The 230,686-nt window shown below is 68.8% G+C and carries 209 protein-coding genes and 1 pseudogene (2 of these 210 running past the window's edge); 114 read left to right on the top strand and 96 right to left on the bottom strand.

The window, feature by feature from the left end; all coding sequences use genetic code 11:
- From mltB to V3391_RS15475, 6 genes are all read right to left on the bottom strand, one after another.
- Positions 1–1,044: the 5' portion of a lytic murein transglycosylase B gene (mltB, locus tag V3391_RS15500; RefSeq protein ID WP_332079328.1), read on the bottom strand. It extends 87 nt beyond the left edge of the window; only the first 1,044 of its 1,131 coding nucleotides appear in the window; the start codon lies at positions 1,042–1,044; the stop codon falls past the left edge of the window.
- An 83-nt stretch (positions 1,045–1,127) separates the two neighbouring features.
- A complete protein-coding gene (gene rodA, locus V3391_RS15495) occupies positions 1,128–2,237 on the bottom strand; it encodes a rod shape-determining protein RodA (RefSeq protein ID WP_232147787.1) in 1,110 nt (369 codons plus the stop codon).
- Positions 2,234–4,288, bottom strand: a complete 2,055-nt coding sequence (mrdA, locus tag V3391_RS15490; RefSeq protein WP_332079327.1) for a penicillin-binding protein 2 — start codon at positions 4,286–4,288, stop codon at positions 2,234–2,236. Before mrdA ends, rodA begins: the two co-directional genes overlap by 4 nt.
- 14 nt (positions 4,289–4,302) lie before the next feature.
- Complete coding sequence (mreD, locus tag V3391_RS15485) at positions 4,303–4,782, bottom strand: rod shape-determining protein MreD (protein WP_332079326.1); 480 nt, start codon at positions 4,780–4,782, stop codon at positions 4,303–4,305.
- Positions 4,779–5,840, bottom strand: a complete 1,062-nt coding sequence (mreC, locus tag V3391_RS15480) for a rod shape-determining protein MreC (RefSeq protein WP_332079325.1) — start codon at positions 5,838–5,840, stop codon at positions 4,779–4,781. The genes mreD and mreC overlap by 4 nt, the downstream gene beginning before the upstream one ends.
- Positions 5,841–6,069: 229 nt before the next feature.
- On the bottom strand, positions 6,070–7,110 hold the full coding sequence (locus V3391_RS15475) for a rod shape-determining protein (protein ID WP_332079324.1): 1,041 nt from the start codon (positions 7,108–7,110) through the stop codon (positions 6,070–6,072).
- 206 nt (positions 7,111–7,316) lie between these two features.
- Between V3391_RS15475 and V3391_RS15470 the strand changes: the two genes are divergently transcribed.
- The 5 genes from V3391_RS15470 (at position 7,317) to V3391_RS15450 (ending at position 11,741) form a co-directional block, all read left to right on the top strand.
- Positions 7,317–8,267, top strand: coding sequence for a carbohydrate kinase family protein (locus V3391_RS15470; RefSeq protein ID WP_332079323.1), 951 nt, complete (start codon positions 7,317–7,319; stop codon positions 8,265–8,267).
- Between the two features lie 351 nt (positions 8,268–8,618).
- Complete coding sequence (locus V3391_RS15465; protein WP_332079322.1) at positions 8,619–9,368, top strand: hypothetical protein; 750 nt, start codon at positions 8,619–8,621, stop codon at positions 9,366–9,368.
- A 57-nt stretch (positions 9,369–9,425) separates the two neighbouring features.
- Entirely contained in the window at positions 9,426–9,845 is a 420-nt protein-coding gene (locus tag V3391_RS15460) for a hypothetical protein (RefSeq protein ID WP_332079321.1), read from the top strand.
- A 22-nt stretch (positions 9,846–9,867) separates the two neighbouring features.
- Positions 9,868–10,344, top strand: coding sequence for a DUF4262 domain-containing protein (locus V3391_RS15455; protein WP_332079320.1), 477 nt, complete (start codon positions 9,868–9,870; stop codon positions 10,342–10,344).
- A 947-nt stretch (positions 10,345–11,291) separates the two neighbouring features.
- Positions 11,292–11,741 (top strand): DUF4279 domain-containing protein, encoded by a 450-nt coding sequence (locus V3391_RS15450; RefSeq protein ID WP_332079319.1) that lies wholly within the window; start codon positions 11,292–11,294, stop codon positions 11,739–11,741.
- 130 nt (positions 11,742–11,871) lie between these two features.
- Here V3391_RS15450 and V3391_RS15445 read toward each other — a convergent pair whose 3' ends face one another.
- Both V3391_RS15445 and V3391_RS15440 read right to left on the bottom strand, forming a co-directional pair.
- Positions 11,872–14,868, bottom strand: coding sequence for a LysM domain-containing protein (locus V3391_RS15445; protein WP_332079318.1), 2,997 nt, complete (start codon positions 14,866–14,868; stop codon positions 11,872–11,874).
- A gap of 197 nt (positions 14,869–15,065) precedes the next feature.
- Positions 15,066–16,550 (bottom strand): peptidoglycan-binding protein, encoded by a 1,485-nt coding sequence (locus V3391_RS15440; protein ID WP_332079317.1) that lies wholly within the window; start codon positions 16,548–16,550, stop codon positions 15,066–15,068.
- Between the two features lie 367 nt (positions 16,551–16,917).
- On the opposite strand from V3391_RS15440, the gene V3391_RS15435 reads away from it, so the two are divergent.
- Together V3391_RS15435 and V3391_RS15430 are read left to right on the top strand one after the other, a co-directional pair.
- Positions 16,918–18,417 (top strand): MATE family efflux transporter, encoded by a 1,500-nt coding sequence (locus V3391_RS15435; RefSeq protein WP_332079316.1) that lies wholly within the window; start codon positions 16,918–16,920, stop codon positions 18,415–18,417.
- A gap of 116 nt (positions 18,418–18,533) precedes the next feature.
- Positions 18,534–18,953 (top strand): hypothetical protein, encoded by a 420-nt coding sequence (locus V3391_RS15430; protein WP_332079315.1) that lies wholly within the window; start codon positions 18,534–18,536, stop codon positions 18,951–18,953.
- A gap of 320 nt (positions 18,954–19,273) precedes the next feature.
- Here the strand turns inward: V3391_RS15430 and V3391_RS15425 are convergent, their stop codons facing one another.
- From V3391_RS15425 to flgA, 6 genes are all read right to left on the bottom strand, one after another.
- On the bottom strand, positions 19,274–20,005 hold the full coding sequence (locus V3391_RS15425; RefSeq protein ID WP_332079314.1) for a hypothetical protein: 732 nt from the start codon (positions 20,003–20,005) through the stop codon (positions 19,274–19,276).
- A complete protein-coding gene (locus V3391_RS15420; RefSeq protein WP_332079313.1) occupies positions 20,002–20,976 on the bottom strand; it encodes an alpha/beta fold hydrolase in 975 nt (324 codons plus the stop codon). The genes V3391_RS15425 and V3391_RS15420 overlap by 4 nt, the downstream gene beginning before the upstream one ends.
- Positions 20,977–20,989: 13 nt before the next feature.
- Positions 20,990–23,002, bottom strand: a complete 2,013-nt coding sequence (locus V3391_RS15415; protein WP_332079312.1) for a M1 family metallopeptidase — start codon at positions 23,000–23,002, stop codon at positions 20,990–20,992.
- Between the two features lie 902 nt (positions 23,003–23,904).
- The gene (locus tag V3391_RS15410; RefSeq protein WP_332079311.1) at positions 23,905–24,249 is read right to left on the bottom strand and encodes a flagellar protein FlgN; all 345 of its coding nucleotides are present in this window, start codon (positions 24,247–24,249) and stop codon (positions 23,905–23,907) included.
- Positions 24,246–24,563, bottom strand: coding sequence for a flagellar biosynthesis anti-sigma factor FlgM (flgM, locus tag V3391_RS15405; RefSeq protein WP_332079310.1), 318 nt, complete (start codon positions 24,561–24,563; stop codon positions 24,246–24,248). Before flgM ends, V3391_RS15410 begins: the two co-directional genes overlap by 4 nt.
- A gap of 111 nt (positions 24,564–24,674) precedes the next feature.
- Positions 24,675–25,268 carry a flagellar basal body P-ring formation chaperone FlgA gene (gene flgA, locus V3391_RS15400; RefSeq protein WP_332079309.1) on the bottom strand — a complete coding sequence of 198 codons (594 nt, stop codon included), beginning with the start codon at positions 25,266–25,268 and terminating at the stop codon, positions 24,675–24,677.
- Positions 25,269–25,753: 485 nt separating this feature from the next.
- Here flgA and flgB point away from each other — a divergent pair, with 485 nt between their 5' ends.
- Genes flgB through flgE form a run of 4 tightly spaced genes read left to right on the top strand, consistent with a single transcriptional unit; the run spans position 25,754 to position 28,536 of the window.
- Positions 25,754–26,137, top strand: coding sequence for a flagellar basal body rod protein FlgB (flgB, locus tag V3391_RS15395; protein ID WP_425497274.1), 384 nt, complete (start codon positions 25,754–25,756; stop codon positions 26,135–26,137).
- An 11-nt stretch (positions 26,138–26,148) separates the two neighbouring features.
- Positions 26,149–26,556 (top strand): flagellar basal body rod protein FlgC, encoded by a 408-nt coding sequence (flgC, locus tag V3391_RS15390; protein WP_332079307.1) that lies wholly within the window; start codon positions 26,149–26,151, stop codon positions 26,554–26,556.
- Between the two features lie 26 nt (positions 26,557–26,582).
- Positions 26,583–27,260: a flagellar hook assembly protein FlgD gene (locus V3391_RS15385; protein ID WP_332079306.1), complete on the top strand. Its 678-nt coding sequence runs from the start codon at positions 26,583–26,585 to the stop codon at positions 27,258–27,260.
- Between the two features lie 55 nt (positions 27,261–27,315).
- Positions 27,316–28,536, top strand: coding sequence for a flagellar hook protein FlgE (gene flgE, locus V3391_RS15380; RefSeq protein ID WP_332079305.1), 1,221 nt, complete (start codon positions 27,316–27,318; stop codon positions 28,534–28,536).
- 213 nt (positions 28,537–28,749) lie between these two features.
- On the opposite strand, the gene V3391_RS15375 is transcribed toward flgE, so the two are convergent.
- Positions 28,750–29,106 carry an endonuclease domain-containing protein gene (locus tag V3391_RS15375; RefSeq protein WP_332079304.1) on the bottom strand — a complete coding sequence of 119 codons (357 nt, stop codon included), beginning with the start codon at positions 29,104–29,106 and terminating at the stop codon, positions 28,750–28,752.
- A gap of 166 nt (positions 29,107–29,272) precedes the next feature.
- Between V3391_RS15375 and V3391_RS15370 the strand changes: the two genes are divergently transcribed.
- From V3391_RS15370 to V3391_RS15175, 40 genes and pseudogenes are all read left to right on the top strand, one after another.
- Positions 29,273–30,019 (top strand): flagellar basal body rod protein FlgF, encoded by a 747-nt coding sequence (locus V3391_RS15370; protein WP_332079303.1) that lies wholly within the window; start codon positions 29,273–29,275, stop codon positions 30,017–30,019.
- Positions 30,020–30,043: 24 nt separating this feature from the next.
- Positions 30,044–30,832 carry a flagellar basal-body rod protein FlgG gene (gene flgG, locus V3391_RS15365; protein WP_332079302.1) on the top strand — a complete coding sequence of 263 codons (789 nt, stop codon included), beginning with the start codon at positions 30,044–30,046 and terminating at the stop codon, positions 30,830–30,832.
- 8 nt (positions 30,833–30,840) lie between these two features.
- Complete coding sequence (gene flgH, locus V3391_RS15360; protein WP_232134109.1) at positions 30,841–31,563, top strand: flagellar basal body L-ring protein FlgH; 723 nt, start codon at positions 30,841–30,843, stop codon at positions 31,561–31,563.
- A gap of 11 nt (positions 31,564–31,574) precedes the next feature.
- On the top strand, positions 31,575–32,717 hold the full coding sequence (locus tag V3391_RS15355; RefSeq protein ID WP_332079301.1) for a flagellar basal body P-ring protein FlgI: 1,143 nt from the start codon (positions 31,575–31,577) through the stop codon (positions 32,715–32,717).
- Positions 32,718–32,724: 7 nt separating this feature from the next.
- Positions 32,725–33,807: pseudogene (gene flgJ, locus V3391_RS15350) on the top strand (flagellar assembly peptidoglycan hydrolase FlgJ); the annotation flags it as partial.
- A 99-nt stretch (positions 33,808–33,906) separates the two neighbouring features.
- The gene (flgK, locus tag V3391_RS15345) at positions 33,907–35,796 is read left to right on the top strand and encodes a flagellar hook-associated protein FlgK (RefSeq protein WP_332079299.1); all 1,890 of its coding nucleotides are present in this window, start codon (positions 33,907–33,909) and stop codon (positions 35,794–35,796) included.
- 9 nt (positions 35,797–35,805) lie between these two features.
- Positions 35,806–37,008 carry a flagellar hook-associated protein FlgL gene (flgL, locus tag V3391_RS15340; protein ID WP_332079298.1) on the top strand — a complete coding sequence of 401 codons (1,203 nt, stop codon included), beginning with the start codon at positions 35,806–35,808 and terminating at the stop codon, positions 37,006–37,008.
- A gap of 459 nt (positions 37,009–37,467) precedes the next feature.
- Positions 37,468–38,634 carry a flagellin gene (locus V3391_RS15335; protein ID WP_332079297.1) on the top strand — a complete coding sequence of 389 codons (1,167 nt, stop codon included), beginning with the start codon at positions 37,468–37,470 and terminating at the stop codon, positions 38,632–38,634.
- A 207-nt stretch (positions 38,635–38,841) separates the two neighbouring features.
- Complete coding sequence (gene fliD, locus V3391_RS15330; RefSeq protein ID WP_332079296.1) at positions 38,842–40,170, top strand: flagellar filament capping protein FliD; 1,329 nt, start codon at positions 38,842–38,844, stop codon at positions 40,168–40,170.
- Positions 40,171–40,178: 8 nt separating this feature from the next.
- Positions 40,179–40,565 (top strand): flagellar export chaperone FliS, encoded by a 387-nt coding sequence (fliS, locus tag V3391_RS15325; RefSeq protein ID WP_425497272.1) that lies wholly within the window; start codon positions 40,179–40,181, stop codon positions 40,563–40,565.
- 3 nt (positions 40,566–40,568) lie between these two features.
- Positions 40,569–40,877: a hypothetical protein gene (locus V3391_RS15320; RefSeq protein ID WP_332079295.1), complete on the top strand. Its 309-nt coding sequence runs from the start codon at positions 40,569–40,571 to the stop codon at positions 40,875–40,877.
- Entirely contained in the window at positions 40,874–41,461 is a 588-nt protein-coding gene (locus V3391_RS15315; protein WP_332079294.1) for a PilZ domain-containing protein, read from the top strand. Before V3391_RS15320 ends, V3391_RS15315 begins: the two co-directional genes overlap by 4 nt.
- 93 nt (positions 41,462–41,554) lie before the next feature.
- Positions 41,555–42,184: a response regulator transcription factor gene (locus V3391_RS15310; protein ID WP_332079705.1), complete on the top strand. Its 630-nt coding sequence runs from the start codon at positions 41,555–41,557 to the stop codon at positions 42,182–42,184.
- 496 nt (positions 42,185–42,680) lie between these two features.
- A complete protein-coding gene (rpoN, locus tag V3391_RS15305; RefSeq protein ID WP_332079293.1) occupies positions 42,681–44,081 on the top strand; it encodes an RNA polymerase factor sigma-54 in 1,401 nt (466 codons plus the stop codon).
- Positions 44,081–45,580 (top strand): sigma-54 dependent transcriptional regulator, encoded by a 1,500-nt coding sequence (locus V3391_RS15300; RefSeq protein WP_332079292.1) that lies wholly within the window; start codon positions 44,081–44,083, stop codon positions 45,578–45,580. Before rpoN ends, V3391_RS15300 begins: the two co-directional genes overlap by 1 nt.
- Before the next feature lie 57 nt (positions 45,581–45,637).
- The gene (gene fliE / locus V3391_RS15295) at positions 45,638–46,000 is read left to right on the top strand and encodes a flagellar hook-basal body complex protein FliE (protein WP_232134100.1); all 363 of its coding nucleotides are present in this window, start codon (positions 45,638–45,640) and stop codon (positions 45,998–46,000) included.
- Positions 46,001–46,066: 66 nt separating this feature from the next.
- A complete protein-coding gene (fliF, locus tag V3391_RS15290; protein WP_332079291.1) occupies positions 46,067–47,776 on the top strand; it encodes a flagellar basal-body MS-ring/collar protein FliF in 1,710 nt (569 codons plus the stop codon).
- Between the two features lie 13 nt (positions 47,777–47,789).
- Complete coding sequence (gene fliG / locus V3391_RS15285) at positions 47,790–48,776, top strand: flagellar motor switch protein FliG (RefSeq protein WP_332079704.1); 987 nt, start codon at positions 47,790–47,792, stop codon at positions 48,774–48,776.
- Positions 48,777–48,793: 17 nt separating this feature from the next.
- Positions 48,794–49,390 (top strand): FliH/SctL family protein, encoded by a 597-nt coding sequence (locus tag V3391_RS15280; RefSeq protein ID WP_332079290.1) that lies wholly within the window; start codon positions 48,794–48,796, stop codon positions 49,388–49,390.
- Between the two features lie 2 nt (positions 49,391–49,392).
- Complete coding sequence (gene fliI / locus V3391_RS15275; protein ID WP_425497298.1) at positions 49,393–50,829, top strand: flagellar protein export ATPase FliI; 1,437 nt, start codon at positions 49,393–49,395, stop codon at positions 50,827–50,829.
- Positions 50,830–50,834: 5 nt separating this feature from the next.
- Positions 50,835–51,281 (top strand): flagellar export protein FliJ, encoded by a 447-nt coding sequence (gene fliJ, locus V3391_RS15270; RefSeq protein ID WP_232134097.1) that lies wholly within the window; start codon positions 50,835–50,837, stop codon positions 51,279–51,281.
- The gene (locus V3391_RS15265) at positions 51,278–52,594 is read left to right on the top strand and encodes a flagellar hook-length control protein FliK (RefSeq protein WP_332079289.1); all 1,317 of its coding nucleotides are present in this window, start codon (positions 51,278–51,280) and stop codon (positions 52,592–52,594) included. Before fliJ ends, V3391_RS15265 begins: the two co-directional genes overlap by 4 nt.
- Positions 52,595–52,887: 293 nt before the next feature.
- Positions 52,888–53,385 (top strand): flagellar basal body-associated FliL family protein, encoded by a 498-nt coding sequence (locus V3391_RS15260; protein WP_332079287.1) that lies wholly within the window; start codon positions 52,888–52,890, stop codon positions 53,383–53,385.
- Positions 53,385–54,401, top strand: coding sequence for a flagellar motor switch protein FliM (gene fliM / locus V3391_RS15255; RefSeq protein WP_425497271.1), 1,017 nt, complete (start codon positions 53,385–53,387; stop codon positions 54,399–54,401). Before V3391_RS15260 ends, fliM begins: the two co-directional genes overlap by 1 nt.
- Complete coding sequence (fliN, locus tag V3391_RS15250) at positions 54,398–54,730, top strand: flagellar motor switch protein FliN (protein WP_232134092.1); 333 nt, start codon at positions 54,398–54,400, stop codon at positions 54,728–54,730. The genes fliM and fliN overlap by 4 nt, the downstream gene beginning before the upstream one ends.
- 5 nt (positions 54,731–54,735) lie before the next feature.
- Positions 54,736–55,314 (top strand): flagellar biosynthetic protein FliO, encoded by a 579-nt coding sequence (gene fliO, locus V3391_RS15245; RefSeq protein ID WP_332079285.1) that lies wholly within the window; start codon positions 54,736–54,738, stop codon positions 55,312–55,314.
- 20 nt (positions 55,315–55,334) lie between these two features.
- Positions 55,335–56,156: a flagellar type III secretion system pore protein FliP gene (fliP, locus tag V3391_RS15240; protein WP_425497297.1), complete on the top strand. Its 822-nt coding sequence runs from the start codon at positions 55,335–55,337 to the stop codon at positions 56,154–56,156.
- Between the two features lie 4 nt (positions 56,157–56,160).
- Positions 56,161–56,430 carry a flagellar biosynthetic protein FliQ gene (locus V3391_RS15235; RefSeq protein ID WP_332079284.1) on the top strand — a complete coding sequence of 90 codons (270 nt, stop codon included), beginning with the start codon at positions 56,161–56,163 and terminating at the stop codon, positions 56,428–56,430.
- Between the two features lie 583 nt (positions 56,431–57,013).
- Positions 57,014–57,802, top strand: a complete 789-nt coding sequence (fliR, locus tag V3391_RS15230; protein WP_332079283.1) for a flagellar biosynthetic protein FliR — start codon at positions 57,014–57,016, stop codon at positions 57,800–57,802.
- A gap of 10 nt (positions 57,803–57,812) precedes the next feature.
- Positions 57,813–58,985 (top strand): flagellar biosynthesis protein FlhB, encoded by a 1,173-nt coding sequence (flhB, locus tag V3391_RS15225; RefSeq protein ID WP_332079282.1) that lies wholly within the window; start codon positions 57,813–57,815, stop codon positions 58,983–58,985.
- Positions 58,982–61,066 (top strand): flagellar biosynthesis protein FlhA, encoded by a 2,085-nt coding sequence (gene flhA, locus V3391_RS15220; protein ID WP_332079281.1) that lies wholly within the window; start codon positions 58,982–58,984, stop codon positions 61,064–61,066. Before flhB ends, flhA begins: the two co-directional genes overlap by 4 nt.
- A gap of 68 nt (positions 61,067–61,134) precedes the next feature.
- The gene (gene flhF, locus V3391_RS15215; protein ID WP_332079280.1) at positions 61,135–62,811 is read left to right on the top strand and encodes a flagellar biosynthesis GTPase FlhF; all 1,677 of its coding nucleotides are present in this window, start codon (positions 61,135–61,137) and stop codon (positions 62,809–62,811) included.
- On the top strand, positions 62,801–63,658 hold the full coding sequence (locus tag V3391_RS15210) for a MinD/ParA family protein (protein ID WP_332079279.1): 858 nt from the start codon (positions 62,801–62,803) through the stop codon (positions 63,656–63,658). Before flhF ends, V3391_RS15210 begins: the two co-directional genes overlap by 11 nt.
- On the top strand, positions 63,655–64,416 hold the full coding sequence (locus tag V3391_RS15205; protein ID WP_332079278.1) for an RNA polymerase sigma factor FliA: 762 nt from the start codon (positions 63,655–63,657) through the stop codon (positions 64,414–64,416). The genes V3391_RS15210 and V3391_RS15205 overlap by 4 nt, the downstream gene beginning before the upstream one ends.
- Before the next feature lie 276 nt (positions 64,417–64,692).
- On the top strand, positions 64,693–65,433 hold the full coding sequence (locus tag V3391_RS15200) for a flagellar motor protein (protein ID WP_332079277.1): 741 nt from the start codon (positions 64,693–64,695) through the stop codon (positions 65,431–65,433).
- A 3-nt stretch (positions 65,434–65,436) separates the two neighbouring features.
- A complete protein-coding gene (motD, locus tag V3391_RS15195; protein ID WP_332079276.1) occupies positions 65,437–66,384 on the top strand; it encodes a flagellar motor protein MotD in 948 nt (315 codons plus the stop codon).
- 1 nt (position 66,385) lies between these two features.
- Complete coding sequence (locus V3391_RS15190; protein WP_332079275.1) at positions 66,386–67,168, top strand: ParA family protein; 783 nt, start codon at positions 66,386–66,388, stop codon at positions 67,166–67,168.
- The gene (locus V3391_RS15185) at positions 67,165–68,586 is read left to right on the top strand and encodes a putative bifunctional diguanylate cyclase/phosphodiesterase (protein ID WP_332079274.1); all 1,422 of its coding nucleotides are present in this window, start codon (positions 67,165–67,167) and stop codon (positions 68,584–68,586) included. The genes V3391_RS15190 and V3391_RS15185 overlap by 4 nt, the downstream gene beginning before the upstream one ends.
- 4 nt (positions 68,587–68,590) lie before the next feature.
- Positions 68,591–69,223 (top strand): sensor histidine kinase, encoded by a 633-nt coding sequence (locus tag V3391_RS15180; RefSeq protein ID WP_332079273.1) that lies wholly within the window; start codon positions 68,591–68,593, stop codon positions 69,221–69,223.
- Between the two features lie 57 nt (positions 69,224–69,280).
- Positions 69,281–70,351 carry an HDOD domain-containing protein gene (locus V3391_RS15175; RefSeq protein WP_332079272.1) on the top strand — a complete coding sequence of 357 codons (1,071 nt, stop codon included), beginning with the start codon at positions 69,281–69,283 and terminating at the stop codon, positions 70,349–70,351.
- A gap of 139 nt (positions 70,352–70,490) precedes the next feature.
- Here V3391_RS15175 and ubiE read toward each other — a convergent pair whose 3' ends face one another.
- Positions 70,491–71,252 (bottom strand): bifunctional demethylmenaquinone methyltransferase/2-methoxy-6-polyprenyl-1,4-benzoquinol methylase UbiE, encoded by a 762-nt coding sequence (ubiE, locus tag V3391_RS15170; RefSeq protein ID WP_332079271.1) that lies wholly within the window; start codon positions 71,250–71,252, stop codon positions 70,491–70,493.
- A 7-nt stretch (positions 71,253–71,259) separates the two neighbouring features.
- Entirely contained in the window at positions 71,260–72,804 is a 1,545-nt protein-coding gene (locus V3391_RS15165) for a TerC family protein (RefSeq protein WP_332079270.1), read from the bottom strand.
- Between the two features lie 137 nt (positions 72,805–72,941).
- Here V3391_RS15165 and V3391_RS15160 point away from each other — a divergent pair, with 137 nt between their 5' ends.
- Positions 72,942–73,397, top strand: a complete 456-nt coding sequence (locus V3391_RS15160; protein WP_332079701.1) for a nucleoside deaminase — start codon at positions 72,942–72,944, stop codon at positions 73,395–73,397.
- Between the two features lie 176 nt (positions 73,398–73,573).
- On the top strand, positions 73,574–75,052 hold the full coding sequence (locus tag V3391_RS15155) for a SulP family inorganic anion transporter (RefSeq protein ID WP_332079269.1): 1,479 nt from the start codon (positions 73,574–73,576) through the stop codon (positions 75,050–75,052).
- Positions 75,053–75,106: 54 nt separating this feature from the next.
- Here V3391_RS15155 and V3391_RS15150 read toward each other — a convergent pair whose 3' ends face one another.
- From V3391_RS15150 to V3391_RS15115, 8 genes are all read right to left on the bottom strand, one after another.
- Entirely contained in the window at positions 75,107–75,874 is a 768-nt protein-coding gene (locus V3391_RS15150) for an SDR family NAD(P)-dependent oxidoreductase (RefSeq protein WP_332079268.1), read from the bottom strand.
- Positions 75,875–75,951: 77 nt separating this feature from the next.
- The gene (locus V3391_RS15145) at positions 75,952–77,394 is read right to left on the bottom strand and encodes an aldehyde dehydrogenase family protein (protein ID WP_332079267.1); all 1,443 of its coding nucleotides are present in this window, start codon (positions 77,392–77,394) and stop codon (positions 75,952–75,954) included.
- 26 nt (positions 77,395–77,420) lie between these two features.
- On the bottom strand, positions 77,421–78,857 hold the full coding sequence (locus V3391_RS15140) for an aldehyde dehydrogenase family protein (protein WP_332079266.1): 1,437 nt from the start codon (positions 78,855–78,857) through the stop codon (positions 77,421–77,423).
- Positions 78,858–78,920: 63 nt separating this feature from the next.
- On the bottom strand, positions 78,921–79,889 hold the full coding sequence (locus V3391_RS15135; protein WP_332079265.1) for an aldo/keto reductase: 969 nt from the start codon (positions 79,887–79,889) through the stop codon (positions 78,921–78,923).
- 40 nt (positions 79,890–79,929) lie between these two features.
- The gene (pcaF, locus tag V3391_RS15130) at positions 79,930–81,135 is read right to left on the bottom strand and encodes a 3-oxoadipyl-CoA thiolase (RefSeq protein ID WP_332079264.1); all 1,206 of its coding nucleotides are present in this window, start codon (positions 81,133–81,135) and stop codon (positions 79,930–79,932) included.
- 42 nt (positions 81,136–81,177) lie between these two features.
- Positions 81,178–81,981 (bottom strand): alpha/beta fold hydrolase, encoded by an 804-nt coding sequence (locus tag V3391_RS15125; RefSeq protein ID WP_332079263.1) that lies wholly within the window; start codon positions 81,979–81,981, stop codon positions 81,178–81,180.
- 97 nt (positions 81,982–82,078) lie between these two features.
- Entirely contained in the window at positions 82,079–83,383 is a 1,305-nt protein-coding gene (locus tag V3391_RS15120) for an MFS transporter (RefSeq protein WP_332079262.1), read from the bottom strand.
- Positions 83,384–83,467: 84 nt separating this feature from the next.
- A complete protein-coding gene (locus V3391_RS15115; protein WP_332079261.1) occupies positions 83,468–84,580 on the bottom strand; it encodes a porin in 1,113 nt (370 codons plus the stop codon).
- Between the two features lie 708 nt (positions 84,581–85,288).
- Here V3391_RS15115 and V3391_RS15110 point away from each other — a divergent pair.
- The 10 genes from V3391_RS15110 (at position 85,289) to V3391_RS15065 (ending at position 95,847) form a co-directional block, all read left to right on the top strand.
- Positions 85,289–86,272 (top strand): LysR family transcriptional regulator, encoded by a 984-nt coding sequence (locus V3391_RS15110; RefSeq protein ID WP_332079260.1) that lies wholly within the window; start codon positions 85,289–85,291, stop codon positions 86,270–86,272.
- Between the two features lie 93 nt (positions 86,273–86,365).
- Positions 86,366–86,935 carry a carboxymuconolactone decarboxylase family protein gene (locus tag V3391_RS15105; RefSeq protein WP_332079259.1) on the top strand — a complete coding sequence of 190 codons (570 nt, stop codon included), beginning with the start codon at positions 86,366–86,368 and terminating at the stop codon, positions 86,933–86,935.
- Positions 86,932–87,729: an amidohydrolase family protein gene (locus tag V3391_RS15100; RefSeq protein ID WP_332079258.1), complete on the top strand. Its 798-nt coding sequence runs from the start codon at positions 86,932–86,934 to the stop codon at positions 87,727–87,729. The genes V3391_RS15105 and V3391_RS15100 overlap by 4 nt, the downstream gene beginning before the upstream one ends.
- 127 nt (positions 87,730–87,856) lie before the next feature.
- Positions 87,857–88,633, top strand: a complete 777-nt coding sequence (locus V3391_RS15095) for an enoyl-CoA hydratase/isomerase family protein (RefSeq protein WP_332079257.1) — start codon at positions 87,857–87,859, stop codon at positions 88,631–88,633.
- Positions 88,634–88,759: 126 nt separating this feature from the next.
- Positions 88,760–89,986 carry a CaiB/BaiF CoA transferase family protein gene (locus tag V3391_RS15090; RefSeq protein WP_332079256.1) on the top strand — a complete coding sequence of 409 codons (1,227 nt, stop codon included), beginning with the start codon at positions 88,760–88,762 and terminating at the stop codon, positions 89,984–89,986.
- Positions 89,986–90,591, top strand: coding sequence for a glutathione S-transferase family protein (locus V3391_RS15085; protein WP_332079255.1), 606 nt, complete (start codon positions 89,986–89,988; stop codon positions 90,589–90,591). Before V3391_RS15090 ends, V3391_RS15085 begins: the two co-directional genes overlap by 1 nt.
- Entirely contained in the window at positions 90,584–92,122 is a 1,539-nt protein-coding gene (locus V3391_RS15080; protein WP_332079254.1) for a 3-hydroxyacyl-CoA dehydrogenase, read from the top strand. The genes V3391_RS15085 and V3391_RS15080 overlap by 8 nt, the downstream gene beginning before the upstream one ends.
- Entirely contained in the window at positions 92,115–92,885 is a 771-nt protein-coding gene (locus tag V3391_RS15075; protein ID WP_332079253.1) for an enoyl-CoA hydratase-related protein, read from the top strand. The genes V3391_RS15080 and V3391_RS15075 overlap by 8 nt, the downstream gene beginning before the upstream one ends.
- 227 nt (positions 92,886–93,112) lie before the next feature.
- Positions 93,113–94,723: an MFS transporter gene (locus V3391_RS15070; protein ID WP_332079700.1), complete on the top strand. Its 1,611-nt coding sequence runs from the start codon at positions 93,113–93,115 to the stop codon at positions 94,721–94,723.
- Positions 94,720–95,847, top strand: coding sequence for an HlyD family secretion protein (locus V3391_RS15065; protein ID WP_332079252.1), 1,128 nt, complete (start codon positions 94,720–94,722; stop codon positions 95,845–95,847). Before V3391_RS15070 ends, V3391_RS15065 begins: the two co-directional genes overlap by 4 nt.
- A gap of 194 nt (positions 95,848–96,041) precedes the next feature.
- Here the strand turns inward: V3391_RS15065 and V3391_RS15060 are convergent, their stop codons facing one another.
- From V3391_RS15060 to V3391_RS15010, 11 genes are all read right to left on the bottom strand, one after another.
- Positions 96,042–96,674: an ATPase gene (locus V3391_RS15060; RefSeq protein ID WP_332079251.1), complete on the bottom strand. Its 633-nt coding sequence runs from the start codon at positions 96,672–96,674 to the stop codon at positions 96,042–96,044.
- Between the two features lie 2 nt (positions 96,675–96,676).
- A complete protein-coding gene (locus tag V3391_RS15055; RefSeq protein ID WP_332079250.1) occupies positions 96,677–97,033 on the bottom strand; it encodes a type II toxin-antitoxin system prevent-host-death family antitoxin in 357 nt (118 codons plus the stop codon).
- Between the two features lie 87 nt (positions 97,034–97,120).
- Positions 97,121–97,564, bottom strand: a complete 444-nt coding sequence (locus V3391_RS15050; protein WP_332079249.1) for a hypothetical protein — start codon at positions 97,562–97,564, stop codon at positions 97,121–97,123.
- A gap of 51 nt (positions 97,565–97,615) precedes the next feature.
- Entirely contained in the window at positions 97,616–98,815 is a 1,200-nt protein-coding gene (locus tag V3391_RS15045) for a DUF1176 domain-containing protein (RefSeq protein WP_332079248.1), read from the bottom strand.
- A 70-nt stretch (positions 98,816–98,885) separates the two neighbouring features.
- Positions 98,886–100,271: an ATP-dependent protease ATPase subunit HslU gene (hslU, locus tag V3391_RS15040; RefSeq protein ID WP_332079247.1), complete on the bottom strand. Its 1,386-nt coding sequence runs from the start codon at positions 100,269–100,271 to the stop codon at positions 98,886–98,888.
- A 91-nt stretch (positions 100,272–100,362) separates the two neighbouring features.
- Positions 100,363–100,917: an ATP-dependent protease subunit HslV gene (gene hslV, locus V3391_RS15035; RefSeq protein WP_096297100.1), complete on the bottom strand. Its 555-nt coding sequence runs from the start codon at positions 100,915–100,917 to the stop codon at positions 100,363–100,365.
- Between the two features lie 68 nt (positions 100,918–100,985).
- On the bottom strand, positions 100,986–101,384 hold the full coding sequence (locus tag V3391_RS15030) for a hypothetical protein (protein ID WP_332079246.1): 399 nt from the start codon (positions 101,382–101,384) through the stop codon (positions 100,986–100,988).
- Between the two features lie 19 nt (positions 101,385–101,403).
- Positions 101,404–102,285 carry a tyrosine recombinase XerC gene (gene xerC, locus V3391_RS15025; protein WP_332079245.1) on the bottom strand — a complete coding sequence of 294 codons (882 nt, stop codon included), beginning with the start codon at positions 102,283–102,285 and terminating at the stop codon, positions 101,404–101,406.
- A gap of 10 nt (positions 102,286–102,295) precedes the next feature.
- On the bottom strand, positions 102,296–102,973 hold the full coding sequence (locus V3391_RS15020) for a DUF484 family protein (RefSeq protein ID WP_332079244.1): 678 nt from the start codon (positions 102,971–102,973) through the stop codon (positions 102,296–102,298).
- Complete coding sequence (gene dapF / locus V3391_RS15015; protein WP_332079243.1) at positions 102,973–103,812, bottom strand: diaminopimelate epimerase; 840 nt, start codon at positions 103,810–103,812, stop codon at positions 102,973–102,975. Before dapF ends, V3391_RS15020 begins: the two co-directional genes overlap by 1 nt.
- A gap of 37 nt (positions 103,813–103,849) precedes the next feature.
- Complete coding sequence (locus V3391_RS15010; RefSeq protein ID WP_332079242.1) at positions 103,850–104,146, bottom strand: hypothetical protein; 297 nt, start codon at positions 104,144–104,146, stop codon at positions 103,850–103,852.
- A gap of 154 nt (positions 104,147–104,300) precedes the next feature.
- Here V3391_RS15010 and V3391_RS15005 point away from each other — a divergent pair, with 154 nt between their 5' ends.
- On the top strand, positions 104,301–105,401 hold the full coding sequence (locus V3391_RS15005; RefSeq protein ID WP_332079241.1) for a DNA/RNA non-specific endonuclease: 1,101 nt from the start codon (positions 104,301–104,303) through the stop codon (positions 105,399–105,401).
- Between the two features lie 12 nt (positions 105,402–105,413).
- Positions 105,414–105,848 carry a hypothetical protein gene (locus V3391_RS15000; protein WP_232134060.1) on the top strand — a complete coding sequence of 145 codons (435 nt, stop codon included), beginning with the start codon at positions 105,414–105,416 and terminating at the stop codon, positions 105,846–105,848.
- Between the two features lie 15 nt (positions 105,849–105,863).
- Here the strand turns inward: V3391_RS15000 and V3391_RS14995 are convergent, their stop codons facing one another.
- The 12 genes from V3391_RS14995 to V3391_RS14940 form a co-directional block, all read right to left on the bottom strand.
- Positions 105,864–106,259: a YbaN family protein gene (locus V3391_RS14995; RefSeq protein ID WP_332079240.1), complete on the bottom strand. Its 396-nt coding sequence runs from the start codon at positions 106,257–106,259 to the stop codon at positions 105,864–105,866.
- Between the two features lie 55 nt (positions 106,260–106,314).
- Positions 106,315–106,905: a lipocalin family protein gene (locus tag V3391_RS14990; RefSeq protein WP_425497270.1), complete on the bottom strand. Its 591-nt coding sequence runs from the start codon at positions 106,903–106,905 to the stop codon at positions 106,315–106,317.
- 37 nt (positions 106,906–106,942) lie between these two features.
- Complete coding sequence (locus V3391_RS14985) at positions 106,943–108,025, bottom strand: SAM-dependent methyltransferase (protein WP_332079239.1); 1,083 nt, start codon at positions 108,023–108,025, stop codon at positions 106,943–106,945.
- A complete protein-coding gene (locus V3391_RS14980) occupies positions 108,022–108,828 on the bottom strand; it encodes a DUF1295 domain-containing protein (protein WP_332079238.1) in 807 nt (268 codons plus the stop codon). Before V3391_RS14980 ends, V3391_RS14985 begins: the two co-directional genes overlap by 4 nt.
- The gene (locus tag V3391_RS14975) at positions 108,825–110,069 is read right to left on the bottom strand and encodes a cyclopropane-fatty-acyl-phospholipid synthase family protein (protein WP_332079237.1); all 1,245 of its coding nucleotides are present in this window, start codon (positions 110,067–110,069) and stop codon (positions 108,825–108,827) included. Before V3391_RS14975 ends, V3391_RS14980 begins: the two co-directional genes overlap by 4 nt.
- The gene (locus V3391_RS14970; RefSeq protein ID WP_332079236.1) at positions 110,069–110,881 is read right to left on the bottom strand and encodes a DUF1365 domain-containing protein; all 813 of its coding nucleotides are present in this window, start codon (positions 110,879–110,881) and stop codon (positions 110,069–110,071) included. Before V3391_RS14970 ends, V3391_RS14975 begins: the two co-directional genes overlap by 1 nt.
- Positions 110,878–112,179 carry an NAD(P)/FAD-dependent oxidoreductase gene (locus V3391_RS14965; RefSeq protein WP_332079235.1) on the bottom strand — a complete coding sequence of 434 codons (1,302 nt, stop codon included), beginning with the start codon at positions 112,177–112,179 and terminating at the stop codon, positions 110,878–110,880. Before V3391_RS14965 ends, V3391_RS14970 begins: the two co-directional genes overlap by 4 nt.
- Positions 112,176–113,129, bottom strand: a complete 954-nt coding sequence (locus tag V3391_RS14960; RefSeq protein ID WP_332079234.1) for an acyl-CoA desaturase — start codon at positions 113,127–113,129, stop codon at positions 112,176–112,178. Before V3391_RS14960 ends, V3391_RS14965 begins: the two co-directional genes overlap by 4 nt.
- 125 nt (positions 113,130–113,254) lie before the next feature.
- Complete coding sequence (locus V3391_RS14955) at positions 113,255–114,043, bottom strand: anti-sigma factor (protein WP_332079233.1); 789 nt, start codon at positions 114,041–114,043, stop codon at positions 113,255–113,257.
- Positions 114,040–114,609 carry a sigma-70 family RNA polymerase sigma factor gene (locus tag V3391_RS14950; RefSeq protein ID WP_332079232.1) on the bottom strand — a complete coding sequence of 190 codons (570 nt, stop codon included), beginning with the start codon at positions 114,607–114,609 and terminating at the stop codon, positions 114,040–114,042. Before V3391_RS14950 ends, V3391_RS14955 begins: the two co-directional genes overlap by 4 nt.
- Before the next feature lie 113 nt (positions 114,610–114,722).
- Positions 114,723–115,508 (bottom strand): hypothetical protein, encoded by a 786-nt coding sequence (locus tag V3391_RS14945; RefSeq protein ID WP_332079231.1) that lies wholly within the window; start codon positions 115,506–115,508, stop codon positions 114,723–114,725.
- A gap of 65 nt (positions 115,509–115,573) precedes the next feature.
- A complete protein-coding gene (locus V3391_RS14940) occupies positions 115,574–116,671 on the bottom strand; it encodes a glycerophosphodiester phosphodiesterase family protein (RefSeq protein WP_332079230.1) in 1,098 nt (365 codons plus the stop codon).
- 102 nt (positions 116,672–116,773) lie between these two features.
- Here V3391_RS14940 and queD point away from each other — a divergent pair, with 102 nt between their 5' ends.
- Positions 116,774–117,130, top strand: coding sequence for a 6-carboxytetrahydropterin synthase QueD (gene queD, locus V3391_RS14935; protein WP_310235751.1), 357 nt, complete (start codon positions 116,774–116,776; stop codon positions 117,128–117,130).
- Positions 117,131–117,290: 160 nt separating this feature from the next.
- Entirely contained in the window at positions 117,291–117,692 is a 402-nt protein-coding gene (locus tag V3391_RS14930; RefSeq protein WP_332079229.1) for a phasin family protein, read from the top strand.
- Positions 117,693–117,788: 96 nt separating this feature from the next.
- Here the strand turns inward: V3391_RS14930 and V3391_RS14925 are convergent, their stop codons facing one another.
- The 7 genes from V3391_RS14925 to rhlB form a co-directional block, all read right to left on the bottom strand.
- Positions 117,789–118,190 (bottom strand): DUF3037 domain-containing protein, encoded by a 402-nt coding sequence (locus tag V3391_RS14925; RefSeq protein WP_332079228.1) that lies wholly within the window; start codon positions 118,188–118,190, stop codon positions 117,789–117,791.
- A complete protein-coding gene (locus V3391_RS14920; protein ID WP_332079698.1) occupies positions 118,174–118,950 on the bottom strand; it encodes a HipA family kinase in 777 nt (258 codons plus the stop codon). Before V3391_RS14920 ends, V3391_RS14925 begins: the two co-directional genes overlap by 17 nt.
- Positions 118,950–119,648: a uracil-DNA glycosylase gene (gene ung, locus V3391_RS14915; RefSeq protein ID WP_332079227.1), complete on the bottom strand. Its 699-nt coding sequence runs from the start codon at positions 119,646–119,648 to the stop codon at positions 118,950–118,952. The genes V3391_RS14920 and ung overlap by 1 nt, the downstream gene beginning before the upstream one ends.
- A 44-nt stretch (positions 119,649–119,692) precedes the next feature.
- Positions 119,693–120,514 (bottom strand): response regulator, encoded by an 822-nt coding sequence (locus V3391_RS14910; protein ID WP_332079226.1) that lies wholly within the window; start codon positions 120,512–120,514, stop codon positions 119,693–119,695.
- A 3-nt stretch (positions 120,515–120,517) separates the two neighbouring features.
- Entirely contained in the window at positions 120,518–121,468 is a 951-nt protein-coding gene (gene ftsX, locus V3391_RS14905) for a permease-like cell division protein FtsX (RefSeq protein WP_332079225.1), read from the bottom strand.
- Positions 121,461–122,150, bottom strand: a complete 690-nt coding sequence (gene ftsE / locus V3391_RS14900; RefSeq protein WP_310235768.1) for a cell division ATP-binding protein FtsE — start codon at positions 122,148–122,150, stop codon at positions 121,461–121,463. Before ftsE ends, ftsX begins: the two co-directional genes overlap by 8 nt.
- Positions 122,151–122,298: 148 nt before the next feature.
- On the bottom strand, positions 122,299–124,065 hold the full coding sequence (rhlB, locus tag V3391_RS14895) for an ATP-dependent RNA helicase RhlB (protein ID WP_332079224.1): 1,767 nt from the start codon (positions 124,063–124,065) through the stop codon (positions 122,299–122,301).
- A 203-nt stretch (positions 124,066–124,268) separates the two neighbouring features.
- Here rhlB and trxA point away from each other — a divergent pair, with 203 nt between their 5' ends.
- Positions 124,269–124,595, top strand: coding sequence for a thioredoxin (trxA, locus tag V3391_RS14890; RefSeq protein ID WP_232115954.1), 327 nt, complete (start codon positions 124,269–124,271; stop codon positions 124,593–124,595).
- Positions 124,596–124,808: 213 nt separating this feature from the next.
- Entirely contained in the window at positions 124,809–126,608 is a 1,800-nt protein-coding gene (gene rho, locus V3391_RS14885; RefSeq protein ID WP_332079223.1) for a transcription termination factor Rho, read from the top strand.
- A gap of 98 nt (positions 126,609–126,706) precedes the next feature.
- On the opposite strand, the gene V3391_RS14880 is transcribed toward rho, so the two are convergent.
- The 6 genes from V3391_RS14880 to V3391_RS14855 form a co-directional block, all read right to left on the bottom strand.
- The gene (locus tag V3391_RS14880; protein WP_332079222.1) at positions 126,707–127,468 is read right to left on the bottom strand and encodes an energy transducer TonB; all 762 of its coding nucleotides are present in this window, start codon (positions 127,466–127,468) and stop codon (positions 126,707–126,709) included.
- 50 nt (positions 127,469–127,518) lie between these two features.
- Positions 127,519–128,385 carry an energy transducer TonB gene (locus V3391_RS14875; protein WP_332079221.1) on the bottom strand — a complete coding sequence of 289 codons (867 nt, stop codon included), beginning with the start codon at positions 128,383–128,385 and terminating at the stop codon, positions 127,519–127,521.
- 79 nt (positions 128,386–128,464) lie between these two features.
- Positions 128,465–131,767 carry an ankyrin repeat domain-containing protein gene (locus V3391_RS14870; RefSeq protein ID WP_332079220.1) on the bottom strand — a complete coding sequence of 1,101 codons (3,303 nt, stop codon included), beginning with the start codon at positions 131,765–131,767 and terminating at the stop codon, positions 128,465–128,467.
- Complete coding sequence (locus V3391_RS14865; protein ID WP_332079219.1) at positions 131,760–132,032, bottom strand: YcgL domain-containing protein; 273 nt, start codon at positions 132,030–132,032, stop codon at positions 131,760–131,762. The genes V3391_RS14870 and V3391_RS14865 overlap by 8 nt, the downstream gene beginning before the upstream one ends.
- 98 nt (positions 132,033–132,130) lie before the next feature.
- Positions 132,131–133,150: a cytochrome d ubiquinol oxidase subunit II gene (cydB, locus tag V3391_RS14860; protein ID WP_332079218.1), complete on the bottom strand. Its 1,020-nt coding sequence runs from the start codon at positions 133,148–133,150 to the stop codon at positions 132,131–132,133.
- On the bottom strand, positions 133,150–134,547 hold the full coding sequence (locus tag V3391_RS14855; RefSeq protein WP_332079217.1) for a cytochrome ubiquinol oxidase subunit I: 1,398 nt from the start codon (positions 134,545–134,547) through the stop codon (positions 133,150–133,152). Before V3391_RS14855 ends, cydB begins: the two co-directional genes overlap by 1 nt.
- Positions 134,548–134,720: 173 nt before the next feature.
- Between V3391_RS14855 and V3391_RS14850 the strand changes: the two genes are divergently transcribed.
- From V3391_RS14850 to V3391_RS14835, 4 genes are all read left to right on the top strand, one after another.
- On the top strand, positions 134,721–137,090 hold the full coding sequence (locus V3391_RS14850; RefSeq protein WP_332079216.1) for a S9 family peptidase: 2,370 nt from the start codon (positions 134,721–134,723) through the stop codon (positions 137,088–137,090).
- Positions 137,087–137,563 carry a hypothetical protein gene (locus V3391_RS14845; protein WP_332079215.1) on the top strand — a complete coding sequence of 159 codons (477 nt, stop codon included), beginning with the start codon at positions 137,087–137,089 and terminating at the stop codon, positions 137,561–137,563. Before V3391_RS14850 ends, V3391_RS14845 begins: the two co-directional genes overlap by 4 nt.
- Positions 137,564–137,624: 61 nt before the next feature.
- Positions 137,625–138,536: an oxygen-dependent coproporphyrinogen oxidase gene (hemF, locus tag V3391_RS14840; RefSeq protein ID WP_332079214.1), complete on the top strand. Its 912-nt coding sequence runs from the start codon at positions 137,625–137,627 to the stop codon at positions 138,534–138,536.
- 18 nt (positions 138,537–138,554) lie between these two features.
- Entirely contained in the window at positions 138,555–139,235 is a 681-nt protein-coding gene (locus V3391_RS14835) for an RluA family pseudouridine synthase (RefSeq protein ID WP_343226856.1), read from the top strand.
- 319 nt (positions 139,236–139,554) lie between these two features.
- Here V3391_RS14835 and polA read toward each other — a convergent pair whose 3' ends face one another.
- Positions 139,555–142,296 carry a DNA polymerase I gene (gene polA, locus V3391_RS14830; protein WP_332079213.1) on the bottom strand — a complete coding sequence of 914 codons (2,742 nt, stop codon included), beginning with the start codon at positions 142,294–142,296 and terminating at the stop codon, positions 139,555–139,557.
- Between the two features lie 220 nt (positions 142,297–142,516).
- Between polA and V3391_RS14825 the strand changes: the two genes are divergently transcribed.
- The 4 genes from V3391_RS14825 to V3391_RS14810 all read left to right on the top strand — a co-directional run bounded on the left by V3391_RS14825 (position 142,517) and on the right by V3391_RS14810 (position 146,428).
- A complete protein-coding gene (locus tag V3391_RS14825) occupies positions 142,517–143,299 on the top strand; it encodes a DUF3667 domain-containing protein (protein ID WP_332079212.1) in 783 nt (260 codons plus the stop codon).
- Positions 143,300–143,323: 24 nt separating this feature from the next.
- Positions 143,324–144,994, top strand: a complete 1,671-nt coding sequence (locus V3391_RS14820) for a TPM domain-containing protein (protein WP_332079211.1) — start codon at positions 143,324–143,326, stop codon at positions 144,992–144,994.
- 92 nt (positions 144,995–145,086) lie between these two features.
- A complete protein-coding gene (locus V3391_RS14815) occupies positions 145,087–145,383 on the top strand; it encodes a DUF2782 domain-containing protein (RefSeq protein ID WP_332079210.1) in 297 nt (98 codons plus the stop codon).
- A gap of 4 nt (positions 145,384–145,387) precedes the next feature.
- Positions 145,388–146,428 carry an oxidoreductase gene (locus V3391_RS14810; protein ID WP_332079209.1) on the top strand — a complete coding sequence of 347 codons (1,041 nt, stop codon included), beginning with the start codon at positions 145,388–145,390 and terminating at the stop codon, positions 146,426–146,428.
- Between the two features lie 80 nt (positions 146,429–146,508).
- Here the strand turns inward: V3391_RS14810 and V3391_RS14805 are convergent, their stop codons facing one another.
- Positions 146,509–148,596: a S46 family peptidase gene (locus tag V3391_RS14805; RefSeq protein WP_332079208.1), complete on the bottom strand. Its 2,088-nt coding sequence runs from the start codon at positions 148,594–148,596 to the stop codon at positions 146,509–146,511.
- Positions 148,597–148,779: 183 nt separating this feature from the next.
- Between V3391_RS14805 and V3391_RS14800 the strand changes: the two genes are divergently transcribed.
- Together V3391_RS14800 and V3391_RS14795 are read left to right on the top strand one after the other, a co-directional pair.
- Entirely contained in the window at positions 148,780–149,025 is a 246-nt protein-coding gene (locus V3391_RS14800; protein ID WP_332079207.1) for a hypothetical protein, read from the top strand.
- 98 nt (positions 149,026–149,123) lie between these two features.
- Entirely contained in the window at positions 149,124–149,303 is a 180-nt protein-coding gene (locus V3391_RS14795) for a hypothetical protein (RefSeq protein ID WP_232134023.1), read from the top strand.
- A gap of 16 nt (positions 149,304–149,319) precedes the next feature.
- Here the strand turns inward: V3391_RS14795 and uvrD are convergent, their stop codons facing one another.
- From uvrD to V3391_RS14775, 4 genes are all read right to left on the bottom strand, one after another.
- Positions 149,320–151,497, bottom strand: a complete 2,178-nt coding sequence (gene uvrD / locus V3391_RS14790; protein ID WP_332079206.1) for a DNA helicase II — start codon at positions 151,495–151,497, stop codon at positions 149,320–149,322.
- Between the two features lie 42 nt (positions 151,498–151,539).
- The gene (locus V3391_RS14785) at positions 151,540–154,947 is read right to left on the bottom strand and encodes an EAL domain-containing protein (protein WP_332079205.1); all 3,408 of its coding nucleotides are present in this window, start codon (positions 154,945–154,947) and stop codon (positions 151,540–151,542) included.
- Positions 154,948–155,014: 67 nt separating this feature from the next.
- Positions 155,015–155,665, bottom strand: coding sequence for a TIGR00645 family protein (locus V3391_RS14780; RefSeq protein ID WP_332079204.1), 651 nt, complete (start codon positions 155,663–155,665; stop codon positions 155,015–155,017).
- A gap of 366 nt (positions 155,666–156,031) precedes the next feature.
- Positions 156,032–158,392: a GH92 family glycosyl hydrolase gene (locus V3391_RS14775; RefSeq protein ID WP_425497269.1), complete on the bottom strand. Its 2,361-nt coding sequence runs from the start codon at positions 158,390–158,392 to the stop codon at positions 156,032–156,034.
- A 135-nt stretch (positions 158,393–158,527) separates the two neighbouring features.
- Here V3391_RS14775 and V3391_RS14770 point away from each other — a divergent pair, with 135 nt between their 5' ends.
- The 10 genes from V3391_RS14770 (at position 158,528) to V3391_RS14725 (ending at position 172,780) form a co-directional block, all read left to right on the top strand.
- A complete protein-coding gene (locus V3391_RS14770) occupies positions 158,528–159,607 on the top strand; it encodes a LacI family DNA-binding transcriptional regulator (RefSeq protein ID WP_332079203.1) in 1,080 nt (359 codons plus the stop codon).
- Between the two features lie 17 nt (positions 159,608–159,624).
- Positions 159,625–160,914, top strand: coding sequence for a sugar MFS transporter (locus V3391_RS14765; RefSeq protein WP_332079202.1), 1,290 nt, complete (start codon positions 159,625–159,627; stop codon positions 160,912–160,914).
- 2 nt (positions 160,915–160,916) lie between these two features.
- Complete coding sequence (locus V3391_RS14760; protein WP_332079201.1) at positions 160,917–161,912, top strand: carbohydrate kinase family protein; 996 nt, start codon at positions 160,917–160,919, stop codon at positions 161,910–161,912.
- A complete protein-coding gene (locus V3391_RS14755; RefSeq protein ID WP_332079200.1) occupies positions 161,909–163,207 on the top strand; it encodes an AGE family epimerase/isomerase in 1,299 nt (432 codons plus the stop codon). Before V3391_RS14760 ends, V3391_RS14755 begins: the two co-directional genes overlap by 4 nt.
- Positions 163,204–164,658 carry a glycoside hydrolase family 47 protein gene (locus V3391_RS14750; RefSeq protein ID WP_332079199.1) on the top strand — a complete coding sequence of 485 codons (1,455 nt, stop codon included), beginning with the start codon at positions 163,204–163,206 and terminating at the stop codon, positions 164,656–164,658. The genes V3391_RS14755 and V3391_RS14750 overlap by 4 nt, the downstream gene beginning before the upstream one ends.
- Positions 164,659–164,856: 198 nt before the next feature.
- Entirely contained in the window at positions 164,857–167,880 is a 3,024-nt protein-coding gene (locus V3391_RS14745) for a TonB-dependent receptor (RefSeq protein WP_332079198.1), read from the top strand.
- A gap of 97 nt (positions 167,881–167,977) precedes the next feature.
- Positions 167,978–169,531, top strand: a complete 1,554-nt coding sequence (locus tag V3391_RS14740) for a tryptophan halogenase family protein (RefSeq protein WP_332079197.1) — start codon at positions 167,978–167,980, stop codon at positions 169,529–169,531.
- A 9-nt stretch (positions 169,532–169,540) separates the two neighbouring features.
- Positions 169,541–170,248: a SapC family protein gene (locus V3391_RS14735; RefSeq protein ID WP_332079196.1), complete on the top strand. Its 708-nt coding sequence runs from the start codon at positions 169,541–169,543 to the stop codon at positions 170,246–170,248.
- A complete protein-coding gene (locus V3391_RS14730) occupies positions 170,235–171,254 on the top strand; it encodes a cupin-like domain-containing protein (RefSeq protein ID WP_332079695.1) in 1,020 nt (339 codons plus the stop codon). Before V3391_RS14735 ends, V3391_RS14730 begins: the two co-directional genes overlap by 14 nt.
- A gap of 14 nt (positions 171,255–171,268) precedes the next feature.
- Positions 171,269–172,780, top strand: a complete 1,512-nt coding sequence (locus tag V3391_RS14725; RefSeq protein WP_332079195.1) for a tryptophan halogenase family protein — start codon at positions 171,269–171,271, stop codon at positions 172,778–172,780.
- A 15-nt stretch (positions 172,781–172,795) separates the two neighbouring features.
- Here the strand turns inward: V3391_RS14725 and V3391_RS14720 are convergent, their stop codons facing one another.
- Complete coding sequence (locus V3391_RS14720) at positions 172,796–173,803, bottom strand: LacI family DNA-binding transcriptional regulator (RefSeq protein ID WP_332079194.1); 1,008 nt, start codon at positions 173,801–173,803, stop codon at positions 172,796–172,798.
- Between the two features lie 221 nt (positions 173,804–174,024).
- On the opposite strand from V3391_RS14720, the gene V3391_RS14715 reads away from it, so the two are divergent.
- From V3391_RS14715 to V3391_RS14695, 5 genes are all read left to right on the top strand, one after another.
- Complete coding sequence (locus V3391_RS14715; protein ID WP_425497268.1) at positions 174,025–176,619, top strand: glycoside hydrolase family 3 protein; 2,595 nt, start codon at positions 174,025–174,027, stop codon at positions 176,617–176,619.
- A gap of 215 nt (positions 176,620–176,834) precedes the next feature.
- Positions 176,835–177,530, top strand: coding sequence for a glutathione binding-like protein (locus V3391_RS14710; protein WP_332079193.1), 696 nt, complete (start codon positions 176,835–176,837; stop codon positions 177,528–177,530).
- A gap of 258 nt (positions 177,531–177,788) precedes the next feature.
- Positions 177,789–180,059 carry a S9 family peptidase gene (locus V3391_RS14705; protein ID WP_332079192.1) on the top strand — a complete coding sequence of 757 codons (2,271 nt, stop codon included), beginning with the start codon at positions 177,789–177,791 and terminating at the stop codon, positions 180,057–180,059.
- Between the two features lie 23 nt (positions 180,060–180,082).
- The gene (locus tag V3391_RS14700; protein WP_332079191.1) at positions 180,083–180,586 is read left to right on the top strand and encodes a cytochrome c oxidase assembly factor Coa1 family protein; all 504 of its coding nucleotides are present in this window, start codon (positions 180,083–180,085) and stop codon (positions 180,584–180,586) included.
- Positions 180,587–180,654: 68 nt separating this feature from the next.
- Positions 180,655–182,451, top strand: coding sequence for a DUF885 domain-containing protein (locus V3391_RS14695; protein WP_332079190.1), 1,797 nt, complete (start codon positions 180,655–180,657; stop codon positions 182,449–182,451).
- A 57-nt stretch (positions 182,452–182,508) separates the two neighbouring features.
- Here V3391_RS14695 and V3391_RS14690 read toward each other — a convergent pair whose 3' ends face one another.
- A complete protein-coding gene (locus tag V3391_RS14690) occupies positions 182,509–183,213 on the bottom strand; it encodes a YdcF family protein (protein WP_332079189.1) in 705 nt (234 codons plus the stop codon).
- 133 nt (positions 183,214–183,346) lie between these two features.
- Between V3391_RS14690 and V3391_RS14685 the strand changes: the two genes are divergently transcribed.
- The 6 genes from V3391_RS14685 (at position 183,347) to V3391_RS14660 (ending at position 190,833) form a co-directional block, all read left to right on the top strand.
- Positions 183,347–184,546, top strand: a complete 1,200-nt coding sequence (locus V3391_RS14685) for a beta-ketoacyl-[acyl-carrier-protein] synthase family protein (RefSeq protein ID WP_332079693.1) — start codon at positions 183,347–183,349, stop codon at positions 184,544–184,546.
- On the top strand, positions 184,543–185,364 hold the full coding sequence (locus V3391_RS14680; RefSeq protein ID WP_332079188.1) for a beta-ketoacyl synthase chain length factor: 822 nt from the start codon (positions 184,543–184,545) through the stop codon (positions 185,362–185,364). Before V3391_RS14685 ends, V3391_RS14680 begins: the two co-directional genes overlap by 4 nt.
- Positions 185,357–186,184 carry a glycosyltransferase family 2 protein gene (locus V3391_RS14675; RefSeq protein WP_332079187.1) on the top strand — a complete coding sequence of 276 codons (828 nt, stop codon included), beginning with the start codon at positions 185,357–185,359 and terminating at the stop codon, positions 186,182–186,184. Before V3391_RS14680 ends, V3391_RS14675 begins: the two co-directional genes overlap by 8 nt.
- Positions 186,184–187,809, top strand: coding sequence for an NAD(P)/FAD-dependent oxidoreductase (locus tag V3391_RS14670; protein ID WP_332079186.1), 1,626 nt, complete (start codon positions 186,184–186,186; stop codon positions 187,807–187,809). Before V3391_RS14675 ends, V3391_RS14670 begins: the two co-directional genes overlap by 1 nt.
- Positions 187,810–187,855: 46 nt before the next feature.
- Positions 187,856–189,517: an NAD(P)/FAD-dependent oxidoreductase gene (locus V3391_RS14665; RefSeq protein ID WP_332079185.1), complete on the top strand. Its 1,662-nt coding sequence runs from the start codon at positions 187,856–187,858 to the stop codon at positions 189,515–189,517.
- Positions 189,518–189,582: 65 nt separating this feature from the next.
- Positions 189,583–190,833 carry a cation:proton antiporter gene (locus V3391_RS14660; protein ID WP_332079184.1) on the top strand — a complete coding sequence of 417 codons (1,251 nt, stop codon included), beginning with the start codon at positions 189,583–189,585 and terminating at the stop codon, positions 190,831–190,833.
- 69 nt (positions 190,834–190,902) lie between these two features.
- Here V3391_RS14660 and V3391_RS14655 read toward each other — a convergent pair whose 3' ends face one another.
- The 10 genes from V3391_RS14655 to V3391_RS14610 form a co-directional block, all read right to left on the bottom strand.
- Entirely contained in the window at positions 190,903–191,385 is a 483-nt protein-coding gene (locus V3391_RS14655) for a DUF4156 domain-containing protein (RefSeq protein WP_332079183.1), read from the bottom strand.
- A gap of 96 nt (positions 191,386–191,481) precedes the next feature.
- Positions 191,482–192,228: a 3-oxoacyl-ACP reductase FabG gene (gene fabG / locus V3391_RS14650; RefSeq protein WP_332079182.1), complete on the bottom strand. Its 747-nt coding sequence runs from the start codon at positions 192,226–192,228 to the stop codon at positions 191,482–191,484.
- A 75-nt stretch (positions 192,229–192,303) separates the two neighbouring features.
- Positions 192,304–192,753: a hotdog family protein gene (locus V3391_RS14645; RefSeq protein ID WP_332079181.1), complete on the bottom strand. Its 450-nt coding sequence runs from the start codon at positions 192,751–192,753 to the stop codon at positions 192,304–192,306.
- Positions 192,750–195,053, bottom strand: coding sequence for an MMPL family transporter (locus V3391_RS14640; RefSeq protein WP_332079692.1), 2,304 nt, complete (start codon positions 195,051–195,053; stop codon positions 192,750–192,752). The genes V3391_RS14645 and V3391_RS14640 overlap by 4 nt, the downstream gene beginning before the upstream one ends.
- A 98-nt stretch (positions 195,054–195,151) precedes the next feature.
- On the bottom strand, positions 195,152–195,880 hold the full coding sequence (locus V3391_RS14635) for a LolA-related protein (RefSeq protein WP_332079180.1): 729 nt from the start codon (positions 195,878–195,880) through the stop codon (positions 195,152–195,154).
- Complete coding sequence (locus V3391_RS14630) at positions 195,783–196,778, bottom strand: lysophospholipid acyltransferase family protein (protein WP_332079179.1); 996 nt, start codon at positions 196,776–196,778, stop codon at positions 195,783–195,785. The genes V3391_RS14635 and V3391_RS14630 overlap by 98 nt, the downstream gene beginning before the upstream one ends.
- Entirely contained in the window at positions 196,775–197,089 is a 315-nt protein-coding gene (locus V3391_RS14625; RefSeq protein WP_332079178.1) for an ApeI family dehydratase, read from the bottom strand. Before V3391_RS14625 ends, V3391_RS14630 begins: the two co-directional genes overlap by 4 nt.
- Before the next feature lie 3 nt (positions 197,090–197,092).
- A complete protein-coding gene (locus tag V3391_RS14620; RefSeq protein ID WP_332079177.1) occupies positions 197,093–197,743 on the bottom strand; it encodes a lysophospholipid acyltransferase family protein in 651 nt (216 codons plus the stop codon).
- A 184-nt stretch (positions 197,744–197,927) separates the two neighbouring features.
- Complete coding sequence (locus V3391_RS14615; RefSeq protein ID WP_425497267.1) at positions 197,928–198,614, bottom strand: COG4648 family protein; 687 nt, start codon at positions 198,612–198,614, stop codon at positions 197,928–197,930.
- Positions 198,611–198,880: a phosphopantetheine-binding protein gene (locus V3391_RS14610; RefSeq protein ID WP_159680767.1), complete on the bottom strand. Its 270-nt coding sequence runs from the start codon at positions 198,878–198,880 to the stop codon at positions 198,611–198,613. The genes V3391_RS14615 and V3391_RS14610 overlap by 4 nt, the downstream gene beginning before the upstream one ends.
- A gap of 126 nt (positions 198,881–199,006) precedes the next feature.
- On the opposite strand from V3391_RS14610, the gene V3391_RS14605 reads away from it, so the two are divergent.
- The 3 genes from V3391_RS14605 (at position 199,007) to hemB (ending at position 202,566) form a co-directional block, all read left to right on the top strand.
- Entirely contained in the window at positions 199,007–200,371 is a 1,365-nt protein-coding gene (locus tag V3391_RS14605) for an NAD(P)/FAD-dependent oxidoreductase (RefSeq protein ID WP_332079176.1), read from the top strand.
- Positions 200,368–201,399: a chorismate transformation FkbO/Hyg5 family protein gene (locus V3391_RS14600; RefSeq protein WP_332079175.1), complete on the top strand. Its 1,032-nt coding sequence runs from the start codon at positions 200,368–200,370 to the stop codon at positions 201,397–201,399. The genes V3391_RS14605 and V3391_RS14600 overlap by 4 nt, the downstream gene beginning before the upstream one ends.
- Positions 201,400–201,576: 177 nt before the next feature.
- Complete coding sequence (gene hemB, locus V3391_RS14595) at positions 201,577–202,566, top strand: porphobilinogen synthase (protein ID WP_332079174.1); 990 nt, start codon at positions 201,577–201,579, stop codon at positions 202,564–202,566.
- A 203-nt stretch (positions 202,567–202,769) separates the two neighbouring features.
- On the opposite strand, the gene V3391_RS14590 is transcribed toward hemB, so the two are convergent.
- Positions 202,770–206,132, bottom strand: coding sequence for a S8 family serine peptidase (locus tag V3391_RS14590; protein WP_332079173.1), 3,363 nt, complete (start codon positions 206,130–206,132; stop codon positions 202,770–202,772).
- A gap of 287 nt (positions 206,133–206,419) precedes the next feature.
- Between V3391_RS14590 and aroE the strand changes: the two genes are divergently transcribed.
- From aroE to V3391_RS14575, 3 genes are read left to right on the top strand one after another with little or no spacing between them, the layout of a single operon-like run.
- Positions 206,420–207,265 carry a shikimate dehydrogenase gene (aroE, locus tag V3391_RS14585; RefSeq protein WP_332079172.1) on the top strand — a complete coding sequence of 282 codons (846 nt, stop codon included), beginning with the start codon at positions 206,420–206,422 and terminating at the stop codon, positions 207,263–207,265.
- Between the two features lie 8 nt (positions 207,266–207,273).
- Entirely contained in the window at positions 207,274–207,609 is a 336-nt protein-coding gene (locus V3391_RS14580; protein WP_332079171.1) for a hypothetical protein, read from the top strand.
- A gap of 6 nt (positions 207,610–207,615) precedes the next feature.
- A complete protein-coding gene (locus V3391_RS14575) occupies positions 207,616–207,870 on the top strand; it encodes a YkgJ family cysteine cluster protein (protein WP_332079170.1) in 255 nt (84 codons plus the stop codon).
- A gap of 266 nt (positions 207,871–208,136) precedes the next feature.
- Here the strand turns inward: V3391_RS14575 and V3391_RS14570 are convergent, their stop codons facing one another.
- The 3 genes from V3391_RS14570 to V3391_RS14560 form a co-directional block, all read right to left on the bottom strand.
- Positions 208,137–208,313, bottom strand: coding sequence for a CsbD family protein (locus tag V3391_RS14570; RefSeq protein WP_232133980.1), 177 nt, complete (start codon positions 208,311–208,313; stop codon positions 208,137–208,139).
- Between the two features lie 115 nt (positions 208,314–208,428).
- Positions 208,429–209,268, bottom strand: coding sequence for an SDR family oxidoreductase (locus tag V3391_RS14565; RefSeq protein WP_332079169.1), 840 nt, complete (start codon positions 209,266–209,268; stop codon positions 208,429–208,431).
- A 171-nt stretch (positions 209,269–209,439) separates the two neighbouring features.
- Positions 209,440–210,672 carry a GAF domain-containing sensor histidine kinase gene (locus V3391_RS14560; RefSeq protein WP_332079168.1) on the bottom strand — a complete coding sequence of 411 codons (1,233 nt, stop codon included), beginning with the start codon at positions 210,670–210,672 and terminating at the stop codon, positions 209,440–209,442.
- A 133-nt stretch (positions 210,673–210,805) separates the two neighbouring features.
- Between V3391_RS14560 and V3391_RS14555 the strand changes: the two genes are divergently transcribed.
- On the top strand, positions 210,806–211,588 hold the full coding sequence (locus tag V3391_RS14555) for a transglutaminase family protein (protein ID WP_332079167.1): 783 nt from the start codon (positions 210,806–210,808) through the stop codon (positions 211,586–211,588).
- 166 nt (positions 211,589–211,754) lie between these two features.
- Positions 211,755–212,474, top strand: coding sequence for an alpha/beta fold hydrolase (locus V3391_RS14550; protein WP_332079166.1), 720 nt, complete (start codon positions 211,755–211,757; stop codon positions 212,472–212,474).
- A 43-nt stretch (positions 212,475–212,517) separates the two neighbouring features.
- On the opposite strand, the gene V3391_RS14545 is transcribed toward V3391_RS14550, so the two are convergent.
- The 3 genes from V3391_RS14545 to V3391_RS14535 form a co-directional block, all read right to left on the bottom strand.
- Positions 212,518–213,648 carry a DNA glycosylase AlkZ-like family protein gene (locus V3391_RS14545; protein WP_332079165.1) on the bottom strand — a complete coding sequence of 377 codons (1,131 nt, stop codon included), beginning with the start codon at positions 213,646–213,648 and terminating at the stop codon, positions 212,518–212,520.
- Positions 213,649–213,701: 53 nt separating this feature from the next.
- Positions 213,702–214,811 carry a catalase family protein gene (locus V3391_RS14540; RefSeq protein WP_332079164.1) on the bottom strand — a complete coding sequence of 370 codons (1,110 nt, stop codon included), beginning with the start codon at positions 214,809–214,811 and terminating at the stop codon, positions 213,702–213,704.
- 169 nt (positions 214,812–214,980) lie between these two features.
- Entirely contained in the window at positions 214,981–215,805 is an 825-nt protein-coding gene (locus V3391_RS14535) for an alpha/beta fold hydrolase (protein ID WP_332079163.1), read from the bottom strand.
- Positions 215,806–216,054: 249 nt separating this feature from the next.
- On the opposite strand from V3391_RS14535, the gene V3391_RS14530 reads away from it, so the two are divergent.
- Positions 216,055–218,220: a TonB-dependent receptor gene (locus V3391_RS14530; RefSeq protein ID WP_332079162.1), complete on the top strand. Its 2,166-nt coding sequence runs from the start codon at positions 216,055–216,057 to the stop codon at positions 218,218–218,220.
- A 160-nt stretch (positions 218,221–218,380) separates the two neighbouring features.
- Here the strand turns inward: V3391_RS14530 and V3391_RS14525 are convergent, their stop codons facing one another.
- Positions 218,381–219,091: an outer membrane protein gene (locus V3391_RS14525; protein ID WP_332079161.1), complete on the bottom strand. Its 711-nt coding sequence runs from the start codon at positions 219,089–219,091 to the stop codon at positions 218,381–218,383.
- Between the two features lie 263 nt (positions 219,092–219,354).
- A complete protein-coding gene (locus V3391_RS14520) occupies positions 219,355–220,449 on the bottom strand; it encodes an ABC transporter substrate-binding protein (protein ID WP_332079160.1) in 1,095 nt (364 codons plus the stop codon).
- Between the two features lie 127 nt (positions 220,450–220,576).
- Between V3391_RS14520 and V3391_RS14515 the strand changes: the two genes are divergently transcribed.
- Entirely contained in the window at positions 220,577–221,419 is an 843-nt protein-coding gene (locus tag V3391_RS14515; RefSeq protein WP_332079159.1) for a class I SAM-dependent methyltransferase, read from the top strand.
- Positions 221,420–221,431: 12 nt separating this feature from the next.
- Here V3391_RS14515 and V3391_RS14510 read toward each other — a convergent pair whose 3' ends face one another.
- Positions 221,432–221,755: a DUF3817 domain-containing protein gene (locus tag V3391_RS14510; protein WP_332079158.1), complete on the bottom strand. Its 324-nt coding sequence runs from the start codon at positions 221,753–221,755 to the stop codon at positions 221,432–221,434.
- A 120-nt stretch (positions 221,756–221,875) separates the two neighbouring features.
- On the opposite strand from V3391_RS14510, the gene V3391_RS14505 reads away from it, so the two are divergent.
- Positions 221,876–222,829, top strand: a complete 954-nt coding sequence (locus tag V3391_RS14505) for a GAF domain-containing protein (RefSeq protein WP_332079157.1) — start codon at positions 221,876–221,878, stop codon at positions 222,827–222,829.
- Between the two features lie 15 nt (positions 222,830–222,844).
- On the opposite strand, the gene V3391_RS14500 is transcribed toward V3391_RS14505, so the two are convergent.
- The gene (locus V3391_RS14500; RefSeq protein ID WP_332079156.1) at positions 222,845–223,954 is read right to left on the bottom strand and encodes an aldo/keto reductase; all 1,110 of its coding nucleotides are present in this window, start codon (positions 223,952–223,954) and stop codon (positions 222,845–222,847) included.
- Positions 223,955–224,067: 113 nt separating this feature from the next.
- Here V3391_RS14500 and V3391_RS14495 point away from each other — a divergent pair, with 113 nt between their 5' ends.
- Together V3391_RS14495 and V3391_RS14490 are read left to right on the top strand one after the other, a co-directional pair.
- The gene (locus V3391_RS14495; protein ID WP_332079155.1) at positions 224,068–224,961 is read left to right on the top strand and encodes a LysR family transcriptional regulator; all 894 of its coding nucleotides are present in this window, start codon (positions 224,068–224,070) and stop codon (positions 224,959–224,961) included.
- Positions 224,962–225,096: 135 nt separating this feature from the next.
- Complete coding sequence (locus tag V3391_RS14490) at positions 225,097–225,321, top strand: hypothetical protein (RefSeq protein WP_332079154.1); 225 nt, start codon at positions 225,097–225,099, stop codon at positions 225,319–225,321.
- A gap of 26 nt (positions 225,322–225,347) precedes the next feature.
- Here V3391_RS14490 and V3391_RS14485 read toward each other — a convergent pair whose 3' ends face one another.
- The 4 genes from V3391_RS14485 to V3391_RS14470 form a co-directional block, all read right to left on the bottom strand.
- The gene (locus tag V3391_RS14485) at positions 225,348–225,848 is read right to left on the bottom strand and encodes a hypothetical protein (protein WP_332079153.1); all 501 of its coding nucleotides are present in this window, start codon (positions 225,846–225,848) and stop codon (positions 225,348–225,350) included.
- A 139-nt stretch (positions 225,849–225,987) separates the two neighbouring features.
- The gene (locus V3391_RS14480; protein ID WP_332079152.1) at positions 225,988–227,085 is read right to left on the bottom strand and encodes a peptidoglycan-binding protein; all 1,098 of its coding nucleotides are present in this window, start codon (positions 227,083–227,085) and stop codon (positions 225,988–225,990) included.
- Between the two features lie 63 nt (positions 227,086–227,148).
- Positions 227,149–227,649 (bottom strand): hypothetical protein, encoded by a 501-nt coding sequence (locus V3391_RS14475; RefSeq protein WP_332079151.1) that lies wholly within the window; start codon positions 227,647–227,649, stop codon positions 227,149–227,151.
- A 135-nt stretch (positions 227,650–227,784) separates the two neighbouring features.
- Positions 227,785–228,900, bottom strand: a complete 1,116-nt coding sequence (locus tag V3391_RS14470) for an MBL fold metallo-hydrolase (protein WP_332079690.1) — start codon at positions 228,898–228,900, stop codon at positions 227,785–227,787.
- Between the two features lie 120 nt (positions 228,901–229,020).
- On the opposite strand from V3391_RS14470, the gene V3391_RS14465 reads away from it, so the two are divergent.
- Complete coding sequence (locus V3391_RS14465; protein ID WP_332079150.1) at positions 229,021–229,638, top strand: TetR/AcrR family transcriptional regulator; 618 nt, start codon at positions 229,021–229,023, stop codon at positions 229,636–229,638.
- 40 nt (positions 229,639–229,678) lie between these two features.
- Here V3391_RS14465 and V3391_RS14460 read toward each other — a convergent pair whose 3' ends face one another.
- Entirely contained in the window at positions 229,679–230,059 is a 381-nt protein-coding gene (locus V3391_RS14460) for a hypothetical protein (protein ID WP_332079149.1), read from the bottom strand.
- Positions 230,060–230,498: 439 nt separating this feature from the next.
- Positions 230,499–230,686 carry the 3' end of an alpha/beta hydrolase family protein gene (locus tag V3391_RS14455; RefSeq protein WP_332079148.1) on the bottom strand. The gene runs 1,780 nt beyond the window's last position, so only the last 188 of its 1,968 coding nucleotides appear in the window; its start codon lies beyond the right edge, outside the window; it ends in the stop codon at positions 230,499–230,501.

The following is a 230,686-nucleotide window of genomic DNA, read 5'->3' as shown; positions in this document are numbered from 1 at the left end:
GTAGAAGTTGCGGTACGCCAGCCAGTACTCCATGCCGGCCTCGCCATCGAGCGACAGCAGCGTGGCGCCTTCCGCGGTCGGCTGACCGGGCGCCGGCGTGTAGCCGCGCCTGGCCAGATCGGCCAGCGGGTACACCGGATCCCAGTTCTCCGGCTTGAAGTCGGCTGCCGAGGCAGCGCGCTGCGCGCGGGCCACGACCGGGCCACCACGCTGCCAGCCGTGTACGACGAAGTAGTTGGCGATCGACGCGAACACGTCGGGCTTGTGGGTCAGCAGGTCGCGGCGGCCATCGCCGTCGCCGTCCTTCGCCCACAGGCGATAGCTCGACGGCATGAACTGGCCCATGCCCATCGCACCGGCATAGCTGCCCTTGAGCTCACCGATGTCGAGCTGCGGCTCGGCCTTCTCCAACGCGAACAGCTGCGCGAGTTCGCCCGCGAAGAACGGCGCGCGCGGCGCGTAGTCGAACGACAGCGTGTATAGCGCGTCGATCACCTTCCAGTTGCCGGTGATGCGGCCGTAGCTGGTTTCCACACCGATGATCGCGACGATGTACTCGGCCGGCACGCCGGTCTCGGCAGCCACGCGATCGAGCGCGGCGCGGTTTTCGCGGTAGAACGCCACGCCACCGTTGATGCGCGCGTCGTTGATGAAGATCGGGCGGTAGTCGCGCCACGGACGCACGGCTTCGGCCGGGCGGCTGATCGCGGTGAGGATCGCCTGCTGCACCTGCGCCTTCGCCAGCACGCTGCGCACGTGCGCCGGATCGGCGCCGTAGGTCTGCACGGTGTAGTCGACGAAGTTCTCGACACGTTGCGCGCGCGGAATCGCCGGATCGGTGACCGAGGTCGGCGCGACCGGGCGTTCGGGCGGCTGCGGCACCGGCGCCAGCAGGGCACCTTCGGTGCGCGCAGGCTCGGGCAACGGCGTCACCGCACCGTAGTCCTCGGCATGACCATCGGACGGATTGACGGGGGTCGCACACGCTGCCAATGCGAACGGCAGCGCGGCCACGGCGAGTCGGAAAAAAGGGCGTCGGCTCATCGGCGGCGAGGTTAGCACGCACCTGCGCGCGGCACGCAGCGTTGCGCGGGCGCAGTCAGGGCCGGTAAGGATTGAGACGTCGCTCAGCGACGCCGCGTCGCACTCGCCTGCACGGCCATCACCACGCCGAAGCCGGCCAATAGCGAGACCGCCGCGGTGCCGCCGAAACTCAGCAGCGGCATCGGCACGCCGACCACCGGCAGCAGGCCGGAGATCATGCCGCCGTTGACGATGACGTAGACGAACAGCGCGAGGCCCAGGCTGCCGACCAGCAAGCGCGAGAATCCATCGCGCGCCTCGCTTGCGATCCACAGACACCGGCCCACGATGAACAGGTAAAGGCCCAGCACGACGCTCACACCGAGCCAGCCGAACTCCTCGCTCAGCACCGCGAAGATGAAGTCGGTGGTGTGCTCGGGCACGTAGTTGAGATGCGACTGCGAACCGTCACCCCAGCCCTGCCCCGAAAAGCCACCCGAACCGATCGCGATCTTCGACTGGATGATGTTCCAGCCGGTGCCCAGCGGATCGGATTCGGGATCGAGGAAGGTCAGGATGCGATCCTTCTGGTACTGCTGGAAATACCAGAACCATGCCGCCGGGGCGGCCACCGCGAATGCCGCCGCGCCGCCGATGAACCACCACCACGACAGCCCGGCCAGATACAGCGCGAACACCCCGCCCGAGGCCACCAGCACCGCGGTGCCCAGATCGGGTTGCAGCAGGATCAGGCCGGTCGGCAGACCGATGATCGCCGCGGCGATCGCGATCGTGCCCAGCCGCGGCGGTGTGGGCTGCTGGCCCAGCCACCAGGCGGCCATCATCGGCAGCGACAGCTTCATCAGCTCGGCCGGCTGCACGTAGAACACGCCGAGGTTGAGCCAGTGCTGGCCGCTGCGGCCGGTGCCCATGAACAGCACGGCGATCAACGGCAACAGCGAGGCGACATACGCCGCCGGTGTGAAACGACGCAGCTGCACGGCGGGAATCCGCGACAGCAGCCACATCGCACCGAGTCCGACGACGAAGCGGCTGCCCTGCGAGGCGACCATCGCAACGTTCTGGTTGGTCGCGCTGTGCAGCACGGCGAGGCCGATGCACATCAGCGCGACCAGCGCGGCGAGCAGCGGCCAGTCCAGCGTGCGGGTGAACCGCTGCAGCATTTCCAGCAGCCAGCGCAGGATCACGTTCATGGCGTGGGCTCCGTCGGCGGTGCGCCCGTCGCAGGCGCAGGTACCGTCGTCAGCGTCACGCCCGGGAACTTGCCGTTGGCATCGCGCGGCGCGGTGCGCACGCCGGCGACGACCGCTTCGAACGAGGGCTCGGGCGCGAGCTCGGCCTCGGGTACGACCGCGGCCACGGCGGCCGGTGCGCCGGTGGCGGCGTCGATCTCGACTTCGGGCATCTTGCCGAGCAGCCAGGCATCGAAGATGCGGCGCGCGATCGGCGCGGCGGTGCTGCCGCCGTAGCCGCCGTGTTCGACGGTGATCGCGAGCGCGATCGTCGGGTTCTCGGCCGGCGCGTAGCCGACGAACAGCGCCTGGTGGCGCAGGTGATACGGCAGGCTGCGCGGATCCATGCTCGCGCTGCCGCGGCGGCTGACGCGCTGCGCGGTGCCGGTCTTGCCGGCCATGCGGTACTCGGCGCCGATCGCCATGCGCGTGCCGGTGCCGCGGCCGTGGATCGTGGTGACCATGCCCTCCTGCACCGCACGCAGATGCGCCGGGTTGTCGGTGATCGACGTCGCGGCCGGGCGCGGCACCAGGCGCCACGGCGCGTCGAATCCGTCGCGGCGTTCGTTGGCCAGATGCAGGGTGTTGAGCTGCCCGCCGTTGGCGATCGCCGCGGTCCCGCGCGCGAGCTGCAGCGCGGTCGCGATCCAGTAGCCCTGGCCGATGCCGGCGATCACGGTCTCGCCGGCGTACCAGGGTTCGCGCGAGCGCGAGGCCTTGAAGCGCGGCGACGGCACGACACCGGCGTTCTCGCCGAGCAGATCGATGCCCGTCGGCTGGCCGAAGCCGTAGCGCGTCATGTACTCGTCGAAGCGCTCGATGCCCATCTCGTAGGCGAGCTGGTAGTAGTAGTAGTTCACCGAACGCGCGATCGAATCGCGCAGGTCGGTCCAGCCGGCCCCGCGCGCGGCATCGCGATAGCCGCGGCGCTGGCCGGGGATGAAGAACTCGCCGGTCGAGAACACGCGCGATTCGGGCGTGCGCAGGCCGCTGTCGACACCGGCCAGTGCGACCAGCGGCTTGATCGTCGAGCCGGGCGGGCCGCCGCCGAGCACGTTGCGGTTGAACAGCGGACGCGCCGGATCGTCCATCAGGCTGCGGTAGTCGTCGTGCGAGATGCCGTTGACGAACAGATTGGGATCGAAGCTCGGCAGGCTGACCATGCCGAGGATGTTGCCGGTGGCCGGTTCCACCGCGACGGCCGAGCCGTGCAGACCCCCGAAGGCCAGCACCATCGCCTGCTGCAGGTCGGCGTCCACGCTCAGGCGCAGATCCGCGCCGGCCGTCGCGGGCAGCAGGCCCAGCCGGCGCAGCGCGCGGCCCTCGACATTCGTCTCGACCTGCTCGTAGCCGATCTTGCCGCGCAGGGCCTCGTCGTAATACCGCTCCAGGCCCGTACGCCCGGTCTGCGGATACAGCAGATGCGCCTGGCCGTAGCGCGCGACGTCGCTCTCGTCGGTGCGGCCCACGTAGCCGACCACGTGCGCGAACAGATCGCCGTAGGGGTAGTAGCGGTTGAGATACGGCACCACTTCGACGCCGGGGAAACGCCAGCGGTCGAGCGCGAAGCGCGCCATCTCGTCCTCGCTGATGCGCAGCTTGAGCGTGACCGCGCGGAAGCTGCGCTGCGCTTTGCGCTCGCGATCGAAGCGCGCGATGTCGTCCGGCGACAGCGCGATGATCCGCGACAGCTCGCTGATCAACCGGCGCGTGTCGCCGGCTTCTTCGGGCGTGACTTCGAGGCGATACGCCTGCTCGTTCTCGGCGAGGATGCGGCCCTTGCGGTCGAGGATCAGCCCGCGCCCCGGCACCACCGGCCGTGGCTTGATGCGGTTGGCCTCCGAGCGCTTGGCGTAGATGTCGTGGTCGATGACCTGCAGCTTGAAATACCAGCCGGCCAGCACGCCCAGCGCGAGCACCACGGCGCCGAATCCGATGATCGCGCGCGTGCGGAACGCCGCCGCTTCCGTGGCGTTGTTGCGGATGTCGGGACGGCGACCGCGTCTGGCCATGCGTCAGGCCTCCGCTACGACTTGCGCCCGAAGCGCAGTGCGTCCATGACCAGGTACAGCGGCGCCCACAGCAGCATGCCGATCAGCGGCGCCAGCCAGTACGTCCACGGCAGCTGCGGCACGCCGAGCGCGACGTGGATCGCCGCGCTGATGATGCGGTCGTTGAGCAGCAGGCCGCCGATCGCCAGCGCCTGCTGCGCGACCGGGAAGAAACGCAGCTGCGAGCGGAAGCGCTGCAGGATGAAGGCCATCATGACCAGCCGTAGCGCCTGCTCGCCGAGCAGCCCGCCGAAGGCGAGATCGGCGATCAGGCCCATCGAGAACGCGAAGCCCAGACCGGCGCGATCGGGATCCTCGATCACCCAGTAGGCGACCACCAGCGCCAGCCAGAACGGCCGGAACGGCTGCAGGCCCGGCGGCAACGGCAGCAGGCCGAGCAGCAGCGCGACGAACAGGCTGGCCGGCAGGATCCAGGGATTGCGGCGACGGCTCATCGCTGCGGCGCCTGCGCGGGCGGCGTCGCGGGCGGTGTCTGCGGCGGCGTTTGCGTCGCCGGCGCCGGCGGTGTGTCGGCAGGGGGCGTGTCGCCGGTGTCGGGCGTTGTCGCTTCGGTCCCGTCGGCGGGCGCAGCCGCGGCATCGGCCTCGGCCTGCGCACGCGCGGCCGCTTCGCGCTCGGCAGCGGCGGCTTCGAGATCGGCCGTCGTCACCGGCACCACGACGTCGCGCAGCAGCAGCACGTCGCGACCGCGGTCGAGCTGCGCGGCCGGCGTCAGATCGCCGACCAGGAACGCGCGGCTGTCGTCGGGTTGCAGTTCGGTGATCGTGCCGACCGGAAACCCCGGTGGAAACCGCCCCCCGAGGCCCGAGGTCACCAGCGTGTCGCCAACTTCGACATCGGCCGACAGCGGCACGTTGCGCAGCGCCAGATGGTCGGCGCGGCCGCTGCCGTAGGCGACCAGGCGCACGCCGTTGCGGGCGATGATCACCGGCACCGCGTGTTCGAGATCGGTCACCAGCAGCACGGTCGAGGTCAGCGGCGTGACCGTGATGACCTGGCCGAGCAGGCCGCCGGCATCGATGACGCTCTGGCCGACACGCACGCCGTTGCGGCTGCCGGCATCGAGCAGCAGGCGCTGGCGCGTGGGGTCCTGGTCGACATCGAGGATCGGCGCCAGCTGCACGTCGAGACTGCCCTGCTCCACCGCGCCGAGCAGCGCGCGCAGCCGCGCGTTTTCCACTGCTTCGACGCGCAGGCGCGCCTGGCCGGCGTTGAGCACCAGCAGTTCGTTGCGCAGGCGGCGGTTGTCGGCCGACAGTTGCGTCCGCGTGGCGGCATCGTTGCGCATGCTGTCGCCCAGACGCGACGGCAGACCGGCCAGCCACCACAGCGGCTGCATCGCCACGCTGGCCTGCTGGCGGAACTGCGACAGCCAACCGCCCTGGTGATCACTGACCACCAGCGCACACGACAGCGCGAGATAGGCGAGCAGACGCAGCGTGCCGGCGACATCGCCGGGCCGGGGCGCGGGAGAGCTGGCGTAGGAGGACATCAGGGGCGGTCGCTCGGCGTCATCTCGGACGTGGGCTCAACAGTCGAAGGCCGCATTGTCGTCGCCCCGGCGCACGCCGGGGCCCATCTCGATCGTGAGAACAGGCCCTGCCGCACGTCGACACCGGCGGGACCGCGGAGCTTGCGAACGCACGGGAGCCGCTGCGCTGGAGGACATCGACGATCGGGTGGCGACCAGAACTTCGCGCCGATCGCCGGTCCCGATGCCATCAGTCCGCGAAGAACTCGTTGCCGTGCAGGTCCAGCAGCTCCAGCGCACGACCGCCACCGCGGGCGACGCAGGTCAACGGATCCTCGGCGACCTGCACGTGCAGGCCGGTGGCCTCGCTGATCAGGCGGTCGAGGTCGCGCAGCAGCGCGCCACCACCGGTCAGCACGATGCCGCGCTCGGCGACGTCGGCGCACAGTTCCGGCGGCGTCTGTTCGAGCGCCTGCTTCACCGCCTCGACGATGCCCGACAGCGGCTCGCGCAGCGCGTCGAGCACTTCGTTGGAACTGATCGTGACGATCTTCGGCACGCCCTCGGCGAGGTGACGACCGGAGACTTCCATCTCCATGACGTGTTCCTGCGGATACGCGCAGCCGATCTCGAGCTTGATGCGCTCGGCGGTGGATTCGCCGATCAGCATGCCGTGGTTGCGGCGCACGTAATTGATGATCGACTCGTCGAAGCGGTCGCCGCCGATGCGGGCCGACTGCGAGTAGACGATGCCGTTGAGCGCGATCACCGCGACTTCCGTGGTGCCGCCGCCGATGTCGACGACCATCGAACCGCGCGCCTCGGTGACCGGCAGGCCGGCGCCGATCGCGGCCGCCATCGGCTCCTCGATCAGTGACACGTCACGCGCACCGGCTTCCAGCGCGGAATCCTTGATGGCGCGCTTCTCCACCTGGGTGGAGCCGGCCGGCACGCAGATCAGCACGCGCGGGCTCGGACGCAGAAAACGCGACTTGTGCACCTTCTTGATGAAGTACTTCAGCATCTCCTCGGTGTAGGTGAAATCGGCGATGACGCCGTCTTTCATCGGGCGATGCGTGGTGATGTTGCCGGGCGTGCGGCCGAGCATCTGCTTGGCCTCGGTGCCGACGGCGGCGACGACCTTCTGGCCGGCGCTGCGGTCCTGGCGCACGGCGACGACCGACGGCTCGTTGAGCACGATGCCCTGGCCGCGGACGAAGATGAGGGTATTTGCGGTGCCCAAGTCGATGGACAGGTCATTGGAGAAGAGACCGCGGAACTTCTTGAACATCGGGAGAGGGCGTCCGGCAGGGAGGCGAAACGAAGCGGATTAGCCTAGCAAAAAAGCGGCCTCCCCGCGGCCCCGGGGCACCCCCAGTTGCGCGCCCGGTAGGCCGCTGTTCCGGGTCCTGGCGGCGCGCCGCAGCGGCCTCCGCGCTGGCCTCGCGCCCCCTGCGCCGGTACCCTGTGCGGCCTTTCCGCGCGAGCTTCCGCCCGATGTCTGCACTGATCTGCGGCTCCCTGGCCTACGACACCATCATGGTGTTCCCCGACCAGTTCAAGAACCACATCCTGCCGGACAAGGTGCACATCCTGAACGTGTCGTTCCTGGTGCCGCGGATGCGGCGCGAGTTCGGCGGCTGCGCCGGCAACATCGCCTACAACCTGAAGCTGCTCGGCGGCGACCCGATCCCGATGGGCACCGTGGGCCAGGACTTCGGCCCCTACCGCGAGTGGTTCGAAGAACACGGCATCAACCTGTCGCAGGTCCGCGAGATCCCCGACCTGTTCACGCCGCAGGCGTTCATCACCACCGATCTGGACAACAACCAGATCACCGCCTTCCACCCGGGCGCGATGATGCGCAGCCACGAGAACCACGTGAAAGACGTGCCGGGCGTGACCATCGGCCTCGTCGGCCCCGACGGCCGCGAAGGCATGCTGCAGAACGCGCAGGAATTCTTCGACGGCAAGATTCCCTTCATCTTCGACCCCGGCCAGGCGATGCCGTTGTTCAACGGCGAAGAGCTGCGCAACTTCATCGAGCTGGCCGACTACGTCGTCGTCAACGACTACGAGTCCAACCTGCTCCAGGAACGCACCGGGTGGGACGAAAAGACCATCGCCGGCAAGGTGAAGGCCTACATCTGCACCCGCGGCCCCAAGGGCGTCGTCATCCACGCCGAAGGCCAGACCCACGACATCCCGCCCGCCCACGAGCGCCGCGTGACCGATCCCACCGGCTGCGGCGACGCCTTCCGCGCCGGCCTGCTGTTCGGCATCGAAAAGGGCTGCGACTGGCTGACCATCGGCCGCATCGGCAACCTGATGGGCGCATTGAAAGTCGAACACCCCGGCACGCAGAACCAGCGCTTCGATTACGCCGAGTTCTCACTGCAGTTCCGGCAGCAGTTCGGGTATGCGTTGGAGAGCAAGACGACCGTTTGATTCAAGCTGCATTGCGAAGAATCAAACAAGGGCGCCTCGTCGGGGCGCCCTTTTTCTTGCTTGAAGTTGGTCGCGATGGATGACGGGGCTCGCTGCGTTCCACCAGATCCGTCTGACTCTAGTTCCGATCGCCGACCACCTGCGTTACACCTCGATTTCGTCCGATAACACGGCTCATCGGCTCTTGCCTGATAACACAGCCTCTTCTCAATCACGACGGCCGACCGCATGCGGGAAGCCATTGACTCCCTTAAAAAACTACCACCTTTGCGACTAACTCATGTCCGACGCATACTCGACGCAACACCCCGCATCCGGGGTCGAATACTAGTTAGGTCGCTAGGAGACATCGTGGAACCTGAAGAGAAGATCCAGAAGCTGCGAGAGTACAAAGCCCAGCTAGGCCATTGGCAACGTGATCATGATGCTGAGACGCGTTCCTGGATCAACGAGAACACCGCTTGGGTTCGACGCGAGGTGATCGAAGCCGATTGCTTCTACACAATGACCATCTCACCTCCGCCGGCAGTAGGTGGGCTCGTCATGAGAAATGTCGACCCCTTCGCCATGATGTTCAACCCGCCGTATCTCATGAATCTCACGAGCCACGTCGTTGACATGATTGACAAAACAATCGGTGCTTTAAAGGCGCCGCAGGCCAAGCCAAGATCTGTTGCGGCGGTTGCAGCACCGGATCCGGTTCAAAAGGGCTATGCATTCATCGCAATGCCTATTGATCCCGCGGATGCGCAGCTTGAAGACGTACTTGATGCAATAAAAGAGGCTGCAACGCGCTGCGGAATTAACGCAGAGCGAGTTGACGAACCGCACTCGAACGAGCGCATCACCGACAGAATTCTTGAGTCAATACGCAAGGCAGAGTACGTGATCGTTGACCTAACAGGTTCGCGACCAAACGTCTTCTATGAAGCTGGCTATGCTCAAGGTCTTCGCAAAACCCCAATTTATATCGCTCGGGACGGCACTCGCCTAGAGTTCGATCTGAAAGATTATCCAGTAATCTTCTTCAAGAACATGAAGGAATTGAAAGACTCGCTGGAGCGTCGATTGCGCGGCCTAGCTGAGGCGCGCGCAACCTAACAAATCATTCAAGCCGACTCCGCTTCGCGGCGCGGCTTAATTCTGGCGTTAGGGCATATGAGAATTCTCCGCCAGCTTCTGTTCGTTGAGATTTCCGGACTGCTTTCTCTGCTGATTGTTGCTGTCGGGATGTCCGTTTATGGGGCAATTGACTCAACACGCTATGCAGACTCGCTGCTGTCTCCTGCAGAATCGGCCAAGCTAATGTTCGGTTACACCCTAATCATCGGTTTCTTGCCAGTTTTTTTCATCGGCTCTCCCGGTTACCTACTCTTGCTTCGCAAGCATCTCGCTCGCTGGCCGCATGCGCTTAGTCTAGGCGTACTTCCTGGATTTCTCGTTCTTGCTTTTGAGCCATCTCTGGGCTTCTGGGCAATCATTTGCGGCTCGTTTGTAGCGCTTTTGACTCATGTCATGTGCAGTCACCTGGGCACTAAAATTTCTTTCAATCCGACGCCGCTTCGCGGCGCGGATTAAATCAAACATTAGGTGGCACAAGATGATTCGCACTTCTGGGGAAAGTGAAAGCGAGCAGAAAGTCATTGATGACATTGCCAACTTTGGGTGGCACTGCGTCAATATCCATCCCGAGGGGGAGCACGTCGGCTATGCGTTCACTGTTGGCCTCTTTAAAACCTATGGGCACCCGGAGCTCATCATCTTCGGACTCTCTGCCAAGGTCGCTCATCAGATGCTCAGTATCGCTGCGGACGCTGCGAAATCCGGAGCACCCATCGATCTCACGAAACCAACGGACGCTCTTCTTAACGACTACATGTGCTGCTTCGTAGAGGTGCCACTCTCCCAGTACTACGAGCATGTTGGCTTCTGTCGGTGGTACTACCATGGCAACGGCTTTCCGCTTTACCAGGTTGTTTGGCCATCTCTCGACGGAATGTATCCTTGGCATGATCATGCCAGCTCAAACTTTCAGGCTGCGCAGCCGGTTATTGGGGCTGTTTCGGGTGGCACCTAACAATTCATTCAAGCCGATGCCGCTTCGCGGCACGGCTTAATTCAAGCGTTAGGCGGCGGAGGAAGGAATGCTAGCTCTTGTGGATTTCTTCTTGTCGCTTGGCGAGCTATTTCTGTCGTGGCGGCTCTACATCGGCCTCGCCCTTACTGCTGTCATTTGCTGGCTCGTCGTAACGCTGTTGCCGGGATTTGCTGAATGGTTCGTTGCAATCCCTGTCGTTGTAGCCGGCGCCTTTCTCAGTTTCCGCTGGCAAATCCGCGCGGACGATACTAGCGTTTCAAAATCCTAGTGGCAGCTGGCGCAACCTTGGCCGTCGCCTAACCAATCATGCAAGCCGACGCCACTTCGTGGCGCGGCTTAATTCAATCGTTAGGCTCTGCAATGAAGGTTTATGACAACTGCCCAAAGCCGGGTCGGATTTGGTCAATAGAGGTTCCGTCGCGGATCGGCAGGGCACGTCTCTGTCGCACCATCGCGGCTATTCCTGGCGCGCGGGTAGCTCAAGCCCCGGGATTGCTCTCTTGGCTGCGAGACAAGCCTTTTTGCCGCTTTGAGTTGGGCGGCCGCAATTTCGTCGTTGAGGCAACATGGCCGGCGGGTGATCGCTTCGAGATCAGGCCAGACCCGGCGGGCTGCGCTGAAGAGCTACTCGTTGTTCGGGAAGCTCTGCTTGCTCGTTAGACCGGAGTAACGGGGTCAGGTTCACTTATCGACTCTTTGCCAGCCTGCTCCAACTAGCGCATTGATGCCGGAGGGTCTGCTTCAATACGATCACGGAACCGCTATTTGGGCGCGACGCAGCAGGCTGATTGCCTTTAGACGATGCGAGAGACGCGCGAGCTGCTAAAGGAAATATGAAATGTCGTTCGAACCGATGACGTCCTCCCACACGACTTGCCTCAAGCGGCAGCCCACATGAAGCAACCCAGGCCATCCCCCCTGTCGGAGTGCCTGAAGGCACCATCCAGCTCTGCGGGCCGATTGACTGGTTTTCTACGTCGCTTCAGGTCAGCGGAGACGATCTCGATCCTGAGCAGATCACGCGCCTGCTCGAACATGCGCCGACGCGCGCGCAGCGCTGCGGCGTGCCGCTGCGCAGGCCAGACGGAACAGGGCGCGCGCCGCCTCGGTTCGGCCGATGGGCTCGCGACCTGAAGCCATCCCAGACGGACGAGTGGGACATCTCGGAGGTGATCAGACTTCTGTTCGAAGGGCTCCCCCTCGACCTGGCTGTCTGGGATCAAGTCGCTGCGCTCGGGCGGACCCGGCTGACTTTCGGCCTCAACATGCCGACTTCCAACCGCGAGTTCGAACTGGAACCCGACCTCATGCGATTTCTTGCGGACCGACGCGTTTCGGTCTGGTTCGACATCTACTGCGAGCAGGAAGAGGCGTGACGGGTGATCTACGGACCTGCCTACCTCCGCCAATTTCCGGTGCCGGATTCACTTGAGTCACCGACTCAACGAAGAAGGGCCTGCAATCGCAGGCCCTCCTGAGTTCCACCTGCAAGACGCGCCAATCGCGTCAGAAGCCGAGCTGCGACAGGTACGTCGCCGCCTGTTCGTCGCTGAGTACGCCCTCGTCGCGCGCGGCCTCGATGCCGTCGCGTGCAGCCTCCGGCCAGCCGTTGTAGGCGTGGCTGGTGGCCATGTTCTCCACGAACACATCCAGCATGCCGTCTTCCTGAAGCTGGCGGACGATTTCGGCGCGATAGGTATCGCTGGTGTCCTTGAACAGGTTGCCCGTCATCGCGGGGTCACCCGTCGGCAGGTTCTCGTAGTCGCGCACGGCTTGGTCACGCTCTTCGGCGTTCTCGCCGAACAGTTCCGGCGCGGCTTCGCGCGCGATCTCGGCTGCGCTCGGGAACGAGTCCTCGACCATCTGGCGCGTGTTGGCGTCGAATGTGCCCTCGCTGTTCGACGGCCGGTTGTTGTAATGGTCTGCAAAGCGCTGGAAGAACGTCGCGTCGTCCGCGCGTGCTGCGGTCAGGAACGCATGCGCGTCGTTGGCGCCGATGCCGTTTGCCTGCAGGACCGCGACGGTGCCGGCGGCTTCGGGCGGCGACCAGAACACCTCCGGGAAGTCCTTCGCCAGCGTCTGGATCTGCGCAGGCGACAGATCGAGGCCGTCGCGCAGGATGTTCGCGGTCTCCGAGGCTTCGTTGCCCAGGATCTCCGCGATGGACGCATCGATGCCGGCGTCGCGATAGAACTGTTCGGCGAGATCGGTACGCGCGTTGATGTCCTGGCGGTACTGCACCAGCGCGACGCCGCCGGTGGCGATCATCATCACGCCGACGCCCACCGGGCCACCCCAAGCGCCGATGGTGCCGTTGGCGGCGAGCACGGTCATGATCGCGCCGCCCGCACCGGCGGCGTTGAACAGCACGCCGGGCACGCTGCCCTGGCTCCACTGGTCGATCGCGCCTGCGGCGTAGTAGGCGGTGTTGAGCACGCCGACGAACTTCGCGGTGAACTGGCCGGCCCACGATGCGCCGGTGCCCCACTGCGCTGCGCGGCCTTCGGCGTTGATGGCGCCGATCGTCGATGCGAACGCGGTCGCGTCCTGCGCCAGTCCGACCGAGTAGGCCAGCGTGCCGATCGCGTTCTGCGCATTCGGGTTGTCGATCGTGGTCTGCGCCGAGGTGAGGAACGCCGCGCCGGACATGCCCAGCGCCAGCGTGCGGAACGCCATCGCGGCCGGGCCGGAGCTGAACTGCGTATCGCGCAGCGCGGTGAGGTCGCGCTGCGCGTCACTGAAGGACTGCACCGACTCGAATGCCTGGCCCGGGCTGAGACGCGCGCCCGGATCGGACAGCGTGTCCGACAGACTGCGCAGACGCGCCACACCGGCGTCGATCTCGGTCTGCGGAATGCCGAACAGGCGCGCACCGTTGCGCTCGAGATCGCCGATCGCCGCGTTCGCGCGCGACACGCTCGCGGGATCGTTCGGATTCATCGCGCCGATCGCCGGCATCAGCTGGCTGTTGACGTAGGCGTTGGCGAGGTTCTTGAGGAAATCGCTGCCCTTCTGGCCTTCGTCGGCGAGGAAGGTGGCAAGGTTGCCGGCCTGCGGTCCTGCGAGCAGCGTGGGATCGAGCGACAACGCGAATGACAGGCTGCCCTGCGTGGTCTCGTCGCCCGCGATGCCGCTCAGGATCGCATCGATGCCCTGCCCGGCGCTGGCGAGTTCCGGCGGCAGGTCGTGGAGCGCGGCCATGCTGTCGAGCAGTGTGCCGCCATCGGTTGCGATCTGCGCCTGCAGTTCCTCCAGCCGCGCCTGCCACTCCGGCCCCTTGCCGGCGACGTAAGCATCGATCGCCTGCTGGCGCTGCTCGGGCGACAGGTTGTCGCCGGTGTCGTTGAGCACGGTGAGCAGTTCTTCGGTGTGCTCGGCGTAGGCCTCGACGGTGCTGTTGAGATCCGCTTGCAGGGTGTACGTGCCTTGGGCGGCAGCGCGCAACGCGGCGCCGGCCTCGTCGGGCTTGCCGGCTGCTTCCAGCCTGCCGGCCAGCGCGATCGACAGCTCGGGCGATGCGCCATTGGCGACCGCATTGCGAAGGATGCCGGTATTGGGATCGATGAAGAAGCCGCTCCATTTCTCGACCTGCGGCAGGAAGGCTTCGGCCACCTGGTCGGCGACAGCACCTGCGCCCGGGGCATCGCCCATCGCGCCGACTGCGCGAGACAGATCGGTGTAGGCACCGGAGCCGGCATAGACGCCTTCGACGCCGGCGATGCGTTCGATCGTCGGCATGCTGCGCTCGACCAGCGCGGCCGCCATCTCCGGCGGCAGCGTATCGGTGAGATCCGAGAGCCGCTGCGCGGCTTGCTCGGCGAACAGGGGATTGGTGGTTGCATCCCGGTCGTCGACGCCCTCGAAGGGCTCACCCACCCATTCGGCGGCCGCCTCGAGACGCGCCTGCACGGACGGCTGCTGCAACAGCTCGGTCACCACGGCGGGCGACTCGCTGGCCAGCGACTGGCCGAGCACGGTGAGGCGGTCGCCCGGCGTAACGCTGCTGCCGAAGACATCGGTCTGCGCCAGGACATCGGCGCGGTGTTCGGTGGCGAAGGTATCGATCGACTGCGACAGCGCCTGTTGCGCGGCAGGATCATCGGCGTGCCGCGCGAGCAGGGTGTCGCGCATCGAGGCGATGGTCTGCTGGCTGGTCGGCGCGCCGGGGATGCGCGCGTCCACGCCGTTGACGACCGGCGCGAGTTCAGCGGTGACGGCCGCATCCAGCGCACTGCGCGCAGACGGTGTGGTGGCGAGCGGTCCGGGCAGGCGCGCCGATTCCGCCAGAGCCTGCTGGTAATCCGCCAGCGCCGCATCGGTACGTTCGGCAGCGCTCAGCTGCGGGCCTGCGGGCTCCGCGTCGACCGGGATCGCGAGTTCCTGGCCAGCCTCCAGTTCCGCGTTCGGATCGAGCCGATTCGCCTCGGCAAGGTCTTGAAGCTGCAGATTGCGCGCAGCGGCGATGCTGGCGAGCGTTTCGCCGTTGTTGACGGTATAGGTCATGGGAGGCGCAGTCCTTCGGGCATTTGGGCGGAATGAAACCGCGTCCCGGCCGCCGCGTCAGCCCCGGGCCGGCCCTAGGTGCGCGTGCTGCCCACGCCGACCGCCATTTCTTTTGATCGCAACATGGGCTTGCGAACCCGGACACGAACAGGGCGCCTCCCGGCGCCCTGTCAGGTGCTGCAACTTGGAACGCCACATCAACGCAGATTGACGAACCCGTCCGCATCCACGTTGCCGTTCGCAATCCGGCTGCGCATGTCCGCGGTGCTCAGGCCGGTATCGAGCTGGAAGTGCGGCCGGTCGACGAAGGTCGTCCAGTTGCCGCCCCATTCCAGACCCATGTCGGTGCCGATGCGGCCGATGGCGTCCCAGTCGGGACTCCAGTTGATGCTGCCGTTCGGGCGCACTTCGACGACGTCGAAGGCGGTGGCGAAGTTGTGGTTGCTGTAGCCACCGCGCGCATTGGTGACGATGTCGCCCGGCGTGGTGCGGCCCTGGGCGTACAAAGCATCCTGCTCGGCGTAGGTACGGAAGCCCTGGGTCACGCGCAGCGTGATGCCCAGTTCCTGTTCGACGCGATTGACGAACTCGGCCGCCTGGCCGCGCAGTTCGGGATGCAGGCCGGCGATGCGCGCGTTGCTGGGGCCGTCGGTGACCCGGGCGACCTCACCCGGCGCGACCGGTTCGGTGGCCGGCGGCTTCTCGACCGCGGGCGCGCCATTGAGCTGGGCCCAGGTGTTCGGGCCGACCACACCGTCGACCTCGATGCCACGGCTCGACTGGTAGCTGCGCACAGCACCCTCGGTGCGGGCGCCGAAGATACCGTCGGCCGTCCCGGGGCTGAAGCCCGCGGCCGCCAGACGGGTCTGCAGATCAGTGACGGCCGGTCCACGGTCGTTGCGTTCCAGCGTCGGCGTGGCCGAAGCCGGTGCGTTCTGCTGCACCGGCGCGGTGCCATCGGTGCGCGCGCCGCCGTTGAACGGCGTGCCCAGCAGGCCCTGCGCCTGCGCGTCGGCCACGGCCGTGCGCGCGGCGGACACGTCGGTGTTGTAGGTATTCGCCAGGCCCTTGTAGGCGCCCCACGGCGACAGGTTGGTGCCGTTGTTGGAGAGTTCGAACGCGACGCGGGCATTGGTCTGCGGGTCGAACAGTTGTTCGTTCGAGCTCAGACCGAAGGCTTCGCGGCGCTCCGGCCCCATCGCACCGATCATGTTGATCTGGGTCAGGCCGTAGGACTTGTCGCCGGTGGCGGCGTTGCCGTTGAACGCGGCCGGATCGCCTGTGGATTCGCGCATTGCGATGGCGACCATACTGACCAGGTTCTCGCCGCGGAAGCCCGCTTCGTGGAACAGCTGGGCGAGCTGGGTGCGATCCAGCGGGCCGCCGGTGTAGGTGCCCTGGGTCGCGTTCGCCGGCGCCGCGCCATTGACCGGCGCCGTGTCGCTGCTCAACGGCTTGGTGCCGGCGGGCAATGCGATGGACTGGTCGGGATAGATGACGTCTGGATTGTTCACCTGCGGATTCGCCGCCAGCAGACCTTCGAGGCTGACGCCATGGGCCTTGGCGATCTCCGAGAGCGTGTCCCCGCGCTGCGCGGTATAGGACGGCGTGGCCTCGCCCGGCGGCGGCAGGTCCTGCAGACGGTTGGTGGTTTCGGACGACGAGACGGCGTTGACGCTCACGGCAGGCTCCTGGATCGGTCGGGCACGCATTCCCGGATGTCTGCAGTGTCCAAGCGTCTGCGCCCGCGCGACAGATGGGGGGTGCCCCAGCGTGCATGGGTCACAGTTCGCGGCCCAAGGCACGCCGCGCGGCCGTCGCAGGGCTGAAGCCCTCCCCCGTGCACGGGAGGGTTGGGTGGGGGCGCCCTTCCGATGCGGGGAGATCGAGCCCTGGCGCGGGCGTGGCGAGCGGTGCTTTATTGCGCGAGCTGAGGGTGTGCCCCCATCCCGTCCTTCCCCGCGCGCGGGGAAAGGGGCGGACAGCCGCGGGCGTGAAAGCAGCCCCATCCTCACCACGCCGCGATCCTCTTCCCGATTGAATGCGCGGATGCCGCGACGCCGACCTGCCGACACCCCCGCCCGTCCACGCGATCTGACCCGCGGTGCGATCGGCCCCACGCTGTTCGCGTTCGCGCTCCCGATTCTGGGCGGCAACGTCATGCAGTCGCTCAACGGCTCGGTCAATGCGGTCTGGATCGGGCGCTTCCTCGGTGAGGGCGCGCTGGCGGCGATCGCCAACGCCAACAACATCCTGTTCCTGCTGCTGGGCGCGGTGTTCGGTGTGGGCATGGCAGCGACAATCCTGGTGGCGCAGGCGATCGGTCGCGAGGATCTGCCGGGCGCCAAGCGCGTGATCGGTACCAGCGCGACGTTCTTTCTCACCGCATCGGTGCTCGTCGCGCTGGTCGGCCTGCCGCTGTCGCGCCACGTGCTGCTGTGGATGGGCACGCCCGCCGATGCGCTGCCGCATGCGGATGCCTATCTGAAACTGATCTTCCTCGCGGTGCCGTTTTTGTACGCGTTCGCGTTCCTGTCGGCGATCCTGCGAGGCGCCGGCGATGCGCGCACGCCGTTCCTGTTCCTGCTGCTGGTGGTCGCACTCGACATCGTGCTGGTGCCGATGCTGATGCTCGGCGTCGGGCCGCTGCCGGCAATGGGCATGGCCGGCGCGGCACTGGCCAGCCTGGTCGCGAATGCGCTCGGCCTGACCGCCCTTCTCGCTTGGCTGCGGCATCGGAAACACCGCTTGTGGATCCATCGCACCGAGCGGCATCTCTACAGACCGGACTGGACCATCGTGCGTGCGCTGCTCGCCAAGGGCCTGCCGATGGGCCTGCAGATGGTGATGCTGTCGGCGGCGATGATCGCGATGATCTCCATGGTCAACGCGCACGGCGTCGACACCACCGCGGGCTACGGCGCCGCGCTGCAGTTGTGGACCTATGTGCAGATGCCGGCGATGGCGATCGGCGCTGCGTGTTCGACGATGGCGGCGCAGAACGTCGGCGCCGGGCACTGGGACCGCGTGTCCCGCATCGCCGCCACCGGCGTGGGCTTCAACGTGCTGATGACCGGCGGGCTGATCGCGCTGTTGCTGCTGCTCGACCGCGCCGCGCTGTCGCTGTTCCTCGGCGATGCCAGCGTCGCACTGGGGACCGCGCGCCATCTCAACCGCATCGCGATCTGGTCGTTCCTGTTCTTCGGCGTGACCTTCGTGCTGTTCGGCGTCGTGCGCTCCACCGGCGCGGTCATGCCGCCGCTGGTGATCCTCGCGGTCACGCTGTGGGGCGTGCGCGTGCCGTTCGCGACGCTGCTGCAGCCGACCCTCGGCGTGGATGCGATCTGGTGGAGTTTCCCGGCCAGTGCGCTGCTCGCGATGCTGCTGTCGATCGGGTACTACCGCTGGGGCGGCTGGCGGCGCGCCCGCATGCTCGATGGCGCGCGCGAGCCGGTGGCGATGCCGGCCGAAGTGCCGGCGCAACCGCCGGCGCCACTGGCGAGTCTCGATCCGCACGACACACAGGACGGGCGTCGCCGCGCGCTGTGAGGATGCGGCAACCGGCCCGCGCCTGAACCCGTGGACCGCGCTGCATTGACCTGCCTGCGTCGCGACGGCATCTAGGACGTTCGAACGCGGTGTTCCGCGTGCACCCGGACAGCCCCATGCGCATTGCACTTCTGCTGATGCTGTTGATCGCTACCGCGACGTCGCCTGCGTTCGCGCAGCAGTTGCGCAATCCGGCCGATCCGCCGCCGCGTGCTGCGCCCGTGTTGCGTCAGGCGGAACCCTCGCCGCGCCTGCCCACGCATGTCGGCGCGAACGCGGCGCGCGATGCCGCGCACGAGCGCTGCGTGCAGGCGGCCTCGCGCGCGATCCAGCCGATCAGCGACGCCCGCGTGGCGAGCGCACAGCGGCGCGCCGCGGCGATCGAAACCCAGCGCGCTGCACGCGGTGGCGATGCGCGCGATCCCACGGATCAGAGCGGCCTGCGCGCGCAGCGCGATGCGCAGCAGCGGATGGCGACGCGGGAGCGGAATGCGGCGGGTCAACGGTTGTCGGTGGCGCAGGCGAATTGCCGCTAAGGCGTCGGCTTTGCGCTGATGCCTGTCCTCGTCAAAACCTGTCGTGATCCCGGCGAACGCCGGAGGTGCTCTTCAACAGCCGAATGGCTGGTCATCCAGTGATTTCGGCTCTGCGTTGTGTCTGCCTGATCGCTTTGAAGACTGGAAAGCGTAAGTCGCTGGATTCCGGCTTTCGCCGGAATGACGGCAGCTAATTTCCGGGGCTCCACGAAGACCTCTGCCCTCGTCATTCCAGCGTTCGCTGGATGACGGAATGGCAGATCGGCGCGCACTTCAGCTGCTGATGCCCGGCGAGCCTTGCGATGACGCCGATTTCCGGTTCATCCCCACTTCGGCATCTTCGCCCGGTCCAGCCCCGCGACTTCGAACACCGCCGTCCGGGTACCGCCCGCCTTCACCGGGAACTCGATCGACACCGTCTTCGCGCCGTCGAGCAGGCGCCACAGCGCGCGTTCGTCGTCGATGAACATGGCGATGGCTTCATCGGTCTGGGGGCGGTTGGCGGCCATGCGGCGGGGTTCGCCGTCGTCGACGCGCACGTTGACGCGGCAGCTGGGGTAACAGTCGAAGTCGCCGGTCTGCAGTACGAGGTAACTGCTGCGGCCCCAGGACGGGTGGTCGCGGAAGATCAGCTGCACGCGTTTCGCACCGGTGCCGTCGACATCGATGTTGTCTTTGGCGTAGATCGCCGCCGACAGCTGTTCGCCGCCTTCGACGTTGGCGGTGTTGTAAGTCCACAGCGCCTGGGTGCGCGCGGTTTCGCGCACCGCCTCGCCCTTGGCCGCGACGTCGTCGAATTTCGCGCGCACGCGCTCCGCGGCGGCGGTGTCGGGATAGCGGGCGAGCAACACGTCGGCCTGCGCTTTCGCCAGCGCCCAGTTCTCGACCGCGACGGCGGCTTCGAAGTCGCGCTCGCCGGCCTCGGCCTGCGTTTCCGCAGCGGCGGCCTGGGCCTGCGCCTGGGCGGCGGCCTGGGCTTCGCGGTCCTGACAGGCGGTCAACGGCAGCAGCGTGGCGAGCAGTGCAGTGGCGAGCAGGTGTCGGGATGTCATGCGGGCGTTCCTCGTTCGATCAGCCAGTGCACCGCGTCGGCGACGTCGCGCGGTTGCTCCATCAGGGTCATGTGGCCGCTGCGGTCGAGCAGGACCTGACGCGCCTGCGGCATGCGTTGAGCGTACAGGGCCATCGCACTCGGATCGATCACCGCATCGTGTGCGCCCCAGATCAGCACGGCGGGTTGCCGGATGTCGCCGGCCGCATCGCCGGGCGCGAAGCGTTCGTCGCTACGGCCGATGCGATCGAGCACCGATTGTTCGAACGCGGCCTCTTTGCGGCGATGACGCACGAATGCGATCGCACCCGGCCAAGGCAACGGCGGCCGTGCGCTGCGCTCGTGGAACAGCACCGACAGGTACTGCTCCATCGACGCGGTGTCCTCGATGCCGAAGGGATTGCGGCCGTCGAGCACGGCAAGCCCGAAGGCGTTGTCCTCGAAGTGCACGCCGGCTGCATCGAGCAGACCGACGCGCGCGACGCGGTCGGGATACTTCGCGGCGACCAGTGCGGCGATGCCACCGCCCATCGAATGCCCCAGCAGCACCACCGGGCCTGCATCGAGATGGCGCAGGAACGCGGCGACGTGCGCGGCTTCGGCGACGAAGCCATGGTCTGCATCTGCGATGCGTTCGCTGTCGCCCCAGCCCGGCAGATCGGGCATCACGAGACGGAAGCGTGCATCGAGTTCGGGCACCAGCCGGTACCAGTTCTCCTTGCTGCCGGTGTAGCCGTGCAGCATCACCAGCGTCGGCGCGGATGCATCAAGACCCGCGCGTTCGGTCCAGCACCAGCGCAGGCCGTCGATGCGCGCGCGATGCACGGTCAGCCGCAGGCGTCGACGCTGGCGCCCGTACTCGGCGCGGATGAGTTGCCGCGGTTCGCGGAACAACACCCAGGCGAATGCGGCGATGCCGATGGCCGCAACGCACGCGGCCGCCACGAGGGCGGCCGCGAACGGATGGCTCAATGCCTGCATCGCCTCAGTTGGCGGGTGCCGGCGCCGCCGGATCGGCAGGCGCGGCCGCATCGGCCGCAGGCGACTTGGCCGGTGCCGGAGCGGGTGCCGGTGCGGGCTTCGCCTCGTTGATCAGCTTCTCCACCGAACCGGTCGTGATCGGGTGATAGCCCGGACGCGCGGTCGCGAAGATCTGCTTCGCCAGCGCGAGACCCGGCTCGGTCTGCACCAGCGCGGTGTAGATCGGCATGATCAGCTTGCGACGGCCGACGCGCGCAGTGAACTCGGCCAACGCCTCGTTCGCCTGCGTATAGCCGCTGCGCACCGCCAGCGGATACCAGCGCATTGCGATCTCTCCGTTCTCCGTGCCGGTGAACGTGTAGGCCTCGTCGAGCTGGGCCAGTTGTTCGACAGTCAGCGTCGGCGGCAGGCTTTCGAGGAAGTGCAGCCACTCCTGGGTCGACCACGCGTCGGTGATCTGACGCGGCGGCAGCTGCGCGCTGCCCAGCCACGCCAGACGCGCCGAATCGACGATGCCGAAGTTGCGCGACATCACCTGCGGCGCGTAGCCCGGAATGCCCGGCGCGTAGACCCATTCCTGGATCTCGGCGTCGGTCACGGTGTCGGGGAACTTGTCGAACAGGTGCTCCTTGGCGTAGGCGAGGAACTGCTCGGTGGTGATGCTCTGGAACGCGAAGTGGTCGAAGTAGCCGCGCAGGAACGCGTCGAAATTCTCGCGGCCGAAGCGCTGCTCGAGGAACTGCAGGAACCACGCGCCCTTGTCGTAGGACACCGCGCTCAGCGCGTCGTCGGCATCGAGTGCGACGTCCGGCTTCACCGCCAGCGCTTGCGTGGCTTCGGGCATCGACGCGATGTTCTCGCGCAGGGAGTTACGCGCGATCACGTACTCCATGTCGCTGACTTCCTTGCCGTACAGCGACTCGACGATGCGGTTCTCGACGTAGCTGGTGAAGCCTTCGTTGAGCCAGCCGTGCTTGGCGCTGGAGAACGTCACCAGGTTGCCCGACCAGCTGTGCGCGAGCTCGTGCGCGATCAGCGAGACCAGCGACTTGTCGCCGACGATGACGGTCGGGGTGATGAACGACAGACGCGGATTCTCCATGCCGCCGTAGGGGAACGACGGCGGCAGGATCAGCAGGTCGTAACGCTCCCAGCGATACGGACCGTAAAGCTGCTCGGTGGTCGCGATCATCTTTTCGGTATCGGCGAATTCCGCCACCGCGCGATCGATCATCGCCGGCTCGGCCCAGACGCCGCTGCGTTTCGAGATTTCCTTGAACACCAGGTCGCCGGCGGCGATCGCCATCAGATACGACGGAATCTTCTGCGGCATCTTGAAGCTGTAGTCGCCGTCGCGCTGCGCGGCCGGATCGTTGTCGGCGCTCATCAGCACCATGACGTCCGGACGTGCGGTGACGTGCGCGGTGTAGGTGTAGCGGATCGCCGGCGTGTCCTGCAGCGGCACCCACGAACGCGCGTGGATCTGCTGCGACTGGCTGAACATGAAGGGCAGCTGCTTGCCTTCGGTCATCTCCGGCGTGAGCCACTGCAGGCCCGACGCATCCGGCGAGGTCATGTAGGTCACGCGCACCTTGGCGTTCCGCGCGGGCGTTTCGATGGTGAGCTTGCTGCCCAGCGTCGCATCGGCCTGCGCCAGCGCGTACTGCAGCGGCTGCCACTGGCCGCCGGCGGCTTCGCCTTCGACCTTGGAGATCGTCAGATCGCGCGTGTCGAGCACCAGCTGCGTGGCGGACTGATCCTTCCACTGCAGCGTGTAAGTCGCGGTGCCGGCGATGGTCTTCGCATCGAAGTCCAGCGCGATGTCGAGCGCCAGGTCTTCGGTGACGACCTTGTCGGGCTCGGCGTAGGAATGCTCGTCGCGGTCGACGGCGGCGGGCGCAGGACCGGTCGCGGTGGTCACGGCGGTCTGGTCTCCGGATTCGCGCTGGCAACCAACGGCCAGCAGGGCGAGCAGCAGTGCCGGCAGGAACCGGCGGACATCCAGCTTCGATCGCATAAGGGGTTTGGCAACGGACAGGGATGCACAGTCTAGCGCGGGGGGATGGCGGGCCTGTGGAGTGTGCGGAATCGCACACTTGTGCGGCTCTGGCTCTGGCTCTGGCTCTGGCTTCCAGCTTTTGATTCGAATCGAGCCGTAGAGCGAGCCGAGCACCGGAGCCTGGCGTGGCCGAAGAGCAGCCCGTGTCTGAGCGCAGCGAGTTTGGGCTGCGTGCCGCGTCAGGCGAGGCGCGCAGGGCACCGATGCGGCTCCATCGCATCGGCTCGCGTCCAGCGAAGGGACCTTTTGGTTCCTTTTGGGTCCATCCAAAAGGGACTCGCACGCGCAGCGGGAGAAAGCTCTGCACTTGCTTGCGCTTCGTCGCTCGTCGCTTTGCGACCTTGATATTCGAAGCAGAAGATTTAATCGCAGAAGCTAAGATCAAGTACAGGGCTTCCGCGCTGTCGCGCGGCTTACTTTTGTCTTGGCAAAAGTAAGCAAAACCGTCTTCGCCGGACGCGATCCGCCGCGATACAGCCGCGGCGGTCCCCTGCGCTTCTCGGGCGACGGGGCACGCAGCCCAAACTCGCTGCGCTCAGACATGGGCTGCTCTTCGACCCCGCCGCCCTGCGATGCTCGGCTCGCTTTACGGCTCGATTGAAATCAAGGGCACAAAGCCAAAGCCGAAGCCAAAAAAACCAGAGCCGAGGCGAAAAGAAAGATCAGAATGGATGACCGGACATGCGTCCGTTGAAAGCCCAGCGTTCGCTGGGATGACGGACGTGAGGCTTCGTGCGCGACGGGCTGCGGCAACGGGCTGTGCGAGCAGTGCGGCGGACACAACGTCAAAACCCTGATTACCCCTAAAGCAGAAGGCCCGCTTTCGCGGGCCTTCGAAAAGAAGCAGAGCAGAGCGCGCCTCACACAACCGCCAACTGCCGTGCCTGCGCGCGGGTGCCGGTGTAGCCGTTCGCGCCGTAGGTGCCGGTCGATTCCGTGCGGCCCATGTGCCGCAACGCCCAGTCGACTTCGCGGCGACGGCGCGACAGCAGCACGCTGTTGGCCTGGTTGAGGATGCGCAGGGCGGCGATGCGGTCGGCGACGGAGAGATCCGGCGGGGCGGCTTCGGCCTGACGCAGCGCGCGGACCTTGGCTTCGGTGGAGGCCAGCAGGGCGACGACGTCGTTGTCGAGCAGCGCCTGGCGTTCGGCCTGCAGCGCGCCTTCGAGGGCGTCGAGGGCGCCGGACTGGACGACGGTGCTCATCGCGCGCCCTCCAGCTGGCGTTCCAGGCCCAGCATGCGGGTGGCGATGGTCGGAGCGTCGATGGCGTAGCTGCCGTCGGCGATCGCCGCCTTCAGTGCGTTCACGCGGGCCATGTCGATGCCCGCCGGTGCGGTGCCCAGTTCGCGTCCCATGGCCTGCAGTCCTTCGGCGTCGCCGGTCAGGATGACGCGGTCGACCGCCGCGGTCGCCGCGACGGGTTCGTTGCGCGGGGCACCGCTGCGGCCGACAGACGACAGTGCGGTGGCTTCCGCCGCGCGGACCGCCGGGGGCGGTGCGTCGATCCTGTGGGTCATCGGGAGGCTCCTCGTTCTCGGTACGAACACGATAACGGCCACCCTCGGCGGAACTTGAGGCCCCGCGCGATGCGAAGTTGTGATGACACGTTCAGCTTCCGGAGACGGCGCTCAGAGGACAACCTCGACCACGCCGCTCTCCGGCGTCAGCCGACCGCGGATCACCTTGTTCGAGCCGCTGTTCTGTACGGCGACCCGCTCGCCGACCCGCGCCGAGCCCAGCGCGACACCGGGCACACGCACCTCCACGCCGCCTGCGCGCGAGACCAGCACGACCGGATCGCCGCGCCTGACCGGCTGCCCGGCCTGCACGTCGTTGCCGGTCAGCACGCTGCCGGCACCGAGACCGCGGGCCGGGATGCGGCCGGCGAGTTCGGCGGGATCGCTGAAGACCGCGCCGTCGAGATGCCCGACCTCGCGGCGCTGCACGCTCAGCTTCGCCGGATCGATCGGCTCGCCCGCGCGGACCGGGCCGGTGACGACGACCACATCGGCCTCGCGGCGCAGCGTGACCGGGACGTACAGACGCCAGCCGGGCGCATCGCCGCAACGGACCTGGGCGATGCGTGAGCTGGTGGCGACGGCTTCGAGCGGCTGGCTGCAGGCGGCCAGACGCAGGCGCGAGTCGAGGCGAGCTTCGCCGGTGGCCTCGGGGCCGCCGATGGCCTGCAGCGCAGCGGCACGGATGGCGTCGAGCGGCTGCATGGCGGATTCGGCGGAAACGGGTGACGCGCAGGCCAGCCACAGGGCGGCGAGCAGGCAGACGGATCGGAATCGGGCGCGCGGAGTGTCCATGCGCGGGAGCGGTGCAAGGGATGTGCCGGAGCTGGTCGTCTCGCCCGCATCTGCCGTCTTCCGGCGCAGGTAGGAGGCGCCGCTCAACAGCGCGCATCGCTGGTCATCCAGTGACGTGGTCTGTAGCGCTGAGTGACTGCATTGCCTGATGGCTGAACGCCGAGGCGCTGGATCCCGGCCTGCGCCGGGATGACGGGAGAAGAACACGGGGAACGCCGGTTGCACCTACCCCGGATGCGTCATGGCAATCGCGCGCAGACCATGGCCGCGACAGAAACCCGACACCGCCGGCCCGGACATCGAAGCACCCGCCCGCTCCAACCCGCCACGCCTCGGCAAGCCCGTCGCACCGCCTCTGGCACGCGGCTTGCCTGATCGGAACGACACCCCGCCCATTGGAGGGCAGCATGGCCGACTTCCTAGGCATCCACGGCACCGCGCTCGCAGTCCGCGAGCAGCGTCTGCAGTTGCTGGCCGCCAACATCGCCAACGCCGACACGCCGCATTACAAGGCGCAGGACCTCGATTTCAACGGGGCCCTCAATGCCGCACTGGCGGCGCAGCGCGGCGGGCCGCTGGAACAGGGCAATGCGATCTCCACCGCGGCAACGAACGCGCATTTCCTCCGGCCGAGCAGCCAGCCCAGCCTCGACGGCAACACCGTCGACGGCGACCGGGAGAACGCGGCGTTCGCGCAGGCCTCGCTCGAGTACCGCGCCTCGCTGTCATTCGTCGAGGCCAAGGTGCGCGGCATGTTGACCGCGATCACCGGCCAGTAAGGACCGCACCCATGAGCAATCTGCCGATCTTCGACGTCGCCGGTTCGGCGATGAACGCCCAGTCGGTGCGACTGAGCACCGTCGCCTCGAACATGGCCAACGCCGATTCGGTGTCGGGCGATCCCAACGCCGTCTACCGCGCCAAGCAACCGGTCTTCACCACCGAGCAGGTCGGGAACAATCCGGCGCTGCAGGGCGTGCGCGCCACCCAGGTGCTCGACAGCCAGGCGCAGCCGATCAAGCGCTACGAGCCGGGCCATCCGCTGGCCGACGGCAACGGCTACGTCTACGCGCCGGACATCGATCCGGTGGCGCAGATGGTCGACCTCATTTCCGCCTCGCGCAGCTACCAGGCGAACGTCGAGGTCTTCAACAGCGCGAAGGAAACCGCGCTGGCCACGTTGAACATGGGCCGCTGACGGCCCGCCCCTCCGAGACCGCCACCATGGCCACCGTCGACACCAGTACCCTCGCAGGCCTCGGCCTCACGAAACAGCAGAAGCCGGCCGAGACCTCGACCGGCGCGCTGGGCCAGGCGAACTTCCTGCGCCTGATGACCGAGCAGCTGAAGAACCAGGATCCGCTCAAGCCGCTCGACAGCCAGCAGTTCCTCGGCCAGCTGGCGCAGTTCTCCACCGTGCAGGGCATCGACCAGATGCAGACGGCGATGGGCTCGATGGCGAGCGTCATGGAGTCCGACCAGACCCTGCGTGCAGCGAGCCTCGTCGGCCACGACGCGCTGGTGGAAACCTCGAAGGTGCAGCTGGCGGCCGGCGCGCCGCTCAGCGGCGAAATCCAGGCGACCCGCGCCGGCGCGCAGACGATCGAGATCGTCGATTCGGGCGGCACCACCGTTCGGCGCATGACCGTGCAGGCCTCGGCCGCCGGTGCGACCGCGTTCGACTGGGACGGGCTGACCGACACCGGCGTGCCGGCCTCGGGCGGCACCTACACGATCAAGGCGGTCGCGGGCAGCGCCGCCGACGGTGCCGGCACGGGCGAAGCCCTGTCGGTGCGCGTGAAGGCGAAGGTGGAGAGCGTCTCCATCGAGGCCAGCGGCCTGACGTTGAACATGGCCGGCATCGGCAGCCACTCGCTCGCCGCCGTCCGCCGCATCGGCTGACCGCCGCTCCCGCCTCTTCCTCCTTACCCGTACCCGACTCCTCCGGAGAATCCCGATGAGCTTCCGTATTTCCCTGAGCGGCATGAACACCGCCTCGTCCGATCTGAGCGTCACCTCGCACAACATCGCCAACGCCAACACCATCGGCTTCAAGCAGAGCCGCGCCGAGTTCGGCGACGTCTTCGCGGTCTCGCCCTACGGCCTGGCCAAGAACGCCGTCGGCGCCGGTTCGCGCCTGCAGCGCGTGGCCCAGCAGTTCAACCAGGGCAACATCGACTTCACCGGCCAGGCGCTGGACATGGGCGTGTCGGGCCAGGGCTTCTTCACCCTGTCCAACAACGGCCAGACGGTCTACTCGCGCGCCGGCAACTTCACCACCGACAACAACGGCTTCGTGGTGAACCCCTCGGGCCAGCGCCTGCAGGTCTACGCGCCCACCGGCGACGGCCGCAGCTTCAACACCGGCAAGCTCAACGACCTGCAGCTGGCGACCGGCGATGCCCCGCCGAAGGTCAGCACCAAGGTCAACGTGGGCGTAACCCTGCCGGGCAACGCGACCGCGCCCACCAACACCCCGTTCGACGCGACCGACCCGACCACCTACACCCACACCACGTCGGTGACGGTCTACGACTCGCTGGGCGCCTCGCACTCGCAGTCGCTGTACTTCACCAAGACCGCCAACGACAACGAGTGGACGGTGCAGACCCAGATCGACGGCGTGAACGTCGGCGGTCCGCAGACCCTGCAGTACTCCGACACCGGTGCGCTGATCTCGCCGGCCGGCGGCAACATCGCCCTGCCCGCCCACACGCCGCCGGGCGGCGCCGGCCCGATGACGCTGTCGCTGGAACTGGGCAACTCCGTGCAGTACGGCCAGAAGTTCGCCGTGTCGGAGCTGACCCAGGACGGCTACGCCACCGGCAGCCTGTCGGGCATCACGGTCTCGGCCGAGGGCGTGGTCCAGGCCAGCTACAGCAACGGCGTCTCCAAGCCGCTCGGCCAGGTCGCGCTGACGATGTTCGCCAACCCGCAGGGCCTGCAGCAAGCAGGCGACAACGCGTTCTCCGAGACCTTCGAATCCGGCCAGCCGCTGCGCGGCGCCGCCGGCACCTCGCAGTTCGGCCTGGTCCAGGGCGGCGCGCTGGAAGCGTCCAACGTCGACCTGACCGAACAGCTGGTCAGCATGATCACCGCCCAGCGCAACTTCCAGGCGAATGCGCAGATGATCCAGACGCAGGACCAGATCACGCAGACGGTGATCAATCTGCGTTGATGAGGGGCTGACACCTCGCCTCGATCGAGCGAGACGGCGGCAAGGCCATCGATCTGCCCCTTCCCCCGCCTGCGGGGGAAGGCCGGGATGGGGGCGAAGGTCCAGATCGCGGGACGGAAGTCTCGCGCGCCGAATCATGCGCACTCACCGGCTTTTACCGACGGCCCACCGTCCGTTCCTACCCAACCCTCCCCACGCAAGCGGGGGGAGGGCTCAGCGCATGCGCACGTCGCGACTCTCCAGCCAGGCATCGATCACCCGGCAGACGCCGTCCGGATTCTGCAGAACATCGTGATTCCAGAACCGGAGCACGTGGAATCCCCGCCGTCGCAGGAACGCATCTCGAACGGCGTCGGTTCGCGAGCCGCCGTGTTGACCGCCGTCCACTTCGATCACCAGTGCGGGCACCAGGCAGGCGAAGTCGACCACGAACGGACCGATCGGATGCTGCCGCCGGAAGCGGACGCCGCAGCGTTGCCGGCCTCGCAGATGACGCCACAGCGCCTGCTCGGCAGGCGTGAGCGCTCGGCGTAGGCGTCGGGCGAGGTGCTGGCGTTGGCCGGTGCGCATGTCCTTCTGATCCCGATGGTCCGGGCTGAAGTTCGCTCGGGCCGTCTCGGCCCGCCAGCAGACCAGCGATCGCGCGCGCGTGGGGTTTGCCCCCACCCAACCCTCCCCCGCACGCGGGAGAGGGCTTTGAACCGCCCCGCGGCACAGCCCTTGCACGTCCACTTCCATGGACAAAGCCCTCTACATCGCGATGACCGGCGCCAGCGCCTCGCTGCGCGCGCAGGCGAACGTCGCCCATAACCTCGCCAACGTCGACACCGTCGGCTTCCGCGCCACCCTGAGCGCCACGACTGCGATGCCGGTCACAGGCGACGGTTTGTCGTCGCGGGTGGCCACGGCCGAGCGCGTGGTCGGGGTGAGCAATGCAACCGGTGCACTCAGCACGACGGGCAGCCCGCTGGATGTCGCGCTCAATGCCGATCGCTGGTTCGCGGTGCAGGATCCGACCGGCGGCACGGCCTATACCCGCGCGGGCGATCTGCGGGTCAGCCAGAACGGTCTGCTGACCACCGGCACCGGACTGCAGCTGCTCGATGCGGGCGGCCAGCCGATGGCGATTCCGCCCAATGACGGGATGGAGATCGGCGCCGACGGCACCGTGTCGGTGATTCCGCAGGGTTCGCCGCGTTCGTCGATGACCCAGGTCGGCCGGCTGCAGGTGGTCGAGACCACGACCGCCGATCTCGTGCGCGGCGAAGACGGCCTGCTGCGCGCGAGCGCGGCCCGTCCGGCGCCGGTGCCGGCCGCAGGCGCGGTGCTGCAGAACGGTGTGCTGGAGAGCAGCAACGTGGATGCGACGGGTGCGCTGGTGTCGATGATCCAGCTCTCGCGCCAGTTCGAGATGCAGGTACGCGTCTTGCAGGCCGGTGACGAGTCCGCGCGTTCGTCCAATTCACTGCTGTCCTCGCGCTGATCCCACTTTCAGGAATAGACCGCCATGACCACACAGGCACTCTGGATCGCCAAGACCGGCCTCGACGCGCAGCAGACGCGCATGGCGGTCATTTCCAACAACCTCGCCAACGTCAACACCACCGGCTTCAAGCGCGACCGCGCGAACTTCGAAGACCTGCTGTACCAGGTGCAGCGCCAGCCCGGCGGCGCGTCCTCGGAACAGACCACGCTGCCCAGCGGCATGGCGACCGGTACCGGCGTGCGCGTGGCGACGACGGCCAAGTCCTTCGTGCAGGGCAACCTGTCGCAGACCGGCAATGCGCTGGACGTGGCGATCAACGGCCGCGGCTTCTTCGAGGTGCTGATGCCCGACGGCAGCAGCGCCTACACCCGCGACGGCGCGTTCCAGATGAACGCCGAAGGCGAGATGGTCACCAACGAGGGCTACCCGGTGCAGCCCGGCATCCAGATTCCGGAGGGCACGCAGAGCATCACCGTCGCCTCCGACGGCACGATCAGCGTCAAGCAGGCCGGCTCGAACGAATCGACCCAGATCGGCGCGCTCACCCTGACCGACTTCGTCAATCCGACCGGCCTGCAGTCGCTGGGCGGCAATCTCTACACCGAAACCACCGCCTCGGGCCCGGCCCAGACCGGCGCGCCGGGCGAGAGCGGCGCGGGCCTGCTGATCCAGGGCTCGCTGGAAAGCTCCAACGTCAACACCGTCGAGGAACTGGTGTCGATGATCGAGACGCAGCGCGCGTACGAGACCAACGCCAAGGCGATCTCGACCGTCGACCAGATGCTCGGCTACCTCAACAACAACCTGTGATCGCGACCATGCGCCTGCTGCTTCCCACTCTCGTGCTCGCTGCGCTGCCGTTGTCGGGCTGCGCGAGCTTCGTCGGCGACGTGGTGCCGTTCCCGCAGCATCCGGCCGCGGCGACGGCGGCCTACGGTCCCCGTGCGGCGTACGTGCAGCCGGTATCGGGCGATGGCGGCGGCTCGATCTTCGCCGGCGCCACCGACGGCAGCGGCAATCCGGGCATCCGCCTGTTCCAGGACAACAAGGCGCGCGAAGTCGGCGACCTGCTGACCGTCGTGCTGGTCGAGAGCACCAGCGCGCGCAGCAACGCGCAGACCGGCATCAGCAAGAATTCGACGATCGGCATGGGCGCGCCCACGCTGTTCGGCCAGAACGTCACGCTCAACGGCCGCAACGTGCTCGAAGCCGAAGTGGAAGCCAAGCGCGGCTTCAACGGCCAGGGCAATTCGACGCAGAGCAATGCGCTCGCCGGCAACATCACCGTCACCGTCATCGAGCGTCTGCCCAACGGCAACCTGCGCGTCGCCGGCGAGAAGCAGGTGCGCCTCAACCAGGGCGACGAGCTGGTGCAGGTGCAGGGCATCGTGCGTCCGTCCGACGTCGGCCCCGACAACCGCGTGACCTCCGACCGCGTCGGCGACGCCCGCATCGTCTACGGCGGCCGCGGCGCGATGGCGCGCTCGAACGCGATGGGCTGGCTCGGTCGCTTCTTCAATTCCGCCGCTGCGCCCTATTGAGGCCTGCCGACATGTCTTCCGTTTCCCCGACTTTCCTCTCGCGCGCCGTCACGTTCTTCGCCGCGCTGCTGGGCACCGTGGTGCTCGCACTGCCTGCCGCGCCGGTGCACGCCGAACGCGTCAAGGACCTGGCGCAGGTCGCCGGCGTGCGTGGCAATCCGCTGGTCGGCTATGGCCTCGTCGTCGGTCTCGACGGCAGCGGTGACCGCACCTCGCAGACGCCCTTCACCGTGCAGAGTCTCAAGACGATGCTCGACCAGCTGGGCGTGACGATTCCGCCGGGCGTGAACCCGCAGCTCAAGAACGTCGCCGCGGTTGCGATCCAGGCCGAACTGCCGCCGTACGCGAAGCCGGGCCAGACGATCGACGTCACCGTGTCGTCGATCGGCAACGCCGGTTCACTACGTGGCGGCGCGCTGTTGATGGCACCGCTGCGCGGCGCCGACGGGCAGATCTACGCGATCGCGCAGGGCACGCTGGTCGTCAGCGGTTTCGGCGCGGCAGGCCGCGACGGCTCGCGCATCTCGGTCAACGCCCCCAACGGCGGCAGCATCCCCAACGGCGCGATCGTCGAACGCGCGGTGCCGGGCAATGCCCAGAGCGCCGACGGCACGGTGACGCTCAACCTGCACCAGTTCGACTACACCACCGCCTCGCGCATCGTCGAAGCGGTGAACCGCAACTTCGGCATCGGCACCGCGCAGGCGATCGATGGCGTGACCATCGAGATCACGCCGCCGGCGATGGATCGCATCGGCTTTCTCGCCCAGCTCGAATCGCTGGACGTGAGCCCGGGCACCGCCGCGGCCAAGGTCGTCGTCAATGCGCGCACCGGCACCGTCGTCATGGGTGGCATGGTCGCGGTGTTGCCGGCGGCGGTGTCGCACGGCTCACTCACCGTTTCGGTGGTCGAGGGCGCAGCGATCAGCCAGCCCGAAGCGTTCTCGCGCGGCGGCCAGACGGTCGTGGTACCGCAATCGACGGTCAGCGCGACCGCCGACGGCGGCAAGATGTTCATGTTCCAGGGCGGCACGTCGCTGGAATCGATCGTGCGCGCGGTCAACGCCGTGGGCGCGGCGCCGGGCGATCTGGTCGCGATTCTCGAAGCGCTCAAGCGCGCCGGCGCCCTGCGCGCCGAGCTCGAGATCATCTGACGCCGCCATGCGCATCGCTGCCGCCACCGCCCTGCCGCTCGATGCCGCTGCGACACCGTCGCAGCCGCGCATTCGCGAAGCCGCGCGCGAACTGGAAACCCAGTTCGCGCACATGCTGGTGAAGTCGATGCGCAGCACCACGTCGGGCGATCCGCTCGGCGGCGACAACAGCACCTACCGCGACATGTACGACCAGCAGCTCGCGCGCGAGATCACCAAGGGCAAGGGCCTCGGCCTGGCCTCGCAGATCGAGCGCCAGCTGCAGCGCAGCACCGGCGAAGCCGTCGACGAGGTGCCGCTGGATACGCGTCTTCCCGGCACCACCGGCGCCCCTGCACTGCCGCTCGCGCAGCCGCCCGCGGGCATGACGCTGGGCCTGCGCCCGGCAGGTGCACTCTCGAACCCCGGCGGCAGCGGGATGCCGACTGCCGCGCCCGGCGGCACGCTGTCGCTCGCGTCCACGCGCAGCGGCGTCTCGCTGCAGGCACTGCCGATGCCGGCGATGCCCGCACCGCCGCCCGACAGCGGCTTCGATACCGGCATCACGCTCGATGCCAGCAGTCCCGAAGCTTTCGTGCAGTCGATCTGGCCGCACGCGCAGAAGGCCGCGGCCGAACTCGGCGTGCCGGCGAAGGCGCTCGTCGCGCAGGCTGCGCTCGAGACCGGCTGGGGCCGCCGCCTGGCCGGCGAGAAGGGCGTGAATTCGAACAACCTGTTCGGCATCAAGGCCGGCAGCCGCTGGTCGGGCGAGAGCGTCCGGACCGGCACCCACGAATACGTCAACGGCGTGCGCCAGACCGAGCAGGCGCGCTTTCGCGCCTACGGCTCGCCCGCCGAAAGCTTCGCCGACTACACGCGCCTGATCGGCAACGACCGCTACGCCGCCGCGCGCGGCACCGGCGAGGACGTGCACCGGTTCGCGACCGCGCTGCAGCGCGCCGGCTACGCCACCGATCCGCGCTACGCCGCCAAGCTCACCGCCATCGCCAACGGCCCGACGATCACCAACGCGATCGCCGGCATGGAACAGCGCGGCCTGCCCGCCTACGACACCGGCGTGCGCTACGCCGGTGCGATGCCCGCGCCCGGCACACGTCTTGCAGCGCAGTCGACGGGCGAATCCGATGTCGCCCTGCTCGCCTCGCTCGGCAACCGCAGGTCGACCGGGCCGCGTTTCTAAGGACCGTCCATGACCGGCATGCTCTCCACTGGCAGTTCCGCCCTCCTAGCGTTCCAGCGCGCGCTGGGCACGATCAGCCACAACGTCGCGAACTCCACCACCGAGGGCTACAGCCGCCAGCGTGTGGACATGGCCGCCCGCGCGGGCACGCCGCAGGCCGGTGGCGGCTATATCGGCCAGGGCGTCGATGTCGCGCGCCTCCAGCGTCTTGCCGACGGCCTGGTGTTCGGCCGCCAGATCGACAGCAGTGGCGAGGTCGGTCGACTGGCCAGCCTGTCGTCGATGGCGACGCGCGTGGACAGTCTGTTCTCCGACGGCTCGACCGGTCTGTCGCAGCCCTTCAATGCATTCTTCAATGCCAGTCGCGGCGTCGCCGCCGATCCCACGTCCACGACGGCGCGCAGCGCGCTGCTGGCCGCGGCGCAGGCGCTGACCACGCGCTGGAATTCGCTCGACACGCAACTCTCGACGATCGAAGCCGAAACCAATGCCAGCCTGACCGGCAAGATCGGCGACGCCAACCAGCTGATGCGCGAGATCGCCGATCTCAACAAGGCCATCGCCGCGAGCGGCCCGTCGGCCACGCCGGACATGCTCGATGCGCGCGACCTGCGCGTGGGCAAGCTCGCCAACCTCACCGGCGCCAGCGTCATCAAGGCCGACGACGGCTCGCTCAACGTGTTCACCCTCGGCGGCCAGCCGCTGGTGCTCGGCGCCAGGGCGTCGACGCTGACCACGCTGCAGGATCCGTATCAGCCCGACCGCATGCAGCTGGGCCTCGATACCGGCAACGGCACGCCGGTGCGGCTGGCCGACAGCAACGTCTCCGGATCGCTCGGCGGCCTGCTCGAATTCCGCGGCCGCGTGCTCGACCCGGCGCGCAACGAGCTGGGCCGGCTCGCCACCGTCTTCGCCACCGAGTTCAACGCCGCGCAGCGCGCGGGCGTGGACTACAACGGCGATGTCGGCACCGACCTCTTCACCTTCTCGCCGCCGCGCATCTCGGGCAACGCGGCGAACACCGGCTCGGCCGCGTTCCAGACCGGCATCGCCGATGCGGGCGCGCTGAAGGGCCAGGACCTGACCCTGCGCTTCGACGGCAGCAACTGGACCGCGCAGCGCAGCGACGGCGCGCCGGTCGCGATGAGCGGCAGCGGCACCGCGGCCGACCCCTTCGTCGTCGACGGCGTGTCGCTGGTGATGAGCGGCAGCGCGGCCGCCGGCGATCGTTTCGCGTTGCGCCCGACCGCCGATGCGGCCGGCAGTCTGAAACTCGCGTTCAACGATCCGGCGAAGATCGCCGCGGCCGGCGCGATGACCTCGACCAGCGATCTGGGCAATCTGGGCAATGCGCGCGTCGCCTCGACCAGCGTGACCAGTGCCGCGGCGTTCGCGGGCTTCAACGGCGCGACCATCGAATTCCTCGACAGCACCCAGTACACGGTCGACGGCGCCGGTCCGTTCACGTGGACACCGGGCAGCCCGATCAGCGATCCCGACGGTGCGTGGTCCATCACGCTCGCCGGCACGCCGTCGCCCGGCGACGGCTTCACGCTTGGCCGCACGCCCGCGCGTTCGTCGAGCAACGCCAATGCACTCGCGTTCTCCGGCCTCGATACCGCGGGCACGCTCAACGGCGGCACGGTCTCGCTGACCGTCGGCCTGAGCGAACTCGTCGCCAAGGCCGGCGTCGAAGCGCGTCATGCTTCGCTCGGCCTCGAAGCGCAGCAGGCGATCGATGCGCAGGTCACCGCCGAGCGCGAATCGGTCAGCGGCGTGAACCTCGACGAGGAAGCCACCAATCTCATGAAGTACCAGCAGGCCTACCAGGCGGCGGCGCAGGTTCTCAAGACCGCCGACACGCTGTTCCAGACCCTGCTGGTCTCGGTCAGTCGATAAGGGCCTGCCATGACACTCCGCCTGTCCACCGCCGGCATCCACCAGCAGGGCCTGTCGGCGCTGCTGCGCCAGCAGTCGAACGTCGCACGCGCGCAGCTCGAACTGACCACGCAGCAGAAACTGATCAACGGCGCCGACGATCCATCGGGCATGGCGAATGCCAAGCGGCTCGAACACGCGCTGTCGACGCTCGAACAGCAGGACAAGGATTCAGCCCTGGTCGAACACCGCCTGCGCACGCAGGAGCAGGCGCTGACCGATGTCGGCACGCAGCTCGATCGTGCGCGGCAGCTGACGGTGCAGGCCGGCAACGGCGCGCTGTCGGATGCCGACCGCGCCTCGATCGCCGGCGAACTGCGGCAGATCAAGGAGGCGATCACCGCGATCGGCAATCGCGACGACGGCACCGGCAATCGCCTGTTCGCGGGCTCGCGCGATGGCGTGTCGCCGTTCGTCGTCGATGCCAACGGCGGCGTCAGCTACATCGGCGACGACGGCCGCAACCAGGTCGAAGTTGCACCCGGCCTGCGCGTCGGCGATACAGATCCCGGCAGCGACCTGTTCCTGCGCATCCGCACCGGCGACGGCCTGAGCCGCACGACCGCGGGCGCCGGCAACACCGGCAGCGGCGTGATCGGCAGTGGCGCGGTCACCAACACCGCGACCTGGGCCGGCCGCAGTCTGACCGTGCACTTCACCGCGCCCGATGCCTACGAGCTCCGCGACGATGCCGGCGGTGTGGTCGCCAGCGGGCCGTACGTCGCAGGCGCGTCGATCAACGCCGCCGGCATCCAGATGACGCTCAGCGGCGCGCCCGCGGCGGGCGACACCTTTACGATCGCGAAGGCGCCGACGCAGGACGTATTCGCGACGATCGACACCCTGGCCGCTGCCCTCGATGCGCCGGCGATCACCGCCGCAGAGAAAGCCACGCGCCAGAACGCGATCCAGGCCGCACTGGGCGACATCAGCAGCGCGCAGGATCATTTCCTGTCCGCACGCAGCGACACCGGCACGCGCCTGGCCGCACTCGACGACGCGAAGGACGGTCGCGGTGCATATGGGCTTGGCCTGGAAACGATGCTGTCGAACCTGCGCGACGTCGATCCGACGGAAGCCGCGAGTCGTCTCGCACTGCAGTCGACCGCACTCGAAGCCGCGCAACGCACGCTGATCAAGGTGCAGCAGATGTCGATCTTCGATCTGCTGTAACGGGACGTCAGCCCTCACCCCAACCCCTCTCCCAAGGGGAGAGGGGCTACGAAGCAAACGCTCGCGATATCCGAGCCCCTCTCCCTCAGGGAGAGGGGTTGGGGTGAGGGCTGACGCTCAAGCGAACCCGACTTCCCGCCCCAATTCGTCGCGAGCCACAGGCATCGCCACGATGGGTTTCGCTGCGCTCTACCCATCCTACGAAGCATCGACGCACGCGCGTCTGGGTCCAAGCGAACACGCGCGTGTCAGCTAGACGACGCCTGCCTAGCATCTTCCCCATCCCGACAACAGCCTTTCCCGCCGATCGCCGAAAATATTTCGCGATCCGCCCTAAAGGATCCCCCGGGGGTGCCGTTATCCATGTCAGCAGCGGCGAGGGCCAATCCCGGCCAACACCCTGCGGAACCGGCAAAGGCCCACTCGTCGCCGCCGGACCTACCCTCCAGGAGAGCTTCCATGTCCCAAGTCATCAACACCAACGTGATGTCGCTCAACGCCCAGCGCAACCTGAGCGCGTCCGGTGCCGACCTCGCCACCTCGCTGCAGCGCCTGTCCTCGGGCCTGCGCATCAACAGCGCCAAGGACGACGCCGCCGGCCTCGCCATCTCGCAGCGCTTCACCACGCAGATCCGCGGCCTCGACCAGGCAGCCCGCAACGCCAACGACGGCATCTCGCTGGCCCAGACCGCCGAAGGCGCGCTGAGCTCGATCGGCGACAACCTGCAGCGCATCCGCGAGCTGGCCGTGCAGAGCCGCAACGCGACCAACTCGACCAGCGACCGCGCCGCGCTCGACGCCGAAGCCCAGCAGCTGAAGGCCGAGATCAACCGCGTCTCCGAGCAGACCAACTTCAACGGCGTGAAGCTGCTCGACGGTTCGTTCCAGGCCCAGTCCTTCCAGGTCGGCGCGAACCAGGGCGAGACGATCGACATCTCGTCGATCGCCAATGCCTCGACCGCCGCACTCGGCAGCTGGACCGGTGTCGGCACCACGACCTACACCCAGACGCAGACCGCTGCGATCACCGATCCGGAAGCTGCGACCTCGGTCAGCGTCAATGGTGTCGCAATCAGCATCGGCGCTCTGGCCGACCGCACGGGTGCCGAAGCGTTGACCGCGTTCGCCGCGGCGTTCGATGCCGCGAAGGCGCTGCCCGCCAACGCAACCGCGCTCGCCAATGTCACGTTTGACGGCGACAGCGGCGAAGTCGTGTCGACCGATCAGACGCTGACGATCGCCGGCGCGACCAACCTGACCGGTCTGGCCACGGCCAACGGCACCGGCACCACCGTTCCGGGCGCTGCCGCCACCGGTTTTGCTTCGCTGACGCTGACGACCGTCGAAGGCGCCGACAACGCGATGCTGGCGATGGATGCGGCGCTCGACGCCGTCAACACCGCCCGCGCCGAGCTGGGTGCGATCCAGAACCGCTTCACCTCGGTCGTGTCGAACCTGTCGGTCAACTCCGAGAACCTGTCGGCTGCCCGCAGCCGCATCCAGGACGCGGACTTCGCCAAGGAATCGGCGCAGCTGACGCGTAACCAGATCCTGCAGCAGGCCGGTACCGCGATGCTGGCGCAGGCCAACCAGAGCTCGCAGAACGTCCTCAGCCTGATCCGCTGATGCAATACCGGGGCGTGGCACCTGCCACGCCCCGTTCCAGTGCGGCTTCGCAGGCGAGGCCGTACTGGAACGGGCACATACCGTCGATCGAACCCACCTGCCACTTGCCACTACAGGGCCCGACATGACCGCAGACTTCCCCATCGCCACGCAGCAGCCCGGTCGTCCGGCGTGCGCAGGCATGGCGCAGTCCAGGGCGGTGCACTGATGGCACTGGGCGTCGTGGGCTCGGGCATCGACCCGACGACGACCGCGAAGCAACTCGTGGCGTCGGAACGCGCACCGGCCGATGCGCGGTTCGCGAAGACCGAAACCAAGATCAAGGCCGAAGTGTCGGCGATCGGTTCGCTGCGCTCGGCGATGTCGAACCTGCAGTCCGCACTGCGCACGCTGTCGGGCACGCAAACGTCGATGGCGCGCACGGTCGGACTGTCGGCGAACACCGCGTTCGCGGCGACCGCTTCCGGCGGCGCACCGACCGGGCAGTACCAGGTCGAAGTGCTCGCGCTCGCCAGTGCGCAGAAGCAGTCGTCTGCCGCACTCGCCAGCGACAAGACCGTCGTCGGGACGGGCACGCTGGCGATCGGCGCCGGCGAGCACCAGTTCTCGATCGAGCTCGCCGACGGCAAGAACACGCTCGCCGACCTGCGCGATGCGATCAATACGGCCGCCGCCGGCAAGGGCGTGCAGGCCGCGATCATCACCGGCGACGACGGCGCACACCTGGTGCTGACCGCGCTCGACAGCGGCACGTCCAAGGCGATCACGCTCGACGCCAGTGGTGGCGACGGCGATCTGCAGGCACTCGTCTCCGGCATGTCGGAGATCGCGCCCGCGCAGGACGCACTGGTCAAGGTCGACGGCATCACGCGGACCAGTGCCTCGAACACCCTCACCGATCTCGTGCCCGGCGTCAGCTTCACGCTGAAGAAGGCGGCGCCCGGCGAGCCGGTACAGATGACGGTCTCCAACGATTCAGCCGCGCAGCTGTCAGGCGTCAAGGCCTTCGTCGAGAAGTTCAATGCCGCGTTGTATGCCGTCGCTTCTGCGACCAACTACAACGCGACGACCAAGGTCGCGGCCGCACTCAACGGCGATGCGATGGTGCGTGGCATGTCGCGCGAACTGCGCGACATGATCGGTGGCGACGTGATCGCGCTGAAGGAACTCGGCATCACCATCGGCAAGGACGGCACGCTGACCTTGAACGAAGCCAACTTCAATGCCGGCCTCGCCAAGGATCCCACGGCGGTCGGCACGATCTTCGGCGCCGGAGACGCGTCGCTGGGCACCCGGATGGGCACCAGCATGACCGCGATCCTCGACAGCAATGGCCCGCTCAAGACGCGCGACGAAAGCCTGACCCAACGCACCAAGGTATTGACCCAGCAGCGCGACGCGCTCGACCGGCGCATGTCGCTGGCCGAGGCGCGCTACAAGGCGCAGTTCATCGCGCTGGACACGCTGGTGACCAAGCTCCAGAGCAGCAGCAACTTCCTGACCCAGCAACTCTCGTCCTCGACGAGTGCCTCGTGAGAATGAACATGCACGCGCGCAATCTCGCCAACCAGTACAAGCAGACCGGCGCCGCCAGTGCGGCGCTCGACGCCAGCCCGCACCAGCTGATCGCGATCATGCTGTCGACCGCGCGCGAGCGCATCCGTCTGGCGCTGGCCTGCCTGGAACGTGGCGACGTGCCGCGCAAGGCGCATGCGATCACCGACGCCTGCGCGATCATCGGCGGCCTCAACAGCTCGCTGAATCTCGAAGCCGGCGGCGAGATCGCCGATGGCCTCTCGGCGCTGTACGACTACTGCCAGCGTCGCCTGCTCGAAGCCAACCTCAACAACGATGCCTCGCCGCTGCGCGAGATCGATGACATCCTCGGCGACATCGAAGGCGCCTGGCGCCAGATCGCACCCAAGGACTGAATGATGGCCGCCCAGCTGCCCGCGCTCGACCGTGTGCCCGACCTGCCGGTCGTGGATGTCCGCGCGGCGATCGCCGCCGAAGACTGGGACACCGCCGCGGCACTGCTCGACTCGCATCACGGCGAGATCGTGTTCGCGCTGGCCAAAGTCGATCTGAAGGTCGTCGCGCGTCAGCCCTGGCTGGATCTGCTGGCCGCGCACGGCGTATTGATCGAAGAACTGCGCGTCGCCCGCGACGCGGCTTCTGAAGAACTCGCGCGCCTGGGTCACGGGCGCCGCGGCGCCAACGCCTGGCTGCGGGCACTCGCATGAGCGCCGTCGATCTGCCGACGCTGACGCCGGAACAGGCCCACGAGGCACTGTTCGGCGACATCCTCACCCTGCACGAAACGCGCTCGGCGACCTTCCTGCCCGGCGCGCTGGACGACGCCAGCCGCGAGCGTCTGGCCCTGCAGGGCGAAGCCCTGCTGCGCGGCCTCGCGGTCATCGATGACGGCGCGCCGCGGGTCGACGATCCCGAACAGCCGGCCGATCCGGCCCTGTTGCGGCTCGAAGCCAAGCTCGACGTGCTGACCCTGCTGATGACCGGTTTCGCCGCCGCGCAGGGCGCGATCGATGCGCCGGTCGGCCTGGTGTGGTCGGCGCGGGGTGCCGAGGTGCAGGTACGCGGCGCGTTCGCGGTCGGCACCGAAGGCACGTTCCGCATGTCGGCCAGCGACTGGTTGCCGACGCCACTGATGGTGCCGGCGATGGTCATCGCCAGCGCCGCCGGTGACGGCGAGGTCACGCGCGTCTGGTTGCGCTTCGGACCGCTGTCGCCCTCGTTCTCCGATGCACTGGAACGCCACGTGTTCCGCATCCATCGCCGCGAGGTCGCGGAGATTCGCCGACGTTGATCGCACTCCGCACGTGATGTCCAGCCTGTCGCACGGTCCTGATCTTCGTTAAGGTACAGACCGGGGGACACAAGGAGTGGGGTCACGGACGTGATTCGGGTACTGATTTGCGACGACCATGCGCTGGTGCGCGCGGGCGTGCGCCGTCTGCTCGAGGCAATGGACGGCGTCGAAGTGGTGGGAGAGTCCGGCAACGCCGACGACGCGGTCATGCGCGCGCGTCAGACGCTGCCCGACATCGTGGTCCTCGACCTCTCGTTGAAGGGCCGCAGCGGCTTCGATGCGCTGGCCGAACTGCGGCTGGCGGTTCCCGAAAGCCAGGTCGTGATCCTGTCGATGCACGAGGACGTGCTGCACGTCCGCGAAGCGCTGTCGCGCGGCGCCCTGTGTTACGTGGTCAAGGACGCGCCGCCGGCGGAACTCGAGATCGCCCTGCGCGCCGCGTCCAACGGCCGTACTTTCCTCAGCCCGCAGGTGTCCGCGCCGCAGTTGCGCAGTTACCGCGCCGAGCGGGCGCCGGGCGATGTCGAAAGCCTGCCGCGCCGCCAGCGCGAAATCCTCAACGCACTCGGCGCTGGCCGCAGCACCAAGCAGATCGCCGCCGATCTGGCGATCAGCATCAAGACGGTGGAAACCCATCGCTCGCGGATGATGGAAGCGCTCGGGTGCCGGAATGCCGGCGAACTGCTGCGCATCGCGATGCGACATCACGACCGGCCCTGAGCGCACCGCAGCGCGCTCGCAGGATGGGCAGAGCGCAGCAAGGCCCATTGCGTGGCGCCAGATCGGTGGCGTCGGAAACGCGTCGTCACCATCCATCGTGTTGATCCACGCAAGTCGACGTTCCGGGCCGTCTTGAACGGTGTTTCGACGGGTGTCGCTGCGCGCGACCCGGCCTCCGAGCGGGGGCTGCGTAGGCCACCCCTACAACCGGATCCCGCGGCATGCGTCTTGCCAGAGGCGTCGGTCGGTCCGCACTCCACGCAAACGACGTCGAAAACCCGACTTGTGATCGCGATCACACGTGACGCGCCGCGTCATTCCGCGTCACTTCACATGGTTTTCACGTCATTTTCACGACACAAAGTCAGGGCGGCCCCTACACACCTACAGGTACGCCCTGAACAGGCGACAGGTTTGCCCCGATTCGTGCGCCGACATCCCGACTTCACGATATCTCCACTGGCTGACGGGGTGTCGGCCGAGGGGATTCGAAGTGATGAAGGGCACTCTTCGCGCCGGGATGGCGCAAGGCGTCAATCTGACGCCGCAACTCCTCCAGTCCATCCGCCTGCTGCAGCTGACCTCGCAGCAGCTGGCGACCGAACTCCAGCAGACCCTCGAGCGCAATCCGCTGCTCGAGCAGGACGAGCCGGAGCTGGACACCGAGACCCCCGAATCCGATATCGCCGGCTTCGAAGCCGCGGCCTGGGACGAACTGCCCGAGCCGGCTTTTCTGTCGGGCCTGGGCAGCAACGGCACCGCTGGCGGTTTCGATGACGACGCCACCGCGCGCATCGCCGATGGCGAGTCCACCGACATGCGCCAGCGCCTGCTCGCGCGCCTCGCGCTGGAATGGGCCGTCAAGGATCTGCCGCTGGCCGCGTTCTGGCTCGACCGCTGCGACGACAACGGCTATCTCGAGCAGTCGCTCGTCGAGCTGCTGGCCGAAGGCGAAACCGAATTCCCCGGTCGCGCCGACGACCTGTCCATCGCACGCCAGCGCCTGCTGCACGGCGAATGGCCGGGCATGGCCGCGAGCGACCCGACCGAATGCCTGTCCGCGCAGCTGCGCGTGCTCGCCCCCTCCGACGCCCGTTCGCTGGCGCTGCGCATCCTCGCCGACCACGTCGACCTGCTGGCCGCGCATGACGATGCCGCCCTCGCCGCCGCGCTGTCGGTCGAGGTGTCCGCGGTGCGCGATGCCGTCGCCCTGATCCTGTCGCTGCGCGCGCATCCGGTCGAAGCACCGGCGTCGGTCGAGGACAGAAACATCATTCCCGACGTCGTCACCTGGCACGCCGGTGGCGCCTGGCGCGTCGCGCTGGGCCGTCACACCACGCCGCGCGTGCGCATCAGCGCGCATTGCGAGCGGGCGCTGGCCGGCAGCGACCACAGTGTGCTGCGCGGCCTGCTCGACGAAGCCCGCTGGCTGGTCCGCGGCCTGGCGATGCGCAACGACACCCTGTTCCGCACCGCGCAGCTGCTGGTCGAGCGCCAGCGCGGCTTCCTCGAACAGGGCGACGAGGCGATCCTGCCGCTGACCCTGCGCGAAGTCGCCGATGCGATCGGCGTGCACGAGTCCACCGTCTCGCGCATCGTCGCCGGCAAGTACATCCAGACCCCGCGCGGCACGATCGAACTCAAGCGCCTGTTCGCGGTGCGCCTGGAAGGCGCCGACGTGTCGGGCAGCGCGGTCCGCGCGATGGTCAAGCGCCTGATCGACGACGAGCCGCGCCATGCGCCGCTGGCCGACGACGTCATCGCCGGCATCCTCGCCCGCCAGGGCGTGCGCATCGCCCGTCGCACCGTTGCCAAGTACCGCGACCAGCTGTCGATCGGTCCCGCCAAGGCCCGCCATTCCAACCGCCCCGCCGTCGCCCTGCAGGTCGCTGCCTGATGAACACCGCCCGCATCCTCGTGATCGAACAGGACATGGAGCGCGCCGAGCGCGTCGCCACGCTGCTCGAGTTCATGGAGTACACGCCGCGCATCGTCGCCGGCCTCGAGGACCTGGACCTGACCCGTGCGCGCGCCGAGGACTGGCTGGCCGTGGTCGTGGGCGACATCGACGCCGCCGAACTCGCCGGCTTCACCGCGTGGCTGTCGAAGCAGTCGCTGCATCCGCCGGTGCTGGAACTTCCCGGCCACGCGCCCGACGCCGCGTGGCGTTCGCGCCTGCACCGCCAGTCGGTGTGGTCGCTCGATTTTCCGCTGCGCCGCAGCCAGCTGCAGGACTGCCTGCAGCGCGCGGCGATCAACCACGCCGAAGCGCAGGCGCGCGCCGCGCGTCCGCAGAGCGGCCCGACCGGCCACAGCGCCGCGGCCGTCGCGCTCAACCGCATGATCGACCAGGTCGCGCCGCACGACACCACCGTGCTGATCCTGGGCGAATCCGGCACCGGCAAGGAAGTCGCCGCGCGCGCCGTGCACGAGCGCTCCGCCCGTCGCGAGAAGCCCTTCGTCGCCGTCAACTGCGGCGCCATTCCGGCCGATCTGCTGGAGAGCGAACTGTTCGGTCACGAGAAGGGCGCGTTCACCGGTGCGCTCACCCAGCGCAAGGGCCGCTTCGAGATGGCCGAAGGCGGCACGCTGCTGCTCGACGAGATCGGCGACATGAGCCTGCCGATGCAGGTCAAGCTGCTGCGCGTGCTACAGGAGCGTTGCTTCGAGCGCGTCGGCGGCACCGGCACCATCAAGTGCAACGTGCGCGTGATCGCCGCGACCCATCGCGATCTGGAATCGCGCATCGAGAACGGCCAGTTCCGCGAGGACCTGTTCTACCGCCTCAACGTGTTTCCGATCGAACTGCCGGCGCTGCGCGAACGCACCGAGGATCTGCCGGCGCTGATCGCGGCGATCTCACGCCAGCAGGCCGAACAGGGCCGCGGCCAGGTCACGCTGTCGGCCGATGCCGTCGCCACGCTGCAGAAGCACCGCTGGCCGGGCAACGTGCGCGAGCTGTCGAACCTGCTCGAGCGCCTGGCCGTGCTGCATCCGGCCGGCACCGTGCGCGCCATGGACCTGCCGCCGCGCTACCGCGCCGCGCTGCCCACCGGCGAACTGCTCGACGACGCACCGGTGCTGCGCCAGATCGCCGAACCGCAGACGCCGATCGCCCGTCTCGTCGCCGCGCCGCCGCCGGCACTGCCGACCGCGGGCGACGACCTGCCGAGCGCGTCGTTCGATGCGCTGCCCAGCGAAGGCATCGACCTGCGCGATCACATCGCCGCCATCGAACTGCAGCTGATCCGCGCCGCACTCGCGCAGGCCAACGGCGTCGTCGCACACGCCGCACCCTTGCTGGGCCTGCGTCGCACGACGCTGGTCGAGAAGCTGCGCAAGTACGGCATCGATCGCGAAGCCGACACCACCACGGCGGCTGCGGCAGGTTTCTGACGAGCCGCTGGCACGGGAATTGCCTGAACAGCTTAGAGCCGCTGCGAAGCCATCCCGATGACCGACGCCATTTCTTCGATCCTCAGCCAGATCCGTGCGCACGAAACCCGCGCGCGTGGCGATGTCGGCAACAGCAATGCGATCGACACCGGTCTCGGCAACGCCCAGCTGGGCCGCGTCGACAGCGGGACCAAGGCGCCGGGATTCGGTGAGCTGCTGTCGGGCGCGATCGACAAGGTCAGCCAGACCCAGGCCCACAGCAGTGCGATGCAGACCGCGTTCGAACTCGGCGATCCGCGCGCGGATCTCGCCCGCACGATGGTCGCGATGCAGCAGTCGTCGGTCGCGTTCCGCGCCACGGTCGAGGTCCGCAACCGCCTCGTCCAGTCCTACCAGGACGTCATGAACATGCCGGTGTAAGTGCGATACGCCTGACCGCTCCGCCCCGCTCTTCCACCTTCGTTTCCGACTGCCGAATCCTCGCCCATGAGCGCCGTCCCCGTTCCCAACTCAGGACTTCCGAAGGCCGCTGCCGCGCTGCGCGACCTCGGCCGTTTCCAGGACATTCCGGTCGTGCGCCAGGCGGGTCTGTTCCTGCTGGTCGCGGCGACGATCGCACTGGGCCTGTGGCTGTTCGTCTGGACCCAGAAGCCGGACTTCGTGATGGTCTCCGCCGGCCTCGACGCCAAGTCGACCAGCCAGGCCGCCGACACGCTGCGCAGCGCGCAGATTCCGGTGCGTCTCGACGCGGCGACCGGCGGCCTGTCGGTGCCCGCCGACCAGGCCGGTGCCGCGCGCATGGCGCTGGCCTCGGCCGGTCTGACCGCTGCCGGCCCGGCCGGTTTCGAATCGTTGCAGGGCGACCAGGGCTTCGGCACCAGCCAGTTCGTCGAGAACGCACGCTACCAGCACGCGATGGAGATCGAACTCGCACGCACCATTTCCAACCTGCGCCCGGTGCGCGAAGCGCGCGTGCATCTTGCGATTCCCAAGCCGTCCGCCTTCACCCGCCAGAACGAGCCGGCCAGCGCGTCGGTCGTGCTGCAGCTGCATTCGGGCCAGGCGCTGGAGCAGAGCCAGATCGACGCGGTCGAGCGCCTGGTCGCGTCCAGCGTGCCGGACCTCTCGCCCGAGCGCGTGACCGTGGTCGACCAGTTCGGCCGGCTGCTCTCCAGCCCGGATCCCGACAGCGCCGAGGCGATCACCGGCAAGCAGTTCGAACAGCAGCGCCGCCAGGAAGCGCTGTACGTGCAGCGCATCGTGGAACTGCTGGCGCCGATGACCGGCCCGGGCCGCGTCAGCGCCAAGGTCAGCGTGGACATGGACTTCGCGACCACCGAACAGGCCAGCGAAACCTACGGCCCGCAGGCGGCGATCGTACGCAGCGAGCAGCTGTCGGAAAGCGGCAACCTCGGCGCGGCCGCGCCCGCGCAGGGCGTTCCGGGCGCCGTCGCCAACACGCCCAACGCCGCCAACACCACCGATCCGGCGAACCCGCAGGCGCAGACCGCGCAGGCGACGGCCACCGGCCCGGGCAGCCGCAGCTCGACGCGCAACTACGAGATCGACCGCACCCTCACCCATACCCGCCAGGCCGTGCCGCGCATCCGTCGCGTCACCGCCGCGGTGCTGGTCGACAACGTCGCCGGCGCACCCGGCGCCGACGGTGCGGCCGGCGAAGCGCGTCCGCTCAACGAAGCCGAGATCACCCGCATCGAAACCCTGGTGCAGCAGGCGATCGGCTTCGATGCGCAGCGCGGCGATGCGGTGTCGGTGGTCAACGCACCGTTCGCCCGCGAGACGATCGAAACGCCGGCCGGCCCACCGATCTGGCAGGACCCGCAGATGCTGCAGATCGCGCGCATGGTGCTCGGCGGCCTCGCCGTGCTGCTGGTGATCGTGTTCGTGCTGCGTCCCGCCTTCCGCCAGCTGATCGGCACGCGGCAGCGCGCGGGCGGCAACGAACTCGTGCCCGCGGGCGCAGTCGCCGGCAGCAACAACCTCGGCACCGTGACCGCCGAAGTCGTCGACGACGACGACGTGCCGGTCAAGCTCTCGCCCGCCTATTCCCCGAAGCCGGCCCTGCCGCCGGCGCCGGGCTTCGACCAGAACCTGCAGACCGCGCGCGACGCGGCGAGCGCCGACCCCAAGCGCGTGGCCCAGGTCGTGCGCGAGATGGTGGCTTCCGATGGCTGATGCACCCGACTCCCTGAGCGGCACCCAGCGCGCCGCCGTCGTGCTGCTCTCGCTGGGCGAGGCGCAGGCCGCCGAAGTCCTGCGCCACATGGACGCCAAGGACGTGCAGAAACTCGGCGTGGCGATGGCGACCGTCGGCGACATCTCGCACCGCACCGTCGAGCGCGTGATCGGCGAGTTCGCCGACGTCATCACCCAACCGGCCAAGATCGGCGACGGCGCCGACGAATACGTGCGCGCGGTGCTGATGCAGGCACTCGGCGAAGAACGCGCCAGCGGCGTCATCGACCGCATCCTGACCGGCCAGAACACGCCCGGCCTCGACGCGCTGAAGTGGATGGAACCCAAAGCGATCGCCGATCTCGTGCGTCACGAGCATCCGCAGATCATCGCCATCGTGCTCGCGCATCTCGACGGCGACCAGGGCGCCGAAGTGCTCAAGTGCCTGCCCGAAGCGCTGCGCGGCGACGTGCTGATGCGCGTGGCCACGCTCGACACCATTCCCGCGCACGCACTCACCGAACTCAACGACGTGATGGCGCGCCAGTTCTCCGGCACCCAGACCGCGAAGCCCGCGGTCGTCGGCGGCGCCAAGGTCGCGGCCAGCATTCTCAACTTCATGGACGCGGGCAGCGACGAAGCGCTGCTGCAGTCGATCAGCGAGGCCGACGGCGCGCTGGGCGACGAGATCCGCGATCTGATGTTCACCTTCGACAATCTGGCGACGATGGAAGACCGCACGATGCAGGCGATCCTGCGCGAGGTGTCGTCCGACACGCTGGCGCTCGCGCTGCGCGGCGCCGATCCGCGCGTGCGCACCAAGGTCACCGGCAACATGTCGCAGCGTGCGGCCGAGATCCTGATCGACGACATGGAGTCGCGCGGCCCGGTGCGCCTGGCCGAAGTGGAAGCCGCGCAGAAGGAAATCCTCGCGCAGGTGCGCAAGATGGCCGAGTCCGGTGACATCACGCTGCAGACCCGTTCGGAGGACTTCGTCTGAACGCCGTCGCGATCAACATGGACAACGCCGAGCGCTGGATCGCGCCGGGCTTCGGCGAAGCGCCGCGCGCCGTGCCGCGCGCCGCCGACGTGCCGCGCCCGCCGACCGCCGCCGAGATCGAAGCGCTGCGCGAAGCCGCGCAGCAGGACGGCCACGCCGCCGGTTATGCCGCCGGTCTCGCTGCGGGCGAAGCGGAAATCCAACGCCGCATCGCGCAGCTGCAGGGCGTGCTCGACGGCTTCACCCGTCCGCTCGCGCGGCTGGACGGCGAAGTCACCGATGCGCTGTCGGACCTCGCCGTGCGCATCGCCGGCGCGCTGGTCGGTCGCGCCTATGCCGCCGATCCCACCCTGCTCGCCGATCTGGTGCGCGAAGCGCTCGACGCGGTCGGCAGCGCCACGCGCGAGATCGAACTGCGTCTGCAGCCCGATGACTTCAACGTGCTCGCGCCGCATCTGTCCGGTCTCGCCGGCGTGCGCGTGACGCCGGATCCGTCGCTCGGCCGCGGCGAACTGCGTCTGCACAGCGAAGGCGTGCGCATCGACGGCACCGTCGCTGCGCGCATGCAGGCGGTGCTCGACACGCTGCAGGCCGACGAAGGCGACGCGCCATGATGATGAGCCCGGCGATGCAGGCGACGGCGATCGCCGCGCACGACGACACGCTCGCCGGCTGGCACGGCGCGCGCAGTCTGCGCCTGGCCGAACGGCTGCGCGGCGCGGCGCCCGATGTCGAACATCGCGGCCTGGTGCGCGAAGGCGTGCTGCGTCGCGCGGTCGGGCTGACGCTCGAAGCCTCCGGTTGCACGGCGCCGCTGGGTTCGCGCTGCCGCGTCGCCACGTCCGGCGACCGCTGGGTCGATACCGAAGTCGTCGGTTTCTCCGGCGACCGCACCTTCCTGATGCCCACCGGCGATCTGCAGGGCCTGCTGCCGAATGCGCGCGTGCTCAGCACGCGGCGCAAGGGCGAGGTCGCGGTCGGCGAAGGCCTGCTCGGCCGCGTCATCGACAACGATGGCGAACCGCTGGACGGCAAGGGTCCGATCCGCGCCGAGAGCTACGTGTCGCTCGCCGGCACGCCGATCAATCCGCTGTCGCGCCAGCCGATCGAGGAGTCGCTCGACGTCGGCGTGCGCGCGATCAACGCGATGCTGCCGATCGGTCGCGGCCAGCGCGTCGGCCTGTTCGCCGGCTCGGGCGTCGGTAAATCCACGCTGCTGGGCATGATGACCCGCTTCACCCAGGCCGACGTCATCGTCGTCGGCCTGATCGGCGAACGTGGCCGCGAAGTGCGCGATTTCGTCGAGGCCACACTCGGCGAGGAAGGCCTGCGCCGCGCCGTCGTCGTCGCCGCACCCGCCGACCGGCCGCCGCTCGCGCGCCTGCACGGTGCGTTGCGCGCGACCGCGATCGCCGAGTGGTATCGCGACCAGGGTCTCGACGTGCTGCTGCTGATGGATTCGCTGACGCGATTCGCCCAGGCGCAGCGTGAGATCGGCCTGTCGGTCGGCGAGCCGCCGACCACGCGCGGCTATCCGCCGAGCGTGTTCGCCAAGTTGCCTGCCCTCGTCGAACGCGCCGGCATGGGCGCCGATGGGCACGGTTCGATCACCGCGTTCTACACAGTGCTCACCGAGGGCGACGACCAGCAGGAACCGATCGCCGACGCCTCGCGCGCGATCCTCGACGGCCACATCGTGCTGACGCGTCGCATCGCCGAGTCCGGCCAGTACCCGGCGATCGACATCGAACAATCGGTCAGCCGCGTGATGCAGGACATCACCGACGCACCGTGGCGCGAGCGCATCCGCAAGCTCAAGCGCCTGATGGCGGCGCACGGCGCGCAGCGCGATCTCATTGCGATCGGTGCCTACCAGCGCGGCAGCGATCCGGTCGTCGACGAAGCCCTGCAGCGCTGGCCCGCGATCCAGCATTTCCTCGGCCAGGACGTGCGCGAGTCCGCCGACGTGCCGGCCAGCCGCGACGCACTCGCGCGCCTGCTCGACGACGCCGCCGGTCAACCCTTTCCGCTCAACCCGACCCACGGGACCTGATCACCATGCGTTCGCAACGACTCGACCCGCTGATCAAGGTGGTGCAACAGCGCCAGGACGAGGCCGCGCGCCGCGTCGCCGAGCGCGAGAAAGTGGTGCGCGAGCAGCAGGACCGTCTCGAAGCGCTGCGCCGCTACGCCGACGAATACGCCGCGTCGCCCGGCTCGGTCAGCATCTCGCCGGCACTGCTGGTCAACCGCATGGCGTTCCGCGAGAGGCTCAATGCCGCGGTCGTGCAACAGGCCGGCATCGTCGACCACAGCCGCCAGGTCAGTGACGTCGAACGCGCGCGCCTGATGCTCGCCAGCCGCGAAACGCTGGTGCTGGAAAAACTCGCCGACAGTTATCGCGCGCAGGAAGCCAAGGTCGAACAGGCCAAGGCCCAGCGCGAGCTCGACGAGATCGGCGGCCGCCGTCCGCGCAACGCCGCAACCGCGGAGGACGTGGCATGAACGGCTCGTCGCCCCTGCATCTCTTCGCCGCGACACCGGCGGTCGCCGCGACTGCAACGCCCGCACGTACCGGCGTCGCGCCGGACGCGATCGGCACCGATTTCGCACGCGTCGCGGCCGATCTCGCAGCCGCCCTGCAGATGGGCGGTGATGCGCCGACCACGCGCCCCGTTCCCGTCGACCCGAATGCCCCCATGAACCCGATGCTGACCGCCGGCGGCCCGTCGCCGCTCGTGCAACCCGGTGTGCCGACGACGCGACACGCGACGCCGATCGAAGCGCGGCTCGATACGCGTCTGGTCGTGCCGGCGGAGGGCGCGGCGATCGATCCCGCGTTGCGCACGTTGTCCGCCGACGCCGCCGCGCTGCTGCCGACACTGCCGGCGGCCGGCGAGCGCGACACCGCCGTCACCGCATCGCCCGACGACGCGCTGTCGCAGCAGATGTTCGCGCTGCTGTCGGGGCTCGCGCCGCCGACCGCGCCCGCTGCGCCGACGCCTGCAACCGACGCCGCCGATCTGCTCGCCGGTATGCGCACGCCCGCAGCCCCCGCACTGGTTCCGCTGCCCGCACAGGCAATGCCGGTCACGATCCCAGCGCCCGGCGCGATGCCCGATGCGGGCGCAGACGCAGCTGCAGGTGCGATCGACCTGGCGTCGCTGGTGTCCGAACTGCCGGCGATGCCGCGCGCGGCCGAAACCGCGGCCGTCGCTGCACCGATCGCCGCTGCGACGGCCGCGCAGATCGCGCTGGCCGCATCGCAGGAGGTCGATCGCGACGACGCCGTCGCGATCGAGGGTCTCGAGTCGCTGCCGCCCGGCGTGCCGCTCGCCGTGCACGGGTCGAGCCGCGGCCCGAGCGCGCCGTCGACGGTGATGCCGCCGGTGCAGATGCCCGCCGATCCCGACGCCGGTTTCGACGACGCCCTCGGCGCCCGCGTGGCCTGGGCCGCGGAGCAGAAACTCGGCCATGCCGAAATCCGCCTCAATCCCGAGCACCTGGGCCGCATCGATCTGAAGATCCAGCTCGACGGCACCCGCGTGTCGGCCGAATTCGCCAGTGCCAACGCCGATGTGCGCCACGCGCTGGAAGCCACGCTGCCGAAACTGCGCGAGATGCTCGGTCAACATGGCCTGCAGCTGGGCCAGGCCGATGTCGGCCAGCGGCAGCAGAACGCACCGCAGTCGCAGGGGCAGACTGCCTCGGGCTTCGGCGGTACCGGCTTCGGCGATGAGGGCGCGAGCGCGAACGTCGCGACATCGACGCCTGCGCCGGTGCTGCAGAATCGCGGGCTGCTGGACGAGTACGCCTGAGACGTATCGCCCGATGCGTGATCGCACGGACTGACGATTTGCCCCCACCCAACCCTCCCCCGCATCGCGGGGGAGGGCTCGCGTTTCCTGTGATCGCAGACGGCAACCCCTTCCCCCGCTTGCGGGGGAAGGTGGGGATAGGGGCAATCAATCGGATCGCGGGTCGCTGATCCGGGCGAGATCTGCGACAGACGTCATTCCTGTCGACTTTCCGGCACAGGCCTCGACACCCCATCGCCAACACCCCGGCACACGCCTTGCATCCGGTGGGTATCCATCCCCGGAGTCGCCCCGTGTCCGCTGCCCCTGCCCAACCGTCCGCCCCCAAGAAGAAGAGCAAGCTGCCGCTGATCATCGGCGCGGTCGTGCTGCTGGCCGGTGGCGCCGGCGGTGGCTGGTGGTGGACCCAGCACAACGCGCCGGCGCATGCGCCCGAAGGCGAGGCGGCGGCTGCGGCGACCCCGGCCAAGGCCGCGGCGACCTACTTCGCGCTCGATCCCTCCTTCGTCGTCAATCTCGCCGATGCCGACGCCACGCGCTTCCTGCAGGCCGACGTGCAAGTGATGACGCGCGATGCCAAGACGCACGCGGCCATCGAGGCGCAGGCGCCGGCGATCCGCAACCGTCTGCTGCTGCTGTTCGGCCAGCAGACCGCCGCGCAGCTCGGCCAGCGCAGCGGCAAGGAACGCCTGCAGGAGCAGGGCCTGGCCGAAGTGCGCAAGCTGCTGCGCGAGGAAGGCCAGCCGGACAAGGCCGAGGCCGTCATCTTCACCAGTCTGGTCGTGCAGTGATGAGCAACGAGCTGCTGTCGCAGGACGAGATCGACGCGCTGCTGCACGGCGTCGACAGCGGCGCGGTGGGCACCGACGCGCCCGCCGCGCCGGGCGAAGTGCGCCCCTACGATTTCGCCCGCCAGGGCCGCGTGGTGCGGGGCCGCCTGCCGGGCCTGGACGCGGTCAACGAACGCTTCGCGCTGGCCTTCAAGGTCGGCCTGTTCAACCTGCTGCGGCGCTCGTGCGAACTCACGATCCGCGGCGTCGACGTGGTGCGCTTCGACGAGTACATGCACTCGCTGCCGCAGCCGGCGAACCTCAACGTGATCCAGGCGCGGCCGCTGCGCGGCAACGCGCTGGTGGTGTTCGAGCCGCGGCTGGTGTTCACCGTGGTCGACAACTTCTTCGGCGGCGGCGGGCGCTTCCCGGCCAAGGTCGCCGAGCGCGAGTTCACGCCGACCGAGCAGCGCATCGTGCAGCTGATGCTGCGCCAGGTGTTCGCCGACATGACGACCGCCTGGCTGCCCGTGCAGGCGCTGGAATTCGCCCACACCGCCACCGAGAGCAATCCGCTGCAGGTCGAACTGATCGATCCGCGTGACCACATCGTCATCAGCCGTTTCAGCATCGCGCTCGACGGCGGCGGCGGCGATCTGCACGTCGCCCTGCCCTACAAGATGCTCGAACCACTGCGCGACCACCTCGAGGCCACCGGTCCGCGTCGCCAGCGCAGCGATTCCGACGAGACCTGGGCGCGGCACCTGCGCGCGGGCGTCGAAGCCGCCGCGCTGGAGTGCAGCGTGTCGCTGGCGCACCGCCAGATCAGCCTGCGTGAGCTGTCGCGACTGAAAGTCGGCGACGTGATCCCGATCGAGCTGGCACGCCCCGTGCAGATGGAGGTCGAGTCGACGCCGATGTTCGAAGGCGAGTTCGGCACCCACAACGGCTTCAACGCATTGAAGGTCACCCAGCTGAAGTTTCCGCAGGTGATCCCGTCCAACGATTCCCACGAGTTCCAGGCCGCGACCCCATGAGCACCGACACCGCCACCACCGCCGCGTTCGATCCGCTGACCGCCGAGGCCGCTGCCGCGCCCGCGGGCGATCTGAATCTCGACGTCATCCTCGACGTGCCGGTGCAGCTTTCGCTCGAGGTCGGCCGCACCCGCATGCCGATCCGCAACCTGCTGCAGCTCACCCCGGGCGCCGTGGTCGAACTGGAACGTGCGGCCGGCGAGCCGCTCGACGTCTACGTCAACGGCACGCTGATCGCGCACGGCGAAGTCGTCGTCGTCAACGACCGCTTCGGCGTGCGCCTGACCGACGTGGTCAGTCCGGCCGAGCGCATCAAGCGCCTGAAGTGACCGCGATGACCAGCACCCTCGCCGCCCACGCCACGCTCGCCGCGGCGCAGGCACCGGTCGCGATCGGCGGTGCGTCCGCAGCCGATGCGGCCGTCGAAACGCCCGCAGCACCCGCGACCGCATTCGGCGTCGATGCCTTCGTCGTCGACATGCCCGGCCCTGCCGCGCCCGCCGTCGCGCAGCCGCTCGGCCGTCCGTCGACGGAGAAGACCGCGCAGGTCGCGCTTCCCGGCAGCGCCACGTCCGCCGCCCCGGCCAGCAGCGCCGGCAGCATCGGTGGCGCGGTCCTTGCACTGGTCCTCGTCGTGGGCCTGATCGTGGCGCTGGGCTGGTTCGCCCGGCGCATGCCGGGCATCGGCGGCGCCAGCAATCCGGCGCTCCGCGTGCTCGGTTCGCTGTCGCTCGGCCCGCGCGAACGCGTGGTGGTGGTCGCCGTCGGCGACACCCAGTTGCTCGTGGGCACCGGCGCGACCGGCACCCGCGTGCTGCACACGCTCGACACGCCCCTGCCGGTGCCCGACGCGAAGCCGACGCCGGTCTTCGCCCAGGTGCTCGCCCAACAGTTCGGAAAGAAGAAGCCGTGACCAGCTGCTCCACGTTCCGCATCCGCATCGCCACGCTATTGCTCGCCGCGCTGCTGCCGTTCGCCGGCAGTGCGCTCGCGCAGACCGCGCCGTCGCCCGTGCCGGCACCGATCGCCGCGCCCGCGATTCCCGACAGCGGCGCGCCCGGCTTCGCCGATCTCGCCACGCAGTCGATGCCGGCGGTGACCGTCGGCCAGGTCGGCGGCGAGACCGTCAGCATGCCGCTGCAGGTGCTGGCGCTGATGACCGGCATCACCCTGCTGCCGGCCGCGCTGCTGGGCATGACCGCCTTCACCCGCATCATCATCGTGCTGGGCCTGCTGCGGCAGGCACTGGGCACCGGCCAGACGCCGAGCAACCAGGTGCTGCTGGCGCTGGCGCTGTTCCTCACCTTCATGGTGATGACGCCGGTGTTCGACGCCGCGTGGAGCGCGGGCATCGCGCCCTATCTCGACGGCACCCTGGATTTCCGCAGCGCCTGGGCCGCGGCCAGCGACCCGTTCCGCGGCTTCATGCTGGCGCAGGTGCGCGAAACCGATCTGATGACGTTCGCCGGCCTGTCCAACAGCGGCCCCTACGCGAGCCCGCAGGACGTTCCCTTCGGCGTACTCGCCGCGTCGTTCCTGACCAGCGAACTCAAGACCGCGTTCGAGATCGCGTTCCTGATCTTCATCCCGTTCGTGATCATCGATCTCGTCGTCGCCAGCGTGCTGATGTCGATGGGCATGATGATGATGTCGCCGATGCTGATCTCGGCCCCGTTCAAGATCCTGCTGTTCGTGCTGGTCGACGGCTGGGTGCTGGTCGTCGGCTCGCTCGCCGCCAGCTTCAACGCGGTCTGATGCCATGACCCCGGAAACCGCCCTCACCGAAATCTCCCGCGGGATGCAGATGGCGCTGGTCCTCGGCGGCCCGCCGCTGGTCGCAGTGCTGGCGATCGGCGTGATCGTCGGCATCCTGCAGGCGGCCACGCAGATCAACGAGCCGACGATCGCGTTCGTGCTCAAGGCGATCACGCTGGTGGCGACATTCGCGCTAGTCGGACATTTCCTGATGGGCCGGATGGTGGCGTTCACGACGGAGTTGTTCCATCGGATTCCGCATCTGATCGGGTGAGGCGCTGATCTGCGATTGATGGTTCGAAGATCAAACGCACGGGCGCGAGCCTGGTGTCATGTGCTGCAACCAGAGCCCACGCCCACTTCGCAGTGAAGCCGCTTCTGCTTCTCCATGGACACAGACGGCCAGCTGCGCGAGCACACCCGGAGGGCGCTGCCCATGGATGGGCGGCGTTTTCCGACCGAGGCAGGATGCCGAGTCGGAAAATCCCGGTGCGCTACAAGCCGCGGGCTGTGGACGTGTCGGGGAGGCGCTTTTCTTTGGTTCCGTTTCTTTTGGGGCCAACCAAAAGAAATGAACTCGGCCGCGTCAGCGGACGAAAGCATTTGATCTTGCAAATCTGCCGAGCACCGCCGAGCGCGGAACGCTTATGAGGTTGGCAACACGCCTGCGAGCACTTGCCCTCACCCGACGCGCCATGCGCGTCGACCTCTCCCGAAGGGAGAGGTGTTGAATCAAAAGCCAAAGCCAAGCCACAGCTAAATTCCAGCAGCGTGAAGCCGGCACGCACCCCGGCACAAATCCTGCATCCCGCCATCACGGCCCTCCCGCCGCGATCGCCCGGACCGCTCGACCCGCAATGGACACCGTCACCCTCACCACCTCGACCGGCGTCGACATGTTCGCGATGCTCGCGGCCGTGCTGTGGCATGCGATCCGCATCGGCGCGGCGTTGCAGGTGTTGCCGGCGATCGGCGGGCGGACGATGCCGGTGCGGGCGCGGCTGATTCTGGTGATCGCGCTGGCGGCGACGATGAGCACGGTGCTGCCGGCGCCACCGCCGATGGCGGTGGATTCGGCGACGGTGCTCGGCGTGCTGCGCGAGTTCACGATCGGCATCGCGATCGGGCTGGTGCTGCGCATGGCCTTCGAGGCCGGGCAGCTCGCCGGTGAACTGGTGTCGCAGGGCATGGGCCTGTCGTTCGCGACCATGGCCGATCCGCTCAGCGGTGCGTCGTCGCCGGTGCTGTCGCAGTGGTTCTTTCTCGTCTTCTCGCTGCTGTTCTTCACCCTCGACGGGCATCTGGCGCTGATCGGGCTGCTGCACGACAGCTACGCAAGCCTGCCGATCGGCCAGGCGTTGCCGGATCTGCAGGCGCTGCTGTCGGCGGTGCCCGCGTTCTTCGCGACCGCGCTGCGCGCCGGTGTGCTGCTGGCCCTGCCGGTGGTGATGGCGCTCCTGTCGGTCAACATCGCGTTCGGCGTGCTGTCGCGCGCCGCGGCGCAGCTCAATCCGATGGCGATCGGTCTGCCGGTCTCGCTGCTCACCGGTCTGATCCTGCTGATGCTGCTGATGCGCCAGCTGCTGGCGCCGGTGCAGGCGCTGTTCGACCAGGCCTTCCTCGCCGCGCGCGGCTTGATCGGCTGAGGCCCGGGCGATGAGCGAGACGGACCAGGAGGACAAGACCGAACTTCCCACCGAAAAACGGCTTCGGGAAGCGCGGGAAAAAGGCAACGTGCCGCGTTCGCGCGAGCTGGCCAACGTGGCCGTGCTCGGCTGCGCGGTGCTGGCGCTCAAGGCGACCGCCGGCAGCATCGGCGCGACCAGCATGGACTGGATGCGCGGCGCGCTGACCATCGATGCGTCGATGCTGGGCACCCAGGATCGTCTGCTGCCGCACGCGGCCGGCCTGTTCGGGCAGCTGCTGCTGGCGATGACGCCGCTGTTCGTCGCCGCGCTGCTGGCCTGCGCGATCGCGCCGGCGGCGATGGGCAGCCTGCGCTTCGCCGGGCAGTCGCTACAGCCCGACTTCAAGCGCCTCAATCCCAAGACCGGCCTGGGCCGCATCTACGGCAAGGAAGGCGCCGCCGAACTCGTGCGCTCGCTGCTGCGCGTGATCCTGATCGGCGGCGTCGGCATGCTGATGGTCTACCACGCGTTCTCGTCGTTGCTGTCGATGCCGCTGGCGTCGCTGGAGCAGTCGGTCGCGGGCGGCATCGACACCGCGATGAACGCCCTGCTGGCGATGGTCGGCGCGCTGGGCGTGCTGGCGCTGATCGACGTGCCCTGGCAGCACATCCAGTACCGCAACAAGTTGAAGATGACCAAGCAGGAAATCCGCGACGAGTACAAGGAAAGCGAAGGCAATCCCGAACTCAAGGCGCGCGTGCGCCAGGTGCAGGCGCAGATGTCGCGCGGGCGGATGATGGACGCCGTGCCGCAGGCCGACGTGATCCTGGTCAACCCGACCCACTACGCGGTCGCGCTGAAGTACAAGGCCGACGGCGACATGCGCGCACCGGTCGTCGTGGCCAAGGGCGTCGACGAACTGGCGCTGGCGATCCGCGCGATCGCCGACCAGCACCGCATCGCGATCGTCGAGGCCCCGCCGCTGGCACGGTCCTTGTACAGGCAGGCACAGGTCGATCAGGAAATCCCGGTGAAGCTCTACGCCGCCGTCGCACAAGTGCTGTCCTATGTGTACCAGCTCCGCGCCTGGGCGCCCGGCCGTGGGCCGATGCCGTCGCTGGCCGAGCTCGACGCCGGTCCCGAAGGCGCGGTCGATTACGACCCGACGGCCGGCAACGGCGTCAACGGACCGGCGCGATGAGCGCACAACCGGGACGGGTCTCCGTCGGCGGCGCGTTCGGCGCGATCAAGGCCGGTGCCGCGGCGCCGGTCGTCGTGCTGGCGCTGCTGGCGATGATCATCATTCCGCTGGCGCCGCCGGTGCTGGACGCGCTGTTCACCATCAACATCGCGCTGTCGCTGGTGGTGATGCTGGCCGTTGTCTACGTGCGCAAGCCGCTGGACTTCTCGATCTTTCCCAGCGTGCTGCTGCTGGTCACGCTGCTGCGTCTGGCGCTCAACGTCGCCTCCACCCGCGTGGTGCTGCTGCACGGCCACGAGGGCCCGGGCGCGGCCGGCAAGGTCATCGAGTCCTTCGCCCACTTCGTGATCGGCGGCAGCTTCGCGGTCGGCATCATCGTGTTCGCGATCCTGACCATCGTGAACTTCGTCGTCGTCACCAAGGGCGCAGGCCGCATCTCGGAAGTCTCGGCGCGCTTCATCCTCGACGCGTTGCCCGGCAAGCAGATGGCGATCGACGCCGACCTCAACGCCGGCGTGCTGACCCGCGAGGAAGCCAAGCTGCGCCGTCAGGAAGTCCGCGACGAAGCCGACTTCTACGGCTCGATGGACGGCGCCTCGAAGTTCGTCCGCGGCGATGCAATCGCCGGCATCCTGATCCTGGTCATCAACATGGTCGGCGGCGTGCTGATCGGCGTGCTCTCGCACGACATGAGCTTCGGCGAAGCCATGCGCACCTACACGCTGCTCACCATCGGCGACGGCCTGGTCGCGCAGCTGCCGGCGCTGCTGGTCGCCACCGCGGTCGCGATGCTCGTCACCCGCTCGACCGGCGAGCAGGAGATGGGCGAGGCGGTGTCGAAGCAGGTCTTCGGCCACCAGCGCGCGCTCACCGTCGCGGCCGTGCTGATGGGCCTGATCGGCATCATCCCGGGCATGCCGAACCTGCCGTTCCTGATCCTGGCCGGCATCCTCGGGTTCGTCGCGTGGAAGCTGCGCGGCGCGCCCGAAGCCGAAGCGCAGGCCAAGCGCGAGGCCGAGGCCGTCGCCGCGACCACTGCCGCCTCGCCACTGGCCGAACTGAGCTGGGACGAGATCCGCCCGGTCGAGCCGCTGGCGCTGGAAGTCGGCTACAAACTGATCGCCCTGGTAGACAAGGCCCAGGGCGGCGAGCTGCTGGCGCGCCTCAAAGGCGTGCGCCGCAAGCTCACCCAGGACATCGGTTTCCTGATTCCCGCCGTGCACGTGCGCGACAACCTCGAACTGGCACCCGGCGCGTACCGCGTGATGGTGCACGGCGTGCCGGTCGCCGGCGGCGAGGTCCATCCCGACCGCGAACTCGCGCTCGATCCGGGCCGCGTGTTCGGCCCGCTCGATGGCATTCCCGGCAAGGACCCGGCCTTCGGTCTCGACGCGACGTGGATCCTGCCGAGCCAGCGCGCGCATGCCGAATCGCTCGGCTACACCGTCGTCGACGCGGCCACGGTCGTCGCGACGCATCTCTCGCATCTGGTACGCGAGCGCAGCGCCGAACTGCTGGGCCACGACGAAGTGCAGCAGCTGCTGTCCACGCTGTCGAAGGCGACGCCGAAGCTCGTCGAAGACCTGACGCCGAAGCTGCTGCCGCTGTCGGTGGTGGTGAAGGTACTGCAGTCGCTGCTGGCCGATCGTGTGCCGGTGCGGCAGATCCGCCAGATCGTCGAAACCCTGCTCGAGCACGGCGTGCACACGCAGGACCCGGCGCAGCTCACCGCCGCGGTGCGCGTGGCGCTGGGCCGTTTCATCGTGCAGGAACTCAACGGCATGGCCGAGGAGTTCCCCGTCTACACCCTGGCGCCGCAGCTGGAACGGGTATTGCAGGACTCGGTCAACGGCCAGGGCGCAGCGCTCGAACCGGGACTCGCCGAGCGTCTGCATCAGAACTTGAGCGAGTGCGTCACCCGCCAGGAGAGCCGCGGAGAACCCGCCGTGCTGCTCGTTCCCGGTGGGGTCCGCGCCTCGGTGGCGCGGCTGGTGCGGCACAGCGTTCCGTCGCTGTCCGTACTCGCCTACGCCGAGGTTCCCGAAGACAAGCGTCTGCGTCTGGTCGGCGCCGTGGGATGACCCGCGGCTCCATTGCCCGCCACTGACACGGTCGGCGCGCCGGAAACCCGGCAGCCGCGGAGAGGACCATGAAGATCAAGAGTTTCATCGCCCCGGACATGCGCACCGCGCTGCGGAAGATCCGCGAAGCGCTGGGCCCCGATGCGGTGATCCTGTCGACCCGCGGCGTCGCCGAGGGCATCGAGGTGGTCGCCTCCCTGGGCTACGACGAGGCCGCGCTGGCCCGTGTGCTGCGCGCAGCCGAAGCCGACGAGACGCCGGTCGCCGATGCCGGAATCCCGACGCCTGCAGCGCCTGTCGTGGCACCCGCGCCGGTCGCGCCTGCGCGCACCGTGTTCGAACGCACCATCGTCGATCCCGCCGCCGCGTTCGCCGCGGCGCTGGGACACGGCCGTCAGCCTGCGCCTGTCGACGCGCCGATTGCCGCACCCGTCGCCGCACCCGCCGACACCGCCGCACTGCGTGACCGCGCGCGTGCCCGCCTCAAGGACAGCGACGGCCCCACGCTGGCCGAACTCACTTCGGCGATCCGCCCGGCCGCCGCCGTGGCGCAGGTCGCGCGCAGCCTGCCGCTGCAGCCGGCCTCGCCGACGCGCGCGACCTTCGCCGCCGCCAACGCCGAACTGCGCGCGGACGACACCCATGCACTCGATGCGCTCATCGCCGACGAGGCGCCGTCGTTCGCGGCGATGCTGACCACGCGCATGCCGCAGACGCCGCAGCCGATGGCGATCGAAGAATCCGTTGCAATCGAAGCGCCTTTCGAAGCCCCACGTCCCGCGGTCGCCACCGCACCGGCGCTGTCGCTGGTGCCGGCGCCGGAACTCGAAGCGCCCGCGATCACCGCGATGCGCGACGAGATGGCGCGCATGCGCCAGCTGATGGAAACCCAGATGGCGCAGTTCGAGCGCGAGCGTCTGCGCGGTTCGCCGGCGCGCGCCGCCGCGTTCGATGCGCTGCGTGCGTTCGGTTGCGAAGACGCGCTGGCGCAGTCGGTCGCCGCCCAGCTCGATCCGGCGCTGCCGGTCGATGCGATCCAGGGCCCGATGCTCGACGCGCTGGCGCGCACGCTCGAGGTCAGCGCCTGCGAGCCGATCGACGACGGCGGCGTGATCGCGCTCGTCGGTCCGACCGGCGCCGGCAAGACCACCACCGCGGCCAAGCTGGCCGCACGGTTCGCCGCCCGCCATCGCGCTCGCGACGTCGCCCTGATCACCACCGATTGCGAACGTCCCGGCGCGCACGAGCAGCTGCAGGCGCACGGCCGCAAGCTCGGCATCACCGTTTGCGAAGCGCGCGGCATGTCCGGCCTGCAGCAGGCGCTGACCCAGCTGGCCGACTATCCGCTGGTGCTGGTCGACACGACCGGCTACGCGCCCAACGATCGCGCCCTGTTCAACCAGATCCTGTGGCTGCGCACCGCGCGCAAGGTCCGCAGCCTGCTGGTGCTGTCGGCCAACGGCAATCCGCAGGACATGCACGAGGTCATCCGCCGCTACCGGCCGTGTTCGCCGGAAGGCCTGATCCTGACCAAGCTCGACGAGACCGGCTATCTGGGTTCGGCGCTGTCGGTCACCGTGCGCAACGGGCTGCCGATCGCCTACACCGCCGACGGCCAGAACGCCGATGCCGACATCGAATCGGGCAACCGCCTGCGCATCGCCCAGGCGATGGCTGCCGGCCGCCACGCACCCGTCGCCGACACCGCCGCCACCGATGCGTTCGAGACCCGTCATGCCGTCTGATGCCGCACCCGCTACCGCCGCACCCCGCGTGATCGCCGTCGCCAGCGGCAAGGGCGGCGTCGGCAAGACCACGACCTCGGTGAACCTCGCCGCGGCGATGGTCAACGCCGGCCAGCGCACGCTGCTGCTCGACACCGATCTGGGCCTGGCCAACGTCGACGTGATGCTGGGCCTGTCGCCGCGCTTCACCCTGGCCGACGTGTTCGCCGGCCGCTGCGAGCTCGCCGACACCATCCTCGAAGGCCCGAACGGGCTCATGGTGGTGCCGGCCGCCTCCGGCAAGCAGCACATGGCGCAGCTCTCCCCGCAGGAACACGTGGGCCTGGTGCACGCGTTCTCCGAACTCGACCGTTCGATCGACACGATGATCGTCGACAACGCCGCCGGCATCGCCGATGGCGTGCTGACGTTCTGCCAGGCCGCGCAGGACGTGATCGTCGTGGTCTGCGACGAACCCGCATCGATCACCGACGCCTATGCGCTGATCAAGGTGCTCAACCGCGACCGCGGCGTGCAGCGCGTGCAGGTGCTGTGCAACCAGGTGCAGGACGCGAGCGAGGGCCCGGCGCTGTTCGAGAAGCTGCAGCGGGTGACCGCGCGTTTCCTCGACGTCACCCTCAACCATCTGGGTTCAATCCCGCGCGACGAGTGGCTGCGCCGCGCCGTGCAGCGGCAGGAAGCCGTCGTCGACGCGTTCCCGTCGGCGCCGTCAGCGGTCGCCTATCGCGGGATCGCCCGTCGCGCACGCAGCTGGCAGTCGCCGGCGGTCGCGCGCGGCCATGTCGAATTCTTCGTCGACCGGCTGGTCGCCTCGGGCGCCCAGTCCACCGGAGGCCTGCCCGCATGAACGCCACCGCCACCGCCTGCTACCGCGCGACCCAGACCGGCTCGCCGGCGGACATCGTCGAGCGTCATGGCGAGCTGGTGCGCCGCATCGCCCACCACCTCGCCGCGCGGCTGCCGCCCAGCGTCGAGATCGAGGACCTCGTGCAGGCCGGCATGCTGGGCCTGATCGACGCGGCGCGGAACTACCAGTCCGATCCCGGTGCGACCTTCGAGACCTATGCATCGATCCGCATCCGCGGCGCGATGATCGACGAGATGCGGCGCGGCGACTGGACGCCGCGTTCGGTGCACCGCGGCTATCGCGACATGATCGCCGCCGTGCGCAGCGTCGAGCAGGAGACCGGCCGCAGCGCGGTGCCGGCACAGATCGCCGCGCACATGGAGATCACCCTCGACGAGTACCACCGTCTGGTCGAGGACGCCGCCCGCGGCCAGCTGACCAGCTTCGACGCGCATCTGGAAGAACACGACGGCGAGGCCCGCCTCGCGGTCCGCGATTCGGCCAGCCCCGCACGCGCGTTCGAGGACGACGCCTTCCGCGCCGCCCTGGTCGAGGCCATCGAAGGCCTGCCCGAACGCGAAGCGCTGGTGCTGTCGCTGTACTACGAGCAGGAACTCAACCTGCGCGAGATCGGCGCCGTGCTGTCGGTCAGCGAATCGCGCGTGTCGCAGATCCACGGCCAGGCCATGGTCCGCCTGCGCGCCCGCCTGTCGGACTGGAAGCGGGATCCGGACAGGTTCGACGACGGGCGCGACTGAGTTTGCCGTCAGCCGATGACGCGTGAGGGTGTGAGGACGTCAGTCCTTGTTCCCGGCTCGACCTCAAAGCTTGAGCGGACCGACGCCGTCCCGCCGCTTGCGGACGCAGGCTGGATCCATCCGCCGCGCGTGATCCGCCCCGCGGCCCGTCTCTTGCATCCCCTCTCCCCGTGACCCCCGCCGACGGAAATCCGTCGCCCCGGAGGCCCGATGCCGGGGCGTGCCCGTGTGCATATCCCCTCTTCAGAAATCCCCAACGCGACCGTTAACGACTCCATGGACAAGCTCAGCGTCATCGGTGTGATCCTCGCGCTCGTCGCGCTGCTGATCGGCAGCGTGCTGAAAGGTGCGGGTCTGTCCAGCCTGTGGTCGCCGGCCGCGTTCGTCATCGTGATCTGCGGCACCGTCGCCTCGATCCTGCTGCAGACCAGTCTGGTGACCTTCAAGCGGGCCATGAAGATCACGAAATGGGTGTTCAAGCCGCCGTCCCAGGACCGCGCGGCGATTCTCGCCAGCCTCGTCGAGTGGGCCAACACCGCGCGCAAGCAGGGTCTGCTGGGCCTGGAGTCGCAGGTCGCCGAGCAGCAGGACGCGTTCACCAGGAAGGGCCTGCAGATGGTCGTCGACGGCATCGCGCCCGATTCGATCCGCGCCGTGCTCGAAACCGACATGCACCACCAGAGCCAGGGCGACCTGGCCGCGGCCAAGGTGTTCGAGGGCATGGGCATCTACGCGCCCACGCTGGGCATCATCGGCGCGGTGCTGGGCTTGATCGCGGTGATGAAGAACCTCGCCGATCCGAGCAAGCTCGGTGGCGGTATCGCCGCGGCGTTCACCGCGACGATCTACGGCATCGGCGCGGCCAACCTGTTTTTGCTGCCGATGGCCAACAAGCTCAAGGCGCTGATCAATGCGCAGACCGAAGAACGCGAGATGATCGTCGAGGGGCTGATCGCGATCGCCCAGGGCGAGAACCCGCGCAACATCGAATCGCGCCTGGCCGGCTACGTGCACTGACCCATGGCCAGGAAGCACGTCCACGAAGAACACGCCAACCATGAAGCCTGGGCCATCCCCTACGGCGACCTGGTGACGCTGCTGCTCGCGTTCTTCGTGGTCATGTACGCGATCTCCTCGGTCAACGAAGGCAAGTACCGCGCGGTCTCCGACTCGCTCAACGCGGCCTTCGGTGGACCGCCGCGCTCGATGAGCCCGCTGCAGCTGGGCAAGACCCAGCGCCTGGGCTCGTCCTACGACCGGCCGTCGCTGATGACCGCCGCCGCCAAGAACGGCCCGGCGCCGGCGAGTTCGATGATCCAGCAGCGTCTGCAGCAGGCCATCGACATGCCGCGCTACGCGACCGGTCCCCAATCGCAGGCCCAGGGCGGCCAGTTCGACGGCACCGGCCGTGGCGAGCGCGAGGGCGAAGGCGAGCTGGTCTCGCTGGGCCGCGACCTGCAGGCCGCGCTGTCGGATCTGGTGCAGAAGAACCTGGTCACGCTGCGCCGCGGACACAACTATCTGGAAGTCGAGATCCAGAGCGACATCCTGTTCTCCAGCGGCGTCGCCGCGCCCAGCACGACTGCGAGCGCCACGATCCGCAAGGTCGCCGCGGTGCTGCGCGACGTGCCCAATGCGATGCGCGTGGAGGGCTACACCGACGACCAGCCGATCCGCACGGCCGCGTTCCCGTCGAACTGGGAACTGTCGACCGCACGCGCGGCCAGCGTCGTCCACATCCTCGCGGCCGAGGGCATCGCCCAGCCGCGACTGGGCGTGGTGGGCTATGGCGAATTCCAGCCGATCGCGGACAATGCGACCGTGGAAGGTCGCAATGCCAATCGCCGCGTCATGCTCGTGATCCTCGCCGCGCCGCAGGGGCCCGACGCCGTGCCGCAGTCCGCGGCCACGGTCGCGGTGGCCGCCGCGCCGACCGACGCCGCCGATCCCGCGGCAGGGGCGTACTGACGTGCGGGTGTGGGCTATCGCGAACCAGAAGGGCGGCGTCGGCAAGACGACGACCACGCTGTGCCTGGCGCGCAACCTCGCCGGGGACGCGCGCGTACTGGTGGTCGATCTCGATCCGCACGCCTCGATGACCCGCGCCTTCGGCGTGCCGCGCCAGCCGCCGCCGATCGGCACCCACGAAGTCTTCGTCGCGCAGACGCCGTCGCTCGACGGCCTGTCGCGCACCACCGCCATCGAACGTCTGCGTCTGGTCGCCGCGCAGCCGGCGCTGGCCACGCTGGAGCGTCGCAGTGCGACCCAGCCGGGCCTGGGCATGGCGCTGCAGCGCGCGCTTGCCGGCGTGTCGGCCCTCTACGACCACGTGCTGCTGGACTGCCCGCCGACGCTGAGCCTGCTGATGGTCAATGCGCTGGCCGCCGCGGACTGCCTCGTCGTACCGACCCAGACCGATCCGCTGGCGCTGCACGGCCTGGCCGACATGCTGCGCACCGCCGACATGGTCGAGCGTTCGCGCAAGCGGCCGCTGGTGCGCGCGATCCTGCCGACGCTCTACGACGGCCGCACCGGCAGCGGCCGCCAGAGTCTCGAACATCTGTACGCGGGCTACGAAGGCCTGGTGTGGTCGAACGCGATTCCGGTCGACACCCGTCTGCGCGATGCGCGCAGCATCGCCGGCAACGCGCCGCTCACCGGCCGCGGCGCCGAGGCCTACCGCGACGCGCTGGCGTGGCTGCACACGCGCATCGCCGCGGCGGTGCCCGACGTGGTCGTCGAAGCGGCATGAGTACACCGCCCAACGACGAAGCGATGTCCGACTACGTCGAGGCCCTGCTCGACGCGACCCGTGCCGAAGAAGACCCGCTGACCGGCCTGCCGAACCGCGCCGGCCTGCTGCGTGCGCTCGATACGCGCCGCGCCGAGCAGGTGCCGACCGCGGTCGCGGTGCTCGGGCTCGACAACTTCCGCTCCATCAGCGTGACGCTGGGTCCGGGCATGGCCGACACCATGCTGCAGGTCGTCGCCGCGCGCCTGCTCGCGCGCTTGCCGGTCGACGCGTTCCTGGCGCGCCTGGACGGCGACGAGTTCGCGATCGCGCTGTCGGTCAACGGGCAGAAGCCGCGCGCGACCGAAGCGTTGCTCAACGCGATCCTGCTCGACCTCGCCCAGCCCTGCGAAGTCGACATGCACCGCGTGCATCTCGACGCCTGTGTCGGCGTGCTGCTCGATGCGGCCGACGACGACGCCAGTCCCGGACCGCTGATTCCCGGCACGCCCGACGACGACGGCGCGACCGACAGTCTGGAACTGGTCGCGCGCGCGCAGCTCGCGATGCACTACGCCAAGCGCAGCCGCGGGCAGATGCTGCGCCGCTTCGAGCCGAGCATGCGCACCGAGGCGATCGACCGCCGCCGGCTCGACCTGGAACTGCGACGCGCCGCCAGCGAGCAGGAATTCGAACTGCACTACCAGCCGCAGATCGATCTGGAGACCGGCCGCCCGACCGGCGCCGAAGCGCTGCTGCGCTGGCGCCATCCCGAGCGCGGCCTGCTGATGCCGGTGAGCTTCATCGAAGCGCTGGCGATGAGCGGCATCGCCGCGACCGTGGGCTGGTGGATTCTCGACCGCGCCTGCCGCGACGCGGCCACGTGGCCCAAGGTCGACGGCCACGCGATGACGGTCAGCGTGAACCTGTTTCCGTCGCAGTTCGGCCACGAGGATTTCCTGCACGAGGTCGATTCGGCGCTGCGCGGCAGCGGCCTGCCGCCATCGTCGCTGGAACTCGAACTCACCGAGACCATCGCGCTGCGCGACGACGGCGCCGCCGCCGCGACGCTGCAGGCGCTGCGCCAGCGTGGCGTCAAGGCCGCCTACGACGACTTCGGCACCGGTTACGCCTCGCTGTCGATGCTGCATCACCTCGCCGTCGACCGGGTCAAGATCGATCGCAGCTTCGTGCGCGACGTGATGGACGATCGCGGCGACGCGGCGATCGTGCGCTCGATCCTGCTGATTGCGCGCAACTTCGACATGCAGGTCACCGCCGAAGGCGTGGAATCGGCGCCGCAGGCGGATTTCCTGCGCAAGCTCGGCTGCGACGAGGTGCAGGGTTTCTACTACTCGCAGGCGCTGCCGCTGGCCGACTTCGGCCAATGGCTGGCCGGCTACGAACGCCGACGCGCGACCATCGCCAGGATCGAATGACCTCATGACGCAGCGCGCGCCCGACTGGATGGACCGCATCGACGCCGAACGGCGCGCGCTCGCCCGCGATCTGCACGACGACCTCGGCCAGATCCTCAGCGCACTGCGCATGAGCGCACGCACGTTGTCGCAGGCGCTGGGCGATGACCCGCGCGAAACCCTCGCCGACGACGTCGTCGTGCTCGCCGAGGCGGCACTGGCGCGCGTGCGCGCGGTATCGCACGGCCTGCATCCACCGGCGCTCGCGAGCCACGGCCTGCCGGCCGCGCTGCAGGGACTCGCCGACGGCGTGCCGCGCGGCGAAGTGGACGTGCGCTTCGACGCCGATGTCGCGCTGCCACGCGCGCTGCCGGGCGCCGAGATCGCCGCCTACCGCATCGCGCAGGAAGCACTGGCCAACGCGCTGCGCCACGCCGGCGCGCGCTGCGTGCGGCTCGATCTGTTCCGGCAGGACGACGTGCTCGTCCTGTCGATCGCCGACGACGGCCGCGGCCACGATCTCGCCGCCGCGCCGGGCTTCGGTCGCACGGCGATGCGCGAGCGCGCGGCGCTGGCGCGACTGCGGTTCGACGAAACGTCATCGCCCTCGGGCACGCGCATCGTGCTGCAGCTGCCGCTGGATGCCGCATCCGGCTGAGCGCGGACGCGACGCGTTGCTATCATCCCGCCTCTTCCCATCGCGCAAGGAGTCACCGTGCATCTGGTCGTAGCGTGGGAGCGCGGTGACGAGGTCGAACGCCTGCAGGCGGAGATCGCCACGCGCGGTCTGGACTGGCGGGTCAGCTGGTTGCCGCTCGGCGACGGTGCGACCGGTTCGGCCGCCGATCTCGATCCCGATGCCCTGGTGTGCACCGCCGACAGCGGCTGGAGCCGCTGCCGCCTGCTGCTCGACGAAGTGCGCGTGCGCCACCCGCACGCGGTGCGCGTCGTGCTGATGGAGGCCGGCGACAACGCGCGCGCGGTCGATGCGCTCGAGCATGCGCATCGCGTGCTGCCCGAACCGCTGGACGCGCAGACCGTCATCGACGCGGTCAAGGGCGTGCTCGACCTGCAGCACCTGCTCGACGACGCACAGCTCAAGCGCGCGATCGAACGCATCGGTGCATTGCCGTCGGCGCCGAAGCAGTACCTCGCGCTGACCCGCCTGCTGCGCGATCCCGATGCCGGCACGCATGCGATCACCGCGATCATCGCCCAGGATCCGGCACTGGCCGCGCGCGTGCTGCGCCTGAGCAATTCCGCGTACTACGCGATCGGCCGCGAGATCGGCGACCTGCGCACCGCGGTCGTGCGCCTGGGCCAGGACGCGCTGCGCCGGCTGGTGCTGGCCAGCGAAGTCTTCGCCTCCGGTCCGGACATGGACAGCATGCGCGAGCGCGCATTGCGCACGTCGTGGCTGGCCGGCCAGATCCTGCCCGGCAGCGGCGCCGGCGTGGCCGCGACCGCGGGCCTGCTCGCCGACGTCGGCCGTCTGCTGCCGCCCGACAGTCTCGGCGACGTGCCGCCCAGCATCGCCGGCGCGTATCTGCTGGGCCTGTGGGGACTGCCGACACCGATCGTCGAAGCCGTTGCCTATCACCAGCATCCGACCCGCATGTCGGGCGCGTTCTGGATCACCGGCGCGGTGCACGTGGCCTCGGCGCTGGTCAACGGCACCGAAGTCGATCACGACTATCTGCAGCGCGTCGGTGCCCTGCACCTGATGCCGCAATGGCGCGCACTGGCGGCGGCGTCGCCGGCGGATGGGGGAACTTCGGCAGACTGAAAAGGCGTTTGCGATCCCGCTGAAATCGGGACCGCACCCCGGCATCGCAGCAATCGCAATGCCGCCGTCGCCCCGGCGACAGCTGGGGCGACGGTCAACGAGATGCAGCAGCTTCTGCCCGAGAAGCGGGGCTACGACATCAGGCCTTGTAACCGTCGTGGATCGCGACGATGCCGCCGCTCAGATTGCGGTACCTGCAGCGCGCGAAACCGGCCGTTTCCATCATGCCCTTGAGTGCGTCCTGCGGCGGATGCTTGCGGATCGACTCCGACAGGTACTGGTAGCTGTCGCTGTCGCGCGCGAACAGCTTGCCCAGCCGCGGCATGATCTGGAAGGAATGGAAGTCGTAGATCGGCTTGAACCAGTCCGCCTTCACTTCCGAGAACTCCAGCACGCGCGCCTGGCCGCCAACTTTCAGCACGCGCAGCATCTCGCGCAGCGCGGCGTCCTTGTCGGTCACGTTGCGCAGGCCGAAGGCGATCGTCACCAGATCGAAGCTGGCATCCGGGAACGGCAGCGTCTCGGCATTGCACTGCACGTACTCGAAGCCGCGCACGTTGCCGCGGTCGGTCATGCGGTCGCGGCCGACGCGCAGCATCGACGCATTGATGTCGCCGAGCACCAGCTCGCCGGAGTCGCCGACACGGGGTTTGAGCAGCGCGGCGATGTCGCCGGTGCCGCCGGCCAGATCGAGCACGCGGTCGCCGGTGCGCACCTGCGCGGTCGCGGCGAAGTAGCGCTTCCACACCCGGTGGATGCCGAGGCTCATCAGGTCGTTCATCAGGTCGTAGTTGCCTGCGACCGAGGAGAACACCTCGCCGACCAGCTTCTGCTTCTCCCCGGTGGGGACGTCGCGGAAACCGAAATGGGTGGTGCCGGGCTTGCTGGATTCGTCGCTCATGGCCCGATTATCCCTCATCCGCGACCGGCGCGATCCGCAGCTTGCCCACGCGGCGCCGTTCCAGCGATTCGACCTGCAGCTGCCAGGCGCCCACGGTCACGGTGTCGCCCTCGACCGGCATGCGGTCGAGCAGGTGCAGCACCAGGCCCGACAGGGTGACGTAGGTCGCCTCGCGCGGCAGCACGATGCCCGTCGTCTGCTCCAGATCCTGCAGCGACATCGAGCCGTCGACCAGCCAGATGCCGTCGTCGCCGCGGCTCGCCGCGTAGTCGGCGTCCTGGGTGTCGACCAGATCGCCGGCGATCGTCGCCAGCAGATCGTTCGCGGTGACCATGCCTTCCAGGCTGCCGTATTCGTCGACGACCACCGCCAGCGGAATCGGATGCGCGCGGATCTGCTCCAGCACGCGCAGCGTCGACGTGCCCTCCGGCACGACCAGCGGTTCGCGCACGAAATCGGTGACGTTCAGCGCGCGCCCCTGCAGCACGCTCGACAGCAGATCACCGCTCTGCACGATGCCCAGCATCTGGTCGAGTTCGCCGTCGCAGACCAGCAGGCGCGTATGCGGCGATTCGATCAGGCGCGCAGTCGCGTGCTCGATGCCGCGCGTCGCGTCGATCCACTCGATGTCGCTGCGCACCGTCATCACGCTCGACACCGGGCGCTCGGCAAGGGTGAGCACGCTGCGGATCATGTCGTGTTCGGCGGCTTCGAGCCGTTCCTCGCCCTCGCCTTGCGGCACCTCGATCGCACCGTCCTCGACGTGCGCGGTCGGGCGCGTGCCGAGCAGTCGCAACACCGCATCGGCGGTGCGCTGGCGGAACGGCAGCTGCTGCGCGTGCCGCTCGCGATTGAAACGCGACCACTGGTTGAAGGCTTCCACCAGGATCGAGAACGCGATCGCCGCGTACAAATAGCCCTTCGGAATCTTGAAGCCCAGGCCTTCGGCGACCAGGCTGAAGCCGATCATCAGCAGGAAGCCCAGGCACAGCACGACGACGGTCGGATGCTTGTTGACGAAGTTCGTCAGCGGCTTGCTGGCGAGCAGCATCACCGCCATCGCGATGGTGACCGCCGCGTACATCACGCCGAGGTGCTCGACCATGCCGACCGCGGTGATCACCGAGTCGAGCGAGAACACCGCGTCGAGCACGACGATCTGGGTCAGCACGACACCGAACGAGGCGTAGACGCGCTTGGTGCTCGTCTGGCTCTGCTGGCCCTCGAGCCGCTCGTGCAGCTCCATCGTCGCCTTGAACAGCAGGAACACGCCGCCGACCAGCAGGATCAGATCGCGCCCGGAGAAGTCGTTGCCCCAGACCGTGAACAATGGCGTGATCAGGCCCGCGATCCACGCCACCAGCGCCAGCAACACCAGCCGCATCAGCAATGCCAGCGACAGGCCGATCACACGGGCCTTGTCGCGCTGCTCCGGCGGCAGCTTGTCGGCGAGAATCGCGATGAACACCAGGTTGTCGATGCCGAGAATGATCTCGAGGACTACCAGGGTCGCCAGCCCCATCCAGATCGTGGGGTCGGACAGCCATTCCATAGGTGTTCTTGCATCGCGCTTTTGGGGGCCACGGATTCTGCCACGCGCTCGTTAAGAAGTTGCCGCGGCGTCTCACGCTCGACCGCGACGGGCGCGACAGGCAGACTCGCGGGCCCGATGTTCCGATGACCGCCTGCATGATCGCCACGCCCGACTACCGCGCCCTGCTCGACACCGCCATCGCCGAAGCCCGGCAGGGCCTCGCCGAAGGCGGCATCCCGATCGGCGCGGCGCTGTATCACCAGGACGGCCGCCTGCTCGGCTGCGGCCACAACCGCCGCGTGCAGGAAAGCGACCCGTCGATCCACGGCGAGACCGATGCCTTCCGCAAGGCCGGGCGTCAGCGCTCCTATCGCGACACGATCATGGTCACCACACTCGCGCCGTGCTGGTACTGCAGTGGCCTCGTGCGCCAGTTCGGCATCGGCACCGTCGTCGTCGGCGAGTCGCAGACCTTCCAGGGCGGCATCGACTGGCTGCGCGAGGCCGGCGTCGAGGTGATCGACATGCAGAGCCAGGAGTGCGTGGACCTGCTCGGCGGCTTCATCGCCGCGCACCCGGACGTCTGGAACGAGGACATCGGCGAGGACTGAGCGCCGCCCGCCTGCGCTAGACTGCGCGCCTTCGCGTCACCCGCCCCTGCCCTTCGATGACGACCACGCCACCATAGCCGCCGCTTCCGCGCCGCCCATCGGGCGACGCCGCGCTATCCCATGCACCGTCATCCTGCCGGACACCGCTGCGTGTCCGGCCCCGTCAGGGCTTTTCCATGCATTCCAAGATTCCGCTGCGCCAGCAATGGCTCGGCAACATCCGCGGCGACGTGCTCGCCGGACTCGTCGTCGCGCTCGCACTGATTCCCGAAGCGATCGCGTTCTCGATCATCGCCGGCGTCGATCCACGCGTGGGTCTCTACGCCTCGTTCTCGATGGCCGTGGTCACCGCGATCGTCGGCGGCCGACCCGCGATGATCTCCGCCGCCACCGGCGCGATGGCGCTGGTGATGGTCACGCTGGTGCGGGATCACGGCCTGCAGTACCTGCTGGTCGCGACCCTGCTCGCCGGCGCGTTCCAGATCCTCGCCGGCGTGCTCAAACTCGCATCGCTGATGCGCTTCGTGTCGCGCTCGGTGATCACCGGTTTCGTCAACGCGCTGGCGATCCTGATCTTCGCCGCGCAGCTGCCGGAGCTGATCGGCATGCCGTGGACGGTGTACGCACTGTGCGCGGCGGCGCTGGCGATCATCTACGGCCTGCCGCGCCTCACCCGCGCGGTGCCGTCGCCGCTGGTCGCGATCGTCGCGATGACGGTGCTCGTCGCCGCAATGGGCATCGACGTGCGCACCGTGTCCGACATGGGCGCGCTGCCCGACAGCCTGCCGGTGTTCCTGCTGCCCGACGTGCCGTGGACGCTGGAGACGCTGCGTATCGTGCTGCCGGTGTCGGCGACGCTCGCGGTGGTCGGCCTGCTCGAATCACTGCTGACCGCGCGCATCGTCGACGACATGACCGACACGCCCAGCGACAAGCACCGCGAATGCGTGGGCCAGGGCGCGGCCAACATCGCCACCGGTTTCCTCGGCGGCATGGCCGGCTGCGCGATGATCGGCCAGTCGGTGATCAACGTGAAATCCGGTGGCCGCGGGCGGCTGTCGTCGCTGGTCGCCGGCACCGTGCTGCTGGCCCTGGTGGTGTTCGCCGGGCCGTGGGTCGGCATGATTCCGATGGCCGCACTGGTCGCGGTGATGATCATGGTGTCGATCGGCACCTTCAGCTGGCAGTCGCTGCGGGACCTGCGCCGGCATCCGCCCGGATCGAGCGTCGTGATGCTCAGCACCGTCGTCGTGACCGTGGCCACGCACGATCTCGCCAAGGGCGTGCTGACCGGCGTGCTGCTGTCGGCGCTGTTCTTCGCCCGGCGCGTCGGCCGGTTGCTCGATGTCGAGGACGTGCTCGACGCCGATGGCACGCGTCGCTACACCGTGCGCGGCCAGGTGTTCTTCGCGTCTGCCAACGCGTTCGGCGATGCCTTCGATCTGCTGGAACCGGTCCCGCGCGTCGTGATCGATCTGACACACGCGCACTTCTGGGATCTCAGCGCGATCGGCGCTCTCGATTCCGTGGTGATGAAGCTGCGCGCACGCGGCGTCGACGTCGAGGTGCTCGGCCTCAATGCCGCGAGCGCGACACTGGTCGAACGGCTCGGCGTGCACGACAAGCCGGGGGCGCGTCCCGCTGCCGGGCACTGAGCCCGATGCGGTCCGTCAGCATCGTCGGATGCGTCCGGCGATACTGCGGTCACCTCAGACGCCGCGCCCGCCGTCCACGTTCATCACCAGTCCGGTGACCTGCTTCGACAGCGACGAGGCGAGATAGAGCGCCGCTTCGGCGATGTCGTCGGGCTGGATCAGCGAGCCCATCGGGATATTCCCGGCGAACAACTTCTTGGCGTCTTCCAGCGAGGTCTTGGCCGGGTCCAGGAAGCCGCCGAGCATCGGCGTTTCCGCCGCGCCCGGATTGATGACGTTGACCCGGATGTGGCTCGACGCCAGCTCCAGCGCGAGCGACTGGCTGAGCGCGATCGTCGCGGCCTTGGACGCGCAATAGGCGTTCTGGCCCGGCTTGGGACGCACGCCGACGATGGAACCGATGTTGACGATCGTGCCGCCGCCCGCCTGTTTCATGTGCGGCACGACGTGCTTGCAGGCCAGGAAGATCGACTTGGCATTGACGCCGAGGATGCGGTCCCAGTGGCGCTCGTCCAGATCCTCGATCGCGGTGTAGACCTGCGGCACGCCGGCGCAGTTCACCAGCACGTCGATCGCACCGAAGCGCGACACCGTGGCGTCCACCAGCGCGCGGATGCTGGCTTCCGAGGCGACATCGGCCTGCACCGCATGCGCATCCCCGCCGAGCGTCGCGGCCACTGCCTCCGCGGCCTCGCCGTTGAGATCGGCGACGATCACGCGCGCGCCCTGGTCGTGGAATAGCGCGGCGATGGCATGGCCGAGCCCCGATGCGGCGCCGGTCACGATGGCGGTCTTGCCCTGCAGCAGTTGATGACGACTCACGGCGTGCTCCTCGCGACGCATCGCACCCGAATCACCGCCTCCCGGGGCGGTCTCGATCACGGGACGGGTCAGCTGGTTCATGTGTGGAAGTTGATCGCGTGGTACTCGACGTAATCGGCCAGGCCGAGTTCGCCGTTCTCCGTGCCGATGCCGCTCTGCTTCACACCGCCGAACGGCATGTAGCGACGCCCGAGGCGCGACTGCGCGTTCTTGTTGATGTAGGTCATGCCCGCTTCGATGCGCCGCGCCATGCCGACCGCACGCTCGAAATTCGTGCTCCAGATGCTGGAGCCCAGGCCGTACTCGCTGTCGTTGGCCATCGCGATGACGTCGTCCTCGCTGTCGTACGGGATCACCGGCACGACGGGGCCGAACTGTTCGCAGGTGACGATTTCCTGGTCCGGCGTCGGATGCTTCACCAGCACCGGGCGCAGGTAGTAACCGTCCTGCCAGGTGTCGGGATCGACCGGTTCGCCGAGTTCCACGACCGTCGCACTGCTGTCCTTCGCCCGGGCCACGAGGTCCTGCACGTAGCGGTACTGCGCCGCGTTGTTGACCGGACCGAACGTGGTGCGCGGATCGAGCGGATGGCCGATGCGGAACTTCGCGACCTGCGCGCTGAACTTCTCGAAGAAGGTGTCGTAGATCGCGCGCGGGACGTAGATGCGCTTGACCGCGAAGCAGAACTGACCCGAACGATGGAAGGTTCCGGCGACCAGGGTCGGCATCTGCGCATCGAGATCCATGTCGTCGAGCACGATCGCCGGATCGTTGCCGCCCAGCTCGAACTGCACGCTCTTGATGGTATCGGCGGCACTTTTCATGATCGCCGTCGCCGCCTTGCCGCCGCCGGTGAACGAGATCTTGCGCACCAGCGGATGCGCGACCAGCGCCGAGCCGGTGTCGCTGCCACCGTGCAGCACGTTGATGACGCCCGGCGGGAACAGTGCGGCCGCGCGCTTGAGCAGCGTGCCCACGCCGAGCGGCGTGGTCGGCGGTGTCTTGATGACGATGGTGTTGCCGCAGACCAGTGCGGGCGCGAGCTTGCGGATCATCAGCACGATCGGCGCGTTCCACGGCACGAAGCCCGCGATCACGCCGACCGGCTTCTTCTCGACCGTCACCCAGCTGGTGTCGTCCTCGACGCGTTTGACCTGCAGGAACACGCGGGCGGCATCGACATTGTCGCGGGTGGCGAATGCGGAGCCGGCGATCTCCATGCGGATTTCCTGCGGCAGCAGGCCGGACTCGGCAACGACGATCGGCACCAGTTCGTCGACCATCGATTCGAGCAGATCGGCGACCGCGAGCACGCGCTCGATGCGCGATTCCAACGGGGTCGCCGCCCAGCCCGGAAACGCGCGATGCGCGGCCTGCACGGCGAGATCGACATGGTTCGCATCGGCCTGCGCAGCGCGGCCGACGACATCGGCGAAGCGGCCCGGATCGCGGACCTCGAGATAGTCGCTGGTCTCGACATCCTGGTTGTCGATCAGCAGTTGAAGCGTGGGGATATGCATGGGTGTGTCTCCTGCGACCGGCCCGCTCACTTGTGGAAGTTGATGGCGTGGTACTCCACGTATTCGGACAGGCCCACTTCCGAACTCTCGCGGCCGATGCCGCTCTGCTTCACGCCGCCGAACGGACTGTTCTTCTGGCCGATGCGCGACGTGCCGGCGTTGTTGATGAAGGTCATGCCGGCCTCGATGCGACTGGCGATCGCGACGGCCTGATCCGCATCGCGCGACCAGACACTGGACGCCAGACCCAGCTCGCTGTCGTTGGCGAGACGGATGGCCTCTTCCACATCGTCGAAGGCGACGATCGGAATGATCGGACCGAACTGCTCGTTGACCACGACCTCAAGATCCGGCGCCGCGTGCTTCACCACGGCCGGCAGCAGGTAGTAGCCGTCGTCCCAGGTGCTGGCGTCGAGCTTGCTGCCCAGTTCGATCAGCTCGGCGCCGGCGGCGCGGGTGCGCTCGGCCAGACCCTGCAGATACTCGAACTGGGCGCGGTTGTTGACCGGGCCGAAGGTCGCGCCCTCGGCGAGGGGGTGCCCGACCTTGAACCTGTCGACCTCGGCGATGAACTTCTCGAAGAACGCGTCGTAGATCGGCCGCTGTACGTAGATCCGCTTGACCGCGAAGCAGAACTGGCCCGAGCGCCGGAACACGCCGCCGACGATCTTCGGGATCACGTCGTCGAGGTTGGCATCGGCCAGCACGATCGCTGGATCGTTGCCGCCGAGTTCGAACTGCACGCCCTTGATGCTGTCCGCTGCGGCTTTCATGATCGCCTTCGCGACTGCGCCACCACCGGTGAACGACACCTTGCGCACCAGCGGATGCGTGGTCAGCGCCGTGCCGACCTCGGCGCCGCCGTGCACGACGTTGATGACGCCGGGCGGGAACAGCGCGGCGATCTTCTTCAGCAGCGCCGACAGGCCGAGGGCTGCCGTCGGCGCGGGCTTGAGGACCAGCGTGTTGCCGCAGACCAGCGCGGGCGCGAGCTTGCGCATGGTCAGGATGATCGGCGCGTTCCACGGAATGATGCCGGCGATCACGCCGATCGAGCGCTTCTCGACGCTGACCCAGCTGGCCTCGTCCTCGACCTGCAGCGGCTTCAGGAATTCCGTGGCGAGATCGACGTTGTCGCGGATGATCGCGGCCGACATGCCGGCTTCGGCCTTGTTGGTCGGCACCAGCATGCCGGACTCGCGCGCCATCAGTTCGGCCACGCCCGGGCCTTCGGCCGCGAGCAGATCGGCGGCCTGCGTCAGCAGCGCCTGGCGCTGCGACAGCGGCGTGTCGCGCCAGCCCGCGTACGCGCGATGCGCAGCCTGCACGGCCTGGTCGACATGCGCAGCGGTGCCCTGTGCGAGCAGGCCGACGATGTCGGCGGTGCGGCCGGGATCGCGGACTTCGAGATAGTCGTCGGTCGCGACGTCCTGGTTGTCGATGAGCAGGTGGGTCTTGTGCATGGGAACTCCTTCAGAGCAGTACGGCGTCGCCGGCGGACCGGCGAAGGGGGGAGGAACGCCGGGTCAGTCGACGGTGCGTTCGGTGCCGACATCGGGCACGAACGAAAGATCGGAGATCTGCTGGCGCAGCTCGGGCGTCAGGTCGATGTCCAGCGCGCCGAGATAGCCGTCGAGCTGTTCGACGGTTTCGGCGCCGATGATCGGCGCGGTCACGGCCGGGTGCGACATCGCCCAGGCCACTGCCAGCGAAGGCGGATGGACGCCGTGCTCGGCCGCGAACGCGGTGAAGCGGTCGGCCACTTCGTAGTTCATGCGGTCGGCATAGCGCTGCGAGTAACGCGCCTCGTTGAGGCGGCCGGTTTCGGGCTTGCGATCCACGCCGTACAGGCCGGTCAGCAGACCACTGGCGAGCGGGCTGTAGACGATCACACCCAGCTGCTCCGACTCGGCCAGCGGAAACAGCTCGACTTCGGCCTGGCGCTTGACCAGGTTGTACATCGGCTGGACCAGCTCGAAGCGCGCCAGTGATTCGCGCTCCGAGATGCCCAGCGCCTTGGCGATGCGCCAGGCGGCCCAGTTGCTGACCGCCGGGTAGAGGATCTTGCCCTGCCGCTGCAGGTCGTCGAACGCGCGCAGCGATTCCTCGACCGGCGTCAGCGGGTCGTAGTGGTGCATGAAGTAGAAGTCGATGCGGTCGGTCTGCAGCCGGCGCAGGCTCTGCTCCACCTCGCGCATGATGTGATGACGCGAGAGGCCGCGATCGTTCACGCCCGGCCCCATCGGGCGGCAGACCTTCGACACCAGCACGATGTCGTCGCGCGACTTCGTTTCGGCGATGCAGGCGCCGAGGATCGTTTCCGACCGGCCGCCTGCGTAGGAGTTCGCGCAGTCGAAGAAATTGATGCCGGCCTCGCGGCAGCGCGCGAACATGGCCTTCGATGCGTCGGCGTCGGAATAGGAGCCGAACGACATCGTGCCGAAGCACAGCTGCGAAACGCGGACACCGGTGCGGCCGATCGTGCGGTGGTTCATGACGTTGGATCCAGATTGCGGATGAAGTGCGGCATGCGTGTCATCGGACACGCTCGATCGCCAGGGCCACGCCCTGGCCGACACCGACGCACATCGTGGCCAGGGCCCGATCGCCCTGCTGCACTTCGAGCTGATGCAACGCGGTCAATACGAGGCGCGCACCGCTCATGCCGAGCGGGTGGCCCAGTGCGATCGCGCCGCCGTTCGGATTGACCTGGGGTGCGTCGTCGGCGAGCCCGAGTGTGCGCAGTACCGCCAGGCTCTGACTGGCGAAGGCCTCGTTGAGTTCCACGACATCGAAGTCCGCCACGGACATCTGCAGGCGCGCGCAGAGCCTGCGGACGGCAGGCACCGGCCCGATGCCCATGACACGCGGGGCGACGCCGGCGCTGGCCATGCCCAGCACGCGACCGCGCGGCGTCAGGCCATGGGCCCGCACCGCGCCCGCCGAGGCGAGGATCATCGCGGCTGCGCCGTCGTTGATGCCCGATGCGTTGCCTGCGGTCACGCTGCAGTCGGGGCCGTTGACCGGCCTGAGCTTCTGCAAGGCCTCGAGCGTGGTGTCGGCCCGCGGATGCTCGTCGCGATCGACGATCGTCGTGCCCTTGCGCGTGTCGACCTCTACCGGAACGATCTCGTCGGCGAAGAATCCGGCCGCCTGCGCACGCGCGGCCCGCTGCTGGCTGCGCAGCGCGAACGCATCCTGGTCCGCGCGCGACACGCCATGATCGGCGGCCACGTTGTCGCCGGTCTGCGGCATCGTCTCGGTGCCGTGCAACGCGGTGAGCGCCGGATTCACGAACCGCCAGCCCATCGTCGTGTCTTCCAGCACCTGGGTGCGCCCGAACGCGGTCTCGGCCTTGCCCATGACGAACGGGGCACGCGACATCGATTCCACGCCGCCGGCGATCGCCAGTTCGAGTTCGCCGCTGGCGATCGCGCGGAACGCGGCGCCCACGGCGTCCATGCCCGACGCGCAGAGACGATTGACGGTGACGCCCGGCACTTCGACCGGCAGTCCGGCCAGCAACGCGGCCATCCGTGCGACGTTGCGGTTGTCCTCGCCGGACTGGTTCGCGCAGCCGAGGAACACCTCATCGAGCCGCGACCAGTCGACCTGCGGGTTGCGCTGCATCAGGGCCCGCAGCGGCAGTGCAGCCAGGTCGTCGGCACGCACCGGCGCCAGGCCACCGCCGTAGCGGCCGATCGGCGTGCGCACCGCATCGCAGATGAAAACCTCATGCATCACGTGCGTACCTCGTTCCGGTTGGGATCGCGCCGACGTGCATCACAGCGTCCGGACCCAGCGCACGACTTCCTCGACGACGCGTTCCGGTTGCTCGGGGATCAATGCGTGGCTCGCGCGCTCGATGCATGCGATCGAGACACGCGGGCCGAGTTCGTCACGCAATTCTTCCCGCTTGTCGGCGGGCTTGAACGGATCGTCCGCGGCCTGCAGGTCGAGCAACGGCACGTCACCCGCGGCCCACCAGTCGCCCTGCGGTGTGGCCTTGTGCGCGGCGAACTGGCTGTCGCGCACGTATTCGTGCCAGCCGGTCAGCCAGACGGTCGCATCGTTGCCCGGCGCGAAGAACGTCGACTGCAGATGCTGCAGACGCTCCGCATCGCCGACTGTCGGGTCGACGATGCGTTGGATGCTGGCCGTCAGCTGCGCCGGATAGCGCTTGGCCGCTGCAGCCGCGATCACCACTCCGCGCACCTGCTTCGGATGCACGCTGGCAGTCATGCGCGCGACCCAGTTGCCGAAGGCATGGCCGACGATCACCGCCGGTCCCTGCGACAGCTCGGCGATCACGAAGGCGATGTCGTCGGCGTAGTCGCGCAACGTCAGATCGAGCATCGGCCCATGGCTGCGCCCCAGCCCGCGCGGTTGTGGTCGCAGGACCGAAAACCCGTGTCCGGCGAGCCCGGCGGCCACGGTGTCGTAATCCTCCGAATCGCGCCCGAGTGAGGGCAGCAGCACGATCGAGGGACCGGCACCTTCGACGATCACGTCGAGCTGGACGTCGCCGCGCACCAGCAGGCGGCGGTGTCGGGCGCCGGGCGCGCCACGGAAGGCAGGGTGGTTCATCGACACGTGGATTCCATTGAACGGCAGGGCTTGCAGAACGCCATGCGCCCGGCACCCGGGCGCATGGTTCGGTGCGGCGACGCGCGTCGCCGCGCCATCAGTGACGCAGGTCGTTGTGCTGGCTTTCCTTGGCGAAATACACGCAGCCGGCGCAGATCAGGCTGGTGACCAGCAACAGCATCGACACGGCGAACGTGCCGCCGAACTCGGCCTTCAGCGCGGTGGCGATCATCGGCGTGAAGCCGGCACCGATCAGCGCCGCCCCCTGGTAGCCCAGCGACGCGCCGGTGTAGCGGGTGCGCAGCTTGAACTTCTCGGTCAGGAATGCGACCAGCGGCGCGTACATCGCCGCCTGCGCGATCGTGCCCACGCCGACGGCCAGCATCAGCGCCCACAGCTCGCCGGTGTTGATCAGGTTGAGCATCGGGAAGGCCCAGGCCGCCGACAGCAATGCGCCGCCCATGACCACCGGACGCCGGCCCACCTTGTCGGCCAGCACCGCCATCACCACGACCAGCACGATCAGCTCGGCCGAACCGACGACCTGGATCAGCAGCACGTCGCTGCGGTCGAAGCCGACGCTGATCGCATGCGACAGACCGAACAGCAGCATCACCGCCTGGATCACGAACGCGCCCAGACCCGCACCCATCGCGCTGAACAGCGGACCCGGCGCGCGCATCAACTCGACGAACGGCACCTTGGCGACGCCCTGCTCGCTCTTCTTGGCTTCGGCGAACAGCGGGCTTTCCGACACGCTGGTGCGGATGTAATAGCCGATCACGAGCAGGAACACGCTGAGCAGGAACGGCACGCGCCAGCCCCAGCTCTCGAACTGCTCGGGCGGCAGCTGGGTCATGATCGCCAGCACGCCGGTCGACAGCAGCACGCCGGTCGGCGCACCGATCTGGGCGAAGCTGCCCCAGAACGCCCGGTTCTTCGCGCCGGCATGCTCGACGACCATCAGGGCCGCGCCGCCCCACTCGCCACCGATGGCGATGCCCTGCACCAGCCGGCACAGCACCAGCAGGATCGGCGCGAGGATGCCGACGCTGTGGTAGGTGGGCAGCAGGCCGATCAGGGTGCTCGAACCGCCCATCAGGATCAGCGTCAGCAGCAGCATCTTCTTGCGGCCGACCTTGTCGCCGTAGTGGCCGAACACGGCCGCACCGAGCGGGCGGGCGATATAGCCCACGGCCAGCGTCGCGAACGCCGCCAGCGTGCCGGCGGTGGCACTGTTTTCCGGGAAGAACAGCTTGCCGAACACCAGCGCGGCGGCGGTGCCGTAGAGCAGGAAGTCGTAGAACTCGATCGTCGTGCCGATCCAGCTGGAGATGGCGACCCGGCGGATGGTCTTCGTATCGGAAGCCTGGTGTGCCTGGGGCGCTGCGTCGTGACTCATGCGATGTCTCCTGGAGCGAAGAATGCCAGCGCGCACGGCGGCGCGGATGTGCCGTCGGTACCGGCAGCGGAAGAGGGGCTCGGATCAGAACGCATGGCGGAAGCCCAGCTGCAGCGCCTGCGGATTGAAGCCCGGCTCGGTCAGCGGTGTGCCCGCGACCGCGGAGCCGTTGAGCGTGAAGCGGGCCGCGTTGCGGTTGTCGATGTGTGCAACGCCGGCGTAGATCACCGTCTGCGGACGCAGGAAGCGCTGATACAGCAGGCCGACCTGGCTGGCGTCGTTGTTTGCGGGCAGACGGTCCGACAGGACGCTGTAACCCAGCGACAGGGTGTCGACCGGCGTCATGCGGTAGAGCACCGACGTCGAGTAGGTGTCGGCCTCGCGGCTGGCGTTGCTGGTGGTGACGTGGTGGTAGCCACCGAACACCTTGAAGCGGCCGAAGTCGTAACTGCCGCCCGCCAGCGTGTAGTCGGTTTCGACCGTCGCCGTGCCCAGATCCTTGACGTGCTCGTGGGTCACACCGAGACCGACCGGGCCTTTCTCGTATTCGGCCGCGACATGCCAGCTGTTGGTGCGGTTGCCGTTGAACAGGCGTTCGCCGAGGCCGTAATGCGCCTGCAGCGTCACCGCGCCGGCGATCTTCGGGGTGAAGTACGACACCAGACGGCTGTAGCGGGGATTGAACGGCGCCAGATTCAACAGACCCGACGACTGCGTGGTCGCGTCCATGGCGTCGTACTTGCCCAGCATGATGAACTGCGGCGTGTTCTGACGACCCACGCGCAGCATGCCGTAGTCCTCGCTGACCAGTGACACCCAGGCCTGGCGGTTGAACACCCGGTGGCGGTCCGCCTTGCGGGCGTGGGTCAGATCCAGCCCCATCTCATAGGTGTACTGGACCGACAGGTCATCGGTGATGGCCTTGCCACCGCGCAGGCCGAGCCGGCTGGCGCGCGCGCCGTTGGAATCGACGCGTGTGCGTGTGCCGTTGCCGTAGTCGCCCGTGGTCACGAAGACGTCGACGATGCCGTACAGGCCGATCGGCTTGAGCGGCGCTTTCGCGGCGGGCGTCGCAGCGGCGGGGGCCGCCGCAGGCGCGGGCGCGGGCTCCGGCGGCGTCTGCGGCTGCTGCGCGGCGGCCGATGCACTCAGCACCATGCCGGCGCAGATCGTCACGCTCGCTATCGTCTGTCTCATTCGCACATCCCCTTCAATCTGGTTGTCGTGTTCGGATGGGCATCCGTGCGGGCAGTGGTTCCAGCGCGTCCGCCGCGTCGCGAGGCAGGGGGTTCCATCGCGTTGCGGACAGGCGTGCACGGCTCGCCGTCCGGGCTGCGAGGCCTGGCGGAGGTGTCGGAACAACGGGTGCGGTCGGGGCGTCCTGCACCCGGCCTTTCGGTCGAACGACGGGGCGTCAGGGCACCGGCATGCGCCGGTGGAACCATCGGGTGGCCGGCGTGGTATCGACGGCGTGGACGTCGTCGGATCGCGTCATGGCAATCGGGATCCGTCGATCGAGACCCGGCCGCGTACGCGGCATGGCGACTTGCTGGACACGCTGCATTCCACACCTCCCTCGTCGTGGCGCGAGACGGTGTGGCGCAGGCCATGGCGTCTCGACGTAACGGAGTCTATCGGTGGGTTTTTGGCCGGCGCACGGAGTCCGCGGACAATCCAGCTATGCCATGCGAGACATGGCGGCCTTGCTCCGATGATTGTTGCAGCACAGCATTTTTCCCGGTTGTTGTGTCGCTGCCGCTCTCGCAGGACACGCGGCGCGTGCACCGCGACACGGATGCAGAACGCAAGGTGTCGTCTTGGCGCGACCCGGGTGCGGGCGTACGCTGCACAACCTCGAAACACACGTAGGCCGCATGCCGGCTTGCGTCTCCATCAGGATCGGCGATGCAAGCGGCCAAACCCACCGAGTTCGACATCGGCATCGCGTCCGACCTGCATCGCTGGCGCGCATTCGTCGCGATCGCCGAGCTGGGCAGCATCACCCGCGCGGCCCTGTTCCTCGACAGCAACCAGTCGTTGCTCAGCCGCCAGCTCAACGCACTGGAGCGCGACTGCGGCGCACGCCTGTTCACCCGCACCGGCCGTGGCGTGCAGTTGTCGGAGCTGGGCGCGCATGTCTTTCCGCGGGTCAAGGCGCTGCTGGCGGATGCGGCGCTGCTCGATGCCGACATTCGTGGCGAGGCGCTCGCACCGACCGGCCGGGTCACGCTGGGGCTGCTGCCGTCGATCTCGCAGACGATCACCGCACCCTTGTTCGCCGCGCTGCGCGAGTGCTTCGCCAGCGTCAGCCTGAAGATCCTCGAAGGCTCCGGTGGCCAGGTCGAAGAGTGGCTGGCCGATGCGCGCATCGACATCGCCATCCTCTACCGCTACGGCATGTCCGCCCACGAGATGGAGCAGTCGCTCGCCGTCGTCGACAGCTATCTCATCGGCCCGCGCCGCGATGCGCTCACGCGCAACAAGACCGTGGCCTTCGACCGTCTCGACGGCCTGCCGCTGGTGCTGCCGAGCGCGCCGAACGGGCTGCGGCGTGCGCTCGACAGCATCGCCCGGCAGCGCGACATCGCACTGTCGCCGGCGATCGAGGCGGACTCGTTGCCGTTGCAGAAATCGCTCACCGCGCGCGACGGGCTCTACACCGTGCTGCCGATCCACGCGGTGTGGCACGAACTGGAAGACGGTTCGCTGCAGGCGGCCCGGATCACCGACCCGCCCGTGCAGCGCACGATCTCGATGGCGATGGCGCGCTCGAAGAATCCGGGCCGCGCAGTCGCCGCGGTCGCGTCGCAGATCGAGGCCATCGTGCGTGAGATGGCCGAGACCGGCATCTGGCATCGCGAGCGTCCGCAAGCGTCCACCGGCGCATAGCTGGCTTGCAGGCCGCGGGCTGGATCGTCGAGCGCGTGCGGGCTAGGGTCGTCGCTCCGCGACGTGTCGATGTCGCCGCTGCCCGGAGTCACGATGCCCCGCATTCCCCTGCCCGCCCCCGACGACATGTCGACCGCGCAACGCGCGGTGTACGACCGCATCGTGTCCGGGCCGCGCGGGAAGATCCAGGGCCCGCTGCGGGCCGCACTGCACAATCCCGAGCTCGCCGACCGCTGGCAGGCGCTCGGTGCGCTGCTGCGCTACGACACCTCGCTGACGCCGCGCCAGTCGGAGCTGGCGATCCTGGTCACCGGACGCGCCTGCAACTCGCCGTTCGAATGGTATGCGCATCGACTGGAGAGCGAACGCATCGGGCTGGAAACGCCGGTGATCGAGTCTCTGCTCGCGCGTGAAGTGCCGGACGGTCTGATCGAAGAGGAAGCCGTCGTCGTCGCGTTCGCCGCGGAACTCAATGCGCACCGTTCGGTCTCCGACGCAGTGTATGCACGTGCGCTCGCAATGCTGGGCACCGTGGCCGTGGTCGAACTGACCGCGCTGGTGGGCTACTACACGATGGTCGCGATGACGCTCAACGCACACGAGATTCCCCTGCCCGAAGGCGTCACGCCCGCGTTCGACCTGCCACAGGCGACGCTGCGATGAGCACGGGCTGGGACTGCCATGCGCACGTGTTCGGCCCATACGCGGCGTTTCCGCTGGCCGGCGCGCGCAGCTATACCCCGCCCGAAGCACCGCTCGACGCCTACCTCGCCCTGCTGCAGCGGCTCGATCTCGCACGCGGCGTCCTGGTGCACGCCAGCGCCTACGGGCCCGACCACGCGCTGCTGCTGCATGTGCTCGAGGCGGCACCGCACCTGCGCGGCGTGATGGTCGTGCGCGCCGAAGAACAGCGCGATCTGTCCGGGTTGCGCGCGCGCGGCGTGCGCGGCCTGCGTTTCAGCCATCGCAGCGGCGCCGGCAACTTCGCCGGCAGCGCCGGTCTGGATGATCTGGTCGCGCTGGCACCCGCGATGGCCGACGCCGGCCTGCACGCCGAACTGTGGACCGACACGGCCGTGCTGCCCGGCATCGACGCGACACTGCGCGCGTTGCCGGTCACCGTGGTGATCGATCACATGGGCGGCTTCGAGGTCGAGGCCGGCATCGATGCGCCCGGCTTCGCCACGCTGCGTGCACTGCTCGACGACGGCCATGCCTGGATCAAGCTGTGCGCCTACCGCAACCTGCCGGGCACCGAGATCGCGCGCGGGCAGCCTTTTCACCAGGTGCTGCTCGACACCAATCCCGCGCAACTGCTGTGGGGCAGCGACTGGCCGCATCTGCGCGTCGATCCGGCGCCCGATGCGGCAGACCTGCTGGCCCTGTTCCGCGACTGGACACCGGACGCGCTCGCGCAGCGGATCCTCGTCGACAACCCGGCCGCGCTGTACGACTGAGGGCGTGGCGCGGCGTGACGCCGTGTTGCGCGAATCCGCAAAGCTGCTCTGCGGGCACCCGCATCGTGGGGCATCGATCGCCTGCCTAGACTCGGACGTCTTCACCGGCACGGGCTGCAGACGCCACATGGACGATTACACCCAGCTCCAGGTCGACATCGCCGACCACGTCGCGACCCTGACCCTCGATGCGCCGCCGGTCAACGCGCTGACGCGCACGCTCAACGACGAACTCACGCTGGCGCTGGACCGGATCTCGGAACGCGACGACGTCCGCGTGGTGCTGCTGACCGCGACGGGCAAGGTGTTCTGCGCCGGCGCCGATCTCAAGGGGCGCGCCGAGGTCATCAAGGGTCCCGGCGACCTGCCGGCGCACGCGCGCCGCACCCGCGAGTGCTTCCATGCGATCCGCGAATGCGCCAAGCCCGTCGTCGTCGCGATCAACGGCCCCGCGCTGGGTTCGGGTCTGGCGATGGTCGCATCGGCCGACATCCTGGTCGCGTCGGAGCGTGCCTCGCTGGGCCTGCCCGAAGTCGACGTGGGCCTGCTCGGCGGCTGTCGCCATGCGATGCGCCTGTTCGGACACTCGCGTCTGCGCCGCATGGCCCTGACCGGACATCGCGTCGACGGCGCGGAGCTGTACCGGCTGGGCATCGTCGAGGCCTGCACCGCGCACGATGCATTGCTGCCGACGGCCCTGGAGATCGCCCGCAGCATCGCCGCCAAGAGTCCGGTGTCGACGCGCATGGGCAAGCACACGATGAACGTCATCGAGGACATGAGCCTGCGTGACGGGTACCGCTACGAGCAGGACATGACCGCGGCGATCGGGCGCACGGACGATGCACGCGAGGCGCAGGCCGCGTTCCGCGAGAAGCGCGCGCCGGTGTTCACCGGCCGCTGATGCACCCGCGCCGCCGTGGCCGCGATGTGTCGCGGACGGCATGCCAGCCTTGCGCATCTGGCGCGTAGGCAGCCGCGGCCCACCTTTCTACAGTCCACCGGACACCCGCCGGAGATCGCCCGCCCCATGACGCCCGACCAACGCCCGCTGTCGCACCTCAAGGTGCTGGATCTGAGCCGCATCCTGGCCGCGCCGTGGACCGGGCAGATCCTGGCCGACCTGGGCGCGGACGTGATCAAGGTCGAGCGCCCCGGCAGCGGCGACGACACGCGCACCTGGGGCCCGCCGTTCCTCAAGGACGCCGAGGGCCACGACACCCGCGAGGCCGGCTATTACCTGGCGGTCAATGCCGGCAAGCGCTCGATCACGATCCGCATCGACACGCCCGAAGGCCAGCAGCTGGTGCGCGAACTCGCACAGAACGCCGATGTGGTGCTGGAGAACTACAAGGTCGGCACGCTGAAGCGCTACGGCCTCGACGCCGATGCGCTGCGCGCGATCAATCCGCGGCTGATCTTCTGCTCGGTCACTGGCTTCGGCCAGACGGGCCCCCGCCGCGACCAGCCCGCCTACGACTTCCTGATCCAGGCGATGGGCGGGCTGATGAGCGTCACCGGCGAGCGCGACGACCGTTCCGGCGGTGGTCCGCAGAAGGTCGGCATCCCGATCGTCGACCTGATGACCGGCATGTACGCCGCCGTCGCCGTGCTCGCCGCCGTCGCCAAACGCGACCGCAGCGGCGAAGGCGAGACGATCGACATCAGCATGCTCGACGTGCAGGTCGCGACGCTCGCTAACCAGGCGATGAACCACCTGGTGTCGGGCGACACCCCGCAACGTAATGGCAACGCCCATCCCAACATCCAGCCGCAGGACGTCTACGCCTGCAGCGACGGCGACGTGATCCTGGTCGTCGGCAACGACCGCCAGTACGTCAAGCTCTGCGATGTGCTCGGCCATCCCGAATGGGCCGAGGGCGACTACGCCAGCAATGCGGGCCGCGTGCGCAACATCGGCGCGCTGTCGGCGCTGCTGCGCGACGCCTTCGCGAACTGGACGCGCGCCGATCTGGTGGCCGCGCTCGATGCGGTCGGCGTGCCCTGCGGCGCGATCAACACGGTGCCCGAAGTGCTGGCTGATCCCCAGGTCGTCGCACGCGGCATGCTGCAGCACGCCGCGCATCCGGCCGGTGTCGAGGTGCCGCTGATCGGCACACCGATGCGCTTCACCGACGCCGCGCTCAGGCCGCGCACCGCGCCGCCGTTGCTCGGACAGCACAGCGACGAGATCCTCGCCACGCTCGGCTACAGTCCCGAGCGCATCGCGGCGCTGCGCGCCACCGGAGTCGTCTGATGAAACTGCACTGGTCGCCGAAGTCGCCGTTCGTCCGCAAGGTCTTGGTCTGCGCGCATGAGTTGGGCTGCGTGGAGGCGATCACGCTCGAGCGCTCGGTCGCCGCGATGCGGGTGCCCAATGAGCGGCTGATGCAGGACAACCCGCTGTCGAAGATTCCGACGCTCGTACTCGAGCACGGCGGACGCCTGTTCGACTCGCGCGTGATCTGCGAGTACCTCGACGATCGCTTCGACGGACAGCTGTTTCCGCGGGCGCCGGGCCTGCGGTGGGATGCATTGCGCTGGCAGGCCTTCGGCGATGGTGCCCTCGACCTGCTGGTGCTGTGGCGCAACGAGCGCGAGCGTGATGTGCCGTCCGATCCTCTGTGCGATGCGTTCGTCCTGAAGACGAATGCAGTGATCGCGCAGCTGGAACGCGAGGCTCCGGCACTGGCCGGCGCACCGTTCGCAGTCGGACACATCGCGATCGGCTGCGCGCTCGGCTACCTCGACTACCGGTTCGCGGCGCGCGAGTGGCGCGCCTCCGCCCCGGCACTCGCGGACTGGTTCGCCGACGTGTCCGCACGGCCGTCCTTTGCCGCCACGGTGCCTGCCGATGGCTGACACGCACGGCAACGCCCTGCCCCTGCATCGGGCGGTCATCGTCATCGGCGCAGGCACGATGGGCGGCGGCATCGCCGAAGTCGCTGCGACCGCCGGCCACCGCGTACTGCTGCGCGATGCCGATGCGGACTCGCTGGCGCGCGGCATCGCCCGTATCCACGCCGGCCTCGACAAGCGCGTCGCCCGCGGCAAGCTCGACGCCGCCACGCGCGATGCGATCGTGTCGCGCATCCACGCCGATGACGGCAGCGCCGGGACCGCCGATGTTGGACTGGTGATCGAGGCGATCGTCGAGAACCTCGACACCAAGGTCGCCGCGCTGACGCCGTACGCCGAATCCCTGCCCGCCGACGCGATCCTCGCCACCAACACCTCGTCGCTGTCGGTGACCGCGCTCGCCGCGCGCCTGCCCCACCCGACGCGTGTGGCGGGGCTGCACTTCTTCAACCCGGCGACCGTGCTGCCGCTGGTGGAAGTCGTCGCCGGCCCGGCGACGGCACCGGCGGTCGTCGACACACTTGTCGCGACCGCACGTGCGTGGAAGAAATCGCCGGTGGTATGCCGCTCGACACCGGGCTTCATCGTCAACCGCATCGCGCGTCCGTTCTACGGCGAGACGCTGCGGCTGCTGCAGGAATGCGCAGCGACGCCGGCCACGCTCGATGCGGTGCTGCGCGAATCGGGCGGCTTCCGCATGGGCCCGTGCGAACTGATGGATCTCATCGGCCACGACGTCAATTTCGCGGTCACCTGCTCGGTCTACGACGCCTTCTTCCAGGATCCGCGCTACCGCCCGTCGCTCGTACAGCAGTCGCTGGTCGATGCCGGCTGGCTGGGGCGCAAGTCCGGCCGTGGATTCTTCGACTATCGCGAAGCCGCCGATGCGCCGCGGCCCGACGATGCCACCGGCACGCGGCCGTCGCAGGTACGTATCGAAGGCGACCTGGGCGCGGCGCAGGCGCTGGTCGCGCTGCTCGACGGGCGCGATGGCATCGCGGTCACGCGCGGTGACGGCCCCGGCCTGCTGCGGGTCGATGGGCTCGCCCTCGCCCTGACCGACGGGCGCACCGCGACCACGCGTTCGCTCGAAGCGGGCGAGCCCGTGGCGGTCTTCGATCTCGCGCTGGACTACGCCGCCGCCACCCGGATCGCGCTCGCGTTTCCGACACATGTCGACACACGGGCGCGCGACGCGGCCGTCGGGCTGTTCGAGGCACTCGGCAAGCGCGTCTCGGTGCTCGACGACGCGCCCGGTCTGGTGGTCGCGCGCACGGTCGCCATGCTCGTCAACGAAGCGGCGGATGGCCTGCAGCAGGGCCTCGCCTCCGCCGACGACATCGACGCGGCGATGACCCGCGGCGTGAACTATCCCCTCGGACCGCTGGCCTGGGCTCGGAAGGACGGCCTGCCCTATTTCGCAGCCGTCCTCACGCATCTGGCTGCGGCGTATGGCGAGGACCGCTACAGGGTGTCGCCGTGGCTGCGTCGTGAGGTCCAGGCGCAACACATCGGGACACGCGCGCATGGCTGAGTTCGTCGCCACCGAAATCCGCGATGCGGTCGCGATCGTGCGCATCGAACGTGCGGCGCGGCGCAATGCGCTGAACCTGCAGGTCAAGACCGAGCTGATCGCGGCGCTGCAGGCGGCGTGCGCTGATCCTGCCGTCGCCGCCATCGTGTTGACCGGAAGTGGTGGCTATTTCGTCGCCGGCACCGACATCGGCGAGATGGCGACGCTGTCCCCGACCGACCACCAACGTCTCGATACCGACCGCGTCTTCCACGTGGTGCGGCAGTCGCCCAAGCCGGTGATCGCGGCGGTCGAAGGCTACGCGCTGGGCGGTGGCTGCGAACTCGCGCTGGCCTGCGATCTGATCGTCGCGGCCGAGGACGCACGTTTCGGCCAGCCCGAGATCCGCGTCGGCATCATGCCGGGCGCGGGCGGCACCCAGCGCCTGCTGCGCGCCGCGGGCCGCTACAAAGCGCTGCTGTGGACGCTGACCGGCGACCACATCCCGGCGGGCGATGCGTACGCGGCCAATCTGGTCTCACGTCTCGTACCGCCCGGCGACGCACTGGAGGAAGCGGTGCGCATCGCCGCGCAGATCGCGACGATGCCGCCACTGGCCGTGCAGGCGATCCGCGAGGCCATGCGCCTCGGCGCCGATGTGCCGCTGGAAACCGCCCTGTCACTGGAACGTCGCCTGTTCGAACGCCTGTTCGACAGCGCCGACCAGCGCGAAGGCATGCAGGCCTTCCTCGACAAGCGCGCGCCGCGCTATATCGGGCGCTGACGCCCGCCTCTCGCGTGCGCGCACCTGCGGTCACCGTGACGTGAAATCGCCGCCGGCGCATTTGAACGATGCATGCCGCCGGCCGTCTTGTTCTGACCCCGGCACCGGCCCAGACTGGCGTCATGTCGAGTCCGCCGCCCTCCACGCCGCCTGCTGCGGTTCCGGATCGGGCCGCACTGCGCGCGCATCGCTACGCACCGCGCGACTGGGCGCCGCACGAGCGACCGATGATGCCGGGCTCGCCGTCGACGCCGCTGCATTCCACGCGGCGTCGCATCGCGTTCGGCATCGTCGGTTTCATCGTCGCGATGACCGGCGGTCTCGGCAACGCGCTGGTCACCGCGAACCTGGTCAACCTACAGGGCGCGCTGGGCGCGTATGCATCGGAGATCGCGTGGCTGCCGGCGGCCTACGTGATGACCAACGTGTCGATGAACATCCTGCTGGTGAAGTTCCGCCAGCAGTTCGGCCTGCGGCTGTTCACCGAGGCGTTCCTGATTCTCTATGCGCTGATCACGCTGGCGCATCTGTTCGTCAACGATCTGGGCTCGGCGATCGCGGTGCGCGCCGGCCATGGCATCGCCGGCGCGGCGCTCAACACGCTGGGCCTGTACTACATGCTGCAGGCGTTTCCGCAGAAGCATCGCCTGCGCGGCCTGGTGATCGGCCTGGGCATCGCGCAGCTCGCGCTGCCGCTGGCACGCGTGTTCTCGACCGATCTGCTCGAGTTCGGCGAATGGCGCGGTCTGTACATGTTCGAACTCGGCCTGGCGCTGGTCGCGCTCGGCGGCGTGCTGCTGCTGAAACTGCCGCCCGGTGATCGCCACAAGGCCTTCGAGCCGCTGGACTTCGTGACCTTCGGCCTGTTCGCGCCCGGCATCGCGCTGCTGACCGCGGTGCTCGCGCAGGGCCGTCTCGCGTGGTGGACCGAAACCGCATGGCTGGGCTGGGCGCTGGCGGGCTCGTTCGTGCTGGTGACGGCGGCGATCGCGATCGAACATTTCCGCGCGCGGCCGCTGCTCAATACGCGCTGGCTCGCGACCGGTTCGATGCTGCGGTTGGCGCTGGCGATCGTGCTGATCCGCATCGTGCTGTCGGAACAGGCGACCGGCGCGGTCGGTTTCCTGCAGGCGCTGGGCCTGGGCAACGAGCAGATGCGCACGCTGTTCGTGATCGTGCTCGTCGGCAGCGTGGCTGGCCTGGCGACGAGCGCGCTCACGATCGATCCGGCGAAGACCTGGCAACCGGTGCTGATCTCGCTGGCGCTGATGATGACCGGCGCGCTGATGGACGCGCAGGCCAGCAACGTGACCCGACCCGAACAGATGTACGTGAGCCAGTTCCTGCTCGCGTTCGGCAGCACGTTCTTCCTCGGGCCGATGCTGATCGCCGGCATCGGCCCGGTGATCAGTCAGCCGCGCAACCTGATCAGTTTCGTCGTGCTGTTCGGCATGACCCAGAACCTGGGCGGACTGCTCGGCTCGGCGCTGCTGGGCACGTTCCAGACGATGCGCGAGAAGTTCCATTCCAGCGTGCTGACCGAGCACCTGACGTTGCTCGATCCGCTGGTCGCCGCGCGCGTGCAGGCCACCGCGAACGGCTACGCCGCCACCATCGCCGATCCCGCGCAACGCAACGCGCTGGCGGTCCGCGCGCTCGGCAGCGCGGCCACGCGCGAGGCCAACGTGCTGGCCTACAACGACGTCTTCCTGCTGATCGCCTTCATCGCGTTCTGCACGCTGGTGTGGATCATCGCGTCGCGGGTCTGGGCGCGTCTTCGCGCCGCGCCGGCAGCGCCCGCATCATCACCTTCTTCTGCCGCCACGGATTCCGCATGAGCGCACCCGCCCCGACACCCCCACCCGAACAGCCGGCCGCGCCGTCGCGTCGCCGTCGCGTGCTGCAGATCGCCGCGTTCGCCGCGGTCGCGCTGGTGGGCGTGTTGCTGGTGCTCTACGCCTGGCGCCTGCCGCCGTTCGGCAGCAGCGTGCAGAGCACCGAGAACGCCACCGTGCGCGGCCGCGTGACGCTGATCGCGCCGCAGGTCTCGGGCTATGTCACCGAGGTCGCGGTGCAGGATTTCGAGGCGGTGACGCGCGGCCAGCTGCTGGTGACGATCGACGACCGCATCTACCGCCAGCGCTTCGAACAGGCGGAAGCCAATCTGCGCGTGCAGCAGGCCGCGCTGGCGAACGCCACGCAGTCGCGCCGCAGCGCCGAAGCCGGCATCGCCCGCAGCGCCGCCGATATCGCCGCGACGCGCGCGCAGTCGAACGTCGCCGCGATCGACCTGCGCCGCATCGAACAGCTCGCCGCGCAGAAACTGATCTCCGAACACGACCGCGATCTCGCCCGCGCCAGCAATGCGCAGGCACGCGCATCCGCCGCGCAGGCGCGCGCATCGCTCGACATTTCCGAACAGGACGCGCGCAGCGTCGACGTCAACCGCGAGAGTCTGGAAGCCGCCGTCGCCAGCGCCGAAGCCGCGGTACGGCTGGCGAAGATCGATCTCGACAACACACGCATCACCGCGCCCGACGACGGCCTGCTCGGCCAGGTCACCGTGCGCCAGGGCGCGCTGGTCAACGCCGGCACGCAGCTGATGGCCGTGGTGCCGGCCGATGTCTGGGTGCTGGCGAACATGAAGGAAACGCAGATGGTCGACATGCGCGTCGGCCAGCCGGCGAGCTTCACCGTCGACGCCCTCGGCGGCGCGCGGCTGACCGGTCGCGTCGAACGTATTTCGCCGGCGACCGGTTCGGAGTTCAGCGTGCTGCCCGCGGACAACGCGACCGGCAACTTCGTCAAGATCGCGCAGCGGATTCCGGTGCGCATTGCGGTGGATCGCGATCAACCGCTGGCGGCGCGGTTGCGGCCCGGCATGTCGGTGGAGGTCAGTGTGGATACGGGCGCGGTGGTGCGGGAAGACGCGGGCGAGGCGCCGGCGTCTCGCGCACGCTGAGGCTATCGCTCTTGCCCGTCATTCCGGCAAAAGCCGGAATCCATTTTTTCGGTGCAGACGGCCCGTAAACGGATTGATGTTCCAGCGAAAGCGGTTCGCTCCAGTGAAAGCGTCTCGAGATACCAAGCAAGATCAAAATGGATTTCAGCTTTCGCTGGAATGACAGGTGCTTGGCGACTTAGCCACGTCGATTCTCAGAAACCCAATGCCGCCTCCAGCACCGGCTTCGCCCACTCCGGCGTCTTCGCCAGCGCGGCCAGATCATCCGCATCCGGCACCACCAGCGCGCCGTCGATCATCTCCAGCAGCAGCACCGGATCGGGCACCACTTTTCCACGCGCAACCTCGACGCTGTTGTCGTAGACCTGCAGCTGCGCGAGCACCGGCATAAGCGCGATCAGGTTTTCGCGGGCGCGCGTCCAGCGCGCGCGGATGCTGGCTTCGGGAATGTCGTGGCCGCCGACCGCGACGCGCGCCCGCACGCGTGCGATGTGCTGCTCGGCCGAGGACAGACCGCAGAACCACATCAGCACGTCGTGGGTGCGCGCGGCCTCGGCGATGCGCGCCGGCACGGTGTTGCCGCCGAGCGTGGTCTCGAATGCATGGCTCTGGCCGTGCGCCAGTGCGACGTCGAGCCGGCGCATGCCTTCCTGCCAGGCTTCCGCATTCGCCTCGGGCATCGAGCAGCCGGTCGCGGCGGCCAGTTCGCGGGCGAAGGTGTCGGGGTTGAACCACGTCATGCCGGCGCGTTCGAGCAGATGGCCACCGACCGAACTCTTGCCGGCGCCGTTGACGCCGGCCAGCACGTAGAGGACCGGACGCGCCACGCTCAGCAGGTCGCGCCGGCCTTGACCTTGCCGCGCAGCCGCGCGGGGCCACGCATCGCGTCGCGCAGGCGTGCGCCGGCATCGTCGGCCTGCAGGGCGGCCAGGCGCGCGTCAAAACGCGTGCGCAGGGTGTCGAGCGCGGAACGCTGGGCCGCGCCGGCGGCGTCGAGTGCCTGCAGGATGGCGCCGTATTCCTCGGCCGACAGGATCACCGCCTCGGGCGTGTTGTGGTTCGTCACCACGACCTTGCCGCCGCGGGCGATGGTCTTCATCACGCCGCGCCAGCCGAGTTTCTTGACGTCGGAGGCCGGCGTGCGCGGCAGCGCATCGAGGGCGTCGAGCTTGAGGGACATCGTCATCGCGGTCGCTCCTGCGGCGGGCATGGGGAAATATACCCCAATTGGCCCATCTGGCCCTTCACGCGGGAGCTGGTGTTGCGGCGCCGCTCAGCGACGGGAGACGCGCAGCACCAGCCACAGCACGAGCGCGAGCAGGTTGACGCCCAGCGCTGCGGTCGATGGCCCGGCCAGTGCGAGCCGGAAGGCCTCCGACGGCAGCGACCAGTCGAGGTCGACCACCACGTTGCGGCCGAAGCGGAACTGCAGCGGCACCGTGGCGCCGGCGTGCCAGGCGTAGCTCAGCCACGGCGTGGCGATGACCGGGATCTGCAGCGCGAGCGCGATCCGCGACAGGCGCTCGCCGAGCGCGTCGCCTTCGAGCAGCAGCACGCCGGCGATCATCGCGAACGTCGACAGCAGCAGACCGATCACCAGCACCAGCACCGCGCCACCGCCGGCGCCGCCGGAGGCCAAGCGCATCAGCGTGCTGGCGAGGCCATAGAAACCACCGGCGATCTGCAGGATCGCGACGAGTCGAAGCAGCACGGACATGGGCGGCGCACCGGACAGGGCGGGCGATTGTGGCGCCCTCGTGCGGCGGGCTCAAGGCGCGGCGGCAGGCTCGGCCACGCGCCACAGCACCGGCCATGCATCGGCGCTCAGACCACCGCACGTCTGCATCTCGGCGTAGTGCGACAGCTGGAACGCCCGCCCATCGAACTGCCACGTCGCTTCGAAGCCGCAGTCGCCGATGCCGCGGCCCTTCGCGAACTGCGCGAGCGTGCCGGTGGCGGCATCCAGCCCGGGGTTCACCAGCAGGTCGAAATCCTCGCTGGGGTTCACGCTGTCGTCGGAGCGCTTCGGCGCCGGCAGGGTCAGCCGCGTCACATCGCTGCCGTCGCGCGCCGCGCGGAACACCAGGCTCGAGCCCTGATAGGCGCCGCTGTAGCAGCTGATGAAGACCAGCGCGTGATCCACATCGAGCGGATGTGCGGCATCGTCGCGCGAGACATCGAACTCGCCGCCGGCCGCGTTGCACTCGTGCGTACGCAGCGCAGCCGCCTGCGTGTCACGCACGCTGCGGGTCAGACGCACGGCATCGGCGTCCGACAACGGCGGCGGTGCCGAAGCGGGTCGCGTCAGAACCGGCAGCGCCGGCGCCGCAGGGATGGCCGCGGGATCGCGCTCGCCGCGTCGTGCCCATGCGCCGGGCGTATCGAGGCGCTGCTGGTGTTCGTCGATGTAGAGCAGCGCTGCGTTGAGGCCCGACAGCGACACGCTGCGATCCTGGTCGTCACCCAGCCGCGTGCCGTCGCGCACCAGATCGAGGAAGCGCGCGATCGCCGCCGGATCCTCGATGCGCAAGACCGCGGACTCACCCGCATCACGCTGCCAGGGCAATGCCGCGATCGCAGGCGCGGCGACGCCGTCGAGTTGCAGCGTCGAGGCGTCCACGTCGGCCCACGGCGCGCTCAGCAGCAGCGCCTGCGTGCCATCGGCGCCGGCATCGCGGGTCAACGACAGCACCAGTCCCGGCGCGGCGTCGGTGACGCCGATCGCGGCGCAGCGGCGGACGTTGTCGCAGGCGACCGTGACGTCGCGGAAGGTCCGGTACACCGGCAGGGCGGGCGTGCCGGCGGGTGACGCCAGTGCGGATGCGTCCACGGATGCCGACGCATCGGTCTCCGGGGTCGACGCGGACCCGGTTGCAGCGGCCGGTGTGTCCGCATCGCGCTGCGTGCACGCGCCCAGCGAGGCCAGCAGCGCCACCAGAAGCACCGACTTGCGAGCAGCGTTCGACATCGCGACGTTTCCAACGAAAGGGCCCGCAATGATGCGGGCCCGGAGTGCGAACGCGGTGAACGCGGAGGCGTCAGAGGATGTAGCGGCTCAGATCCTGGTCCTGCACCAGATCGCCCAGCTGCTGGTCGACGTACGCACGGTCGATGAGCACCGTGCCGCCCTTGTCGGGCGCCTCGAAGCTCAGGGAATCGAGCAGGCGTTCGAGCACGGTGTGCAGACGACGCGCACCGATGTTCTCCTGGCGTTCGTTGACGTGCGCGGCGATCTCCGCGAGGCGATCCACCGCATCCGGCGCGAACGTCAGGCCGACGCCTTCGGTCTTCAGCAACTGCACGTACTGCGTGGTCAGCGCCGCCTTGGGCTCGGTGAGGATGCGGACGAAATCGTCCTTCGTCAGCGCGGTCAGTTCGACGCGGATCGGGAAGCGGCCCTGCATCTCGGGAATCAGGTCGCTGGGCTTGGCGAGGTGAAACGCACCCGAGGCGATGAAGAGGATGTGGTCGGTCTTCACCGAGCCGTACTTGGTGCTGACCGTGCTGCCTTCGACGAGGGGCAGCAGATCGCGCTGCACGCCTTCGCGGCTGACGTCGGCACCGCTCGACCCGCCCTCGCTGCGCTTGGCGACCTTGTCGATCTCATCGATGAAGACGATGCCGTGCTGCTCGCAGGCCTCGATCGCGGCTTCGCGCACGTCGTCCTCGTTGACCAGCTTGCCGGCTTCTTCCTCGACCAGCTGCGGACGCGCAGCGCGGATCGTGAGCTTGCGCTTGTGGGTCTTGCCGCCACCGAGGTTGGCGAACATCTGCCGCAGCTGCTGGCCCATTTCCTCCATGCCCGGCGGCGTCATGATGTCCATGCCCTGCCCGGCGCTGAGTTCGAGTTCGATCTCGCGATCATCCAGATCACCGGCGCGCAGCTGGCGACGCAGCTTCTGCCGCGTCTCCGATTCCTTCGACGACGGCTCGGCGCCGATGTCGACGGTCGCGGTCTGCGCGCCGAAGCCGAACGCCGGCTGCGCGGCTTCGCGCTTGGGCAGCAGCGCATCGAGGATACGGTCCTCGGCGCGGTCCTCGGCCTGCGTGCGCACGCGCACCTTGGCCTGTTCGCGATACAGCTTGACCGCCGTGTCGGCGAGGTCGCGGATGATCTGCTCGACGTCCTTGCCGACGTAGCCGACCTCGGTGAAGCGCGTCGCCTCGACCTTGACGAACGGCGCATTGGCGAGCGTCGCCAGGCGACGCGCGATCTCGGTCTTGCCGACGCCGGTCGGGCCGATCATCAGGATGTTCTTGGGCATGACTTCGTTGCGCAGATCGTCGTCGAGCTGCGCGCGGCGCCAGCGGTTGCGCAGCGCGATCGCGACCGCACGCTTGGCCGCGTTCTGGCCGACGATGTGGCGGTCGAGTTCCTGCACGATCTCGCGCGGGGTCATGGTCGAGGAATTGGCATTCGTCATGGGAATCGGGTGTCCGTAGAAGCGTGGGCGGGTGCGCGCGACCGGCCGGCGCGTGCGACCCGGGGGATCGCCACGCGCCGCCGCAGATCGATCACAGTTCTTCGACCACCACGTTGCGGTTGGTGTAGATGCAGATGTCGCCGGCGATGTTGAGCGCCTCGGTGGCGACCGTGCGGGCATCGAGATCGGTGTGCGCGAGCAGTGCGCGTGCGGCCGACAGGGCGTACGAGCCGCCCGAACCGATCGCGATGATGCCGTCGTCGGGTTCGATGATGTCGCCGTTCCCGCTGATGATCAGCGAGGTCTCGGCGTCGGCGACGGCGAGCAGCGCTTCGAGCTTTCCGTAGCGGCGATCGGTGCGCCAGTCCTTGACCAGCTCGACCGCGGCGCGCACCAGCTGGCCGCCGTGCTGCTGCAACTTGCCTTCGAAGAGTTCGAACAGGGTGAACGCGTCGGCAGCGGCGCCGGCGAATCCGGCGAGCACCTTGCCGCCTTCGCCCAGGCGACGCACCTTGCGCGCGTTGCCTTTCATGATGGTGTGGCCGAGCGTGACCTGGCCGTCGCCGGCGACCACCACCTTGCCGCCCTTGCGGATCGACACGATCGTCGTGGCGTGGAATACGTTGGGATTCTGGCTGGGGTCCATGCGGCCTCCAAGGATCGAATCCACTGGATGGGGCCGTGCCCGCCCGGATCAAGGCACCCCGGATTGCGTTATGGCGTCGCGTCGGCCGCGGGTCCGCGCACGTGGCGATCGAGGCGGCGCCCGGCGCGCACGCCCAGCACCGTTGCGATACCCGACACGACGATCGCCATCGCATTCGCGCTTGCGGCATCGGCGAACGTGAACTGCCCGCCACCGAGGCGCTGCACCACGAGCACGCTCGACACCCAGCCCACCGCCCACAGCACCAGCGCGGCGCGCATGAACGGCTGCCGCGCGGCGAACGCGCCGCCGGTCGACGACAGCAACGCGATCACGCCGGCCTGCACCGCGGTCGACACCGGCGCCACGCCCGACGGCACCGGCGGAAACAGGGACGCGGCCAGCAGGCCGAGCAGCATCTGCAGGGAAACCGAGACGGCCAGGCCGATGACGATGCGCAGGTTCATGGACAACTCCGGGTGCGCCTCAGGATTTGCGGCGCGCGCGCGGATGCGCGGCGTCGTAGACCTTGGCCAGATGCTGGAAATCGAGATGGGTGTAGATCTGCGTGGTCGCGATATCGGCGTGACCCAGCAGTTCCTGCACGCCGCGCAGGTCGCCGGACGATTCCAGCACGTGGCTCGCGAACGAATGGCGCAGCAGATGCGGATGCACGCGCTTGAACAGGCCCTGGCGCTGCGCGAGCAGGCGCAGGCGCAGCTGCACGGCGCGTGCGGAGATCGGTGCGCCACCGCGACCGGGGAACACTGGCGCCGCCGACGTGCCGCCATTCTCGGTGCGCCACTCGGTCAACGCGCGCAGCGCATGGCTGCCGACCGGCACGCTGCGCTGGCGGCTGCCCTTGCCGAGCACGGTCACCAGGCCGCCGTCGAAATCCAGATCGCGCCAGCGCAGGCCGACCAGTTCCGACAGACGCAGGCCCGACGAATAGAACAGTTCCAGCAGCGCGCGATCGCGCAGGCCCAGCGGCGCATCGACCGGCACTTCGACCAGTTGCGTGGCCTCGTCCACATCGAGCACCTGCGGCAGCTTGCGCGGCGCCTTCGGGCCCCGCACGCCGGACGCGGGATTCGCGCCGATGTGGCCGTGCTTGAGCAACCACTGGTAGAAGCTGCGACACGCGGACAGGCGCCGCTGCAGGCTCTTGGGTGACAGGCCGCCGCGATGGCCGGCGGCAACGAAGGCGCGGATGTCCTCGTCGTGCAGCGTGCGCAGGTCGCCGCGCGATTGCGCGTGCGTCCAGTCGACCAGCGCGGTCAGATCGCGCCGGTAGGCGTCGAGCGTGTGCACCGACATCCGCCGTTCGATCTGCAGATGGTCGAGGAACGCGTCGACGTCGGCGTGCATGCGCGTGCGCTCAGGCGGCGGTGTCGAACCGTCGCATCGCGGTGGCGAACGCTTCGCCCATCATGCGCAGGAACAGCGTGCCCATGCCGGGATAGAAGCGGTTGGCGTCGCGGCTGCCGACCGCGACCAGGCCGATGCCGGCCAGCGGCAGCAATGCGCTCGAATGCACTTCGTCGACGCGCGGGCCGTACAGCAGCGACTGCTTGTCCGGATGCAGGCGGCCGCACAGCGGCTCCTCGTCCTTCAGGCAATCGGTGAAGGGCTGCAGCAGACGGTCGTCGCGCGCGACCACCTGCAACCAGTCTTCCTCCAGCCCCGGCACCGGCGCGAACAGCACGATGCGCACCAGATCGCCGTTGAAGTCTTCCGCCAGCGTCGCCGCGAGCGCGCGCACGGTGGAGGCAGGATCGGACTGGCGCATCAATGCCAGCGTGAGCTGATGCGTGCGCACGGCGAGGCGCTCGTTCTCCTGCGAGATCGCGAACAGATCGCGCAGGCGCTTGGACAGTTCGCGGTTCTTGTCGCGCAGCACTTCGAGCTGGTAGCTCGCCAGCGAAGCGGCCGGGCCGTCTTCGCGCGGCACCACCAGGGTCAGCGCCAGATCCGGGAACTGCTGCAGGAAGCTCGGGTGGCGACGCAGCCATGTGGCGACTTCGTGTGCGCCGAGTTTCTCGGTCGTCTCGCTCATCACAATTCCCCTTCGAAAACGAATGCAGCCGGTCCGGCCATCGACAAGGTGACGTCGTCGGCCGGCCAGTCGATGTGCAGGGTGCCGCCGGGCAACGATACGGCGACGCTGCGCCCGGTGCGACCACGACGCGCGAGCACCGCGACCGCGGCGCAGGCGCCGCTGCCGCAGGCCAGCGTCTCGCCGACGCCACGCTCGAACACGCGCAGGCGGATGCGGTCGTCCGCGATCACCTGGGCGAAGCCGACGTTGACCGATTCGGGAAACCACGCCGAGGCCTGCAGCGCGCGCCCGATGCGCTCGACGTCCGCGGACGCGAGGTCGTCGACTTCGATCACCGCATGCGGATTGCCCATCGACGCCGCGCCGAACGCGAGCGTGCCGAGGCCGTCGACCGGCAGCATGTACAGCGGCTGCACCGTGTCGACGCCGGCCATCGGAATCCGGGCCGGCACGAACTCCGGCACGCCCATCGCGATGCGGTAATCCGTGCCTTCGCGCGTGACCGCGTGCAGCCCGGCCGGGCTTTCCAGGACGAACCCGTCACCGCCCACGCCGTCGCGCACCAGCCACGCGGCCACGCAGCGCGCGCCGTTGCCGCATTGCTGCGAGGCCGAGCCGTCGGCGTTCCAGATGCGGTAACGCGCCAGCACGCCGGCGGCGCGCGGGGTCTCGATGGTGAGGATCTGGTCGCAGCCGACGCCAGTGTGGCGATCGGCCAGCGCGCGGCACAGCGCGGCATCGGGCGGCGGCACGTCACCGCGCAGGTCCAGCACGACGAAGTCGTTGCCGGCGCCATGCATCTTGGTGAAGCGCAGCGGGGAGACGGTTCCGGACATCAGCGACGACAGCGGTGCAAACGGGTGTCGCGCAGGCTCACGGCGTTCCGGTGGTCGCCGGCGGCACGTCGCGGATCAGCGGCACCGGCTGCGCGGGCGGCGTACCGGTCGCGTCGTCGGTCGTGCCGTCGTCCGTGGTGTCTTCGTCGGCGTCGTCTTCCCACGCCGCTTCTTCTTCGGCATCGAGCTGTTCCTGGGTCGGAATCGACGACTTGAAGATGTAGCGGCCGCGGTCTTCCGGCGGCACCTGGCGCGGCTGCAGGAGGTCGGCCTTGTTGCCGCAGGCGGACAACAACAGCGTGGCGGCGAGGATTGGCATCAGACGGGTGTGCATGCGCGGAAGTGTAGCCCGGCGCGTGGCGCGCGACATCACCGGCGTTGCTGTTCAGATGACGGCACGATGACAGCGCACCAAGGGTCGGCCCCAGATTGTCCGGGTCTGCCGCCCCACCCAGACTTTGCGGCATCCGCGCCGACAGGACCGCACGATGGGCATTCTCGATGGGCTGGGCAACGCCGCCTCGCAGGCTGGTGGTTTCTTCAAGGGCGCCGGCGAGGTGCTGTGGGAGACCGGCGAAGGCGTGGTCACCCTCGGCGGCAACGCGCTCAAGGCCAGCTACGACCTGAGCCCTGCGGGCCTCGCGGTCGACGGCGTGACCGGGCTGTACGAACAGGCCAGCGGCAACACGCTCGACGCGCCGGACTGGCTGCCGTCGGCCGCGCGCGGCGGCGAGCGCATGGAAGCGGCCGCCGAGGTCGTCTCCACCCTCGCCCGCAATCCGGGCCTGCTGGTCGATGCGGTGGTCGATCCGATCAAGGCCGACTGGCAGGCCGGCAACTACGGTGAAGCGATCGGCCGTGGCGCGACCGAGCTGGTGCTGGCCGTGATCGGCACCAAGGGTGCCGACAAGGCGGCCAAGGGCTCGAAGGTGGCCGACGCCGCGGATACGGCCGCGGACGCTGCACGCGTCGCCGATCGCGCCGACGGTGCCGCCGATGCGGGCCGCACCACGGCGGCGCGGGGCGCCGACGACGCGGATCTGGGCGACATCCTCGCCGACGCCGACACCGGCCGCACGGTCGGCGGCCGTCCGGTGCTGGCGTTCGAATCGATGGACGACTTCAACCTCGCCGCCAATGCCGCGCGTCCCGACACCGTCTACGAGTTCGGCAACTACCGCTGGACCACCGACGACCAGGCGCGCGTGATCCGCGCCGAAGGCCGCGTCGATCTGGAACCCGTCGGCCGCAACGACGCCGGCCTGCAGCGCGAGATCGGCAACGAAGGCCGCGCGACCGACGTCGGCTTCCACATCATCGCCGACCGTCTCGCCGGCCCGACCAACCGTCTGAACGTCGTGCCGGGCAACGGCAAGCCGATCGGCGATGGCCTGCCGAATCTCAACAACGGCGAGTACAAGCGCTTCGAGAACGAGCTGGCGCGACTCGCCGGCGAGGGACACGAGGTGGATATGCGGGTATCGCCCCAATACAATCCGGGCAACACCAGCAACCGTCCCGACACCTTCGTTGCGGAATATCGCGTGGATGGCGGCGACTGGATCGACCAGACCTTCCCCAACAAGTGATGCGACCGCCGAATGGATGATCTCAATGCCGCCTATGCCGACACCGTGCGTGCCGTCGCGGCGAGCGTCCGGGATGTGAACGACGGCGAATGGGGCGCGCGCGACTGGCTGCGCCTCGTGGTCGATTTCGAATCGCTGTCCGAAGACGGCGGCGCCCCGCGCACCAGCAGCATCTCGTTCGCGATCGCGCGCGAAGGCGACGGTCCGCTGGAGAAGGTCGCGTTCCGCCTGTCGCCCGAAGCCAAGGCCGGCTTCGCGCAGATCGGCCGGATCATGCACGCGCAGAAGGGCCAGGACTGGACCACGAGCACGCTGGTCGTCGAACGCGACGGCCAGTACGACTTCCAGTTCGCCTACACCCCGCCCTATCGCCTGTCGGGCAACCTCAACGACACGCGCTACCGCGATTATCTCGAGCGCTACAAGGCCGAGACCGGCGCGCCGTAAGCGCGGTCCTACCGATCAGATGCTCGGCGGCTCCGGCCGCAGCCACAGCCAGGTCGCCACCGCGGCCATGCACGCGATCGGCAACGCGGTCATCCACCAGCGATGCGCCGGAATCCACAGCATCAACGCGAGCAGGATCGCGGCGCACACCGTCATCGTGCCGGTCGCCATCCATTTCGCGCGGCGACTGACCGCGCCATGCGTCTGCCAGTCGCGGATAGACGGGCCGAAGCGCGGATGCGCCAGCAGCCAGTGGTGCAATCGATCCGACCCGCGTGCGGCTGCCCAGGCCGCGATCAGCACGAACACCGTCGTCGGCAGGCCGGGCACGAACACACCCACGATGCCGAGGCCGAGACTGGCGTAGGCCAGCAGCCACCAGGCCCAGCGGAAGCGCGTGCGTCGTTGCATGACGCGCATTCTATGCGCGGCGTCCGTGAGCGCCGGACGCCGCGCCCGGAACGGTCTATTCGACGCGGGTCGCGTCGGGCACGCGCGCCGGATCGCCGGCCGACTGCGGGACGCGGCGGATCTTGGAGATGTCGTAGCCGAGGCCGCGGATGCGCTCCATGTGCGCCGCGTAGTCCGCATCGGAGATCACCGGCGTGCGCGCCATCAGCCACACGTAGTCGCGCTTGCTGCGGCCGACGATGGTTTGCTGGTAGTCCTCGTCGATGTAGACGATCACGTACTCGGCCTTGATCGGCCACACGAACTGCATGCCCCAGATCGCGTTGCCGGTGCCTTCGCGCACGGTGCCGGTCGGGTGCATGGTCTTGATCTTCTCGTCGAAGCCGCCGTCGCGATACCGGAACGTCGTGTCGACCTTGCCGTCCTCGCGCAGCGTGTAGGTCTCGACGGAATCGAAGGCCTCTTTCTCGAGGCGCGTCGGGATCTGCGCGATCACGTACCAGTCGCCCATGAAACGGGGGACGTCGACATGTGCGACCGGGGGAATCTGTTCCTTCACGTTGCCGCCTCCACAGGCCGCGAGCATGCCGGTGGCGATGCCCGCGAAGATCAGGCCAGCGGCAAACCGCCGGTTCGAAGTCGCCATGAAACCCCTCCTGCCGTGAGTACGGCGTCGGTCGCGGTCAGCCCGCGCGTGCAAACCGGTAATGCGCGACCAGCCATTGCTGGCCACGCTCGTATCCGAACAGCTCCGCGCAGGACATCCAGAACATGCGCCAGCGCTGGAACCACAGCTTCGCCCCATCGCGTCCATAGGCCTGCTCGAGCACGCGCATCACCGCATCGCGGTTGCGGTCCTGGTTGGCGAGCCAGTGGTTGGAGGTCTTCTCGTAATGCGTGCCATCGAGCAGCCAGCGCTGTTCGATGCCCAGATCGCCTTGCTGGAAATGCAGCAGCGTGTCCGCCGCCGGCATGAGACCGCCGGTGAAGAAATGCCGGCCCATCCAGTTGTCTTCGCCGGCCGTCTCGTAGGGGTACATCAACGTGCGGTGCGCGAAGATGTGCACGAACAGCTTGCCCCCCGGCCGCAGCCACGTGCCGATGCGTGTCATCAGGATCTGGTAGTTGCGCATGTGCTCGAACATCTCGATCGAGACCACGCGATCGAAGGCACCGGTGTCGAGTTCGAGCTGGTTCACGTCGCAGGTGATCACCCGCACGTTGTTCAGACCACGCGCCTTGCACTGCGCTTCGATGTGCAGGCGCTGCGGGCGCGAGTTCGAGACCGCCGTGATGCGCGCACCCGGGAAGTGCTCGGCCATCCAAAGCGTCAGCGAACCCCATCCACAGCCCAGTTCGAGGATGTCCTGACCATCCGCGAGTTCGGCGCGCGCGCCGTACAGCGCCAGCATCGCGTCTTCGGCTTCGTCGAGCGTCTCGTTGCCGGTCGGGTAGTAGCAGCTGCTGTACTTGAAGCGACGCCCGAGACACAGCGCGAAGAACTCCGGCGGCAGTTCGTAGTGCTGAGTGTTGGCGGCATCGGTGTGGATGGCGACGGGACTGGTGCGCAGCGACTGCAGCAGCGCGTCGAAGCGCGTCGACTGCGCCTCCATGCTGCCTTCGGTTTCCTCGGCCAGACGCTGCGCGCACAGCCGGCGGATGCCCAGACGCAGCGCGGCGTCGGGCACCAGGCCGCGTTCTGCCATGCCGATCAGGCCGGGCGCGGCGGAGTCGCGTTCGAGTTCGGGGCGGGCCACGGCATTCATGCGGAAGGTCCTTCGGGTTCGGAGCGGGCGGATTCGGAACGGGGAAACCACGGGAACAGCATCGGCGTGGTGCGCTGGTACTCGCGGTAGTCATCGCCGCGCGAGCGCAGCGCCTGCTGCTCGGTGTAGGGAATGCCGCTGACGTAGCGCAGGAACAGGTACATCAGCACCGGCCCGACCAGCGCGAGCCACCACAGCGGCGAGCCCGCGGCCAGCACCACGTAGGTCAGCCAGTGCAGCCATTCGAAGAAGTAGTTCGGATGGCGCGAATACCGCCACAGGCCTTCGCGGCAGGTCTTGCCGCGGTTCGCCGGATCGGCGCGGAAATCCGCCAGTTGCCGGTCGGCGACCGCTTCGCCGCCGACACTGATCAGCCACACGGCGATCGCGGCGAGCAGACCGAGCGAGGACACCGGATTGCTCGCGACCGCGAGGAACGGCAGCGCGAACAATGCAACCAGCAGCGCCTGCGCCTGGAAGAACAGGAAGAACTTGCGCTGGTCGCCGTGCCAGTGCTTGCGCAGGTAGGCGTAGCGGCCGTCCTCGTCTTCGCTGCCGACGCGCTTCCACAGATGCCCGGCCAGACGCAGTCCCCACAGCCCGCCGAGCACGGCGAGCAGGATCCGCGGCAGCATCGCGCCATCACCGAGGAGGGCGACGACGATCGCCGCGCCGCCGACACCGCATGCCCAGACCACGTCGACGATGCCCGCGTTGTCGCGCGCTTTCTGCCAGCGCCAGGCGCCGGTCATCGCGATCGCGGCGAGCGCCCAGACCAGCAGCAGCGTCCAGAGCGGACTCATGACGCCACCGCCCGCACGTGGCCCGGCTTGCCGAACAGCAGATGCGACACGCCGATCGAGCGCTCGCGGAACCCGCCCTCGCAATAGGCGAGATAGAACGTCCACATGCGCTCGAAGCGCGTATCGAAGCCCTGCCTGCGCACGTCGGACAACCGCGACAGGAACCGCTCGCGCCAGATCTGCAGCGTGCGCGCATACGAGGGACCGAAGTCATCCTGTTGCAACAGTTGCAGATCGCTGGCCGCGGTCTTGGCCTGCAGCATCGCCGAGATCGACGGGATGAAGCTGCCCGGAAAGATGAAGCGCTTGATGAAGTCCACCGAATCACGCGCCTGCGCGTAGCGGTGGTCTTCGATCGTGATCGCCTGCACCAGCGCGGCGCCGTCCGGCTCGAGCAGGCTGCCGAGCTTGCCGAAATAGGTCTCCAGGTACTGCGCGCCGATCGCTTCGATCATCTCGATCGACACCAGCTTGTCGTAGGTGCCGTCGAGATCGCGGTAGTCCTGCAGCAGCAGCGTCACCCGGTCCTGCAGACCGGCTTCGGCGATCCGCGCACTCGCCAGTGCGTGCTGCTCGCGCGAGATCGTGGTCGTGGTGACGTGGCAGCCGTACTGCTGCGCGGCATGCAGCGCGAACCCGCCCCAGCCGGTGCCGATCTCGATCACCCGATCGCCGGGCCGCAACGCAAGCCGCTCGCAGATGCGATCGAGCTTGCGCGTCGACGCGACCTCCAGCGTGTCGCCCTCGCGCTCGAACAGTGCGGACGAATACATCAGGTCCCGCGAGAGGAACAGCGAAAAGAAATCGTTGCCCAGATCGTAGTGCGCGGCGATGTTGCGACGGCTGCCGTCGCGCGTGTTCCGGCGCAGCGCGTTCCAGCCGCGCATCGCCAGGCCACCGAGGCGCGCGATGCCGGTCTCCATGCCGTCGAGCAGATCGCGGTTGCGCACCAGCAGACGCACCAGGCCGACGAGATCGTCGCAATCCCAATGGCCTTCCATGTAGGACTCGCCCGCACCGACGCTGCCGTTGGCGGCGACCAGGCGGTAGAACGCCGGATCGTGCACCCGCACATGCACCGCACGCAGCTGCGCGTCGCCGAAGGTCTCGCTGCCCAGCGCATCGTCGAGCCGCAGCGCACCGCCCTGCAGCTGGGCGAACTGGGCGACGAGCCGCGTACGCAGCGCGCGTTCGAGTGCGCCGAACGCCCGCGGCGTCACATGGGCGGCGATCTGGTTCATCACAAAGGTTCCTGTTCGGCGCCCGGCAGGCGCGGATGGTCGTGCACCGGGTTGCGCTTGAGCCACAGACGCAGCGCCTGCCAGTGGATCGCCGCGACGACCTGCACGGTCATCAACGGATAGCGCCACAGCACGCGCGCCAGCGAGGCCGCGTCCAAGGGTCGCCGCTGCAGCGTCATGGTGGCGTCGAATTCGCGCACGTCGTCGCGCAACACATCCATGTGGACGTGCAGATCTTCGACCGGCGGCGTCAGCCGCCAGCGATACGCGTGATCCATCGCCATGAACGGCGAGACGTGGAAGCGCTTGGCGAAATCCCACTGCAGGGCGCGGCCGTGACGCTCGGCGTCCGCGGCCGGCAGCACGTAGGCGTGGCGTTCCTTCCACGGCGTGTTGGTGATCTCGGCGACGATGCAGTCGAGCGTCGTGCCGTCGGCGCGGTAGCAGTAGTAGAAGCTCACCGGATTGAAGACGAATCCGAAGTAGCGCAGATGCGTCAGCAGCCGGATCGGACCTTCAGGCCTGCGTCCGAGCGTGGCTTCGACGCGCATGCGCACGGCTTCGGCGAGCGGCACCTCGGTCGGGCCGAGGTAATCCGCGCGGCGGAAGCGGGCAAGCGCGGGGCGCCGGGTCGACCACAGCCAGCGACCCTCGAACACGCGGTCGAGCTCGTCGAGATCCAGCCACAGCTGCGCGACGCGATACGAGAACTCGTGCGGCACCGGACGGTATCGGCGATGGCGCACCACGCCTTCGTACACCGCGCTCTGCAGCGGTGCGATGGGGTCGGCGCGATCGCCGTCGCCGCTCATGCGACCGCACTCACCGGCATCGGCGTGGACTGCGCACGGCCGGCAGCCGCCAGCGGCCCGAGACCGAATGCACGCGCGACCTGCGCCGCGCTGCGGATGCCGTCCTCGTGGAATCCCCAGCCCCAGTACGCACCGGCATACCAGGTGCGGCGCTGGCCCTGGATCTCCTCGCGCCGGCCCTGCGCGGCCACCATTGCCGCGTCGTAGACCGGATGCGCGTAACGCATGCGCGCGATCACCTTCGCCGGATCGATCGCGTCGCTGCGGTTGAGCGTGACCACCAGCGGTTCGGGCGTGTCGAGGCTCTGCAGCTGGTCCATGCAGTAACTCACCGTGCACGCGGCACCGGGCGTCGCCGGCACGTGCGCGTTCCACGCCGCCCAGGCCTTGCGGTCACGCGGCAGCAGACGCGCATCGGTATGCAGCACGGTCTCGTTGGTCTGGTAGCGGATCGCGCCGAGGATGTCGCGCTCGGCGCCGTCGGCATCGTCGAGCAGCGCCAGCGCCTGGTCGCTGTGGCAGGCCAGCACGATCTGGTCGAAGCGCTCGCTGCCCGCGGCGGACGCTACGTGCACACCGGCCGCATCCCGACGCACCGAATCGACCGGGCAGCCGACGCGTTCGGTCACCGACCAGCGCGCGCGGAGGGCATCGATGTAACGCGAGGAGCCGCCGCGCACCACGCGCCATTCCGGACGCCCGGTCAGCTGCAGCATGTGGTGGTTGGCCATGAACTGCACCAGATAACGCGCGGGAAACTCGAGGATGCCCGCGCTCGGCGACGACCACAGCGCCGATGCCATCGGCACCAGATGCAGATCGCGGAACGTGGCGCCGTAGCGGTTGGCCTGCAGGTAGTCGCCGAGCGTCGGCCCGGCATCGTCGCCGTCGAGCAGCGCGGGCGCCTCGCGATAGAAGCGCTTGAGGTCGCGCAACATGCCCCAGAACCGCGGCGACAGCAGATTGCGACGCTGGCAGAACAGGGTGTCGAGCGAGGTCGCGTTGTACTCGAGGCCGTCGGCTTCGTTGTGTACCGAGAAGCTCATCGTCGTCGGCTGCGAGGCGACGTCCAGCGATTCGAACAGGCCACTCAGCAGCGGGTAGTGCTGTGGATTGAACACGATGAAGCCGGTGTCGACCGCGTAGTCGAAGCCGCCCATCTGCACGGCATGCGTGTGCGTGTGTCCGCCGAGGCGCGTGTCGGCTTCGAACAGCGTCACCGCGTGACGCTGCGACAGCCACCACGCAGTGGCGAGCCCGGCGATGCCCGAACCGACGACGGCGATGCGCTGGCTCATCCGCGTGCCTTCTCGTGCACCCAGGCGGGCACCGGCTTGAGGTCACGCACCAGCCCGACCCAGGACATGGCCTTGAGGCCGTACCAGGTCAGATCGATTTCCCACCAGCGGAAGCCCTGGCGCACGGTGCCGGGGAAGAAGTGGTGGTTGTTGTGCCAGCCCTCGCCGAAGGTCAGCAGCGCCAGCCAGATGTTGTTGCGGCTGTCGTCACCGGTCTCGAAGCGCTGGCTGCCGAAGCGATGCGACAGCGAGTTGATCGTCACCGTCGCATGGAAGAGCACGGTGGTGGAGATGAAGAACCCCCAGACGAGCATCTGCCCGCCACTGGTGCCCAGACCGGGGGCCACGCGCTCGAGCAGCGCGCCCAGACCGAACAGAGCGACCGCGAGCACTACCGGCACCAGCGTGTCGAAGCGGTCCAGCCAGCGCAGTTCGGGGAACTTCGCCAGATCCGGAATGCGCGACCAGTCGGTGCGGAAGCCTTCGCGTGTCAGGAACCAGCCCATGTGGCTCCACCAGAAGCCGTGCACGCGCGGCGAATGCGGATCGAGCGCGGTTTCGGTGTGCCGGTGGTGATTGCGATGGTGCGCAGCCCACCACAGCGGCCCGCGCTGCACGCAGGACGCGCCGATCAGTGCGAACACGAACTGGACCACGCGCGAGGTGCGGAAGGTGCGGTGGGAAAAGTAGCGGTGATAGAAGCCGGTCAACGCGAACATGCGGATCGCATACAGCGCGACCGCCACGATCACCGCCATCGGCGAGACCCCAACCCAGAACACCAGCAGACACGCGAGATGCATCGCGATGAACGGTGTCGCGCGCAGCCAGTCGATGCGGTCGTCGCCCTCGCGCGCTTCGCTGCCCTGGGCACCGGTATCGAACCAGCGGCCCAGACTCGCGCGCAATGTGCGGGTACCGGTCGCGCCGCGGCCGGGATCGCTCGACATGGGGAACTCCTGCGGGTGTGACTGACAGGAAATACGCGCAGGCGTGAAAAACGGATGCATGTCGCGCGTCCGCGTTCACGCGCGCGCATCACGTGCGACGGCATTCGCCGCCGCACGCACTGCACTCAGATGCGCAATGCGCCGCTCGCGACGACGGGCCCGGTCGGTGCGCCATGCGGCGCGCCACCCGGCGGCTCCAGCGACACCGCCAGCGTGGCGCCTGCGACCAGTGCCGCATGCAGGTCCGCCGGCACGTCGACGGCGCGCGTGCGGTCGTGCGGCAACAGGCCGAGCGATGCCGGCGCGCCGCCTTCGGGAATCAGCCACAACTCGGCGACACGACCCTCGGCATCGACGTCGGCCGGCAACGGCACGACGAGCACCCGGCCGTGCGCGGCATCCACCGACGCGAGCCACGCGGGCGAACCGTCTTCGTGGGCGAGCGTGGTGACCGGCAAGGCTTCAGCCGCAGGTGCAGGTGCTGGCGCGGGCGTCGGCGTGGTCACGACCGGTCGCTCGCGCGTGTCGTCTTCCACCGGCCCGCGACCGACCAGCACCGCGACGATCGCGACGACCGCCGCCAGCGCCGCGGCGCCGCGCCAGAAACCGGCGCTGTGCCAGAGCCCCGCGGGCGTCGCGGCCACTGGCGTCCAGCCCAGCGCGCTGCGGATCCGCGGCCACACGTGGGCAGGCACGTCGGCGCTCGGGAATTCCGAGAACCATGGTGCGAGCCGCTCGTCCCACTCGGCCACGAGCCGCGCGAACCCAGGATCGCGGGCGATGCGTGCCTCGGCCGAGGCGCGCGCGGGCGCATCGAGCACGCCCAGCACGTATTCGCCGGCGAGCAGGTCCGCGCGCGGCGGCTCGGGGCCGCCGTTGTCGTCGATGTCGAAATCCAGATCGTGCACGTTCATGGCTCCAGGCACGCCCGCAATTGCAGCAGCCCGCGGCGGATCCAGCTCTTGACTGAGCCCAGCGGCGAACCCGCGCGCTGCGCGAGTTCCTCGTAGGTGGCGCCGTCGAAGAACGCGGCGCGGATCAGGCGACGGCGCCGCGGCTCGAGCGTGTCGAAACAGGTCTCCAGCCGCGAGCGGTCACCGGCGCGCTCGGTCGATTCCAGCGGCGTGTCGCCGCCATCGGGCATCGCCTCGATCAGTTCGACCGGCGCGAGCTGGTGCTGCGGACGCGCGCGCAGGCGATCGATCGCGGTGTTGCGCGCGATCGTCGCCAGCCAGGTCGTCGCCGCGGCGCGGGCGGGATCGAACTGCGCGGCCTTGCGCCAGATGCGCACGTAGACATCCTGCAGCGCGTCTTCGGCCTCGTCGCGGTCGTGCAGCACGCGGATGCAGATGCCGAGCAGCCGCGACGCACTGGCGCGATACAACGATTCGAACGCGCGCTGGTCGCCGTCGGCCACCCGCCCCAGCCAGACATCCAGTCCGGGTTCGTCCGCAGTGGCGGTCGCAGTGTGCTGTGGCATCCGGCGCGCGCATCCCGTGTCGTGATGGACCGACATCCTCACCGCGCCCCGCCGTTCGCGCAAGCGCGGGCGCGCGGCGCGCCGACGACGCGGTGGGCGCAGGACGATGGGCGTCAGATGGCGCATCGGCCGTCCAGCGGGTCGGCGAGCGCGGCGGCGACTTCGGTCGCCGCGACGCTGCGCGTAGGCCGGGCGGGAAACACGATGCGCACCTCGCGCGGTCTGCCGCGGGCATCGCGCACGGTGCCGGGCCCGGCGAATTCGCGCAGCCGCCTGTCGTCCAGGCCGTAGCGCAGCTCGATCGGCGGCACCGCGAAGCCGAACCAGGTGTCGACCGACATCCGCAGCGCACGCATGCCGTCGACATCGCCGACCTTGGCCACGCGCACCGGCATGAACGCGAAACGCTCGGGCAACAGGAACGACAGGCGCTGCGGCGCATCGCCCAGCGCGGCCCAGTGCATACGCACCGCGGCATCGAAGCCGGCATCGATCACCGCGTCCTCCGCAGCCGGCAGCGCGGTCGTGCGCGGCGCGGCTTCGCCACGCTGGACGAAGATCTCGCGCTTGCCGTCGCGCGTGCGCACGCCTTCGCGATAGCCATTGCGGGCATCGTGGAAGGCGAAGTCCGGTTGCGTGGCATCGCCGTGCGAACGCACGATCTTGCGCGCGAACGCGGTGCCGTCCGGGCAGCGGTACAGCACCACGCGTCTGTCGGCATCGCCGTCGCGGTCCTGGTAATGCACTTCGCGGTACAGCAGCCGGCCATCGTCGCGTGCCAGCGCCCGCGCGTCTTCGCGCTCGGCGGCGGCCAGCGGAAGCGCTGCGCACAGACAGGCGAGCAGCGCGACGCAGTGCGTGCGCGCATCGGCGGCACGCGCGACAGCGGACGAGGACATGGACGGCTCCCGTGATGAGATTCACGGGACGTACGCCGGCAGTGCGTGGTGCGGATGCAGTCGGTTCAGCGCGCGTCCACGGCCTGCCGTGCGAGCGCGGGATCGTCGGCGAACAGGCCATCGACGCCGGCATCGAGGAACGCGCGCATCTCGGCGATGGCGCCGGGCTCGTTGCGCGCATTGGCGCCGCCGCTGCGCAAGGCGCGCGGGAGATACGGATTTTCGGGACGGAACGTGTAGGGCATGACCTGCAGGCCGGCTGCGTGTGCATCGACGATCAATGTCGTGGCCTCGAAACGGCCGCCGCGTCCGACGTCGCCGACCTGCGACTTGTGCGGCCCGAGCAGCGACGCATAGGCCGCGATCGCGCGCAGCCCGTCCGCGGTGAGCATGTCGCGATAGCGCAGATCGCCGCCGGCGGCGTCGACATCTGCCGGCTTCGCGCGCGGATCGCCGATCAGCTGCAGCAGACGCAGATCGGGCAGCACCGGCACGGCGATGTCGTGCAGCGTGCGCAGGCTGGTCGGCTCGAACGACTGCACGATCAGCGGCACACGCGTGGCCACTGCGTGCTTCGCCAGCACGTCGATCACCGCCTGCTCCATCGGCAGACCGAGGCCGCGGAAGTGCGTCGGATGCTTGATCTCCGGAATCAGGCCGACCGGCCGGCCCGAGTCGCGCACCAGATCGTCGAGCAGCACCAGGATCTCGTGCAGCGTGGGCACCGCGAACTGGCGGTCGTACCAGACGCCGCGCAGCGCCGGCAGCGGTTCGCGTGCGCGCAGCGTCTTTAGCTCGGCCAGGGTGAAGTCCTCGGTGAACCAGCCGGTGACGTCGCTGCCGTCGATGCGCTGGGTGCGCTTGCGATCGGCGAACTGCGGATGCAGCGCGACATCGGTGGTGCCGCCGATCTCGTTCTCGTGGCGCGCGACCAGCACGCCGTCGCGGGTCATCACCAGATCGGGTTCGATGAAGTCCGCGCCGTCTTCCACCGCGCGCCGATATGCCGCGAGCGTGTGTTCGGGCATGCGCGCGCTCGCGCCGCGATGCGCGATCACGCGCGGGGCTTCGACGGCGGGCGTGGCGGCGGAGGCGACGCGATCGGGCAGGGTCATGGCGGCGGTGGCGATCAGCAGCAAAAGCAGGCAGCGCAGGGGGGACATCGGGGCATCGGCCGGTGCGAACGGGGACCTGCGAGCGTGGCAGCCGCGCATGTCAGCATCGCGACGATTGCCGCGCAGACGGTCACGCCCGAGAATGCGCGCATGGACATCTTCAAGGTTTTCACCCTCGAGGCCGCGCACCGGCTGCCGAACGTGCCGCCGGGCCACAAGTGCGCGCGCCTGCATGGGCACTCGTTCCAGGTCGAGGTGCACGTGTCCGGCGAGCCGGGTCCGGAAACCGGCTGGATCATGGACTTCGGCGATCTGAAGGCCGCCTTCGCCCCCCTCTACGCCCAGCTCGACCACCACTATCTCAACGACATTCCCGGTCTCGAGAACCCGACCAGCGAGCGTCTGGCGATCTGGATCTGGGAACGGCTCAAGCCCGCACTGCCCGCGCTGAGCGCGATCGTGATCCGCGAAACCTGCACTTCGGGCTGCCGCTACACCGGCCCCTGAGTCGGCAGCCCACGGGCTGGAAACGGTTTCAAGTCACTGATCCACATACGAAACTGAATGCCTGACGACCGCTCGTCGGCTGTTTGTTGCAATGCAACATGGCTGCGCTATGCTGCACCGCACAAACCCGGCAGACCGCCGGCTCACGCAGGTAACCGCCATGTCCTACCAGCTCAACGAGCAGTTCACGGCCGCGTCGCGTCAGTTCGCCGATGCCGCAGCCCAGTTCAACCGTCTGACCCTCGAGAATGCCGAGACGCTGTTCGGCCTTCACCTGTCGACGCTCAACGACAACGCCCACGCCACGTTCGCCTTCGTCAACGAAGCGATCGAAGTGCGCGACATGGACGGCCTCAAGGCTCTGTGGCCGAAGGGCGCGCAGGTTGCACGCGAGAACGTCGAGCGTCTCGTCAGCGCCGGCCAGGAGACCCTGGGCCGCACGGTGAAGACGCACGAAGCCATCGCCGGCCTCGCCAAGTCGCAGATCGAATCGGCCACCGCCGACGTCCGCGCCGAAGCCGAGAAGGTCGTCAAGGCCACCGCGAAGACCACCAAGCGCTGAACCGCGCTGCGGAGCTCCGGCTCCGTGCTCTGAACTCCGGGCGATCCCTCCCTCGCCCGTAGCCGACCCGGCAGCCCGCACGCTGCCGGGTTTTTTTTATGCGCCGCGCACCGGCCCGGGCGGCAGCACCATGCGCGCCATCAGTCGCGCGCACAGACCGTCGGGATCGTCGGTGCGCCCGGTGTGCACCGGCGACACTTGGATCATCGAACTGCGCCGCGCAGTGAGCCAGTGGAACCGCGCACGCGCCGGCAGCGCGGCGATCGGCCCGCCGTCGGCATCGCCGCGACAGATGCGCACGATCGCGTCGAGATGCCGCTGCAGGGTGTCGATGTCGGCATGCGGATCGAGCGCGTGCAGCCGCACCGGATCCAGCGCGACCGCCGCAACGAGCGTGCGCGCACCCTGGCAGGACACGATGACGCCCGCGTTGATGAACTCCTCGCGTTCGACCCGGGGCACGACCCGGATCACCGCGTAGTCATAGACCCGCTGCATGCGCACGCTGCGCCTCCCCGACGAACGCCGACCGGTGCGCCAGGCGCGTGCAGAAGAACGCGACGTAGGCCGCGCGATGCGCATCGGCATCGGCGAACCGGTCTTCGACGGCCAGCCAGCTGTCGGGCACCAGCGCCACGATGCGGCGGATGTCGTCTTCGGTGATCCGCGCCGACAGCGCCACATCGGCGGCGTCGAGCGCGGTCGCGAACGGCAGCAGCACGTGATCGGAGATGCGCGCGAACGGACCGGTCGCGATGCGCGTCGCGCTGTCCCAGTCGTGGTGGAAATACAGCGCCGCGCCGTGGTCGATCAGCGTCAGCCGGCGGTGCCAGACCAGCAGATTGGTGTTGCGCGCGGTGCGGTCGACGTTGCAGATGAAGGCATCGAACCAGACGATCCGCGACGCGAGATCGGCATCGGGCGGTTCGACCGCGGGATCGAAGTTGATCGCGCCGGGCAGGTAATCGAGCGCGAGATTGCAGCCCGCACTGGCGCGGATCAGGTGCTGGATCTCGGAATCAGGCTCCGTCGCCGCCAGCTCCGGATCGAGATCGATGAAGACGATCTCCGGCATCGGCAGGCCCAGCAGGCGCGCGAACTCGCCGCCGATCAGCTCGGCGACCAGCGCCTTCGCGCCCTGCCCCGCGCCGCGGAACTTCATCACGTACATGCCGTCGTCGTCGGCCTCGACGACCGCCGGCAGCGAGCCGCCTTCGCGCAGCGGCGTGACGTACCGCGTGGCCTCGACACTGCGGATCATGCGTCGAGCTCCGATCGCTTCGGCAGCGACCAGTCGATCTGGGCAATGCCGCGCTTGCGCAGGAAATGGTTGGTCTTGGAGAAATGCCCGCTGCCGAGGAAGCCGCGATACGCCGACAGCGGCGACGGGTGTGTGGTGCGCAGGACGCAGTGGCGGTTGGTGTCGATGACCTTGCCCTTGGCCTGCGCGTAACTGCCCCACAGCAGGAACACCAGATTCTCGCGCTCGCGATTGAGCACGTCGACGATGTGATCGGTGAAGCCTTCCCAGCCCTTGCCCTGATGCGCGCCGGCCTTGCCCTCTTCCACCGTCAGCACCGCATTGAGCAGCAGCACGCCGCGCTGCGCCCACGGCATCAACCAGCCGTGATCAGGGCGCGGCAGGCCGAGATCGCGTTCGAGTTCCTTGTACATGTTGTCCAGCGACGGCGGCACGCGCTGGTCCGGGCGCACCGAGAAACACAGCCCGTGCGCCTGTCCTGGCCCGTGGTACGGGTCCTGGCCGAGGATCACGACCTTGACCGCATCGAACGGCGTCGCGTCGAAGGCGGCGAAGATCTCCGGCCCCGGCGGATAGATCCGCGCACCCGCGGCCTTGCGCTGGCGCAGGAACGCCGACAGTGCCTGCATGTCCTCGCGGCGCAGCCAGTCGCCGACGTGCGCTTTCCAGGAAGGTTCGAGTCTGATGTCGGACATGCGGCGGATCGATTGCGCTAGGCGCCACAGGGTAACGCGGACACTCAGCCGGGCATCGCGGCGAGCCGCAACTGGAACAGCGTCTTGGTCGCCAGCACGCGCTCCTCGGCCGGCTTGACGACGAGATCGTTGGCGCCCGCGCGCAGCAGCGCGACCTGGTTGTCGTGGTTTCCGTCGCCGGTCATCACCAGCACCGGCAGGCGCCGCTTGCCGTAACCGAAGTCGCGGCGCACCGCGCGCAGCAGGTCGTGGCCGCTGAGTTCACCCTTGAGGTACACGTCGGTCAGCAACAGATCGGCGCCCGGTGCGGCCGGTCCGTCGCGATACGCATCCAGATAGGCCAGCGCGTCTTCCGCGCTGAGCACGTGGGTCACGCGCATCTGCTGCGCTTCGAGCATGCGGCGTGTGGCGAGCGCGACCGTGCGGCTGTCTTCGACGTAGAGCACGTGCGCATCGGGAATCGGCGCCGGCTGCACGTAGCCGCGGATGAATTCCGCCAGCGCGCGATGCCCCAGCGCCTTGTCGAAATGATCGGTGACATCCTCGGTGAAACGCCGCGCTTCGAGATGCGACTGCGCATCACCCGAGACCACGATCACCGGCACGTAGCGCTGGCCGGTGGCTTCGCGCACGCGGCGCGCGAGCTGCAGGCCATCGCCATCGGGTAGCGACAGCGCGGTGCTGACCAGGTCGACCGGCGCCGCCTCCAGCGCGACCACGGCTTCGGCCAAGCCGGTGCACTCGACCACGTCGACATCGGCCAGCGCCTGCCGCAGGACGTCGCCGATCAGGCGGCGCACGAGCTTCGAGCCGTCGACGACCATCACCCGGGGCGCGTCGCCGGCCAAATGACGGAGGTCCTGCATGGCTCAGGTGTCGGTGGGCCGCGTCTGGCGCAGGAAATGCCCGGTGACGATGCCACCGCCACACCAGCCCAGCGCAGTCGCGCCGGCCAGCACCGCGACGACGCCCATCGGGCCGAAGCCACGCAACGCGAACGCCGCGCCGTAGCTCGCCGCGAGTTCCGCGAGAGGCGGCTGCAGCGCCAGCCCGGCCAGTGCCAGCAGACCGAGCGCGACCGCGCCGGCGGCCAGCCCGTACCAGGCGCCGAGATACAGGAACGGCCGGCGGATGAAGCCGTCGGTGGCGCCGAGCAGCTGCAGCACGCCGAGTTCGTCGCGGCGCGACTGGATGTCGAGCCGGACCGTGTTGCCGACCACCAGCAATGCGCCGATGCCGAGCAGCGCCGCCAGCACCCAGACCACGCGGCCGCCGAAACGTAGCCAGCCGTCGAGCCGTTCGCGCCATTGCGCGTCGTGCTGGACGAGTTCCGATTCGGGCAGCATGCGCAGCGATTCGGCCAGCAGCATCTCGTCGCCACCCGGGGTGATGATCAGCACGTGCGGCAGCGGGTTCTCGCCGAGCACGTCGATCGTATCGCCGAACTCGCCGCGCTCGCGCAGTTCCGCCAGGCCTTCGTCGGGCGAGCGGTGTACGACACTGCCGACGTCGCCGCGGCTGCGCAGCTCACCGGCCAGCGCTTCGGCACGCGGGCCGTCGACGTCCTGCTTGAGGAACACGCTGATCTCGCGCGAGGCGTCGATGCTGCCGCCCAAGCGGCCGACGTTGTCGAGCACCAGCCACAGGCCGAGCGGCAGCGCGAGTGCGACCGCCATGACGCCGATCGTCAGCGCCGCCGACCACGGCTTCTTGAACAGCCGGCCGAGGCTGGCGAGCACGCTGTAGACGTGGTGGTCGACCCAGGTGCCGACGGGCGAGGGGCCTTTGCGCACAGGTTGGTTGCGGGGCGCCTCAGGCATCGGCGAGGTCCTCCGGCGAAATGTCGTCGGCCAGCGTGCCGTGGTCGAGCACCAGCGTGCGCTTCTTCATGCGCTTGACCAGACCGAGGTCGTGACTGGCGATCAGCACGCTGGTGCCGCGCTCGGGCAGTTCCGCGAACAGCGCCATGATCTCGGCCGACAGCGTGGGATCGAGATTGCCGGTGGGTTCGTCGGCGACCAGCAGCATCGGCTCACCGACGATCGCGCGGGCGATGCCGATGCGCTGCTGCTCACCGGCCGAGAGCTGCGTGGGCAATGCACGCTCGCGCGCGCCCAGTGCCAGCCGCTCCAGCACGCTGCGCACGCGCTTGCCGATCTCCGGCCGGCGCATGCCGCGGAGGATCAGCGGCAACGCGATGTTGTCGAACACGGTGCGGTCGGGCAGCAGGCGGTGATCCTGGAACACGACGCCGATGTCGCGGCGATGCATCGCCACCCTGCGGCCGCGCACCTTGAGCAGATTGCGCTCGCCGAACACCACCGCGCCGCGGCTCGGACGCTCGGCCAGATGGATGAGTTTCAGCAGCGTGCTTTTGCCCGCGCCGGAGTGGCCGGTGACGAACAGCATCTCGCCGGCCGCCACGTCGAAACTCACTTCCGACAGCGCCACGTGGCCGCCCGGATACTGCTTGCTGACGTTGTCGAATCGCAGAACGCTCATGCGCGGCAGTATCGCAGGGAATGTGGACAACAGCGTCATGAGGCGTGCGCCTTCTCCCGTTCGCGGGAGAAGACTCAAGCGCCGGCCTCGTACCAAAAAAAAAGCCCCGCCGAAGCGGGGCTCTCATCACGCAGGCCGAGACCAGCGATCAGCGCTTGTCGTCACCCGAGACCAGACGACGCAGGCCGCGACCGATGCGGCTCAGCAGCGACGGCGCCTTGTCCGGTTTCGCAGCCGGTGCCGGCCGCTGGGTCGGACGCACTTCGCGCGGCCCCTTGCCGCCGTTGCCCTGCGGCTTCTTCGACGTGTCGACCGCAGCCGTCGCGCCGTTCTGGGGCGATGCGCCCTCGGCGCCTTCGATCTTCTTGCCGGCGCGGCGGCGACGACGCTTGCGCGGCGGACGCGATTCGTCGGGCATCGCCTGCGCCACCGAACCGGCGGCATCGATCACCGGCTGCGCACCCGCGACGGCCGGCGCGGCCGCGGCGGTCTCGCCTTCGACGCGCGGCGGACGCGGCTTGCGCGGTCCGCGCTCGCCACGCCCTTCGCCACTGCCCGCCGAACGCGGACCCCGCGAACCGGGCGCACCACGACCGCCGGCACCGGCGCCCGCACCGCGGCCACCGCCGCGCTTGGCGTCTTCGACGGCGCGCGCCTCGCGCACTTCCTTGAAGATCTCGCTGATGCTCTCGCCGTCCTCGGCGTCGAGTTCGACGCCCTCGCGCGGCGCGCGCGGCAGCGCGGTCAGCAGCTCGGAGGTCACCGGCTCGACCGGAATCTTCTGTTCGATGTAGGCCTCGATCTCCGGCAGGCTCTGCGCGTAACGCTCGCAGGCGAAGCTGATCGCATCCCCCTCGGCGCCCAGACGCGCGGTGCGGCCGATGCGGTGGACGTAGTCCTCGGCATCGAACGGCAGATCGTAGTTGAAGACGTGGCTGACGCCGTCGATGTGCAGGCCGCGCGCGGCGACGTCGGTCGCCACCAGCAGTTCGAGCTGGCCGGCCTGGAACTTCTTCAGCAGGCTCTCGCGTTTCTTCTGCGGCACGTCGCCCGACAGCACGCCGACCCGGTAGCCGGCCTTCTCCAGCGCACGCGCCACGCGCTCGATGAACGCCTTGGTGTTGACGAACACCATCGTGCGCGCGCCTTCGCTGCGCGACAGCAGGCCCAGCAGCAGCTGGAGCTTCTCGTCGTCGGCGGGGAAGTACATCACCTGCCGGACCTTGGCGTTGGTGATGAACTCGCTTTCGACGACCAGCTTCTCCGGCTCGTTCATGTGCTCGTACGCGAGTTCCAGCACGCGATGGCTCAGCGTTGCCGAGAACAGCAGCGTCTGGCGCTCGGTGCGGATCGGCATGCGACGCAGCAGAAAGCGGATGTCCTTGATGAAGCCGAGGTCGAACATGCGGTCGGCTTCGTCGAGCACGCACATCTCGCAGGCGTGCAGGCTGACCACCTTGTGCTGCTTGACGTAGTCGATCAGGCGGCCGGGGGTCGCGATGATGACGTCGGCGCCTTCGGTGAGGATCTGGCGCTGCTTGTCGTAGTCGACACCGCCGTAGACCAGGGCGAACTTCAGGCCGAGGTGGCTGCCGAACTTCACCGCGTCCTTGTGGATCTGGATGGCGAGTTCGCGGGTCGGCGCGAGGATCAGCGCGCGCGGGTCTTCCGGCTTGCGGTCGGCCAAGGCCGGCTTCGACAGCAGGCGGTTGATCACCGCGACCAGGAAGGCCAGGGTCTTGCCGGTGCCGGTCTGGGCCTGGCCGGCGACGTCGCGGCCGTTGAGGGCCAGCGGCAGCGTCAGCGCCTGGATCGGCGTGCAGCGGGTGAACCCGGCCTCTTCCAGCCCGGCGAGCAGCGCCGGATGCAGGTCGAAAGACGAGAAGGTGATGTCGGTAAGAGGCTTGTCGCTCATGCGTAGGAAGGTGTCCGGGCGTCGCCGACTTGGAGGGCGCCGCGTGCTTGCGTGGGAGGCAGTCGCGACGGCAGACTGCCTGGGCGCAGGACGCATGGGTCGTCCCGCAGGAGCGCCACCTTGATTCCGGTCGGCGATCCCCCATTTTACATCCATCCCGGCGCCGCTGCTTCGAAGCGCGCCCCAGCCCCCCGGAGCCCCCTGTGACCGACGCCGTCATCCACGCCAGCGATTCCGATTTCGATGCCACCGTGCTGCAGTCCGACGTGCCGGTGCTCGTCGACTTCTGGGCGCCCTGGTGCGGCCCCTGCAAGATGATCGCCCCGGCGCTCGACGAACTGGCGGGCGACTACGCCGGCCGCGCCAAGATCGTGAAGATCGACGTGGACCAGAACCAGGCCACCGCGCTGAAGTACCACGTGCGCTCGATCCCGATGCTGCTGCTGTTCAAGGACGGCCAGGTGCAGGGCACGCAGATCGGCGCCGTCGGCAAGCCGCAGCTGGCCCAGTTGATCGACAAGGCCCTCTGAGGCCCGTTCCGACCCCGCGACAGGCCGTCGGAAGACGCCCTGCCGTCTGAACCGACCGCGCGGCCACCGCTTGCCGCCGGTCGGACGCAGTGCTAGGTTTGCCCTGCTCCGGCGTGTGTACCGCGCGCCGCACCCATCTGGCGTCACTCCCGACTGTCCGTTTTCCTGCCGCCGCCCGTCCCGGGCGCTCGCAACCGAGCGAGGATTTTCCGCTTGTCCGACCACACATCCGATCCCGGCACGCCCGAGGGCGACTCCGCCGTGAAGCGCGTGCGCAAGCCGCGCGTGGCCAAGAAGGCCACCGATACCGCCTCTCCCGATTCCCAGTCCCAGTTGCCGTTGGCGACCCAGGACGCCTCCGCACCCAAGGCACCGCCCGCGAGTGCACCGCCGCCGCAGGCGGCCGCGCCGCAGTCCGAAGCGCCGAGGGCGCCGGGCGAGTCCGCACAGGGCGATGCCCCGCGCGGCAACCCGAACAACCAGGGCCAGAACGGCCAGCAGAACGGCGGCCAGCATCACGCCCAGCAGGGCGGCGAGCCGCGCCAGCACGGCGGCGGCCAGCAGCACCAGAACCGCGGCAACAATGGCGGCGGTGGCAACAACAACGAACAGGGCGGCAACAACCGCCGCGACCGGTTCAAGAACCGACGCGATCGTCCGCGTGGTGGCGGCCGCGATGACGGCCTGCCGCAGGACGGTGGCAACGACCACGTCCAGCGCCTGCCGCCCCCGAATATTCCGGACGGGTTTCCGCAGTACACGCTGAGCGACCTCAAGCGCATGCCGGCGCACAAGCTGCTCGACATCGCCGACCAGCTGTCGATCGAAGGCGTGGCGCGTGCCCGCAAGCAGGACGTGATCTTCGGCCTGCTCAAGGTCCTGACCCGCCACGGCGAGGGCGTCGTCGCCGACGGCGTGCTCGAGATCCTGCCCGACGGCTACGGCTTCCTCCGCGCGGCCGAGGCGAGCTACCTCGCCGGCCCGGACGACGTCTACATCTCGCCCAGCCAGATCCGCCGCTTCAACCTGCGCACCGGTGACCATCTGCTCGGTCGCATCCGCTGGCCGAAGGATGGCGAGCGCTACTTCGCGCTGTCGGTCGTCGACACGATCAACGGCGAGCCGCCGGAAGCCAGCAAGGGCAAGGTGCTGTTCGAGAACCTGACCCCGCTGTTCCCGCGCAAGCGCTTCAAGCTCGAGCGCGGCGACGGCTCAAGCGAGGACATCGCCGGCCGCATCCTCGATCTGATGGCGCCGCAGGGCAAAGGCCAGCGCGCCCTGATCGTCTCGCCGCCGAAGGCGGGCAAGACGATGATGATGCAGCAGGTCGCCAGCGCCATCACCTACAACCATCCCGACGTGCACCTGATCGTGCTGCTGATCGACGAGCGTCCGGAAGAAGTGACCGAGATGCAGCGCACTGTGCGCGGCGAAGTCATCTCGTCGACGTTCGACGAGCCGGCCGCGCGCCACGTGCAGGTCGCCGAAATGGTGATCGAACGCGCCAAGCGCCTGGTCGAGCACAAGAAGGACGTCGTCATCCTGCTCGACTCGATTACCCGCCTCGCCCGCGCCTACAACAACGTCGTGCCGAGCTCGGGCAAGGTCCTGACCGGTGGCGTGGACGCCAACGCGATGCACCGCCCGAAGCGCTTCTTCGGCGCCGCGCGCAACGTCGAGGAAGGCGGTTCGCTGACCATCATCGCCACCGCACTCGTCGACACCGGCAGTGCGATGGACAAGGTGATCTACGAAGAGTTCAAGGGCACCGGCAACTCGGAAGTGCACCTCGATCGCCGCATCACCGAGAAGCGCGTCTACCCGGCGATCAACGTCAACCAGTCGGGCACACGACGCGAGGACTACCTCATCGAGCCGGACCTGCTGCAGCGCATCTGGATCCTGCGCAAGCTCCTCCATCCGATGGACGAGATCGCCGCGATGGAATTCCTGCTCGACAAGATGAAGACCACGAAGTCCAACGACGAGTTCTTCTCGTCGATGAAGCGCTGACCGGTCCGCCGGCTCCCGCAACGAAAAGACCCCGCTCGCGCGGGGTCTTTTCGTTTGGGTTTGTCTCCGCGTTCGAAGCGAAGCGGCGTGCGGCAGGCTCAGCCCGCGTCGCGGATGACGAATGCCGATTGCGCAGTGACGACCTGGCCGCCGGCCTGCTCGGCAGCGAGACATTCCGCCGAGCCGGTTTTCGACGCCTGCATGTTCCTCAGCATGTCGCGCGCCTTGCGCGAGCCCGTGTTCGCCACCTCGAGGGTCACCGGCGTGCTGACACGGGTCGTGATCGCCTGACCATCCACCTGTTCCGGCAGGGTGCGCATGTCGGCGACCCAGTCGCGCGCCATGCGTTCGAAGGGGGCACGCTCGCGCTCGCGGGTGCCTTCCGCGAACTCGACGGCATCCAGGCGCGCGCTGCCGTCGGGCTGCACGGCGTAATGCACCGTCATGTTCGCCCCCAGCCCGCGCCGCGCCGCTTCCACCGGATAACGCGGCGGCGCGGGATACGCCGAGCCATCCGCCAGGCCCGGACCGTGGCTCCGGTATTCGGCGGCCAACTGCATCTGGTCGCCTGCCGCCGGCACCGCGCAGACGCCGAAGACCACGTAGGTCACGCCGCCACGCGGGCGTCCCTCGATCACCGCGGGCTCGAACGCGAGATCGCGCGCACGGGCTTCGACGAAATCGCGAAGACCTTGGGACAGCTTCGGCGACGCTTCGATATCGGTCGGCTGACCGCGTGCGTCGACGACGACCTTGACCATCGTAGGAAACGCCACGACCTCGGCAGCGTCTCGTGCACTCGCCGAAGCCGCGATCGCACCGGCGAGAAGACTGCCCGTCAGCAATATCGGATGTCGCATGGAACCTCCTTGTTCACGCCTTGGGCGTGCAGAAAACGGAATCGACGGGCTCAGCCCTGGAACGGCGTCAACAGCTTGAAGCGCGAGGTTTCCGGCGTCACGCCACCGGCCACCAAGGTGTCGGGACTGAAGCCCGGCGGTGTGGGGGCTGCCCAGACGGGGCGCTGCTGCTGGCCGGGATGGTAGGCACTCCACTGACCGTACGCGGCCGCCCGGTCGTCGCCCAACCTGAAGTCGACGGGCACGCGCACCACCCAGTAATCACGGGTCGTGTCCTCACCCTGCTCGGGCGGGGCGAACGTCCAGTGCTTGAGTGCGTTGTCGATCGCGGTCTTCGACAGGGTGTTGCGGATCATCTGCATCTGTCGCGCATTGCCGAGTGCGGTCAGGTTGACCTGTTCGGCGACGACATCTTCAGCCTTGCCGTCGCGGCCGACCTTCACCAGCAGGTAGACCGTGCCCTTGCCGCCGATCTGCGCGATGTTCATCGGATAGCGCGGCGGACGCAGGTCGGCGCGACGCACGCTGGTGCGATCGGAATCAGAATATTCCTCGCCGAAGTGCGCACTGGCGATGCGCACGTGCATGTTGCCTTCGCCATCGCCGACCGGCGTCGCGACCAGGCGCACGCTCATCTTTGCGCGTGCGAGCACGGGGACGCCATCGACGAGGACCGGTTCGAACCGCAACGCCGGAATCGCGCGCTCGATCAGATCGACGGCATGCGCCGGCAGTTTGTCCGGCTGGTCGAACGCGTGACCAGTGACTTTGCCCTCGCGATCGATGTCGACGTGACCCGTCACCAGCATGGAGGCTTCGACTTCCTGGCGCGCCTGACGCGCGCTCTGGGCATCGGCGACGGGCGTGGCGCCCGCGAGAAACGCGAGGGCGAGCAAAGCGGAGAGCGTGCGGTTCATGGATGCTTCCTGCAGAGGACCGGGTCCCGACTGTGCCGCCTCCACGTGCGCGGGACAAGCCCGGGCAGACCCCGGGTCCTCAGCGCTGCTCGCGCAGGAACCGCGCCATCGACACGCCGTCGCCGCTCTGGGCGGGGGCGAATTCGGCGGCGACGTCGATGAAGCCGCGCATCACCGCGACCTCGCGCGGGGTGCGGTTGAGGGTGTCGCGCAGGTCGGGGTCGGCACCGGCACGCAGCAGCCGACGGGCCAGGCGCAGCTGGCCGTGCAGGCCGGTCAGGTGCAGCGGGCCGAAGCCACGCTGATCCTGCGAATCGAGCGAGACACCTTCGTCGAGAAGCTGTTCCATCGCCGCCAGCACCACGTCCTCGTCGCAGGCGGTACCGGGTTCGGCGCGGGCACCGAGCAGCAGCAGCAACGGGGTGACGCCGCCGGCCGCGGGCGCATCGACCTCGGCGCCGGCCAGCAACAGGGTGTCGAACAATGCGAGCAGACGCGGCCGGTCGCGCGAGGTGAAGCCGTAGAGTGCGGCGCAATGCAGAGGCGTGAGGCCCTGCGCGTCGGTCGCGTGGATGTCGGCGCCGGCGGTCAGCAAACGCGCGGCGAGATCGGGCAGACCGAGCGCTGCGGCGAGCATCAGCACGCTGACTTCGCCCGGCAGCCGCTGGTCGAGCGAGACACCGGAGGTCAGCAAGCGATCGACGACCTCGGCGTGCCGCATGCTGACCGCCGCCGACAGCGGCGTGGCGCCGGACTGCGCGGCGCGCGCGGCATCGGCATCACGCGACAGCAGCAGCTCGACGACGTCGCGATGCCCGCCACCGGCGGCGCGCAGCAGGGCGGTGCAGCCCTGCGCGTCCACGGTGTCGACCGGGAAACCGAGATCCAGCAGGCGGCGCACGGCTTCGGCATCGCCGGCATTCGCGGCGGCCGGCAGATCGGCCGGTTCCAGCGCGCGACGCGGCAGCTTCCAGCCACGCCAGTCGAGCCAGTCGGCGAGATCGCGGCGACCGGCCGACAGGGCGACGCCCAACGGCGTCTGGCCGTCGGCGGCGCAGGCCGCCGGCGAGGCGCCATGCCGCACGAGCACCTTCAGTGCGCCTTCGCGGCCGAGCGCGGCGGCGAGATGCAGCGCGGTCATGCCGCGGGCGTCGCGGGCATCGAGGTCGACGCCGTGACCGACCAGGCGTTCGATCAGCCGCAGCCAGCCCAGCCGGACGGCCAACGACAGCGGCGGATCGCCGGCGGACGACGGCGCGAAGGGATCGGCGCCACGCGCCAGCAGGTCGAGCGCGAGCGTCTCGTACGCGCGTGCGGCCTGGTCGTCATCGCTGCAGGCGGCGAGATAGCGCGCGAGCGTGCCGGCGCCACCGGGCGACGCACCGTGGCGCAGCAGCGCCTGCAGGATCGGCAGATGTTGCGGGGCCGAGGCCAGCAGCGCGCACAGCGGCGGCGCACCGGTGTCGTCGGCCACTTCGACATCGGCGCCCTGCGCGAGCAGCCATTCGATGCGGTCCAGCGACGGCGGCATCTCGGGATCGAGCAGCAGCCCGCCGAGATCGCGCGCGCCGAGCAGTCGCAGCAGCGGGCCCTGATCGTCGAAGCGGCCTTCGCGCAGGCTCGCGCGCAACAACAGAACCGGCGTGCGGTCGCTGGCGACGGCGCCGTCTTCGTCATCGCCGATGCCGATGTTGGCCGGCAGCGGGTAGTCGGGATCGAGCAGACGCACCAGCGTCCAGCGACCGGTCTCGGCGGCGCGGTCGACCGGCTTGCGACCCTCGGCATCGGCCACATCGGCCGGCACGCCGAGTTCGAGCAACCGCTGCAGCAGCGCGGCCGACGGCAGCTCCGCGGTGCAGGCCAGCATCACCGCATTGCGCCCCGCGACGTCGACCGCGGCGACATCGGCGTGTCCGGCCAGCAACGCTTCGAACGCGGACAGGCGACCGGCGCGTGCGGCTTCGAGCAGCGGCGTGCGGCCGTCGTTGTCGCGACCGCGCACGTCGGCGCCGGCGCCGAGCAGCGCGGCGAGAATGTCGTCGTGCCCCTGGAAGGCCGCCATATGCAGCGCGCTGCGACGCAGCGCATCGCGCGCGTCCACACGGGCCTTGTGCTTGAGCAGCAACTGCACGCCGGCGGCGTCGTCCTCGTCGCCGCCGGCCGCGGCCAGCAGCGCGGGCGTGCCGCCCTCGACCTCGGCGCGCGCGCCGCGTTCGAGCAGGAACTTCGCCAGCCGCCAGTTGCCGACCGCGCAGGCCATGCCGAGCGGGGTCAGGCCGTCGTGGTTGCGCGCTTCGAGTTCGGCCGCGGCATCGCGCAGCAGCGCGGCGACGCCGGGATCGGAACTGCGCGCGGCCAGATGCAGCGGCGTATTGCCTTCGTGATCGGTGATCCGCGGATCGGCGCCATTGGCCAGCAGGGTCATCACCGCGTCGGGGCGGCCGTGCCAGCTGTCGCGGGTCGCGGCCAGCAGCGGCGTCATGCCGGCATGCGCGGTGTTGACGTCGACGCCGCGCGCGATCAGTTCGCGCAGCAGACGCAGATCCGGCAGCACCGCGGCCAGTACCGGCAGGCTGCGCTGGTCGCGATCGTCGGCCGCGGGCAGCACGCGCACATCGGCGCCGGCTTCGATCAGCGCCAGTGCGCGATCGACGCGACCGGCCCGCGCGGCGGCGTAGAGCGCGACATCGGGCGCCGCGTCGAGCGGTTCTTCCGACAACGCAACCGCGGGATCGCCCTGCATCTCGACGATCTGGATCGGCAGCGCCGCAGGCGGCGCGAGGCGTTGCAGCACGGCATGCAGGCCCAGCGAGGCGAGCACGGCGATGATCGCCAACCCCGCGCGCGGGCCGATGCCGCCGGCCGGCAGCCAGGCCGGCATCAGGACCAGGGCGACGATCGCCGCGACGCACAGCGCTGCGCCGACGCCGCGCCAGTTGCTGGTCTCGCGCTCCGACAGCGCGCGCCAGTGCGTGCGCAGATCGCCGCCGTCGCGCTCGATCGCGTGCCACAGCGGCCAGGTGCGCCAGAAGCCGATGACCGCGAGGCCGACCGCGACACTCAACGCGAGCGCCGCGCCGAGTTCACCGCCCTGCCGCAACGCGGACAGCGGCCAGGCGACCAGCGCCGCCGTCGCGACCGTGGCACCGCCCCAGGCACCGGCCAGCGACATCAGATCGGTCCGCAGCGTCGCGCCCGCGGGGACGGCGCGCGTGCGCCAGCCGCGGACGACCAGCGCGAATGCAGGCTGTGCGAGCGCGCCGGCGACGGCGGCGAGCGGACCGCCGACGAGCGTCAGCGCAGCCAGCGCGATGCCGGCCAGAAGCACGAGGATCAGGGAACGGGCGAACGCGGACGACGGCCGCTGCGCGGACTCAGGCATCGGTGCCCCAGTCCTCCGTCAGCGGATCGTGGACCAGACGCGGCGGCATCTGCAGATGGAATTTCTGCGTGCGCAGCTTCTCGCGCACCAGCGCGGCATCTTCGCGCGCGAGCTTGCGCTCGGGCGTCAGCGCGACATCGAGCACGAAGCTCAGTTCGCCCAGCTGCGCGCGCACCGGCTCGGGCAGGACGTCGAACGCGTCGCGCTCGGCGAGGTACACGTAGGTGTCCGCCTTGCGCTGGCTTTTGTAGACGTAGGCGTGCATGGCCGAAGAACCGCGGAAACACGCTCGATTGTGCGGCAAAACCCCGGGCTTGGGTATTGCGGCAGCCGAGGAGAACACCGCGTGCGTCGACACCGTGTTCAGTGATAGCCCGCGTCGGCGGCCACCTTGCCGCGGAACACGCGGTACGACCACGCGGTGTACCCCAGGATCAACGGCAGCAGCACCACCAGCCCGGCCAGCACGAAGCCCTGCGACGACGGCGGCGATGCGGCCTCCCAGATGCTCAGCGACGGCGGCACGATGTTCGGCCACATGCCCAGCACCAGGCCGAGGAAGCCGAGCCCGAAGAAGCTCAGCGTCAGCAGGAACGGGCGCGCATCGCGGCCCTCGCGCATCGCGGCGCGCCACAGCCAGATGGCATTGACCAGCGCCAGCACCGGCACCGGCGACAGCCACCAGAAATGCCCGTCCTCGAACCAGCGCGCCATGATCTGCGAGTCCAGAAACGGCAGCCATGCGCTGACCAGTCCCATGAACGCGGCGACCACCAGCACCAGCGGCTGGGTCAGCGTGCGCGCCATCTGCTGCAGGCGGCCCTCGGTCTTGAGGATCAACCAGCCGCTGCCGAGCAGCGCGTAGCCGAACACCACCGCGGCGCCGGTCAGCATCGAGAACGGACTGAACCAGTCCAGCGCGCCGCCGGCGTACTTGCCCTCCTCCAGCGCCATGCCCTCGACCAGCGCGCCGAGGATCACGCCCTGCGCGAATGCGGCCAGCAGCGAACCCATCGCAAACGCGACGCCCCAGAAGCGCTTGCCGCGCTGCGCCTTGAAGCGGAATTCGAACGCGACGCCGCGGAACACCAGTGCGATCAGCATCAGCAGCACCGGCAGATACAGCGCCGACAGCACGATCGCGTAGGCGCGCGGAAACGCCGCCAGCAGACCGGCGCCGCCGAGCACCAGCCAGGTTTCGTTGCCGTCCCAGATCGGCGCGGCGGTGGTCATCATGTGGTCGAGCTGCTCGCTGTCTTCGGCGAACGGCGCCAGCACGCCCAGGCCCAGCACGAAGCCGTCGAGCAGCACGTACATCAGCACGCCGAAGCCGATCACGCCGAACCAGATCACCGGCAGCACGGTCTGCAGGTCGAGGTCCATCAGTCGTCTCCCACCGGGCCGTCGGCCGCCGAGATCGGCCGCATCGGCGTGCGCTCGCCCGCGTCGTGGTCGGGGCCGTCGTCGAAGGGCTGCGGGCCCTTGCGGATCATCTTGAGGATGTAACCACCGCCGGCGCCGAACACCACGGCGTAGGCGATGACAAAGGCGGTGAGCGACACGATCACGCTGGTGCGGTCGATGTCGCTGACCGCATCCGCGGTGCGCAGCAGGCCCTGGATCGCCCAGGGCTGGCGGCCGATCTCGACGACGAACCACCCCGCCAGCACCGCGATGAAGCCGCTCGGCGCCATCAGCCGCCAGGTGTTCAGCAGCCACTTCGATTCGAACAACCAGCGCCGGCGCCACGCCCACAGCGAGACGACGGTGAGCAGCAACATCGCCATGCCGATGCCCACCATGACCCGGAACGCGTAGAACACCGGCGCCACCGGCGGCCGCTCGTCGCGCGGCACCGCGGTCAGCGGCGCGATCGTGCCATCCCAGCTGTGGGTCAGGATCACGCTGCCGAGTCGCGGGATCGCGATCTCGAAATCGTTGCGTTCTTCGTCCACATTCGGCACCGCGAACAGCACCAGCGGCACGCCTTCGCCGGGGGCGCTCTCGTGCCAGTGCGCCTCCATCGCCGCGAGCTTGACCGGCTGCACTTCACCGGTCTTCAGACCATGCAGATCGCCGACGAAGATCTGCAGCGGCACGGTGATCGCCGCGAATGCGACCGAGAGCTTGAGCATCCGCGTCGCCGCATCGACGTGTTCGCCGCGACGCAGATACCAGGCGGCCACGCCGCCGATGACGAAACACGTGGTGATGAACGCCGCCAGCGCCATGTGCGCCAGCCGGTATGGGAACGAGGGATTGAAGATGATCGCCATCCAGTCTGCCGGATGGAACACGCCGTCGATCAGCTCATAGCCCGCCGGCGTGTGCAGCCAGCTGTTGGCCGAGAGGATCCAGAACGTCGAGATCAGCGTGCCCACGGCGACGAGACACGTCGACAGGAAATGCAGCTTCTCAGACACCCGGCCCCAGCCGAACAGCATCACGCCGAGGAAGCTCGCTTCCAGGAAGAACGCGGTCAGCACCTCGTAGCTCAGCAGCGGCCCGAGGATGTTGCCCGCCGCGATGCTCAGCGCCGACCAATTGGTACCGAACTGGAAGCTCATGACGATGCCCGACACCACGCCCATGCCGAACGACACCGCGAAGATCCGCATCCAGAAGAAATACAGCTCGCGCCACACCGGATCGCGCGTGCGCAGCCAGCGGAATTCCAGGAACGCCAGCCAGCTCGACAGGCCGATCGTGAAGGCCGGAAACAACACGTGGAACGAGATCACGAATCCGAACTGGATCCGCGACAGCAGCAGGGCGTCCAAGAAGGGCTCCGGTGGGGCGGCGCGCCACGAGTCTGCGGGCGCGCGCGTGAAAGCGGGATGCGGCATGGTGTCGCGCGACATCGCGTCGCGCCCCGACCATGACCTTCGCCAGAGCGGCCCGGGCAGCGGCGCCCGTTACACTTCGGCTTCTTTTCGCTTCATGGAACCGTCGAATGCGTCGACTGCCGCTGAGCTGGGTGCTCGCCTGCGCCCTCGTGTCTCCCGCCGCCCTGGCGCAACCGTCGCAGCCGCTGACGATGGAGCGGATCATGGCCGATCCGGACTGGATCGGCGCGCCGGTCGAGGGCGCGTGGTGGCGCTGGGATGGCCAGGCGGCGTACTACACCCGCAAGCGCGAAGGCAGCAGCGTCCGCGAAACCTGGCAGCAGCCGCTCGCAGGCGGCGCGTCGACCCGCGTCGAAGACGGCGCCCGCGCCGACCTCGATGCCCAGAACCCGATCACCGATGCCACCGGCACGCGCATGGCGTTCCTCCGCAATGGCGATCTGTTCGTGCGCGATCTGCGCACCGGCGCGCTGACCCAGGTCACCCGCACCGAAGCGCCGGAAGCACAGCCGCAGTGGTCGACGACCGGCGGTCTGGTCTGGCGCGCCGGCAACGACTGGTTCGGCTGGGACGCGCAACGCGGCACCACGCAGCTGGCCAGCCTCAAGGCCGAGGACGATCCGGCCAAGCCGCCGAATGACGACGACCTGCGCGACCGTCAGCTGCGCATGATCGAAACGCTCCGCGTCGAGCGCGACCGCCGCGACGGCCTGCGCACGCAGAACGAGGCCTGGCGCCGCAGCGACGCGACACGCGCGCCCGGCCCGGTGTTTCTCGGCAAGGACGTCACGATCGCCGGCAGCGCGTTGTCGCCGGCGGGCGACCGGCTGATCGTCGTCACCACCGCCAAGAACGGCGATGAAGGGCGCGAGGGCAAGATGCCGCGCTACGTCACCGAATCTGGCTACGAGGAATTCGAGGACGTGCGCACACGCGTCGGCCGCAACGATCCGCTGCCGCACACGCTGTGGCTGGTGGACGTGGCCAGCGGCCAGGCGCGCGAGCTCAAGACCGACACCCTGCCCGGCATCGGCACCGATCCGCTGGCCGATCTGCGCCGCGCGGCGGGCAAGGACGCGCTCAAGGGCAATCGCCCCGTGCGCCTGGAACTCGACGGCCGCGGCGGTGGCGGCGGTGCGATCCGCTGGAGCGACGACGGTCGCAGCGTCGCGCTGTCGATCCACTCGGTCGACAACAAGGACCGCTGGCTCGCCACTGTCGATCTGTCCGGCGCGACGCTGCAGAATCGCGATCGCCTGACCGACGCCGCGTGGATCAACTGGGATTTCAACGAGTTCGGCTGGCTGCCCGACAACCGCACGCTGTGGTTCCTGTCGGAAACCTCCGGCTACTCGCATCTGTATCTCAACGACGGCGGCCGCTCGCGCGCGCTGACCTCGGGCCAGTGGGAAGTGTCGTCGCCGGTGATGTCGCGCGACGGCAGCCGCTTCTTCTTCCTGTGCAACCAGCAGTGGCCGGGTCGTTACGAGGTGTGCAGCGCACATGGCGGCACCGTCAGCGAACTCACGAAGACCGGCGGCATCGAGGACTTCGCGCTGTCGCCCGACGAGACCCGCCTGCTGCTGCGCACCTCCAGCAGTTACACGCCGCCGCAGCTCGCCGTCGCCGATGTCGCCGGCGGTGAAGTCCGCGTGCTCACCGACACCCGCAGTGCCGAGTTCAAGGCGCACGACTGGCTGCAGCCCGAGTACGTACAGATCCCATCCAAGCACGGCGCCGGCACGGTCTGGGGCAAGTTCTACGCGCCGGAGACCTACGAGCCGGGCCGAAAGTATCCGGTCGTGCTGTTCGTGCACGGCGCCGGCTACCTGCAGAACGTCAGCGACCGCTACCCGAACTACTTCCGCGAGCAGATGTTCCACAACCTGCTGGTGCAGCAGGGCTACATCGTGCTGGACCTCGATTTCCGCGCGTCCGCCGGCTACGGCCGCGACTGGCGCACGGCGATCTACCGGCAGATGGGCCATCCGGAACTCGAGGATTACCTCGACGGCATCGACTGGCTGGTCGACAACCACCAGGCCGATCGCGACCGCGTCGGCATCTACGGTGGCAGCTACGGCGGCTTCATGACCTTCATGGCGCTGTTCCGCGAACCCGGCGTATTCAAGGCCGGCGCCGCACTGCGCCCGGTCACCGACTGGTCGCAGTACAACCACGCCTACACCGCCAACATCCTCAATACGCCGGACATCGATCCCGAGGCGTACCTGAAGTCCTCGCCGATGGAATATGCCGACCGCCTGCAGGACAACCTGCTGATCGCGCACGGCATGATCGACGACAACGTGTTCTACAAGGACTCGGTGATGATGGCCCAACGCCTGATCGAGCTGCGCAAGGACAAGTGGGAACTGGCGAGCTACCCGCTCGAGCGCCACGCCTACCAGCATCCGGCCTCGTGGTACGACCAGTACCGCCGTATCTACGAGCTCTTCGAGCGCACGCTGAAATGACCACGTCCGGCCCGTTGCCGGCGGTCGAGCTGCTGCGGCCGTCGCCGTGGAAGATGCTCGCGCTGCTGGCGATTTGCGCCGGGTTCGTGTGGATGGCGGTCGTCATCGGCGAGCGCCACCTGCTGATCGCGTGGCTGTGCGGTGGATTCTTCGGGCTGTGCGCGCTGGTCGCGCTGGTGTCGCTGTTGCCCGGCGCGAACCACCTGCGGCTCGATGCCGATGGCATCGAACTGCGCTCGCTGTTCCGGGTCACGCGCTGGGGCTGGCGCGACGTCGTGCGCTTCGGCCCGACACGCGTCGGCCTGCACACGATGGTCGGCATCGATTTCGCCGACCACGTGGATGCCGCGGCGCGTTTGCGCCGCGTCAATCGCGGACTGACCGGCTTCGATGGCGCCCTGCCCGACACGTTCGGACACAAGGCGTCCGTCCTCGCGGCGAAGCTGGAAACATGGCGCCAGGCACACGCCTAAGCACAGCGCCGCATCGACCGGGATCCATGCCGCCACACCGGCGCCGCCTACAATGCGGGCCATGAATGATTTCCACACCGTCCGCGATTACCTGACCGGCCTGCAGGACCGGATCTGCCATGCGATCGAAGGCGCCGACGGCCGCGCCCGTTTCGTCGAAGACCAGTGGCAGCGGGCAGAAGGCGGCGGGGGTCGCACCCGCATCCTGCGCGACGGCGCGGTGTTCGAGCAGGCCGGCATCGGCTTTTCCGATGTCTCCGGCACGGCCCTGCCCCCGTCGGCCAGTGCCAACCGTCCGGAACTCGCCGGCGCCTCGTGGCGCGCCTGCGGCGTGTCGCTGGTGTTCCATCCCCACAATCCGCACCTGCCGACCACGCACGCCAACGTGCGCCACTTCCGCGCCGTGCGCGACGGCGAGACCGTGGCCTGGTGGTTCGGCGGCGGCTTCGATCTGACCCCGTTCTATCCGGTCGACGAGGATGTGCTGCACTGGCACCGCACCGCGCGCGACCTGTGCGAGCCCTTCGGCGGACAGGCGCGCTACGACGCCCACAAGCAGTGGTGCGACGACTACTTCTTCCTCAAGCACCGCAACGAGACGCGCGGCATCGGCGGGTTGTTCTTCGACGATCTGCATGGCGATTTCGACACCGACTTCGCCTACATGCGCGCTGTCGGCGACGGCTTCCTCGATGCCTATCTGCCGATTGTCGAGCGCCGCACGCACACGCCGTACAGCGAGGCGGAGCGCGAGTTCCAGCTGTATCGCCGCGGGCGCTACGTCGAGTTCAACTTGGTCTACGACCGCGGCACGCTGTTCGGCCTGCAGTCGGGCGGACGCGCCGAATCGATCCTGATGAGCCTGCCGCCGCGCGTGCGCTGGGAATACGGCTTCACCCCGGCGGCCGGCAGTGACGAATCGCGTCTGGCCGGCTACCTGCACCCGCGCGACTGGCTCGCCGAGCTGGCCTGAACACGCCGGATCTGGCCGGTGACCGCATTCGACGACGCCACGCATCCAGCTCCCGAATTGGGCGGCCCGCGCGTGCTGCATGTCGACGATCACCTGCTGGCGTTCGACAAGCCCAGCGGCTTGTTGTCGGTACCCGGTCGCGGCGCGGACAAACAGGACTGCCTCGCGACCCGCGCACTGGCGCAGTGGCCGGACGCACGCGTCGTGCATCGGCTGGATCAGCCGACCTCGGGCGTCATCGTGCTGGTGCGAAACGCAGAGATGCAGCGCGCACTCGGCGATGCGTTCGCCGAACGCCGCGTCGACAAGCGCTATGTCGCGATCGTCGACGGCTGGCCCGACGCCGATGCCGGCACGATCGATCTGCCGCTGCAGGCCGACTGGCCGAACCGGCCGCGGCAACAGGTCGACCGCATCAGCGGCAAGCCCGCGCTGACCCGCTGGCAGGTCCTGTCGCGTACGCAGACTGCAGAGGGCGCGCCCTGCACCCGGCTGGCGCTGATGCCCGAAACCGGTCGCACGCACCAGCTGCGCGTGCATCTGCAGGCGATCGGCCATCCGATCCTCGGCGATGCGCTCTACGCCCCGCCGGAAGCGCACGCACGCGCGGCGCGGCTGCTGCTGCACGCGGAGTCGCTGAGCTTCGAACATCCGGCGACCGGCGCGTCGCTGTGCATCACATGCGCGGTGCCGTTCTGAAACTCAGCACACCCGCGACACCTGCAACAACCATCGCAGCAAATTCCGGACGTAAAAAAGCCCCGCAGGCAGGGGGGGCCTACGGGGCTCGGGGAACCGGGCGCGGGGAGACGCCTGATGGTTCCGGTCGATCACTCCAGGGGAAGGAAGCGATCTGGCGACAGACCTTGCATCTGTCGAGGGACATAAGACCATTCCGTGGATGGATGGATCGTGAAGATTCCGGTTAATTTTCTGTTGGATTCAGGCCGCATTTACTCGCAATCCGCGCAAACACAGCCACCGCCAGAAGCGGCACATTTCCGGCGATAAACGGGCTTCAGTGCGCCTCGTCCCAGTTGTCGCCGATGCCGCTGTCGACGACCAGCGGCACCCGCAGTTCGCCGGCGCGGGTCATCCGGGTCACGACCTCGGCCAGCAGCGTGTCGACGAAATCCAGATCCGCTTCGAACACCAGTTCATCGTGCACCTGCAGGATCATCTTCGCGCGGTCCGCGTGATCGGCGATCCAGCTGTCGATGGTGATCATCGCGCGCTTGATGATGTCGGCCGCGGTGCCCTGCATCGGCGCGTTGATCGCCGCGCGCTCGGCGCCGGCGCGCTGCGAGGGATTGCCCTTCTGGATGAAATCCAGCGTCAGTCGCCGGCCGAACACGGTCTCGACGTAACCGGTCTCGCGCGCCTGCAGCCGGGTGCGGTCCATGAAGTCGCGCACGCCTGGATACCGCGAGAAGTACAGCGCGATGTAGTCCTGCGCCTCGCCGCGACCGATGCCGAGATTGCGCGCCAGACCGAAGGCACTCATGCCGTACATCAGACCGAAGTTGATCGCCTTGGCCGCGCGTCGCTCGTTGCCGGTGACCTCGTCCAGCGGACGGGCGAAGACTTCGGCCGCCGTCGCGCGATGGATGTCGACACCGGATTCGAACGCACGCACCAGACCCGGATCCTCGGACAGGTGGGCCATGATCCGCAGTTCGATCTGCGAGTAGTCGCAGGCGATCAGCTTGCGGCCCGGCGGCGCGACGAAGGCGCGGCGGATGCGGCGGCCGTCGTCGGTGCGGATCGGGATGTTCTGCAGATTCGGATCCGACGACGACAAACGCCCCGTCGCCGCACCCGCCTGGTGGTAACTGGTGTGCACGCGCCCGGTGTCGGGATTGATCATCTCCGGCAGCTTGTCGGTATAGGTGCTGCGCAGCTTCGCGAGTCCGCGGTATTCCAGGATCACCCGCGGCAGTTCGTGCTGGTCGGCGATCGCCTCCAGCGCTTCCTCGTTGGTGCTCGGCTGGCCCTTCGGCGTCTTGACGACCGCCGGCAGCTTCAGCTCGTCGAACAGCAACGCGCCGAGCTGCTTGGGCGAATCGAGATTGAAGGTGCGACCGGCGAGTTCGGTCGCCTTCTGCTGCGCGGCGAGCATGCGCTTGGACAGGTCCGCGCTCTGCCGGCGCAGTTCGTCGGCATCGACGCGCACGCCGTTGGCTTCGATGCGCGCGAGCACCGGCACCAGCGGCATCTCGATATCGGCGTACACGCGCGCCAGGCCCGCATCGGCCTCGATCCGCGGCTTCATGACCCGATGCAGCCGCAAGGTGATGTCGGCGTCCTCGGCGGCGTATTTCGACGCATCGTCGATGGCGACCTGCGAGAACGAGATCTGCTTGGCGCCCTTGCCGGCGACGTCCTCGAACTTGATCGTCTCCATGCCCAGATGACGCTTGGCCAGCGAGTCGAGATCGTGGCGGGCGATGCCGGCATCGAGCACGAAACTTTCGAGCAGCGTGTCGTCGGCGTAGCCGCGCACCTCGACGCCGTGCCGGCGCAGCACGTGGATGTCGTACTTGCCGTGCTGGCCGAGCTTGCGCTTCGCCGGGTCTTCGAGGACGCCGCGCAATGCATCGAGCACCAGCGCGCGATCCAGCTGCGCCGGTGCGCCGGGATAGTCGTGGCCGACGGGAATGTAGGCGGCGCGGCCGGGCTCGATCGCGAAGCTCAGACCGACCAGGCCCGAGCGCATCGCGTCCAGCGCGTCGGTCTCGGTGTCGAACGCGAACGCGTCGGCGGCCTGGAGCTGCGCGACCCAGGCATCGAGCTGTTCGCGTGTCGTCACCGTCTCGTACTCGCCCGACACCGACAGCGCGGGGTCGAGCGTCGACGGCGGCGCGGGCATCGCACCCGCGGCAGTACCTGCGGGCGCCGCGCCCGTCTCGCCGGCGGCGTCGAGATCCTTCAAGGCCTGGCCGAATCCGTAACGCGTGTACAGCACCCGCAGCGCGTCCACCGCGCGCGGGCGCAGGATCAGGGTCTCGGGCCCGCCGTCGAGCGCGACGTCGGTCTTGATCGTCGCCAGCTCGCGGCTCAGCGGCAGCTGGTGCAGCGCCTCACGCAGGTTCTCGCCGATCTTGCCCTTGATGTTGCCGGCGTTCGCGATCACGCCATCCAGCGATTCGTACTCGGTCAGCCACTTCGCCGCGGTCTTGGGCCCGCACTTCGGCACGCCGGGGATGTTGTCGATGCTGTCGCCCATCAGCGCGAGCAGGTCGACGATCTGGTCGGCGCGGACGCCGAACTTCTCGACCACGGCCGCATCGCTGTCCATGCGGCTGCCGCTCATCGTGTTGACCAGGGTCACGCGCGGGCGCACCAGCTGGGCGAAATCCTTGTCGCCGGTGGAGATCGTCACCTCGATGCCGGCGTCGGCGGCCTGCAGCGCCAGGGTGCCGATCACGTCGTCGGCCTCGACACCGACAACGCGCAGAATCGGAAAGCCGAGCGCCTCGACGATCGTGCACATCGGCTCGACCTGCGCACGCAGTTCGTCGGGCATCGGCGGGCGATTGGCCTTGTACTGGTCGTAGAGATCGTCGCGGAAGGTCTTCCCGGGCGCGTCGACGACGAACGCCGCGAAGTCCGGCGCTTCCTTCAGCGTCGCGCGCAGCATGTTGACGATGCCGAACAGCGCGCCGGTGGGTTCACCGTCGGCATTGGTCAGCGGCGGCAGCGCGTGGAACGCGCGATACAGGTACGAGGACCCGTCGATCAGGATGAGGCGTTTCGTCATGCGGGGATTCTAAGGGGTCCGTCGTTCGGGCCGCGTTCGAACCGGAGCCCCGGGTGCGGCTGCGTGGCACGCGGAGCCGTGCCCCAGGGGCACTGACAGAATCCAAACATCGCGTCGCGATAATCCGGCCCATACGGGGAGTCTGTATGCGCATGTCCTGCCAGGGCTGGTCGAACCACCGGCGCCGCACCTGCCGCGGCTTGGCGCCGTGGTGCCGCCGATGACGCGTCCGGACGGCGTGCCGCCCGAGACCGACTGGACAGCAGGCACCGTCTGCCGCAATTGCGGCGCCGCTTGGGGCGAAGGCCCCTACTGCAGCCAATGCGGTCAAAAGAAAGCGCAGCGCCTGCAGCTGGGTGATCTGCGCCGGGAAACCTGGGAGAAGTGGCGGCTGTTCGAATTGTCGGTCGCGCGCACTGCCGGCCGCCTGCTGCTGCGCCCCGGCACCGTGGCTCGCGAATACGTGGCGGGTGCGCGCGTGCGTCATGTGCATCCGCTGAAACTGCTGCTGGTCTGCGTCGCGCTGCTGGTGCTGGTGCTCGATGCGAGCGGTTTCCTGCAAGTGGGTGGCGCCCGGTATCGCGATGCGATGGCGATGATGCAGCGCTACGCCAACTGGAGTTTCACCCTGGGCTTCTTCGCAGTGGTCGCCAGCACGGTGCTGGTGTTCGGGCGGCGTCGTTACAACCTCGTCGAACACATGGTGCTGGCCGCCTATGCATCGGCGGTGATCATCGTGCTGAATCTGGCGAACCAGCTGCCGCTGCTGGCGCTGCGCGACCCCGCGCTGGTGCTGCCCTGGCGCGAGGCTGCCAAGTGGTACATGTACGCGGCCAAGGCGGTGGTACTGGCCCTCGCCTTCCGGCAGTTCTTCGAGCTCGACCTGCGCCGCGAGTGGTGGCGCCTGGCGCTCGCGCTGGTGGTGTTCATCGCGATCGACTGGCTGCTGCGACGCGCCTACGCCCATCTCATCGTTGCGATCGTCTACGCGCAAACGCCCTGAATCCACGCCGCCAGAGGAATGGCCATGTCCAGACGTTTTTTTGACCGCTCGTTCCGTCCGCTGCCTGCGGTGTTGCCGCTGGCCTTGTTGCTGGCCGCCTGCGGGGATCGGGAGGCGACCCCGCCTGCGTCCGCCGCGTCCGGCGGGAGCGACACGCCCGGTCGCGCGGAGCTGGTCGAGCAGCTCGCCTCGACGCTGCAGGCCTGCTCCTACGACGGCCGTCCCGAACTGCTCGATCCGGCGACGCTGACCGGCGACGCGCCGGCCGACTGCCGCTCGATGGTCGAGCAGGTGATGGGCTTTACCGGCCTGCCGCAGAACTTCGTGGTGACCGAAGGTCCGGTCGCGAATGCGGCGGCGGTGATCCTGTTCGACGACCAGAAGATTCCGCAGCGCGTGATCGCGTTCAACCGCAATTTCCTCGGCGAGGTGCGCGCGGCGACGAACGACAATCCCTGGGCGCCGATCAGCATCATGGCGCACGAGATCGGCCACCATCTGTCGGGCCACACGATCACCGGCACCGGCAGCCAGCCGCCGATCGAACTCGAAGCCGACAAGTTCAGCGGCTTCGTGCTGCAGCGCATGGGCGCGAGCCTGGTCGATGCGCGCAGCGCGATGACCTCGCTGGGCGCCGACCACGTGACCGCGACCCATCCCGCGCGCAGCGACCGTCTCGCGGCGATCGGCGACGGCTGGATGGAAGCCTGCAGTCAGGCGGGCCGCGCCGACTGCCAGGGCGGCACCGGCACAGGCACAGGCACGCCGCCGCCGCAGACGACGCCGTCTCCGCGCAGTGCGTCGGTGCGACTGCCGACGCCGTCCGCGCAGACCATTCCGTTCAAGTACGGGCGTTTCGTCGTGGACGAAACCGGACGCCTCGATCCCGAGCTGCTCAAAGGGCTCGATACCGCGCTCTACGATCTCGCGCAGAAACAGGGCATCGAACTGGCGCTGCTGGTCGTCGACGACCTGCATGGCATGACCGCGCAGGACTATGCGTGGGCGATGCTGCGGCAGTTGCGGATCGGCAAGCTGGATCTCGGCAATGGCGGGGTGTTCGTCGTCGCGCCCGGCCAGGGCACCTCTGCGGTGGCATTCGCGCCCGGCATCGCAAAGCAGCTGGAGTTCGCCGATCCGGTGAAGCAGTTCGATCGCTGGATCAACGAATCGTGGCAGCGCGACTGCCAGGATGCGGACGGGTGCGGCATCTCCAGCCGGAGCCTGCTCGGCATCGTCGAGTCGCAGGTGCGTTCGCTGACCAGCAGCGGCGTGCAGTTCCAGATCCGCTTCCAGTCGATCCAGGAGGTGCTGGACTTCTCCGCCGCGCGGTTGGCCGAACGTCGCGCAGGCCGCGAATGGGACGACAAGCGCGACCAGGCGCTGGGATCGCTGACCCGCTTCACGGCCATCGTTACCGATCTGACGCCGCAACCCGAGCAGCTCAAGGTCAACGAGAACGTGGTCCGCGACGGCCGCTGGCGGGCGGTCGTAGTCCGCACGGAAGACGGCAAGGACACCACGCTGTATCTGCAGCCGCAGACCGAACAGCTGATGCCCGGCGGCCGGTTGGAGGTCGGCAAGCGCTACAGCTTCGTCGGCGAGCTGATGTCGACCGGCGCCTTCCACACCGACCAGGGCGTCCTGCAGGGCAATGTGCAGCTCTGGCTTTTCAGCTACGACCCGCTCGACTGACACGACGGTCGTTCGCGAATGCCGCGTCCACGTCGGCATCCACGAGGCGCGCGCATACTGCGACTTCAATCTCCGACACAGGGAAATCCGTCATGACACGTCTCAGAATCGCGCTGCTCGCCGCCTGCCTGACCGGGCTGACCGCATGCGCGACGACTGGCGGTTCCGGCCTGCCCGAAGGCGTGCCCGCCGATGCCGAGCAGGTGACCCGCACCGAGTCCAACGGCGACCAGATCACCGAGTACCGCATCGCCGGCCAGCTGCGCGCGGTGCAGGTCGTGCCCTCGCGCGGTCCGGCGTATTTCCTCTACGACCGCGACGGCGACGGCAGCATCGACGGTGACCGCGACGACGTGCCGCAGACCTATTTCAAGCTGTTCGGCTGGTAAGTCCGTGGGCGAGGTGCTGCGCGTCGCGCTGGTCGGCTACGGACTCGCCGGCCGCGTGTTCCATGCGCCGCTGATCCGGGCGACGCCCGGACTCGCGCTGCACACCGTGGTGTCCAGTGACGCGGGCAAGGTCCACGCAGACCTGCCCGACGCGTGCGTGGTCGGTGATCCGCAGCGCGCCTTCGCCGACCCCGCGATCGATCTGGTCGTCATCGCTTCGCCCAACGCGACACATGCGCCGCTGACCATCGCAGCGTTGCAGGCCGGCAGGCATGTCGTCGTCGACAAACCGTTCGCGATCGATCTGCGCGAAGCACTGGAGGTCGCCGCGGCAGCACGCGCGAGCGGCCGGCTGCTCGGCGTGTTCCACAACCGTCGCTGGGATGCCGATTTCCTCGCGCTGCGCGCGCTGGTCGAGGCCGGCACGCTCGGCGAGATCGCCGAAGTGCATTCGCATTTCGACCGGTTCCGCCCCACCGTGCCCGACCGATGGCGTGAACGCGCAGGTCCGGGCGCCGGACTGTGGCTGGACCTCGGTCCGCATCTGGTCGATCAGGCCCTGCAGTTGTTCGGCGTGCCGGATGCGGTGCAGGCCGATATCGCGATCCAGCGCAGTGGCGCGGAGGTCGATGACTACGTCCATGTGGTGCTGCGCTATCCGCGGCTGCGGGTGATCCTGCATGCCGGCGCGCTGGTGCCGGGCGCGGGCGTGCGCTTCGCCGTGCACGGCACGGGCGGCAGCTGGTTCAAGCACGGGCTCGATCCGCAGGAAGCCGCGTTGCGCGCAGGCGGCGTGCCGGGCGGGGAGAACTGGGGTGTCGATCCAGCACCCGGCCGGCTGCTGCGCGTGGACGCCGACGGCGCGCTGCACGACGCGCCATCGCCGATCCCTGCGGGCGATTACCGCGCGTTCTATGCCGGCATCCGCGATGCGATCCGCGACGGTACCCCGCCGCCGGTCACGCTCGACGAAGCACTCGATGTCATGCGCGTGCTGCAGGCGGGCATCGACAGCGCCGCCGGTGGACGTGTCGTCGTTCCGTAGGACGGGTAGAGCGAAGCGCGCATGCGAAAACGGCGCCCCGGATGCCGGGCCGCCGTTTCGATCTCACACCACGATGCCGCTTACTTCTGCAGCAGCTCACCCACCAGCGCGTCGGCGCCGTAGACCGACTTCAGCGACTCGATGATCGCCGCGCTGTGCACCGACACCGTGCGGTTGAGCTTGGGGTCGTACCAGAAGCTGCCGCCCAGCGAATGGATGTTGCCGTCGAATGCAAGGCCGATGACCTGCGCGTCGCGGTTGATCACCGGGCTGCCGGAGTTGCCGCCGATGATGTCGTTGGTGCTGACGAAGTTGAAACGCGTGTCCCGGGCGATGCGGCCTTCCGCGTCCAGCCAGCGCTTCGGCAGCGCGTACGGCTCGGCGCCGGTGTTGCGCGCGAACACGCCGCCCATCGTCGTGAACGGTTCGATCGCCTTGCCGTTCTCTTCCCAGCCGGCGACGTCGCCGTAGGACAGGCGCAGGGTGAACGTCGCATCGGGATACACCGTGGTGCCGAGCTTCTCGAAGCGCACCTTGGCGATCTGCGTGGCGGCGCGCGATTCGATCGACGCCACCTCCGACTCCTGGCGCTGACGCACCGCGCGCGCCGGCGCATCCACCGCGCGGGCCAGGCGGATGAAGGGATCGTCCGAGGCTTCGATCGCCGCGGCGCCGCCGTTCCACAGACGCTCGCGCTCGGCGACGTCGGCGAGCTTCGAGCCTTCGACGAGCGTCTGTGCGACCTGCGCCGGCGACTGCGTGCCGAGCACGGCCTTCACCAGCGGGTCGTCGGTACCCAGCAGTTCGCGGAACTTGGTCAGCGACCAGGTCAGCTTGGCGATCTCGAACTCAGGATACACCGGCGCCTTGCTCAGCAGCGTCTGGCGCAGACGGCCCTGGCCGGCGTCCTGGAACTCGGGCAGACGTACGTCGTTCGCCTTCGCGCGCTCGGCGCCGCCGCGCACCAGCGTGCGGGCAATGCCGAACAGCCGCGAGTCGAACCCGCGGCCCTGCTCGAGCAGCATGTACGGCACCGCGAGCTGACGCGCGACGACCTGCGCCGCTTCGACCTCGTTCCACGGCGCCGCGTCCACGCCGTCGCGCAGGCGCGCTTCCTCGGCGCGCTTGCCGGCGAACACCTGCGGGTCGAGCAGCGCCTGCAGCTGACCGCGGAACACCTTGTAGCTGTTGTCGGTGAACGTCAGATCGGACTGCGCCTGACGCGTAGCTTCCTCGTTGACGCGGCCATACTGGCCCAGCATCGCGCGGCGTTCGGCCAGCCACAACAGGTTGTTGATCAGGCTGACGTCACGCACGGTTTCCAGCTGGGCGACGGTGAGCTGGCGCTGGGTGCGGCCCGGGTGGCCGGTGACCATGACCAGCTCGCCCGGCTCGGCGCCTTCGGGCTTGAGCGTGAAGTGGTGTTCGACGTTCGCCGGCTTGCCGTCCTCGTAGGCGCGCAGCAGCGCGGCGTCGAGGTTGTAGCGCGGGAAATTGAAATTGTCGGGATCGCCGCCGAAGAAGCCGACCGAATACTCGGGCGTGAACACCAGGCGCACGTCGGAGTAGCGGTGGTAGCGGTAGAGATGCTGCTGGCCGCCGTTGTAGAGCTCGACGACGTCGCAACGCGTCTTCGCGTCATCGTCGCCAACGCATTCCGATTCGATGCGGCTCTTCTCGGCATTGCGCGCATCCACGTAGGCCTGGCCCTGCTTGCCTTCGGCCGCGCTGGCCAGCCGTCCGCTGACGTCGGTGATCGCGCGCAGCACGTTGAGTTCCTCGGCCGGACACTGCAGCTCTTCGCCGCGCGCATCGGCGACGAAACCGTCGTTCTGCAGATCGCGCTGCGGCGAGGACAGACCCTGCACGCAGCCGACGACGCAATGCGCATTCGTCAGCACCAGACCGTCGGGCGACACGAACGAACCCGAACAGCCACCGGCCAGGCGCACCGAAGACTGCATCGCGTGGTCCACCCACGCCTGGTCCGGCGCGAACTGGTACTGCGCCTGCAGCTGCGCCTTGGGCAGGTTGTCGAGTGTCCACATGCCTTCGGCGGCGAATGCGGCGGGCGCCCCTGCGAGGGCGAACAGCCCGCCGACCGTCGCGGCGAAGCGCGTGCGTGTCCGGGGGCGGAATGGGGCGGGCGTGGAAGCGGCGGACGCCATGGAATCTCCAGTCGAAGCGGCCGCATCGCGGCCGAAGGCCGCCCAGCGTACGCGCACGCGTCCCCGCGGGCGTGGCCGGAAGGTCATGGTCGGGCATGCCGGTTTGGTCTACACGCCGCATTCACGTACGATCGGTGCGCGCGCGACACACGGAGGGCTGTCGCCAGTCCTCCGAGGAGCCCGATGCAACACCCCGACCGCCGCAAACCCGATCATCCGGACGCCGCCGCGCTCCGCGCCGGGCTCACGCCTGCGCAGACCAGCGCGATCGCGACACTCGAACAGTTCGGCTGGACCCTGCGCTTCGTGCGCCGTCCGCTGTTCCGCGACCCGGTGCCGGTGCTGTTCGAGAAGAACGGCAGCCGCTGGATCGTCGTCGATGGCGACGGCACGCTCGACGAAAGCCAGAGCTTCGAAATCCGCGACTGACGCCCGACGGCCGACGCCGCCATCGGTTCAGCTGAATGCGCATGACCGTCACGACCGGCCCGCTAGCATCCGGCCGTCTTCCACGACAGGAGCGGCCGATGTCTTCGTTTTCCATCTACCTCGTGGGCATGGCCGTGCTGATCGGCGGACTTGCCTACGGCGCCCACCTCGCCGGCCTTGCGCCGCAATGGATCGCCGTCGGCGTCATCGTGCTGCTGGGCCTGGGCATCGTGAAGGCGGTCTCGCGCACGCGGCGTCCGGATCCGCCGTCCGCCTGATCGACGGGCGGCGGCGTCAAGCCGGCTGCAGGTTCGCATAGGCCAGCACCAGCCATTTGCTGCCGGCATCGTCGAAATTGACCTGCACGCGTGCATGCGCGCCGTCGCCTTCGATGTCGGTCACGGTGCCGCTGCCGAACTTCACGTGGGTGACGTTCTGGCCCAGACGCACGCCCACCGAAGGCGCCAGACTCGCGTGACCGAAGTCGCGCTGGCGCTGCGGGAACGAGGCGCGCGTGGGCTGCGCCTTCGGCCGCACTTCGTGCAGCAGCACCGGCGGGATCTCGCGCAGGAAGCGTGACGGCACGCCGAACATGTCCTGGCCGTGCAGACGCCGCGCTTCGGCGTAGGTCAACACCAGTTTCTGCCGCGCGCGGGTGATGCCCACATAGGCGAGCCGGCGCTCTTCCTCCAGGCGCCCGCTTTCCTCGGCGGTGCGCGCGCTCGGGAACAGGCCTTCCTCCAGACCGACCAGGAACACCAGCGGGAATTCGAGGCCCTTGGCGCTGTGCAGCGTCATCAGCTGCACGCCGTCCTCGCCGGCCTGGGCCTGGCTTTCGCCGGCTTCCAGCGAGGCGTAGGCGAGGAACGCGACCATCTCGGTCAGCTGCGCGCTCTCCTCGTCGTCGCCGCGCACGAAGCGCGAGGCCACCGACACCAGTTCGTCGAGATTCTCGACCCGCGAATCGGCGCTGCCCTTCGATTCGTTGGCGTAGTGCACGCGGAGGTTCGAGCGCGCCAGCACGTGGTCGATCTTGTCCTTCAACGACAGCTCGGCCAGCTCGACCGACAGCTGGTCGATCAGCTGCGCGAACCCGGCCAGCGCGTTGCGCGCGCGGCCGGCGAGCACATTGCCCTGCGCGCTGCGGATCGCCGATTCCCACAACGGAATGCCCTGCGCGCGCGCCTGCTGACGCACCTCGTCGAGCGTGCGCTCGCCGATGCCGCGCGGCGGCGTGTTGACCGCACGCTCGAACGCCGCGTCGTCGTCGCGGTTGGCGACCAGACGCAGATAGGCCAGCGTGTCCTTGATCTCGGCGCGTTCGAAGAAGCGCACGCCGCCGTAGACGCGGTACGGCACCTGTTCGGCGACGAGCTGTTCTTCCATCGCGCGCGACTGCGCATTGCTGCGGTAGAGGATCGCGATGTCGCCGTGCGAGCCGCCATCGCGCACCCACTGCAGCGCGCGCTCGACGACGTAACGCGCCTCGTCGATCTCGTTGTAGGCCGCGTACAGATCGATCGGATCGCCCTCGCCGCTGTCGGTCCACAGCTGCTTGCCGAGGCGCTCGGGGTTGTGCGCGATCACCGCGTTGGCGGCGCCGAGAATGTTGGCGCTCGAGCGGTAGTTCTGTTCGAGACGGATCGTCTCCGCGCCCGGGTAGTCGCGCAGGAAGCGCTGCACGTTCTCGACCTGGGCGCCGCGCCAGCCGTAGATCGCCTGGTCGTCGTCGCCGACCACGAACACCTTGCCGGTGTCGCCGGCGAGCACGCGCACGAAGGCGTACTGGATGGCATTGGTGTCCTGGAATTCGTCGACCAGCAGATGGCCGAAGCGCTGCCGGTAGTGCGCGAGCAGCGCCGGCGTATCGCGCAGCAGTTCATGCGCGCGCAGCAGGATCTCGGCGAAGTCGACCAGGCCTGCGCGGTCGCAGCGTTCCTGGTAGAGCGCGTAGGCCTTGCGCATGACGTCCGACCATTCGTCGGCGCCGTCCTGGATGTGCTGCGGGCGGCGGCCCTCGTCCTTCTGCGCGTTGATCCACCAGGCGATCTGACGCGGCGGGAAGCGCGCATCGTCGAGTTCGAGCTGCTGCACGACGCGCTTGACCAGACGCAGCTGGTCGTCGCTGTCGAGGATCTGGAAGCTCTCGGGCAGCTTCGCGTCCTGCCAGTGCAGGCGCAGCAGGCGATGGGCCAGGCCGTGGAACGTGCCGATCCACATGCCGCGTGCGCCACTGCGCAGCTGCGCGTCGACGCGGTGGCGCATCTCGGCTGCGGCCTTGTTGGTGAAGGTGACGGCGAAGATCCCGTGCGCGGGCACGCCGACGACCTCGTTCAGCCACGCGATCCGGTGGGTGAGCACGCGGGTCTTGCCGCTGCCGGCGCCGGCGAGGACGAGATAGTGGGCATCGGGCGCGGAGACAGCCTGACGCTGGGCGGCATTGAGGCCGTCGATAAGGTGTGACACATCCATCGCCGCATTCTACGCGGTCGCCGTCGCCGGCCCTGCGACGGCTCAGGCCCCGCCCGGGCGATCCAGCAGCGCCAGCACGTCCTCGAACGGCGCCGGGCGGGCGAACAGATAGCCCTGCAGTTCCTCGCAGCCGTGCGCGGCCAGCCAGTTCCACTGCACGTCGGTTTCCACGCCCTCGGCCGTCGTGCACAGGCCCAGCCGCTGCGCCATGCGGATGATCGCGTCGCAGATCGCCTCGTCGTCGGGATCGCGGCCGAGATCCTGCACGAAGGAACGGTCCAGCTTCACCCGGTGCAGCGGCAGGCGCTTGAGGTACGCGAGGCTGGAATAGCCGGTGCCGAAGTCGTCGATCGCGATGCACACGCCGGCGTCGCGCAGCGTCGCCATGTCGCGGATCACGTTGTCCGGGCTGGCCATGACCACGCTCTCGGTGAGCTCGAGCTCGAGAATGCCGGCCGGCAGCTCGAAGTCGCGCAGCACCGACAGCACGTCGTCGACCAGTCCCTGCTGGAACTGCGCGGCCGATACGTTGACCGCGAGCCGCAGATGACCCCAACCGTGCGCGACGAGGATCCGGTGATGCCGCGCGGCCTCGCGCAGCACCCAGCGGCCGATCGGCACGATCAGCCCGCTGTCCTCGCAGACCGCGATGAACGCATCGGGCGTCAGCAGGCCGCGTTCGGGATGCTGCCAACGCAGCAGCGCTTCCATGCCCACGGGCCGGCGCTGCTGGTCGAACTGCAGCTGGAACGCGAGCGCGAACTGCCCCGACTGCACGGCGTCGCGCAATTGCGACACCAGCGCGAGGCGTTCGCTGGCCTGGGTGCCGAATTCGTCCCGATACGCGACCACGCAGTTCCGGCCCTGCTGCTTGGCCTGGTACATCGCCTGGTCGGCATGGCGCAGCAGCAATGCGGGATCGTCGCCGTCGCCCGGGTGGCGGCAGTAGCCGATGCTGGGCGTGATCTGCAGCGACGCGTCGCCGATCTCCATCGGCTGCGACAGCGCCGCGAACACACGTTCGGTCGCGCGGGCGACGGCGTCGCGATCGACGGCGTTCATCACCAGCACGAACTCGTCGCCGCCGAAGCGGCCGACCGTATCGCCCGGCTGCAGCGCCGCACGCAGGCGACGGCCCACGGTGCGGAGCACCTCGTCGCCGCTGGCGTGGCCGAGGCTGTCGTTGATCAGCTTGAAATCGTCGAGATCCACGAACACCAGTCCGACACAGCCGCTGCCGGCGTCGGCGCGGGCCACCGCCTCGGCCAGACATTCCATCACCAGCTCGCGGTTCGGCAGGCCGGTGAGTTCGTCGTGGGTGGCGCGATGCGCGAGCGTGTCTTCCGCGCGGCGCCGTTCGGTGATGTCGTTGAGGATGCCGACGAAATGGGTGAGCGCGCCGTCCTGGTCGCGCACCGGCGCCATGCGCAGTTCATTCCAGAACGGCGAGCCGTCGCGCCGGTAGTTGCGCAGCTGCACGCGGACCTCGTGCGCCTGCGCGATGGCATCGCGGATCGCGGGCAGCGCCGGCTGGTCGCGTTCGGTGCCCTGCAGGAAGCGGCAGTTGCGGCCGATGCTGTCCTCGGCCGAATACCCGGTGATGCGCGAGAAGGCCGGATTCACGTAGACGATCGGCTGATCCTCCGCGCAGGCATCGGCAATGATGATGCCGTTCTCGGTGGCTTCCACCGCGCGCCGCAGCAGGCGCAGGTCGGCCTCGTCGCGGCGACGGCGGGTGACGTCGAGCATGCCGCCCACCGCGCGCACCGGCTGGCCGCCGGCATCGCGCAGGATCATGCCGCGGTCCTCGACCGAGGCGTAGTCGCCGTTCTCGCAGCGCAGGCGGTACTGCGCGTGCCATTCGGTCGCGCCGCTCGCCAGTGCGGCGTCCAGATCGCGCCCGACGCGCGCCTCGTCGTCGGGATGCAGCAGCGCCGACCACTGGTCGATCGTCGCCGCGTGCGTGCGCCAGTCCCAGCCGTACTGCGCGTTGAAGCCCTCGTTCCACCACAGGCGGCCGGTGGCGATGTCCCAGTCCCAGATCGCATCGCTGGTCGCCCGCGCCACCATCTGGAAGCGCGCGTCGCTGCGCTCGCGCTCGGCCTCGACGCGCTCGCGGTCGCTGGTGTCGAGCACCAGCACCAGCCGCGCGGGACGGCCGAGGAACTGCAGGCTGCTCGAGTACACCGTCACCGCGAAGGTGCTGCCGTCGCGACGCCGGTGGCGGAAGCGGCGGCCGATGTGCGGCGCGGGTTCGCGGGCGACCTCGCGGCGGATGGCATCGCCGTCCATGTCGACGACGATCGCGTCGGCCGTCAGCGCGAGGAACTGCTCGAGCGCATACCCGTACTCGGCGATGGCCGCCGCGTTGACGGCGAGCATCTGCAGCGTGTCGCGGTCGTAGACCAGCGACGGCAGCGGATGGTGTTCGTAGAGATAGCGGTACTGCGCCTCGACGTCGCGCATGCGCGCGGTGAGATCGGTGATCGCACCCGCCGAGCGCGCGATGTCGGCGCTCAGTGCGCGCTCGCGACGTGCGCCGACCACCAGCATGCGCAGGCCGAACAGCCACGCCAGCAACAGCAGGCCGGCGCCGGTCGCGAGTGCGATGACGAACGTCCACCAGCCTGCGAGCAGATCGTCGCGCCCCACGCCGACCGTGGCGATCAGCGGATACCGCGACAGGGCGTGGTAGCCGATCAGGCGCCGCGTGCCGTCGAGATCGCTGCGGCCTTCGAGCAGTCCGGTCTCACGCAGATTGACGCCTTGGGTGAACAGGATCGACTGGCGGACATCGGTGCCGACGAAGGCATCCGCCGGGTCCGAGCGGGTGACGATCCGGCCGTTGCGATGCACGAAGGTTGCGGTGCCGCTACGCCCGAGATCGAGTTCGCGCAGCAACGCATGCAGCGGCCGCACCCGCAGGTGGCCGAGCAGCCAGCGCGGCGAGCCGTCGGGCGCGTCGGAGACGGCCAGCGCAAGCGGCAGGACCCACCCCGCACCGTCGCTGGCCGGCAGCGGTTCGCCCGCCTGCAGCCGCGCGCCGTCGGGGCCGGCTGGCGTCGCGAATCCGGGCCGGACATCGACCAGGGCGAGATCCTGCAGGTCCGGATGACGCGACAGCACGCCCTGCACCGTCGCATCGACCCGCGCATCCGTCGTGTCGGGCCCGCGCTGCCGGATCGCGTCCAGATCCGCGCCGATGCCGGTGAAGGCCCGATCGAGATTGCCGAGGGTCAGTTCGAGATTGCGCGCGAGCCCGGCCGACATGTCGCGCACGTAGCGCTCGCCGGCCTCGTGGCGTACGCGCAGATCGTTCCAGGCCACGACCGAGGCCGCCGCGCAGACGCTGGCGACCAGCAGCCCGCCGATCAGCAGCGCACGGTTGCGCCGGCGACGCGCGGGCGCGCCGTCGGATCGGTCTCCATCGCTGTCCCACTGGTCCTGCATCGCAGCCCGACGTCCCCCTGTCACGGCGTCATCGATGCTGCCACAGATGGCCGCGCCCGCGCGGCGCTTAGTGCACGACGTGTTCGCGCTTGGCGGTGCTGTTGGTCATCAGCCGGTCGGTGTAGGCGATGCCGATCGCCGAGAGGATGAAACCGCCGTGGATGATCGTCTGCCACATCACACCGGCCTGGGTGACCTTGGTGCAGACCGGCGCGGCCAGCGACAGGCCCGAGGCGAGCGCCTGCGCGTGGGCGGTGGCGGCGGTAATGAAGTCGGCCGAACCGCAGACCGGCAGGCCCACGTCACCGGCGGCGATGAAGGTCTTGAGCAGGTGGATCGACGAGATGCCGATGATCGCCATCGCCAGCTTGACCTTGAGCACGCTCGCATTGACGTGGCTCAGCCATTCCGGCTGGTCGGGGTGGTTCTGCAGGCCCAGACGCGAGACGAAGGTCTCGTAGCCGCCGACGATCACCATCACCAGCAGGTTGGAGATCATCACCACGTCGATCAGGCCCAGCACCAGCAGCATGATCCCCTGCTCGGTCAGGGTGTTGGCATCGGTCACCAGATGGGTCAGTTCCTTGAGGAACAGGAACACGTAGACGCACTGCGCGACGATCAGGCCCAGGTACAACGGAAGCTGCAGCCAACGCGATCCGAAGATGACGTAGGTGAGCGGGTTCATGCGCGTCGGCGCGACGGGCTGGATCGACATGGCGGGCGTGTGGCCGGGGGTGGGGTGCGCGGAGCGTAGCGAGGGCCCGTGACTTTGCCAATCGCCGGGTCTGGCGGTTCGCGCAGGCCGTCGAACGCCGTCATGGCGCGCTTTGCCGGGAATGCTGCAGGGCAGCGCTCCGGCGTGGCGCCGGGGTCACGGACCCGCTCGGCGCGGGCAGCGAACGGCGCGCGCCAAGCAGGAGATTGACAGCGTTGTCATGCGCTGGGTACAACGCACCCCGCGGTGCCATCCGGCAGCGCGTCCGGATCTGGGAGGGTCGGGAATGTCGTCGACGCGCCTCGCGCGAACGGCGGACGCGGCCTATGCCGCGCCGCCCGCGTACCGGTGGACCGCCATCCGCGCTCAGCGCGCGGCGGCGGCCGGCGTCGTCGAATACGGCGCCTCGGCCCCGGCGCCCGGCCAGGCCTGCGACGGCTCGGCCTGCATCGTGAACCGCAGTTCGCCGCCGGCGAGGATCTCGGCGTGACGCAGGAACGCGCGCTGCAGCGGCTTGCCGTCGAGCGTGACGCTGCCGATGTAGTCGTGGCCCTGATCGAGTCCGTCGGCGACGACAGTGAACTGCCTGCCGTTCGGCAGCTTCAGGGTGGCGCGCGGCAGGAACGGCCGGCCGATCACGTACTCGCCGCTGCCCGGCGCGACCGGATAGAAGCCCAGCGCGGTGAACAGATACCAGGCCGACATCTGACCGAGGTCGTCGTTGCCGGCCAGACCGTCGGGCCGGTCGGCGTACTGCGTGTCCATGATCGTCTTCAGCCGCGCCTGCGTGCGCCAGGGCTGGCCGGCGTAGGCGTAGAGATACGCGACGTGATGGCTGGGCTCGTTGCCGTGGGCGTACCAGCCGATCAGGCCGGTGATGTCTTCCATGTGCTCGAAGATCGACGGATCGACCTCGGCCTCGAAGGCCGCATCGAGCCTGCCGAGCAGCGCGTCGGCGCCGCCGTGCGCGGCGGCCAGGCCGGCGACGTCGTGCGGCACGTACCACGAGTACTGCCAGGCGTTGCCTTCGGTGTAGTCGGTGCCGTAGCCGCTGGCGGTCGGATCGAACGGCGTGCGGAAACTGCCGTCGCGGTTCTTCGCGCGCATGAAGCCGGTGCCGGGATCGAAGGCGTTGCGCCAGTTCGCGGCGCGCGTATCGAAGCGGCGCGCGATGTCGGTGCGGCCCATCGCCTGCGCCATGCGCGCGATCGTCCAGTCGCCATAGGCGTATTCGAGCGTCTTCGACGCGGCCTCGCCCTCCTCGTCGATCGGCACCCAGCCCAGTTCCATGTACTGGCGCAGGCCGTCGTAGGGGCCGTAGGACGCGCTCGCGACCATCGCGTCGAGCGCGGCGTCGGCATCGAAACCGCGGATGCCCTTGAGATACGCGTCGGCGATCACCGGCACCGCGTGGTAACCGATCATCGTCCACGTCTCCTGCCCGTGGAACGACCACACCGGCAGGATGCCGTAGGGACTGCGTCGCCGGTGGGCGAGCAGCGAGTCGACGAAGTCGGCGTTGCGCTTTTCGGGCTGCACGATCGTCAGCAGCGGATGCAGCGCGCGATAGGTGTCCCACAGCGAGAACGTCGAGTAGTGGGTGAAGCCGTCGGCCGTGTGCACGGCCTGGTCCGGCCCGCGATAGCGACTGTCGACATCCATGAAAAGCGTGGGGCCGAGCAGCGTGTGGTACAGCGCGGTATAGGCGCTGCGGCGGTCCGGCTCGGGCGCGTCGATGTCGAGCACCGACAGCGCTTCGGTCCATTCGGCCTTTGCGGCGCTGCGCACGCGGTCGAAATCGAAGTCCGGCACTTCGACATCGAGATTGGCGATCGCGCCGGCTTCGTCGACCGACGAGATCGCAACCTTGACCACGAGCGGCGCATCGAGCTTGCCGAAATCGAAGGTGCCGACCAGTTGCCGGCCTTCGATCTGCGCGCGTTCGCCCGGACTGCGGTCGCCCGGCGGCGCGAAGCCCTTGTAGGCGATGTCGGTCTCGGTGTTGTGGAAGGCGTGTCCGGTCAGCGGACGCGAGAAACGCATCGCGAAGTACAGCTGCCGGCCCGGCGCCCAGCCGCGGGTCTCGCGGAAGCCGGTGATCGTGCCGTCGGGCATCTGTCGCAGCCGCGACCACAGGATCTTGCCGGGGTAGTCGTACATCGACGTGCGCAGGTCGAGCAGCACGCGCGCATCGGTGTCCTCCGGGAAGGTGTAACGGTGCACGCCGGCGCGCGCGCTCGCGGTGAGTTCGGCGCGCACCCGCGCATCGTCGAGGGTGACGGCGTAGTAGCCGGGCCGGGCGATCTCGTCGTCGTGGCGGAAGCGCGAGGCGTAGCCGCTGCCGGGCACGTCGGGATCACCGCGTTCGAGCTTCTCGGGGCCGGTGACCGGCATCAGCAGCACGTCGCCGAGATCGGAATGGCCGGTGCCGGAGAAGTGCGTGTGCGAGAAGCCGACGATGCTGGTGTCGTCGTAGCGGTAGCCGGCCGCCCAGTCGTAGGCCTGCGCGCGCGGCTGGATGCGCGTGTCCGGGCTCAGCTGGACCATGCCGAACGGCACCGTCGCACCGGGATAGGTATGGCCCTCGCCGCCGGTGCCGATGAAGGGATCGACCGACGCGTAGGCCTTCTCGCCCACGTCGCGCGCGTCCGCCAGCGCCGTGCCCGCGCCCAGCAGCGCGCCCATCGCGAATACCGCCTGTGCCATCGCCGCTCCCAGCTTCGCCATCGCGCCCTCGATTGGATCGGTTCAATGGCGGCGAACCTAGCACCGGTGCGCCGGCACCGCATGCTGCGCCGCAGGATGCCGTGGGCCGCTGCAATGGTCACCATGCGCGCGTCTGAACCGGTTCAAATTCCTGGCATGTCTCCGACCCGACGCGTGACCCTGGCCGACATCGCGGCCGCCTGCGGACTGTCCAAGGCGACGGTCTCGATGGTGTTGCGCGACAACCCGCAGGTGCATCCCGACACCCGCGCGCGGGTCCGCGCCGAGCTGGAGCGCCAGGGCTACGTCTATCACCGCGGCGCGGCCAGCCTGCGTCACGGCGGCGCGTCGAATGCAGTGGCGCTGGTCGTCAACGATCTGGCGAATCCGTTCTTCGCCGAGTTCGCCGCGGGCGTCGATGCGGCGCTGGCCGAAGCCGGTCATGTGCTGCTGCTCGGCAGCACCGGCGAGTCGGTCGAGCGCCAGCAGGCCGTGCTGGCCTCGCTGGTCGAGCACGCACCGGCCGCGCTGATCCTCTCGCCCGCCGAGCACAGCAGCGCCGCGCGCCTGCGGAAAGTCTGCGGGCCGCGGCTGCCGGTGCTGCTGTTCAACCGCACACTCGACGACGGCGGCATCGGCGACTGGGACTATCTGGCGCTCGACAACCGCGTCGGTGCGCGCCTGGCGACCGAACACCTGCTCGCGCAGGGACATCGCGCGATCGCGTTCTTCGGCGGCCATCGCGAGTCGAGTTCCTGCGGCGAGCGTCGCGCCGGCTATCGTGAAGCGCTGGCCGATGCGGGCATCGCGCCCGATCCCGCGTGGTTGATCGAATGCGCGCCCACGCGCCTCGAGGCCGCGCGGCAGACGCCGGCGCTGTTCGCGCGCGATCCCGCACCGACCGCGGCGGTCTGCTACAACGACGCCGTCGCGCTGGGCCTGATCGCCGGCCTCACGAGTTGCGGCCGCCGCGCCGGCCACGACTTCGCCGTCACCGGTTTCGACGACATCGCCGAAGCCGCGTTCGCCTCGCCACCGCTGACCACCATCGCCACCGATCCGCGCGCCCGTGGCCTGCAGGCCGCGCGACTCGTGCTCGCGCGCTTGCGCGGTGCGCTGCCCGACCCGCCCCACACCACCATCGCCCCCGTTGCGCTGCAGATCCGTGCCAGCACGGCCGCCGCGCCCGACACCGCATTCCAATCGCCCGCCCGGGCCCGAGGTAGCGCCGCATGAATCCGTCCAGCCGCACGATGTCCAATCCCGCCGCGATCGCGGTGGTCAGCCTGATCTTCTTCACTTGGGGCGGCCTGACCAGTCTCAACGACGTGCTGATCCCGCATCTCAAGGCCGTGTTCTCGATGAACTACACGCAGACGATGCTGATCCAGTTCACGTTCTTCGGTGCGTATTTCCTGATGTCGATGCCGGCCGGCGCCGTCGTCGCGCGGGTGGGCTACAAGGCGGGCATCGTGATCGGCCTGGTGATCGCGGCGATCGGTGCGGCGCTGTTCTACCCGGCCGCGCGCCTGCCGTCGTATCCGGTGTTCCTGACCGCGCTGTTCGTGCTGGCCAGCGGCATCACGTTGCTGCAGGTCGCGGCGAATCCGTACATCAGTCTGCTCGGCCGGCCGGAAACCTCGCACAGCCGCCTCAATCTGGCGCAGGCGCTGAACTCGCTGGGCACGACGGTGTTTCCGCTGCTGATCGGCCCGCTGATCCTGGTCGGGGCGGTGCTCGGCGCCGACGAGATCGCCGCGATGGGCGCGGCCGAACAGATCGCCTACCGCGCCGCTGAAGCACGCTCGGTCGAGATGCCGTATCTGCTGCTGTCCGGCGGCCTGCTGTTGATGGCGGTGTTCGTGCTGCTGATGCGCATTCCGTCGCTGCGCGAATCCACCGAGGCCAGCCCGGCGGTGCACCACACCTATCTCGAAGCGCTGCGCACCCCGCATCTGCGCTGGGGCGTGCTGGGCATCTTCTGCTACGTCGGCGCGGAGGTCGCGATCGGCAGCTTCCTGATCAACTACATGGCCGAGCCCGAGATCGGTGGACTGACCGAAGCGCGCGCCTCGCAATTCCTCGCGTTCTACTGGGGCGGTGCGATGGTCGGCCGCTTCCTCGGCGCGGCGCTGATGACCTTCATCGACGCGCGCAAGCTGCTCGGTTTCGCCGCCGGCATGGTCTGCCTGCTGCTGGTGGTCACGATGAGCACGACCGGTCACGTGGCGATGTGGAGCGCTTTGGCGATCGGCCTGTTCAACTCGATCATGTTCCCGACCATCTTCACCACGGCGATCGAGCGTCTCGGCACGCTGACCAGCAAGGCCTCGAGCCTGCTGGTGATGGCGATCGTCGGCGGTGCGCTGATCCCGCTCGCGCAGGGCGCGCTGGCCGACAACATCGGCATCCAGCATGCGTTCGTCGTCCCGCTGGTCTGCTACGTCTACATCATCTGGTACGGCCTGCGCGGCTCGCGCCTGAGTGGCGCCGCGCTGACCACGGCCGATGTGCCGGCGCCGCGTCCGGGTGCGATGCATTGAGGGTGCAGGCAACGACTGCAGCCACGCGCGACGTCGTCGCCTGCTTCGGCGAGGCGCTGATCGATTTCCGCGCCGAGCACGGCGGCGACGGCACGCGCCGCTTCATCGAACAGCCCGGCGGCGCGCCGGCCAACGTCGCCGTCGGCGTGGCGGCGCTCGGCGGTCGTGCGCGTTTCATCGGCATGCTCGCCCAGGACATGTTCGGCGACGCGCTGCATGCCGCGCTCGCCACGCGCGGCGTCGATGTCTCGCAGGTACGACGTACCGGCGAGGCGCCGACCGCACTGGCCTTCGTCGCCCTGGCCGCGGACGGCGAACGCAGTTTCAGTTTCTACCGGCCGCCGGCTGCGGATCTGCTGTTCCAGGACGACGATTTCGTCGAACACGCCTTCGACGACGTCGCCGTGCTGCACGTGTGCTCGAACAGCATGACCGCGCCCGCGATCGCGGCCACCACGCTGCAGGCGATGGCGCGCGCCGCGCACGCCGGCGCACTGGTGAGTCTGGATCTCAATCTGCGCCCCGCGCTGTGGCCGCGCGGCGTCGATCCCGCGCCGACCCTGTGGCAGGCGCTTGCGGCGGCGCGGCTGATCAAGCTCAGCGCCGAGGAGTTCGCGTTCCTGACCGGCGACGGCGATCTCGCCGGCACGATCGCGCGCCTGTTCGCCGGTGACGCCGCGGTGGTTCTGGTCACCGACGGCGCCGCCCCGATGCGCTGGTGGACACGCACGCGCGCCGGCACGGCCGACACCTTCACCGTCGAGACGATCGACACCACCGCTGCCGGCGATGCTTGCGTCGCCGGCCTGCTGCAGCGCCTGGTCGCACGCGGCATCGATGCCGACGGACTCGCAACCGCATTCGAGGACGACGCGGCGCGCGAGGATCTGCTGCGCCATGCGGCGGCCGCCGGTGCACTCGCGACCACACGCCATGGCGCGTTCGACGCGATGCCCGACGCGGCTGCCGTGCGCGCCCTGCTGGAGACCTCACGATGAGCCTGCCCGCCGCGCCACTGCCCGACTTCACCGCACAAGCCACATTGCGCGCGCACATCGCCGACACGATGGCGTTCTATCACCCGCGCGCGATCGATCCCGACGGCGGCTTCTTCCACTATTTCCGCGACGACGGCAGCGTCTACGATCGCGGCCATCGCCACCTCGTCAGCAGCACGCGCTTCGTCTACGACTACGCGATGGCCGCGGTCGAGTTCGCCGACTCGCGTCATGCCGACGACTGGCGCGCTGGCGCGATGCACGGGCTGCGCTTCCTGCGCGAGGCGCATCGCGATGCCGAGCGTGGCGGCTATGTCTGGACATTGCAGGACGGTGCGGTCAAGGACGACACCCGCCACAGCTACGGCATGGCCTTCGTGCTGCTCGCCTGCGCCAGCGCGCGCAAGGCCGGACTGCCGACGCAGGCGTGGATGGACGAGACCTGGGATCTGCTCGAACGCCACGCCTGGGACGCGGATGCGGGCCTGTACCGCGACGAGGCCGATGCGCAGTGGCGCTACAGCGGCTATCGCGGCCAGAACGCGAACATGCATCTGTGCGAAGCGCTGATCGCTGCACACGAGGCCGGCGGCGACGCGCGCTATCTGCAACGCGCGCTGCAGCTTGCCGATCACATGACGCGCCGCCAGGCGGCGCTGTCGGGCGGCCTGGTCTGGGAGCACTGGCACGCGGACTGGTCGGTCGACTGGGACTACCACCGGGACGATCCCAGGCACCTGTTCCGGCCCTGGGGCTTCCAGCCCGGCCACCAGATCGAATGGGCGAAGCTGCTGCTGTCGCTGCGCGCGCATCTGGGCGATGCCGCGCCGGCGTGGTTGCTGCCGACCGCGCGCCATCTCTACGACACCGCGCTCGCGCACGGCTGGGACGCCGAGCACGGCGGCATCGTGTACGGCTTCGCGCCGGTATCGATGCGCGAGGCATCGCCCGCGCGCGGCGCGGCGCCGCCGGATCTCGCGCAGGCGCCGATGTACTGGTGCGACGACGACAAGTATTTCTGGGTGCAGGCCGAAGCGATCGCCGCGGCCTGGCGCCTGTTCGACGCGACCGGCGACGCGCGGTACCGCGACGACTACCTGCGTCTGTGGGACTACGCGTGGCGGCACTTCGTCGACCACAGCCACGGCGCGTGGTTCCGCATTCTCGACCGGCGCAACGGCAAATACGACGACCTCAAGAGCCCCGCGGGCAAGACCGATTACCACACGATGGGCGCCTGCCACGACGTGCTCGCGGTGATGCGCGGCGCACACACCCGGAGCATCGACGCATGAGCCTTCCCCGATACCGGTTCCGCCGGCGCGCCCCCGCCATCGCATTCGCCGCCTGCGCCGCACTGCTCGCCGGCTGCGCATCGACGGCGCCGGCTGCGCGCACCGTCACCACCCACACCGTCGTGCACGTCGCACCGGACGCGCAACGCCGCCTCGATGCCAACGGCGCGGACGCGGTGATGGCCGAACGCGTCAAGGCCGAGTTCCTGCACGGCTGGCGTGGCTACCGCCAGTACGCCTGGGGGCGCGATGCCCTCAAGCCGCTGTCGAACACCGGCAGCGACTGGTACGGCGAATCGCTGCTGATGACGCCGGTCGACGCGCTCGACACGCTGCTGGTCATGGGCCTGACCGACGAGGCCGACGCCGCGCGCGAGCTGATCGCGACGCAGCTCTCGTTCGACAGGGATCTCGACGTCAAGCATTTCGAGATCGTGATCCGCCTGCTCGGTGGCCTGCTGTCCGGGTACCAGATGACCGGCGATGCACGCCTGCTCGCGCTGGCCGACGACCTCGGCACGCGGCTGCTGCCGGCGTTCGATTCGCCGACCGGCCTGCCCTACGTCACCGTCAACCTGCGCACCGGCGCAACCAGCGGCACCGAGAGCAACCCGGCCGAGTCCGGCACGCTGCTGCTCGAATACGGCACCCTCGCGCGGCTGACCGGCAAGCAGGTGTACTGGGACAAGGCCTGGCGCGCGCTCGAAGCGACCTACGCGATGCGCTCGCCGATCGGCCTGGTCGGCGAACGTTTCGATGTCGACACCGGCCAGTGGACGCAGACCCGCACCCACGTCGGCGCGCGCATCGATTCCTATTACGAATACCTGTGGAAATGCTGGCAGTTGTTCGCCGAACCGCGCTGCAGGGCCATGTGGGACACCCACATTGCCGCGCTGAACACCCACGTCGCCGACGAGGTCGACGGTGCGCTGTGGTACGGCCACGTCGACATGGCGAGCGGTGCGCGCATCGCCCCGCGCTTCGGCGCGCTGGATGCGTTCTTCCCGGGCCTGCTCGCGGTCTCCGGTGATCTCGACCGCGCCGCCCGCCTGCAGCGCTCGGCGTTCTCGATGTGGCAGGCACACGGCATCGAACCGGAAGTCTGGGATTACCGCGCCCGAAAGGTCGTCTCGCCCGGCTACCCGCTGCGGCCGGAGATCGTCGAATCCGCCTGGTACCTGTATCGCCTGACCGGCGACGACGCCTGGCGCGACATGGGCCGCGCGATGTTCGACGACTTCGTCCGCCATACGCGCACCGACAGCGGCTTCGCCGCACTGGCGAACGTGGTGACCAAGGAGAAGAAGGACGACATGGAGAGCTTCGTGCTCGCCGAGACCTTCAAGTACTTCTATCTGCTCTATGCCGACCCGGCGACGCTGGATCCGGCGACGACAGTGCTGACCACGGAAGCACACCCGCTGCGACCCGTCACGGCGCCGCCCTGATCTCGCAGCAGGCTGCTGCGTCGCAGCACGAATTCCCTGTTTTGGCCCGTTACGAATGCGTTTTCGCCCCATCGACCCATGCCCGTTGACAACGCTGTCAACCTGACATCCAATCCGCGCTGAAATACACCGCCCGCATTCCCCCGGACGCGCGGGTACACAACCGAACTGCATGCGAATCCTTGGGAGGGGAGATCCATGAAGCGATTGCACGCCGCGCCGAAGAAGCGGCTTCTCACGTCTGCGTTGTTGTTCGCGCTCGCGCCACCGCTGGCGGCGCAGGTCGCCGAGCCGGCCACCGACGGTCCCGATGCGACCACGCTCGATGCGGTCACCGTGACCGGTATCCGCGGCAGCCTCGAATCGTCGATGAACCTCAAGCGCGATGCCCGCGGCATCGTCGACGGCATCATCGCCGAGGACATCGGCAAGTTCCCCGACACCAACCTCGCCGAATCGCTGCAGCGCATCTCCGGCGTGTCGATCGACCGCAGCGCGATCGGTGAAGGCTCGCGGGTCACCGTGCGCGGCGTCGGCCCGGACTTCAATCTTGTGCTGCTCAACGGCCGCCAGATGCCGGCGTCGAGCAACGGCGACGGCAGCACCGTGTCCAACTCGCGCGCCTACGACTTCGCCAACATCGCCTCGGAAGCGATTTCCGCGGTCGAGGTCTACAAGAGCGGCCGCGCGGAAACCCCGACCGGCGGCATCGGCGCGACGATCAACATCAAGACCGCGCGTCCGCTCGACAACCCGGGCTTCCGGGCCAATGTCGGCATCAAGGGCGTGCACGACACCTCGCTCGACAACCTGCCCGACCAGTTCAAGGGCAGCTCGGTCACGCCGGAAGTCTCGGGCATCTTCAGCACCACCAGCGCCGATGGCCGCTTCGGCATCGCGGTGACCGGCAGCTACCAGGAACGCGACCTGGGCTACAACCAGGTCTCGGTGCCGGGCGGCTGGCGCGGCTTCCGTGGCGACGAGCAGAACTGGGGCACGATCCCGCAGCCCGGCACGCCGGGTTCGGAGAACATCGTCAACCGGCCCGGTCCGGACGATGTCTATTCGGTGCCGCAGAACCTCAACTATTCGGTCACCGGCGTGCAGCGTCAGCGCACCAACGGTCAGGTCGTGCTGCAGTGGGCGCCGACCGACAGCATCACCACGACGCTCGATTACACGTACTCCGAAAACAAGATCCAGCAGCAGCGCAACGACATGTCGGTGTGGTTCAACTACGGCCCGTCGTCGTCGTCGTGGACCGATGGTCCGGTCGCCGCGCCGCTGCTCTACACCGAGATCCTGCCCTTCACCTGCGCGCCCGATTCGGGCGTCTGCCGCGGCGCCGATCTGGCGATGGGCGGCGCGGACATCGCCAACCGCAACGAGAACAAGTCGCTCGGCTTCAACGTCGAGTGGGAAGCGACCGACAACCTCGGCTTCGAGCTCGACGTGCACAAGTCGACCGCAGAGACGAGCCCGGACAGCCCCTACGGTTCCGGCGGCACGCTGGGTACGGCGGCCTTCATCCGCGGCAACACGACCGCCGACTTCAGCGGTGATTTCCCGATCCTGACCGTGCAGTACCCGCCGGGCTACACCGGCCCGCGCGCGTCCGACATGCTGGTCACCGGCTCGGTGTTCCACCGCAGCTACATGAAGTCGGAAATCGAACAGGTCCAGGCCCGCGGTCACTTCAAGTTCGGCGACTACTCGCGCCTCGACTTCGGCGTGGCGGCGACGGAAGCCAACAACCGCACCGCCTACGGCAACGTGCAGCGCGACAACACCTGGGGCGGCGCGGAAGGCAGCGCCGAGGACTATCCGGACAACATCTGGATCCCCGGCAACATGGGCGACTACTTCGACGCGTTTCCGGGCAGCGGCAACCCGGCGTTCACCGACGGCTTCTTCATGTTCGACTTCAAGACCGTGCGTGATCTCGCGGCGCAGTTCGCCGGCGACGAAGCGCTGTATCTCGCGCCTGCGACCTACAACACCGATCGCCGCGTCACCGAGAAGTCGAAGAGCGCCTACATCCAGGTGAGTTCGACCTGGGACATCGGCATCCAGTTGAACGCCGCCGCCGGCGTGCGCTACGAGAAGACCGACGTCACCTCGTCGGCGCTCGTGCCGGTCGCCACCGCGCTGCTGTGGGAATCCAACAATGAGATCGGCATCCAGCGTGACGGCTCCGACTTCACCACGCTCTACGGCGACTACGCGCACTGGCTGCCCAGCATCGACCTCAGCGCCGAGCTGACCGACAGCCTGATCCTGCGCAGCAGCTACAGCCGCACGATCGGTCGACCGGGCTGGGGCGACATCCAGGGCGGACAGACGCTCAACGAACCGGTGCGCATCGACGGCGGCACCGGCCAGCAGGGCAACCCGGGGCTGGAGCCGCTCAAGGCCGACAACTTCGACCTGTCGCTGGAGTGGTACTACGCCGAGGCCAGCTACCTGTCGTTCGGCTACTTCCAGAAGAACATCGACAACTACATCGGCACGACGATCATCCAGGCGACGCCGTTCGACCTGACGACGCCGATCGGCGGCGCGTACTGGAATGCCGCGGTCGCCAATGCCTGCCCGACGACCGATCTGACCTGTATCCGCAACTACATCTTCACCAACTTCAACGGCCAGCCGGGCGTGGTTCGCGGTCCGAACGACGCGGGCGGCAATGCGACGGGCACGATCACCGGCCAGCCGGGCGATCCGATCGCGAACTTCCGCATCACCACGCCGGCCAACACCGGCTCGTCGAAGCTCGACGGTGTCGAACTCAATCTGCAGCACGTGTTCGGCAACAGCGGCTTCGGTCTGGCGGCGAACTACACCTACGTCGATAGTCCCGACCTGAACTACGACAACTACAACCTCGGCGGCCAGTTCGCGCTGGTGGGCCTGAGCGACTCGGCCAATCTGGTGGCGTTCTACGACAAGGGGTCGTGGCAGGCGCGTGCGGCCTACAACTGGCGCGACAAGTTCCTGTCCAGCGGCTTCGACAGCGAACGTCCCAACCCGGTGTACGTCGAGGAATACGGCCAGCTCGACGTCAGCGTGGGCTACAAGGTCACCGACAACCTCACCCTGCAGGCCGAGGCGATCAACGTGACCGACGAGACCCAGCGCACGCACGGACGCAACGCACGCCAGCTGCTGTACGGCACCCAGACCGGCCCGCGCTACATGTTCGGCGTCAGGTACACGTTCTGATTCCGGTGAACGCCCATGCGCCGCGGCTCCGTGCCGCGGCGCTGTTTTTCCACGGCGCCCGCCGCGATCTGCGGGCCGCCAGCACGAGCGCGCCAGGTTGAGCCGCCCGCTGCGTCACGTCGTCATCCTCGGCGGCGGTTCCGCCGGCTGGCTGACCGCGGCCTTGCTGGCCGCCGATCACGACAGCGCATCGCCCACCGGCCTGCGCGTGACCCTGATCGAATCGCCGGACGTGCCGACCATCGGCGTCGGCGAAGGCACCTGGCCGACGATGCGCGACACGCTGCGCCGCGTGGGCGTGTCGGAAACCGACTTCGTGCGCGCCTGCGATGCGACCTTCAAGCAGGGCTCGAAGTTCGCACGCTGGACCCACGATCGCGCCGACGATCACTACCACCATCCCTTCGTGCTGCCGCAGGGCTACCACGATGCGGATCTCGTCGCCGGCTGGATGCGGCATGGCGATGTGCCCTTCGACCGGCTGGTGAGTTTCCAGCCGCAGCTCTGCGATGCCGGCCGCGCGCCCAAGCAGTTCGGCACGCCCGAATACGCCGCCGTCGCCAACTACGCCTACCACCTGGATGCAGCGAAGCTGGGCCTGTTCCTGCGCGCGCACTGCACGCAGCGCCTGGGCGTGCGGCTGGTGTCGGATCATGTCGAAGGCGTGGACGTGCACGACAGCGGCGACATCGCCGCGCTGCGCACCCGCGCGCACGGCGCGATCGACGGCGATCTGTTCGTCGACTGCACCGGCCTGCGTGCGCTGTTGATCGGCCAGCACTACGGCGTCGAGAAGACCGCCTGCGGCGACGTGCTGTTCAACGACCGCGCTCTGGCGCTGCAGGTGCGTTATCCGAATGCCGACACGCCGATCGCCTGCCAGACGATCTCCACCGCGCAGGCCAACGGCTGGATCTGGGATATCGGCCTGTCGGCGCGACGCGGCGTCGGCCACGTGTATTCCAGCGCGCATACCGATGCCGACGCCGTCGAGGCCATGCTGCAACGCTACATCGCCGACACCGGCGGCGCGGACTGCGAGGTCATCGCCCGCCAGTCGCTGTCGTTCGAGCCCGGCTACCGTCGCCGCAGCTGGCACCGCAACTGCGTGGCGATCGGCCTGTCGAGCGGTTTCGTCGAACCACTGGAAGCCTCCTCGCTGGTGCTGGTCGAACTGGCCGCGACGATGCTCAGCGATCAGCTGCCGGCCACGCGCGAGACGATGGACACCGTCGCGGCGCGCTTCAACGACACGTTCGCCTATCGCTGGGCGCGCGTCGTCGAATTCCTGAAGCTGCACTACGTGCTGTCGCACCGCGACGACAGCGCGTACTGGCGCGACCATCGCGACGCTGCGCGCATGCCTGCGCGTCTGGCCGAACTGCTGGCGCTGTGGCGCCATCAGGCGCCGTCGCGCTACGACCTGCCGCGTGTGGACGAGGTGTTTCCCTCGGCCAGCTGGCAGTACATTCTCTACGGCATGGGATTCCGGCCGGACACGCGCGCCACCACACGTCGCGCGTCCGATGCGGGACGCGCGGAAGCGGCGTTCCGCGAAGCGTCCGATCTCGCGCGCAGGATGATTCCGGCGCTGCCCAGCCACCGCGAACTGATCGACCACATCCACACCCGGGGCCTGTCCCCCGTCTAGGCGAGCGTGATGTCCAGGACCGTGCAACTCAACAACGTCGACCACAAGGATCTGCGCGTCGACACCGGCCATGGCGCCGCGCTCGGCGACGCCGTGATGTGGGCGATCACGTTTCCCGCCGAGTTCCGCAACGTGCAGGCGAACTATCCGATCGTGTTCGGCAAGTCCGCCGACGGCGAGTTCCAGCCGCTGGCGCTGTTCGGCTTCACCGATGGACAGAACCTGTTCCTCGACGGCGAGCGCTGGGACGCGACCTACATCCCGCTGACCATCGTGCGCCAGCCGTTCCTGATCGGCCGGTCCGCCGACGAGATGCTGGTGCACATCGATCTCGACCATCCGCGCGTCGGCAGCGCGCGCGGCGAAGCGCTGTTCCTGCCGCACGGCGGCACCAGCGACTATCTCGAACGCGCGAGCTCGATGCTCAACACCATCCACCAGGGCCTGCAGACCAACGCGCCGTTCGTCGCCGCGTTGCTGCAGCACCAGCTGCTCGAACCCTTCGTGCTCGACATCCGCCTCGACGACGGCTCGGACAACCGGCTGTCGGGCTATTACGCGATCGACGAAGACCGCCTGCGCCAGCTCGACGGCGATGCCTTCGCATCGTTGGGCCGCGCCGGTCATCTCGAGCCGATCTACATGATGCTGGCGTCGGTCGCCCGCTTCCGCGACCTGATCGACCGGGTGAACCGTGCCGGCGCTGCAGGTCGATAAGCGCATTCCGGAGATCGTGGGGGTCGATCCCCGCGCGATTCCCGAGGCCGTGCTGCGTTCGGAGACCCCGCTGGTGCTGCGCGGCCTGCTGGCCGACTGGCCGGTCGTGCAGGCGGCGCAGCAATCGCCCGATGCGGTAGCGCAGTATCTGCACCGCTTCGAACGCGTCGACGGGCCGCCCGTGGTCGCGACGGTCGGCCCGCCGGAGATCGACGGCCGCTTCTTCTACGACGACACGTTGCAGGGCTTCAACTTCCGCCGCGAGAATGTGCCCCTGGGTGTCGCGCTCAAGACCCTGCTCAAGTACGCCGTCGATCCGGCGGCGCCGGCGATCTACGTCGGCTCGACGACCATCGACACCTGGCTGCCGGGCTTCCGCGCCGAGAACGATCTGCCGCTGGGCGGGCGCGACGCGCTGGCCAGCATCTGGATCGGCAACCGCACACGCATCGCCGCGCATCAGGACCTGCCCGACAACCTCGCCTGCGTGGTCGCCGGCACGCGGCGCGCGACGCTGTTTCCGCCGCAGCAGCTCGAGAACCTCTACATCGGACCGCTCGACTTCACGCCGGCCGGCCAGGCCGTGAGCCTGGTCGATTTCGCCGACGTGGACCACGCCCGCTTCCCGCGCTTCGCGCAGGCCCAGGCGCAGGCGCAGTGCGCCGATCTCGCGCCCGGCGATGCGCTGTTCATTCCGAGCATGTGGTGGCACCACATGGAAGCGCAGACGCCGTTCAACGTGCTGGTGAACTACTGGTGGCGGCAGGCGCCGGCGTGGGCGAATACGCCGATGGACACGCTGATGCTCGCGATCATGAGCATCCGTGATCTGCCGCCCGCCGAGCGCGCGATCTGGGGCGACGTCTTCCGTCATTACGTCTTCGACTACGACGAGGACACCGTCGCCGGCCACGTGCCCGCGCCCGCCCGTCGCAGCCTGGCACCGCTCGACGAAACACGCGCGCGCGAAATCCGCGCGCGTCTGCTCAAACGCTTGAACCGCTGAGGATCGCACCCGTCATGCACACCCATTCCGACATCGCCGGGCGTCCGGTCAAGCGCGTGGTCATCGCCGGCGGCGGCACCGCCGGCTGGATGGCCGCCGCTGCGATCTCGCGCACGCTCGGCAAGGTGCTCGACATCACCCTGATCGAATCGGAGGAGATCGGCACCGTCGGCGTCGGCGAGGCCACGATCCCGACCCTGATGACCTTCCACCGCCTGCTCGATATCAAGGAGCAGGATTTCATGGCCGCCACCCAGGGCACGATCAAGCTGGGCATCAGCTTCGAGAACTGGCTGGACCAGGGCGTCGACTACATCCATTCCTTCGGCCTGACCGGCACCGACCACTGGACGGCGGGCTTCCAGCATTTCTGGATGAAGGGCCGCGAGCGCGGCCTCGCCGGTGACTACGGCGACTACTGCGTCGAGCTCAAGGCCGCCGAACAGGGCCGTTTCGCGCATCTGCCCAAGCGCCGCCTCAACTACGCCTACCACATGGACGCGAGCCTCTACGCGCGCTTCCTGCGGACCTTCAGCGAAAGCAATGGCGCGAAGCGCGTCGAAGGCAAGATCACCGAAGTGAAGACCGACGACGCGTCGGGGTTCATCACCTCGCTGGTGCTTGCGAACGGCGAGGAGATCGAAGGCGACTTCTTCATCGACTGCACGGGCTTCCGCGCCCTGCTGATCGAGAAGGCACTCGGTGTCGGATTCACCGACTGGTCGCACTGGCTGTTCAACGACAGCGCGCTGGCGACACAGACCACGGCGGTCCGCGACGCGGTGCCCTACACGCGCGCGATCGCCGACACGGCCGGCTGGCAATGGCGGATTCCGCTGCAGCACCGCGTGGGCAACGGGATCGTCTATTCGAGCCGCTACATGGGCGACGACGAAGCGAAGGCACGCTTCCTGTCGAGCATCGAAGGCGAGGTCATCAAGGACCCGTGGCCGGTGCGCTTCCGCCCCGGCCAGCGCGAGCAGTGCTGGCACAAGAACTGCGTGGCGCTGGGACTGGCGGGCAGCTTCATCGAGCCGCTGGAATCGACCACGATCCACCTGATCCAGCGCGGCATCATCCATCTGATGCAGACCTTCCCGCGCGTGGTCTCGCAGCCGGACATCGACCAGTACAACGCGCGCCTGTCGGAAGAGATCCAGCACACGCGCGACTTCGTGATCCTGCATTTCCATCTCAACAACCGCACCGACACGCAGTACTGGATCGACTACCGCGAGATGACGATCCCCGCGACGCTGAAGCACCGCATCGATCTGTTCCGCGAAACCGGCCGCGTCTTCCACGTGCCGACCGAGCTGTTCGCGGAGAACTCGTGGATCCAGGTGATGATGGGCCAGGGCATCTACCCGAAGCATTTCCACCCGTCGGCGGATCTGATGGGCGATGCCGAGCTGTCGCATTTCCTCGGCCAGATCAGCACCGACGTCGAGCGCACGGTGCGCCAGCTGCCGACGCACATGGATTACATGCGCAGTTACGCGCCCGGTGGTGCGCCGCCCGCCTGAGACGGCGGCATCGGGTCAGGCGCGCACGGGTCCGGTCGACTTGCGCACCTGCAGCGCGTACGGCAGTTCCAGCGTTTCGCCGGCGCTGCTGTCGCGGATCGCCTTGAGCAGTTCGAGACCGGCCAGCCGACCCATCTCGCGGCTGGGCTGACGCACGGTGGTCAGCGAGGGATAGATGTGGCGCGCGATCGGCATATCGTCGAACCCGCAGACCGACACGTCCTTCGGCACCGACAGTCCTCGCTCGCAGATCGCGCAGATCGCACCGGCGGCCATGTCGTCGTTGGCGGCGAAGACCGCGGTCGGCGGATCCGGCAGATCGAGCAGGGTGTTGGTCGCGTCGAAACCGGATTCGTAGAAGAACTTGCCGGCGACGACCAGCGCGGCGTCGTAGGCGAGGCCCGCCTGCTTGAGACCATCGCGATACCCCGCCAGGCGCCAGCGGCTGGCACCGTGCGCGGGATGCCCTTTGATGTGGGCGATGCGGCGATGGCCGAGACCGGCCAGATGCAGCACGACATCGCGCGCAGCACTGCGTTCGTCGACGACGGCGCCGATGCGCCGGTTCTGTTCCTGCGCCGACACGCTGGCGAACGGAATGCCCATCTCGTCGAGCCGCGCGAGCAGCTTCGCGTCATCGGTGATCGGCGGTGTCAGCACTACGCCGTCGAGCTGCGACTGCACGATCATCGACTCGACCTTGGCGACGATGTCCTTGGCGGTGTAGTCGACCGGCGCGAGCATCAGGTTGTAATGCTGCGACTGGCAGGCATCGAGTACGCCGAGCTCGACCTCCATGAGGTAGTTGCTCGACGGATTGTCGTAGAGCATCGCGACGAGATACGAGCGGCGCCCGGCGAGCAGCCGCGCCGAGGCCAGCGGCCGGTACTGCAGCTTCTCGACCGCGGCCTCCACGGCCACGCGCGTGCGCTCGGAGACGTTCGGCTCGTTGTTGAGCACGCGCGACACCGTCTTCATCGACACGCCCGCCGCTTCCGCGACATCCTCGATCCGCACACGCATGCTGTTCAATCCGGCCATCGTCTTCCCGGTGGCGCATTCTGCCAGAGCCCGCAGTGCAGCACGTGCGGTGCCGTACGCGTCGATGACGCCCTGCAGCAAGCTTCGGCGGGCGTGCGCCGGTATGCTGGCACCCGCCTGACAACGCTGTCATCGCTGCCGTGCAGCATGGCACCCGTCCCCACCGCGGCTCCGGTCGCACCCTCCTGATCCGGAGCCCTTCGATGATCCAGTCGCATCGCCCCGCACACCGCTCCTTCCGTCGCGCCCTGCTGCCGGCGATGCTCGCCGCGCTCGTCCTTGGCGCCTGCGCGCGCGACGAGGCGCCGCCCCCCGCGGCCACGGCCGCACCTGCCCCGGCGAACACCGCCGACGCCGGCGCGATCGATCCGGCCAACTGGCCTGAGACCGCATGGCCGCTGGCCGAGGATCCCGCGCTCGAGCAGAAGATCACCGAGCTGATGGCGACGATGACCGTCGAAGAGAAAGTCGGCCAGATCGTGCAGGGCGACATCGCCGACATCACGCCCGAAGACCTGCGCAAGTACCGGCTCGGTTCGATCCTCGCCGGCGGCAACTCCGATCCGGGCGGCCGCTACGACGCCGCGCCGGCCGAGTGGCTGAAGCTCGCGGACGCGTTCTGGGAAGCCTCGATGGACACGTCGGGTGGCGGCAAGGCGATTCCGGTGATCTTCGGCATCGACGCCGTGCACGGCCAGAGCAACATCGTCGGCGCGACGCTGTTTCCGCACAACATCGGCCTGGGCGCGACGCGCAATGCCGAACTGATGCGCGAGATCGGCCGCGTCACCGCGATCGAAACCCGCACCACCGGCATGGAATGGGCGTTCGCGCCGACCGTCGCCGTGCCGCAGGACGACCGCTGGGGCCGCACCTACGAGGGCTATTCCGAATCGCCCGACATCGTCGCCGCGTTCGCGCCGGCCGTCGTCGAGGGCATGCAGGGCAAGGCCGGCTCGCCGGAGTTCCTCAACGATCACCACGTCATGGTGTCGGTGAAGCACTACCTCGGCGACGGCGGCACCACCGGCGGCAAGGACCAGGGCGAAACCGCGGTGATCGAAGCGCAGTTGCGCGACATCCACGGTGCGGGCTATCCGCCGGCGATCGCCGCGGGTGCGCAGGCGGTCATGGCCTCGTTCAACAGCGTGCATGGCCAGCGCATGCACGGGCACAAGGCGCTGCTGACCGACGTGCTCAAGGACCGCATGAACTTCGGTGGCTTCGTCGTCGGCGACTGGAACGGCCACGGCCAGCTGCCGGGCTGCACCACGACCGATTGCGCGTCGACGTTCAACGCCGGTCTCGACATGGCGATGGCGCCCGACAGCTGGCGCGGCCTGTACGACAGCACTGTCAAGCACGTGCAGTCGGGCGAACTGCCGATGGCGCGTCTCGACGATGCGGTGCGCCGCATCCTGCGCGTCAAGTTCCGCATGGGTCTGTTCGATGCGCCCAGGCCGTCCGAGCGTGCGCTGGGCGGCAAGTTCGAACTGCTCGGCGCGCCCGAGCATCGCGAAGTCGCGCGTCGCGCGGTGCGCGAATCGCTGGTGCTGCTGAAGAACGACGGCGTACTGCCGCTCGCGCCGAAGCAGCGCGTGCTCGTCGCCGGCGACGGTGCCGACGACATGGGCAAGCAGTCCGGCGGCTGGACGCTCAACTGGCAGGGCACCGGGACCAAGCGCGCCGACTATCCGAACGCCGACACCATCTGGGACGGCATCCGCACCCAGGTCACCGCGGCCGGCGGCACGGCGCAGCTCGCGGTCGACGGCGCGTACGGTCAGAAGCCGGACGTGGCGATCGTCGTGTTCGGCGAGGATCCCTACGCTGAGTTCCTCGGCGATCTGCCGAACCTGCTGTACAAGCCCGGCGACGATGCCGATCTCGAACTGGTCAAGCGCCTGCGCGCCGAGGGCATTCCGGTGGTGTCGGTGTTCCTCAGTGGCCGCCCGCTGTGGGTGAATCGCGAGATCAACGCATCCAATGCCTTCGTCGCCGCCTGGCTGCCTGGCTCGGAAGGTGCAGGCGTTGCCGACGTGCTGCTGCAGGGCGCGGACGGCAAGCCGCAGCACGACTTCAAGGGCAAGCTGAGCTTCTCGTGGCCGCGTCGCGGCAACCAGTACGTCAACAACGTCGGCATGGAGGGCTACGACCCGCTGTTCGCGTTCGGGCACGGCCTGACCTATGCCGACGACGGCAACCTCGCCGCCCTGCCGGAAGACGCCGGCGTCAGTGCCGAGGACGGCAAGGATGCGGGCTACTTCGCCCGCGGCGTGCCCGGCCCCGGCCTGCGTCTGGTCGTGACCGGCGCCGATGGTCGCGGCGCCGACGTGCTGCACCCGCGCGTCGCCACGCCGGACGGCACGCTCACGCTCGCCGCCGTCGACTACCAGACCCAGGAAGGCGCGCGCCTGCTGACCTGGACCGGCAACGCGACTGCCGAACTGCTGTCGCACTCGCCGACCGATCTGAGCCGCGAGACCAACGGCGATTCGCTGCTGCTGGCGACGCTGCGCATCGACGCGCTGCCGGCGTCGGGTGACACCGTGCTGTACGCGGACTGCGGCGCAGGCTGCAAGGCCGAACTGCCGATCGGCCCGTGGCTGGCCACGCTGCCGCGCGGCGAATGGATCACCGCCGGCGTTCCGCTGAAGTGCCTGACCGTCGCCGGTCTCGACGCCACCCGCGTCAGCACGCCGTTCGCGATCCGTGCGCCGGCTGGCCTGACCCTGGGACTGGCCGACATCCGCATCGGCACCGAAGCGACGCACAGGCTCGACTGCAAGACGCAGTAAGCGCAGCACGCTTCGCCTCTCGCCCCTCTCCCCCAGGGAGAGGGGTTGGGGTGAGGGCCGACGCCCGCAGAACAACGGATCGACGCCGCCCCGAAAGGCGGCGTCGTCATTTCCGCGCCCCAAGCCCCACCACCGCAACGCAGCGTGCGCCCCGTATCCACGCCACGCTCCGGACGCGCGCCTAGACTCGCTGCACCTGTCCGCGGAGCGTCCCCATGATCGAGTTCCACTACTGGCCCACCCCCAACGGCCACAAGGTCACGCTGTTCCTCGAAGAAGCCGGTCTTGAGTACACGATTCATCCGGTCAACATCGGCAAGGGCGACCAGTTCAAGCCGGAATACCTCGCGTTCTCGCCGAACAACAAGATGCCGGCGATCATCGACCGCGCACCCGCCGACGGCGGTGCGCCGCAGACCGTGTTCGAGTCCGGCGCGATCCTGCTGTATCTGGCGGAGAAGTCCGGCCAGTTCCTGTCGACCGATCCGCGCGTGCGCATCGAGACACTGGAATGGCTGTTCTGGCAGATGGCCGGCCTGGGGCCCATGACCGGCCAGTACGGCCACTTCAACGTCTATGCGCCGGAGAAGATTCCGTACGCGATCGACCGCTACACCAACGAGGCCAATCGCCTGCTGCAGGTGCTCGACACGCATCTGAAGGATCGCGATTTCGTCGCCGGCGATGCATATTCGATCGCCGACATGGCGACGTATCCGTGGATCGGCGTCTACGACAAGGCGCCGATCGACATGACGCCCTACCCCGAGGTCCAGCGCTGGCACGCCGCCATCAAGGCACGCCCGGCCACGGCGCGCGCATACGCGAAAGCCAAGGACGTGAATCCCGACGCCGGCAGGACGATGAGCGACGAGGAGAAGAAGCTGCTGTTCGGGCAGGGGCGTCGCTGAGACAACGCTGATCAAACCTGCATTTGCTCGTCATTCTCGCGAATGCGGGGATGACGGCTTTTCCAGCGTTGCCCGCAAGCATCGAGACCCGTGGCGGTCTGCACCGCCACGGCTGGATCAGCACACATATTGCGCAGGTGCATCACATGTGGGGATGGTCGGACGGCACGACGCGCCGCGAGGCCTGCGCGGACTAGCGTCACCGGGGCGCGATCGACCCAACCGATACACTGGGCGCCTCGCTCCCATGGACCCGCCATGCGCTCCGTACTTGCCGCTGCCGCCCTGATGATCGCCACGTCCACCGCCCTCGCCACCACACCGCCCGCCACCGGCGGTCTCACGCTCGAAGCCATCACCGGCGATGCGCCGCTGTCGGGACCGACGCTGATGAAGCCACAGGTCGCGCCGGACGGCTCGCGCGTGACCTTCCTGCGCGGCAAGGACGAGAACCGCAACCAGCTGGACCTGTGGGAATACGACATCGCCAGCGGGCAGACGCGGATGCTGGTCGATTCCAAGGTCGTGCTGCAGGGCGAGGAAACGCTCAGCGATGCCGAGAACGCGCGTCGTGAGCGCCAGCGCATCGCCGGCCAGTCGGGCATCGTGGATTACCAGTGGGCGCCGGATGCGCAGCGTCTGCTGTTTCCGCTCGGCGGCGAGCTGTATCTCTACGACCTGTCGAAATCGGGTTCCGAGGCGGTGCGCCAGCTCACCGATGGCGGCGGCTTCGCGACCGATCCGAAGGTGTCGCCGGGCGGCGGCTTCGTCAGCTTCGTGCGCGCGCGCAATCTGTGGGTCATCGATCTGGCCAGCGGCGCCGAGCGCCAGTTGACGACTGACGGCAGCGAGGTGATCGGCAACGGTGTCGCCGAGTTCGTCGCCGACGAGGAAATGAACCGCCACACCGGTTACTGGTGGGCGCCCGACGACAGCGGCATCGCCTACGCACGCATCGACGAATCGCCGGTGCCGGTGCAGAAGCGCTACGAGGTCTATCCCGACCGTACCGAGGTCGTCGAGCAGCGCTACCCCGCCGCCGGCGACGACAACGTGCGCGTCACCCTGCACGTCGTCGCGCCGCAGGGCGGCACGGTGACCGACGTCGATCTCGGCAGGAACACCGATATCTATCTCGCCCGCGTGCAGTGGCGCGATGCGCAGCGCCTGACCTTCCAGCGCCAGTCGCGCGACCAGCAGACGCTCGAACTCGTCGAGACCACGCTCGCCACCGGCGCGCAGCGCACGCTGGTCACCGAGCGCGGCCGCACCTGGGTGCCGCTGCACGACAGCCTGCGCTTCCTCGACGACGGTCGCTTCGTGTGGTCGTCCGAGCGCGACGGCTTCCAGCATCTGTATCTCGCGTCCGAGGACGGACGCCGCATGACCCAGCTCACGCAGGGCAACTGGCCCGTCGACGAATTGCTGGCGGTCGATGCCACCGCGGGCCTCGCCTACTTCCGCGCCGGCATGGCGCTCGAAGACGGCCAGGCGCTGCCGCGCGCGACGCAGTCGCGGATCTACAGCGTCGGTCTCGACGGCCAGCGCGCCTACACCGCGCTGTCGACCGAGCCCGGCATGCACGGCGCCAGCTTCGCGCGCAATGCGTCGGTCTACGTCGACAGCTGGTCGAACACGAACACGCCGCCGCAGATCGCACTGCACCGCGCCGACGGCACGCAACTCGCGACGCTCGTCGAGAACGATCTCGCCGCGGCCGATCATCCCTACGCGCCGTTCCTGGCCGCGCACCGTCCGACCGAGTTCGGCACGCTGACCGCCGCCGACGGCCGCACGCCGCTGCACTACTCGCTGATCAAGCCGGCGAATTTCGACGAAACCAAGCCGCATCCGGTCGTCGTGTTCGTCTACGGCGGCCCGGCCGCGCAGACCGTGCTCGACACCTGGCCCGGCCGCGCCGACGCGAGCTTCCACCAGTACCTCGCGCAGCAAGGCTACGTGGTGTTCTCGCTCGACAACCGCGGCACCCCGCGTCGCGGCCGCGACTTCGTCGGTGCGCTGTACGAGCGCCAGGGCACGGTCGAGGTCGAGGATCAGCTGCGCGGCGTCGAGTGGCTGAAGTCGCAGCCGTGGGTCGACGGCAACCGCATCGCCGTCAACGGCTGGTCGAACGGCGGCTACATGACGCTGATGCTGCTGGCCAAGGCGCCCGACGCCTACTCCTGCGGCATCGCCGGCGCGCCGGTGGCCGACTGGGCGCTCTACGACACGCACTACACCGAGCGCTACATGAACCTGCCCAAGGCCAACGTCGACGGCTACCGCGAGGCCAGCGTGTTCACCCACGCCGACCACATCAAGCCGAACGCGCTGCTGCTGATCCACGGCATGGCCGACGACAACGTGCTGTTCACCAATGCCACGCAGCTGATGAGCCAGCTGCAGCAGGCCGGCACGCCGTTCGAACTGATGACCTATCCCGGTGCCAAGCACGGGCTGCGCGGGAAAGACGCGCTGCATCGCTACCGCACGAGCGAAGCCTTCCTCGCGCGTTGCCTCACGCCCTGACCACACCCGCCGGACGCCCGCGCATGTCCACGCTGCCGCCCCCGTTGCCGCCACGTCCCGCACAAGCGCCCGCGCCGCCGCGCGGCTGGTGGCAGCGCAACTGGAAGTGGGCATTGCCGGTCGTCGTGGTCACCTTCGTCGCACTGGTGGCGGCGTTCGTCGCGATCATGCTGTTCGCGATCCGCGGTTCGATGATGCGCTCGGACGTCTACGTCGACGCACTGGCACGCGCCCGCGCGCATCCCGAGCTCGTCGCGACGATCGGCACGCCGATCACGCCCGGCTTCATGCCGATGGGCTCGGTCAGCACCTCGACCGACGACGGCGGCTCGGGCCGCGCGGACCTGGTGATCGGCATCGAAGGCCCGCGCGGTGCGGGTCACCTGGTCGCGAGCGCAGAGCGTCGACTCGGTGCGTGGACCTGGGAATCGCTGCTGTACATGCCAGGCGACAACGATCCCGGGCAGATCATCACCATCGCCGAGGCGGACACGCCGGTCGAACATCACGCATTGCCGGCGCCGTGACCTCCGGCCATTGCCGGCACGCACGCGAGCGCCTACGGTCGGCGTTCGTCCTTGCCGCTGGTGCTGCCATGAAACCGCTCGTCCTCGCGATCGCCCTGTCCCTCGCCGCGCCGCTCTCGGCCCTCGCCCACACCGATGACGCCAAGGCCGCCGTGACCGCGTCGCAGGCCGCATCGCCGGCCTGGGTCACGCGCAGCAACGCGCTCGCGCAGATCCTGATCGACGCCCAGGCGCCGTTCCAGCCCGAATCCGCCGGCTTCTTCGGCGTGCCCGGCTACGACGACCAGGTCGCCGACTTCGGCCCCGACAACGCCGCCCGCTATCGCACGGCCATGGCCGGTGCACGCGCGAAACTGCAGACCCAGCTCGAACTCGAGCGCGACGCCAACGTGCGCCAGGATCTGCAGATCCTGCTCAAGAGCATCGACGAGAGCGTCGAGGGCAGCACGCTCAACGAGCGCTATCTGCTGCCGTGGACCGACGCGCCGCAGCTGGTCTTCGGCGGCATCAACGGGCTGCTGTCGGCGCAGACGCCGCCCGAGCGCCGTGCGCACGCACTCGCGCGCCTGCAGCGCTATGCCGGGCTCGCGGAAGGCAGCACGCCGATCACCACGCTCGCCCGCCAGCGTTACGAAGAACGCCTGTCGAATCCCGAGCTGCTGCAGCCGACCCGACTGGAAGTGCAGCGTGCACTCGACAGCGCCGACACCTACATCGCCGGCATCCGCAAGCTGTTCGAGGAATACAAAATCGAAGGCGCCGAGCCCGCGCTCGACGCGATCGCGAAGGAGATCACGGCCTACGCCGACTGGACCCGCACCACCGTGCTGCCGAAGGCGCGCGAAGACACCCGCCTGCCGCCGGAACTGTATGCCTTCGGGCTCAAGCAGTACGGCACCGATGTCGATCCGCAGCTGCTGATGCAGCGCGCGCAGCTGGCCTTCATGGAGATCCGCGCGCAGATGCAGCAGCTCGCGCCGCTGGTCGCCAAGGACAAGGGCATCGACGCGACCGACTACCGCGCGGTCATCGCCGCACTCAAGCGCGACACGATTCCCAACGCGCGTCTGGAAGCGAGCTATCGCGAAGTGATCGATGCGATCGATCCGATCATCGAGCGCGAGAACATCGTCGACGTGCCGCAGCGCGAGATGCAGATGCGCTTGGGCTCGGATGCCGAATCGGCCGCGCAGCCGGCGCCGCATTTCCGCCCGGCGCCGCTGGTCGGCAACACCGGCCAGCAGGGCACGTTCGTGTTGCCGGTCGGCAACCCCGGCGGCACCGGCGACGACGCGGCCTACGACGACTTCAACTTCGACGCCGTGCGCTGGACGCTGTCGGCGCACGAAGGCCGTCCCGGCCACGAGCTGCAGTTCACCGCGATGGTCGAGCGCGGCGTGTCGCTGGCGCGTTCGATGTTCGCGTTCAACTCGGTCAACGTCGAAGGCTGGGCGCTGTACGCCGAAGCCGAACTGGTGCCTTACGAACCGCTCGACGGCCAGCTGATCGCGCTGCAGTTCCGCCTGCTGCGCGCCGCGCGCGCAATGCTCGACCCGATGCTCAACCTCGGCACGATCGACCGCGAACGCGCCGGCCGCGTGCTGACCGAAGAGGTGATGCTGTCGCCGGCGATGGCGCGCCAGGAACTGGACCGCTACACCTTCAACGCACCGGGCCAGGCGACGAGCTACTTCTACGGCTACACCCGCATCCTCGAACTGCGCATGCGCACCGAGCTGGCGCTGGGCGAGAAGTTCGACCGCCGCGCGTTCAACAACTTCCTGCTCGACCAGGGCCTGCTGCCGCCGGACCAGCTGGCCGAGGCAGTAGAGACAGTCTTTATCCCGGCGCAGCAGCGCCGTTGATCGCGCCGGTGCGCCCTGCCCGGCCGGGTAGGGCGCACGCCGGCGCACCGTCGATGCTCAGCTGATCCGCTCGATCAGCCGTCGATGCCCGATCAGCCGCGCCCAGCGCACGCCGATGTCGAGCCAGCAGACATAGGCCGCCTCGCCGGCGATGCGCCACAGCATGCCGGGGCGCCACGACAGCGCGGGTTCGGCCGCGCACAGTTCCCAGTGCAGGCCCAGTCCGCGTGCGAACAGGGCGCAGCGCGCGAGGTGATAGCGGCTGCTGAGCAGGGTGACCCGGCGCGTGGGCGCGTCGGGATCGACGGCCGCCGCGGCCAGCAGGCTGCGCGCGTTGCGCAGGTTCTGCAGCGTGTCGCGCGAGGCGTCTTCGAGCACCAGCGGGGCGTCGTCGGGCACGCCCAGCGCATGCAGGGCATCGCGCGCCAGGGCGGCCTCGGTGGGCGCGCCCATCGGACCGCCCCCGAGCAGCAGCACGCGGCCAGGCGCATGCGAACTCCACAATGTCGCCGCGCGCGACAGCCGCGCCTGGAAATCCGCATCCAGCCGGCCCTGCGGCGAGTGCTTGCCGAACACCAGCACGCACTCGCCCCTGACCGGCACGCAGGGCGCGTTGCGCGCGACCCGCAGCACGTGCACCAGGTAGCCCACATAGACCAGCCCGAAACTCAGCACGCAGGCCACCACAGCGACCGCGAGCGTGTGCAGCGCGTCGCGGTCGGACAGGCGTTTCAAACGGTGCAGCAGGCGGGTACGGGCCATCGTGAAGCGGTGGTGTCGACGCTCTGGAACTGGGGCTGACCCGGGAGTCTAGCCTCACGATGCTGTGGCTATACTCGGCCGCCTGATTGTCCCCCGGATCCGTTGCGTGCCTGAACCGCTGTCCCCGTCGCCGATGCCGGCACTCGCCATCCGCGCGTTCACCGCGACCACCGCCCTCGGACGCGGCGCCGCCGCTCAGTCCACGGCGCTGCGTGAACGACGCGGTGGCCTGCGCCGCAACGATTTCGGCCCGACCCCGCTGCCGACCTGGATCGGCCGCGTCGAGGGCGTGGAAGACGCGCCGCTGCCGTCCGCGCTGTCGCGCTGGGAATGCCGCAACAACCGGCTCGCCTGGCTGGCGCTGCAGCACGACGGCGTGCTGACGGCGCTCGACACGATGGTCGCGAAGTACGGTGCGGACCGCGTCGCGCTGGTCGTCGGCACGTCCACGTCGAGCATCGGCGCGAGCGAGGAGGCCTATGCGCGCGCGGATGCCGATGCCGACGGCGTCCGGCATTTTCCCGACGATCTCGCCCGACCGATCGTGCACACCCCGCATTCGCTGGGCGATTTCCTGCAGCACGCCACCGGCCTGCGCGGTCCCTGCATCACCGTCGCCACGGCCTGCTCGTCGAGCGCGAAGGTGTTCGCCCAGGCGGCGCGCATGATCGAAGCCGGTGTCGTCGATGCGGCGCTGGTCGGGGGCGTCGACACCCTGTGCGGCAGCGTGCTGTTCGGCTTCAACGCGCTCGGCCTGGTGTCGACCGAGCGGTGCCGTCCGTTCGACGCGACGCGCAATGGCCTGTCGTTGGGCGAGGCCGGCGGATTCGCCGTGCTCGAGCGCGCGGCCACCGGCGATGCCGGCCTGCAGCTGCGCGGCTACGGCGAATCCAGCGATGCGCACCACATGTCGGCGCCGCACCCCGAAGGCCTCGGCGCGACGCTGGCGATGCGCGGCGCGCTGGATCGCGCCGGTGTCGAACCGGCGGACGTCGGCTATCTGAACCTGCATGGCACATCGACGCCGGCCAACGATTCGGTCGAAGCGCGCGCGGTCGATGCGCTGTTCCCGGGCACGTTGCACGCCAGTTCGACCAAGGGCTGGACCGGTCACACGCTGGGCGCGGCGGGCATCGTCGAATCGGTGTTCGCCCTGCTCGCGCTGGAGAACGGCCTGCTGCCGGGGATTCTCGACAGCACCGTGCGCGATCCCGCGTGCGGGCCGCAGATCCGCTTCGACAATGCGGAGGCGGACATCCGCTACGCGATGAACAATTCCTTCGGCTTCGGCGGCAACAACTGCTCGCTGGTGTTCGGCAAGGTGGCCGCATGAGCACGTCGGGCATGTCGAGCGCGCTGACCGCGACGATCGCCGGCATCGGCTTCTGGACCGACGGCCTGCCGGACTGGGCCGCGGCACGCGCATTCGCGATAGACGGCACGCGTCCGGAATCGGCACCGTCGCGCCCGTCGCCGCAGCTGCTGGCGCCGAACGAACGCCGGCGCGCGCCGGGCTCGGTCGCGGTGGCGCTCGAGGTCGCGATGGCCGCGTGCCGCGATGCCGGCATCGCACCGGAGACGCTGCCGTCGGTGTTCGCCTCGACGCACGGCGATCTGGGCATCACCGATTACATGTGCGACACGCTGGCGACCGATCCCACTGCGATCTCGCCGACGAAGTTCCACAACTCCGTGCACAACGCCGCTGCGGGTTACTGGACCATCGGCGCGGGCTGCACGGAAGCGACGACTGCACTCAGCGCCTACGACGCCACGTTCGCCCAGGGTCTGCTGGAAGCGATGATGCAGCTCGCCACCGGCACCCCGGCGGTGCTGCTGGTCGCCTACGACACCGCCTCGGCGGGTCTGCTCGGCACGGTGACACACAGCGAAGGCCTGCTCGGCGCTGCGCTGGTGCTGGTGCGTGACGGCACGGGTCCCCGCATCCGCGCGAGCCTGCGCGACGGCGCCGATCTCGAATCACCCGGCCCGCTCGGCGCGCATGGCGAACGCAATGCGATGGCGCAGATGCTGCCACTGTTCGACGCGCTCGCCACTGGTGGATCGCGCGCCGTGCTGCGCGCCGGTCCGCACCGCTCGCTGTCGCTCGAGATCGACGACACCACGCAGCCGGAGCCGGCGCATGGCTGAGCATGCGCACCTGCATCGCGGCAATGTCGCGGTGGTGATTCCGGCGCTCAACGAAGCGCTGCGCATCGACGAGGTCGTCAGCGAAGCGCTGGCGTACAGCGAGCACGTGATCGTCGTCGACGACGGCTCCGACGACGCCACGCCCGACATCGTCGCCGCGCTGCCGGTCACACTGCTGCGCCACCCGCGACGCATGGGCAAGGGCCAGGCCCTGCGCGACGGGTTCGCCGAAGCGCGACGCCGCGGCTTCGCCGCGGTGGTCACGATGGACGGCGACGGCCAGCATCGCGCGAGCGACATTCCGCGGATGATCGAAGCCGCGAACCACCACCCGAACTGCATCGTCAACGGCGCGCGCCTGAAGAAGCGCGGCACCCAGCCCTGGTACCGGCGGATCGGCAACGACTTCGGCGACTGGGGCATCGCCTGGGCCTGCGGCTTCCGCATGGTCGACACGCAGAGCGGGCAGCGGCTGTATCCGGCCTCGGTGCTCGCGCTCGACGACATTCCCGGCGAAGGCTTCGTGTTCGAAGCGCAGGTCCTGATCAGTGCCGCGCGCCGGCTCGGCTGCGGTGTGGTGTCGGTGCCTGTGGAGACGCGCTACCACTGCGCGGATTCCGACGAACAGTTCCGCAAGAGCCATTTCCGCCTCTACCGCGACCTGAAACTGATCACCCTGCACGTGCTCGGGCAGGTGCTGACGCGTGGCGATCTGCTGCGCACCTGGCGGGCCAAGCGTGCGAATCCGCCGGTGATCTTCGATCCCGGCGCGACGCCCGACGCGATGCTCGCTTCCGAACCCATGCAAGGCGCCGGCTGATGCAGACCACGACCCGTACCGATGTCGCAATTCTCGGCGGCGGGCTCGCCGGGCTCACCCTCGCATTGCAGCTGCGCCAGCGCGACCCCGCCTGCGCGGTCACCGTCATCGAACGCCGCGCGCATCCGGTACGCGAAGCCGCGCACAAGGTCGGCGAGTCCACGGTCGAGATCGGTGCGCATTACCTGGCCAAGGTGCTGGGCCTGGAAGCGCATCTGGAAAGCGAACAGATCCGCAAGTTCGGCTTCCGCTTCTTCTTCTCCGAAGGCAGCCACGCGATCGACCAGTGCACCGAGCTCGGCGTGAGCCGGTTGCTGCCGACGCCGTCATGGCAGATCGACCGCGGCCGGTTCGAGAACTTCCTCGGTGAACGCGCGCGCGCACTCGGCGTGCAGTTCGAGGATGCCGCCGTGGTACGCGAGCTGACGATGGCCGGCGACGGCGCCGACGATCACGTCGTCGCGTTCGAGCGCGACGGCGCGATGCACACCCTGCACAGCCGCTGGCTGATCGATGCCAGCGGTCGCGCCGGCCTGCTCAAGCGCAAGCTCGATCTCGCCCAGCCCAACGACCACGACGCCAATGCGGTGTGGTGGCGCGTGGACGGCACCATCGACCCCAATGCCTGGTCGCAGGACGCGGGCTGGCTGCAGCGCTGCGATCCACCGGACCGCTGGCGCTCGACCAACCACATGTGCGGCCCGGGCTACTGGTTCTGGCTGATTCCGCTGGCCTCGGGGTCGCATTCGCTCGGCATCGTCTGCGACGCGAAAATGCATCCGCTCGAGACGATGAACACCCACGCGAAAGCGATGGACTGGCTGCGCACGCATCAGCCGCAGGTCGCCGCCACGCTCGACCGCAGCGAACACACGCTGCAGGATTTCCTGTTCCTGCGGCACTTCTCCTACGGCTGCAAGCAGGTGTTCTCGCGCGAGCGCTGGGCGCTGACCGGCGAGGCCGGGCTGTTCCTCGATCCGTTCTACTCGCCGGGCACCGACTTCATCGCGATCGGCAACACCTACATCTGCGATCTGATCGGCAAGGACCGCGCGGGCACCGATTTCAGGCCCTACGTCGCGCTGTACCAGCAGCTCTATTTCTCGTTCTACGAGAACACGCTGACGCTCTACCAGGACCAGTACCCGCTGTTCGGCGACGAGCAGGTCATGCCGGTCAAGGTGATCTGGGATTACACGTATTACTGGTCGCTGCTGACGCCGCTGTTCTTCGCCGACCGCCTGACCAGCATGGCGGTGCTCGGCCGCCTGCGCCCGGCATTCACCGAAGCAAGCGCGCTCAATCTCGCCCTGCAGCAGCTGCTGCGCGAATGGGGCCGCCGCAACGGCGACGGCGCCGCGTCCGGCGCGCGTCTGCTCGACCAGTCCGAGATCGGCTGGTTCCGCGCGATGAACGCCGCGCTCGACGACGTACTCGACGACGACGCGCTGGTCGCGCGCATCGAGGACAACGTGGCGCGCATGCGCTGGCTGGCGGCCGAGATCCTGCAGCACGCACGCGGCGCACATGCGGATATCGACGACTTCGGCCTGACCACGCTGCTCGGCGATGCACCGGCCACGCCGGCATCGCTGGCCACGCTCTGGTACGCCGACGCGGCCTGAGCGGGCTCATCGGACACATTCCATCCGCACGAGGCACCGTCACCGCATGAATCCAGGCACTGCGCACACTTCCGGCGGCGATGCCCGCGCCGATGTCGTCATCCTCGGCGGTGGTCTCGCAGGGCTCACACTCGCCCTCCAGCTGCGCCAGCGCGAACCCACGCTGTCGGTGACGGTGATCGAACGTCGCGCGCATCCGGTCCGCGAAGCAGCGCACAAGGTCGGCGAATCGACGGTCGAGATCGGCGCGCATTACTTCGCCGACGTGCTGGGGCTGCGCGACCATCTGGAAGCCGAGCAGGTGCGCAAGTACGGCCTGCGTTATTTCTTCACCGATCGCGAGTACGACGTGCAGGCCTGCAGCGAGATGGGCGTCAGCAAGCTGCTGCCCACGCCGTCGTGGCAGCTCGACCGGGGCCGTTTCGAGAACTTCCTCGGCGATCGCGCACGCGAGATGGGCGTCGATTTCCGCGACGAAGCGGTCGTGCGCACGCTGGAGCTGTCGGAGACGGACGCGCCGCATACAGTCGCCTTCGATCACGCCGGCGAGCGCCGGACGCTGGAAGCGCGCTGGGTCGTCGACGCCTCGGGCCGCGCCGGCCTGATCAAGCGCAAGCTCGGTCTGGCGATGGCCAACGACCACGACTGCAATGCGGTGTGGTGGCGCATCGACGGCCAGTCCGATCTCGACCAGTGGTCGGACGATCCGCAGTGGCGCGACCGCTTCACGCCGGCGCGCCGGGTGAACTCGACCAACCACATGTGCGGCCCGGGCTACTGGTTCTGGCTGATCCCGCTGGCCTCGGGCTCGCATTCGCTGGGCATCGTCTGCGACGCGAAGATGCATCCGCTCGAGACCATGAACACCTTCGACAAGGCGATGGACTGGCTGCGCACGCACCAGCCGCGCGTGCACGAAGCGCTCGACAAGCCCGAGTACACGCTGCAGGACTTCCTGTTCCTGCGCCACTTCTCGCACGGCTGCAAGCAGGTGTATTCCAGGCACCGCTGGGCGCTGACCGGCGAGGCCGGCCTGTTCCTCGATCCGTTCTATTCGCCGGGCAGCGACTTCATCGCGATCAGCAACACCTACGTCTGCGAACTGATCGGCAAGGACCGCGCGGGCGAAGACATCGCGCCGTATGCCGACATCTACCAGCAGCTGTACTTCTCGTTCTACGAGAACACGCTGACGCTCTACCAGGACCAGTACCCGATCTTCGGCCACCCGCAGGTCATGCCGATCAAGGTGCTGTGGGATTACGTGTACTACTGGGCGCTGCTGGCGCCGCTGTTCTTCAGCCGCCGCCAGGCCGATCTGTCGATCCTCGCCAGGCTCAAGCCGGCCTTCGCCGAAGGCCGTGCACTGAATCTGGCGATGCAGGCGCTGATGCGCGAATGGGGCACGCGCGACGCGACCCCGGATCTGCGCGAAGCCCGCGCCTACGACCAGTACCAGGTCGCGTGGTGCCGCGAAATGAACGGTGGTCTGACCGACGAGCTCGACGACGCCGCGTACATCGCGCGCACCCAGCGTTCGATGGCCGCGATGCGCCAGCTGGCGTCGGAAGTGCTCGCGCTCGCGCGTGCCGCGATTCCGGACATCGGTGACCACGGCCTCGATGCGTTGCTGGCGAAACACGAGGGCAGTGCACAGGCCCCGATGCTGCCGGCGCACTGGTTCGCGCCCGTTGCCGAAGCTGCCTGAGCCGTCGATGATTGCGGCTGCGCGGGCGGGATGGCCGCATTGAACACCCGGGGGCCTGCGCCGCGATGACGACTCTCCTGCTGCTCCAGCTGGCCGTGATCCTCGTGGCCGCACGCGCCTGCGGTTGGGTGCTGAAGTACTTCGGACAGCCGCCGGTGATCGGCGAAATGACCGCCGGCCTGCTGCTCGGGCCGGTGGTGTTCGGCGCGATGCTGCCGGATTTGCACGCCGCGCTGTTTCCGGCCGCGTCGCTGCCGCCGCTGTCGGCGCTGGCAACGGTCGGCCTGGTGCTCTTCATGTTCATCATCGGCGCTGAACTGCGTTCGGTCGAAGGCACGCGCGCGCAGGTGCGCGCCGCGAGTCTGGTCGGCGTGCTCGGCATCTCGCTGCCGCTGGCGCTGGGCCTGGCGATCTCCCCGTGGCTGTATCCGCGTTTCGCACCCGAGGGACTGGGCTTCTGGCCGTTCGCGCTGTTCATCGCCGCGGCGATGTCGGTGACCGCGTTCCCGGTGCTCGCGCGCATCCTCAAGGATCGCAACCTTACCCAGACCCGCGCCGGCCGACTTGCACTGAGTGCGGCGATCATCGACGACGGCTTCGTCTGGATCTTCCTCGCACTGGTGCTGACCATCGGCGGCGCGCATCGCGGCCCGGGTGTCGGCATGGTGGCCGCGGGCGCGGTGGTGCTGGTCGCGGTCGCGTTCCTGGTGCTCAAGCCGCTGTATGCGTGGATCCTGAAACGCGGTTGCGATGCCGACGGCGCGCCGACGCGGGGCACACTGATCGCGATCCTGATCGGCCTGGTCTGTTGCGCGGCGTTCGCCGAGGCGATCAGCCTGCACGCGGTATTCGGCGCGTTCGTGTTCGGCGTCTGCCTGCCGCGCGACAACCGCCTGCTGCATCACCTGGCCAAGGCGTTCGAGCCGGTGTCGATGCTGCTGTTGATGCCCATCGTGTTCGCGCTCGCCGGCCTCAACACCACGTCCGAAGCCTTCGTCGGCGCGGGCCTCGGCGCGTTCGGCCTGATCCTGCTGGTGGCGATCGCCGGCAAGATGCTCGGCGGCACGATCGGCGCGCGGCTGTCGGGCTACGACTGGCGCGACAGCCTGTCGGTCGGCTCGCTGATCAACGCCCGCGGCCTGATGGAACTGGTGGTGCTGAAGATCGGCCTCGATGCCGGCCTGATCGGGCAGGAACTCTTCACCCTGATGTTCGGCATGACCCTGGTCACGACGGTCATGACCTCGCCGCTGCTGTCGCTGTGGAACCGGCGCTTGGCGGGTGCCGACGCGCTCGAGCACGAGCGCGCGCGCTGACCGCGTCATCGACTCATACGAAAACGCCGGCCGCTCCCGCGGCCGGCGTCGTCTTCGGCATCGGCTGACTCAGCGCGCCGGCGGTACGGCCGGTGCAGGCGCGGGCATGGACTCGACCGGCGGCGGATTCGCCACCCAGATCGCCACGCCGCTGGCGTACTTCTGCTGCGGGCTGATGTCGACACCCACGCCGGCCGACGAGAACGAACGGCCACCGCCGCGTCCGACACCGCCGCCGACACTGACGCCGCCATTGCGGTAGCCGTCAGCCGTGCCCTGGAACAGCACACCATTGGCGCCGAGCTTGGCGGCCTCGTTGCGCAGTTTCTGCAGCACCGAGTTCACCTTGTTCTGCTCGCCGTAGGTCAGCGCGCCACTGCTGGTGTTGAGGATCGCGATCTCCTCGTACTGGCCCGGCGGCGGGCCGTGATAGATGCGCACCTGCGACGGATCGATCGGCGCACGCGGCGTGCCGGTCAGCACATGGGAACTGGCGCAGCCGGCGAGCAGGCCGACGCCGAGCAACAACGGGAGCAGACGGGAAACGCGCATCGGGGCATCCTCGTGGCGGGTGCAGGGATCATGCGACCGGCGGCGTGAATCCGGATTCATGGCGCTGAAGGGCAGCTTGCCGCCCGCCGTCGGGGCTCAGCCCATGCCGCCGTTGATGCCGATGACCTGACCGTTGATGTAGCCGGCCGGCTCCGAGCACAGGAACGCGACCAGCGCCGCGACTTCGTCCGGCGTACCCGCGCGCGCGGCCGGGACGATCTGCTTGATCATCTCGTCGGGGAACGCGTCGTCGGCCATGTTGCCTGCGATCACGCCGGGCGCGACCACGTTGACGCTGATGCCACGGCTGGCCATCTCGCGCGCCAGCGATTTCGAGGCGCCGTGCAGCGCCGCTTTCGCCGCCGCGTAGTTGGTCTGGCCGCGATTGCCGGTGACCGCGGCGACCGACGACACGCTGACGATACGGCCCCAGCGCTTGCGCGCCATTGGCAGCAGCAGCGGCTGGGTCACGTGGAAGAAGCCGTGCAGCGAGACATCGATGACGCGCGTCCACTGCGCCTCCGACATGCCGGCCATCGGCGCGTCGTCGTGGATGCCGGCGTTGTTGACGATCACCTGGATCGGCCCGGCTTCGAGCAGCCCGTCGAGCGCGCGTCGCGTGACCATACCGTCGGCGACATCGAACGCGATCGCCTCGGCACTGCCGCCTGCGGCGACGATCCCGGCGACCACGGCTTCCGCGCGCGCGAGATTGCCGTTCGCATGGACGATCACGTGCAGGCCGTCGGCCGCGAGACGACGACAGATCGCGCCGCCGATGTCGCCGCTGCCGCCGGTGACGAGTGCGCGCCGCGCGGGTGGAGTGGATGCGGAATTGGTCATGCGGCGATTGTAGCGGGCGGCCTGCGACGCGCGCTTCGTGTGCGATTCGATCCACGCACGCCAGAGACCCTCAGCTCACGCAGCGTGCTGCGCCGGTCCGAGCATCACCGCCGCGCGTCCTTCGGCGAGCAGCACGCCGTCGCACTGGATGCGGAACGCGTACTGCTGGCTGCCGCCGGCCTCGACCAGCACTTCGGCCACACATTCGAGATCACCAGCGAGATCGTCGATGCGCGCGGCATGCAGCTGTACGCCGCGCAATGCGACCAGCATGCCGGGGCGCACCGGTGCGCCGCTCTCGCGTGCACGCAGGCCGCCGTGCACCGCCATCGCCTGCGCGCCGTATTCGCACAGATGCAGCGCGCGCAGCTGGTCGTCGCTGCGCAGCGGGTTCGCCGGATCGCGATGGCTGGCGCTGCGCAGGGTCACGCTGGCGTCGTCCCACGCGGTGACCGCATCCCACAGGCACATCGCGCCCTGGTGCGGAATCATCGACAGGATGGCGTCGCGATCGATGTGGGTCATGCCATCGGCTCCGGTTCGGCGCGTGCCGCGATGATCGCCGCGCGCTGGCGCGCCACCAGCAGCGACAGCACGAAGTTGAAGACCACGCCGAGCGCGACCGTGCTGCCGATCGCACGCAGCACCGGAATCGACGACAGCGCGAGCAGACTGAAGACCAGCAGCGTCATCAGGCTGCAGACGAGGATCGCGTGCAGCGTGCGGATCTGATCTTGGCGGTCGTCGCCGGCATGTTCGAAGAACAGCGCGTAATCGAGGCCGAGACCGGCGGCGAGGATCAGCGCGACGAGATGGAACAGGGTCAGTTCGACGCCGACCAGTCGCAGCACCGCGACGACCACCAGCAAGGTCAGCAACGTCGGCAGCAGCACACGCCACACGCGGCGCGGGCTGCGCAACGCTATCCACACGGTACCGATGAGCAGCACCAGCGCGACCGCCATCGCCGCGAGCACGCGGCCGCGATATTCGACGACCAGCGATTCGGACGCGTCCTTCATGTCGAGCAGGCGCACGTCGACGCCGGGCGCACTGGCCTGCGAGGCGAGCGCGATGACGTCGGCCGGATCGTCGAGGCCGCTGAGCGAGACCAGCGCGGTCGAACGGTCCTCGTGTTCCAGCAGGAGGCCGGACACCGCCGTCGCCAGCGGCGAGCCTTCGAGATCGGCGCGCGTCAGCGGCGCGGCGGCCTTGGCGCGGGCGATGTCTTCGACGAAGGGTTCGAATGCGTCGTCGTTGAACGCGGAATCGGTCAGCGCATCGGCGAGCATCGCGCGCAGCGCAGGGGTGTCGGGCAGCGCGGCCTTACGCGCGCGTTGCGTGTCGGCACCCGGCAGATAGCGCGCGGCCATGTCGTAGCCGTCGAGATGGCCGTCGGCGACCAGTGCATCGAGCGCGGGCTGCAGCGCGGCGGTGGCGCCGAGCGCGGCGTCGCTGTCGGCGGCCTGCGCGACCAGCACGTAACGCACGTCGGGCGCACCGAGTTCGGCGCGCAATTCGGTGTCGCGCTGCATCGATTCGGGATCGACCGGCGTCAGCTTCGACAGATCGTTCTGCCAGAACGCCCCGGGACTGAAACCAATCGCGGCAACGGCAGCGAGCGCCAGCACGGCCAGCGACCACTTCGGACGCGGCAGCGCTTCGATCCGGTGCCACAGGCGCTGCAGACGCGGAGACTCGGCGAGATCCGGCGGCGAGGGATCGACCAGACCCGGCAGCAGATAACGCGTGGTCAGCGCCGCGACACCGAGCGCGAAGATCGTGAACACCGCGAGCTGGCGCAGGCCGTCGACGCCCGAGAACAGGAAGGTCGCATACGCGATGCAGGTGGCGACGACGCCGGTCGACAGCGCCGGCCACAGCCCGCGCACGTTCTTCCAAGGCGACAGGCCGGCGCGCTGGTGGCTGAAGAAGTGGATCGGATAGTCCTGCACCACGCCGATCAGGGTGAAGCCGAATGCGATCGTGATGCCGTGCACGCCGCCGGGAAACAAGAGCGCGACCGCCGTGAGTCCGGCGATGCCTGCGCTGGCGAGCGGCAGCACGCCGAGCAGCGGCATCTTCCAGCTGCGATACGCGACGAGCAGCAACAGGATCAGGCCGATCGTGTCGACCATGCCGATACGCTGCGCCTCGGCCTGCGTGCGCCCGCCGATGTCGACCGAGAACGCGCCGGGCCCCACGACGTCGAGCGTGGCGCTGCCCTCGCCCACCTGCCGCGCGAAGGTGTCGCGGATGGTGCCGACGGCGTCGAGCTGTCCGGTCGGATCGAAGCCCGCCGCGCGCGTTTCCACCAGCAGCAGCGCCTGCGTGCCGGCCTGGTCGAACCACACGTCGTGCAGCCGCTGCGGCGCACCGGCCGGCTGCCAGGCTTCGGCGAGTGCGAGCACTTCCAGCGTGGGATCGGACGGAATCAGCGGTTCCACCATGCCGGCGGCCGGCGAGCCGAGATCCTGCAGCCGTGCGTCGAGTGCATCGCGCAGGGTGTCGGCATCGAGCGGCGCGGCGTCGAACGACGACGTCAGCAGATAGCGGTAGGGCAGCAGATCCTGCGGAAACGCGTCGAGTCCGGCTTCGCCGCCGTTGGTGACCAGGGTGTAGCGCGGATCACCCGCGAGGGCGTCGTGCAGGGCGCGCGAGCGTTCGGCGAGTACTTCGGGTGTGTCGCCGGAGATCGCCAGCATCAGCAGGCGCGACCCGGGCCCGTCTCCGAGTTCCTCCATCAACAGGCGCTGCTCGGGCGTGCGGGCATCCGGCAGGAAGCGGCGCAGGTCGCCGCTGAATTCCAGTCTCGCCGACGCCATCCAGCCCAGCGCGAGCAGGGCCAGCAACCACGCGACGGCCAGCGTCAGCCGCAGGCCGGGGCGCTGCAGCAGCGTGTCGCGGAATCCCGGGCGCCCGCTCAACGCGGAACGTCGTGGCACAGCCGCTGCGCGGCTTCGAGCGAATCCACGGCGGCCGCGGCGGTGGCGGCGCTGCCGAGCAGGGTCGGCTGCGCGTCGCCCTGCTTCGGTCGCGTTTCGATGCAGCGCAGTTCGGCGTCGCGGCCGCGCAGCACGATGCCGGTGACCCGACCGGCGACGCGCGGATCGCGCGGCGTCAGCGTCAGCGTCCAATCGGCCGGCACACCGTCGGCTTCGAGCGCGTACACCGTCTCCAGTGCTTTGCGGTCACCGGCCAGCAGCGCGCCGAAACTGCCCTGCAGCGCGGCGAGCTCGGGCACGCGCGACAGCGAGAACGTGCGCGGATTGCGGCCTTCGCGCGCGATCGTCGCCTCACCGGCGCGGATCGTCGTGGTTTCGGCGTACGGCGCGCGTACCTCGCGCACCAGCGTGTCGGCATCGGGTCGGCGGTATTCCCCCGACAGCTGCAGCGGACGCTTGAGCATCGAGGAGGTGCGCAGCTCGACGAACGGCGTCGCGGTGGCGCCGTGCTGGGTCAGACGCTGCAGGATCCAGTCGGCATCGACGCTGCGGCCGGTCGCGGTGACCGGCGCGGGCACGCGGTCGCGCGACTGGTTCGCGCGCGGCGTTTCAGCGGTCTGCGCCGCCGCCCACATCGGCGCTGCGAGCAGCGTCGCCAGCAGCAGGCAGAGCGCCGGCCGCGGGCGGAAGTTCGTCGCGCGTGTCATCGGCGCCTGTCCAGAAGTCATAGAAATTGAACCAGTTGTAGGGAGCGCTGCGTGCGTGATGTTCCAGCCGCGCGGCGTAACGGTGGATGAGCGCGGCCACGCCGGCCTGGCGTTCGCGGCGCGGCAGGTCGATGCCGTCGCTGAAGGGTTCGAACACCAGGTCGTAGCGGTTGCCGCCACGGTACAGGCCGAAGGCCAGCATCACCGGCGCCTTGAGCACCGAGGCCAGCAGCCACGGCGCGACCGGAAACTGCGCCGGCGCGCCGAGGAACGGCACCGGCATCGTCGCGCCGCCTTCCTGGCTGCGATCGACCAGCAACGCGACCATCGCGCCCTGCGCCAGCCCTTCCTGGATCGCCAGCGCGACCGCCGGGCCGCTTTCGCCGGCGTCGATCACCGTCGCCGCGACCGCAGGATTCAGCGCTTCGAGCAACTCCGTCATCGCCTGGCCGTGCGCACGGTCGAGCACGACGCGGATCTTGTACTCGGGCCGCTGGGTGGCGAGCACGCGCAGCACTTCGAAACTGCCCAGGTGCGAGCCGAACAGCAGCACGCCGCGCCCGGCATCGAGATGCCCGTGCAGCACGTCGAGCCCTTGCGCGTGCACGTCGAAGCGGCGCGTGTTCTCGCTGAGCAGGAACAACCGGTCGAGAATCGTCGCGGCGAAGGTGCGGAAATGCCGCGCGACCTCGACCAGTGTGGCCGGCCGGCCGAACATGCGCGCCAGATAGCGCCGCGAATCGCGACGTTCGGGGCCGCGACGGAGCATGAAATACAGCGCGATCGGATGCAGCAGCGCGCGCGCCGGGGCGCGTCCGAAGTTCGATGCGAACACCAGCAGCGAGCGCAGCGCGAGCCGCCCACCGCCCTCGCGGCGCGCCTTCCACGCGCTGCTCATGCCTGCGCGGGGCCGTCGGCGGCGACTTCACCACTGGCGAGCAGCACGCCCGCGCGCTCGACCCGGAAGCGCCAGCGCGCGACGCCGTCGCGGCTGGCCTCCTCGAGCGCGATTTCGGCCTGCTCGTCCGGCAGCAGCGGCTGCACGAACTTCACCTGCGGCAACCGCAACGCGCCGAGCGGACCGTGCACGGCCTCGACCGCCGCGACCACGCGATCGAGGATCACCACGCCCGGCACCAGCGGCTGGCCCGGGAAGTGCCCCGGCAGGCAGGGATGCGCGGCCTCGATGACAAACGTGTGCGGCGCCATCGCTCAGCGCCTGCCGAGCATCGCGGCCACGGCGTCCTGCGCTTCGCGGGCGACCGCCTGGCGGCCAGTGGCGCCGATGCGGCCTTCGACAGGAATCGGCGTGCCGACGGTGGCCCGCATCGGGCCGCGGCAGGTGCGGAAGAACCCGGTCGGCGGCAACACCTTGCCGGTGCCGTGCAGCGCGATCGGCAGCACCTCGACACCGGCATCGATCGCGGCCTGGAACGAGCCCGACTTGAATTCGCCCATGCGGCCATCGCGCGAACGCGTGCCCTCGGGAAACAGGCACAGCGACTGGCCCGCGCCCAACAGTCCGGCGATCTGGCGCCGCAGCAGCGGGCCGGCGCGGCGGTCTTCGCGGCTGATGAAGAGCATGCCGGTCGCACGCGCATAGCTGCACAGGAACGGCACGCGGCACATTTCCTGTTTCAGCAAAAAGCGCAGCGGCACCGGCGCGGCCATGAACAGCACGCAGATGTCGAGCAGGGATTCGTGGTTGGCGACCACCAGATACGGACGGTTCCAGTCGATCGCCTCCGCGCCTTCGACCGTCAATCCACCGGCGGGACCGACCAGACCCGGCGCCCAGTGCGTCCGCGCCATGTCCAGCGCCAGCTCGGGCCGGCCGGTCAGCGCCTGGCGGAGCAGGGACACGCTGATCCAGCCCGCTGTCCATAGCAGGGTGTACAGGCACTCCAGGACGTTGATCGCGCGCGCATATACGGCGGCGAACGCCGCGGCCCCGGGTGCGGCACGGGTCTGTCGGTATTCCATGAGCGGATAGGATATCCCGTGTGGCCGCCGCACATCGCGCTCGATGCGTTCAGCAAATGCCGCGTCAGCGCAGCAGATCGCGCCAGAACACCGGGCCCAGACCCGCCAGTTTGCGCAGGAAATCGAAGAATCCGCTGTAGCGGCCCGGGAAGCGCCGTTTGCGGAATGCGAACTCGATGACGAAGAAACCGCCGATCACGGTGTAGTTCAGCAGGTTCGCCCACAGCGACCACTGCTCCTGGGTGATCGGCAGCGGCGACGCCACGCCGACGCTTTCCAGCAGGCCCGCGGGGCTGGCGATCAGCGCGAGCAGCAGGTTCGCGCCGGCCATCAGCAGCAGCACACCCGCCCAGGCGGCGGTCAGCGTGCGCGTGTAGCGGCGCAGATCCGGGCCCAGCGCCTCGGGACCGTCGCCGCCCTCGATGCCCAGCACGATGCGGGTGATCAGCGGCACCGAGCCGGCGCGCAGCGTGCGTGCGAACAGCCAGGCGATCGCGACCACGAACACCACCGGCACCAGCAGCAGCGGCAACGCGGCATGCCCGGCGGCGTACAGCGCCCACGCGCCCCAGGCCAGCAGCGGTGTGGCGATGAACGCCCACGGGCGCCGGGCCAGCAGCGGTTCGATGACCACCATCGCGATCAGCAGCGCCAGCGCGCCCAGCGCGAGGCCGTCGTGGTGCCAGCGGCTGGCGAGATGCGCCAGGGCCGTGTAACCGAGCCCCAGCAGCAATTGCAGCAGCAGGATCAAGTGGTGCGGTGCTGCTCGATGTGCGCCGACAGCGCGCGCAGCGAGGCGAAGATCTGCCGGTTCTCGTCGTTGTCCGAACGCAGCTGGAAGCCGTAGCGCTTGCTCACGGCCAGCGCGAGTTCCAGCGCGTCGATCGAATCCAGCCCCAGGCCGGCATTGAACAGCGGCGCCTCGGGATCGATGTCGGCCGCCTGCACGTCCTCCAGGTTCAGGCTCTCGACCAGCAGGTCGGCGAGCGCGCGTTCGGCTTCGGTTTGGGCGGACATCGGGGCTTCCGTGGAATGACAGTGCTGCCACGATCCGGCATCGGACCCGCGCGCGCAAGCACTCCGGGCCGTCGTGGAGGCTTCCCGTTATGATGCGCGACTGCCCGCACCACCCCCAGATCCAGAATGAGCCCGATCGCGACCGCCGTTGCCACTTCCGAGTCCGCCCGGCTCGACGTCGACGTGCTGGTCATCGGCGGCGGCCCGGCGGGCACCACCGCGGCCACGACGCTCGCGCGGCGCGGCTGGAAGGTGCTGCTGCTGGAGAAGGACGTGCACCCGCGCTTCCACATCGGCGAATCGCTGCTGCCGATGAACCTGCCGATCCTCGAACGCCTCGGCGTGCTGGAGCAGGTGCGCGCGATGGGCACGCTCAAGCTCGGTGCCGATTTCCCGGTGCACGATGCCGAGGACACCACCCACGTGTTCCGCTTCGATCGCGCGCTCGATCCGAAGTTCGGCTACGCCTTCCAGGTGCGCCGCTCCGAGTTCGACGCGATGCTGTTCGACAACGCACGCGCCAACGGCGTCGACGCGCGCATGCGGGTCAAGGTCGAATCGCTGGTCCACGATGCCGACGGACGTCCGACCGGCGCGGTCGCGCGCGATGCCGAAGGCGGCCGGCTCGATGTGGCGATGCGCTACCTCGTCGACGCCAGCGGCCGCGACACGTTCCTGGGCAGCAAGCTCAAGCTCAAGCGCAAGAGCGCGAAGCACCAGTCGGCGGCGATCTTCAGCCATTTCCGCGGCGTGCAGCGCCGGGACGGCGACGACGCCGGCAACATCACCGTCGACCGCTTCGAATACGGCTGGTACTGGCTGATTCCGCTCGGCGACGACGTCATGAGCGTCGGCGCGGTGTGTTTCCCCGAATATCTCAAGCAGCGCCAGGGTCTCGACAACGAGGCGTTCCTGATGCGCACGCTGCTGCGCACGCCATCGGTCGCCTCGCGTATGGCTGGCGCCGAACGCGTCGCCCCGGTGCACGCCACCGGCAACTATTCCTATGCGTGTACGCGCATGACCGGACCGGGCTGGGTGATGGCGGGCGACGCCTATGCGTTCATCGATCCGGTGTTCTCGTCGGGCGTCTACCTGGGCATGAACAGCGCCGAGCAAGCGGCCGACGTCGTCGACGGCGCCTTGCGCGATCCGTCGTCCGAGCGCGCACTGCAACGCGCGATGGAACGACGCCTGCGCCGTGGCCTGCGCCATTTCAGCTGGTTCATCCACCGCTTCACCACGCCGGTGATGCAACGCCTGTTCGCCGCGCCGCGCAACGACTGGCAGCTCGAACAGGCGGTGATCTCGATGCTCGCCGGCGATGTGTTCGACAATCCCGCGGTGTTGCGCCGCCTGCGTCTGTTCCGACTGGTCTATGCGGTGAACGCGATCGCGATCGCACCCGCCGCGCTGCGCGGCTGGTTCGCGCGCCGCCGCCAGGTCCGCGAACAGTTCCGCGGCGACACCCTGCACGAGGGCAATCCATGAGCCGAGCGGTACCGCTGCACCCCGAATCGCTGCCGCGCCTGCGCGTGGATTACGTCGACGGCACCGCGCCGGCCGACCTGCTCGCGCAGTCCGATGTGCTCGCCGTGCTCGGCTTCGGCGACGCCGTGCCCGCGATCGACGACCCGCGCTGGCTGCGCGTGCCGCTGCAGCCCTATGGTGCGGCGCCGCTGGAAGTCTGGCGCGGCCGCGCGCCGGTGCACGCGGGTCGCGATGGCGAGATCGCGTGGTCGACCGACGGCCATCTGATGTTCGGCGCGATCGAAGTCGACGAGCCCGAAGGCCACACCGGCGCGGGTGATCACAGCGGCATCCTGCTCGCCGCCGAACACGCCTACCGCGAACTGACCCGCTTCATCGGCAAGAGCGAATTTCCGCACCTGCTGCGGATCTGGAACTACCTCGACGCGATCACCCACGGCGACGGCGACACCGAGCGCTACCGCCAGTTCTGCGTGGGTCGCGCACGCGGCCTCGGCAGCTTCGATACTTCCCAGCTGCCTGCCGCGACCGCAATCGGCCGCTGCGACGACGCGCGCACGATCCAGGTCTACTGGCTGGCCGCGCGCGTGCCCGGCATTCCGGTCGAGAATCCGCGTCAGGTCAGCGCCTACCGGTACCCGCGCCAGTACGGCCCGCAGGCACCGAGCTTCGCCCGCGCGATGCTGCCGCCGGCCGGCAGCGCGATTCCGCTGATGCTGTCGGGCACGGCCAGCGTCGTCGGCCATGCCTCGCAGCACGAAGGCGAACTGCTGGCCCAGCTCGACGAGACGTTCGCGAATTTCGACGCGCTGATCGCCTCGGCGCGCACGCACCGACCCGAACTGCCGGCCGCCTTCGGCCCGGGTTCGCGCCTGAAGGTCTACGTGCGCGACGCCGCCGATCTGCCCGCCGTGGCCGACGCCTTCGACGCGCGTTTCGGCGACCGCCTGCCGCGCGTGGTGCTGCACGCAGCGATCTGCCGCCGCGAGCTGGCGCTGGAAATCGACGGCGTGCACGACATCGGCTGATCGCACTGCGTGGGAGCGCGCTCGCGCGCGACAGGCGGTTGCGGTGCTGCGTGGTCAGAATGACCGGCGCCGACGCTGGATCCGAGTCGCGACTCAGGTCGCTCCCACTTCAGCCGACATCCCCTGCGACCCGCCGTCGCAGGGGATCGCCGGGTGCGCAGGCGTAGAATCTGCTCCATGGCCCGACTCGATACCCGCATGCGGCGGATGCGCCGCGACGACTTCTCGCGCCGGCTGATGCGCGAATCCACGCTCACCGCCGACGATCTGATCTATCCGGTGTTCGTGCACGAGGCCGACGGCCGCGTCGCGATTCCGTCGATGCCGGGCGTCGAGCGTCTGTCGATCGACGAGTTGCTGCGCGTCGCCGAGACCACCAGCGAACTGCGCGTTCCCGCGCTCGCCCTGTTCCCGGTCACCGCACCCGAGGCCAAGTCGCTCGACGCGGTCGCGGCCTGGGACGACGACGGCCTGTGCCAGCGCGCGATCCGCGCCCTGAAGTCGCGCTTCCCGGACCTCGGCGTCATCACCGACGTCGCGCTCGATCCCTACACCTCGCACGGCCAGGACGGCATCACCGATGCCGGGGGCTACGTGGTCAACGACATCACCGTCGATGCGCTGGTGCAGCAGGCGCTGAGCCATGCGCGCGCCGGTGCCGACGTGGTCGCGCCCAGCGACATGATGGACGGGCGCATCGGTGCGATCCGCGACGCGCTCGAAGCCGACGGCCACGTGCACACGCGCATCCTCGCCTATGCCGCCAAGTACGCCAGCGCGTTCTACGGCCCGTTCCGCGATGCGGTGGGTTCGTCCGGCGCGCTCGGCAAGGCCGACAAGTCGACCTACCAGATGGATCCGGGCAACTCCGACGAGGCGATGCGCGAGATCGCGCAGGATCTCGACGAAGGCGCCGACATGGTCATGGTCAAGCCGGGCATGCCGTATCTCGACATCGTGCGCCGCGCGAAAGACGAATTCGGCGTGCCGGTGTTCGCCTACCAGGTCAGCGGGGAGTACGCGATGCTCAAGGCCGCCGCCGCCAACGGTTGGCTCGACGAGCGCAAGTGCGCGCTCGAAGCCCTGCTCGGCTTCAAGCGCGCCGGTGCCGACGGTGTGCTGACCTACTTCGCACTCGACGCCGCACGCTGGCTGCGCGCGGGCTGAGCCCGGCCCGCGCACTGCGCGCGGCGTCTCGAGACAACGACGAACGCCCGGCATTGCCGGGCGTTCTGCTTTCCAGCCGCACACGGGTGCGCGACGTCTGCCTCGTCGCCGCGCGTACCGCGCACTGCGTTAATCCGGCTCGACGCCACCAAAGAAAACGCCCGGGCAAGCCCGGGCGTTCTCGTCACACTTGAACCGATCGATCAGTTGACCGTCAGCACCACCGGAGCGGCTGCCTTCGGCGTCGCCGGATCATTGCTGCTCACGCACAGGTGGCCGACATGGCGACCCGCGCCCAGACCGGCCGCGTTGACCGCCAGACGGTTGGCCTGGCTCGCGCCTGCCTGCACCGTGCCCGAAGCCGGCGTGACCGCACCCAGCCACGGCGCGCCGCAGCTCACTTCGCCGCGCACCTGCATCGACAGGCCTGCGTAGTTGTTCAGCAGGGACCAGCTGCCCGCACCCGAGGATGCCACCTCGATGAACGCGAACGAGCCGTTACCCGCCGGCGACGCGTACCACGCCCAGGTGGAGGCATACGCGCCACGCGTGTACGCCACGAGCCAGTAGCGACCCGGCTGCAGCACGACATTGTTCTGACCCGCTGCGTTGAAGTTGAAGCCGAGATTGGTGCCCGAGACCTGGACGCCCGGGGCATTGGTCGCACCCACGAAACGCCATACCGCAGCATTCGGGGTCGTCACCGGATTGCCGGCCGGCAGTCCGTTGACATCCGGGAAGATCGCCCAGCCCACCTGCGTTGCCGTGAAGGTGCCACCGACCGCAAAGCCTTCATTGAAGATCGAGGTCAGGCGCGTCGGTGACTCGATGACGAAGTCATCGGCCACCATCTGCGCCACAGGCGTACCTGCATCGGTGCGATGGATGCCGCGATACCCGTTCGTCAACGTACCGCGCAGACGATCGGCGAGCGGCAGAGCGCCGTTGCCTGCATTGTCGACCGAGTACATCAGCGGCGACCCACCGGCGTTGCCGACGGAACCGACCGCCGTGCCGCTACGACCCGCAGCGAGTGCCAGCGAAATCGATTCGGGCAGCTTGACCACCGGCGCCTGGATCGCGATCGCGATCGGCAGCGTCAGCGGTGCGCGCTGCACACCCAGGATCGGGCCCGTCGACTCCAGACGCATTTCGCCGAAGCTGAAGGTGCCGTTGGCCGCCTGTGCACGGGAGTTGATGGTGATCCGCACCGATGCGGAACCACCGGCCGGTACCTTCAGCGTGGACGGCACGGCCGTTGCGTTGACGCCCGTGAAGCTGATACGCCAGCTCGACGCGCTGCCGTGCGGGTTGCGGAACGTGCGCACGAAGCTGCAGCTCTGGTAGCAGTTGCGGTTCGCCATGCTCGGCTGGTTGAGCGCCGACACGTCACCACCCTGCGCCGGATCGGCCGCGAGGTAGTTCGCCTTGGTCTCGTTCATCACCAGCCCGGCATTGATCGCGCGATCCACCTGGATACGACCGCTGCCCTTGTCGAACGGCGTGCCCACCGTGACCTGGTCTTCCTTGAAGACTTCGGTCTTGGCGGTCAGCGCGAGCGCCGACTTGATCTCCGGCACCGTCCACGTCGGACGCGCCTGGCGGATCAGGCCCGCAGCACCGGCCTGGTGCGGCGAGGCCATCGAGGTGCCGTTGTACAGATCGACCGCGTTCTCGAACCCGGTGATCGTGGTGCCCGCGATGACGGCGAGGATGCTCACGCCGGGCGCGGTGACGTCGGGCTTGACCAGATCGAACGTGCCCGCCGGACCGCGCGAGCTGAAGGCGCCGAGTGCGTCGACCGTGTTCGTCAGTACCAGCGGCGGGTACAGCACGCCGGCGGTCGCGGTCGGATTGGTGCGTACGAAATCACGCAGCAGGTTGGCATCGGCTTGCGGCATGCCGAAGACGGGGATGGTGGCGCCCGGCACCGACGGGATGATGCCGCCGGCTGCGTTGTTGGCGATCACCACGGCGACCGCACCTGCAGCCTTCGCGGCATCGGCCTTGATGGTGAACGAGCAGGTGCCGCGACGAACCACGGCAATCGCGCCCTGGAACGTGCCGGCCGGGAACGCCGTACAGCCGTCGTCAGCCGTATCGATTCGGCTGCTGACCCGCAGCGGCGTCGTAGCGGGAATCGTGGCGTTGAACGCGACGCCACCGGTGCCTTCCTCGATCAACACGGGACGCAGCGGCTCGGGCACGGTGCCCGGACCGGTCACGTTGAGCGCGAGCGCGAACGAACCGCGGCCGTGCTGCGCGGCAGCCGTCGACGACACCCACGGTTCCAGATGACCCATGGTGTTCGGGCCCGGACCGCTGTTGCCGGCCGAGGAGGCCACGAAGATGCCGGCATCGACGGCGTTGAGGAACGCCAGCGACACCGCTTCGCTCCACGGTGCCGCGCCGCCGCCGATGGAATAGTTCAGCACGTCGATGACGCCGTCCGCGATCGCCTGATTGACGGCGGCCACTGCGGAGTTGTTCGGGCACAGGCCACGCGCGGTCGAGATCTCGGTGTAGCAGATGTCGTAGGCGACGATATTGCCGCGCGGTGCGACGCCGGAGATGCGGCGCGTATTGCCACGGAACAGCGCGTCACGGCGGTTGCCGGCGACGGTCGATGCCACGTGGCTGCCGTGGCCGTTCGTGTCACCGAAGCCCGGCTCTTCGCGGACATTGGCAACGCCGCACTGGTTGCCCGGCGCGCCGCAGACGAAGTTGTAACCACCGATCAGCTTGTCGTTACAGCGACCGGCGTCGACGCCGCCCGGCGCACAGGTGCCGAGATAATTGCCGGCACCCAGCGGATTGACGTGCTGGTAGCCGTCGATCGGATCGACTGCCGTGAACGACGGCGCGCCGAAGTTGATGCCCGAATCGAGGATGCCGTAGACGATGCCTTCGCCCTGGAACTGGCCGGTCGCGCCGGCCCACGTACCGTCCCACACGGCTTCGGAGCCGATCAGTCTCGGACCGGTGTCGGTGTCGAGCACGTACTCGCGATAGGCCTCGACCAGCTGCACGTCGGGCAGCTGCTCGACGCGCGCGGCTTCGGCGGTGGTCAGCTCGACCACGACACCGTTGAGCGCGTGCTGCATGCGGTATTCGACGTCGATCGGACGGCCGACGCGCAGCGCCATGGCGCCGACGAGGTCGGACTGGCGACCCTGCAGATAGTTGACGTAATTGCGCGCGGTCGCGCTCTTCACGTCGAGGCGCGACTTGCCGCGCGCATCGGTGCGCCGGGCGGGCGCTGCGAGGCCGCTGATCTCGCCCTTGTAGCCGGCGAGCGCAGGCTCTTCGAAGACCACGATATAGCGCTCGGGCGTGCCGGACGACAGTGCGGCCGGCGCAGCGGGTGTGGCCGCGCGGCCCCCGCCTGCGGTCGCGACGCTCGTATCGGACGACGCAGCGCCGAACAGCGAACCGACGCTGGCCTTGGCGGAATCGACCGCGTTCCCGATGGCCGGGACACGGGACGGAAGTGCGGTACTCGCGACCGCGACGACGGCGAGGCCGAGCAGGGCAGACGCCACCCCGGCCTTTCGAATGCGTGACATGCGGATGTATCCCCTAGTGATGGAACCTGCCAGACCCAAACGACGATGCCGTCCGACTGCCGACTGCATCGACATCCTTCCCTCCGATGACAGGCGAGCCCCCTGCCGTGCCACGCCATCGGTTCTGTGACGTTGTATACAACTTTTTTCCCCGCACAGCGCATGCCCCGGTCACTTTTTTTCCGTACCGGGGCGTCGGGTGGACACGCCGCTTCGTGACGCCGGCACCGCATCGCGCCGCTAGACTGCGCCGACGCCAGCCCGGCGTGTCGCATTCAGAGGCTTCCATGTCGCCTGCCCGTCTCGCCGTGTTCGGTCACCCGGTCGCGCATTCACTGTCGCCCCGCATCCATGCCGCGTTCGGCGCCCAGACCGGGATCACGATCGCCTACGACGCCATCGATACGGCGCCCGAGGCGTTCGCGGAGGCACTCGCGGCATTCGCCGCCGCAGGTGGCACCGGCGCGAACGTCACGCTGCCCTTGAAGGAACTCGCGCACGGGCTGGCATCGACGCGCAGCGAGCGCGCGGCACGCGCGGGCGCGGTCAATACGCTGGTGCGGCAGGGTGAAACCTGGCATGGCGACAACACCGACGGCGCGGGACTGGTCCGCGATCTCACCGAACGCCACGGGCTCGACCTGCGCGGGCGTCGGACCCTGCTGGTCGGCGCCGGCGGCGCGGCGCGCGGCGTGGCACCGGCACTGCTCGATGCGGGCATCAGCGAGCTCTACGTGGTCAACCGCACGGCGACCCGGACCGACGCGCTGGCCGATGCGCTCGGCGAACCGGGACGCGTGCATCCGCGCTATCTCGAACAGCTCGGCGAGCTGGGCGAGTTCGAACTGATCGTCAACGCGACCTCGGCCGGCCGCGGCGGCGCGATGCTCGCCTTGCCACGCTCGCTGGTCGGCATGCGCACCGCAGCCGTCGATCTCAGCTACGGCGAAGCTTCGGTGCCGTTCCTGGCCTGGGCGCGCGCGCACGGATGTCGCGACACGATCGACGGGCTCGGCATGCTCGTCGAACAGGCCGCCGAAAGTTTCGCGCTGTGGCACGGCGTGCGCCCCGAGACCGACGCGGTGTTCGAGTCGCTGCAGTCGCGCAGCGCACTGCTGGTCAACGCGGACTGAGTCGGGTCATGGACCTTCGCGAACTCCTGATGATGCTCGTCAGCCAGCTGCCGGGCCGACTGCCGATCCTGATCGCGCTGGCCGTCGGTCTGGTACTGGTCGCACAGCGCGGGACGCTGTCGCCCGCATCGCGCCGCGCGGGCCTGCTCGGCTTCACGCTGCTGCTGCTCTCCAATCTTCTGGGCATGTTCGGCTGGCCGTTGCTGCAGATGTACGTCGTCAACGCTGCGATGTCGGCGGCGCAGGCGCAGATGACCTTCGCGCTGCTGACGGTGCCACTGGCGCTGCTGGACGCGGCGGGCCTGGTGCTGCTGGCGATCGCGATCGTGCGCGGCGCGCGTTGATCCGTCGTGGAATGCCGGGACGGCTGCGCGGCCTGCTGCATCGCGCCTTCGATCACCTCGCCGATTCCGGGCATGCCCGATGGCAAGCCGGCCGGCGTGGCATGCGTGCAGCTCGATGATCGTCTGCGGTGTCGTCTATTCGGGCGACCGGAGCGGCCAGCGTTCTGCGGATCGCTGCGGCCTGCGCTTGAGATGTGCGGGAGTTCGCGCGTTGCGGCGTTCGCGATGCTGAAAGAACTCGAGCGGGTGACGGCGCCTTGAGCGCGGACAGGCGCGTCTAACGACGCACACGCTTTCTCGGGATTGTTTCGCGCGGGGGACGGACCGTCACCCGACGCGCTTCGCGCGTCGACCCCGGATCAGGTCCGGGGCAGGCTCTCTCCCTGAGGGAGAGGTGCTCAAATCTCGCGATCTGGCCAGTGACGCCCGTATCGAGCGGTGGTTGGCCATCCCGAAACAGCGGCACTCCAGACCGCACACACGAAAAGGGCGGCCGAAGCCGCCCGTCCGTGACACCTGCCGGCGCTTCAACGGCCCTTGCGGGCGTCGTCGTTGGCCTTGCCGACCGCGCTCTGGACCTTGCCGGCGGTCTTCTGTGCCTTGCCGGCCACTTCCTTGGAGGTGTTGCCCGTGACCTTGCCGACGACTTCCTTCGCGGTGCCCTTGACCTGGTTCTTGATGCCTTCGCTGCGATTCTTGTCCACGTGATGTCTCCGGCCTGCTGGATTGCAGGGTGGGAACGATATGCACCGCACTCCGCAATGCCCGGGTGAAGAAATCGCGCGTGGCGCAGCGCCATTTCGGAAACGCTCAGCTGGATCAGAGGATCGGCGCGCCACCCGTCACTGCATAGCGGCCGCCGCTCATGTAGCTCGCCTCGTCCGATGCGAGCAGAACGTAGATCGGCGCGCATTCGGCCGGCTGGCCGGGACGCTTGAGCGGCACCTGCGAACCGAACGAGGCCACTTCGTCCGGCGGCATCGTCGACGGAATCAGCGGCGTCCAGATCGGGCCCGGCGCAACCGAGTTCACCCGGATGCCCTTGTCGGCCAGCAACTGCGCGAGACCCGCACTGAAGTTCGCGATCGCGCCCTTCGTCGCCGCATACGGCAGCAGCGTCGCCTTGGGCTTGTCGGAATTGATCGAGCTGGTGTTGATGATCGATGCGCCCGGCTGCATGTGCGGCACCGCGGCCTTGCACAGGTGGAACATCGCGCCGACGTTGACCTGGAAGGTGTAGTCCCACATGTCGTCGGGAATCTCGTCGAGCGAGTCGTAGCTCATCTGGTAGGCGGCGTTGTTGACGAGGATGTCGATGCGGCCGAACACGTCGACGGTCTTCTGCACGATCGCGCGGCAGTGCGCGGGATCGGCGATGTCGCCGGGCACGAGGGTGCAGCGCTGGCCCGCATCTTCGACCAGGCGCTGCGTCTCGCGCGCGTCCTCGTCTTCGTTGAGATAACTCACCAGCACGTCGGCACCTTCGCGCGCATACGCGAGTGCGACCGCGCGGCCGATGCCGCTGTCGCCACCGGTGATGATCGCGACCTTGCCTGCGAGTCGGCCGCTGCCGCGATAGCTGTCTTCGCCGTGGTCGGCGGGTGGATCGAGTTTCGATTCGACGCCGGGGACGTCCTGCTGCTGCGCGGGCTGGCTCATCGGGATCTTCCTGTGTGCGGGGGAGCTCCACGCTCGCGCCTGCATCGTCGCCCGGCCGTGAATCCATGGACCTCGCTGGGATGCGTGATGCCGTCCGGCCGATTCTCTCGCGCCGACGCCGACGCCGCATTCGGCTAGTGCCTGCTTACGCGCGACGCGCGATGCTGGCTTTCAACCCGCCGCGATGGCGTTCGACGTCGCGACAGGCATCACGTCCTGCAACGCCTGCAAAGGCATCGCGAACGACAGCCGGGTGCCGCCCGGCGCCGGGACGACCGAGATACCGCCCGAATGCGCGCGCGCGATCTCGCCGGCGATGAAGAAATCCCACGCACGCGGCTCGCGCACCATGCCGGGGCGGCGCGTGATGGGTCCCGCGACGCTGTCGAGCGCGTCATCCGGCAGCGCCAGGCCGGGGGCTTCGACGGCGAGCCGCAGCTCGCCGGCCGTCGTCGAGGCGTCCAGCGACACCGTCACGTCCGACGCCACGTGCCGGAGCACGTTGATCGCCAGGTTCACCATCAGTTGGCCGAGGCGCGCCGGGTCGCAATCGACATCGGCGTCGATCCGTACATGCGTCGCCAGTGCGCGTTGCGGATATGCACTCACGACCTGCGTCAGCACGCGCTGCAGTTCGCCGGCCAGCGTGGCGGCAGGCGTGCGCGACAGTGGCGCACCCGTGACCAGCTTGTCGTAAGCAAAATCCACGATGCCGCCGACCAGCGCCGCCATGCGCCAGAGATTGGTTTCCATGTCGGCGACGCGCGCACGGGTCTGGGCGTCGAGCCCCGGTGTCGTCTTGATGAGATAGGCGTCCATGACCAGCGCCTGGATCGGTTCCTTGAGATCGTCGCTGACCTCGTTGATGAAACGCTCGCGCATCTTGGCGACGTCCAGCGCGGTGTGCAGCGCAGCCTGGCTCAGCGCGTGGCGTTCGTCGCTTTCGAGCTGGGCGCCGATGAGTTCGGCGAACAGCTCCATCATCTGCAGCGTTTCCGGCGATTCGACCCGCGACGGCAGGGGATCGATCGCACACAGCGTGCCGAAGAACTCGCCGCTGGACCGATGGATCGGCACCGAGATGTAACTCTCCAGCCCGTAAAGCCGGGGCGTCTGGTGATCTGCGAACTGCGGATTTTCGCTGGCATGACCGAACATGACCGGCTGGCGGTGCTGACGGATCTCGTTGCAGATGGTCGTGCGCAGTTCCAGTTCGCCGCCCGGCTGCAGACCGAATGCGATCTCGTCGCGTACCGCGCAGGCCGTCCACCGGTCATCGGTCACGCGCGCGACGGCAGCGAAACGCAGGCCGGTGGTGCGGGTGATGACCTCGAGGATCTTGGGGACCGCGGCGATGCAGGCGACGGCTTCGACGTCACGCTGCGCCTGGTTCGAATCGTGCATGGACGCATGTAGCCGACTGGAATGCGCGTCAGCCTACGCCCATGGGCCGGGTGCCGCCAGCGCGCAGGTCCGCCGCGACACCCGCTACACGCCGCGACGCCCACGCTGCGTCTTTCCCTCTTCTGGATGCACGATGCGCCTGCTGGCCGGTTGCGAACTCGTCGTCGAAGCGGAGGTGGACTGCGCGGTCGTGGCCATGCTCCGTCCCCGCAGCGGCGAGGCCCAGTGGCTGGTCAGCGAGCACTACGCGTTCGATCCCGATGTGCGGCCCACGGAATTCGTCGATTCCTTCGGCAATCTGTGCCAGCGCTTCGTCGTGCACAGCGGACGCATGCGCATCCGCACCGAACTGGAAGTGGAGACCGAACGCGACATCGCGGTCGCGCCGTGGACCGCACCGATGCCACCGGCCGCCCTGCCCGACCACACGCTGCAATATCTGCTGCCGAGCCGTTACTGCCCGAGCGACCGCACATTCGAGCGTGCGCTGGAGATCGTCGACGAGGCGGGCCCGCGTGCCGGTCAGGTCGGCGCGATCGTCGCGTGGATCCGGCGCCATATCGAATACCGCTACGGCGTCAGCGATGCGACCACCGATGCGCTCGACACGATGGGGCACGGCGCCGGCGTCTGCCGCGACTACGCGCACGTGGGCATCACCCTGTGTCGCAGCCTGCGGATTCCCGCGCGCATGGTGGTCGGCTATCTGCATGGTCTGGAACCGATGGATCTGCACGCCTGGTTCGAGGCCTATCTCGACGGCCGCTGGTACACCTTCGACGCGACGCAGTCGGCGCCGCGCGGCGGACGCATCGTCGTCGCCTACGGACGCGACGCGGCCGATGTGGCGTTCCTGACCAACTACGGCCTGCTGCAGACGGTCGAGATGCAGGTCTGGGTCGGCGAGAAGCCCTGACGCCGCAAACGCGCACGCCGTCACGACTGGCCGAAGGTCCAATGCCGCGCGTGGCGCGTGCGTGCTGACATCCGGCCACTGGCCCTCTCCCCCACATGGCCGGCTCGCGACCGGCGCCGTCGGCCGCGCCACCTGCGTGCGGCCTGCGGGCCGTGGGAGATGTCCGATGCTCCGATCCTTTGATCGCCGCGACACGCGGCTGCTGCGACTGCTGCTGATCCTGTTGGTTGCCTTCTTCGCCTCGGCCGCGCAAGCCGCATGCCGCGACGCCGTGGTACTGGTGCACGGCAATGCCGGCACGCCCGCGCATTTCGACAACACCTACGTGGAACTGCGCGCCCGCGGGTGGACCGATTTCGAGATCCTGCGTCCGAACTGGGGCAGCAAGACCTGCGCCGCGTGCAACGACCACAGCGGCAGCGAGGAGACGCCGGTGCTCGACGCGCTGGTCGAGGCGATCGCGCGCTCGTGCACGGGCAGGATCGACGTCATCGGCCACTCGATGGGCGTCACCCTGGCGGCGAAGCAGATCGTCAACTACGGCCTCGCCAATGATGTCGCGACCTTCGTCGGCATCGCCGGTGCGTATCGCGGCCTGTGGAGCTGCGGCACGTATCCGTGGAATGTCGTCACTTCGACCTGCGGCGCGCAGGGTCTGTCGATCAACAGTCCGCTGCTGGCATCGCTGGCCGGCAAGCCGCTGGGCATGAAGACCTACTCGATCAAATCCTGGATCGACCAGATCGTCTGCTACGGCGGCGTCTGCACCGTCGCCGGCGTGCACAGTTCGACCCTGCCGGGCGAGACCGGGAGCCACACCCTCGCGACCGGACACTTCGGCCTGCTGACCGACACCGCGGTGCTGCAGGTGAATCTGATCCAGTAGGCGCTCGCGTGCGTGCGACGCGCCCCGGGCTGCGTCGCACGCGTCACGCCAGACCGAGAAACACCCGCATGCGTTCGAGTTCGGCGTCGAGTCCGTCGCGGAACGCCGCGTCGCGCGGCGCCGCGCCGTCGACATAGCCGAAGCGCGCGTCCAAGGCGCCACCGACCACCGACACGTTGCTCCAGCCGATCACGCGATCGCCCCACAGCAGCGGCAACGCGTAATAGCCGAGCTGGCGTTTCGGCGCCGGTGTGTAGGCCTCGAAGCGGTAACGCCAGTGCCACAGCAGTTCGAAACGGCGCCGGTCCCAGACCACAGGATCGAACGGTGTCAGCAGCCGGACACCGGCATCGGGACGCCAGCGTCGGCTCTGCGGTGATTCGTCGGCGGGCCAGATCCAGTCGATGCCATCGATGCGTGCACCACCGAGGCGTGTCCGCGCACGTGCGAGCGTCGCCGCGCGCTCGGCATGCCATTGCGGCACGCCGCGTCCGAGATACGACATCAACCGGCGCAGGCTGGCGTCGGGCAATGGCGCGTACTTGTGCACCAGCAGATCGAGCATCCGGTCCAGACGCCTGTCGATCTCGTCCGCATCCAGTTGCGCCGCATCCGGCTCGCGCAGCGCATACACCCGCGTGCCGCCATCGCGTCGTGCGACCCGCAGCAGGCCGCGGTAGTGCATGCCGTCGAGCAGTTGGGTGCTGGCGTTCGACGAGCCGCCGAACCAGTTGGTGACCTTGCCGTGGGCGAAATGCGCGTCGACCTCGCGCGGGTGCACGGCGCCACGCTCGGCGATGAAGGCGCGCACGGCCTGTGCCTGTCGCCAGCGTGCAGGCGTCCAGCTCTCGCGCGCGATGCGCGGATGCATCAGCGCCTGCGTCGCGCGCGGCAGGAAGCCGTAGTTGACGAAGAAATCCTCTTCCAGCGCCAGTCGCGGATAGCGGCGCTCCAGATCACCGGCGCGATAGTCGATCACGCGATGGCGCAGCGTCAGATCCTGCGCGCGCGCTGGTGCACGGATTGGATCGGCCTGCACGAAGCCGAGCCGTGCGACCGCGCGCATCAGCGTGGTGGGCTTGAACAGGGATCGCGCCACCGCGTGGCGGCGCAGGTGATCGAGGGTCAGCGGCGGCATCGCCGCATGATGCCAGCGCGCAGCCGGCGTCGACATCGGGTCATACGACGAAACACGACACGGCGTTGCTCACGCGTCGTGGCAACGCCTCACGAACGCGGACCCGCGCCGGCGAACGGACATCCGCGCTGCAGCGGCTGTCCATTGTGCTGCGCGCGGAACCGGTGCGAGGCCTCGTACGCCGGCTTGCGCAGACGCATGATCTCGCCCAGCGGACGATGCGCGGCCAGGCCGTGCCACGGGCTGAAGCCCACGCCATCGTCGATCTCGCGGCTCAGGGCCTGCGTCCAGGCCGCCTGCGGTCCGGCCACCAGACGCGCCACGGTGCGGAACGGGCTGCGCGCCTCGTCCCATTCCGCCGATGCATCGTCGACCGGCATGTCGGCCAGCGACGTCGACAGCTGCGCGCGCAGTTCCCACTCGGCGGTGTTGGCGCCGAAAAACGCGACCACCGCATCACGGATCGCGTCGTCGTCCTTGAGGTCGAGGCGCACGTCGGTCAGCGCGCGCAGCGACGTGGATACCGGCACCAGCTGGTATTTGGCGATGTAGTCGCCATGCCGGATCGGCAGCTGGGTGAAGAAGGTCTCGCCGAGAATGTGGTGCGGCGGCTCGCCGCCCATCGCCTTGAGCGTAGTGCTTTCGCCGCCCATCGCCTCGAGGCCGCGCTCGGTGCCGCGCAGGATCGCGGAGATCACGCGTTTGGTGCGGTCCATGCGATCGGTGGTCCTGGCCAGCAGCTTGAGATTGCGCAGGAAGGCCTTGCCGTCGGGCGCGTTGAAGGTCGGCCCGTTGACCAGAATGAATTCCTGCACGGCCATGTCTTCGCTGCCTTCCAGACGCGCACCTTCGACGCCGCAGATCCGCATCGCGACCCCGCGCGGCGTGGACACGCGGTCCGACAGCAGATCGCCGGGCGTCGTCGACAGGCGCAGCACCGTGTCGTAACGCCCGGGTTGCGCGAACAGGCCCTGCGCGAGTTCCGGCGCCAGGCCGTCGTCGACGTGCAGCGTGGCCTGCAGCAGGCCGTGGCTCTTGGCATGGACGGCGCGCAGGCCGTGGCCTTCGTCCTCCAGGGTGATCTGCTGGATCGACTGCAGCACCTCGACCAGATCGGCCGCCAACTCCGCTTCGTCGGGAGCGGGGGTGGCGAGGCGCTCGTCGTAACGGGCGAAGGTGTCGTGGGTCGGAACGGACATGGCGTGGCTTCCGGTTCGGGGGCTGGGTGCAAAGTGCGTGCGTTGGCATGACGCGGTCGTCGATGCGGCCGGCCATGGGCCCGCTGGCGAGCGACGATTCAGTGAGCAGGACAGACGAAGGCCGCGTCGGGATGGACGCGGCCTTCGAAGTCGTCTCGGTGTTGAACCCTTACTTCTGCAGGAACGCGATCAATGCACGATTGAACGCATCGGCGTGACTGGCGTTGAAGCCGTGCGGCGCATCCGGCACCACGACAGCCTCGCTGCCGGCGATCGCCGCGTGCGTGCGCTTGCCCGAACCTTCGTACGGGACGGTGCCGTCGCTGTCGCCGTGCAGCACCAGCGTCGGCACGGTGACCTTCTCGAGATCCTGGCGGAAATCGGTGGTGCCGAACGCTTTCATGCAGCCGAGCGCAGCGGTCTGGTCGGACTGCTTGCACAGCGCGATCGCTTCCTGGCGCGTCTTCTCGTCGACCTTCAGTTCGCCGTTGGCGCTGAAGAAGTCCTGGGTGAAGCCGTCGAAGAAGGTGTCGCGGTCCTGCTTGAGGCCGTCTTCCATTTCCTTGGCCTTCTCTTCGGTCAGCGGACCGTCCGGATTGTCGGACGTCTTGAGCATGTACGGCGGCACGGCTGCGGCGAACACGACGCTGTGCAGGCGGTCTTCGCCATGGTTGGCGATGTAGCGCGCGACTTCGCCGCCGCCCATCGAGAAGCCCACGAGGGTGACATCGCGCAGATCGAGATCCTCGAGAACGCCAGCGAGGTCGGCGGCGAGCGTGTCGTACTCATACCCGGTCGGCGGCTTCTCCGAGCGGCCGAAACCACGGCGGTCATAGGCCACGACGCGATAGCCGGCATCGCGCAGCGGACCGGTCTGCGCCTTCCAGGATTCGGCGGACAGCGGCCAGCCGTGGATCAGCACGACCGGGCGGCCATCGCCTCCGGTGTCGTCGATGTGCAGGCGGACGCGGGGCGTGGCGTTGACTGAAGACATGGTGATTCCAGTTCGGGGGTTGGGCGGCCATCAGGCCCGGCGCGCCATGGCGCAGCCGTGAAACCGTCCGGGACAGGCAGGCGTCCGGTCAGCCCCCGTGCTGACACGTGGAGGCAAAGTCACGACGCGACGACACGGTGTTTTCCGATACCACGCACGCCCCTTCTGCGCTGGCTCTTGTTTGCGAGAATGATTCGCATTAGCATGCGCGCCAATCCGGCCGCCGGCCGTATTCATCCGGGAATCCAAGTGACCAACAACTCCGGGGACGCGCAGCCGCGCCCCGCACGTCGCGTGCTGTCCGTTTGCCTGTCGCTGGCGATGCTGCCGGCCGCCGCGCAGGTGCCGCCGCCGTCCGCCACCACCCTGGATACCCTCGTGGTGACCGCCGACGTGCTCGACCGCGACGACAGCCGTCCGGGCACCGTGTCGACCGCGACCAAGACCGCGCTCGATCCCAAGGACGTGCCGCAGACGATCAACACGCTGGAGATGAGCAAGTCCAAGGTCTACGGCCTCAACGACCTCAGCGTGCTGCTCGACGGTACGCCCGGCGTGGACACCAGCTACGACATGCGCGGCGACGGCATCCTGCTGCGCGGGTTCGAGGCCGATTCCAACGACATCTACCGCGATGGCGTGCGCTCCGCCGGCCAGGTGCGTCGCAGCACCGCGAACGTCGAGCGCATCGAGATCGTCAAAGGCCCGGCGTCGGTGCTGTACGGTCGCGGCCTCGGCGGCGGCATGGTGAACCTGGTCAGCAAGCAGGCGCGCTTCGATGGCGTGAGCAGCGCCAACATCCGCTTCGGCAGCTGGAACAACCAGGGCGGCACGCTCGACATCAACGAAGTGCTGTCGCCGCAGTGGGCCGTGCGCCTGACCGCCGATTACGAGGAGGCCGACAGCTTCCGTCGCGGCATCGCCAACGACAACCGCATGATTTCGCCGAGCGTGCTGTTCGACAACGGCAACGGCCTGACCTGGCTGGGCCAGTACACCTACGACAAGATCCATCGCATTCCCGACCGCGCACCGGCCTACGACGCGCTACCGGCAGACGTGTCGCACCGCATCGCCTATGCGCATCCGGACGACTTCGTCGAAGACACGATGCGCATGGCGCGCTCGGTGCTCGACTACCGCATCGCCGACGACTGGTCGGTGAAGTGGACCGCCGCGCTGAGCGAGGTCAGCCAGGACTTCGACCATCTCTATGCCGGCACCTACTGCGGTCTCGACGGCCGTCTGCTGAGCACGGGCCGCGCCTGCAACACGCGCGGCCTGATGACCTTCACCCGCGCCTGGCAGGACACCGAAAACCGCACGCTGAGCAACACCGTCGATCTGACCGGCCGCCTGCGCACCGGCGCAATCGAACACGACCTGCTGGTCGGCATCGAGGACAGCCGCGAGCAGCGCAATCCGGATCTGTCGACATCCGCGGCCACCTCCGATCCGTCGCTGGCGTATCCGTTCGGCGTCGATCCCTACAATCCGCAGTGGGTCGCACCGAAGACGCCGCGCGGCGCGGCGCGCACGTCCAACCGTCACCGCGCGGAATCGCAGGCGCTGTACGTGCAGGACCTGATGGCGTTCGGCGATCACTGGAAGGTGCTGGCCGGCGCGCGCTTCGACCGCTTCGACTTCCGCACCACCAACCGCATCACCAACCAGACGCGCAACTACGACGGCACCACCCTGAGCCCGCGCGTCGGCCTGATCTGGCAGCCGGTCGACGCGCACAGTGTCTACGCGTCCTACAGCAAGAACTTCGCGCCCTACGGCGGCCGCGGCCTGATGAGCGTGGCCGTTGCCGAGAACGCGGTGTTCGACGAAGAACCGCAGTACTCGCGCCAGATCGAGACCGGCCTCAAGAGCGACTGGTTCGACGGGCGCCTGTCGTCGCAGCTCGCGGTCTACGAGCTCGAGCTCTACAACGTGCGCTACCGGCCGGATCCCGAGAACGATCCCTTCACCTTCGCGGTGCGCGGCAGCGAGCGCTCGCGCGGCGTCGAAGCGAGCCTGACCGGCCGCCTCGCACGCGACTGGTATCTGCGCAGCGGGTTCGGCCTGCAGGAAGCCAAGGTGGTCGAAGACAAGATGACGCCGGCGAACGAGGACAAGTACCGCATCGGCGTGGCGCGCAAGACCGGCAACGCGTTCATCCGTTACGCACCGGACGGCGCGTTCTACGGCGAAGTGGGTGTGACCTATCGTGGCCCGGTGTTCAACAACGCCGCCAACACCAGCGAACGCGCCGGCTACACGCGCTGGGATGCCTCGCTCGGCTGGCGCGTGATGCCGTGGACGGTGACGCTGGCGGTGACCAACCTCACCGACACCGATTACTGGCGCTCGACCAGCATGCCCGGCGCGCCGCGCACGGCGCTGGTCAGCATCAACTACGTGTTCTGAGCCGACGGACCACATGTGTAGGATGGATAGAACGCAGCGAAACCCATCGCTGCTGATTTTTCGAGAGATGGCCGCGCTCTACCCAATCTACGAACGCGACGCAAAAAAACGGGCGCCCTCGGGGCGCCCGTTCTCATTGCAGCAGATCAGGACCGCTGGATCAGAACGTGTACTCGGCCTGCAGGCCCAGCAGCGCGGTCGAGCGCTTCGGACCTTCGAAGCGGGCGCCCGAGACCGGATCACGCACGTCGCCGGCCTTCGCGCGGTAGTAGTCGTAATGCACGCCGACGCTGAAGTTCTCGGTGGCGTTCCAGCCGGTGCCCACGCCGGCGTACCAGCTGTTGCGGCCATCGCTGCCACCGCTCTCGAGGCCGAGATCCTGGCCGACCGAGTTGTAGTAGTCGACGTTGTTGTCGGACGCGCGGAAGAAGCCGCCGCGGCCGCTGACGTACCAGGCCGGGGTGACGTTCAGACGCGCGTTGCCGCCGACCTGCCAGCCACGCAGGGCATTGCGGTCGGCGCGCTGGTTCACGTCGTCACCGTTGTTGATGTTGCGCACTTCGATGTTGCCGAGGTCGGCGTAGCCACCTTCGACACCGAGACCGAAGTTCTGCGACAGCTTCCAGCGGTAACCACCGACCAGGCCATAGCCGGTCTTGCGGCCGTCGCGGCTTTCGAACACGTTGAAATCACCGGTGCCAAAACGGCCGGCGGTGCCGCCGTCGGTGCGGCCGACGTTGCCGGCCACGAAGGCATTGCCCTGGCCGACCTGCAGATCGGGACGGTAGGTGTCGCCGCCGGTGCTCTGGGCGAAGGCAGTGGGAGCGCACAGCGCAGCCGCGATCGCGGCGGGAATCAGGAGCTTCTTCATCGGGGCCATCCTTTCTTGGTCTTGGACGCGCTCGATCGGTGACTCGATCGCGCGTCTGCGGGGGAAGTTCCGCAACGCCAAGGGGGCGTCGCGGGCCGCAGTAGAGACCTTCAAGGCTGAAGCGCACACAAACCTTCACGCGTCCTGCACGCATTCGGCACCGGCGCGTTCAAGTTCCGTTTACGGCGATGAGGAACCCGACGCCGTCAGAACGGTCGCGGCATGCGGGTCCACATGCCGCGTCACCGACACATTGCGGAAATTCAGGGTGCAGTCACCGCTTCCACGACCGGCGCGTCGACGCCGTCGATGCGCGCTTCGACTTCGAACATGCCCGATCCGCCGCCCAGGCTTTCGACACGCACCTCGTAGCGTCCCGCAGCGAGCTGCGTCGACAGGCGTGAATTCGTGCCCGAACCGCCATCGTCGTCTTCGAACGTGCCGCCCGGACCGTCGACGTGCAGCACGGTGTCGAACTCGTCGGAACGCGCTTCGAAGGTCACCTGCGCCGCATTCGGTACCTCGAGCACGAAGCGACGGCCGCTGCCGCCCTCGACGCGCGCGACCGCGACCTGGCCCGAGACCAGCGCCGTGCCGTCACGCGTGACCATGCCGCCGGGCAGCGGTGCATAGCGCACGGCGAGATTGAAATCACCGCGACCTGCGTCTTCGAGCGCAGCGGCATTCAAGGTGTAGGTACCCGGCTCCAGGAACAGGCGCAGCATCGAATCGGTGCCGCCACCGCTGTCGTCGTTCTCGGCCTCGACGTTCGGACCACGCACGCGCAGCACCGGATCGAACGCGCTCGACGCGAGCGTGATCGTGTACAGACCCGGGCGCTCGACCTGCAACGTGTAGTCCTGCGCACTGCCGGTCAGCCAGTCGATGACTTCGCCCTCGCCCATCAGCGGCTTGCCGTCGTAGGCCGCGATGGTCTTCGCGCCCAGGCGGAACGGACCGAAGGCTTCGGCGCCGCGGCCGCTGACCGCGACCAGATAGTCGCCCGCCGACTTCGCACGGAACGCGAGACCCGGACCTTCGCCCTGCGCGATCAGCTGATCGCCGTCGAACACCGCCAGCGTGCCGGCCAGCGCGCCTTCCAGCGTCAGCGACACGGCCTGACCTTCGGTCAGCGGCAACGTGAAACGCTGGTAGCGACTGCCGTCGCTGTAGTTGATGCCACTCGACGAGGTGATCTCGCCGGCCACCTCGCCGTCGAGCGCCAGCGCGGTTGCGCTGTCGTCCGCCCTCGCGGTCGACGCGGCGCCGCCGCCATCGCCGCTTCCCGACACGTTGAATCCACACCCCGACAGCAGCAATCCGGCCGAGACGGCCAGGCTCAAAGCGGCAACGCGCATGCGACGACTTCCGATGAGGGGACGGGATCCGTCCGGAGTCGCGATTCTCGTCGAAGCGCGGCCAATCGGACAGCGGCGCAACGCGGACCGGTTACGATGCCGGCCCGATCCGTCACCCGATCCCGCGATGCCCCACGTCACCGGCCCCCTGCTGACCCGCGACACCGCCGATGCCATGCGGGCCGCGCAACGCGCTGGCGCGGACGACTGGACGGGCTCGCTCGATCTGGGCCGCAACGTCGACACCGTGACCTTCGAAGGCGATCACTGGTCGTGGCGCGACCGCGCGTATCCGTGGCCGGGCCCGTTGAAGGACCGCACGCTCTATGTACTGGACGGCGACGACTGGACCGCGGTGTCGCGCTACGGGCGCGCGTTGATCAAGCTCGTGCCGACCGACTGGGGCCCGCCGACGTTCGAGATCGACGGCATCAAGATGCTGGTGTCGGCGCGCATCTCGCCGATCGAGGACGCGCGGCAGAAGGTCGCGCTCGTCGCGCCGCGCGGCAAGACCGTGCTCGACACCTGCGGCGGCCTCGGCTACTTCGCCGCATGCTGTCTCGAATCGGGCGTCGCCAAGATTCTCTCGTTCGAGAAGAACGAGGACGTGCTGTGGTTGCGCACGCTCAATCCGTGGTCGCCCGATCCAGACGCGCCGGACACCGCGGGTCGCCTGCACCTCGCACACACTGATGTCTCGCAGGCGATCGTCGACATCCCCGACGCGAGCGTCGACGCGGTGCTGCACGACCCGCCGCGTTTCGGTATCGCCGGCGAACTCTATTCGCAGGTGTTTTACGACCACCTCGCCCGCGTCCTGCGCCGCGGCGGCCGCCTGTTCCATTACACCGGCGCACCGAACCGCCTGACCAGCGGCCGCGACGTCCCGCGCGAAGTCGCGCGGCGACTGGAGAAGTCCGGCCTGAAAACCGAACTCGCGCTCGACGGCGTGCTGGCGGTCAAGCGCTGAGGCTGGCCACGCTCAGTCGCGTGACGCCGACAGCAGTCCGCGGCGCCGGAACCACATCTCCACCGGAATGGTCACCAGCGGCGGGATCGCGGCGAGCAGCGCGACCAGCACCGCCCACAGCGGCCAGCGCAGCCGGATCCAAGCGAACAGGCTGACCGCGAGGTAGACCAGGAACGCAACGCCGTGCAGTCGGCCGAAGAACCACACACCAAGCTCGGTGGTCTGCGTGCCGTACTTGAGCAGCATGCCGATCAACAGGCCGGCCCAGGTGAGCGCTTCGAAGAACGCCGCGGCAGCGAAGATGCGACCGGTGGTGGACAGCGGACGAGGCGGCATACGGCCTTCCGTGAGCAGGGCGTCGCAGTGTAAGGGCGCGTCGTCGCGTGATGCCTTTGAATGCCCATTTTTAACGTGCATTTGCCTAGGCTTTTCGTCCCGCACCTAGGACGCGCGACCATGACGGCCATCGCCACGCCGCCCCTCGACGAAGCCACGCGCCAGCGCGCGCTTGATGGCTATCACGTCCTCGACAGCCTGCCCGAAGGCGCTTTCGACGACATCGTGCAACTGGCCGCCACGCTGTGCGGCACACCGACCGCGCTGATCACGCTGATCGATCGCGATCGTCAATGGTTCAAGGCGCGCACGGGATTCGACGAGACCCAGACCGACCGCAGCGCCGCTGTCTGCGATCACGCGATCCGCGCGCCGGACACGCTGATGGAGATTCCGGACCTCGCACGCGACGCACGCTTCGCTGCGAATCCGTTCGTCAACGGCGAGCAGGGCGATGCACGCTTCTACGCCGGCATGCCGCTGGTCACGCCCGACGGCGCTGCGATCGGCACGGTCTGCGTGCTCGACGGCATGCCGCGCCATCTGACCGATGCGCAGCGCGCGGCGTTGCAGTCGCTCGCGCGGCTGACGATGACGCTGCTCGATGCCCGCGCCCGCGAACGCACGCTCGAACACGAGGCCTTCGTCGCGACCGCCGCACCTGCGCCTGCATCCGCCGCCGAGACAGGCGTCGCCGTGGAAGATCCCGGCTACACGCTGGCGCTGATCGAGCTGCAGGACCTCGCCGGCACCGTCGCGCGCGTGGGCGAACGCGGCACCGAGAAACTGTTGCAGGAACTCGACGCCGCGCTCGAATCGGCCCTGCCATCTGGCGGCACCGATGCGGTGAACCGCAGCAGCGGTAGCGGCGAGTACGTGGCGGTACTGCACGGCGCCGATGCCGCACGCACGCTCGAACGCCTGCAGACCGAGATCGCCACGCGCACCGCCGCGCACGGCCTGCGTTTCCTCACCGGCACCACGCAGGGCGCGGCGGGCGAGCACACCGGCATGGTGTTCCTGCGCGCCGAAGCCGACCTGCTCGACCGCAAGGCGGCGCAGAGCGCGCATTGAACCTGCGATCGAACGTCAGCGCGCGGCCCAGCCGGTCGCGTGCTCGACACCGAACCGCATCCGCGGCGGCAACTGGAAAATGAAATAGGGATTGATCGATGGCGGCAAGCTCGCAGCGTCGAGGCGCGCCTGCTGCGCCGCAGTGAATTCGATATCGAGCGATGCGATGTTCTGGTGGAGCTGTTCGACGCGGCTCGCGCCAACGAGCACCGACGAAACGCCAGGCCGACGCGCCGTCCACGCGAGTGCAACCTCGGCCATCGAACGGCCGATCTCCTCGGCGACGGCGCGCACCACATCGACGATGTCGAAGTTGCGTTCGGTGAACAGCATGCCGCCGAACGGGTTCTCACCATCGAGGCGGCCGTCGTCCTCGCTGCGTTGACCACCGTCGCCGCTCGCATCACCCGGCAACCGGGAGGCACGCGCTGCATCGGCGAGCTTGTCGCGACCGTATTTGCCGGTCAGCAGTCCGCCACCGAGCGGACTCCACGGCACCAGGCCGAGGCCGAGCGCATCGCCGGCCGGCAGGACCTCGAGTTCGACGCCGCGATCGAGCAGCGAGTACTGGTACTGCAGGCCGATCGGCACCGGCAGACCATGTGCCTGCGCCAGCGTCGCCACACGCGCGACGTACCAGGCCGGTGTATTCGAGAAACCGTAATGCAGGATGCGGCCGGACCGCACCGCGTCGGTCATCGTCTGCAGCACTTCCTCGGGCGGCGTCAGCCGGTCCCAGACATGCATCCAGTACACATCGATGTAATCGGTGCGCAAACGCGTCAGCGAACTGTCGAGCGCGGTCCGGATGTTCTTCGCGCCGTTGCCGCCGCCGTGTGCGTTGCCCTGCACGCGCGGGAAACCGGACTTGGTCGCCAGCACGATCCGGTCGCGCAGGCCGGCATCGGCGACGAAGCCGCCCAGCATCTCCTCGCTGCGCCCGGCCGAATACAGATCCGCGGTGTCGACGAAATTGCCGCCGGCCTCGACGTAGGCATCGAACACGGCGCGCGAAGCGTTGGCATCTGTGCCCCAGCGCTCGGTGCCGAAGGTCATCGCGCCCAGCGCGAGTGGGCTCACCAGCAGGCCGGAGCGGCCGAGACTGCGGTAATGGGTCAGGTCCATCGAGGTCTCCAGTCGTGTCGCCGCGGGGGTGGCGCTCTGCACACAGGCTAGGCGCGATGGCCGCTCAGGATTAGCCGTTGCCGGCCGCATGGGCTTGTGAGCACACTGCAGCAATGCAACGAGGCGAACTCAACGATCTGCTGGCTTTCGCGGCCGTGGCCCGCGCGCGCAGCTTCACGAAGGCGGCCGGCACGCTGGGTATGTCGCCCTCGGCGCTGAGCCACGCGATGCGCGGACTCGAAACGCGGCTCGGCGTGCGCCTGCTCGCGCGCACCACGCGCAGCGTCGCCCCGACCGAGGCCGGCGAGCGCCTGCTGCGTTCGCTGACACCCGCGCTCGCGGAGATCGAGCACGGACTTCTGGCGCTGGGCGACTGGCGCGATGCACCGTCGGGCACGGTCCGTATCACGACGTTCGCCTATGCCGCGCAGATGGTGCTCGAACCCAAACTGCCGGCATTCCTGCTGGCCAATCCCGACGTGCGCGTGGAAGTGAGCATCGACAACGGCCTGACCGATCTCGTCGGCGAAGGCTTCGACGCCGGCATCCGCTTCGGCGAACACGTCGACCGCGACATGATCGCCGTGCGCGTCGGTCCCGACCTGCGCACGATCGTCGTCGGCACGCCGGACTACTTCGCCCGCCACGCACCGCCGGCATCTCCCGGCGATCTCGATCGCCATGCCTGCATCGGCTACCGGCTCAAGAGCACCGGTGGCCTGTTGCCCTGGGAGTTCGAACGCGATGGCCGCGAGTACAACGTGCGCACCCAGGGCCCGCTGGTCGTCGACGAAGTGCCGCTGACGCTGGCTGCGGTACGCGCCGGCGTGGGCCTGGGGTACGTGATGGACCACGAGGTCGCCGACGATCTCGCCGCCGGGCGTCTGGTGCAGGTACTCGATGCGTGGTGCCCGACGTTTCCCGGCTACCACCTCTACCACCCGAGCCGTCGCCAGACGCCACCGGCGTTGCGGGCGCTGATCGACGTCTTGCGGCACGGCGACTGACGCGTCGCCGCTGCGCAGCGTCGGCATCGCGCGGTGCGCACCGCGTGTTCCCGCGATATTGCGGCAGGTCACGTGCGGCTCACCGCGCCCTCGCCACCCTGTCGTCCCCACCCGATCGATGGAGCCGCTATGAAGATGTTGAGGATCGTTGCCGCTGGCGCGGCGAGCTATTTCGCGTTCCGCGCGTGGAAGCGCAAGCGTGACGCGCAGACCGCCCTGCCGCGGCAGGAGGTGCGGTCGTTGCCCGACGACGGTGCACGCACTGCGCCGCACGGCGATCCGCTGATCGCCGAAGAAGATCTCGATACGTCCCTGCCGCGCAGCACCTCGCATTCGAGCCCGGGCTTCGGCGCGCCCTGAGCCGCGGGTGCGCGCGTGCAGTGGCGTCAGGGCATATAGATCCAGTTCTGCGCCTCGCCGCCGTGATCGCGGACCCGCCAGAACGCGCGCGACAGATGGCCTTTCGCACGCGTGCGTGACAACAGTCGACCGCCGATCTTCGCGGTCGATGTCGCCTCGACCAGCGCACGACGGCCACCCGGTGCCAGTTCGATCCGGGTGATCTCGTAAGTGATGTCCACCGCCAGCAGTCCGCCGGTATGCGCCGACACCGACTGCAGGGCCGCCAGGCCGTCCCGCGCATTGCGGCATGTCTCGTCGCGCCGGGTGTCCCGTCGCTCGTGGGTGCCGGCGACGTAGTACACGCCCTGCAGGCGATAGTCCTTGGCCATGGAATTGCAGAGCGCATCGCCGTCGAACCGGCGCGTCGCCTCTAGCTGTGATTGCACGTGCGCACGCACGTCCGATTCGGAAATGCGATGACCGTGCTCGTACGCCAGCACGCCACCGACGACCAGGGCCATGCCCAGCAACAGGATTCTGATCACGTTCGAGTCCTTTCGAAGATCCAGTGTGCGTCCCGCGGGACGGCATTCGCACCGACGTGTTCCGTGTGGTGCCTGGCCGGAATCCTAGAGCAAGGCTGCGGCGTTTTCCATGGCCCGCACGCCCGGGTGCGAAGCGCTGTCACGGTCCGCGGGCGCCGCCCTCCGGCGTCTGCTCGGGACCGCACTGCAGCTGCGCCGTCGCGCGGCCCGACGCGTCGTCCATCTGCCGCTGCCACTGCTGACCCACCTGCGATTGCTGCAGGCGCGCCAGCGCCTCGCGAAGCGCATCGTCACCGGTGTGCAACGCATCCAGCAGCGCCTCGACCGGTGCACGCGGCGTGTCCCCGGTGCGGGCCTCCAGCTGCAGTGCGATGGACGCCAGCGTCTTCGGCCCGGCGATACCGTCGACATCGAGCCCCTCGTCGCGCTGATACATGCGCACCGCGTGCGCGGTGTCCGGTCCGAGGCGGCCGTCGACCGCGAGCGGCCGACCGTCCTGCCCGACGTAGTCGAGGCGTGCGAGATCCGCCTGCAGTGCGCGAACGGCCTCCCCTGTTGCGCCCTCGCGGAGCAGCCCGTTCGACCGCAGGTGTTCGCCGTATGTTCGCGCAGGCGCTGCCGTGGCGAGGGTCCGGGTCTCGGAATCGATCGTCGCCGCCGCCCGCCAGGCCGCATCGCGCCACAGACCCTGCGCCTGCGCACGTGCATAGGCCTCACGCATCCGGTCGAGCGCGTCGGCACTCTGCTCGAGCGTGATGTGCGCCCGGTTGGCACCGCCGTAGTGGCTGCGCCCGTCCTTGAACGGATCGCCGAAGCTGGCCCATTCGCGCGCCAGGCCGAGCTGCGCCTGCTCACGTGTCACGTTCGATGCGCCCATGATGTAGTCGCGTACTGCAGGCTGCTTCTCGCGCAGCAGGTAGTCGGTGAAGATGCGGTCCTGCAGTTCGGGTGTGAACAGCGTATCGCGCGTGATGCCGAGGCGAGCCACGGCGGCATCCATCGTCGAGGGAATGATCTGGTATTTGCCGACCGCGAACACGCGGTCCGGATCGTGTCGCGGCAGATGCTGCAGGTCCTGCAGCTCGCCCACCGTGAGCCTGGCGAAGTCGGTCGGCGGTTCGCCGGGGCGGATGCGTCCCCGCCCGCCGGCATCGACATAGGTCCCGCGATTGAAGGCGTTGTAACCGGCTGCGCCGGATTCGCCGCGATACATCAGCGCATGGATCGGATTGCCCATCGTCGTACTCCCGTCCGTGGAAATTTCCGGCCGTCCTGGCCATGCGTGTGATTGCGTGCGATGTCACGGCGTGGGCGCAGGCACGAAGTCCCATGCCGTGATCTGCAGCCCGGCGTCGTCGCCTGCATCCCGCCAGGCGTCGACCTCGCCATATGCACGCGCTTCGAGATCCTGCGCGCTGCCTGCGTGGCCGAAGCGCACCAGGCAACGTGCGTCGCCGCTGCAGGACTGCAGCTCCGGAAGCGCGTCGCAGATGCGACACGCGATGAGCTGCGGGTTGCGCGCGCACACGGCGGCGGCATCGTCGCCGACCATGTCCGCCCGGCACGTCGCGCTGGCGCGGGGCGTCCAGCCGTGCGCGAGCACGCGTTCGCGGAAATCGGCATAACCCATGCCCGCGTGCAGATCGGCGACGACCGCCTCGACGTTCGCCTCCGATGACAGCGGCGCATCCACAGTCGCGGCCGTCGAAGGCGCGACCGGTGCATCCACGTTGCCGCATGCAGTCAGCAACGCGATGAGTGCGAAGGCGACGACACGAGCCGTCCGGTTGGGTCGATGCATCCCTGCGACTCCCGCGGGCAACGCGCCCGTTCCATGCGCTCGATCCTCTACCCCGCGCGCGCGTCACTCAAGCCGATAACTCCGAAATCCGTGTCGGTGGCATCGACCTGGCGCTTTGCACCCATCGATGCGGCATCACTCGCGCCGCATCTCCCGCCACCAGGCGCTGCCCGGCTGCGGCGCGGTCAGATCGACGCGTTCGCCCATGCGCGGGGTCGCGAGACGCACGCCCTGCTCGGCCGCGATCGCGCTGACGCGTTCGAACGGGTCGTCCCAGGCATGCATCGCCAGGTCGAAGGTGCCGTTGTGCACCGGCAACAACACGCGTGCCTGCAGGTCGACGTGCGCCTGCACGGTCTGCTCGGGCTGCATGTGCACGAAGGCCCAGCGACGGTCGTAGGCACCGGTTTCCAGCGCCGCGACATCGAACGGCCCGAAGCGGCGACCGATCTCGGCGAAGCCGTCGAAGTAGCCGGTGTCACCGCTGAAGAAGAATTTCAGGCCGGCGTCGTCCGCGGCGTTCGACGGATCCTCGATGACCCAGGACGCCCACAGCGTGCGATCGGAATCGAACAGGCCGCGGCCGGAGAAATGCTGCGCGGGCGTTGCGGTGAAGCGCAGGCCGTCGATCTCCGCCGACTGCCACCAGTCGAACTGCCGCACCTTGGCCTGCGGCACGCCCCATGCGACGAGGCGGTCGCCGACGCCGAGCGGGGCGAGGAAGACCTCGGTGCGCTGCGCCAGGGCGACGACGGTTTCGCGATCGAGATGGTCGTAGTGATCGTGCGACAGCACCACGCCCCGCAGCGGCGGCAGATCCTCAAGCGCGATCGGCGGTGCGTGCCAGCGCTTCGGCCCGGCGAACGACACCGGCGAGGCGCGTTCGGCGAACACCGGATCGGTGATCCAGAACCCGCCGCGCAACTTGATCAGCAGCGTCGAATGGCCGAGGCGATACAGGCTGCGGTCCGGTGCGGCATCGAGCGCGGCGCGCGTCATCGGCAACACCGGCGTGGGCAGCGGCGGCGTGGTGCCGCGCGGCTTGTTGAACATGAAGTCCCACCACAGCTTCGCGCCATTCGCGACGCCCATCGGCGGACGTGGCGACGGATTGCGGAAGCGGCCCTCGGCCGACTGTGGCGAGGCCGCGTGATCGGCGACGGGCTGGCTGGTACGGACGAACGACAGGGTGCAGGCGCTCACGGTGAGAACTCCAGAGACGAACAGGATCGACAGGGCCAGGCGACGCAGGATCCGGCGGCGTGGCTTGGCGGGGGAGGACGCGGGCATTCGGGATCCATGAGTAGGAACTACACCGTGCAGTGTATTTATCGGATCGGGAAAGTAAACCCCTCGGTGTAAACTTGCGTAATGTCCGGATCCGACGACACTCCGACCCGCCTGACCGACCGCAAGCACGCGGCGATCCTCGATGCCGCCGTGGCGGAATTCCGCGCCGCCGGTTTCGAGGCGACCACGATGGACCGCATCGCCGCGACGGCTGGCGTGTCCAAGCGCACCGTCTACAACCATTTCCCGAGCAAGGACGCGCTGTTCCTGCGCATCCTCGAAGAGATGTTCGCGCGTGGCGTCGGCGGCCCCGATCTCGCCTATCGCGCCGACCGGCCACTGCGCGCGCAGCTGTTCGAACTGGTCGACCAGAAGCTGCGCCTGCTCGACGACCCGCATTTCGTCGATCTCGCCCGTGTCGCCATCGCGGCCGGCCTGCATTCGCCCGAACTCGCGCGGCAGATGCTCGAACGCCTCGGCGATCGCGAGGAAGGCATCACCACCTGGGTACGCGCCGCCGCTGCCGATGGACGTCTGAAGATCGACGATCCCCTGTTCGCTTCGCACCAGCTGCAGTCACTGGTGAAGGGCTTCGCGTTCTGGCCGCAGATGTCGATGGGCCAACCGGCGCTCGATGCCGCGCAGCAGCGTCAGGTCGCCGAAGGCGCGGTCGACATGTTCCTCGCGCGTTACGGCTGAGGCCGCCGGTGCCGACGCACCGGATACGCGCGATTGATCCCTACGCGTCGACGGGCCCGTAGCGCAGCCACAGGCTGGCCATGCGCGCGTCCTCGAACACGCGCGCATCCAGACCCGCGCCCATCGCCGACAGCACGCAGTACTCGACGGTGTCGAGGCCGTGCGGCTTCACGTGTGCGATCCGCAGGCGTCCGAGTCGCGGACCGACTTCGCTCACGAGCCGCACCCACTCCCCCGCGGTCAGCGCGGGCCCGATCAGTTCGTCTACCAGCAGCAGGGCGTGCGCGGGTTGCTGCTCGACCGCCTCGGCGATTGCATGCCAGTACGCCATCGTGTGGGCGAACGTCGCGTCGCCGCGCACGTGCACGTGGAGAAGCGATTGCGGCTGACGACGCACTTCGATCTGCAAGTCGTTCTGCATCGGGGCCTCCGAGTCGACGATCCAGACCCGCTCCTACGTTGGGCTCGAACAGTGATGTGGGTCAATTAAAGCGCAGGCCCAGTTCGCTACTGTGAATTACCGACGGCATCGCCGCCCGGTCGTCGGAACGCGCGCACGGAGGCGGCGCATGAAGGAGAGGGAACTTATGAAATCGTTACTGAAGCTCGGTGGATCCGCAATCATTGCGGCCAGTTTCCTGTTCGCCGGCAGCGCGTCGGCCTACCCGGATATCCCTTGCACAGAGGCAGGTCAGCAGACGACCACGCCGCTCGCATCTGGTTACAACCTTTGGTACTGCGATGGCGAATCCTGGGTCTTCCTTTTGCAGTATTACTGCGACTCCAGGGGTAACTGCATACCGCTTTAAGTTTGTTGAATAGGCCGCGTAGACACGCGGCCTATTTTTACGCGGGATCGCTCATCGCCCCGCGTCTCGATGAGCCGCTTGTTTCGCGACCGCGCCGCCCAGATGCGTCGACAGAAATTCCAGCAATCGCGTGTAGAACTCGCGTCGGTGCGGCTCGGTGTAGAAGCCGTGTCCTTCGTTGGGGTAGTAGAGCGTTTCCACCGGCACGCCATTGCGCTTGAGTGCGCGTTCCATACGCT

Source organism: Luteimonas flava, from assembly GCF_036584485.1.
GTDB lineage: Bacteria > Pseudomonadota > Gammaproteobacteria > Xanthomonadales > Xanthomonadaceae > Luteimonas > Luteimonas flava.
This window is presented reverse-complemented; position numbering and strand designations above follow the sequence as displayed.

Excerpts from the sequence above, each read along its gene's own strand:
- V3391_RS15085 (WP_332079255.1), top strand. The coding sequence starts at position 89,986 with ATGAAACTGCACTGGTCGCCGAAGTCGCCGTTCGTCCGCAAGGTCTTG.
- V3391_RS14950 (WP_332079232.1), bottom strand. The coding sequence starts at position 114,609 with ATGCCACAGCACACTGCGACCGCCACTGCGGACGAACCCGGACTGGAT.
- V3391_RS14500 (WP_332079156.1), bottom strand. The coding sequence starts at position 223,954 with ATGGACCTGACCCATTACCGCAGTCTCGGCCGCTCCGGCCTGCTGGTG.
- V3391_RS14685 (WP_332079693.1), top strand. The coding sequence starts at position 183,347 with ATGCCGGCACTCGCCATCCGCGCGTTCACCGCGACCACCGCCCTCGGA.
- fliR (WP_332079283.1), top strand. The coding sequence starts at position 57,014 with ATGGACACCGTCACCCTCACCACCTCGACCGGCGTCGACATGTTCGCG.
- V3391_RS14635 (WP_332079180.1), bottom strand. The coding sequence starts at position 195,880 with ATGACACGCGCGACGAACTTCCGCCCGCGGCCGGCGCTCTGCCTGCTG.
- V3391_RS14770 (WP_332079203.1), top strand. The coding sequence starts at position 158,528 with ATGTCTCCGACCCGACGCGTGACCCTGGCCGACATCGCGGCCGCCTGC.
- flhA (WP_332079281.1), top strand. The coding sequence starts at position 58,982 with ATGAGCGCACAACCGGGACGGGTCTCCGTCGGCGGCGCGTTCGGCGCG.
- V3391_RS15065 (WP_332079252.1), top strand. The coding sequence starts at position 94,720 with ATGAGCGCACCCGCCCCGACACCCCCACCCGAACAGCCGGCCGCGCCG.
- V3391_RS14960 (WP_332079234.1), bottom strand. The coding sequence starts at position 113,129 with ATGTCGAGCGATCCCGGCCGCGGCGCGACCGGTACCCGCACATTGCGC.
- V3391_RS15470 (WP_332079323.1), top strand. The coding sequence starts at position 7,317 with ATGTCTGCACTGATCTGCGGCTCCCTGGCCTACGACACCATCATGGTG.
- V3391_RS14675 (WP_332079187.1), top strand. The coding sequence starts at position 185,357 with ATGGCTGAGCATGCGCACCTGCATCGCGGCAATGTCGCGGTGGTGATT.
- V3391_RS14540 (WP_332079164.1), bottom strand. The coding sequence starts at position 214,811 with ATGTCCGTTCCGACCCACGACACCTTCGCCCGTTACGACGAGCGCCTC.
- flgM (WP_332079310.1), bottom strand. The coding sequence starts at position 24,563 with ATGACCCACAGGATCGACGCACCGCCCCCGGCGGTCCGCGCGGCGGAA.
- V3391_RS14670 (WP_332079186.1), top strand. The coding sequence starts at position 186,184 with ATGCAGACCACGACCCGTACCGATGTCGCAATTCTCGGCGGCGGGCTC.
- V3391_RS14965 (WP_332079235.1), bottom strand. The coding sequence starts at position 112,179 with ATGAGCCAGCGCATCGCCGTCGTCGGTTCGGGCATCGCCGGGCTCGCC.
- V3391_RS15125 (WP_332079263.1), bottom strand. The coding sequence starts at position 81,981 with ATGAACCACCCTGCCTTCCGTGGCGCGCCCGGCGCCCGACACCGCCGC.
- V3391_RS15005 (WP_332079241.1), top strand. The coding sequence starts at position 104,301 with ATGGGCATTCTCGATGGGCTGGGCAACGCCGCCTCGCAGGCTGGTGGT.
- V3391_RS14590 (WP_332079173.1), bottom strand. The coding sequence starts at position 206,132 with ATGTCACGCATTCGAAAGGCCGGGGTGGCGTCTGCCCTGCTCGGCCTC.
- V3391_RS15160 (WP_332079701.1), top strand. The coding sequence starts at position 72,942 with ATGATCGCCACGCCCGACTACCGCGCCCTGCTCGACACCGCCATCGCC.
- rhlB (WP_332079224.1), bottom strand. The coding sequence starts at position 124,065 with ATGAGCGACAAGCCTCTTACCGACATCACCTTCTCGTCTTTCGACCTG.
- V3391_RS14815 (WP_332079210.1), top strand. The coding sequence starts at position 145,087 with ATGACACGTCTCAGAATCGCGCTGCTCGCCGCCTGCCTGACCGGGCTG.
- V3391_RS14745 (WP_332079198.1), top strand. The coding sequence starts at position 164,857 with ATGAAGCGATTGCACGCCGCGCCGAAGAAGCGGCTTCTCACGTCTGCG.
- V3391_RS15335 (WP_332079297.1), top strand. The coding sequence starts at position 37,468 with ATGTCCCAAGTCATCAACACCAACGTGATGTCGCTCAACGCCCAGCGC.
- V3391_RS14640 (WP_332079692.1), bottom strand. The coding sequence starts at position 195,053 with ATGGCGTCGGCGAGACTGGAATTCAGCGGCGACCTGCGCCGCTTCCTG.
- V3391_RS15430 (WP_332079315.1), top strand. The coding sequence starts at position 18,534 with ATGCGCATTGCACTTCTGCTGATGCTGTTGATCGCTACCGCGACGTCG.
- fliO (WP_332079285.1), top strand. The coding sequence starts at position 54,736 with ATGACCAGCACCCTCGCCGCCCACGCCACGCTCGCCGCGGCGCAGGCA.
- V3391_RS14845 (WP_332079215.1), top strand. The coding sequence starts at position 137,087 with ATGACCACGTCCGGCCCGTTGCCGGCGGTCGAGCTGCTGCGGCCGTCG.
- V3391_RS15355 (WP_332079301.1), top strand. The coding sequence starts at position 31,575 with ATGTCTTCCGTTTCCCCGACTTTCCTCTCGCGCGCCGTCACGTTCTTC.
- V3391_RS14910 (WP_332079226.1), bottom strand. The coding sequence starts at position 120,514 with ATGCAGGACCTCCGTCATTTGGCCGGCGACGCGCCCCGGGTGATGGTC.
- V3391_RS14520 (WP_332079160.1), bottom strand. The coding sequence starts at position 220,449 with ATGCGCGTTGCCGCTTTGAGCCTGGCCGTCTCGGCCGGATTGCTGCTG.
- V3391_RS14765 (WP_332079202.1), top strand. The coding sequence starts at position 159,625 with ATGTCCAATCCCGCCGCGATCGCGGTGGTCAGCCTGATCTTCTTCACT.
- uvrD (WP_332079206.1), bottom strand. The coding sequence starts at position 151,497 with ATGGATGTGTCACACCTTATCGACGGCCTCAATGCCGCCCAGCGTCAG.
- V3391_RS15155 (WP_332079269.1), top strand. The coding sequence starts at position 73,574 with ATGCATTCCAAGATTCCGCTGCGCCAGCAATGGCTCGGCAACATCCGC.
- V3391_RS14715 (WP_425497268.1), top strand. The coding sequence starts at position 174,025 with ATGATCCAGTCGCATCGCCCCGCACACCGCTCCTTCCGTCGCGCCCTG.
- V3391_RS14710 (WP_332079193.1), top strand. The coding sequence starts at position 176,835 with ATGATCGAGTTCCACTACTGGCCCACCCCCAACGGCCACAAGGTCACG.
- V3391_RS15000 (WP_232134060.1), top strand. The coding sequence starts at position 105,414 with ATGGATGATCTCAATGCCGCCTATGCCGACACCGTGCGTGCCGTCGCG.
- queD (WP_310235751.1), top strand. The coding sequence starts at position 116,774 with ATGGACATCTTCAAGGTTTTCACCCTCGAGGCCGCGCACCGGCTGCCG.
- V3391_RS14655 (WP_332079183.1), bottom strand. The coding sequence starts at position 191,385 with ATGCGCGTTTCCCGTCTGCTCCCGTTGTTGCTCGGCGTCGGCCTGCTC.
- V3391_RS14720 (WP_332079194.1), bottom strand. The coding sequence starts at position 173,803 with ATGCGTGTGCGGATCGAGGATGTCGCGGAAGCGGCGGGCGTGTCGATG.
- V3391_RS15055 (WP_332079250.1), bottom strand. The coding sequence starts at position 97,033 with ATGACGATGTCCCTCAAGCTCGACGCCCTCGATGCGCTGCCGCGCACG.
- V3391_RS15185 (WP_332079274.1), top strand. The coding sequence starts at position 67,165 with ATGAGTACACCGCCCAACGACGAAGCGATGTCCGACTACGTCGAGGCC.
- V3391_RS14930 (WP_332079229.1), top strand. The coding sequence starts at position 117,291 with ATGTCCTACCAGCTCAACGAGCAGTTCACGGCCGCGTCGCGTCAGTTC.
- V3391_RS15200 (WP_332079277.1), top strand. The coding sequence starts at position 64,693 with ATGGACAAGCTCAGCGTCATCGGTGTGATCCTCGCGCTCGTCGCGCTG.
- V3391_RS14955 (WP_332079233.1), bottom strand. The coding sequence starts at position 114,043 with ATGAACGTGCACGATCTGGATTTCGACATCGACGACAACGGCGGCCCC.
- V3391_RS14695 (WP_332079190.1), top strand. The coding sequence starts at position 180,655 with ATGAAACCGCTCGTCCTCGCGATCGCCCTGTCCCTCGCCGCGCCGCTC.
- V3391_RS14780 (WP_332079204.1), bottom strand. The coding sequence starts at position 155,665 with ATGTCGATCCAGCCCGTCGCGCCGACGCGCATGAACCCGCTCACCTAC.
- mrdA (WP_332079327.1), bottom strand. The coding sequence starts at position 4,288 with ATGGCCAGACGCGGTCGCCGTCCCGACATCCGCAACAACGCCACGGAA.
- hslV (WP_096297100.1), bottom strand. The coding sequence starts at position 100,917 with ATGGACCCCAGCCAGAATCCCAACGTATTCCACGCCACGACGATCGTG.
- aroE (WP_332079172.1), top strand. The coding sequence starts at position 206,420 with ATGTCGCCTGCCCGTCTCGCCGTGTTCGGTCACCCGGTCGCGCATTCA.
- fabG (WP_332079182.1), bottom strand. The coding sequence starts at position 192,228 with ATGACCAATTCCGCATCCACTCCACCCGCGCGGCGCGCACTCGTCACC.
- flgG (WP_332079302.1), top strand. The coding sequence starts at position 30,044 with ATGACCACACAGGCACTCTGGATCGCCAAGACCGGCCTCGACGCGCAG.
- V3391_RS15010 (WP_332079242.1), bottom strand. The coding sequence starts at position 104,146 with ATGCACACCCGTCTGATGCCAATCCTCGCCGCCACGCTGTTGTTGTCC.
- flgH (WP_232134109.1), top strand. The coding sequence starts at position 30,841 with ATGCGCCTGCTGCTTCCCACTCTCGTGCTCGCTGCGCTGCCGTTGTCG.
- V3391_RS14560 (WP_332079168.1), bottom strand. The coding sequence starts at position 210,672 with ATGCACGATTCGAACCAGGCGCAGCGTGACGTCGAAGCCGTCGCCTGC.
- V3391_RS15435 (WP_332079316.1), top strand. The coding sequence starts at position 16,918 with ATGCCGCGACGCCGACCTGCCGACACCCCCGCCCGTCCACGCGATCTG.
- V3391_RS15475 (WP_332079324.1), bottom strand. The coding sequence starts at position 7,110 with ATGTTCAAGAAGTTCCGCGGTCTCTTCTCCAATGACCTGTCCATCGAC.
- V3391_RS15415 (WP_332079312.1), bottom strand. The coding sequence starts at position 23,002 with ATGCGATCGAAGCTGGATGTCCGCCGGTTCCTGCCGGCACTGCTGCTC.
- flhF (WP_332079280.1), top strand. The coding sequence starts at position 61,135 with ATGAAGATCAAGAGTTTCATCGCCCCGGACATGCGCACCGCGCTGCGG.
- V3391_RS15425 (WP_332079314.1), bottom strand. The coding sequence starts at position 20,005 with ATGACATCCCGACACCTGCTCGCCACTGCACTGCTCGCCACGCTGCTG.
- V3391_RS15375 (WP_332079304.1), bottom strand. The coding sequence starts at position 29,106 with ATGCGCACCGGCCAACGCCAGCACCTCGCCCGACGCCTACGCCGAGCG.
- V3391_RS14995 (WP_332079240.1), bottom strand. The coding sequence starts at position 106,259 with ATGCAACGACGCACGCGCTTCCGCTGGGCCTGGTGGCTGCTGGCCTAC.
- V3391_RS14820 (WP_332079211.1), top strand. The coding sequence starts at position 143,324 with ATGTCCAGACGTTTTTTTGACCGCTCGTTCCGTCCGCTGCCTGCGGTG.
- fliN (WP_232134092.1), top strand. The coding sequence starts at position 54,398 with ATGAGCACCGACACCGCCACCACCGCCGCGTTCGATCCGCTGACCGCC.
- V3391_RS14545 (WP_332079165.1), bottom strand. The coding sequence starts at position 213,648 with ATGTCGACGCCGGCTGCGCGCTGGCATCATGCGGCGATGCCGCCGCTG.
- mreD (WP_332079326.1), bottom strand. The coding sequence starts at position 4,782 with ATGAGCCGTCGCCGCAATCCCTGGATCCTGCCGGCCAGCCTGTTCGTC.
- V3391_RS14975 (WP_332079237.1), bottom strand. The coding sequence starts at position 110,069 with ATGAACCAGATCGCCGCCCATGTGACGCCGCGGGCGTTCGGCGCACTC.
- V3391_RS14495 (WP_332079155.1), top strand. The coding sequence starts at position 224,068 with ATGCAACGAGGCGAACTCAACGATCTGCTGGCTTTCGCGGCCGTGGCC.
- V3391_RS14785 (WP_332079205.1), bottom strand. The coding sequence starts at position 154,947 with ATGCAGGACCAGTGGGACAGCGATGGAGACCGATCCGACGGCGCGCCC.
- V3391_RS14680 (WP_332079188.1), top strand. The coding sequence starts at position 184,543 with ATGAGCACGTCGGGCATGTCGAGCGCGCTGACCGCGACGATCGCCGGC.
- V3391_RS15410 (WP_332079311.1), bottom strand. The coding sequence starts at position 24,249 with ATGAGCACCGTCGTCCAGTCCGGCGCCCTCGACGCCCTCGAAGGCGCG.
- hemB (WP_332079174.1), top strand. The coding sequence starts at position 201,577 with ATGGCCCGACTCGATACCCGCATGCGGCGGATGCGCCGCGACGACTTC.
- V3391_RS14940 (WP_332079230.1), bottom strand. The coding sequence starts at position 116,671 with ATGTCCCCCCTGCGCTGCCTGCTTTTGCTGCTGATCGCCACCGCCGCC.
- V3391_RS14645 (WP_332079181.1), bottom strand. The coding sequence starts at position 192,753 with ATGACCCACATCGATCGCGACGCCATCCTGTCGATGATTCCGCACCAG.
- V3391_RS15210 (WP_332079279.1), top strand. The coding sequence starts at position 62,801 with ATGCCGTCTGATGCCGCACCCGCTACCGCCGCACCCCGCGTGATCGCC.
- V3391_RS14625 (WP_332079178.1), bottom strand. The coding sequence starts at position 197,089 with ATGGCGCCGCACACGTTTGTCATCGAGGCCGCGCATCCCTGCCTGCCG.
- V3391_RS14700 (WP_332079191.1), top strand. The coding sequence starts at position 180,083 with ATGTCCACGCTGCCGCCCCCGTTGCCGCCACGTCCCGCACAAGCGCCC.
- V3391_RS14925 (WP_332079228.1), bottom strand. The coding sequence starts at position 118,190 with ATGCAGCGGGTCTATGACTACGCGGTGATCCGGGTCGTGCCCCGGGTC.
- V3391_RS15115 (WP_332079261.1), bottom strand. The coding sequence starts at position 84,580 with ATGAGACAGACGATAGCGAGCGTGACGATCTGCGCCGGCATGGTGCTG.
- V3391_RS14665 (WP_332079185.1), top strand. The coding sequence starts at position 187,856 with ATGAATCCAGGCACTGCGCACACTTCCGGCGGCGATGCCCGCGCCGAT.
- V3391_RS15070 (WP_332079700.1), top strand. The coding sequence starts at position 93,113 with ATGATGCCGGGCTCGCCGTCGACGCCGCTGCATTCCACGCGGCGTCGC.
- V3391_RS15080 (WP_332079254.1), top strand. The coding sequence starts at position 90,584 with ATGGCTGACACGCACGGCAACGCCCTGCCCCTGCATCGGGCGGTCATC.
- hemF (WP_332079214.1), top strand. The coding sequence starts at position 137,625 with ATGAATGATTTCCACACCGTCCGCGATTACCTGACCGGCCTGCAGGAC.
- V3391_RS15205 (WP_332079278.1), top strand. The coding sequence starts at position 63,655 with ATGAACGCCACCGCCACCGCCTGCTACCGCGCGACCCAGACCGGCTCG.
- cydB (WP_332079218.1), bottom strand. The coding sequence starts at position 133,150 with ATGGACCTCGACCTGCAGACCGTGCTGCCGGTGATCTGGTTCGGCGTG.
- V3391_RS15135 (WP_332079265.1), bottom strand. The coding sequence starts at position 79,889 with ATGAACCACCGCACGATCGGCCGCACCGGTGTCCGCGTTTCGCAGCTG.
- V3391_RS15385 (WP_332079306.1), top strand. The coding sequence starts at position 26,583 with ATGGCCACCGTCGACACCAGTACCCTCGCAGGCCTCGGCCTCACGAAA.
- flgC (WP_332079307.1), top strand. The coding sequence starts at position 26,149 with ATGAGCAATCTGCCGATCTTCGACGTCGCCGGTTCGGCGATGAACGCC.
- V3391_RS14550 (WP_332079166.1), top strand. The coding sequence starts at position 211,755 with ATGCTCCGATCCTTTGATCGCCGCGACACGCGGCTGCTGCGACTGCTG.
- V3391_RS15075 (WP_332079253.1), top strand. The coding sequence starts at position 92,115 with ATGGCTGAGTTCGTCGCCACCGAAATCCGCGATGCGGTCGCGATCGTG.
- V3391_RS14985 (WP_332079239.1), bottom strand. The coding sequence starts at position 108,025 with ATGAATGCCGTGGCCCGCCCCGAACTCGAACGCGACTCCGCCGCGCCC.
- motD (WP_332079276.1), top strand. The coding sequence starts at position 65,437 with ATGGCCAGGAAGCACGTCCACGAAGAACACGCCAACCATGAAGCCTGG.
- V3391_RS14505 (WP_332079157.1), top strand. The coding sequence starts at position 221,876 with ATGACGGCCATCGCCACGCCGCCCCTCGACGAAGCCACGCGCCAGCGC.
- V3391_RS14555 (WP_332079167.1), top strand. The coding sequence starts at position 210,806 with ATGCGCCTGCTGGCCGGTTGCGAACTCGTCGTCGAAGCGGAGGTGGAC.
- dapF (WP_332079243.1), bottom strand. The coding sequence starts at position 103,812 with ATGTCCGGAACCGTCTCCCCGCTGCGCTTCACCAAGATGCATGGCGCC.
- flgE (WP_332079305.1), top strand. The coding sequence starts at position 27,316 with ATGAGCTTCCGTATTTCCCTGAGCGGCATGAACACCGCCTCGTCCGAT.
- fliI (WP_425497298.1), top strand. The coding sequence starts at position 49,393 with ATGAGCCCGGCGATGCAGGCGACGGCGATCGCCGCGCACGACGACACG.
- hslU (WP_332079247.1), bottom strand. The coding sequence starts at position 100,271 with ATGACGAATGCCAATTCCTCGACCATGACCCCGCGCGAGATCGTGCAG.
- V3391_RS15120 (WP_332079262.1), bottom strand. The coding sequence starts at position 83,383 with ATGAGTCACGACGCAGCGCCCCAGGCACACCAGGCTTCCGATACGAAG.
- fliS (WP_425497272.1), top strand. The coding sequence starts at position 40,179 with ATGCACGCGCGCAATCTCGCCAACCAGTACAAGCAGACCGGCGCCGCC.
- fliJ (WP_232134097.1), top strand. The coding sequence starts at position 50,835 with ATGCGTTCGCAACGACTCGACCCGCTGATCAAGGTGGTGCAACAGCGC.
- rpoN (WP_332079293.1), top strand. The coding sequence starts at position 42,681 with ATGAAGGGCACTCTTCGCGCCGGGATGGCGCAAGGCGTCAATCTGACG.
- V3391_RS15300 (WP_332079292.1), top strand. The coding sequence starts at position 44,081 with ATGAACACCGCCCGCATCCTCGTGATCGAACAGGACATGGAGCGCGCC.
- ftsX (WP_332079225.1), bottom strand. The coding sequence starts at position 121,468 with ATGCCTGAGGCGCCCCGCAACCAACCTGTGCGCAAAGGCCCCTCGCCC.
- V3391_RS15145 (WP_332079267.1), bottom strand. The coding sequence starts at position 77,394 with ATGCATATCCCCACGCTTCAACTGCTGATCGACAACCAGGATGTCGAG.
- V3391_RS14605 (WP_332079176.1), top strand. The coding sequence starts at position 199,007 with ATGAGCCCGATCGCGACCGCCGTTGCCACTTCCGAGTCCGCCCGGCTC.
- V3391_RS15020 (WP_332079244.1), bottom strand. The coding sequence starts at position 102,973 with ATGAGCGAGACGACCGAGAAACTCGGCGCACACGAAGTCGCCACATGG.
- V3391_RS14980 (WP_332079238.1), bottom strand. The coding sequence starts at position 108,828 with ATGAGTCCGCTCTGGACGCTGCTGCTGGTCTGGGCGCTCGCCGCGATC.
- V3391_RS15140 (WP_332079266.1), bottom strand. The coding sequence starts at position 78,857 with ATGCACAAGACCCACCTGCTCATCGACAACCAGGACGTCGCGACCGAC.
- V3391_RS15320 (WP_332079295.1), top strand. The coding sequence starts at position 40,569 with ATGGCCGCCCAGCTGCCCGCGCTCGACCGTGTGCCCGACCTGCCGGTC.
- V3391_RS15045 (WP_332079248.1), bottom strand. The coding sequence starts at position 98,815 with ATGTCGAACGCTGCTCGCAAGTCGGTGCTTCTGGTGGCGCTGCTGGCC.
- ung (WP_332079227.1), bottom strand. The coding sequence starts at position 119,648 with ATGTCCGACATCAGACTCGAACCTTCCTGGAAAGCGCACGTCGGCGAC.
- xerC (WP_332079245.1), bottom strand. The coding sequence starts at position 102,285 with ATGCACGCCGACGTCGACGCGTTCCTCGACCATCTGCAGATCGAACGG.
- flgL (WP_332079298.1), top strand. The coding sequence starts at position 35,806 with ATGACACTCCGCCTGTCCACCGCCGGCATCCACCAGCAGGGCCTGTCG.
- ubiE (WP_332079271.1), bottom strand. The coding sequence starts at position 71,252 with ATGAGCGACGAATCCAGCAAGCCCGGCACCACCCATTTCGGTTTCCGC.
- V3391_RS15100 (WP_332079258.1), top strand. The coding sequence starts at position 86,932 with ATGAGCACGGGCTGGGACTGCCATGCGCACGTGTTCGGCCCATACGCG.
- ftsE (WP_310235768.1), bottom strand. The coding sequence starts at position 122,150 with ATGAGCGTTCTGCGATTCGACAACGTCAGCAAGCAGTATCCGGGCGGC.
- fliE (WP_232134100.1), top strand. The coding sequence starts at position 45,638 with ATGACCGACGCCATTTCTTCGATCCTCAGCCAGATCCGTGCGCACGAA.
- fliM (WP_425497271.1), top strand. The coding sequence starts at position 53,385 with ATGAGCAACGAGCTGCTGTCGCAGGACGAGATCGACGCGCTGCTGCAC.
- V3391_RS15370 (WP_332079303.1), top strand. The coding sequence starts at position 29,273 with ATGGACAAAGCCCTCTACATCGCGATGACCGGCGCCAGCGCCTCGCTG.
- V3391_RS14945 (WP_332079231.1), bottom strand. The coding sequence starts at position 115,508 with ATGTCCTCGTCCGCTGTCGCGCGTGCCGCCGATGCGCGCACGCACTGC.
- V3391_RS14725 (WP_332079195.1), top strand. The coding sequence starts at position 171,269 with ATGCACACCCATTCCGACATCGCCGGGCGTCCGGTCAAGCGCGTGGTC.
- V3391_RS15030 (WP_332079246.1), bottom strand. The coding sequence starts at position 101,384 with ATGAACCTGCGCATCGTCATCGGCCTGGCCGTCTCGGTTTCCCTGCAG.
- V3391_RS14990 (WP_425497270.1), bottom strand. The coding sequence starts at position 106,905 with ATGGCGACTTCGAACCGGCGGTTTGCCGCTGGCCTGATCTTCGCGGGC.
- V3391_RS15110 (WP_332079260.1), top strand. The coding sequence starts at position 85,289 with ATGCAAGCGGCCAAACCCACCGAGTTCGACATCGGCATCGCGTCCGAC.
- V3391_RS14875 (WP_332079221.1), bottom strand. The coding sequence starts at position 128,385 with ATGAACCGCACGCTCTCCGCTTTGCTCGCCCTCGCGTTTCTCGCGGGC.
- V3391_RS14825 (WP_332079212.1), top strand. The coding sequence starts at position 142,517 with ATGACGCGTCCGGACGGCGTGCCGCCCGAGACCGACTGGACAGCAGGC.
- V3391_RS14850 (WP_332079216.1), top strand. The coding sequence starts at position 134,721 with ATGCGTCGACTGCCGCTGAGCTGGGTGCTCGCCTGCGCCCTCGTGTCT.
- mreC (WP_332079325.1), bottom strand. The coding sequence starts at position 5,840 with ATGTCCTCCTACGCCAGCTCTCCCGCGCCCCGGCCCGGCGATGTCGCC.
- V3391_RS14535 (WP_332079163.1), bottom strand. The coding sequence starts at position 215,805 with ATGTCTTCAGTCAACGCCACGCCCCGCGTCCGCCTGCACATCGACGAC.
- V3391_RS14865 (WP_332079219.1), bottom strand. The coding sequence starts at position 132,032 with ATGCACGCCTACGTCTACAAAAGCCAGCGCAAGGCGGACACCTACGTG.
- fliD (WP_332079296.1), top strand. The coding sequence starts at position 38,842 with ATGGCACTGGGCGTCGTGGGCTCGGGCATCGACCCGACGACGACCGCG.
- V3391_RS14480 (WP_332079152.1), bottom strand. The coding sequence starts at position 227,085 with ATGGGCAATCCGATCCATGCGCTGATGTATCGCGGCGAATCCGGCGCA.
- pcaF (WP_332079264.1), bottom strand. The coding sequence starts at position 81,135 with ATGCATGAGGTTTTCATCTGCGATGCGGTGCGCACGCCGATCGGCCGC.
- V3391_RS14870 (WP_332079220.1), bottom strand. The coding sequence starts at position 131,767 with ATGCCTGAGTCCGCGCAGCGGCCGTCGTCCGCGTTCGCCCGTTCCCTG.
- flgK (WP_332079299.1), top strand. The coding sequence starts at position 33,907 with ATGACCGGCATGCTCTCCACTGGCAGTTCCGCCCTCCTAGCGTTCCAG.
- flhB (WP_332079282.1), top strand. The coding sequence starts at position 57,813 with ATGAGCGAGACGGACCAGGAGGACAAGACCGAACTTCCCACCGAAAAA.
- V3391_RS15050 (WP_332079249.1), bottom strand. The coding sequence starts at position 97,564 with ATGTCCGTGCTGCTTCGACTCGTCGCGATCCTGCAGATCGCCGGTGGT.
- V3391_RS14475 (WP_332079151.1), bottom strand. The coding sequence starts at position 227,649 with ATGCATCGACCCAACCGGACGGCTCGTGTCGTCGCCTTCGCACTCATC.
- V3391_RS14805 (WP_332079208.1), bottom strand. The coding sequence starts at position 148,596 with ATGGCGTCCGCCGCTTCCACGCCCGCCCCATTCCGCCCCCGGACACGC.
- V3391_RS14465 (WP_332079150.1), top strand. The coding sequence starts at position 229,021 with ATGTCCGGATCCGACGACACTCCGACCCGCCTGACCGACCGCAAGCAC.
- flgA (WP_332079309.1), bottom strand. The coding sequence starts at position 25,268 with ATGCAGCCGCTCGACGCCATCCGTGCCGCTGCGCTGCAGGCCATCGGC.
- V3391_RS14750 (WP_332079199.1), top strand. The coding sequence starts at position 163,204 with ATGAGCCTTCCCCGATACCGGTTCCGCCGGCGCGCCCCCGCCATCGCA.
- V3391_RS14775 (WP_425497269.1), bottom strand. The coding sequence starts at position 158,392 with ATGGCGAAGCTGGGAGCGGCGATGGCACAGGCGGTATTCGCGATGGGC.
- V3391_RS14970 (WP_332079236.1), bottom strand. The coding sequence starts at position 110,881 with ATGAGCGGCGACGGCGATCGCGCCGACCCCATCGCACCGCTGCAGAGC.
- V3391_RS15455 (WP_332079320.1), top strand. The coding sequence starts at position 9,868 with ATGATTCGCACTTCTGGGGAAAGTGAAAGCGAGCAGAAAGTCATTGAT.
- V3391_RS14735 (WP_332079196.1), top strand. The coding sequence starts at position 169,541 with ATGTCCAGGACCGTGCAACTCAACAACGTCGACCACAAGGATCTGCGC.
- V3391_RS15235 (WP_332079284.1), top strand. The coding sequence starts at position 56,161 with ATGACCCCGGAAACCGCCCTCACCGAAATCTCCCGCGGGATGCAGATG.
- V3391_RS14660 (WP_332079184.1), top strand. The coding sequence starts at position 189,583 with ATGACGACTCTCCTGCTGCTCCAGCTGGCCGTGATCCTCGTGGCCGCA.
- V3391_RS14460 (WP_332079149.1), bottom strand. The coding sequence starts at position 230,059 with ATGCAGAACGACTTGCAGATCGAAGTGCGTCGTCAGCCGCAATCGCTT.
- V3391_RS15460 (WP_332079321.1), top strand. The coding sequence starts at position 9,426 with ATGAGAATTCTCCGCCAGCTTCTGTTCGTTGAGATTTCCGGACTGCTT.
- V3391_RS14795 (WP_232134023.1), top strand. The coding sequence starts at position 149,124 with ATGTCTTCGTTTTCCATCTACCTCGTGGGCATGGCCGTGCTGATCGGC.
- V3391_RS14580 (WP_332079171.1), top strand. The coding sequence starts at position 207,274 with ATGGACCTTCGCGAACTCCTGATGATGCTCGTCAGCCAGCTGCCGGGC.
- V3391_RS14490 (WP_332079154.1), top strand. The coding sequence starts at position 225,097 with ATGTTGAGGATCGTTGCCGCTGGCGCGGCGAGCTATTTCGCGTTCCGC.
- V3391_RS14880 (WP_332079222.1), bottom strand. The coding sequence starts at position 127,468 with ATGCGACATCCGATATTGCTGACGGGCAGTCTTCTCGCCGGTGCGATC.
- V3391_RS15280 (WP_332079290.1), top strand. The coding sequence starts at position 48,794 with ATGGACAACGCCGAGCGCTGGATCGCGCCGGGCTTCGGCGAAGCGCCG.
- polA (WP_332079213.1), bottom strand. The coding sequence starts at position 142,296 with ATGACGAAACGCCTCATCCTGATCGACGGGTCCTCGTACCTGTATCGC.
- V3391_RS14690 (WP_332079189.1), bottom strand. The coding sequence starts at position 183,213 with ATGGCCCGTACCCGCCTGCTGCACCGTTTGAAACGCCTGTCCGACCGC.
- V3391_RS15165 (WP_332079270.1), bottom strand. The coding sequence starts at position 72,804 with ATGGAATGGCTGTCCGACCCCACGATCTGGATGGGGCTGGCGACCCTG.
- V3391_RS14515 (WP_332079159.1), top strand. The coding sequence starts at position 220,577 with ATGCCCCACGTCACCGGCCCCCTGCTGACCCGCGACACCGCCGATGCC.
- fliF (WP_332079291.1), top strand. The coding sequence starts at position 46,067 with ATGAGCGCCGTCCCCGTTCCCAACTCAGGACTTCCGAAGGCCGCTGCC.
- V3391_RS15090 (WP_332079256.1), top strand. The coding sequence starts at position 88,760 with ATGACGCCCGACCAACGCCCGCTGTCGCACCTCAAGGTGCTGGATCTG.
- rodA (WP_232147787.1), bottom strand. The coding sequence starts at position 2,237 with ATGAACGTGATCCTGCGCTGGCTGCTGGAAATGCTGCAGCGGTTCACC.
- V3391_RS15445 (WP_332079318.1), bottom strand. The coding sequence starts at position 14,868 with ATGACCTATACCGTCAACAACGGCGAAACGCTCGCCAGCATCGCCGCT.
- V3391_RS15105 (WP_332079259.1), top strand. The coding sequence starts at position 86,366 with ATGCCCCGCATTCCCCTGCCCGCCCCCGACGACATGTCGACCGCGCAA.
- V3391_RS15095 (WP_332079257.1), top strand. The coding sequence starts at position 87,857 with ATGGACGATTACACCCAGCTCCAGGTCGACATCGCCGACCACGTCGCG.
- V3391_RS14610 (WP_159680767.1), bottom strand. The coding sequence starts at position 198,880 with ATGTCCGCCCAAACCGAAGCCGAACGCGCGCTCGCCGACCTGCTGGTC.
- V3391_RS15315 (WP_332079294.1), top strand. The coding sequence starts at position 40,874 with ATGAGCGCCGTCGATCTGCCGACGCTGACGCCGGAACAGGCCCACGAG.
- V3391_RS14525 (WP_332079161.1), bottom strand. The coding sequence starts at position 219,091 with ATGAAGAAGCTCCTGATTCCCGCCGCGATCGCGGCTGCGCTGTGCGCT.
- V3391_RS15180 (WP_332079273.1), top strand. The coding sequence starts at position 68,591 with ATGACGCAGCGCGCGCCCGACTGGATGGACCGCATCGACGCCGAACGG.
- V3391_RS14800 (WP_332079207.1), top strand. The coding sequence starts at position 148,780 with ATGCAACACCCCGACCGCCGCAAACCCGATCATCCGGACGCCGCCGCG.
- V3391_RS14600 (WP_332079175.1), top strand. The coding sequence starts at position 200,368 with ATGAGCCGAGCGGTACCGCTGCACCCCGAATCGCTGCCGCGCCTGCGC.
- V3391_RS14755 (WP_332079200.1), top strand. The coding sequence starts at position 161,909 with ATGAGCCTGCCCGCCGCGCCACTGCCCGACTTCACCGCACAAGCCACA.
- V3391_RS14565 (WP_332079169.1), bottom strand. The coding sequence starts at position 209,268 with ATGAGCCAGCCCGCGCAGCAGCAGGACGTCCCCGGCGTCGAATCGAAA.
- V3391_RS14510 (WP_332079158.1), bottom strand. The coding sequence starts at position 221,755 with ATGCCGCCTCGTCCGCTGTCCACCACCGGTCGCATCTTCGCTGCCGCG.
- V3391_RS15265 (WP_332079289.1), top strand. The coding sequence starts at position 51,278 with ATGAACGGCTCGTCGCCCCTGCATCTCTTCGCCGCGACACCGGCGGTC.
- V3391_RS14630 (WP_332079179.1), bottom strand. The coding sequence starts at position 196,778 with ATGAGCAGCGCGTGGAAGGCGCGCCGCGAGGGCGGTGGGCGGCTCGCG.
- V3391_RS14705 (WP_332079192.1), top strand. The coding sequence starts at position 177,789 with ATGCGCTCCGTACTTGCCGCTGCCGCCCTGATGATCGCCACGTCCACC.